At 55.4% G+C, this 230,686-nt stretch carries 204 protein-coding genes, 2 tRNA genes, 3 pseudogenes, 3 riboswitches and 1 other annotated feature (2 of these 213 cut by a window edge); of the genes and pseudogenes, 93 read left to right on the top strand and 116 right to left on the bottom strand.

Features of this window, described 5'->3' with window-relative positions; all coding sequences use genetic code 11:
* The 3 genes in view from gatC to gatB are tightly spaced (at most 3 nt apart) and all read left to right on the top strand, a layout consistent with a single transcriptional unit that may run on beyond the window.
* Window positions 1-131, top strand: the 3' end of a protein-coding gene (gatC, locus tag ERD84_RS01090) for an Asp-tRNA(Asn)/Glu-tRNA(Gln) amidotransferase subunit GatC (RefSeq protein WP_130037431.1). 178 nt of this gene lie to the left of the window's left edge; the window shows 131 of its 309 coding nt (coding positions 179-309); its start codon lies beyond the left edge, outside the window; it ends in the stop codon at window positions 129-131.
* A gap of 3 nt (window positions 132-134) precedes the next feature.
* Window positions 135-1,664, top strand: coding sequence for an Asp-tRNA(Asn)/Glu-tRNA(Gln) amidotransferase subunit GatA (gene gatA, locus ERD84_RS01095; RefSeq protein WP_130037433.1), 1,530 nt, complete (start codon window positions 135-137; stop codon window positions 1,662-1,664).
* Window positions 1,664-3,118 carry an Asp-tRNA(Asn)/Glu-tRNA(Gln) amidotransferase subunit GatB gene (gene gatB / locus ERD84_RS01100; protein WP_130037435.1) on the top strand — a complete coding sequence of 485 codons (1,455 nt, stop codon included), beginning with the start codon at window positions 1,664-1,666 and terminating at the stop codon, window positions 3,116-3,118. The genes gatA and gatB overlap by 1 nt, the downstream gene beginning before the upstream one ends.
* Here the strand turns inward: gatB and pyrE are convergent.
* The gene (pyrE, locus tag ERD84_RS01105; RefSeq protein ID WP_130037437.1) at window positions 3,115-3,786 is read right to left on the bottom strand and encodes an orotate phosphoribosyltransferase; all 672 of its coding nucleotides are present in this window, start codon (window positions 3,784-3,786) and stop codon (window positions 3,115-3,117) included. The genes gatB and pyrE overlap by 4 nt on opposite strands.
* A 229-nt stretch (window positions 3,787-4,015) precedes the next feature.
* Between pyrE and ERD84_RS01110 the strand changes: the two genes are divergently transcribed.
* Window positions 4,016-4,417 carry a DoxX family protein gene (locus tag ERD84_RS01110; RefSeq protein WP_130037439.1) on the top strand — a complete coding sequence of 134 codons (402 nt, stop codon included), beginning with the start codon at window positions 4,016-4,018 and terminating at the stop codon, window positions 4,415-4,417.
* A gap of 112 nt (window positions 4,418-4,529) precedes the next feature.
* Window positions 4,530-5,312, top strand: coding sequence for an exodeoxyribonuclease III (locus ERD84_RS01115; protein WP_130037441.1), 783 nt, complete (start codon window positions 4,530-4,532; stop codon window positions 5,310-5,312).
* Here ERD84_RS01115 and ERD84_RS01120 read toward each other — a convergent pair.
* From ERD84_RS01120 to metX, 4 genes are all read right to left on the bottom strand, one after another.
* The gene (locus tag ERD84_RS01120) at window positions 5,309-5,923 is read right to left on the bottom strand and encodes a trimeric intracellular cation channel family protein (protein WP_130037443.1); all 615 of its coding nucleotides are present in this window, start codon (window positions 5,921-5,923) and stop codon (window positions 5,309-5,311) included. The genes ERD84_RS01115 and ERD84_RS01120 overlap by 4 nt on opposite strands.
* A 1-nt stretch (window position 5,924) precedes the next feature.
* On the bottom strand, window positions 5,925-7,157 hold the full coding sequence (locus tag ERD84_RS01125; protein WP_130037445.1) for a muropeptide transporter: 1,233 nt from the start codon (window positions 7,155-7,157) through the stop codon (window positions 5,925-5,927).
* A 12-nt stretch (window positions 7,158-7,169) separates the two neighbouring features.
* Window positions 7,170-7,793: a methionine biosynthesis protein MetW gene (gene metW / locus ERD84_RS01130; RefSeq protein ID WP_130037447.1), complete on the bottom strand. Its 624-nt coding sequence runs from the start codon at window positions 7,791-7,793 to the stop codon at window positions 7,170-7,172.
* Window positions 7,790-9,046 (bottom strand): homoserine O-succinyltransferase MetX, encoded by a 1,257-nt coding sequence (gene metX / locus ERD84_RS01135; protein WP_130037449.1) that lies wholly within the window; start codon window positions 9,044-9,046, stop codon window positions 7,790-7,792. Before metX ends, metW begins: the two co-directional genes overlap by 4 nt.
* Window positions 9,036-9,114: riboswitch (SAM riboswitch) on the bottom strand. Its footprint overlaps the gene before it by 11 nt.
* A gap of 179 nt (window positions 9,115-9,293) precedes the next feature.
* On the opposite strand from metX, the gene ERD84_RS01140 reads away from it, so the two are divergent.
* On the top strand, window positions 9,294-9,608 hold the full coding sequence (locus tag ERD84_RS01140) for a helix-turn-helix domain-containing protein (protein ID WP_130037451.1): 315 nt from the start codon (window positions 9,294-9,296) through the stop codon (window positions 9,606-9,608).
* Here the strand turns inward: ERD84_RS01140 and ERD84_RS01145 are convergent.
* A complete protein-coding gene (locus ERD84_RS01145; protein ID WP_130037453.1) occupies window positions 9,493-10,002 on the bottom strand; it encodes a hypothetical protein in 510 nt (169 codons plus the stop codon). The two genes, ERD84_RS01140 and ERD84_RS01145, sit on opposite strands and share 116 nt — an antisense overlap.
* A gap of 55 nt (window positions 10,003-10,057) precedes the next feature.
* Between ERD84_RS01145 and gshA the strand changes: the two genes are divergently transcribed.
* The 5 genes from gshA to ERD84_RS01170 all read left to right on the top strand — a co-directional run bounded on the left by gshA (window position 10,058) and on the right by ERD84_RS01170 (window position 14,421).
* A complete protein-coding gene (gshA, locus tag ERD84_RS01150; RefSeq protein WP_130037455.1) occupies window positions 10,058-11,626 on the top strand; it encodes a glutamate--cysteine ligase in 1,569 nt (522 codons plus the stop codon).
* Window positions 11,627-11,655: 29 nt separating this feature from the next.
* A riboswitch (yybP-ykoY riboswitch) is annotated at window positions 11,656-11,823 on the top strand.
* Window positions 11,824-11,830: 7 nt separating this feature from the next.
* A complete protein-coding gene (gene mntP, locus ERD84_RS01155; RefSeq protein ID WP_130037457.1) occupies window positions 11,831-12,400 on the top strand; it encodes a manganese efflux pump MntP in 570 nt (189 codons plus the stop codon).
* A gap of 66 nt (window positions 12,401-12,466) precedes the next feature.
* The gene (locus ERD84_RS01160; protein ID WP_245150588.1) at window positions 12,467-12,787 is read left to right on the top strand and encodes an enoyl-CoA hydratase/isomerase family protein; all 321 of its coding nucleotides are present in this window, start codon (window positions 12,467-12,469) and stop codon (window positions 12,785-12,787) included.
* Between the two features lie 18 nt (window positions 12,788-12,805).
* Window positions 12,806-13,789 carry an acrylyl-CoA reductase (NADPH) gene (acuI, locus tag ERD84_RS01165; RefSeq protein WP_130037459.1) on the top strand — a complete coding sequence of 328 codons (984 nt, stop codon included), beginning with the start codon at window positions 12,806-12,808 and terminating at the stop codon, window positions 13,787-13,789.
* Window positions 13,790-14,028: 239 nt separating this feature from the next.
* Entirely contained in the window at window positions 14,029-14,421 is a 393-nt protein-coding gene (locus ERD84_RS01170; protein ID WP_130037461.1) for a hypothetical protein, read from the top strand.
* A gap of 54 nt (window positions 14,422-14,475) precedes the next feature.
* Here the strand turns inward: ERD84_RS01170 and ERD84_RS01175 are convergent, their stop codons facing one another.
* Window positions 14,476-15,861, bottom strand: a complete 1,386-nt coding sequence (locus ERD84_RS01175; protein ID WP_180001917.1) for a chloride channel protein — start codon at window positions 15,859-15,861, stop codon at window positions 14,476-14,478.
* Window positions 15,862-15,915: 54 nt separating this feature from the next.
* A tRNA-Arg gene (locus ERD84_RS01180) sits at window positions 15,916-15,990 on the bottom strand.
* 242 nt (window positions 15,991-16,232) lie between these two features.
* Between ERD84_RS01180 and ERD84_RS01185 the strand changes: the two genes are divergently transcribed.
* A complete protein-coding gene (locus ERD84_RS01185; protein WP_130037463.1) occupies window positions 16,233-17,159 on the top strand; it encodes a c-type cytochrome in 927 nt (308 codons plus the stop codon).
* A gap of 121 nt (window positions 17,160-17,280) precedes the next feature.
* Here ERD84_RS01185 and ERD84_RS01190 read toward each other — a convergent pair whose 3' ends face one another.
* Together ERD84_RS01190 and ERD84_RS01195 are read right to left on the bottom strand one after the other, a co-directional pair.
* Complete coding sequence (locus ERD84_RS01190; protein ID WP_130037465.1) at window positions 17,281-18,816, bottom strand: 3-hydroxyacyl-CoA dehydrogenase; 1,536 nt, start codon at window positions 18,814-18,816, stop codon at window positions 17,281-17,283.
* A 25-nt stretch (window positions 18,817-18,841) separates the two neighbouring features.
* Window positions 18,842-20,062, bottom strand: coding sequence for a CaiB/BaiF CoA transferase family protein (locus tag ERD84_RS01195; protein WP_130037468.1), 1,221 nt, complete (start codon window positions 20,060-20,062; stop codon window positions 18,842-18,844).
* Window positions 20,063-20,214: 152 nt separating this feature from the next.
* Here ERD84_RS01195 and ERD84_RS01200 point away from each other — a divergent pair, with 152 nt between their 5' ends.
* Together ERD84_RS01200 and ERD84_RS01205 are read left to right on the top strand one after the other, a co-directional pair.
* Window positions 20,215-21,183, top strand: a complete 969-nt coding sequence (locus ERD84_RS01200) for an NAD(P)H-dependent flavin oxidoreductase (RefSeq protein WP_130037470.1) — start codon at window positions 20,215-20,217, stop codon at window positions 21,181-21,183.
* 199 nt (window positions 21,184-21,382) lie between these two features.
* On the top strand, window positions 21,383-21,616 hold the full coding sequence (locus ERD84_RS01205) for a hypothetical protein (protein WP_130037472.1): 234 nt from the start codon (window positions 21,383-21,385) through the stop codon (window positions 21,614-21,616).
* A 125-nt stretch (window positions 21,617-21,741) separates the two neighbouring features.
* Here the strand turns inward: ERD84_RS01205 and ERD84_RS01210 are convergent, their stop codons facing one another.
* The 14 genes from ERD84_RS01210 to ERD84_RS01275 all read right to left on the bottom strand — a co-directional run bounded on the left by ERD84_RS01210 (window position 21,742) and on the right by ERD84_RS01275 (window position 36,825).
* The gene (locus ERD84_RS01210) at window positions 21,742-23,859 is read right to left on the bottom strand and encodes a UvrD-helicase domain-containing protein (RefSeq protein ID WP_130038849.1); all 2,118 of its coding nucleotides are present in this window, start codon (window positions 23,857-23,859) and stop codon (window positions 21,742-21,744) included.
* A 49-nt stretch (window positions 23,860-23,908) separates the two neighbouring features.
* Window positions 23,909-26,020 carry a primosomal protein N' gene (locus ERD84_RS01215; protein WP_130037474.1) on the bottom strand — a complete coding sequence of 704 codons (2,112 nt, stop codon included), beginning with the start codon at window positions 26,018-26,020 and terminating at the stop codon, window positions 23,909-23,911.
* A 315-nt stretch (window positions 26,021-26,335) separates the two neighbouring features.
* On the bottom strand, window positions 26,336-27,412 hold the full coding sequence (gene hemE, locus ERD84_RS01220; RefSeq protein WP_218947885.1) for a uroporphyrinogen decarboxylase: 1,077 nt from the start codon (window positions 27,410-27,412) through the stop codon (window positions 26,336-26,338).
* A gap of 22 nt (window positions 27,413-27,434) precedes the next feature.
* Window positions 27,435-28,238 carry a hypothetical protein gene (locus ERD84_RS01225; RefSeq protein ID WP_130037478.1) on the bottom strand — a complete coding sequence of 268 codons (804 nt, stop codon included), beginning with the start codon at window positions 28,236-28,238 and terminating at the stop codon, window positions 27,435-27,437.
* Window positions 28,239-28,432: 194 nt separating this feature from the next.
* Window positions 28,433-28,858 (bottom strand): F0F1 ATP synthase subunit epsilon, encoded by a 426-nt coding sequence (locus tag ERD84_RS01230; RefSeq protein ID WP_130037479.1) that lies wholly within the window; start codon window positions 28,856-28,858, stop codon window positions 28,433-28,435.
* 12 nt (window positions 28,859-28,870) lie between these two features.
* Window positions 28,871-30,289 (bottom strand): F0F1 ATP synthase subunit beta, encoded by a 1,419-nt coding sequence (gene atpD, locus ERD84_RS01235; RefSeq protein ID WP_130037481.1) that lies wholly within the window; start codon window positions 30,287-30,289, stop codon window positions 28,871-28,873.
* Window positions 30,290-30,337: 48 nt separating this feature from the next.
* A complete protein-coding gene (gene atpG, locus ERD84_RS01240) occupies window positions 30,338-31,249 on the bottom strand; it encodes a F0F1 ATP synthase subunit gamma (protein ID WP_130037483.1) in 912 nt (303 codons plus the stop codon).
* A 99-nt stretch (window positions 31,250-31,348) separates the two neighbouring features.
* The gene (gene atpA / locus ERD84_RS01245) at window positions 31,349-32,890 is read right to left on the bottom strand and encodes a F0F1 ATP synthase subunit alpha (RefSeq protein ID WP_130037485.1); all 1,542 of its coding nucleotides are present in this window, start codon (window positions 32,888-32,890) and stop codon (window positions 31,349-31,351) included.
* A 35-nt stretch (window positions 32,891-32,925) separates the two neighbouring features.
* Window positions 32,926-33,468, bottom strand: a complete 543-nt coding sequence (locus ERD84_RS01250; protein WP_130037487.1) for a F0F1 ATP synthase subunit delta — start codon at window positions 33,466-33,468, stop codon at window positions 32,926-32,928.
* Between the two features lie 14 nt (window positions 33,469-33,482).
* A complete protein-coding gene (locus ERD84_RS01255; RefSeq protein ID WP_130037489.1) occupies window positions 33,483-33,953 on the bottom strand; it encodes a F0F1 ATP synthase subunit B in 471 nt (156 codons plus the stop codon).
* A gap of 130 nt (window positions 33,954-34,083) precedes the next feature.
* The gene (gene atpE / locus ERD84_RS01260; RefSeq protein WP_013743507.1) at window positions 34,084-34,326 is read right to left on the bottom strand and encodes a F0F1 ATP synthase subunit C; all 243 of its coding nucleotides are present in this window, start codon (window positions 34,324-34,326) and stop codon (window positions 34,084-34,086) included.
* 102 nt (window positions 34,327-34,428) lie between these two features.
* Window positions 34,429-35,310: a F0F1 ATP synthase subunit A gene (gene atpB, locus ERD84_RS01265; RefSeq protein ID WP_130037491.1), complete on the bottom strand. Its 882-nt coding sequence runs from the start codon at window positions 35,308-35,310 to the stop codon at window positions 34,429-34,431.
* Window positions 35,311-35,369: 59 nt separating this feature from the next.
* On the bottom strand, window positions 35,370-35,810 hold the full coding sequence (locus tag ERD84_RS01270) for an ATP synthase subunit I (RefSeq protein ID WP_130037493.1): 441 nt from the start codon (window positions 35,808-35,810) through the stop codon (window positions 35,370-35,372).
* Between the two features lie 238 nt (window positions 35,811-36,048).
* Window positions 36,049-36,825: an enoyl-CoA hydratase gene (locus tag ERD84_RS01275; protein ID WP_130037495.1), complete on the bottom strand. Its 777-nt coding sequence runs from the start codon at window positions 36,823-36,825 to the stop codon at window positions 36,049-36,051.
* Window positions 36,826-36,857: 32 nt separating this feature from the next.
* Here ERD84_RS01275 and ERD84_RS01280 point away from each other — a divergent pair, with 32 nt between their 5' ends.
* Window positions 36,858-38,651 (top strand): M61 family metallopeptidase, encoded by a 1,794-nt coding sequence (locus ERD84_RS01280; protein ID WP_130037497.1) that lies wholly within the window; start codon window positions 36,858-36,860, stop codon window positions 38,649-38,651.
* Between the two features lie 33 nt (window positions 38,652-38,684).
* Here the strand turns inward: ERD84_RS01280 and ERD84_RS01285 are convergent, their stop codons facing one another.
* Window positions 38,685-39,587 (bottom strand): NAD(P)/FAD-dependent oxidoreductase, encoded by a 903-nt coding sequence (locus ERD84_RS01285; RefSeq protein ID WP_130037499.1) that lies wholly within the window; start codon window positions 39,585-39,587, stop codon window positions 38,685-38,687.
* Window positions 39,588-39,704: 117 nt separating this feature from the next.
* Between ERD84_RS01285 and folB the strand changes: the two genes are divergently transcribed.
* The 3 genes from folB (at window position 39,705) to ERD84_RS01300 (ending at window position 43,465) form a co-directional block, all read left to right on the top strand.
* Window positions 39,705-40,064: a dihydroneopterin aldolase gene (gene folB, locus ERD84_RS01290; RefSeq protein WP_013743513.1), complete on the top strand. Its 360-nt coding sequence runs from the start codon at window positions 39,705-39,707 to the stop codon at window positions 40,062-40,064.
* A 20-nt stretch (window positions 40,065-40,084) separates the two neighbouring features.
* Window positions 40,085-41,059, top strand: coding sequence for a tRNA 2-thiocytidine(32) synthetase TtcA (gene ttcA / locus ERD84_RS01295; protein ID WP_130037501.1), 975 nt, complete (start codon window positions 40,085-40,087; stop codon window positions 41,057-41,059).
* Window positions 41,060-41,152: 93 nt separating this feature from the next.
* A complete protein-coding gene (locus tag ERD84_RS01300) occupies window positions 41,153-43,465 on the top strand; it encodes a mechanosensitive ion channel domain-containing protein (RefSeq protein ID WP_245150589.1) in 2,313 nt (770 codons plus the stop codon).
* Between the two features lie 101 nt (window positions 43,466-43,566).
* Here the strand turns inward: ERD84_RS01300 and ERD84_RS01305 are convergent, their stop codons facing one another.
* The 5 genes from ERD84_RS01305 to hemA form a co-directional block, all read right to left on the bottom strand.
* Window positions 43,567-44,139 carry a UbiX family flavin prenyltransferase gene (locus tag ERD84_RS01305; protein WP_130037505.1) on the bottom strand — a complete coding sequence of 191 codons (573 nt, stop codon included), beginning with the start codon at window positions 44,137-44,139 and terminating at the stop codon, window positions 43,567-43,569.
* The gene (gene grxD / locus ERD84_RS01310) at window positions 44,136-44,462 is read right to left on the bottom strand and encodes a Grx4 family monothiol glutaredoxin (RefSeq protein ID WP_130037507.1); all 327 of its coding nucleotides are present in this window, start codon (window positions 44,460-44,462) and stop codon (window positions 44,136-44,138) included. Before grxD ends, ERD84_RS01305 begins: the two co-directional genes overlap by 4 nt.
* A gap of 41 nt (window positions 44,463-44,503) precedes the next feature.
* Window positions 44,504-45,361, bottom strand: coding sequence for a peptide chain release factor N(5)-glutamine methyltransferase (prmC, locus tag ERD84_RS01315; RefSeq protein WP_130037509.1), 858 nt, complete (start codon window positions 45,359-45,361; stop codon window positions 44,504-44,506).
* Window positions 45,354-46,433 (bottom strand): peptide chain release factor 1, encoded by a 1,080-nt coding sequence (prfA, locus tag ERD84_RS01320; RefSeq protein ID WP_130037511.1) that lies wholly within the window; start codon window positions 46,431-46,433, stop codon window positions 45,354-45,356. Before prfA ends, prmC begins: the two co-directional genes overlap by 8 nt.
* A 69-nt stretch (window positions 46,434-46,502) precedes the next feature.
* The gene (gene hemA / locus ERD84_RS01325) at window positions 46,503-47,777 is read right to left on the bottom strand and encodes a glutamyl-tRNA reductase (RefSeq protein WP_130037513.1); all 1,275 of its coding nucleotides are present in this window, start codon (window positions 47,775-47,777) and stop codon (window positions 46,503-46,505) included.
* 168 nt (window positions 47,778-47,945) lie between these two features.
* Between hemA and ERD84_RS01330 the strand changes: the two genes are divergently transcribed.
* The 4 genes from ERD84_RS01330 to ERD84_RS01345 all read left to right on the top strand — a co-directional run bounded on the left by ERD84_RS01330 (window position 47,946) and on the right by ERD84_RS01345 (window position 54,433).
* A tRNA-Phe gene (locus tag ERD84_RS01330) sits at window positions 47,946-48,021 on the top strand.
* A 418-nt stretch (window positions 48,022-48,439) separates the two neighbouring features.
* Complete coding sequence (locus tag ERD84_RS01335) at window positions 48,440-51,538, top strand: type I restriction endonuclease subunit R (RefSeq protein WP_130037515.1); 3,099 nt, start codon at window positions 48,440-48,442, stop codon at window positions 51,536-51,538.
* Window positions 51,532-53,169, top strand: a complete 1,638-nt coding sequence (locus tag ERD84_RS01340) for an HsdM family class I SAM-dependent methyltransferase (protein ID WP_130037517.1) — start codon at window positions 51,532-51,534, stop codon at window positions 53,167-53,169. The genes ERD84_RS01335 and ERD84_RS01340 overlap by 7 nt, the downstream gene beginning before the upstream one ends.
* Window positions 53,162-54,433, top strand: a complete 1,272-nt coding sequence (locus ERD84_RS01345) for a restriction endonuclease subunit S (protein ID WP_130037519.1) — start codon at window positions 53,162-53,164, stop codon at window positions 54,431-54,433. The genes ERD84_RS01340 and ERD84_RS01345 overlap by 8 nt, the downstream gene beginning before the upstream one ends.
* A 159-nt stretch (window positions 54,434-54,592) precedes the next feature.
* Here ERD84_RS01345 and ERD84_RS01350 read toward each other — a convergent pair whose 3' ends face one another.
* Window positions 54,593-55,678: a hypothetical protein gene (locus ERD84_RS01350; protein WP_130037521.1), complete on the bottom strand. Its 1,086-nt coding sequence runs from the start codon at window positions 55,676-55,678 to the stop codon at window positions 54,593-54,595.
* Window positions 55,679-56,737: 1,059 nt separating this feature from the next.
* On the opposite strand from ERD84_RS01350, the gene ERD84_RS15910 reads away from it, so the two are divergent.
* Both ERD84_RS15910 and ERD84_RS01355 read left to right on the top strand, forming a co-directional pair.
* The gene (locus tag ERD84_RS15910) at window positions 56,738-56,881 is read left to right on the top strand and encodes a hypothetical protein (protein WP_167667210.1); all 144 of its coding nucleotides are present in this window, start codon (window positions 56,738-56,740) and stop codon (window positions 56,879-56,881) included.
* A gap of 176 nt (window positions 56,882-57,057) precedes the next feature.
* Window positions 57,058-57,357, top strand: coding sequence for a hypothetical protein (locus ERD84_RS01355; RefSeq protein WP_130037523.1), 300 nt, complete (start codon window positions 57,058-57,060; stop codon window positions 57,355-57,357).
* Between the two features lie 379 nt (window positions 57,358-57,736).
* On the opposite strand, the gene ERD84_RS01360 is transcribed toward ERD84_RS01355, so the two are convergent.
* Window positions 57,737-58,042: a DUF6471 domain-containing protein gene (locus tag ERD84_RS01360; protein WP_130037525.1), complete on the bottom strand. Its 306-nt coding sequence runs from the start codon at window positions 58,040-58,042 to the stop codon at window positions 57,737-57,739.
* A gap of 263 nt (window positions 58,043-58,305) precedes the next feature.
* Here ERD84_RS01360 and ERD84_RS01365 point away from each other — a divergent pair, with 263 nt between their 5' ends.
* The 5 genes from ERD84_RS01365 to ERD84_RS01385 all read left to right on the top strand — a co-directional run bounded on the left by ERD84_RS01365 (window position 58,306) and on the right by ERD84_RS01385 (window position 65,668).
* The gene (locus ERD84_RS01365; protein ID WP_130037527.1) at window positions 58,306-61,029 is read left to right on the top strand and encodes a DDE-type integrase/transposase/recombinase; all 2,724 of its coding nucleotides are present in this window, start codon (window positions 58,306-58,308) and stop codon (window positions 61,027-61,029) included.
* A gap of 15 nt (window positions 61,030-61,044) precedes the next feature.
* Window positions 61,045-62,100, top strand: a complete 1,056-nt coding sequence (locus tag ERD84_RS01370) for an AAA family ATPase (protein WP_130037529.1) — start codon at window positions 61,045-61,047, stop codon at window positions 62,098-62,100.
* Window positions 62,097-63,401: a helix-turn-helix domain-containing protein gene (locus ERD84_RS01375; RefSeq protein WP_130037531.1), complete on the top strand. Its 1,305-nt coding sequence runs from the start codon at window positions 62,097-62,099 to the stop codon at window positions 63,399-63,401. The genes ERD84_RS01370 and ERD84_RS01375 overlap by 4 nt, the downstream gene beginning before the upstream one ends.
* A gap of 156 nt (window positions 63,402-63,557) precedes the next feature.
* Window positions 63,558-63,761, top strand: a complete 204-nt coding sequence (locus ERD84_RS01380) for an MbcA/ParS/Xre antitoxin family protein (protein ID WP_130037533.1) — start codon at window positions 63,558-63,560, stop codon at window positions 63,759-63,761.
* Window positions 63,762-64,063: 302 nt separating this feature from the next.
* Entirely contained in the window at window positions 64,064-65,668 is a 1,605-nt protein-coding gene (locus ERD84_RS01385) for an AAA family ATPase (RefSeq protein ID WP_130037535.1), read from the top strand.
* 279 nt (window positions 65,669-65,947) lie between these two features.
* On the opposite strand, the gene ERD84_RS01390 is transcribed toward ERD84_RS01385, so the two are convergent.
* The 4 genes from ERD84_RS01390 to ERD84_RS01405 all read right to left on the bottom strand — a co-directional run bounded on the left by ERD84_RS01390 (window position 65,948) and on the right by ERD84_RS01405 (window position 71,949).
* The gene (locus tag ERD84_RS01390; protein WP_130037537.1) at window positions 65,948-68,242 is read right to left on the bottom strand and encodes an AAA family ATPase; all 2,295 of its coding nucleotides are present in this window, start codon (window positions 68,240-68,242) and stop codon (window positions 65,948-65,950) included.
* Window positions 68,243-68,588: 346 nt separating this feature from the next.
* Complete coding sequence (locus ERD84_RS01395; RefSeq protein WP_130037539.1) at window positions 68,589-69,491, bottom strand: plasmid partitioning protein RepB C-terminal domain-containing protein; 903 nt, start codon at window positions 69,489-69,491, stop codon at window positions 68,589-68,591.
* A complete protein-coding gene (locus ERD84_RS01400) occupies window positions 69,488-70,387 on the bottom strand; it encodes a plasmid partitioning protein RepB C-terminal domain-containing protein (RefSeq protein ID WP_130037541.1) in 900 nt (299 codons plus the stop codon). The genes ERD84_RS01395 and ERD84_RS01400 overlap by 4 nt, the downstream gene beginning before the upstream one ends.
* Entirely contained in the window at window positions 70,384-71,949 is a 1,566-nt protein-coding gene (locus tag ERD84_RS01405) for a recombinase family protein (RefSeq protein WP_257215210.1), read from the bottom strand. The genes ERD84_RS01400 and ERD84_RS01405 overlap by 4 nt, the downstream gene beginning before the upstream one ends.
* A gap of 616 nt (window positions 71,950-72,565) precedes the next feature.
* Here ERD84_RS01405 and ERD84_RS01410 point away from each other — a divergent pair.
* Both ERD84_RS01410 and ERD84_RS01415 read left to right on the top strand, forming a co-directional pair.
* Window positions 72,566-74,653, top strand: a complete 2,088-nt coding sequence (locus ERD84_RS01410) for a DUF4357 domain-containing protein (protein WP_130037545.1) — start codon at window positions 72,566-72,568, stop codon at window positions 74,651-74,653.
* Between the two features lie 55 nt (window positions 74,654-74,708).
* Window positions 74,709-75,953, top strand: coding sequence for a hypothetical protein (locus tag ERD84_RS01415; protein ID WP_130037547.1), 1,245 nt, complete (start codon window positions 74,709-74,711; stop codon window positions 75,951-75,953).
* Window positions 75,954-76,353: 400 nt separating this feature from the next.
* On the opposite strand, the gene ERD84_RS01420 is transcribed toward ERD84_RS01415, so the two are convergent.
* From ERD84_RS01420 to ERD84_RS01440, 5 genes are all read right to left on the bottom strand, one after another.
* The gene (locus ERD84_RS01420) at window positions 76,354-77,988 is read right to left on the bottom strand and encodes a YecA family protein (RefSeq protein ID WP_130037548.1); all 1,635 of its coding nucleotides are present in this window, start codon (window positions 77,986-77,988) and stop codon (window positions 76,354-76,356) included.
* Between the two features lie 467 nt (window positions 77,989-78,455).
* A complete protein-coding gene (locus ERD84_RS01425) occupies window positions 78,456-80,267 on the bottom strand; it encodes an ATP-binding protein (RefSeq protein WP_130037550.1) in 1,812 nt (603 codons plus the stop codon).
* On the bottom strand, window positions 80,264-80,743 hold the full coding sequence (locus tag ERD84_RS01430) for a hypothetical protein (RefSeq protein ID WP_130037552.1): 480 nt from the start codon (window positions 80,741-80,743) through the stop codon (window positions 80,264-80,266). The genes ERD84_RS01425 and ERD84_RS01430 overlap by 4 nt, the downstream gene beginning before the upstream one ends.
* A complete protein-coding gene (locus tag ERD84_RS01435) occupies window positions 80,740-81,906 on the bottom strand; it encodes a dsDNA nuclease domain-containing protein (RefSeq protein WP_130037554.1) in 1,167 nt (388 codons plus the stop codon). Before ERD84_RS01435 ends, ERD84_RS01430 begins: the two co-directional genes overlap by 4 nt.
* 201 nt (window positions 81,907-82,107) lie before the next feature.
* On the bottom strand, window positions 82,108-82,314 hold the full coding sequence (locus tag ERD84_RS01440; protein ID WP_130037556.1) for a type II toxin-antitoxin system VapB family antitoxin: 207 nt from the start codon (window positions 82,312-82,314) through the stop codon (window positions 82,108-82,110).
* A 470-nt stretch (window positions 82,315-82,784) separates the two neighbouring features.
* On the opposite strand from ERD84_RS01440, the gene ERD84_RS01445 reads away from it, so the two are divergent.
* The 3 genes and pseudogenes from ERD84_RS01445 to ERD84_RS16070 all read left to right on the top strand — a co-directional run.
* Window positions 82,785-83,051, top strand: coding sequence for an antitoxin (locus ERD84_RS01445; RefSeq protein WP_130037558.1), 267 nt, complete (start codon window positions 82,785-82,787; stop codon window positions 83,049-83,051).
* A gap of 448 nt (window positions 83,052-83,499) precedes the next feature.
* Window positions 83,500-83,637, top strand: a pseudogene (locus ERD84_RS16160) (Arm DNA-binding domain-containing protein); the annotation flags it as partial.
* A 71-nt stretch (window positions 83,638-83,708) separates the two neighbouring features.
* Window positions 83,709-83,840: pseudogene (locus ERD84_RS16070) on the top strand (integrase); the annotation flags it as partial.
* A 26-nt stretch (window positions 83,841-83,866) separates the two neighbouring features.
* On the opposite strand, the gene moaA reads toward ERD84_RS16070, so the two are convergent.
* From moaA to ERD84_RS01465, 3 genes are all read right to left on the bottom strand, one after another.
* On the bottom strand, window positions 83,867-84,934 hold the full coding sequence (gene moaA / locus ERD84_RS01455) for a GTP 3',8-cyclase MoaA (protein ID WP_245150623.1): 1,068 nt from the start codon (window positions 84,932-84,934) through the stop codon (window positions 83,867-83,869).
* A gap of 118 nt (window positions 84,935-85,052) precedes the next feature.
* Window positions 85,053-87,548, bottom strand: coding sequence for an arsenate reductase (azurin) large subunit (locus tag ERD84_RS01460; RefSeq protein ID WP_130037564.1), 2,496 nt, complete (start codon window positions 87,546-87,548; stop codon window positions 85,053-85,055).
* Window positions 87,549-87,561: 13 nt separating this feature from the next.
* The gene (locus ERD84_RS01465) at window positions 87,562-88,092 is read right to left on the bottom strand and encodes an arsenate reductase (azurin) small subunit (RefSeq protein WP_130037566.1); all 531 of its coding nucleotides are present in this window, start codon (window positions 88,090-88,092) and stop codon (window positions 87,562-87,564) included.
* 113 nt (window positions 88,093-88,205) lie between these two features.
* On the opposite strand from ERD84_RS01465, the gene ERD84_RS01470 reads away from it, so the two are divergent.
* From ERD84_RS01470 to ERD84_RS01480, 3 genes are read left to right on the top strand one after another with little or no spacing between them, the layout of a single operon-like run.
* Window positions 88,206-89,168 (top strand): substrate-binding domain-containing protein, encoded by a 963-nt coding sequence (locus ERD84_RS01470; protein ID WP_245150590.1) that lies wholly within the window; start codon window positions 88,206-88,208, stop codon window positions 89,166-89,168.
* A complete protein-coding gene (locus ERD84_RS01475; protein WP_130037568.1) occupies window positions 89,165-90,661 on the top strand; it encodes a sensor histidine kinase in 1,497 nt (498 codons plus the stop codon). The genes ERD84_RS01470 and ERD84_RS01475 overlap by 4 nt, the downstream gene beginning before the upstream one ends.
* Window positions 90,658-92,037, top strand: a complete 1,380-nt coding sequence (locus ERD84_RS01480) for a sigma-54-dependent transcriptional regulator (RefSeq protein ID WP_130037570.1) — start codon at window positions 90,658-90,660, stop codon at window positions 92,035-92,037. The genes ERD84_RS01475 and ERD84_RS01480 overlap by 4 nt, the downstream gene beginning before the upstream one ends.
* Here the strand turns inward: ERD84_RS01480 and arsH (ERD84_RS01485) are convergent.
* Window positions 92,034-92,792: an arsenical resistance protein ArsH gene (arsH, locus tag ERD84_RS01485; RefSeq protein WP_130037572.1), complete on the bottom strand. Its 759-nt coding sequence runs from the start codon at window positions 92,790-92,792 to the stop codon at window positions 92,034-92,036. The two genes, ERD84_RS01480 and arsH (ERD84_RS01485), sit on opposite strands and share 4 nt — an antisense overlap.
* 60 nt (window positions 92,793-92,852) lie before the next feature.
* Complete coding sequence (gene arsC, locus ERD84_RS01490; RefSeq protein WP_130037574.1) at window positions 92,853-93,278, bottom strand: arsenate reductase (glutaredoxin); 426 nt, start codon at window positions 93,276-93,278, stop codon at window positions 92,853-92,855.
* A 363-nt stretch (window positions 93,279-93,641) separates the two neighbouring features.
* On the opposite strand from arsC, the pseudogene ERD84_RS01500 reads away from it, so the two are divergent.
* Window positions 93,642-93,875, top strand: a pseudogene (locus ERD84_RS01500) (IS3 family transposase); the annotation flags it as partial.
* Window positions 93,876-94,005: 130 nt separating this feature from the next.
* Window positions 94,006-94,551 carry a Spy/CpxP family protein refolding chaperone gene (locus ERD84_RS01505; protein WP_130037576.1) on the top strand — a complete coding sequence of 182 codons (546 nt, stop codon included), beginning with the start codon at window positions 94,006-94,008 and terminating at the stop codon, window positions 94,549-94,551.
* Between the two features lie 443 nt (window positions 94,552-94,994).
* Here ERD84_RS01505 and ERD84_RS01510 read toward each other — a convergent pair whose 3' ends face one another.
* From ERD84_RS01510 to ERD84_RS01555, 10 genes are all read right to left on the bottom strand, one after another.
* Window positions 94,995-96,497 (bottom strand): phospholipase D-like domain-containing protein, encoded by a 1,503-nt coding sequence (locus ERD84_RS01510; RefSeq protein WP_245150591.1) that lies wholly within the window; start codon window positions 96,495-96,497, stop codon window positions 94,995-94,997.
* Window positions 96,498-96,627: 130 nt separating this feature from the next.
* Window positions 96,628-97,092, bottom strand: a complete 465-nt coding sequence (locus ERD84_RS01515; protein ID WP_209019803.1) for a hemerythrin domain-containing protein — start codon at window positions 97,090-97,092, stop codon at window positions 96,628-96,630.
* A 131-nt stretch (window positions 97,093-97,223) separates the two neighbouring features.
* Window positions 97,224-97,355 carry an entericidin A/B family lipoprotein gene (locus ERD84_RS01520; RefSeq protein ID WP_130037577.1) on the bottom strand — a complete coding sequence of 44 codons (132 nt, stop codon included), beginning with the start codon at window positions 97,353-97,355 and terminating at the stop codon, window positions 97,224-97,226.
* Window positions 97,356-97,379: 24 nt separating this feature from the next.
* Complete coding sequence (locus ERD84_RS01525) at window positions 97,380-97,751, bottom strand: hypothetical protein (protein ID WP_130037579.1); 372 nt, start codon at window positions 97,749-97,751, stop codon at window positions 97,380-97,382.
* Between the two features lie 77 nt (window positions 97,752-97,828).
* Complete coding sequence (locus tag ERD84_RS01530; protein WP_130037581.1) at window positions 97,829-98,017, bottom strand: CsbD family protein; 189 nt, start codon at window positions 98,015-98,017, stop codon at window positions 97,829-97,831.
* 142 nt (window positions 98,018-98,159) lie between these two features.
* Entirely contained in the window at window positions 98,160-99,662 is a 1,503-nt protein-coding gene (locus ERD84_RS01535) for a helix-turn-helix transcriptional regulator (RefSeq protein WP_130037583.1), read from the bottom strand.
* A 705-nt stretch (window positions 99,663-100,367) separates the two neighbouring features.
* A complete protein-coding gene (locus ERD84_RS01540; protein WP_130037585.1) occupies window positions 100,368-101,030 on the bottom strand; it encodes a response regulator in 663 nt (220 codons plus the stop codon).
* On the bottom strand, window positions 101,027-102,850 hold the full coding sequence (locus ERD84_RS01545) for a sensor histidine kinase (RefSeq protein ID WP_130037587.1): 1,824 nt from the start codon (window positions 102,848-102,850) through the stop codon (window positions 101,027-101,029). The genes ERD84_RS01540 and ERD84_RS01545 overlap by 4 nt, the downstream gene beginning before the upstream one ends.
* Window positions 102,847-103,389, bottom strand: coding sequence for a putative pterin-binding protein (locus ERD84_RS01550; protein WP_245150592.1), 543 nt, complete (start codon window positions 103,387-103,389; stop codon window positions 102,847-102,849). Before ERD84_RS01550 ends, ERD84_RS01545 begins: the two co-directional genes overlap by 4 nt.
* Before the next feature lie 116 nt (window positions 103,390-103,505).
* Window positions 103,506-108,164: an autotransporter domain-containing protein gene (locus tag ERD84_RS01555; RefSeq protein WP_130037589.1), complete on the bottom strand. Its 4,659-nt coding sequence runs from the start codon at window positions 108,162-108,164 to the stop codon at window positions 103,506-103,508.
* Window positions 108,165-108,447: 283 nt separating this feature from the next.
* Here ERD84_RS01555 and ERD84_RS01560 point away from each other — a divergent pair, with 283 nt between their 5' ends.
* The 6 genes from ERD84_RS01560 (at window position 108,448) to ERD84_RS01590 (ending at window position 113,642) form a co-directional block, all read left to right on the top strand.
* Window positions 108,448-109,410: a hypothetical protein gene (locus ERD84_RS01560; protein ID WP_245150593.1), complete on the top strand. Its 963-nt coding sequence runs from the start codon at window positions 108,448-108,450 to the stop codon at window positions 109,408-109,410.
* Window positions 109,407-110,381, top strand: coding sequence for a hypothetical protein (locus tag ERD84_RS01565; protein ID WP_130037593.1), 975 nt, complete (start codon window positions 109,407-109,409; stop codon window positions 110,379-110,381). Before ERD84_RS01560 ends, ERD84_RS01565 begins: the two co-directional genes overlap by 4 nt.
* Window positions 110,382-110,614: 233 nt before the next feature.
* The gene (locus ERD84_RS01570; protein WP_130037595.1) at window positions 110,615-111,268 is read left to right on the top strand and encodes a hypothetical protein; all 654 of its coding nucleotides are present in this window, start codon (window positions 110,615-110,617) and stop codon (window positions 111,266-111,268) included.
* Between the two features lie 44 nt (window positions 111,269-111,312).
* On the top strand, window positions 111,313-112,005 hold the full coding sequence (locus tag ERD84_RS01575; RefSeq protein WP_130037597.1) for a hypothetical protein: 693 nt from the start codon (window positions 111,313-111,315) through the stop codon (window positions 112,003-112,005).
* A 28-nt stretch (window positions 112,006-112,033) separates the two neighbouring features.
* Window positions 112,034-112,465 (top strand): vWA domain-containing protein, encoded by a 432-nt coding sequence (locus ERD84_RS01580; RefSeq protein ID WP_130037599.1) that lies wholly within the window; start codon window positions 112,034-112,036, stop codon window positions 112,463-112,465.
* Between the two features lie 319 nt (window positions 112,466-112,784).
* A complete protein-coding gene (locus ERD84_RS01590; protein WP_130037603.1) occupies window positions 112,785-113,642 on the top strand; it encodes an NAD-dependent epimerase/dehydratase family protein in 858 nt (285 codons plus the stop codon).
* 101 nt (window positions 113,643-113,743) lie between these two features.
* On the opposite strand, the gene ERD84_RS01595 is transcribed toward ERD84_RS01590, so the two are convergent.
* Window positions 113,744-114,628 carry a LysR family transcriptional regulator gene (locus ERD84_RS01595; protein ID WP_130037605.1) on the bottom strand — a complete coding sequence of 295 codons (885 nt, stop codon included), beginning with the start codon at window positions 114,626-114,628 and terminating at the stop codon, window positions 113,744-113,746.
* A 105-nt stretch (window positions 114,629-114,733) separates the two neighbouring features.
* Between ERD84_RS01595 and ERD84_RS01600 the strand changes: the two genes are divergently transcribed.
* The 4 genes from ERD84_RS01600 to chrA all read left to right on the top strand — a co-directional run bounded on the left by ERD84_RS01600 (window position 114,734) and on the right by chrA (window position 118,321).
* Entirely contained in the window at window positions 114,734-115,327 is a 594-nt protein-coding gene (locus tag ERD84_RS01600; protein ID WP_130037607.1) for a malonic semialdehyde reductase, read from the top strand.
* Window positions 115,328-115,415: 88 nt separating this feature from the next.
* On the top strand, window positions 115,416-116,150 hold the full coding sequence (locus ERD84_RS01605) for an SDR family NAD(P)-dependent oxidoreductase (RefSeq protein WP_130037609.1): 735 nt from the start codon (window positions 115,416-115,418) through the stop codon (window positions 116,148-116,150).
* A gap of 68 nt (window positions 116,151-116,218) precedes the next feature.
* Entirely contained in the window at window positions 116,219-116,818 is a 600-nt protein-coding gene (locus ERD84_RS01610) for an NADPH-dependent F420 reductase (protein WP_130037611.1), read from the top strand.
* A 279-nt stretch (window positions 116,819-117,097) separates the two neighbouring features.
* On the top strand, window positions 117,098-118,321 hold the full coding sequence (chrA, locus tag ERD84_RS01615) for a chromate efflux transporter (RefSeq protein ID WP_130037613.1): 1,224 nt from the start codon (window positions 117,098-117,100) through the stop codon (window positions 118,319-118,321).
* Between the two features lie 23 nt (window positions 118,322-118,344).
* Here chrA and arsH (ERD84_RS01620) read toward each other — a convergent pair whose 3' ends face one another.
* Window positions 118,345-119,103: an arsenical resistance protein ArsH gene (arsH, locus tag ERD84_RS01620; RefSeq protein WP_130037615.1), complete on the bottom strand. Its 759-nt coding sequence runs from the start codon at window positions 119,101-119,103 to the stop codon at window positions 118,345-118,347.
* A gap of 145 nt (window positions 119,104-119,248) precedes the next feature.
* Here arsH (ERD84_RS01620) and ERD84_RS01625 point away from each other — a divergent pair, with 145 nt between their 5' ends.
* The 7 genes from ERD84_RS01625 to ERD84_RS01655 all read left to right on the top strand — a co-directional run bounded on the left by ERD84_RS01625 (window position 119,249) and on the right by ERD84_RS01655 (window position 125,063).
* Window positions 119,249-119,590: an ArsR/SmtB family transcription factor gene (locus tag ERD84_RS01625; protein WP_130037617.1), complete on the top strand. Its 342-nt coding sequence runs from the start codon at window positions 119,249-119,251 to the stop codon at window positions 119,588-119,590.
* Window positions 119,591-119,653: 63 nt separating this feature from the next.
* On the top strand, window positions 119,654-120,169 hold the full coding sequence (locus ERD84_RS01630; protein WP_130037619.1) for an arsenate reductase ArsC: 516 nt from the start codon (window positions 119,654-119,656) through the stop codon (window positions 120,167-120,169).
* Window positions 120,170-120,246: 77 nt separating this feature from the next.
* The gene (locus ERD84_RS01635; protein WP_130037621.1) at window positions 120,247-120,726 is read left to right on the top strand and encodes an arsenate reductase ArsC; all 480 of its coding nucleotides are present in this window, start codon (window positions 120,247-120,249) and stop codon (window positions 120,724-120,726) included.
* Window positions 120,727-120,819: 93 nt separating this feature from the next.
* Window positions 120,820-122,103, top strand: coding sequence for an arsenic transporter (locus ERD84_RS01640; RefSeq protein WP_130037622.1), 1,284 nt, complete (start codon window positions 120,820-120,822; stop codon window positions 122,101-122,103).
* Between the two features lie 70 nt (window positions 122,104-122,173).
* Window positions 122,174-122,227, top strand: a sequence feature (sul1 is cis-regulatory element that is thought to sense ions involved in sulfur or methionine metabolism; They are found in Alphaproteobacteria).
* A gap of 84 nt (window positions 122,228-122,311) precedes the next feature.
* Entirely contained in the window at window positions 122,312-123,790 is a 1,479-nt protein-coding gene (locus ERD84_RS01645; protein ID WP_130037624.1) for a SulP family inorganic anion transporter, read from the top strand.
* A 115-nt stretch (window positions 123,791-123,905) separates the two neighbouring features.
* Entirely contained in the window at window positions 123,906-124,658 is a 753-nt protein-coding gene (locus ERD84_RS01650; RefSeq protein WP_130037626.1) for a class I SAM-dependent methyltransferase, read from the top strand.
* 63 nt (window positions 124,659-124,721) lie between these two features.
* A complete protein-coding gene (locus ERD84_RS01655; RefSeq protein WP_130037628.1) occupies window positions 124,722-125,063 on the top strand; it encodes a zinc ribbon domain-containing protein YjdM in 342 nt (113 codons plus the stop codon).
* A gap of 106 nt (window positions 125,064-125,169) precedes the next feature.
* Here ERD84_RS01655 and ERD84_RS01660 read toward each other — a convergent pair whose 3' ends face one another.
* On the bottom strand, window positions 125,170-125,817 hold the full coding sequence (locus ERD84_RS01660; protein ID WP_130037630.1) for an anti-virulence regulator CigR family protein: 648 nt from the start codon (window positions 125,815-125,817) through the stop codon (window positions 125,170-125,172).
* A 308-nt stretch (window positions 125,818-126,125) separates the two neighbouring features.
* Window positions 126,126-126,551, bottom strand: coding sequence for a Cd(II)/Pb(II)-responsive transcriptional regulator (gene cadR, locus ERD84_RS01665; RefSeq protein ID WP_130037632.1), 426 nt, complete (start codon window positions 126,549-126,551; stop codon window positions 126,126-126,128).
* Window positions 126,552-126,689: 138 nt separating this feature from the next.
* Between cadR and ERD84_RS01670 the strand changes: the two genes are divergently transcribed.
* Window positions 126,690-128,909, top strand: coding sequence for a heavy metal translocating P-type ATPase (locus tag ERD84_RS01670; protein ID WP_209019804.1), 2,220 nt, complete (start codon window positions 126,690-126,692; stop codon window positions 128,907-128,909).
* On the opposite strand, the gene ERD84_RS01675 is transcribed toward ERD84_RS01670, so the two are convergent.
* The 3 genes from ERD84_RS01675 to ERD84_RS01685 all read right to left on the bottom strand — a co-directional run bounded on the left by ERD84_RS01675 (window position 128,812) and on the right by ERD84_RS01685 (window position 132,718).
* Entirely contained in the window at window positions 128,812-130,032 is a 1,221-nt protein-coding gene (locus ERD84_RS01675) for a M20 aminoacylase family protein (RefSeq protein ID WP_130037634.1), read from the bottom strand. The genes ERD84_RS01670 and ERD84_RS01675 overlap by 98 nt on opposite strands.
* Window positions 130,033-130,123: 91 nt before the next feature.
* Window positions 130,124-130,528, bottom strand: coding sequence for a PAS domain-containing protein (locus ERD84_RS01680; protein WP_130037636.1), 405 nt, complete (start codon window positions 130,526-130,528; stop codon window positions 130,124-130,126).
* Between the two features lie 96 nt (window positions 130,529-130,624).
* Window positions 130,625-132,718, bottom strand: coding sequence for a TonB-dependent receptor family protein (locus ERD84_RS01685; RefSeq protein WP_130037638.1), 2,094 nt, complete (start codon window positions 132,716-132,718; stop codon window positions 130,625-130,627).
* Window positions 132,719-132,968: 250 nt separating this feature from the next.
* Here ERD84_RS01685 and ERD84_RS01690 point away from each other — a divergent pair, with 250 nt between their 5' ends.
* Both ERD84_RS01690 and ERD84_RS01695 read left to right on the top strand, forming a co-directional pair.
* Window positions 132,969-135,293: a sensor histidine kinase gene (locus ERD84_RS01690; protein ID WP_167667211.1), complete on the top strand. Its 2,325-nt coding sequence runs from the start codon at window positions 132,969-132,971 to the stop codon at window positions 135,291-135,293.
* Window positions 135,290-136,108 (top strand): response regulator transcription factor, encoded by an 819-nt coding sequence (locus tag ERD84_RS01695; protein ID WP_130037642.1) that lies wholly within the window; start codon window positions 135,290-135,292, stop codon window positions 136,106-136,108. Before ERD84_RS01690 ends, ERD84_RS01695 begins: the two co-directional genes overlap by 4 nt.
* Here the strand turns inward: ERD84_RS01695 and ERD84_RS01700 are convergent.
* The 4 genes from ERD84_RS01700 to ERD84_RS01715 form a co-directional block, all read right to left on the bottom strand.
* Window positions 136,083-136,628, bottom strand: a complete 546-nt coding sequence (locus ERD84_RS01700) for a hypothetical protein (protein ID WP_245150594.1) — start codon at window positions 136,626-136,628, stop codon at window positions 136,083-136,085. The genes ERD84_RS01695 and ERD84_RS01700 overlap by 26 nt on opposite strands.
* An 8-nt stretch (window positions 136,629-136,636) precedes the next feature.
* Window positions 136,637-137,023 carry an outer membrane protein assembly factor BamE gene (locus ERD84_RS01705; protein ID WP_209019805.1) on the bottom strand — a complete coding sequence of 129 codons (387 nt, stop codon included), beginning with the start codon at window positions 137,021-137,023 and terminating at the stop codon, window positions 136,637-136,639.
* Window positions 137,024-137,098: 75 nt separating this feature from the next.
* A complete protein-coding gene (locus tag ERD84_RS01710; protein ID WP_130037644.1) occupies window positions 137,099-142,783 on the bottom strand; it encodes a YadA-like family protein in 5,685 nt (1,894 codons plus the stop codon).
* Window positions 142,784-143,062: 279 nt separating this feature from the next.
* Window positions 143,063-143,863, bottom strand: coding sequence for a helix-turn-helix domain-containing protein (locus ERD84_RS01715; RefSeq protein ID WP_167667214.1), 801 nt, complete (start codon window positions 143,861-143,863; stop codon window positions 143,063-143,065).
* A gap of 380 nt (window positions 143,864-144,243) precedes the next feature.
* On the opposite strand from ERD84_RS01715, the gene ERD84_RS15915 reads away from it, so the two are divergent.
* Both ERD84_RS15915 and ERD84_RS01720 read left to right on the top strand, forming a co-directional pair.
* Complete coding sequence (locus ERD84_RS15915; protein ID WP_167667187.1) at window positions 144,244-144,408, top strand: hypothetical protein; 165 nt, start codon at window positions 144,244-144,246, stop codon at window positions 144,406-144,408.
* A gap of 123 nt (window positions 144,409-144,531) precedes the next feature.
* Window positions 144,532-145,704, top strand: coding sequence for an FUSC family protein (locus ERD84_RS01720; RefSeq protein WP_130037648.1), 1,173 nt, complete (start codon window positions 144,532-144,534; stop codon window positions 145,702-145,704).
* A gap of 28 nt (window positions 145,705-145,732) precedes the next feature.
* On the opposite strand, the gene ERD84_RS01725 is transcribed toward ERD84_RS01720, so the two are convergent.
* A complete protein-coding gene (locus ERD84_RS01725; RefSeq protein WP_130037650.1) occupies window positions 145,733-146,974 on the bottom strand; it encodes a TIGR03862 family flavoprotein in 1,242 nt (413 codons plus the stop codon).
* Between the two features lie 149 nt (window positions 146,975-147,123).
* On the opposite strand from ERD84_RS01725, the gene ERD84_RS01730 reads away from it, so the two are divergent.
* Complete coding sequence (locus ERD84_RS01730; RefSeq protein WP_130037652.1) at window positions 147,124-147,486, top strand: hypothetical protein; 363 nt, start codon at window positions 147,124-147,126, stop codon at window positions 147,484-147,486.
* Between the two features lie 57 nt (window positions 147,487-147,543).
* Here ERD84_RS01730 and ERD84_RS01735 read toward each other — a convergent pair whose 3' ends face one another.
* From ERD84_RS01735 to apaG, 5 genes are all read right to left on the bottom strand, one after another.
* Entirely contained in the window at window positions 147,544-148,698 is a 1,155-nt protein-coding gene (locus ERD84_RS01735) for an acyl-CoA dehydrogenase family protein (RefSeq protein ID WP_130037654.1), read from the bottom strand.
* Between the two features lie 45 nt (window positions 148,699-148,743).
* Window positions 148,744-149,451, bottom strand: a complete 708-nt coding sequence (locus tag ERD84_RS01740) for a DsbC family protein (protein WP_371743154.1) — start codon at window positions 149,449-149,451, stop codon at window positions 148,744-148,746.
* Between the two features lie 123 nt (window positions 149,452-149,574).
* Window positions 149,575-150,744, bottom strand: coding sequence for an FAD-dependent monooxygenase (locus ERD84_RS01745; RefSeq protein ID WP_130037658.1), 1,170 nt, complete (start codon window positions 150,742-150,744; stop codon window positions 149,575-149,577).
* Entirely contained in the window at window positions 150,741-152,021 is a 1,281-nt protein-coding gene (gene mltA / locus ERD84_RS01750) for a murein transglycosylase A (RefSeq protein ID WP_130037660.1), read from the bottom strand. The genes ERD84_RS01745 and mltA overlap by 4 nt, the downstream gene beginning before the upstream one ends.
* Window positions 152,022-152,040: 19 nt before the next feature.
* The gene (gene apaG, locus ERD84_RS01755) at window positions 152,041-152,415 is read right to left on the bottom strand and encodes a Co2+/Mg2+ efflux protein ApaG (RefSeq protein WP_130037662.1); all 375 of its coding nucleotides are present in this window, start codon (window positions 152,413-152,415) and stop codon (window positions 152,041-152,043) included.
* Between the two features lie 99 nt (window positions 152,416-152,514).
* On the opposite strand from apaG, the gene rpe reads away from it, so the two are divergent.
* From rpe to ERD84_RS01800, 9 genes are all read left to right on the top strand, one after another.
* Window positions 152,515-153,216: a ribulose-phosphate 3-epimerase gene (gene rpe / locus ERD84_RS01760; protein WP_130037664.1), complete on the top strand. Its 702-nt coding sequence runs from the start codon at window positions 152,515-152,517 to the stop codon at window positions 153,214-153,216.
* A gap of 52 nt (window positions 153,217-153,268) precedes the next feature.
* Entirely contained in the window at window positions 153,269-153,961 is a 693-nt protein-coding gene (locus tag ERD84_RS01765) for a phosphoglycolate phosphatase (protein ID WP_130037666.1), read from the top strand.
* A 207-nt stretch (window positions 153,962-154,168) separates the two neighbouring features.
* A complete protein-coding gene (trpE, locus tag ERD84_RS01770; RefSeq protein ID WP_130037668.1) occupies window positions 154,169-155,689 on the top strand; it encodes an anthranilate synthase component I in 1,521 nt (506 codons plus the stop codon).
* A 27-nt stretch (window positions 155,690-155,716) separates the two neighbouring features.
* Window positions 155,717-156,280 carry an aminodeoxychorismate/anthranilate synthase component II gene (locus ERD84_RS01775; RefSeq protein WP_130037670.1) on the top strand — a complete coding sequence of 188 codons (564 nt, stop codon included), beginning with the start codon at window positions 155,717-155,719 and terminating at the stop codon, window positions 156,278-156,280.
* Window positions 156,281-156,306: 26 nt separating this feature from the next.
* Window positions 156,307-157,338, top strand: a complete 1,032-nt coding sequence (gene trpD, locus ERD84_RS01780) for an anthranilate phosphoribosyltransferase (RefSeq protein ID WP_130037672.1) — start codon at window positions 156,307-156,309, stop codon at window positions 157,336-157,338.
* Entirely contained in the window at window positions 157,335-158,129 is a 795-nt protein-coding gene (gene trpC, locus ERD84_RS01785; protein WP_130037674.1) for an indole-3-glycerol phosphate synthase TrpC, read from the top strand. The genes trpD and trpC overlap by 4 nt, the downstream gene beginning before the upstream one ends.
* 9 nt (window positions 158,130-158,138) lie before the next feature.
* Window positions 158,139-159,617, top strand: a complete 1,479-nt coding sequence (gene pap, locus ERD84_RS01790; RefSeq protein WP_130037676.1) for a polyphosphate:AMP phosphotransferase — start codon at window positions 158,139-158,141, stop codon at window positions 159,615-159,617.
* Between the two features lie 21 nt (window positions 159,618-159,638).
* On the top strand, window positions 159,639-160,118 hold the full coding sequence (locus tag ERD84_RS01795; RefSeq protein WP_130037678.1) for an HIT family protein: 480 nt from the start codon (window positions 159,639-159,641) through the stop codon (window positions 160,116-160,118).
* A gap of 258 nt (window positions 160,119-160,376) precedes the next feature.
* Complete coding sequence (locus tag ERD84_RS01800; protein WP_130037680.1) at window positions 160,377-162,080, top strand: DEAD/DEAH box helicase; 1,704 nt, start codon at window positions 160,377-160,379, stop codon at window positions 162,078-162,080.
* 128 nt (window positions 162,081-162,208) lie between these two features.
* Here the strand turns inward: ERD84_RS01800 and ERD84_RS01805 are convergent, their stop codons facing one another.
* Entirely contained in the window at window positions 162,209-163,114 is a 906-nt protein-coding gene (locus ERD84_RS01805) for a LysR substrate-binding domain-containing protein (protein WP_130037682.1), read from the bottom strand.
* Between the two features lie 105 nt (window positions 163,115-163,219).
* On the opposite strand from ERD84_RS01805, the gene ERD84_RS01810 reads away from it, so the two are divergent.
* Complete coding sequence (locus ERD84_RS01810; RefSeq protein WP_130037684.1) at window positions 163,220-164,107, top strand: alpha/beta fold hydrolase; 888 nt, start codon at window positions 163,220-163,222, stop codon at window positions 164,105-164,107.
* Here ERD84_RS01810 and ERD84_RS01815 read toward each other — a convergent pair.
* Window positions 164,001-164,474 (bottom strand): hypothetical protein, encoded by a 474-nt coding sequence (locus ERD84_RS01815; RefSeq protein WP_257215208.1) that lies wholly within the window; start codon window positions 164,472-164,474, stop codon window positions 164,001-164,003. The two genes, ERD84_RS01810 and ERD84_RS01815, sit on opposite strands and share 107 nt — an antisense overlap.
* Before the next feature lie 115 nt (window positions 164,475-164,589).
* Between ERD84_RS01815 and ERD84_RS15920 the strand changes: the two genes are divergently transcribed.
* The 3 genes from ERD84_RS15920 to ERD84_RS01825 are packed head-to-tail and all read left to right on the top strand — an operon-like array spanning window position 164,590 to window position 167,177.
* Entirely contained in the window at window positions 164,590-164,757 is a 168-nt protein-coding gene (locus ERD84_RS15920) for a hypothetical protein (RefSeq protein WP_167667216.1), read from the top strand.
* On the top strand, window positions 164,754-165,959 hold the full coding sequence (locus ERD84_RS01820) for a class I SAM-dependent methyltransferase (protein ID WP_130037686.1): 1,206 nt from the start codon (window positions 164,754-164,756) through the stop codon (window positions 165,957-165,959). Before ERD84_RS15920 ends, ERD84_RS01820 begins: the two co-directional genes overlap by 4 nt.
* Window positions 165,960-166,007: 48 nt before the next feature.
* Window positions 166,008-167,177, top strand: coding sequence for a CaiB/BaiF CoA transferase family protein (locus ERD84_RS01825; RefSeq protein ID WP_130037688.1), 1,170 nt, complete (start codon window positions 166,008-166,010; stop codon window positions 167,175-167,177).
* 20 nt (window positions 167,178-167,197) lie between these two features.
* On the opposite strand, the gene ERD84_RS01830 is transcribed toward ERD84_RS01825, so the two are convergent.
* Together ERD84_RS01830 and ERD84_RS01835 are read right to left on the bottom strand one after the other, a co-directional pair.
* Window positions 167,198-168,355, bottom strand: a complete 1,158-nt coding sequence (locus tag ERD84_RS01830; protein WP_130038856.1) for a tRNA nucleotidyltransferase/poly(A) polymerase-related protein — start codon at window positions 168,353-168,355, stop codon at window positions 167,198-167,200.
* Window positions 168,356-168,369: 14 nt separating this feature from the next.
* Window positions 168,370-170,541, bottom strand: a complete 2,172-nt coding sequence (locus ERD84_RS01835) for a lytic transglycosylase domain-containing protein (RefSeq protein WP_130037690.1) — start codon at window positions 170,539-170,541, stop codon at window positions 168,370-168,372.
* 26 nt (window positions 170,542-170,567) lie between these two features.
* Between ERD84_RS01835 and ERD84_RS01840 the strand changes: the two genes are divergently transcribed.
* Window positions 170,568-171,206 (top strand): 5-formyltetrahydrofolate cyclo-ligase, encoded by a 639-nt coding sequence (locus tag ERD84_RS01840; protein WP_130037692.1) that lies wholly within the window; start codon window positions 170,568-170,570, stop codon window positions 171,204-171,206.
* 300 nt (window positions 171,207-171,506) lie between these two features.
* On the opposite strand, the gene metF is transcribed toward ERD84_RS01840, so the two are convergent.
* The 5 genes from metF to metK all read right to left on the bottom strand — a co-directional run bounded on the left by metF (window position 171,507) and on the right by metK (window position 175,800).
* Window positions 171,507-172,349 carry a methylenetetrahydrofolate reductase [NAD(P)H] gene (gene metF / locus ERD84_RS01845; RefSeq protein ID WP_130037694.1) on the bottom strand — a complete coding sequence of 281 codons (843 nt, stop codon included), beginning with the start codon at window positions 172,347-172,349 and terminating at the stop codon, window positions 171,507-171,509.
* Entirely contained in the window at window positions 172,346-172,684 is a 339-nt protein-coding gene (locus ERD84_RS01850; RefSeq protein ID WP_130037696.1) for a phage holin family protein, read from the bottom strand. The genes metF and ERD84_RS01850 overlap by 4 nt, the downstream gene beginning before the upstream one ends.
* An 81-nt stretch (window positions 172,685-172,765) precedes the next feature.
* Complete coding sequence (gene ahcY, locus ERD84_RS01855) at window positions 172,766-174,184, bottom strand: adenosylhomocysteinase (RefSeq protein WP_130037698.1); 1,419 nt, start codon at window positions 174,182-174,184, stop codon at window positions 172,766-172,768.
* Between the two features lie 73 nt (window positions 174,185-174,257).
* A riboswitch (S-adenosyl-L-homocysteine riboswitch) is annotated at window positions 174,258-174,357 on the bottom strand.
* A gap of 49 nt (window positions 174,358-174,406) precedes the next feature.
* On the bottom strand, window positions 174,407-174,622 hold the full coding sequence (locus tag ERD84_RS01860; RefSeq protein ID WP_130037700.1) for a DUF1289 domain-containing protein: 216 nt from the start codon (window positions 174,620-174,622) through the stop codon (window positions 174,407-174,409).
* Window positions 174,623-174,636: 14 nt separating this feature from the next.
* On the bottom strand, window positions 174,637-175,800 hold the full coding sequence (gene metK, locus ERD84_RS01865) for a methionine adenosyltransferase (RefSeq protein WP_130037702.1): 1,164 nt from the start codon (window positions 175,798-175,800) through the stop codon (window positions 174,637-174,639).
* 243 nt (window positions 175,801-176,043) lie between these two features.
* Here metK and ERD84_RS01870 point away from each other — a divergent pair, with 243 nt between their 5' ends.
* Complete coding sequence (locus tag ERD84_RS01870) at window positions 176,044-176,898, top strand: lysophospholipid acyltransferase family protein (RefSeq protein WP_130037704.1); 855 nt, start codon at window positions 176,044-176,046, stop codon at window positions 176,896-176,898.
* On the top strand, window positions 176,895-177,785 hold the full coding sequence (locus ERD84_RS01875; protein WP_130037706.1) for a lysophospholipid acyltransferase family protein: 891 nt from the start codon (window positions 176,895-176,897) through the stop codon (window positions 177,783-177,785). The genes ERD84_RS01870 and ERD84_RS01875 overlap by 4 nt, the downstream gene beginning before the upstream one ends.
* Window positions 177,786-177,847: 62 nt before the next feature.
* Here the strand turns inward: ERD84_RS01875 and ERD84_RS01880 are convergent, their stop codons facing one another.
* Complete coding sequence (locus ERD84_RS01880) at window positions 177,848-178,318, bottom strand: tRNA (cytidine(34)-2'-O)-methyltransferase (protein WP_130037708.1); 471 nt, start codon at window positions 178,316-178,318, stop codon at window positions 177,848-177,850.
* 97 nt (window positions 178,319-178,415) lie between these two features.
* Window positions 178,416-179,156: a ComF family protein gene (locus tag ERD84_RS01885; protein ID WP_245150595.1), complete on the bottom strand. Its 741-nt coding sequence runs from the start codon at window positions 179,154-179,156 to the stop codon at window positions 178,416-178,418.
* Between the two features lie 79 nt (window positions 179,157-179,235).
* Between ERD84_RS01885 and ERD84_RS01890 the strand changes: the two genes are divergently transcribed.
* Window positions 179,236-180,189: a methyltransferase domain-containing protein gene (locus ERD84_RS01890; RefSeq protein ID WP_130037710.1), complete on the top strand. Its 954-nt coding sequence runs from the start codon at window positions 179,236-179,238 to the stop codon at window positions 180,187-180,189.
* Between the two features lie 193 nt (window positions 180,190-180,382).
* Here ERD84_RS01890 and ERD84_RS01895 read toward each other — a convergent pair whose 3' ends face one another.
* The 4 genes from ERD84_RS01895 to rsmB are packed head-to-tail and all read right to left on the bottom strand — an operon-like array spanning window position 180,383 to window position 185,405.
* Entirely contained in the window at window positions 180,383-181,072 is a 690-nt protein-coding gene (locus ERD84_RS01895; RefSeq protein ID WP_130037712.1) for a response regulator, read from the bottom strand.
* A gap of 10 nt (window positions 181,073-181,082) precedes the next feature.
* Window positions 181,083-183,467, bottom strand: a complete 2,385-nt coding sequence (locus ERD84_RS01900; RefSeq protein ID WP_130037714.1) for a sensor histidine kinase — start codon at window positions 183,465-183,467, stop codon at window positions 181,083-181,085.
* A complete protein-coding gene (locus ERD84_RS01905) occupies window positions 183,419-183,994 on the bottom strand; it encodes a DUF4390 domain-containing protein (protein ID WP_130037716.1) in 576 nt (191 codons plus the stop codon). Before ERD84_RS01905 ends, ERD84_RS01900 begins: the two co-directional genes overlap by 49 nt.
* 55 nt (window positions 183,995-184,049) lie before the next feature.
* The gene (gene rsmB, locus ERD84_RS01910) at window positions 184,050-185,405 is read right to left on the bottom strand and encodes a 16S rRNA (cytosine(967)-C(5))-methyltransferase RsmB (protein ID WP_130037718.1); all 1,356 of its coding nucleotides are present in this window, start codon (window positions 185,403-185,405) and stop codon (window positions 184,050-184,052) included.
* Between the two features lie 149 nt (window positions 185,406-185,554).
* On the opposite strand from rsmB, the gene rimO reads away from it, so the two are divergent.
* Complete coding sequence (gene rimO, locus ERD84_RS01915; protein ID WP_130037720.1) at window positions 185,555-186,871, top strand: 30S ribosomal protein S12 methylthiotransferase RimO; 1,317 nt, start codon at window positions 185,555-185,557, stop codon at window positions 186,869-186,871.
* A 20-nt stretch (window positions 186,872-186,891) separates the two neighbouring features.
* Here rimO and ERD84_RS01920 read toward each other — a convergent pair whose 3' ends face one another.
* From ERD84_RS01920 to def, 3 genes are all read right to left on the bottom strand, one after another.
* Window positions 186,892-187,524 (bottom strand): class I SAM-dependent methyltransferase, encoded by a 633-nt coding sequence (locus tag ERD84_RS01920; RefSeq protein ID WP_130037722.1) that lies wholly within the window; start codon window positions 187,522-187,524, stop codon window positions 186,892-186,894.
* Window positions 187,525-187,559: 35 nt separating this feature from the next.
* Window positions 187,560-188,504: a methionyl-tRNA formyltransferase gene (gene fmt / locus ERD84_RS01925; RefSeq protein ID WP_130037724.1), complete on the bottom strand. Its 945-nt coding sequence runs from the start codon at window positions 188,502-188,504 to the stop codon at window positions 187,560-187,562.
* Between the two features lie 81 nt (window positions 188,505-188,585).
* Complete coding sequence (gene def / locus ERD84_RS01930) at window positions 188,586-189,098, bottom strand: peptide deformylase (protein ID WP_130037726.1); 513 nt, start codon at window positions 189,096-189,098, stop codon at window positions 188,586-188,588.
* A gap of 142 nt (window positions 189,099-189,240) precedes the next feature.
* Between def and dprA the strand changes: the two genes are divergently transcribed.
* From dprA to ERD84_RS01945, 3 genes are read left to right on the top strand one after another with little or no spacing between them, the layout of a single operon-like run.
* Window positions 189,241-190,410, top strand: a complete 1,170-nt coding sequence (dprA, locus tag ERD84_RS01935; protein WP_130037728.1) for a DNA-processing protein DprA — start codon at window positions 189,241-189,243, stop codon at window positions 190,408-190,410.
* Between the two features lie 58 nt (window positions 190,411-190,468).
* The gene (locus ERD84_RS01940) at window positions 190,469-191,377 is read left to right on the top strand and encodes a hydroxymethylglutaryl-CoA lyase (RefSeq protein ID WP_130037730.1); all 909 of its coding nucleotides are present in this window, start codon (window positions 190,469-190,471) and stop codon (window positions 191,375-191,377) included.
* 2 nt (window positions 191,378-191,379) lie between these two features.
* Complete coding sequence (locus ERD84_RS01945) at window positions 191,380-191,853, top strand: hypothetical protein (protein WP_130038858.1); 474 nt, start codon at window positions 191,380-191,382, stop codon at window positions 191,851-191,853.
* Between the two features lie 122 nt (window positions 191,854-191,975).
* Here the strand turns inward: ERD84_RS01945 and ERD84_RS01950 are convergent, their stop codons facing one another.
* The 13 genes from ERD84_RS01950 to ERD84_RS02010 all read right to left on the bottom strand — a co-directional run bounded on the left by ERD84_RS01950 (window position 191,976) and on the right by ERD84_RS02010 (window position 207,099).
* Window positions 191,976-193,265 carry a hypothetical protein gene (locus ERD84_RS01950; protein WP_130037732.1) on the bottom strand — a complete coding sequence of 430 codons (1,290 nt, stop codon included), beginning with the start codon at window positions 193,263-193,265 and terminating at the stop codon, window positions 191,976-191,978.
* Window positions 193,266-193,302: 37 nt separating this feature from the next.
* On the bottom strand, window positions 193,303-194,793 hold the full coding sequence (locus ERD84_RS01955) for a tripartite tricarboxylate transporter permease (protein ID WP_130037734.1): 1,491 nt from the start codon (window positions 194,791-194,793) through the stop codon (window positions 193,303-193,305).
* A gap of 9 nt (window positions 194,794-194,802) precedes the next feature.
* Entirely contained in the window at window positions 194,803-195,279 is a 477-nt protein-coding gene (locus tag ERD84_RS01960) for a tripartite tricarboxylate transporter TctB family protein (RefSeq protein ID WP_130037736.1), read from the bottom strand.
* 51 nt (window positions 195,280-195,330) lie between these two features.
* Complete coding sequence (locus tag ERD84_RS01965; protein WP_209019806.1) at window positions 195,331-196,197, bottom strand: tripartite tricarboxylate transporter substrate binding protein; 867 nt, start codon at window positions 196,195-196,197, stop codon at window positions 195,331-195,333.
* 115 nt (window positions 196,198-196,312) lie between these two features.
* A complete protein-coding gene (locus ERD84_RS01970; RefSeq protein ID WP_130037740.1) occupies window positions 196,313-197,062 on the bottom strand; it encodes a GntR family transcriptional regulator in 750 nt (249 codons plus the stop codon).
* A gap of 428 nt (window positions 197,063-197,490) precedes the next feature.
* Window positions 197,491-198,507, bottom strand: coding sequence for an amino acid ABC transporter substrate-binding protein (locus ERD84_RS01975; RefSeq protein ID WP_130037742.1), 1,017 nt, complete (start codon window positions 198,505-198,507; stop codon window positions 197,491-197,493).
* Between the two features lie 76 nt (window positions 198,508-198,583).
* Window positions 198,584-199,858: a phenylacetate--CoA ligase family protein gene (locus ERD84_RS01980; RefSeq protein ID WP_167667217.1), complete on the bottom strand. Its 1,275-nt coding sequence runs from the start codon at window positions 199,856-199,858 to the stop codon at window positions 198,584-198,586.
* A gap of 67 nt (window positions 199,859-199,925) precedes the next feature.
* A complete protein-coding gene (locus ERD84_RS01985; RefSeq protein ID WP_130037744.1) occupies window positions 199,926-200,756 on the bottom strand; it encodes an ABC transporter ATP-binding protein in 831 nt (276 codons plus the stop codon).
* Between the two features lie 69 nt (window positions 200,757-200,825).
* Window positions 200,826-202,151, bottom strand: a complete 1,326-nt coding sequence (locus tag ERD84_RS01990) for an ABC transporter substrate-binding protein (RefSeq protein WP_167667219.1) — start codon at window positions 202,149-202,151, stop codon at window positions 200,826-200,828.
* A 108-nt stretch (window positions 202,152-202,259) separates the two neighbouring features.
* Window positions 202,260-203,324, bottom strand: coding sequence for a branched-chain amino acid ABC transporter permease (locus ERD84_RS01995; RefSeq protein ID WP_130037748.1), 1,065 nt, complete (start codon window positions 203,322-203,324; stop codon window positions 202,260-202,262).
* Between the two features lie 21 nt (window positions 203,325-203,345).
* A complete protein-coding gene (locus ERD84_RS02000) occupies window positions 203,346-204,275 on the bottom strand; it encodes a branched-chain amino acid ABC transporter permease (RefSeq protein WP_130037750.1) in 930 nt (309 codons plus the stop codon).
* A 17-nt stretch (window positions 204,276-204,292) separates the two neighbouring features.
* Complete coding sequence (locus tag ERD84_RS02005) at window positions 204,293-205,090, bottom strand: ABC transporter ATP-binding protein (RefSeq protein ID WP_130037752.1); 798 nt, start codon at window positions 205,088-205,090, stop codon at window positions 204,293-204,295.
* 32 nt (window positions 205,091-205,122) lie between these two features.
* Window positions 205,123-207,099: an AMP-dependent synthetase/ligase gene (locus ERD84_RS02010; protein WP_130037754.1), complete on the bottom strand. Its 1,977-nt coding sequence runs from the start codon at window positions 207,097-207,099 to the stop codon at window positions 205,123-205,125.
* A 169-nt stretch (window positions 207,100-207,268) separates the two neighbouring features.
* Here ERD84_RS02010 and ERD84_RS02015 point away from each other — a divergent pair, with 169 nt between their 5' ends.
* Window positions 207,269-207,943 carry a Crp/Fnr family transcriptional regulator gene (locus ERD84_RS02015; RefSeq protein ID WP_130037756.1) on the top strand — a complete coding sequence of 225 codons (675 nt, stop codon included), beginning with the start codon at window positions 207,269-207,271 and terminating at the stop codon, window positions 207,941-207,943.
* Between the two features lie 10 nt (window positions 207,944-207,953).
* On the opposite strand, the gene ERD84_RS02020 is transcribed toward ERD84_RS02015, so the two are convergent.
* From ERD84_RS02020 to ERD84_RS02030, 3 genes are read right to left on the bottom strand one after another with little or no spacing between them, the layout of a single operon-like run.
* On the bottom strand, window positions 207,954-209,252 hold the full coding sequence (locus ERD84_RS02020) for a sulfate adenylyltransferase subunit 1 (protein ID WP_130037758.1): 1,299 nt from the start codon (window positions 209,250-209,252) through the stop codon (window positions 207,954-207,956).
* On the bottom strand, window positions 209,252-210,160 hold the full coding sequence (gene cysD / locus ERD84_RS02025; protein WP_130037760.1) for a sulfate adenylyltransferase subunit CysD: 909 nt from the start codon (window positions 210,158-210,160) through the stop codon (window positions 209,252-209,254). The genes ERD84_RS02020 and cysD overlap by 1 nt, the downstream gene beginning before the upstream one ends.
* Window positions 210,161-210,173: 13 nt before the next feature.
* Complete coding sequence (locus tag ERD84_RS02030) at window positions 210,174-210,872, bottom strand: phosphoadenylyl-sulfate reductase (RefSeq protein ID WP_130038860.1); 699 nt, start codon at window positions 210,870-210,872, stop codon at window positions 210,174-210,176.
* Window positions 210,873-211,139: 267 nt separating this feature from the next.
* Between ERD84_RS02030 and ERD84_RS02035 the strand changes: the two genes are divergently transcribed.
* From ERD84_RS02035 to ERD84_RS02060, 6 genes are all read left to right on the top strand, one after another.
* Entirely contained in the window at window positions 211,140-212,429 is a 1,290-nt protein-coding gene (locus ERD84_RS02035) for a Glu/Leu/Phe/Val family dehydrogenase (protein ID WP_130037762.1), read from the top strand.
* Window positions 212,430-212,597: 168 nt separating this feature from the next.
* A complete protein-coding gene (locus ERD84_RS02040; RefSeq protein ID WP_130037763.1) occupies window positions 212,598-213,371 on the top strand; it encodes an ABC transporter ATP-binding protein in 774 nt (257 codons plus the stop codon).
* 128 nt (window positions 213,372-213,499) lie between these two features.
* Window positions 213,500-214,312 (top strand): transporter substrate-binding domain-containing protein, encoded by an 813-nt coding sequence (locus tag ERD84_RS02045; RefSeq protein WP_130037765.1) that lies wholly within the window; start codon window positions 213,500-213,502, stop codon window positions 214,310-214,312.
* Between the two features lie 6 nt (window positions 214,313-214,318).
* Window positions 214,319-215,032: an ABC transporter permease gene (locus ERD84_RS02050; RefSeq protein ID WP_130037767.1), complete on the top strand. Its 714-nt coding sequence runs from the start codon at window positions 214,319-214,321 to the stop codon at window positions 215,030-215,032.
* Window positions 215,032-215,706, top strand: coding sequence for an ABC transporter permease (locus tag ERD84_RS02055; RefSeq protein ID WP_167667221.1), 675 nt, complete (start codon window positions 215,032-215,034; stop codon window positions 215,704-215,706). The genes ERD84_RS02050 and ERD84_RS02055 overlap by 1 nt, the downstream gene beginning before the upstream one ends.
* A 42-nt stretch (window positions 215,707-215,748) precedes the next feature.
* Entirely contained in the window at window positions 215,749-216,744 is a 996-nt protein-coding gene (locus tag ERD84_RS02060; protein ID WP_130037771.1) for an asparaginase, read from the top strand.
* Window positions 216,745-216,750: 6 nt separating this feature from the next.
* Here ERD84_RS02060 and ERD84_RS02065 read toward each other — a convergent pair whose 3' ends face one another.
* The 7 genes from ERD84_RS02065 to ERD84_RS02095 all read right to left on the bottom strand — a co-directional run bounded on the left by ERD84_RS02065 (window position 216,751) and on the right by ERD84_RS02095 (window position 225,838).
* Entirely contained in the window at window positions 216,751-217,680 is a 930-nt protein-coding gene (locus ERD84_RS02065) for a pseudouridine synthase (RefSeq protein ID WP_130037773.1), read from the bottom strand.
* A gap of 90 nt (window positions 217,681-217,770) precedes the next feature.
* The gene (gene tdh, locus ERD84_RS02070) at window positions 217,771-218,799 is read right to left on the bottom strand and encodes an L-threonine 3-dehydrogenase (RefSeq protein WP_130037775.1); all 1,029 of its coding nucleotides are present in this window, start codon (window positions 218,797-218,799) and stop codon (window positions 217,771-217,773) included.
* A 61-nt stretch (window positions 218,800-218,860) separates the two neighbouring features.
* Window positions 218,861-220,063, bottom strand: a complete 1,203-nt coding sequence (locus tag ERD84_RS02075) for a glycine C-acetyltransferase (RefSeq protein ID WP_130037777.1) — start codon at window positions 220,061-220,063, stop codon at window positions 218,861-218,863.
* 109 nt (window positions 220,064-220,172) lie between these two features.
* Window positions 220,173-222,806, bottom strand: coding sequence for a TRAP transporter permease (locus ERD84_RS02080; protein WP_130037779.1), 2,634 nt, complete (start codon window positions 222,804-222,806; stop codon window positions 220,173-220,175).
* A gap of 162 nt (window positions 222,807-222,968) precedes the next feature.
* Window positions 222,969-223,967, bottom strand: a complete 999-nt coding sequence (locus ERD84_RS02085) for a TAXI family TRAP transporter solute-binding subunit (protein ID WP_130037781.1) — start codon at window positions 223,965-223,967, stop codon at window positions 222,969-222,971.
* Window positions 223,968-224,145: 178 nt separating this feature from the next.
* Complete coding sequence (locus ERD84_RS02090; protein ID WP_130037783.1) at window positions 224,146-224,556, bottom strand: PaaI family thioesterase; 411 nt, start codon at window positions 224,554-224,556, stop codon at window positions 224,146-224,148.
* 37 nt (window positions 224,557-224,593) lie between these two features.
* A complete protein-coding gene (locus tag ERD84_RS02095; RefSeq protein ID WP_130037785.1) occupies window positions 224,594-225,838 on the bottom strand; it encodes a DNA recombination protein RmuC in 1,245 nt (414 codons plus the stop codon).
* Window positions 225,839-226,059: 221 nt separating this feature from the next.
* On the opposite strand from ERD84_RS02095, the gene ERD84_RS02100 reads away from it, so the two are divergent.
* A complete protein-coding gene (locus tag ERD84_RS02100) occupies window positions 226,060-226,896 on the top strand; it encodes an aldo/keto reductase (protein ID WP_130037787.1) in 837 nt (278 codons plus the stop codon).
* On the opposite strand, the gene ERD84_RS02105 is transcribed toward ERD84_RS02100, so the two are convergent.
* Both ERD84_RS02105 and ERD84_RS02110 read right to left on the bottom strand, forming a co-directional pair.
* Entirely contained in the window at window positions 226,893-227,105 is a 213-nt protein-coding gene (locus ERD84_RS02105) for a SlyX family protein (protein WP_130037789.1), read from the bottom strand. The two genes, ERD84_RS02100 and ERD84_RS02105, sit on opposite strands and share 4 nt — an antisense overlap.
* A gap of 9 nt (window positions 227,106-227,114) precedes the next feature.
* Window positions 227,115-229,925, bottom strand: coding sequence for an aconitate hydratase (locus ERD84_RS02110; RefSeq protein WP_130037791.1), 2,811 nt, complete (start codon window positions 229,923-229,925; stop codon window positions 227,115-227,117).
* A gap of 211 nt (window positions 229,926-230,136) precedes the next feature.
* On the opposite strand from ERD84_RS02110, the gene fdxA reads away from it, so the two are divergent.
* Window positions 230,137-230,475, top strand: coding sequence for a ferredoxin FdxA (gene fdxA / locus ERD84_RS02115; protein ID WP_130037793.1), 339 nt, complete (start codon window positions 230,137-230,139; stop codon window positions 230,473-230,475).
* Window positions 230,476-230,603: 128 nt separating this feature from the next.
* Window positions 230,604-230,686 carry the 5' end (the start) of a DUF2061 domain-containing protein gene (locus tag ERD84_RS02120; RefSeq protein WP_130037795.1) on the top strand. It continues 130 nt past the right edge of the window, so the window shows 83 of its 213 coding nt (coding positions 1-83); the start codon lies at window positions 230,604-230,606; its stop codon lies beyond the right edge, outside the window.

Below are 230,686 nucleotides of genomic sequence, written 5' to 3' on the forward strand. Positions count from 1 at the left end.
AGGACATCCAGCTGCGATTACGCGACGACAAGCCCGCTGCCACCCACACACTTGAGCAGCGCCAGGCCCTGATGTCCAATGCCCCGGCAAACGATAACGGTCTGTTCCTGGTCCCCACGGTAATCGAGTAAACGATGTCAAGCACGCCTCTACATACAGAATTCGATGGTATCGCCCAACTACGCGATGCTTTGCAAAACCGCCAGATCAGCGCCCGCGAACTAGCAGCCAGCGCCCTGGCCGCCGCCGAAAGCCGGGCCGATTTGAATGCTTTCCTGCACATAGACCACGACCTGACACTGGCACAGGCCGATGAGGCCGACCGCCAGCTCGCCAGTGGCCACGCACCTGCCCTGGCAGGCATTCCCATTGCCCACAAAGACGTCTTCGTCACACGGGGGTGGCGTACCACGGCTGCCAGCAAAATGCTGGCGCAATATGTCAGCCCCTTCGACGCCACAGTGGTCAGCCGCCTGCAACAGGCCGGCGCCATATCGTTGGGCAAACTCAATTGCGACGAGTTCGCCATGGGCTCGGGCAACGAAAACTCGGCCTTTGGCCCGGTCCGCAATCCTTGGGACGCTTCCGCAGTACCTGGCGGCTCATCGGGCGGATCCGCCGCGGCCGTTGCCGCCGGTTTGGTCATCGGGGCTACCGGTACCGATACCGGCGGGTCGGTGCGCCAGCCTGCCGCTCTCTGTGGCGTCAGTGGAATCAAGCCCACTTATGGCACCGTTTCTCGTTTTGGCATGGTGGCCTATGGTTCCAGCCTCGATCAGGCGGGCCCCATCGCACGTCATGCGCGCGACCTGCTCGAGCTGCTGGATCCTATGTCCGGCTTCGATCCGCGCGATGCCACCAGTCTCGAATATTGCGATGGCATACAGAATCAGCCTGGTCGCATCCGGGCCGACTTCGACGCCAGTACCGCCCAATTCGACGCCGCCGGCAGCCAACCCTTGAAAGGCCTGCGCATAGGCGTACCTAAGGAATTCGTCGATGAGGCTCTGGCTCCAGATGTAGCCGATGCCGTACGAGTCGCACTCCAGACCCTGGAATCACTCGGTGCAGAACGTGTCGACATTTCATTGCCCCGCACGGCCCTGTCCATTCCTGCCTACTATGTCATCGCACCCGCCGAAGCGTCCAGCAACCTGTCACGCTACGACGGCGTACGCTACGGACACCGGGCCGAACAATACAAAGACCTGGCTGAAATGACCAGCCGTTCTCGCACCGAAGGTTTTGGCGACGAGGTCCTGCGCCGCATCATGGTCGGCACCTACGTGCTGTCTCATGGGTATTACGACGCTTATTACCTGCAAGCCCAGCGAGTGCGGCGCATGATTGTCAATGACTTCCAGCGGGCCTTTGCCGAGCAATGCGACGTCATCGTCGGACCTGTCACGCCCAGCGTCGCCAAGTCCATAGGCGACAATCGCGATGACCCCACCGCCGACTGGCTGGCCGACATCTATACACTGAGTATCAGCCTGGCAGGTCTGCCTGCCATGTCGATCCCTTGCGGTTTTGGCTCACAACGGCCTCTGCCCATCGGGCTTCAACTCATAGGCAACTACTTCACAGAAGGCAGGCTACTTGCCCTGGCTGACCGCTACCAGCAGGCAAGCGACTGGCATCAACGCAAACCGGAACAAAAATAATGGAATGGGAAATCGTCATCGGTCTGGAAACCCACGCACAGCTTTCCACCGCATCCAAGATTTTTTCTGACAGCAGCACGCGCTATGGCGCCCAGGCCAACACCCAGGCCAACGAAGTCGATATGGCGCTGCCCGGCAGCCTGCCTGTCATGAACAAAGGTGCTGTCGAGCGCGCGATTCGTCTGGGCCTGGCCTTGGGCTCGCATATTGCACCCCGCTCCATCTTCGCCCGCAAGAATTACTTCTATCCTGATCTGCCCAAAAACTACCAGATCAGCCAGTTCGAAATTCCTGTCGTCCAGGGTGGTTCAATCACGTTTTTTGTCGATGGCGAAGAAAAAACCGTCAATCTGACCCGTGCTCACCTGGAAGAAGACGCAGGCAAATCCCTGCACGAAAATTTCAAAGGACCACACGGCGAGTCGTCCACCGGCATTGATCTGAACCGCGCCGGCACGCCTTTGCTCGAAATCGTGTCCGAGCCTGAAATGCGCTCGGCTGCCGAAGCGGTAGCCTATGCGCGTGCCCTGCACAGCCTGGTCGTGTGGCTGGGTATCTGCGATGGCAATATGCAGGAAGGCTCATTTCGCTGCGACGCCAACGTATCAGTGCGCCGCAAGGGCGACCCTGTGCTGGGCACCCGCAGCGAAATCAAGAACGTCAACTCGTTCCGCTTTCTTGAACGCGCCATTTTGTTCGAGGCACGGCGCCAGATAGAGTTGATTGAAGACGGCGGCAAAGTTGTGCAAGAAACCCGTCTTTACGATTCAGACCTGGACGAAACCCGCAGTATGCGCAGCAAAGAAGACGCGCACGATTACCGGTATTTCCCCGACCCCGACCTGCCTCCGCTAGTCATCGCCCCCGAGTGGGTAGAACAAGTCAAGGCCCAGATGCCCGAGCTGCCCGCCCAGAAACGTGCCCGCTTCGAGCAGGAGCTGGGCCTGAGCGCCTACGACGCAGCACAGCTCACCATGTCGCGCGCCAGCGCTGATTACTTTGAGGCTGTGGCAGAGCAACTACCCCAGGGCCAGGCCAAGCTGGCTGCCAACTGGGTACTGGGCGAACTGTCAGCCGCGCTTAACCGCGAAGAGCTAGACACCGACCAAAGCCCTGTCAGCCCTGCGCAACTGGCTGCACTGATCGCGCGCATCATAGACGGAACCATTTCCAACAAAATGGCCCGTGATGTATTTAGCGCCATGTGGGCCGGCGAACACGATGGCAAGCCCGACGCTATCATTGAAGCGCGAGGCCTGAAGCAAATCAGCGACAGCGGCGCCATCAGTGCGATGATCGATGAAGTCCTGGCGGCTCACCCGGCCATCGTGGAAGAATACCGGGCCGGCAAGCAAAAGGCCTTTAACTCGCTGGTTGGGCAGGTCATGAAAGCGGCCAAGGGCAAGGCCAACCCACAGCAGGTCAATGACCTGCTGAAGGAAAAGCTGGCTTAAACGCCGTAGCAGCTTCGATATTGCGCCACCGCATCGCGATACTCTGCCAATGCAGCATCGCCATCGAGCATGGCCATGATGTCGGTTAGCGACGCAATACTGACCACCGGAATGCCGTAGGTTTTGGCGACGTCTTGTACCGCCGAATGCGCCGACAAGGCGTCGTCGGCGCCTGCGCGCTCCATGCGGTCGAGTGCAATCAGCACTGCAGCGGGTTCGGCGCCTGCCTGACGAATAATGTCGACCGACTCTCGCACCGAGGTCCCGGCCGTGATGACATCATCGATGATGACGACCTTGCCCTGCAGAGGCGCACCTACCAGCACACCACCTTCGCCATGGTCCTTGGCTTCTTTTCGGTTGAACGCAAAAGGCACATCACTATCGGCAAGTGACGGATGCTGCGCCAGCGCCGCCGCAGTGGTGGCCGCCAAAGGGATTCCTTTATAGGCGGGGCCGAACAGCATATTGAACTCGACACCTGAATCGACCAGCGCTTGCGCATAGAATTGCGCCAGACGCCCCACCGAGCGGCCCGTATTGAACAAGCCCGCATTAAAGAAGTACGGACTCATACGGCCCGATTTGACCTTGAAACTACCAAAGCGCAAAACGCCCTGGTCCAGGGAAAAACGCACAAATTCCGCGCGATTGGAAGTGTCAGCCATAATTCAAACAAATGAGGAAAAGCAATATTATCGATCAGAAACGCTGAAACAAGAGCAGAAGCGTGAGCACAACGCCACACTTGCTTCTTATTTCGATACTTATTGCACGTATTACATTAAACTTTGCGGCGAGACCCAAATACTTTCCTCCAGAGCTTCCTGGCGCCAAGGTATAGGCTCGCAGCATTTTGCCATTTCGTTTTTTACCCTACTTTTTTTGGGGAATACCATGAATGACTCTTGCACTACCTGGGCTCCACGAATACTCAGTATTTTGCGTATTGTGGCGGGCTACTGCCTGCTATGGCACGGAACCAGCAAGTATTTTGGCTTTCCTGGCAATGCCATAGACGGATTGCAAATATTCTCAATGATGGGCATAGCAGGGCTCATTGAGCTTATCGCCGGCGTACTGCTCATCATAGGTTTGTTCACCCGTGGTGCTGCTTTCATCGCTTCTGGCTTTACCGCTGCCGCATACTTCATTGGCCATGTGGCCACCAACGGCATGCTATTGTTTCCTCCCATGAACGGCGGTGAAGCCGCCGTGCTGTTCTGCTTCGTATTCCTGTATATTTTTGCGGCCGGCCCCGGCCCCTGGAGCATCGACGCAGCCCGTAGCAAGTCCTAGCCTGACCTTGAGCGGCAAGCAGCCTCCAGCCAAGGCTGTTTGCACGCTCGCATGGTGACCACAATTCAGGTTACAGTCGTGGCTTCTATAGCCATTCCGGATATGCCGCGCCATGCTTCGTGTTATTTCAGCAAATCTGAACGGTATCCGCTCAGCCGTTCGTAAAGGATTCCTCGACTGGGTTCCCCAGCAGAATGCCGACTTTATCTGCATGCAGGAATTGAAAGCGCAAGCCGACAACATGAGCGCAGACATGCTGAATCCAGAAGGTTATTACGGCTATTTCCACTACGCCGAGAAAAAGGGCTATAGCGGTGTGGGACTCTATGCACGCCAACAGCCGCTGCAGGTCATCCAGGGACTGGGCGTACCCGAGATCGATGCCGAGGGTCGCTATCTGGAGCTCGTCTACGACAAGCTATCCGTCATTTCGGTTTATCTACCCTCAGGTTCCAGTGGAGATCACCGGCAGACCGCCAAATTTATGTTCATGGAACATTTTTTCAAGCATCTGAGCGAACTGGCGTTATGCGGCAGGCAGGTCATACTATGCGGCGACTGGAACATCGCACACAAAGAAATCGACCTGAAGAACTGGAAGGGTAACCTTAAAAACAGCGGCTTCCTGCCCGAAGAGCGCGCCTGGCTAACCCGTGTGTTTGATGAAATAGGCTGGGTCGACGTCTATCGCAGCCTATACCCCGATGCCACCGGTGATGCCTACACCTGGTGGAGCAATCGCGGACAAGCCTGGGCCAAGAACGTGGGATGGCGTATTGACTACCAAATCGCTACCCCACAATTGGCGGCCACCGCAAAAACGGCTTCCATTTACAAGGAAGAGCGCTTCAGCGATCACGCGCCGCTGACCATCGACTACGACTGGACAGCCTAGCGCCATTCGTCACGGTAAACGAATTTAGGCATCTGCCAGTTGTAATGCAAGGCCAACATCCGGAAGGCCAGCCCCACAGCCATCGAACCGATCATGGACAGGTTCAGGTTCAGCCCCAGGTGCTGCGCCCCCAGAAACAGGGCGCCGGTTACCACCGACACACTGGCGTATAGTTCTTTGCGCAGCAAAAGCGGGATATCGTTGCACAAAATATCGCGTAGCATGCCGCCAGCACATCCGGTGACCATGCCACTGATCAGCACTACGGTAATGGGCAGTTGCATGCCCGACGCAATCTGGCAGCCGATCACGGTAAACACGACCAGACCCAAGGCGTCGAGCCACAGGAAAATACTGCGCAAACGCCGCATGATGGGCGCCACCAGTGCTGTCAGCAGTGCCGCACCCGCGGTAATCCACAGATACTCCGGATGACGTACCCAGGTAACGGGATAGTGCCCCAACACCACATCACGCAAAGTTCCACCACCCAGTGCCGTCACGCAGGCAATGATGGAGACTCCCACCCAATCCATATCCCGCCGGCCAGCAGCCAGCGCCGCCGTCATGGCCTCTGCAGTAATCGCGATCACATAAAGCACCAGCAACATGTCAGGGTTTCCCATCCAGGCCGTCGATTTCGGATTTGCGCAAGTACAACAGGATCAGACCGGGCAAGGCAATAAGCACCGTAACGACAAAAAAACCGGACCAACCCATGGACTCTACCAAAGGAGGTGTCAGCGGCCCGGCAAGATAAGTACGCCCCACTGCCGATAATGCTGACAATAAGGCAAACTGCGTGGCCGAGAACTCCTGTTTGCACAATGCCATCAGCAAGGCCACGAAGGCCGCCGTGCCCAGACCTCCGCAGAGGTTTTCAACGGCAACCACCAGCGCCATTGAATACAGATGCGGCGGTGTAACGGCCAGCACCCAGTAGCCGAAATTGGAGGTGGCCTGCAGCAAGCCAAACAGCATCAGTGAACGGTACAGCCCCAGGCGCGCCATAATGGAGCCGCCCGCCAGCGCCCCGACTATGGTGGCCGCCAGTCCAAACACCTTGTTGATGGTGCCCACCTCCGACACACTGAAGCCAGCACCACGCAACAGGAAAGTCGTTGACAAGGCGCCGGCAAAGGCATCGCCCAGTTTGTACAAAATAATGAGTAGCAGAATCGTCAGGGCACCACGCCGCTTGAAGAATTCAAGCAGAGGTTCGACCACGGCCAAAGCCAAGGTACGGGGCGGCCGTGTCACCACTTCGGGTTCGGGCGCCAGGGTTGTGGCAACCGCGCATATCGCCATGAAGCCCCCCATGAGGAAATACATATTCCCCCAGCCTAACCACTGGTCTGCCAGAATCAACGCCAACCCACCCGACACAATCATGGCCAGGCGATAGCCCAGCACCTTGATCGCCGCACCGGCGGCACGTTCTTCTTTACGCAGGACATCGGTGCTGTAGGCATCAAAGGCGATATCTTGCGTGGCTGACAAAAAAGCCACCAGGACAGCCAGTGCAGCCATCAGGCCCAGGTTGTTTCCCGGAGAAAACAAACCCATGCTGGCAATCGATGCAGCCAGCAGCAGCTGGGTAAGAAAAATCCAGCCCCGGCGACGCCCCAGCAATGGTGGCGCATAACGATCTACCAAGGGCGCCCAAAAAAACTTGAGTGTATAAGCCGTACCGATCAGCGTCAGGAAACCAATATTCTGCAGCGATACATTATCGACTGTGGCCCACGCCTGCAACGTTCCGCTGGTCAGGGCGAGCGGCAGACCGCTTGCAAAACCCAGCACCAGCAGGGGCAATACACGCGGGCTGGCATAAACATGGGCCATGGAGCTGATTATTTAACCTTTGTACGATTGGGGGGATTCGAAGCGATACACCGCCAGAGTGCTGCGCCAACTGGGCAAAAGTTTAACTTCTTTATTGCCGTTGAAGGTAGCCAGATGGGTAATGCGCAGTTTGTGGGCTTGAGCCAGGCCCTCAAAGTCTTTCAGTGTGCACAAATGAATATTGGGCGTATTGAACCACTGATAAGGCATTTCACCTGTAACCGGCATGCGCCCCCGCAAAATGGACCAGCCATGAGGCCAATATCCGAAATTGGGAAAAGACACGATCCCGTAGCGCGCCACACGTGCCATTTCGCGCAGGATGTGCTCGGTATGATGCATGGACTGCAATGTGCGCGACAGCACTACCGTATCGAATTGCTGATCGTCGAACAAGGCCAGGCCCTGCTCCAGATTTTGCTGAATCACCCTGACTCCACGGCGCACTGCGGCGATCATCTGCTGGTCATCCAGCTCGACGCCTGCGCCCACCACATTCTTGTTGTTTTGCAAGTACGCCAGCAAAGTGCCATCAGCACACCCGAGGTCGAGGACTCTGCTGCCTGGCTCTATCCAGCTGGCGATACGCTTCAGGTCGGCCCGCACATGGCGGGGTGCTACAGCGGCCTGACTCATGCCAGCACCCCCGTAGTTTTTGTACGCTCACCCAGACCCAGCTGTGCGGCAATCCGATCATAGTAGCCCTGAACCACCGAATGGTAACGGGCGTCATCCAGCAAGAAAGCGTCGTGTCCGTGTGGTGCATTGATTTCTGCATAAGTGACGGGTACCCGATTCTTGAGTAACGCGCGCACTATTTCATGCGAGCGCTCCGGTGGAAAGCGCCAGTCGGTGCTAAACGACACCAGCAGGAAACCCGCCTTGACCGCTTCCAGGGCACGAGCCAGGTCCCCCCCAAAATTGCGTGAAGGGTCGAAATAGTCCAGCGCACGCGTAATCAGCAAATAAGTATTGGCATCAAAGTAAGTCGAGAACTTTTCGCCCTGATAACGTAAGTAGGACTCGACCTCGAACTCTACGTCGTAGCCGTAATGAAACTCGCCATTGTCGGCAGGCGCACGCTGGGTCCGTCCAAACTTGACCGCCATGTCGTCATCCGACAAATAAGTAATGTGACCCACCATACGCGCCACCGACAGCCCTTGCCGGGGTACCGTATTGTGGGCGTAATAATCACCACCGTTGAAATCAGGATCACTGATGATGGATCGTCGCGCCACCTCGTTGAAGCCGATATTCTGGGCGGACAACCTTGGTGTGCTGGCAATCACAATACAGTGCTCCACACGCTCCGGGCAGGTGATGGCCCAGCTAAGGGCCTGCATGCCGCCCAATGAGCCGCCCATGACCGCCGCAAATTTATCTATATTGAAATAATCGGCCAGGCGTGCCTGAGCGCGTACCCAATCTTCGACGGTGAGCATGGGAAACGCGGCTCCCCACGGCTTGCCTGTATCCGGATTGATGCTGGCTGGCCCTGTGGACCCAAAACATGAACCGATATTGTTCACGCCAATCACAAAGAAACGCTCGGTATCCACTGCCTTGCCGGGCCCAACCATGTTGTCCCACCAACCTACGTCTTTAGGGTTTTCGGCTGCTACACCCGCCACATGATGCGAAGCGTTGAGTGCATGGCAAACCAGAACGGCATTGTTGCGCTGCTCGTTAAGCGTGCCATAGGTTTCCACCGCCAGTTCATAACTGGGCAACACCTGTCCGCTGGTGAGGGCAAGCGGCTCGTCGAATGAGATAAAGCGGGGGGCAACAACACCTACCGAGCCAGCAGGAATGGCGACAGGCGCCGTGACGGATGCTGTGGAATCAGGGAGGGTTGAAGAAGAATCGGGTACGGTAAGTTCGGCCATATGGACCTCTTTAGCTGGATTTATGAGGCGCCCGCAAGCAGATCAAGCAAATCGGCGCGTGTTAAGCCTGGATTTTAACACCCCCGACCTACCGGGTGTTCGGGACACCTGCAACTGGCAAAAAAGGGCAGTCAATTTATCCAGTCTGGTTTTACGATAATGATAATATTAGATACGTTTATTACATAATAAATACATTAGTAACGTTATATATTAAATTCAATTTGCACGGAATCCGAAAATCAACATGAAACCGCTAACCGAAAGGGAGCTCACCTGCTTGCGCTGGGCCGCCGTTGGCAAGACCAGCTGGGAAATGGGCGCCATCCTGGGCCTTACCGAAAGAACAGTCAATTTCCATGTGCACAACGCTTGTCGCAAGTTAGGCGTACATGGCCGGCAAGCCGCCATTACCACAGCCCTAAGGTCAGGCTTGCTGCCTCTGCTCAGCGAGCCGTCTCCAGCCCCTGCAAAAACTGATCTGCCTGATGCCCTGGAAATGCTTCCGGCGCAGCCATCACCAGTCCCTCGACCAGCGCCTCGCCCGTCAACCAAACCCTAGCCTGCAAGCGTATATTGCCCTGCGGCCCTTGGCCGTCAATGAAAAACACTTCACCCAGTGCGGGTAACACGTCAGGCTCGGCAAGCCCCATATTACGGTAGAGCGAGCGCATGACTGCCGTCGCAAACTCATGACGCAAGGCTTCGTCCTGACGGACATCAGGCGGCAAGGCAGCATAAGCGACGGTAAACAGCGTGTCGTCAACCGTGGCACTGGTCAGCCCAAACTCAATCTCGTGTCCCGAAAACTGCAGTTCCCGGGATTGACTGATGGGCTTATCGGGGAAAAACGCCATCACGGCACCATCGGCCACTGACACTTGGCGCCAGTTATAGTCGGGGGAACAGGCCGCCAAAAGCAGCAACACCAGGAAGATCGAAGCAACACGTCTCAAGGCCATACCTCAGGTAAAATCGCCAGCTATAAAACCACTTTAAAGATTTTCTGCAATGACTTCCAGCCACCCACGCCTCGCCCTGCTCGGTCAACACTCATCTGTGCTGCAGGGCGTGTTGCGCGGTATCGAAAAAGAAGGCCTGCGAGTCGACGAGCACGGCAAGCTGGCGCAAACACCTCATCCGAAGACCCTGGGCTCGGCACTGACGAATCCACGTATTACCACCGATTATTCGGAAGCATTGCTGGAACTCATTACAGGCACCCACAATTCTACCGAAAGCCTGATGGCTGAGCTCGAGCAAACGCACCGCTTCGTGGCACAGAGCCTTGAAGGCGAGCTAATCTGGAATCAATCCATCCCGGCCACACTGCCACCTGAGGCCGATATCCCCATCGCCTGGTACGGCACTTCGAACAGCGGCTTGCTGAAGCATGTTTATCGCCGCGGCCTGGCCGAACGATACGGCAAGGCCATGCAATGCATTGCAGGCGTACATTACAACTTCTCGGTACCGGAACAATTATGGGAATTGCTGGAAATCGAGGGCGCATCAGCCAAACAACGACGTTCTAAAGGCTATCTGGCCCAGATACGCAACTTCACGCGCTACTCGTGGCTGCTGATGTATCTGTTTGGCGCCTCGCCCGCCATGGCTAAAGACTTTATTCCAGACGCCGACCAGTACCTGCAAGCGTTCGACGCTACTACCCTGTATCTACCTTACGCTACCAGTCTGCGCATGAGCGATCTAGGCTACCAGAGCAACAAGGCGCAGTCAGAGCTGCAGCTTTGCTATAACGATCTGGAAACCTTTCTGACCCGTATGCACGCAGCCGTGACCACGCCATGGCCTGAATATGAAGCCATAGGCACACACCGCAACGGCGAGTGGATACAACTCAACACCAACATCATTCAAATCGAAAACGAGTACTACTCCAATATTCGGCCCAAACGTACTACTGGCCGCGGCGAGCGGCCCGCTACCGCCTTGGCTGAGCGCGGAGTTCAATACATCGAAGTGCGCTGCCTCGATATCGACCCGGTATCGCCGGTAGGTATTTTGCCCGAAACAAGTCGATTCATGGATGCCTTCCTGCTGTTCTGTGCCATTGAGCCCAGCCCCTCTTTTGCCAACAATGGCTACTGCACCGACAGCCACGACAACTTTGGCTCTGTGGTCAAAGAAGGCCGCAAACCCGGCCTGACCCTGGTACAAGAAGGTCGGCCCATATCGTTGGCAGACTGGGGGGTTGAACTCATCGAGCGCATCACGCCCTATGCCAGGCTACTGGATCAAGCCCTTGATAGCGGCGAGCGCCACACACAGGCGGTGCTGGCACAACAAGCCAAGCTGACCGACAGCGCCCTGACGCCATCAGCGCTCCTGCTCGCCAACATGCGCGACCAAGGCCTAAGCCTGCACGAATACACGTTGCAGCAAAGCCTGCAACACCGCGAGACGCTACGCGCTCAACCACTAAGCAACGACGAACAGCATGCATACGAGCAAATGGCTCAAGCATCGTTTGCCGAACAAAAGCATCTTGAAGAAGCCGATACCGAAGACTTTGACAGCTATGTTGCACGCTTTCATGCCGCGCTAAAAGACAATTAAGGCCTCCTGCACGGCCTAAGGTACAATTGCGCCTTCTCTTTGGGGAGTAGCCTGCTTCCGCCTCACGCGAAAGGGTTGCGTCAACATACTTGGCCACTGGCCATGGCGTAACCGGCCGCAAGGCATGGCGAGACCATAGATACTTGCATGCGTCACCGGGCCGCGTGCGGGTGTCCATGCGTCGCCCGGTCGGAATTTCCACACATGACTTTTTTGTCCACGCTGATTCTTGCGCTGGCAATGTCCACTGATGCATTTGCTGCCGCGGTAAGCAAGGGCGTTGCACTGCGCAAGCCCCGTTTTTCAGAAGCTGTTCGCACAGGCCTGATATTTGGTGTTATCGAAGCCCTCACCCCTCTGATTGGCTGGGCCCTGGGTTCTATCGCGGCCGAGTTTGTTTCTGAATGGGATCACTGGATAGCGTTCTGTATGCTGCTCGTTCTGGGCTGCATGATGATACGCAATGGCCTGAACAACGAGTCAGAAGAGGCTCCTCCGGTCACCCGCCACTCGTTCTGGTTGCTCGCCGCCACCGGCTTTGCCACCAGCATCGACGCCATGGCAGTGGGCGTCAGCCTGGCTTTCATCGACAACAACATATTGATCACGGCAGCCGCCATAGGCCTGGCTACGCTGGTAATGGTGACGCTGGGCGTGATGGTCGGCAGGATCGTTGGCATCATCGCGGGGAAATGGGCCGAGGTACTGGGCGGCCTGGCACTTATAGGCATAGGCTCAGCCATTTTGTACGAGCATCTATCTGCTGTACCGTAATCTTTGTTGGCCGAACCTTTGCCCTTTTCGCGTTACCGCTGAATCAGGAAGCCGCAGCCCATACCCGTGAAAGTAGCGATGGAACTCATGCTGCTCGGCGAAGTCATCGACGCCCAACGAGCCTATGACGTAGGCATGGTAAACCGCGTGGTGCCCAAAGGTCAGCATATCGAGGAGGCCATGAAGATGGCGCGCCGGCTGGCGGCCAACGCGCCCGTCGTTTTATCCATGCTTAAGCGCTTTGCTGCGGCGACCGTGCCGCAAAGCCCAGTAGAAATTGCAGGCCATGCCTGGCGGGAAACCGAGCGCGTCTTTAGCAGCGAAGACTTCCAGGAAGGCCTGAATAGTTTCGCCGAAAAACGTTCCCCAATATTTTCAGGCCGATAAACAGTACACGGAGGAAAAATGTTCAAAGCAATCCTGATCGACAAAAAAGACGACAAGCAACACACCCAACTCACCGAAGTTAATGAATCGGCCCTACCCAAGGGCGACGTTACCGTCCGTGTGGCGTATTCCACACTCAACTATAAAGATGCGCTGGCCATTACCGGAAAGTCGCCCGTTGTCCGCAGCTTTCCCATGGTGCCGGGCATCGATTTCGCCGGCACGGTAACCGAATCCAGCCACCCTTCATACAAAGAAGGCGATCAAGTCGTGCTAAATGGCTGGGGAGTCGGCGAGAAGCACTGGGGCGGTCTGGCCGAATATGCAAGGGTAAGCGGTGACTGGCTGGTACCACTGCAACAACCGTTCACCCCCAGGCAAGCCATGGGTATCGGCACAGCCGGCTACACTGCCATGCTGTGCGTGATGGCACTCGAGCGCAACGGCGTCACGCCGGACAAAGGGCCGGTTCTGGTCACCGGTGCGGCGGGCGGCGTAGGCAGCGTCGCCGTCGCCATATTATCGAAGTTGGGCTACACCGTTACTGCGGTAACAGGACGCCAACAAGAAGCTGACTATCTGCGAAGTTTGGGAGCATCTGACATCCTGGATCGCGCCGAACTCTCGGAACCAGGCAAGCCCTTACAAAAAGAACGCTGGGCCGGTGCCGTTGACGTAGCCGGCGGACAAATGCTGGCCAACGTGTGCGCATCGATTCAATACGGTGGTGCCATTGCTGCTTGCGGACTAGCTGCAGGCATGAGCTTACCGGCTAGCGTCGCACCCTTCATATTGCGCGGCATTACCCTGGCTGGCGTCGATAGCGTGATGCGTCCGCTCGCCGATCGCCTGCAAGCCTGGCAGCGTCTGGGCACAGATCTGGATATCGCCAAGCTCGACCATGTCACGCACGAGCTTGCGCTGCACGATGTGATCCGGACTGCGCCAAGTTTTCTTGAAGGCCAGGTTCGCGGCCGCATCATCGTGCCGGTGGCGTCATAGGCGGCAAGGCTAGGGGAAATCCATACTAGGGGAATCCATAGCGGTTAAATTGTAAGAAAGCCTTTTCAATGATGACTGACTCTGTACAATAAATTAACCCTTTTTAAATGGAAGTTGAAATACGGCGCAGTCTGAATTCTATGGTCAACGGTTTTTCGCTCGGTGAATAGCTCGATCGTTTTTAGTTCACCGTCATCAACTCCATCAAGGGGTGCTTTATCACCAAACGGAGGAAAAACATGTCCACTGAAAAGATGAACAACCTGGCGCAATACCGGCCAACCAAAGCGGTCTGGTTCTGGTCCTGCGTCGGCGCTTCCGCCCTGACCATGATTGTTGGCTTTACCGCCGGAGGCTGGGTAACCGGCGGCACCGCAACTGAGCAGGCCCAAGCCTCTACCGAACAAGCAGTCGCCTCACTGGCAGCCAACATCTGCGCCAATCGCTTTCTTGCCGCCCCCGACGCCACACACCAAGTCACCTTACTCAAAGAGGTCGACTCCTGGAAGCAAGACAGCTTTATTGAAGAAGGCGGCTGGGTCACATTCGCCAACATGAAAGAACCTGTCGATGGTGCTGCCGACCTGTGCGCAGAAAAAGTCCTGGCCAGCAACCCGCAAACTACAGGCTAAACCGTAAAACAAGCCCCGGTCGGACTAACACCGGCCCGGCGCCTGTTACATGAGTCAGCGACGTGGTTTGCGCCGCCAAAGCTTTTCCAGCCCACGCCCCAGCTGATACTTACTGAGCCACTTCAGCAATCCGTACGACAGCCTTACCTTTTCTTGGCCCAGAGGAAGATCGGGCTGCACCTGCATCCAGGAAGATTTCGGATACGCCAGGACCTGATCCGGATAAACGCTGCGATGCCCAATGACAAGATAGGCGGCTATGCTCGCACCGGCGACATAAACCGTACCGGCTACGCCACCAAACAACTCCACCCCCATCAATATGGCTGCCACGGGTGTATTGGATGCTGCGGCAACAACCGATACCAGGCCTACCGCCGCCCCTAGCGTTGGATGGATTCCGAGTAGTGGAGCGACAGAACTGCCAACCAGCGCACCAATCACGAATTGCGGTGTAACAATACCGCCATAGAAGCCCGAGCCCAGCGTAATGGCCACCAGCAGCGCCTTCCAGAAAAAACCCAGATAGGGCATGGCCTGCCCTTCAAGCGCATCGTCCATAAGATGCGTGCTCAGGCCCAGGTAATCAGTCGGTATGAAAATGATCAGGACGGACAGTAAGATGCCACCCAGCAAAGGCATGAATGGCGGCCATATATTGAAGCGCTCACGCAAGCTATTGAAGGCGCCTTTGAACCAGCCGACCAGGTCAACAAAAATCCAGGCAGCAACCCCACACACGCAGCCGATAATGACCGTTTTCAGGAAAATAATTTCAGAAAATTCCGGTAAGGCCTGGATGGCGTAATAGTGATAGGGTATCCCCCAAAACTTGCTGATCTCAAACGACGCGACGCCAGCAATAATGGCTGGGAAAAGAAAGTCATGACGAATGCGGCCGATAGCCAGCACTTCAACGCCGTAGATCGCGCCAGCAATAGGAGTGCCAAAAACACTGGCAAACCCTGCGCTCACGCCACAAGCAACAAGACGTTTTTGCAGCTCAACATTCAATCCGAAGACGCGCCCCAGGCCGGAAGCAAGCGTACCGCCAATATGCGAGCAAGGGCCCTCCTTGCCAGCTGACCCGCCAGAGGCCAAGGTAATGAGCGCCGCAACCGGCTTGACCAGGACAGTCTTGAAGGGCATGCGGCCATTCTGATGATGCACGGCGGCTATAGCCGAATCTTTCAAGCCTGTGGTGTTTGCACGCCGGCCATAATACAGCAGCAGGCCGTTCAGCAAGCCGCCGATTGGAAGCAGCAGCATCTGCACCCATAATGGAATGAAGACAGCAGGATGATCGGTCAGGAAGTGCAGGGCATGCAGGAACAGGCTGGTTCCAGTGCCAACAATGGTGCCTGTAATCGTTGCGAGAACCAGCCACTGAAGGACTGTCGCAAGCATGACGGCAGTTTCTATGTAATTGAAGCGGCGCATGCAGTTAGCTCAAACTGCCCGGGCAGCGGCCTAAAAGGCTGCTTTTGAAGAAGATGGCGCGCCCGACAGGAATCGAACCTGTATCAAGAGCTTCGGAAACTCTCATTCTATCCATTGAACTACGGGCGCAGGGCCGTCATTGTAGCGTGTTTATGGAGAATTTTTTATGCACCGATGAACAAGAGGTCAACCAAGGCGTTATGAGCCAGGACGGCGGCACTTTATGCATTCAAGCATGACTCTAGTTATAATCGCAGATTCAAGAGCGTCCGCTATTGATACTTATCAAGCAAACGGGCCTCCTGCAAACAGTACAAATCACAGAATTCAGGCCTTGGCGCCCTCAGACTAGGAACACGCAGGATTCGATTATGAACAATACGGAAGAACACGTCGAAGAGACCATCGAGGAGCACGAAGGCCTCATCAAAACGCCCAAGCAGTTGATCGTAACCGTCATTCTGGCGTTCATCGTGCCGATTGTCTTGATCATCTTGCTGGTCAATCTGGTCGAAGCCAGCGCCCAGATGGGCTCCGGTTCCGATGCTCAAACCGAAGAATCCATCGCCAACCGCATCAAGCCGGTTGCCAGTTTTCATTTGGTCGATGCCAATGCGCCCAAGGTGTTCAAAACGGGCCAGCAAGTCTTTGAATCCACCTGTACTGCCTGCCATACCGCAGGCGTAGCCGGCGCCCCCAAGCTGGGCGACAAGGCAGCCTGGGCGCCCTTCATCAAGGCCGGCTACGAAGAAATGGTCAAGGTCGCCATCCATGGCAAGGGTGCCATGCCACCTAAAGGCGGCAACCCATCTCTGGACGATTTCGAAGTAGAACGTGCTGTCGTCTATATCGCAAACCAGTCCGGCGCCTCGTTCGAAGAGCCTAAAGAACCTGCCGGCGATGCTCCCGCTGCCGACGCCAAGCCTGCCGAAGCGGCTGCAGCGGCGGCCGCACAGGCTGCGCCTACAGAAGCTCCTGCCGCAGCCGCTCCTGCAGCGGAAGCGCCAGCCGCTCCTGCAGCTAAAGCTGAAGCTCCGGCCGAGCAAGCAGCCGCCATCGATCCTGCTGGCGAAAAGCTTTATAAATCGGTCTGCTTTGCCTGCCACGCTGCCGGCGTAGCCAATGCACCCAAGTTCGGCGACAAAGCCGCCTGGGCCCCACTCATTGAATCCGGCATGGACACCATGGTTTCCATCGCCATCAACGGCAAGGGCGCCATGCCACCGCGTGGCGGCTCTCAGGCCAGCGACGCAGAAATCAAGGCAGCCGTTCAGTATATGGTGGAAGCCGCTAAATAAGCGGAGCCATCAACGCTCCCCCAAGGGCACAAAAAAAGCCGCTGCAACTCATGGTTGCAGCGGCTTTTTCCATGGCCGATCCCTCTCTATGCAGGGATTACGGCCAAGCGATCAAACCAAATTAGCGGGCTACACAAGCGGCTTCGGCACGCAGGGACAATCCCAGTTGAACCCTGCGCTGCAGCCAGGGGCTGGGCCGGTAGCGCATATCACCAGTCGTGTGTTGCATGGCACGCAGAATCTCGAGAATATGTGCGGCGCCCAGACTATCACCCATGCTCAGCGGGCCACCTTTTGGATAACCCAGCCCCAGCGTAACGGCCTGGTCAATATCAGCAGGTGTGGCAATAACCTGCTGTGCAATATCAGAGGCTACATTGACGATAGCGGCCACAATGCGTTGGCCGACAAAGCCCGCTGAATCGTCTATGACCGACACAGATGTGCCATCCGAGGCAAACAGAGCGTGAGCCGCATCGCGCCACTTGGGCAGTGTTGCCACCGAGCACATCAGTACACGCCGCCTGCCCTGCTCCAGCCCAAAAAACGTATCGAGCGCCACCGTGCGCTCACCATCTAGCTGATGCGATCCGGCCACGCTTGCCGTATCTTCACCATAGGGCGTCACGACAATCAGAACGTCTTCAGGCGGGGTTTCGGTCGCAACCACCGTTGCGCCAAGATTTTTCAGCAAAGCCGCAGCACGCCTGTGCCCAACCGAATGGAAAGGCGCCAACCATACTTTCAGGCCATCGGGCAACGACGGCACGGCGGGCTCGACCGGGCTTTGTTTCTGCCCATCCGGATAAGGGTAAAAGCCTTCAGAAGTTTTACGGCCCAGCAATTTTCCGGCGGAACGCACGGCGGTGATGGGTGATGGGCGAAACCGCGGCTCATCGTAAAACTGCTGATAAATAGACTCCATGACGGGATGTGAGACATCAAGACCCGTCAGATCCAGCAGTTCGAATGGCCCCATACGAAAACCGGCCTGTTCGCGCATGATGGCGTCAATTTGGTAATACGGAGCCACAGACTCCTGGGCTGTTTTCAAGCCCTCTACATTCATGCCACGGCCAGCGTGATTCACAATGAACCCCGGCATGTCCCTGGCCCGCACGGGGGTATGCCCCATAGTGCGCGCCAATGCCATCAGCGCGTCGCCCGTCTGCGAGTCGCTGCGCAGCCCGTCAATGATTTCGACCACCTTCATGAGCGGCACGGGATTGAAGAAGTGGAAACCCGCCACGCGCCCAGGATGTTGACAGGCCTGAGCGATGGCTGTGATCGACAGAGATGAGGTATTCGAAGCAAGTATGCAATCAGCCTCGACAATGCCTTCAAGCTGCTTGAAGAGCTCAGATTTGACGTCCAGGCGTTCGACAATGGCCTCGATGACCAGGTCAACACGGCTCATCTCTTGCAGATCGGCGCAGGCCCTTACGCGTTCCAGGGACTCATTGGCAAGTTCCGCGGTAATTTTGCCTTTGCCGGCCAGCTTGCCCCATATTTGCTGCAGGCTCTCGCGAGCAGCTTCCACAGCCTTGGGATTCACATCGAACAGCAGTACATCCAGGCCTGCCTGCGCCGCAATTTGCGCAATGCCGCGCCCCATGGCACCCGCACCGATTACACCTATGGTTTTGATACTTTTCATCTTACCTATCCTTGCGATAACTAGTTTATTGGGTCAGTTGTCTGATTTCTTCGTCAGACAAGCCCAACTGCTCTCGTAAAACTTGCTCGGTATGCTCGCCCAGCAGAGGCGCCGCGTGGCGATAGCTGACCGGGCTTCCGGAAAATCGCAAAGGGCTGGCGCCCACCGGCGCCGTACCTGCAATGCTATGAGGCAAATCCTGCCGCATACCACGCGCCTGGACCTGAGGGTCGCTGTAAACCTGATCGATAGTGTTGATGGGGCCTGCCGGAACCCCGGCACGCTCGAGCGCTTCCAGCCAATAGTCACGTGATTGGCTCTTCATGGCATCGGCCAGCATGGGCACCAGAACATCACGGTTGATCACACGATTAGGGTTGGTACTGAAGCGTATGTCGTCGGGCAAACCCGGGCGCTCTATGACCTGGCAGTAGGCCCTGAATTGCGAGTCGTTGCCCACCGCAACAATCAGGTGGCCGTCCGCCACGGCGAATACCTGGTAAGGAACCAGGTTCTGGTGTGCGTTGCCGGCCCGCTTGGGCGCAACGCCTGTCGTCAGGTAGTTCAGGTTCTGATTGGCCAGCATGGCCACTTGGCAGTCGAGCAAAGCCATATCGATATGCTGGCCCAGACCACTGCGGTCACGCTCGTGCAGCGCAGCCAGGATACCCACCACCGAGTACATGCCCGTCATAAGGTCGGCTACGGCCACGCCGGCTTTTTGTGGTCCACCGCCAGGCAGGCCATCGTGCTCGCCGGTAATGCTCATGAGGCCGCCCATGCCCTGGATCATGAAGTCATAGCCCGGACGGCTGGCATAAGGGCCGGTTTGCCCAAACCCTGTAATGGAGCAGTAGATCAGTGCTGGATTGATGGCCTGCATACTTTCGTAATCCAGACCGTACTTGCGCAAGCCGCCGACCTTGAAGTTCTCGACCAGTATGTCGCATTTTGCAGCCAGCTTGCGTACCAGCTCGGCACCGCGCTCGCTGGCGATATCGATGGCAACCGATTTTTTGTTGCGGTTAGCTGACGCGTAGTAGGCCGCTTCAGTGGTGTCTTGGCCACTTGCATCCTTGATATAAGGAGGCCCCCAGCTTCTGGTGTCGTCACCGGTGCCGGGACGCTCTATTTTGATGACTTCAGCGCCCAGATCGGCCAGATTCTGAGTGCACCAGGGACCGGCCAGAACACGAGTCAAATCTAGAACACGAATCCCGGTAAGCGGTGCTGGACGTAAAGACATGATTGCTGCTCAGTAAGACAAATCCGTATTTTGCCTGATATAGGCATAGTCCGTCTGCGATACAACAGTTGCGTCTCATTCTGCGGTCAGTTTAGCCCTAGAATAGGGGCCGGCCCCTATCGTCCAACGCATCAAGAAAACAGGAAAACCCTATGCCACGCACCCTGGTCAACGAGCTGTATCAGCAACTCTCCTTGCCTGTGATATCGGCACCCATGTTCATTGTTTCGGGTCCTGAGCTGGTTATTGCCCAGTGCGCCAACGGCATTATCGGATCGATGCCAGCCCTCAATGCACGCCCTCAAAGTCAGTTGGCAAAATGGTTGGCCCAGATCAATAACGGCCTTTCCGAGCTCAAGCGGCTGGAACCTGATCGCACTATTGCCCCCTACGCCATCAATCACATCATTCATAAGTCCAACGACAGGCTGCAGGAAGATCTGGCTGTATGCGCCGAGTACAAGGTTCCCCTGATCATCACCAGCCTGCGCGCACCCAATGACGTTGTTGATACGGTGCACGGATGGGGCGGCAAAGTATTTCACGATGTGACCACATTGCGTCATGCCCAGAAAGCACTTGAAGCTGGCGTGGACGGTCTGATACTGGTGTGCTCGGGCGCCGGTGGTCACGCTGGCATGCTCAGCCCCTTTGCCCTGCTGGCCGAAGTACGCAAGATTTTCAAAGGCCCGATTGCCCTATCAGGTGCGATTTCCCGTGGCCAGGATGTATTGGCGGCCCGCGCCATGGGGGCGGACTTTGCCTATATTGGTACCCGCTTCATAGCCAGCGACGAAGCCAATGCCCAGGAAGACTACAAACAAATGCTGGTTGGCGCCCAAGCCAGCGATATTGTTTACACCCCGTATTTCTCAGGCATTCCTGGCAATTATCTGAAACCCAGCATCACGGCCGCAGGATTCGATCCCGAGCACTTGCCTGACCAGGAACCGAACGTAACGAATTTTGGGAATACGCGCAGCAAAGTCTGGCGTGATATATGGAGTGCTGGCCAAGGAGTAGGCAGCATTGAGCAAGTACTGCCTGTCACGCAGATTGTGGACCGGCTCAAACAGGAATACCAACAGGCGCACCAGGCCCTAGATGATAATTTCAAGTAAATTGCAAGCAGCTAAGCGCGCAAAGCAGGTAAAAAGAGAGTTTTAACCAACAAACGAGGCAAATAAACGACAAATTTCGCCCTGCCCTAATAAATTAGGGTTTACCCCTATCTTTAATTTAGGGTTAACCCTATAATTACTTATGTCAGCACAAAACATTCTGTTCTGTCAGCACATAACCTGAATAGGTGAGGTAATTATGTCGGATCTTTCTTACAACCAATATGGCCGTTTGAGTGACTCTCTTGAGCGCGACCTGATGCGCAAAGCATTGAGCAATGGTGAGTCAGTTTCGATAATTGCCCTGGCCCAGAAAGCACTGGCGTCCATCAAGCAAGGTATCGTGTCCACGTACGAATACATTATCGATGTGACCGAAGCCCTGAACGAAGCACGCGCCAAAGATGCACGTTTTTCCGGTTCGCAGTGGTAATTAACAAGCAGCAAGCTTGAATCGAAAGCGCTGATTCAGCGCAAAAGGCTAAAGGCCTGCCGTTGGGCAGGCTTTTGTTTTTTCACCTAGCCGGACGAAGCAAAAATACCCGCCTAAGCATTGCATCAATTGTCTTTGTTCAGCATAGCCTTGAGCATACCCAACCGCTCTTTAGGACTCAGTGCCTTGGTGGCGGCGTCTTCAGTCAGATCGGGCTGGCCTATCCCCATTTCATCGATAAAGCGTGATTTTTCACGCACCACATCTTCACGCGCACGCCTACGCTTTTTGCACCAGCTCAGGTGCAAGCTACGCCTAGCACGTGTAATACCCACATACATCAGCCGCCGCTCTTCCTGAATGCGCTGCGCCAACGCTTCGGCAGCAGAGGCTGGATCGACGTCATCCTCGTCTCGCCCCATATGAGGCAACAGACCTTCTTCGACTCCCGCCAGAAAGACATGAGGGTATTCGAGCCCCTTGGAGGCATGCAAGGTGGAAAGCTTAACCGCATCTGGCTCTTCGTCGTCACTGCGCTCCAGCATGGTAACCAGGGCGACATGCTGCACCAACTCCAACAGCGTCAGGTCGTCTTCTTCCGACTTGCGCTTGAGCCAGCCTATCAGCTCCATCACATTCTGCCAACGGTTCTGAGCCGGACGTTCCTCGAGGGTGTCGTATAGAAACCTTTCGTACTGGATGATGCCTAACAGATCATCCAGGATGATGCTTGCCGAATCAGCGACAGCGCCATCGACGCCTGAGGCCCTGCCCATGGATGCGGCGGCATGATCAGACGGGCCCAGCTGCAAACTGGACTGAGCGGGTTGCCAGACAGCCCCTTCCCGCTTGCGCCCGGCCCGATTCTGAATGCCCTGGATGAATGTACCAAAGACCTGCAGGGGCTCCAGCTGCTTGGCGGCCAGCTTGTCGGTTTCACCTATTTCGAAAATTGCTTCGAACAGGGATAGCTGCCGTTCAGCCGCAAACTGCCCGAGGGTCTGCAAGGTGGCCTGTCCGATGCCTCGCCGAGGCGTCGTAACCGCACGGATAAAAGCCGGATCATCGTTATCGTTGGCGATCAGGCGCAGATAGGCAAGAATATCGCGGATCTCGGGCTTATCGAAAAAGCTCTGTCCGCCGGAAATTGTGTAGGGTATGCGCAAATTACGCAGAGCCTGCTCGATAATACGAGCCTGCTGATTGCTGCGATACAGAACCGCGAAATCGCGCCACTCGGCGCGGCGCTCAAAACGTGCGGCCGACAGCCGAATGGCAATAGACTCAGCCTCGGCTTCGTCATTATCCATGGGCGTAACCTGTATGGGCTCGCCCATCCCAAGCTCGGACCAGAGCTTTTTACCGAACAGATTGGGATTATTGCTGATTACCTGGTTGGCAGCCGACAAAATAGTTTGCACTGAGCGGTAGTTCTGCTCGAGTTTGATGATTTTTAGCGTGGGGTAGTCTGTAGTCAGATTGGCCAGGTTCTCGACCGTGGCCCCACGCCATGCATAAATAGCCTGATCGTCATCACCCACGGCAGTAAACATGGCGCGTTGTCCGGTCAGCCATTGAACCAATCGATACTGGCATACATTGGTATCCTGATACTCATCTACCAGCAAGTAATGCACCCTGGCCTGCCAGCGCTGCCTGACCTCGGCGTTGTGCTCCAGCAGCATGGCGGGCAAGCGTATCAGGTCATCAAAATCTACCGACTGGTAAGCCGCCAGCGTCGCGCTGTAGCTACGGTATATTTTTGCCGCCTCGGCCTCGCTGGCCGACGAGGCGCTGCGGTCGGCAGCATCAGGCTCCATCAACGCGTTTTTCCAAAGCGAGATATTTTGCTGAACAGCCCGCAGGCGCGCCTTGTCGGTTGTTGCCAGCAACTCCTGGATGATTGCCAGCGCATCGTTCGAATCGAGTATGGAAAACTGGGGCTTCAGGCCCGCATGCACGGCCTCTTCGCGCAGGAACCGCAACCCCAGCGAATGGAAGGTACTGACTGTCAACCCTTTGGCCAGCTTACCGTCGACCAGATGCTTGACCCGCTCGCTCATTTCGCGCGCGGCCTTATTGGTAAACGTCAGGGCCACTACCTGTCTGGCCTGATAGCCGCACTCACGCAACAAGTAGGCAATTTTTTGTGTAATGACCCGGGTCTTGCCACTCCCTGCCCCCGCCAGCACCAGACAAGGGCCATCCAGATACAACACCGCCTGGCGCTGCATGGCGTTCATGTCGGAAGCGACGGTATGACCTGGCAATGATTTCAATGCGCTTGCGTCCTTATATTTCGAGAGGATCCACTTCGAGATTCCAGCGCACACGAAAGGCCTTGGCCACTCCGGACAAGGCATGGGACCACGTTGTGAGGAAGGCCTGCAGCGCGGGGCGGCTGGTGCTTTCCACCAGCAGTTGCGCGCGCTCGATGTTGGCGACGCGAACGACACGCAAAGGTACCGGATCGTATAGTGTCAGCGCAGCGACCGTGGGGTAATCGAGCGGATGCTGTTCCGGTAACAAACGGGCATCGGCAAGAAAGCCCAGCGCACTTGAAAGCTCTCGTGCCTCGGCCGTCAACAAGGCCTGATAAGCATAAGGAGGCAAGCCTACAGCCTTCCGCTCTGCCAGGCCATATTGAGCAAAACCGGGATAGTCATGCCGTAGCAGCGCCTGATAAACCGCCTGCTCGGGATAGTCTGTTTGAATAATGACTTCACCACCCTTGACGTGTCGGCCAGCGCGCCCCGCCACCTGCATCAACTGGGCAAACAAGCGCTCAGGCGCACGGAAATCCTGGGCAAACAACATGGCATCGGCGTTCAGGACACCAACCAGCCCCAGATTGGCAAAATCGTGGCCCTTGGCCACCATTTGCGTACCCACCAGCAAATCGACTTCGCCGGCATGAACTTTGGCAAATAGGGCGGCCGCACTGCCCTTCAGCCGGGTGCTGTCGGCATCGATGCGTGCTATGCGTGCCGAGGGGAACAGTTCGGCAAGGTATTCTTCTACGCGCTGCGTACCGCGCCCCATCGGCTTCAGATCCTGGTCGCCGCAATCGGGGCAGGCGTGGGGCACTCGAGCCTGAAAACCGCAATGATGGCATTGCAGGTAATTGCGCCGGGCACCGGCCCGATGCAACACGGTATAGGCTGTGCAGCGCGGACATTGACTGACCCAACCGCAAGAAGCGCAATTGAGCACCGGAGCATAGCCACGCCGGTTCAGGAAGATCAGCGACTGCTGTCCTGCCTCCAGCCGCTCTTCCAACGCCTTGACGAGCTGCGGCGAAAAACCCTGCTGCATGGCAAGCCTGCGCGTATCGACCAGCTTGACGCTGGGCAGTTCTACCGCTTTGGCCCGCTGGGCCAGCGTAAAGCGTTGGTAATGGCCGGTTTCGGCGTGGTTCCAGCTTTCGAGCGATGGCGTCGCGGAGCCGAGCACCACAGGTATGTTTCGGTCGCGGGCGCGCCAAACTGCCAGGTCTCGAGCCGAATAGCGCAAACCGTCTTGCTGCTTGTATGACGCATCGTGCTCCTCATCGACAATAATCAAACCCAGATCAGGCAGCGGTGCAAAAATGGATAGCCGCGTACCCAGAAGCACCCTGGCCTCGCCACGCTGGGCCCGCATCCAAGCCCGAAGGCGCTCGCCGTCGGACAGGCCGCTATGCAATACCGCCAGCATCTCGCCGCCCTCTATGCCCGCCAGACGGCTACGCAAGGATTGCTCGAGCTGAGGAGTAAGATTGATTTCAGGCACCATGAACAGCACCTGGCCGCCACGTGCCAGGACCGCCTGGGCCGCATGCAGATAGACCTCTGTTTTACCACTGCCGGTTACGCCGTGCAGCATGATCGTCTTATGTCCTTGCTGCCCGGCAATGGCCTGGGCTGCTGCGGCTTGCTCTGCATTCAATGAGGGTGGGGTATCGGCGCCAACGCTTCCGGCCAGTGGCCTGGCACGTTTATCCATGCGCTTGACCGGCCCACCCGCCGAACGCTTGCCTTGATAGGCCGATACTTTACGCAGAGCAGTTGGCAGGGCGGGCAATATGACCTCGCCCAGCGGACGCTGATAATACTGCGCAGCAAACGAGGCCAGACGTAGCCAATCGGCCGGCAATGGTGGGGTATCGTCCAGAACTTCTTCCACCGCCTTGGCCAAACGAGGCTCAATGGCGGGCTGGGCAGGTGTAGCCACCACGACCCCCACCAGCTTACGTCGCCCAAAAGGAACAATGACCCGGGTACCTACTGGAATTATCGTTGCACTGCAGTAATCAAACAAGCCTTGTACGGGCACATCGAGCGCCACACGCACCCAGAGCGTCAGGTCGGCAGCTTGGCCTGCCTCGTCTGCTTTGAGGGCTGAGGGAGTGATGTGTGAAGGCATGAATACTTCAAGTAAATTCTTGCTTAGCGTCTTAAATGCCCGCCATTACGGGCTTTAGGGTTTTATTAAACCAGCCTGTGGATAACTTTGGGGAAAATTTGACGAACAACTTGAAAAAAGTCAACGAGGCAAGCTGCATTATTCGCCAAGAAGACCGTGTAAAAATCATTTAATTATTTAAAAACAACAACTTATTTGAACAATCAAGATTGCAACCTAACGGTAATTTAAAATGCTGCATAGCATCGAAAACTGTGCACAACCCTGTTGAACCAGAGGTAAAACAGGGCTTGCACCCATTGATTATTAATGCATTTAGTGCTTGGAGCGGCTGTAGGTATGCACCTCGTCAACCAATGTTGCGACAGCCGCCGGCGGCGTGAAACGCGATATGCCATGGCCAAGGTTGAATACATGGCCGCCCTGCCCAACGGGCCCAAAATCATCAATGACCTTGCGTGCTTGCGCACGGATTGCAGCATCGCCGCCAAACAACACCATGGGATCGATATTGCCCTGCAAGGCGACCGAATCACCAACCCGCTGCCGCACCTGGCCCAGGCTGGCCGTCCAGTCGAGGCCGACCGCATCGCACCCGGAAGCTGCGATAGACTCTATCCATTGCGCCCCACCCTTGGTAAAGACAATGACAGGTATGGTACGGCCTTCGTGCTCACGCACCAGGCCTTGGACAACCTTGCGCGTGTAGGCCAGGGAAAACTCCTGGAACATGCCGTCGGCTAGTACCCCGCCCCAGCTGTCGAAAATCATCACGGCCTGCGCGCCTGCCTGAATTTGCGCATTCAGGTACTGCTGGGTGGCTTGCGCATTGACTTCAAGAATACGGTGCAGCAAGTCGGGCCGGCTATACAGCATGGTTTTGATCAAGCGGTAATCACTGGACCCTTGTCCTTCTACCATATAGCACCCGACTGTCCAGGGACTGCCGGCAAAGCCAATGAGAGGGACTTTTCCGTCGAGCTCTTTGCGGATAAGGGCAACGGCGTCGAACACATACTGCAGCCTGGACATATCGGGCACAGTGAGTTTTTTGACATCGTCTTCGTGGCGTAGCGGGTGGGCAAACTTGGGGCCCTCGCCTGCCTGGAAGTCGAGCCCTAACCCCATGGCGTGAGGTATGGTCAGGATATCGGAGAACAGAATGGCAGCATCGAGATCAAAGCGCTGAAGCGGCTGCAGCGTAACTTCGCAGGCGTACTCGCGGTTCTGGGCCAAAGCCAGGAACGAACCGGCCTTTGCACGGGTTTCGTTGTACTCGGGCAGATAGCGCCCTGCCTGGCGCATGAGCCAAATGGGAGTATAAGGAACCGGCTCGCGCATGAGGGCACGAAGGAAGATATCGTTTTTCAGGGTGGGAGCAGTCACGTTCATCCTTATTTCAAGACCATTGATTTTACCCGTCTCTGGGGAGGTTAGGGCCGGGATCGACACGAAACGGCGCTGCGTCGATATCGTGCTTGCGCATGAGCGCCCAGAATGCACGCCGGTGTTTTTGGGCCGCGCGGGCGGCCATGGCAATATTGCCGGAGTGGCGTCCAAGCGCCGCCTTGATATAAGCCCGTTCGAATCTTTCTATGACCTGGCTTTTGGCCACGCGAAAGGATTCTTTGGTAGTGGCACAACGAGATGCCGACGCTATAGCAAAGGCTTCAAGCTCGAGGCCGCTACGCTCGAGTATGGTCTGGTGCATGGCGCTTTCGTCGAGCATAGCCGCTACAGAAGGCTGGCTATAAGTGCCAGATACCTCGGACAATGCCTTGCTGGTGCTCGAAGGCCTGCCAGCATTATACCGGCGTGCGTCGAGCAGTCGATCGATGCGTACACGTAGCTCTTCAGTGCAGAGCGGGTCGCGAACAAAGTCGGCCAGACCCAGGGTGTAAAGATCGTTAAGCGCTCCTGCCTTAAGGTCGCGTACCAGAGCCAGAACGGGCGTGTGCAGCACACCATTAGCCGCCGACAACGCCATACGCGCCCAGCCAAGATTTTGAGGCGATACCGGTATGAGGCAGGCATCAAAACGCTGCAGCCGTATGGCTGCCTCTAGCAGGACACGCGCAGCGCCTGCACCAAGTGCATCGACCGGATCATTGAGTGCTTGCACGTGCAGCCGCCCGCCGGCGTGTACACCAAGGCATGGTTGGGCCTGCTGGATAGTGCAAGATGTGCTGAGCAATGCGCAGTCGAGTCGTTCCCTCATGTCTTCCCCGTATATGTTGTTGATAGGACCGGCCAAGCATAGTCAGCGCCCAACAAAGCAACAATTCGGAAAACTCTTAACTCGGGAATTACGTAGGACAAACTGAAAGCTGGCTTGCCCTATAAAAACAAACCTCGCTGCATATAACAGCGAGGTTTGTTTGATGGTGCGGAACGCCTGGTGGCGTATGAGGCTTAGTGCTTGCGACGCAACTGGCTGAGCTTGCGAGCCGCCGCAGCCTGAGCTGCCAGCATGGCAAGTTCGGCTTCGACCACAGCGATGTCGGCCTTGTCTTTCGTGTTGCGCAGTGCTTCTTCTGCACGCTTGCGTGCTTCGATAGCTTTGGCTTCGTCGAGATCTTCGGCACGAATAGCGGTGTCGGACAGCACGGTGACCGCACCCGGTTGAATCTCCAGGATGCCGCCAGCCACAAAGATGGTGACTTCGGCACCGTCTTCCTGGACGACTTTCACGGTTCCCGGACGGATGCGCGAGATAAGCGGCGTATGGCCGGGCAATATGCCCAGCTCGCCGGACTCGCCAGGCAAGGTCACGAATTTCGCCTCACCGGCAAAAATCGATTCTTCTGCACTGACAATGTCAACTTGCAAGTTGGCCATGTGTGATCCTTATTAGAGTTTCTTGGCTTTTTCGAAGGCTTCGTCGATAGAGCCAACCATGTAGAAAGCCTGCTCGGGCAAGGCATCGCATTCGCCGTCTACAATCATCTTGAAACCACGCAGAGTTTCAGTCAGGGGTACGTACTTGCCGGGGGAACCGGTAAACACTTCTGCCACGTGGAAAGGCTGCGACAGGAAGCGCTGGATCTTACGGGCACGTGCAACAGCCTGCTTGTCTTCCGGCGAAAGTTCGTCCATACCCAGAATGGCGATAATGTCGCGCAATTCTTTATAGCGCTGCAGCGTTTGCTGAACGCCACGGGCAATCGCGTAGTGCTCTTCACCAACAACCTGGGGATCGAGCTGACGGCTGGTGGAATCGAGTGGATCGACGGCGGGGTAGATACCCAGCGCAGCGATGTCGCGTGAAAGCACAACCGTGGAGTCCAAGTGCTGGAACGTCGTGGCTGGCGAAGGGTCGGTCAAGTCATCGGCAGGAACGTAAACGGCCTGAATGGATGTAATCGAACCGGTCTTGGTTGAAGTAATGCGCTCTTGCAGCTTACCCATTTCTTCGGCCAGTGTAGGCTGGTAACCCACAGCAGACGGCATACGACCCAGCAGAGCGGACACTTCGGTTCCGGCCAGCGTGTAGCGGTAAATGTTGTCAACGAAGAAGAGAATGTCGCGGCCTTCGTCGCGGAATTTCTCGGCCATGGTCAAACCAGACAACGCAACGCGCAGACGGTTACCGGGTGGCTCGTTCATCTGACCGAACACCATCGCCACTTTGGACTCTTTGAGGTTGTCCATTTTGATGACGCCGGCTTCAGCCATTTCGTGGTAGAAGTCGTTACCTTCGCGAGTACGCTCACCCACACCAGCAAACACCGACAGACCGCTGTGTGCCTTGGCAATGTTGTTGATCAGCTCGAGCATGTTCACGGTTTTGCCCACACCGGCACCACCGAACAGACCCACTTTACCGCCCTTGGCGAACGGGCAGACCAGGTCGATAACCTTGATGCCTGTTTCCAGCAGTTCGACCGAAGGCGAAAGTTCGTCGAACTTGGGAGCGTCTTGGTGGATGGCGCGGACTTCGTCGCTTTCGATAGCGCCACGCTCGTCGATAGGACGACCGAGAACGTCCATGATGCGGCCCAGAGTGCCTTCACCGACGGGCACCGAGATGGGTGCGCCGGAGTTGGCAACTTCCATGCCACGACGCAAACCGTCGGACGAACCCATGGCAATGGTACGAACGATGCCGTCGCCCAGCTGCTGCTGGACTTCGAACGTAAGACCGGCTTCGGCAAAGGCCGAGCTGGTATCGACGAGTTTGAGCGCGTCGTAAATTTTGGGGATGGTGTCGCGGGGGAACTGAATATCCACCACGGCGCCGATGCACTGAACGATGGTACCGTTGCTCATGTTTAGTCCTTGCTAAATATCTTTGACGGGATGCCTTTCTGTTAAACCTTAAACAGCGGCAGCTCCCCCCACGATTTCTGAAATTTCTTTGGTAATGGCGGCTTGACGGGTTTTGTTGTAAACCAGTTCAAGATCGCCGATGACTTTCTTGGCGTTGTCGGATGCGGCCTTCATGGCCACCATGCGCGCCGATTGTTCGGAGGCCATGTTTTCAGCCACCGCCTGATACACCAAGCCTTCTACATAGCGCATCAACAAATCGTCGATAACGGTTTTGGAGTCGGGCTCGTAGATGTAGTCCCAGCCGTAATTGGACTTGACCAGATCCTGCGCGTCTTCGGCCGTATCACCTTGCGATTGAAAAGGATCAGCCAGACCGCTGGGCAAAGGCAACAGGCGGATGAAACTGGGATCCTGCTTCATGGTGTTCACAAAGCGGTTCGTTGCCAGATAGATGGCATCGACCTTGCCGTCGACGAAGTCGTCGATCTGCACCTTGATGGCGCCGATAAGACGCTCAAGATTGGGCTTGTCGCCAAGCTGGACTTCCTGGGACACCAGGTCTGCACCTATACGCGACAACGTGCCGGCAGCCTTGCTACCCAGCGCAGTCGCCTGTACCTTGATGCCTTTTTGATCGAACTCTTTAAGACGACCCAGCACCAGACGCATGATATTGGTGTTCAGACCGCCGCACAGACCTTTGTCGGTACTAACGACAACAACGCCTACTGCCTTGATGTCGCTGCGTTCGATCATGTAAGGGTGCGTGTAATCGGGATGCGCCTGCATCAAATGAGCGGCGATCTCGCGCACCTTGGTTGCATAGGGACGGCCTGCACGCATCCGCTCTTGCGCCTTGCGCATTTTGGATGCCGCCACCATCTCCATGGCTTTGGTGATCTTGCGCGTGTTTTGCACGCTCTTGATCTTGGTTCGAATTTCCTTGATTCCGGCCATCGCTCTTTCCTGAAAGGGCGTTATGACAGGGCCCGGCTGGGCCCTGCATTACGTATGGATACTGAAGCAGCCATGCTTCATCACCCTAAACAGTCAAACTTAAAAAGCACCGTGCTTTTTGAACTCTTGTATGGCTGCGGCCAACTCGGCGTCGTCGTCCTTGGACAATTCCTTGGTGTCTTCGATGCGCTGGATCAAACTTTCGTTCTTCGATTTCAGGTGCTCTTTGAGCGCCTTCTCGAAGCCCAGGATCTGTTCAACGTCCAGATCGTCGAGGTAGCCATTGTTGACCGAGTAGAGCGTGACAGCCAGCTCCCAAACCTGCAAAGGCTGATACTGAGGCTGCTTGAGCAGTTCGACGACTCGCTTGCCGCGCTCGAGCTGACGACGGGTTGCGTCGTCGAGGTCGGAGGCAAACTGTGCAAATGCAGCCAGCTCGCGGTACTGAGCCAAGTCGGTACGAATACCGCCCGACAGCTTCTTGACAACTTTGGTCTGTGCCGAACCACCCACACGTGACACCGAAATACCCGCGTTGATGGCAGGACGCACACCAGCGTTGAACAAGTCGGTTTCCAGGAAGATCTGGCCGTCGGTAATGGAAATAACGTTGGTCGGAACGAACGCCGAGACGTCACCAGCCTGAGTTTCAATGATGGGCAATGCCGTCAGTGAACCAGTCTTGCCCTTGACTTCGCCATTGGTGAACTTCTCGACGTAGTCGGGATTCACGCGGGCGGCACGCTCGAGCAAGCGGGAGTGCAGATAGAACACGTCACCAGGATAGGCTTCGCGGCCTGGAGGGCGGCGCAGCAACAGGGAAACCTGGCGATAGGCCCAAGCCTGCTTGGTCAGATCGTCGTAAATGATCAGGGCATCTTCACCGCGATCGCGGAAGTATTCACCCATGGTGCAGCCCGAGTAGGCCGACAGATACTGCATGGCAGCCGAGTCGGAGGCGGCAGCGGCCACGATAATGGTGTATTCCAGCGCGCCGTGCTCTTCGAGCTTGCGAACTACGTTGCTGATGGTGGATGCTTTCTGGCCAATAGCGACGTATACACAAGTAACGCCTTTGCCTTTCTGGCTGATGATGGTGTCAACTGCCACAGCCGTCTTGCCGGTCTGGCGGTCACCAATGATCAGTTCGCGCTGACCGCGACCGATAGGCACCATGGAGTCAATGGCCTTGATACCGGTTTGCAGTGGCTGCGTAACCGACTGACGGGCAATCACGCCAGGAGCGACTTTTTCGATGATGTCGGTAATTTTGGCGTTGATGGGACCTTTGCCGTCGATGGGCACACCCAGTGCATCGACAACACGGCCACGCAGCTCGGGACCAACCGGAACTTCGAGAATACGGCCGGTAGTCTTGACCGAGTCGCCTTCCGACACACCGGTATAGTCGCCCAGAATAACCGCGCCAACGGAATCGCGCTCAAGGTTGAGCGCCAGTCCGAACACGTTATTCGGGAATTCAAGCATTTCGCCTTGCATCACGTCGGACAAACCGTGGATGCGGGTAATACCGTCGGTCACGGAAACAACCGTGCCTTGCGTACGCACGTCGGTCGACGCGCCCAAGCCTTCGATGCGGCTTTTGAGCAGTTCGCTGATCTCTGACGGGTTAAGTTGCATGTTCAGACTCCTGGAATCCTGTTATCCGGCACGCGTCAGGCGGCCAGAGTATCGCGCATGCGGGCCAATTGGGCCTGCACAGACGTATCAAGTACTTGATCGCCAACCGTTACACGCACGCCGCCAATAAGGTCGGCATCCACCGTAACAGCCGGTTTGAGCTTGAGGCCGAATTTCTTTTCGAGCCCCGACACAAGCTGCTGCACCTGATCGTCGCTGAGCGCAAAAGCGCTGCGAATATCAGCCAGCGCGGTGCCTTCGTGCTGGTTTTTCAGTTGTTCAAATTGCTGAGCGATCTCGGGCAACAACAGAATACGATTGTTGCCGACCAGCAATTCGATGAAATTGCGCGCTTGCGCCGACAACGGCGATTTGACCAGGCCCGAAAACAGCTCGATGCGCTGAGCCGCGTTCAGACGTGGATCGGTCAGCGCTTCGCGCACGTCGTCCTGGCTTGCCACGTGTGCAAGCTCGGACACCAGACCGGACCACGACTCCAGGCTGGACGCCTGGTCGTTTCTGGCCGAGGCGAACAACGCTTCGGCGTACGGTCTGGCAATAGTCGATAGTTCAGCCATGGCCTGCCCTGAGTTTAGAGTTGCGCCTTGAGCTGTTCCAACAGCCCGGCGTGTGCCTGTGCGTCGACTTCTCGTTTGAGAATCTGCTCGGCACCTTTAACCGCTAGGACGGCGACATCGCTGCGCAGGCTTTCACGTATACGCTGGGCCTCTTGGGCTGCGTCTTGCTGAGCCTGGGCAATAATGCGCGCTTTCTCGGCCTCTGCCTCGCGGCGAGCCTGATCGAGAAGAGCGGTAGCCTGTTTCTCGGCTTCGACCATGCGAGCATGGTTTTCTGTTTTTGCAGATGCCTCGATCAGGCTGATACGTGCCTGGGCCTGGGCCAAATCGGCCTTGCCCTTATCGGCGGCGGCGAGGCCGTCGGCGATTTTCTGGCGACGATCATCCATTGCCTTCGTGAGGGGCGGCCATACGAATTTCATCGTAAACCAGCCCAACACGAAAAACACGATCATCTGAAAAAAGAGAGTCGCGTTTAAATTCACGGTCGTTTCCCTTTAATACCACGGGTGCCAGGCAGCCCTGCTGCATGACACTGGATGTCCAAGCCGCGGGCCAGCGACAATGAGGGGCCGACCCGTAGCTGCTTAACCCGCCGGCGGCGGGCTGCAATGCTTATCCGACGAACGGATTAGCGAATGCAAACAACATGGCAATACCAACACCGATCAGGAATGCAGCGTCGATAAGACCGGCCAACAGAAACATTTTGGTTTGCAAAGCGTTCATCAGCTCGGGCTGACGCGCGGAGGCTTCAAGATATTTGCCACCCATGATGGCAATACCAATGCAAGCACCGATGGCGCCCAGACCAATAATAATACCGCAAGCTAGAGCAACGAAAGCAACGTTGGTCATAACAACTCCTTGGTTAAAAACCGTGTAATCAAAAAGTCAAAAAACTGCATCGCAAGAGGATCTTGCACCCCGGCCGGACGACACTGCCCAGACCGAAAATTATTAATGGCCTTCGTGAGCCTGACCCACATACACGAGCGTCAGCATCATGAAGATAAAGGCCTGCAACAACACGATCAGAATGTGGAAGACGGCCCACAAGGATCCTGCCAGAACATGCCCAATACCCAAGCCTAAGCTTGCACCATTAAATCCGGTCCATGCACCACCCAGCAGGGCAATCAGCATGAAGATGAGTTCACCGGCAAACATGTTGCCGAACAACCGCATGCCCAGCGACACCGATTTGGCGGCGTATTCGATGCAGTTAAGAAGAAAGTTAAATGGGGCCAGGAACAGGCCGGCGATACCAGGCGCGTGGAAAGGCGCGGTGAACAATTCTTTTACGAAACCACCGGGATGCTTGATTTTGATGCCGTAGTAGAACATCAGAAGCAATACGCCCAGCGACATGCCCATGGGGACGTTCAGGTCGGCCGTAGGCAAAATACGATGATAGTAGAGGACGTCGCCATGTTCGGCACCCAGGCCGGTCATTTTGAATACCCAGGCCAGGAAATCGACCGGCACCAGGTCAAGCACGTTCATGAGGATGATCCACAAGAAAACCGTTAGCGCCAGCGGCGAAACAAAACGGCGGGAAACCTCGTTGGGAACAATGCTTTTGGCTTGTTCTTCGACCATATCGACTAACATTTCGATAGAGGTCTGAAAGCGACCGGGGACCCCGGCTGTAACAGATTTGGCGGCACGCCAAAGCACATAAACAACAATCAAGCCCATAAGAATGGACCAGAACAAGGAGTCGAAATTGACAACTTCGAAATTGGCAATCGCAGACTGCTTTTCACCAATGCTGTTCATATGAACCAAATGGTGTTGTATGTACTCAGACTGGGGCGAAATATTGCTAGCAGCAGCCATCTGTAACCTTATCCTGTATGCTTGAGTCAGGGCCGGACGCCCTGCAAATTAACTTGCAGCTATGGCAGCTTGCGAAACAACAGCAGCAGCACATAACCTTTTAAAACACATAACAGCCCGAATAACACCGCGGGCCACACCAGCCAACCATTTGCCAACCATGCCGCCAGACCCAATACCAGTACGGCGGAACCCAGCTTAAAAGCCTCGCCCACAAAAAAAGTGAACGGACTGGCCTTCAAAGGCCCAAATAAACCCAGCAACAAACGCAAGGCGAACAAGGCATTAGGCACAAAATATGCAGCGGCGCCAATAAAGGCCGAAACCGCTGCAGCACTACCCGCCACCAACCACGAGATCAGCACAGCCAAACCCAGCATCACAGCCTGGGCGGCAAGCGTGCGCATGATGCCGCTGCTTGCCCGTCGGGTTATGGCCGCGCGATCCTGATCCGTCAGCACGAGCCGGGGGACATCACTGTCTCCGTAGTCTTGATTCATGGCTGGCGACCGCCGCGTTGTGGTCAAACAAAATCTGGATCAACCCTGCGATAAACCCCGTTTAAAGAAGTTTCGCGTGGCGTCAAACTCATAGAGTATAGCTTTATTTTTAGCGTGTAAGCAACTTGTCAGCTCATTTTTTGTTGTGAGGACCCATAAATTTGTGCACTTGCAACAAAGCCTGTCCCAACCACCAGTTGGCTGGGACAGGCTTTGTTGCTGCAGGACACGAATATATTTATTGGTGCTTGAACTCGGGCTTGCGCTTCTCGACGAAGGCCTTCATGCCCTCTTTCTGGTCTTCTGTAGCAAACAGTGCGTGGAAGTTGCGGCGCTCGAACATCAGCGTGTCGTTCAAAGAGCCTTCGTAGGCCATGTTGACGCACTCCTTGGCCATAATGACTGAAGGCAAGGACATCGAGGCAATGATGGTAGCCGCCTCAATCACCTCATCCATCAGACGCTCCAGCGGTACCACGCGGGACACCAACCCGGCACGCTCAGCCTCTTCAGCGTCCATCATGCGGGCGGTCAGTATGAGATCCATGGCCTTGGCCTTGCTGATGGCGCGCGGCAAACGCTGCGTACCACCGTAGCCCGGGATGACACCTAACTTGATTTCCGGTTGCCCGAACTTAGCGTTGTCTGCCGCAATAATAAAGTCGCACTGCATGGCCAATTCGCAGCCGCCGCCCAGCGCATAGCCAGCTACCGCGGCAATCACGGGCTTGCGTATGCGCTTCAGGGACTCCCAATTGCCGCCCAGATAATCTTGTTTATACACGTCCATATAGGACCAGCCCTGCATGGCGCTGATGTCGGCGCCTGCGGCAAACGCTTTTTCACTACCCGTCAGCACGATGGCGCCTATGTTTTCGTCGGCGTCGAATGCCCGCATCGCTTCAGCCAATTCATTGATGACTTCGTTGCTTAATGCATTCAATGTCTTGGGTCGGTCTAGCGTAAGCAAGCCTACGCGGCCACGAACTTCTACTTTTACCAATGGCGCATTCATGCCGTCTCCTTGTTGCAAAGTAATATAGTGGTATGAAAAATGAAACTTTACTTTATAGCGTAACGCCTTTTGATCCATCAGGTCATCGCCTGAAAGTGCAGCTGACCATTGCCAACCCCGACCCAGACGGGCAAGAGCTGACCATGCCGGCCTGGATACCCGGCAGCTATCTTATTCGAGATTTCTCGCGTCAGATAGAAACCCTGCAAGCATCCAGCCGCCGCAAGCCCATTGCCATCACCAAAACAGGCAGCCATAGCTGGCGCTGCGCACCCTGTTCCGCCCCACTGATACTTGAATATACCGTGTATGCCTGGGATCTTTCCGTGCGCGGCGCACACGTCGACGAGTCACATGCTTTCTTCAACGGAAGCTGTGTCTTCCTGAGCGTGACCGGACAGACCCAAGCGCACTGCAATGTAGAAATCTGCCCACCACCACACACGAAAAACTGGAAGGTCTATACCAGCCTGCCCGTGGCGACCGGACACCCGCGCAAGGCACGGCACCATGGCTATGGCATGTACAGGGCACCCAACTACGATGCGCTCATCGATCACCCGGTCGAGATGGGCCAACCCCAAGTGGTGCAGTTCACTGCGCATGGTGCCGTACACGAAATGGTGTTCACGGGCGTCGTGCCCAAACTCGACCTCGAGCGCATTGCCGCCGACACCCAGAAAATCTGCGCTGCCCAAATCGAGTTGTTCGAACCCCAGAGCCGCCACGCCCCCTTTCTTGACAGCGCCGACCGCTATGTATTCATGACCATGGTGACCGGCGATGGCTATGGCGGACTGGAGCACCGTGCCTCAACCGCCTTGATGACCTCGCGCGGCGACCTACCCACCCTCGGCCGCGCACAAACCCCCGAGGGCTATCAGAACTTTCTGGGACTGGCCAGCCATGAATACTTCCACACCTGGAACGTCAAGCGCATCAAACCGGCCGTTTTTGCACCCTACGACCTGAGCCGGGAAACACATACCGGTTTGCTGTGGGTATTTGAAGGTTTCACGTCTTACTACGACGATCTGATGCTTTTGCGTTCAGGCGTGATCAGTGAAAGCGATTATTTACGTACACTGGGCAAGGTCATCGGCAATGTGCGGCGCGGCAGCGGCCGGCTCAAGCAAAGCGTGGCCGAAAGCTCCTTCGATGCCTGGACGCGTTACTACAAGCAAGACGAGAATTCACCCAATGCCTTGGTCAGCTACTACACCAAAGGCTCCCTGATTGCCTTGGGTCTGGATATCACACTGCGCCAAGCCACCGATGGACAGCGCTCGCTGGATGATGTCATGCGTTTGCTGTGGCAGCGCCATGGACGGGATTTCTATCAGGACGGAGCCTGCGGCGTTGCCGAAGATGCAATGCCAGGGCTAATACTGGAGGCGACCGGCGTCGATACTACGGATTTCATCCAGCGCCATGCCTACGGCCGCGAAGATGTACCACTGGAGCAACTCTTGCCCCGGCAGGGTATTGCGATGTCCTGGAAACCGGCGTCGACGACCCCCTCTCTGGATGCCCGACTCCGGTCCAGCCACCGCGAAACCCAGATCGCAACCGTATATGAAGGAGGCAGCGCACACAGAGCGGGCCTGTCGGCTGGCGATACGCTGCTTGCGATCAATGGCCTGCGAGTCACCGATACCATATCGGCAGAACGCCTGCTGGGCGCTTATGAACCGGAGGATGTGATCGACGTACATGTGTTCCGACGTGATGAGCTCAGGGCCTTTCAGGTGGAGCTGGCTACGCCGGCTGCCACAGAATGCGTACTCGAACGCCTGACGTCACAGGCAGGTAACCCGCCAGCCTGACCGCGCTTTACCCCGCCTCCAGGTGCGCTAGCGCTAAGCTGGCGTCTCGAGGCGGGCCTGTATGGCCTTGGCGGCAGTAACACCATCAGCCAGCGCCGTTACCACGCAAGGATGCTGGCGCTGCGCTACTTCACCTATGGCATAGACACCGGCACAACTGGTTTGCGCCGTTTGCATATCCGTGGCAATGAATCCTTGTTTGCTGCGCCGCAAGCCCAATGCCTCGGCGAATTCCACACAAGGCTCCCAGCCGTAGAACACCATAATCACGTCATAAGGGTCGCCGTTGACAGTATGAGCACCGACATCGACCGCATACTTCCCTTGCACGATGCATTCCGGTGTCAAGCGGCGTATGAATTGCTTCTGGGCCCTCAAACTGCGCGCATGAACTCGCACATGGGCAGCCCCTTTGTCCAACGCATACAGCGCATTTTCGAGGGCATTATCCCCTCCACCCAGCACGGCAACCCGCTTGCCACGGAAGTCTTGCGCCACTACATGAGCGCCAGGACCAATCAGCAGCCCGCCAAATTTTGGGCTACCCGCACCAGGAACCCCCAGGCCGCGCGAACGCACACCGGTTGCCAGCACCACATGCCGCGTATACAAGCTGTGGGCAAAGGCCGGACTGGACACTGCAAAACCTTCAGGCAGCGGCTGTATGCCTGTAACCGCGCTCGATAACAGTGTGGACACGGCCGCCTGCTCAAGACTAAGCGCCAGATTATCGGCGACCTGCGGGCCAGTCATGCCCGGCAGCGAAGCATTCCACTCATCCTTGAAAGGATTGCGTCGGCATAAGCCCCCGACAGCCCCACTGGCCTCGATCAGCAACGGCTTCAGACCGAGCCGCGCAAGCCAGACCGCGCACGAAACACCCGCAGCACCGGCGCCGACGATGATCGCATCATGATTGTTATTGTCTGCACTCATTGGTTTCAACCATCCTTAACCACTTTCAGAAGCGCGCTGTTGTCCGCACACGGACTCAGGCGGAGACGCTCACCGCACTAAAGCACTACAATTCCCACAATTCTACAAGGCCCTCTTATGCCCACCCGACGTATCTTCTTTAACCAGCTCGCGCTGGATGCACGCATAGGTATTCTGGAACACGAGCTGCGTGCAACGCAGCCACTGCACATCGATGCCGAGTTCGACGTTGATATTACCCAGGAAGTCAATGACCAGAACATTCAGTCAGTGCTCGACTATCGTCTATTGCGCAACGCCATTGTCGACGAATGCACACACGCACATGTCAATCTGCTGGAAACGCTCAGCGAGCGCGTAGTGCAGCGCATACTCAATGAATTTCCCCTGGTGCAGTTTGTCAAGATACGCATCAGCAAGCCGCTGGCATTTTCCGACTGCTCCGCAGTAGGCATAGAGCTGCAGCGCAGCCGCTGAACCTTTTTATTTTCACCACCATGCAAGCCGACACCCTACAACACCCCGAGGCATCCGGACAAGATCAGTCCGAAGCCAGCCGCCGCGCGCAGAAGCAGCGCATTAACGAAAACAAGCTGAGCAAGCGCCTGATACGCGAAACCGGGCGAGCCATCAGCGACTTCAACATGATAGAAGACGGCGACAAGGTCATGGTGTGCCTGTCGGGCGGCAAAGACTCGTACAGCATGCTGGACATCTTGCTGACACTCAAAGCGCGCGCGCCCATTAACTTCGACATCATTGCCGTCAACCTGGACCAGAAACAGCCGGGCTTCCCCGAACACGTCTTGCCAGACTATCTGCGTTCAATCAATGTGCCGTTCCACATCGAAAACCAGGACACCTACTCCATCGTCACGCGCGTTATTCCTGAGGGCAAGACCACTTGCTCGCTGTGTTCACGCTTGCGGCGCGGCATTCTGTACCGGGTTGCGTCAGAACTGGGTGCCACCAAAATCGCCCTGGGCCATCATCGCGACGACATTCTGGGCACCTTCTTCCTGAACCTGTTCTACGGCGGCCGCATGAAAGCCATGCCGCCCAAGCTGATGTCCGATAACGGCGAGCACATCGTGATTCGTCCGCTGGCCTACATTCCCGAAAAAGACCTCATCGCCTACGCGCAGATGAAGCAGTTTCCCATCATTCCCTGCAATCTGTGCGGTTCGCAGGAAAACCTGAAACGCAAGGAAGTCACCCGCATGATCGCTGAGTGGGACCGGCATTTCCCCGGACGCTCATGGAATGTATTCGGCGCACTGTCGCGCGTGGTGCCGACTCACCTCATGGACAAAGAGCTCTTTGATTTCGCAGGTCTTGTACCCACTGGTCAGAGAGACGACAATGGTGACAAGGCCTTCGACGACGAACCCATCGAGTCACCATTCGGTCTGCACGCCCAGTCCGACGACATTCCCACTATAAGACGCAATACTGCTTCACCTCATACCTAAGGAGGCCGCCTAGTGGCATCACGAACCAGACTCTCAAGCATTCCATCCTCTCTCCTCACCCAGCTTTTTGCAGTACTCCTTTTGCTGTCCGGCATGGCGTTTGCTCCAGGCGCTGCCGCTCAAGCACCTGCCGACGCTCCACCATCCAGCACCCCCTCGTACAGTGCGCTTGCCGATCTACTGGAAAACGAGCAGGCGCGCGACAAGCTGATTGAACAGCTGCGCAATCTGGCGCCACCAGACGGACTAGAGTCCACACCTGACGCCGCCGCAGCCACCTCTACCGATCCCGACAAGCAAAGGCTCTCACAGCGCCTGGCCACAGGCTTGCACAACTTCACCGCCAGCGTGCTGCACGACACCTCTGCAACCATGATGGCCGTTCGTGCAGCCCTCAGTGGCCAGCCCGTCCCCGGCAATCACTTGCAGACCTCTTTGCCCGCCCTGGAGCTGCTGCTCTTCACCATACTGGGCACACTACTGGCCTATTTTATTTTCCGCACACTGGCCAAACCTGGCTTTGCTCGTTTGAACGTGTGGATACTGCAAGACGCCAAGCGTGCGGACGCGCCTGCTGCCGAGCCATCTTCGCCGCTGGTCACGGCCGTCAGGCGCCATCGCTTTGCCTCTTTGGCCATGGGACGCAAGCTGCTGGGCGTGACTGCCGCTTTACTGATCGACGTGGCTGCCACGCTGCTGGCTGCGTTGGCGGGCTACATACTGGTCACCACACTGGCAAGCTCCAGTGGAGACAGCACCATAGTCCTATTGTCGCTGCAATTCCTGACGGCCTTTGTCATGATAGAAATTGCCAAGGCGATTTCGCGCGGTATATTCGCCACCCGCTACGATCAGTTGCGCCTGCTGCCGCTTGCTCCTGAAACGGCAGACTACTGGAATCACTGGCTGACTCTGCTCATAGGCCTCACCGGCTATGGCCTGCTGGTCGCCGTACCGGTAACCGAAATGGTGTTCCTGCCTGCCGCAGGCAAGATTCTTGGGCTCATCATCATGCTGTGCGTCTATATCTATGGTGTAGGGGTTGTGTGGAAGAACCGCAAAGCGGTACAGGCAGGTCTTATTCATCGCGCAGAGCAATCTACTACCGCCATATTCGGTACCCTGCTGCGCGTACTCGGACGAGTATGGCACTTGCTTGCGCTGGCTTACTTCACTGTCTTGCTGGTTGTGACTCAGGCCGAACAAGACCAGGCTCTGGCATTCATGGTCCGTGCCACAACACAAACCCTTATAGCCATCGCAATAGGGTTGATTCTGGCTGCGATATTGTCTTCGCTGATGTCACGCCGCATTCAGTTGCCCGAGCATTGGCGCGGCATGCTGCCCATGCTGGAAGGCCGAATCAACGCCTACGTACCTGTCACTTTGAAAACACTGCGTCTGTTGATCCTCATTACTGTGGCACTGATCGTGCTGGATGCATGGCGGGCTTTCGACTTGATTGCCTGGTTGCAATCGTCCAGCGGACGCGCCATTGTGGCAGTGATTTTCCGGGTAGGCGTCATCCTGGTGCTGGCCGCAGCAACCTGGACCGTACTGGCCAGCGTGATAGAACATAGGCTGGGCGTTTCCGGCGGCCACCATCGACCCAGCGAACGCGAAAAAACCCTGCTGATGCTATTCCGCAATGCCGCAGCGGTCGTGATTGCCACCATGACCGCATTAATTGTGCTGTCACAAATCGGCATCAATATTGGGCCGCTTATTGCCGGTGCCGGGGTTGCCGGGCTGGCCATAGGCTTTGGTGCTCAAAAGCTGGTTCAGGATGTGATTACCGGCGTATTCATACAGCTGGAAAACGGCATGAACCAGAACGATGTAGTCGAGCTGGCTGGCATCTTCGGTACAGTCGAGAAAATCACCATACGCTCGGTCGTTATACGCACGCTCGATGGCGGCTATCACCTGATCCCGTTCTCAACCATAGACAAGCTCACCAACCACACGCGCGACTATGGCTACCACTATGGTGAGTACAACGTCGCACACCGCGAGAACGTTGACGAAGCCATCGCGCAGCTGGAGCTGGCATTCAAGGATCTCATGCAAGACCCCGAGCTGGCACGAGAGGTACTGGAAGAAATCTCCATACCCGGCGTCACCGGACTGACCGAGCGCGGCTTCACCATCCGCGTCCTCATCAAGACCACACCGGGCAACCAATGGGCCATACAGCGTGGATTCAATCGTTTGGTCAAGCTGCGCTTCGATGCAGCCGGAATCGAGCTGCCTTACCCACAGACCGTGCTGCATTTTGGGCGCGATAAGCTGGGCTATGCCGCCCCGGTCGACGTGCGTGGGGTCGATGCCCTGAAGCATACCGCCTCCGGCGCGACACCTGCCCCTGGCCAAACCATGCGACCAGTATTGGACCAAGGAAGCTGAAAATGACCAGGCCCTGCTCCCGTTCAGGAGCAGGGCCTAGCCTAGCCTGGTCTGGCCTGGTCTAGTCTGGCCTGGTCTAGTCTGGTCTGGCGACAATGAATTCAGGCAATCCCTTCCCAGTGCGGGCCCGGTACATCAATGCCAAATAGCTCCAGCACACGAGCGACGGTGTGATTCACCATGTCGTCCAGGGTTTTAGGATGATGATAAAAAGCTGGCAGGGGCGGGAAAATAATGCCGCCCATTTCGGTGACCGCCGTCATATTGCGCAGGTGCGCAAGATTCAGCGGTGTTTCGCGCACCATCATGACCAGGCGCCGACGTTCTTTTAACGTCACATCGGCCGCCCGCGTGATGAGGTTGTCGGATAGGCCATGCGCCACCGCAGCCAGGGTACGCATGGAACATGGCACAACCACCATACCAGCCGTGGCAAAACCGCCACTGGACAGCGTCGCGCCTACATCGCGGAAACTGTAAACACGATCAGCCAGCGCATGAACGTCTTGGCGGGTTTGGTTCAGTTCGTATTTGATATTGAGCACACCTGGTGGTGAAACCACCAGATGCGTTTCAACATCGGGCACATCGCGCAAAACCTGCAGCAGGCGTACGGCATAAATGGCACCTGTGGCGCCAGTTACCCCGACGACAAGCCGACGCTTGCTGGTCACGCAAGCGCCCCTGCCTCTTTCAATACAGTGCCAAGCTCGCCGTTTTCGTACATTTCGGCAATGATGTCAGAGCCCCCAACAAATTCACCAGCCACGTATAGCTGAGGAATGGTAGGCCAGTTGGAATATTCTTTAATGCCCTGACGTACTTCTTCGTCGTCCAGCACGTTAACGGTTACCAGCTTGGTCACACCCGAGGACTGCAACACTTGTATGGCGCGGCCCGAGAAACCACATTGAGGAAATTGGGCTGTGCCTTTCATAAACAACACAACCGGGTTTTCCGTAACGGTTTCACGAATAAAATCTTGTACTTCGCTCATTGCTTTCGATTCCAGGAAAAAAGTAATGGATGGCCTGTTGACTATCCTTGATTATAAATGCCACCGGTCACCCGTTCGATACCGGCCAGATCTTGCAAACTGGCAACCTGGGTGAAGCCAGCCTGTTGCAACAACTGCCGCACAGCCAAGGCCTGATCCCAGCCGTGCTCCAGATACAGCGCAGCGCCGGGTTTCAGCCTGGCCCCAGCCCCTTGCACAATGGTGCGCAGGGCGGAAAGCCCGTCGCTTCCGTCAGTCAGGGCCAGCGCCGGTTCGAATCGCAGGTCGCCTTGCCCAAGGTGCGGATCGCAGGCCGCAATATACGGCGGATTCGACACGATCAGATCAAAACCACTATGACCAACCAGGGCATCGTACCAACTACCCTGGAAAAACTCGACTTCGGCCCCCAACTCTTGCGCATTGCGCCGGGCAATTACCAGGGCGTCGGCACTTAAATCAGTGGCAGCAACCCTGGCGCCAGATACATTGAGCGCGATGGAAACGGCGATGGCCCCAGTACCGGTGCCCAGATCAAGAACACGAGGTGCCGGAAGCCCTTGTAGATAGTCTAACGCAGTCTCGACCAAAAGTTCGGTTTCAGGACGCGGAATCAGTACGCCTGGCCCAACCAGGAAGTCGCGCCCCATAAATTCCCTATGCCCCAGAATGTAAGCCATGGGCTCGCCGGCCAGCCGGCGCGACTGCAATTCCAGAAAACGGGCTACCGTGTCGGGGGCTAGCGGATCCCTGTCGTGAGCAATCAACCAGGCACGCGATACCTGCAAGATGTGCTGCCACAGCATATGCACTTCCAGCCTGGGCAGGCTGCTCTCTTGCGATACGCTATACACGCTGTCGAAATCAGCCTGGGCACCAGGCGTAGCACCGTCAGTCATGCCCCAAAGCAGCCAACTGCTCGGCCTGGTGCTCTGCCAGCAAGGCATTCGTCAATTCGTCCAGATCACCATCCATGATATGCCCCAGCTTGTACAGCGTAAGGTTGATGCGATGATCGGTGACCCGACCCTGTGGGTAATTGTAAGTACGTATGCGCTCAGAGCGGTCACCCGTTCCCACCAGGCTCTTGCGTTGGGCCGCCTCTTTATCGTGCTGCTCTTGCTGCTGCTTGTCTTTCAAACGCGCAGCCAATACCTGCAAGGCCTTGTCCTTATTGCGGTGCTGAGACCGGTCGTCCTGGCACTCCACTACCAGTCCGGTAGGCAAGTGGGTCACTCGCACGGCCGAGTCAGTCTTGTTGATATGCTGCCCGCCCGCTCCGCTTGCGCGGAAGGTATCAATACGCAAATCAGCCGGACTGATCACAATATCGCTTTGCTCATCAGCCTCGGGCAGCACCGCCACGGTGCAAGCCGAGGTATGAATACGGCCTTGAGTTTCTGTGGCAGGCACCCGCTGCACGCGATGCGCCCCCGATTCAAACTTGAGCCGGCCATACACGCCATCGCCGTCCACGCGCGCGATCACTTCCTTATAACCACCGACCTCAGACTCACTGGCAGACATAAGTTCAACACGCCAATTATTGTTTTCCGCATAACGGGTATACATGCGCAATAAATCGCCAGCGAACAAGGCGCTTTCATCGCCGCCCGTGCCTGCACGTATTTCCAGGAAAACACTACGGCCGTCATCGGGATCGCGCGGCAACAACAGGACCTGCAGATCAGCCTCCAGCTGCTCGAGCTTTTCCTTGCCCAGCATCAGCTCTTCTTCGGCCATGGCCCGCATATCCGGATCGGCCATCATCTCCTGGGCGGCCTCGATATCGCCCTCGGTAGACAAAAAATCATTGAATACCGCTACTACCGGATCCAGTTCCGCACGCTCACGAGATATCTTGCGGTAACGATCCATATCGCTGGCAATCTCGGGCTCAGCCAACAAGGCATCAACTTCAACCAATCGGTGAGCCAATTGCTCCAACCGATCACGCATGGAAGATTTCATAAATAAATGGGGAAAAACAGACGATTGAAAGAACGCGCACGCGGCCTGGCAGATACAGCCACAGCTTCGCTAACGACGGCGTTCAGTCGTAGGCAACAGGCGCGGCAACAGCGTCAGCAATTGCTGACGCTCGTCGTTGGCGCTGCGGTTCAGGGCAGCCAACGGTCCGTGCATATATTTTTGCGTGAGGCCGTGGGCCAGTTGTTCGAGCACAAGCTCGGGAGATTCGCCGCGCGCCAACAAGCGACGAGCTCGATCGAGCTCGCTTTGGCGTACCTGGTCGGCTGCCTGCTGAAAGTCGATAATGGCGGGAACAATTTCGCGCGACTGCAGCCAGTGCATGAAATGTTGTACCCGTGTTTCGATAATGGCTTCAGCCTGTACCACCGCCGCACGACGGGCATCGGTACCGCTTTGAACCATGCGGCCCAGATCATCGACCGTATACAGATAGACGTCGGCCAGCCGGCCGACCTCGGTTTCGATGTCGCGCGGCACGGCCAGATCGACCATGACCATAGGGCGATGACGCCGCGAACGCGTAGCCCTTTCGACCATCCCTAATCCAAGGATGGGCAAGGAGCTTGCCGTACAGGACACAATGACATCGAAATCGGACAGCCTTTCAGGAATGTCTGATAGCTTCATGGTCTTGGCCACAAAGCGCGATGCCAATAAATCGGCACGTTCGAGCGTACGGTTGGCCACCACCATGTTTTGCGGCTTTAGGGCCGCAAAGTGCGTGGCACAGAGCTCTATCATTTCGCCAGCGCCTATGAACAGGACGTTGGACTGCGACAAATCGCCAAACACCCGTTCGGCCAGACGCACAGCAGCTGCCGCCATCGATACCGAATGGGCGCCAATGGCGGTTTGCGAACGGACCTCTTTGGCCACCGAAAATGTGCGCTGAAACAATTGGTGCAGCAAGGTACCTAAAGAACCAGCCTGTTCGGCTGCCCGTACCGCGTCCTTCATTTGACCCAGGATTTGCGGCTCGCCCAAAACCATGGAATCAAGCCCGCTGGCTACCCGGAACGCATGGCGTACCGCTTCGTTTTGCTGATACTGATACAAATGCGGCTGTAAGCTGCCCGTTTCCAGGCGATTGAAATCGGCCAGCCAGGTTGGAATGTGCTCTTGCACCTGCGGTTCGGCCGCACAGTAGATTTCAGTGCGATTACAGGTAGAAAGAATGGCAGCCTCTTTGACCGACGAACCAAAGGTGGAACGCAGGCCATCGAGAGCCGGTTTGAGGACGTCGAGTGGAAACGACACGCGCTCGCGCACCGAAACCGGAGCTGAGACGTGGTTGAGACCGAAAGTTAAAACGTCGACAGACATATTCTTTTATATAGGGACGCAAGTGCTTGAATCGAACACGATTATAGTCGTCTTACGGGTTTTTACTGAAATTGGCGTTTGCGCTGGCGCAAGTTGCTGCGGAATAGCGTCCGACTACGTGGCGTAAAGCAGACATTTTCATTTTCGTGTATTATTTCGCCTTTCGATGGCCTGGTAGCTCAGTCGGTAGAGCAGAGGATTGAAAATCCTTGTGTCGGTGGTTCGATTCCGCCCCAGGCCACCATTCTGCTGTTCCAGCACGCTTCAAAACATCTGTGCCGTTAAGCATAAAACTGCCATTCGGAAGACTTATGCTTTAAATCCCGATTGGCGACATTATGCTTTATCGGGATCGAAGGTTAGACTCAAGGGTTTTGCCCTCAAATGCTTAAAAGCCAGTCAAATGACTGGCTTTTTTTGTTTGCGCCCGCCGCAGCCGCACAAGCCTCCAGCGCTCTTGACTTCCTTCTCCGATCGTTCTCGCCGTAACCTGCCACAACTGGCCTAATCGCGAACAGACAATCAACACATCGGTACAATAGTTCCGCAGGAAGGACCGCGACCTTTTCCCACTCTGGATCAGTAAGGGCTTCACCACGCCCAAGGGGCATGGTGCGAAGTCGCGTCGCACCATGTAAAAACACCAAGGGATTTGACTTAGCATGGAATTTAACGAAGACACTCGAGTAAAAATCCCGACCATCCTGCACCTGATGAGGCTAAGTTATCAGTATCTGTCGCTCAAAGGGCAACACTGGGATCTTGACACCAACATTTTCCCTGAACTTTTCTCGTCAGCGATAACCCGGATCAACCCCGGCATTGATGCGGTCGAGGTTTCCCGGCTACTGGAAGACATCAAACTACTGCTGGATAACGAAGACCTCGGTCGTGCTTTCTTTGAGCGCCTGAGCGACCGCTCCAACACCCGGCTGATTGATTTCAAGAACTTCAACAACAACAGTTTTCACGTCGTCACGGAACTGACCTGCCAGAATGGTGATGAAGAATTCCGGCCAGACATCACCCTGTTGATCAACGGTATGCCGCTGGTCTTTATTGAAGTGAAAAAGCCCAACAATCGGGAAGGGATACTGGCCGAGCGCGACCGCATCAGTAAGCGCTTTCAAAACCCAAAATTCAAGCGCTTTGCCAACATCACCCAGTTCATGATCTTCTCCAACAATATGGAGTACGACGACGGTGACCCCGAGCCTGTTCAAGGTGCTTTCTATGCCAGCAGCTCCTACCATGAACCAGCCTTCAATTACTTCCGCGAAGAAGAGGTACTGAACCTGACAGCCCTGCTAAAGCCGTTGCCGGAAGCAGATGAACTCAGGGTATTAAAAGACAACAACCTGGAAGTGATACGTAACAACCCTGAATTCCAGACCAACAAAGAACCAAACCGGCCAACCAACCGCATCTGCACCTCTCTACTTAACAGAGAGCGTCTGGCATTTATTTTGCGCTACGCACTCACCTACGTGTCGGAGATTGAGGGGCCACACAAGCACGTTATGCGCTACCCGCAGCTATTCGCCACCAAAGCCATTGAAAGAAAGCTCAATGAAGGCGTAAAAAAAGGGATCATTTGGCATACCCAAGGCAGCGGCAAAACCGCACTGGCCTTCTATAACGTTAGGTTCCTGACTGACTATTTCCAGAAGCAGCAGATCATTCCCAAGTTCTACTTCATTGTTGATCGGATTGACCTGCTGCAACAGGCGCAGTGGGAGTTCACCGCGCGCGGCCTGACCGTCCACACCGTCGACTCCCGCGAAGCCTTTACCCGCGACATCAAAGCAACCCAGGTGATCCACAACCATTCAGGTAGGCCGGAAATCACCGTGGTGAACATTCAGAAATTCAAGGACGACCCGGATGTCGTTTCGATCAAGGACTACGACATCGCCATCCAGCGCGTGTACTTTCTGGATGAAGTGCACCGCAGCTATAACCCCAAGGGCAGCTTCCTCGCCAATCTGAGCCAGTCCGATACCAACGCCATAAAAATTGGCCTCACTGGCACCCCACTGCTAGGCGACGACTACAACTCGCGGGCGTTGTTTGGCGACTATATCCACAAATACTATTACAACGCCTCCATTGCTGATGGCTATACCCTGCGCCTGATCCGTGAAGAAATTGCCACTAACTACAAAATGGCACTGCAACAGGCGCTGGAAGACGTGGAGGTGAAAATGGGCGACGTAGACCGAAAGCTAATCTACGCCCACGAAAGCTTTGTCGAACCGATGCTTGATTACATCATCAACGACTTTGAAAAAAGCCGGGGTGCACTTAACGATAGCAGCATCGGCGGCATGGTGATTTGCGACAGCTCGGAACAAGCCAAGCAGATGTTCGACATCTTCAACGCAGTCTATGCGCAACCTTCCAGCACACCTTATGACCTCAAGGATTCCGCACACGCCCTGATCGCCGCCGCTAAACCAGAGAGCTATGCCGCCAGAGCCAGGTTGAACCACAGGGTCAAAAACGCAGCGCTGATCCTGCACGATATAGGCACCAAGGAAGCACGCAAAAACTGGGTAGAAGAATTTAAGGCAGGGAAAATAGATTTCCTTTTCGTCTATAACATGCTTCTCACCGGCTTCGACGCCAAGCGCCTGAAAAAGCTGTATCTGGGCCGGGTGATTCGCAAACACAACCTGCTTCAAGCCTTAACCCGAGTCAACCGCACCTACAAAGGTTTCCGCTACGGCTACGTGGTGGACTTTGCCGATATCCGCAAGGAGTTTGACGCCACCAACAAAGCCTATTTTGATGAGTTGCAATCGGAACTCGGCGATGAAATGGAGCATTACTCCAACCTGTTCAAATCACAGGCTGAAATTCAACAAGAAATTGAACATATCAAGGACGTGCTTTTCCGCTTCGATATTGACAACGCCGAAATCTTTGCCAATCAAATCAGCCAGATACAAGACAGGCAAACAGTCCTGGCGCTGAAGAAGGCGCTGGAAAATGCCAAAAGCCTCTACAACCTTATTCGCTTGCAAGGCGAGTACGGCATTCTCAATGAGCTAGATTTCGCCAAGCTGAACATCCTCTATCGGGAAACCAGCAACCACCTAGATATGCTCAACCTTAAGGAACGCATCGAGCAAGGTACGGACACCACCAACCTGCTGAATGTCGCCCTTGAGGATGTCATCTTCAAATTCATCAAGATCGGCGAAGAAGAGCTGGTGCTGGCCGACCAGTTAAAAAACACTTTGCGCCAAACCCGTGAAGCGCTGACCAGCAACTTTGATCAGCAAGATCCACAGTTCATCAACCTCAAGGAAGAGCTGGAGCGATTATTCAAGAAAAAGAACCTCAGCGAAGTCACCCAAGATGACATGGTTGCCAATATTGGCGCGCTAGAAAAGATACTTGAGCGCGTCAAGGAGCTAAACCGCCAGAACAACCAGCTGCGGCAGAAGTATCTGGGCGACGCCAAATACACCCGCATCCATAAACGCTTGCAAGAGCACGGAGGAGTCAGTGATTCAGAGCGCAAGATATTTGAAGCGCTTACGGGTGTAAAACAAGATGCCGATGAGCAGATAGTCAATAACAGCCAGATACTGGACAACGAAGGTTACTTTGAGCGTCAGATGATGCCGCTGGTTATTGGCCGTTTTATGAGAGAACAAAAAATACAACTGAATGCAGATGCCTCACGCTATATCAATCACCTGGTGGTTGCCGAATACCTGAAAGAATTTAATACCGGAGCACGTTCGTGGTAGTAGAACTTGAGTTTCAACAAAAAACCAAAGCACTAATCGACAGTCTAAAAAGCATTTGTGCCAACTATGGCCTGGGTAACGATGGCAACGAATTCAAAATCATCACCCAGACTTTTCTGTACAAGTTCCTGAACGATAAATTTGCCTATGAAGCGAAGAAAATCAACCCAACCCTTGCCAGCGCAGAAAGTTGGGAAGCCGTACTGGCCGCCATGAGCGAAAATGACCTGGAGATGATGCAACTGCAAATGGGCGGCGACACCGCTCGCCTGAAACCGCAGCACTTTATCAGCCACCTGTTCAGCCAGCAGAACACCGCAGATTTCGCCAAACTGTTTGACGATACCTTGCTGGATATCGCCATCAGTAACAATGACGTATTCGCGGTAAAAACCGATGGCGGCGCAAAAGTGGTGCTGTTTGAGCGCCTCAGCCAATACATCGCCGATGATTCCAAGCGCGATGCTTTTTGCCGCGCCATTATCAACAAGCTAGTGGATTTCAGCTTTGAGCGCATCTTTACCCAAAAGTTCGACTTTTACGCCACCATCTTTGAATACCTGATCAAGGATTACAACAGTAATTCAGGTGGCAAATACGCCGAATACTTCACCCCCCATGCGGTGGCGCGCATCATGGCAGAAATCCTGGTACCCCGAACCACCCGCAGCAATGTGCGCAACGTCAGCGTATACGACCCGTCCGCGGGCTCCGGCACCCTGCTAATGAACGTAGCCCATGCCATTGGTGAAAACCGTTGCAGCATTTACACCCAGGATATTTCACAAAAATCCTCCAGTCTGCTACGCCTGAATTTGATTCTGAACAACCTGGTGCACTCCATCCCCAATGTGGTCCAAGGCAATACCATTTCACACCCCTACCACAAGGATGGCTCTGCCCTAAAACGCTTCGATTACATCGTCTCCAATCCACCCTTCAAACTGGACTTCAGCGATTTCCGCGATGAACTGGACAGCAAGGAAAACAAGCAGCGCTTCTTTGCCGGTATTCCCAAGGTCAAGCCAAAAGCAACAGATAAGATGGAAATCTATCAGTTGTTTCTGCAACACATCATTCACTCGCTAAAACCCGGTGGCAAAGCAGCCGTGGTCGTTCCCACCGGGTTTATCACGGCACAATCAGGTATCGACAAAGGTATCCGCCAATATCTGGTGGAACACAAGATGCTAGCCGGTGTGGTATCCATGCCTTCCAACATCTTCGCCACCACAGGCACCAACGTTTCCATCCTGTTTATGGACGCCGGGAACAAAGACAAGGTGGTGTTGATTGATGCATCTAGCCTGGGTGAAAAAATTAAGGACGGTAAAAATCAGCGCACCGTACTCACGCCAGCAGAAGAACAGCGGATTGTTGATACCTTTAATACCAAAGAAGATGTAGAGGACTTTTCCGTAGCGGTCAGTTATGAAGAGATTGAAGCAAAGAACTACAGCCTGAGCGCTGGCCAATATTTCGATGTGAAAATCGAGTACGTGGATATTACTCAAGCGGAGTTTACTGAAAAGATGCAGGGATTTACTTCAAACTTGGAAAGCCTTTTTGGCCAGTCTCGAAAACTAGAAGTTGAGATTAAAAAGCAGTTTGCCGGGCTGAAGTATGAATAATCTACTTAATGAAAAGCTCGGCAGTCTAGTAGGTGCCGGCGGGGGCAAAATTCATACAGGGCCATTCGGTAGCCAGCTTCATGCGTCCGATTATGTGCCAGAGGGAATTCCGTGCATTATGCCCGCGAACATGAGGAACAATAGAGTTGATCTTTCAAGTATCGCTTTTATAACTGAAGAGGACGCAAAGCGCCTTTCTAAATATATTGTCAAAAAAAATGACATCGTATATAGCCGTAGGGGTGATGTTACACAAAAGGCATTAATTCGAGAAAAAGAAGCCGGATACTTCTGCGGCACTGGCTGTTTATTGCTTCGACCAGGAAAGAATTTCGACGCTAGATTTTTGACCTATTACCTCAGCACCCCGAAAATTCAAAATTGGCTTATCAGCCAGGCTGTAGGCGCAACAATGCCAAACCTGAATACGGGAATCCTATCTAGCATACCTTTTCATGGCCCCAAAAAAGCGGAGCAAGAAAAGATAGCGGACGTGCTTTCTGCCGTTGACGAGAAAATCGAACTCAACGACCGCATCAACGGCGAGCTGGAAGCAATGGCCAAAACCCTGTACGACTACTGGTTTGTTCAGTTCGACTTTCCCGATGCCAAAGGCAAACCCTACAAAACCTCCGGCGGAAAAATGGTCTACAACCCGACCCTCAAACGGAGCATCCCGACGGGGTGGGAAGATGGAAAGGTGCTTACAGTCGCAGACTTACTTGGCGGGGGCACGCCAACAAAAGCAAAGCCAGAATATTGGGGCGGAGCAATCCCATTCTTTACGCCAAGCGATTCCAACAGAAATATCTTTTCACTGGAGACGGAGGACTACATAACTGAAGAAGGATTAAAAAACAGTAGCACTAGATTATTTGCGAAAAATACCGTATTCCTCACCGCTAGAGGCTCTGTGGGGCGGCTGGCACTCAATGCTGTACCAATGGCGATGAACCAATCCTGCTATGCCCTGAGCGCAAAAGACGGAATTAGCCATGTATTTTTGTTTTTCTTGACCAAAGAACTTATTCACCATCTTGAAGTAAAAGCAAGTGGCTCTGTGTTTAACTCGATCGTGTCTAATGACATAGAGCTCACCAGCCTTGCACTTCCAAAGGATAGAAAAGTTATCGCAAGTTTCGCAGCCATTGCAGAACCCATTTTTTCAAAAATTGAAACGCTAACCAACGAAAATAGGCAGCTTTCCTCCTTGCGTGATTGGCTCCTCCCTATGCTAATGAACGGACAGGTCACCGTCACATGATCAATATCCTGTTCCGGCTATTGCTGACATTTAATGCGAGCTAGCGCTCAGCATCTATGGCGGCGGCTTCGCCGCCATGGCGCGTGCCCAACTGAAATACAGCAGCGATGCGCAGCTGCGCTAATTGCCCAGGCGCGCCTCAATAGCTCAGGCAAACTCTCAATGTGAGTAACGGCGCTGCATTTCGAGCGCTTTTTTCAGCTGCGGTACTGCTGCCTTTCCAGGCCAGCGTGCCAGCATAAACACGACTGAATTAGGCTCCCAGTAAAACTGACTTATACGCAAGTAGGGATCAACATTGGGTCCCGAGAGCGTCGTGACCGCCATTTTTAGTCGACGCCGGAACTCCGCCAGGCTACATGTCGACCCCGAATGGCGAAGCAAATAGTCATGCGTCAGGGGGTACGGTCCAGACTGCGTGCGCAAGTAGCACACCAGCCAGCCGGCTAAGCCAGTGAACTCAGCAAGTGCGGTCGTTGGCATGCTAACCCACATACCACGGCGTAGTAGGACCGCGAAGGCTTCATCCACGCGCACCGTGACCGTCGTTTTACCTAACTCCCCGACCTTAACGTCGCTTACTATCAGGCGGCACAGGGGCTGCTGGACATCACCCAATGACAGCTCACAGCGAACCGCGCCTAAACGATCGAAGCTGCTCAATAGGGAATCATAGACATGCCGACCAGGCTTAAGCCCCATGGCAAACGCAAACCGGTAAAGTGATAACTCTACCTCTTGGCCTAACGGGATCGCAGTCGGACCATTGCCACGGTAGAGATTTAAGCACGCCCCCAGAACCCGGCGATCCTGGCCGTTAAGGCGCGGACCTGAGACTGTCAAGGAAACATCCCCGTCTTTTGTTTTCACGATGGGCACGTCCGCAGCGCTCAATTCAGACTCACCGCTGGCGGCCGAAAACAGTGCGGAACGCAACAACGTGCTGGGCAGCACAAGGTGGCGCTCGAGCGCAATGGGAGCGTAAATACGCCCGCAGTATCGCACCGCTCCGCGCTTACGGGCATTGAGCAAATCCTCGGAGCTTGCTTTTGAGGGCAGTTCGAAAACCGCTAGACTTTTAGTCGCACGCTCGATGCCGCGCGCCCTTTTTTCATAATCTTCAGCAGCATGCTGCATGACACGTTTGGTCAACGGGTCATCGCAATCGAAAGATTCCCGCAATAATATTCCTGCCATGCATCGAGGGTCGGGCTTCCGATTTCCCACAGGATCGGGTTGGAACATACTCAAATTTAGTCTCCTGTATAGGACAAAGGGCCACGGCGGCTCACAAAGTTGTCTTATGTATAGAAGAAAACCTGAATATTTATACAGCAAAATTTGTTACGACGCCGGGCTCGATGGAGAGAACGCTTGCCACTGGCACATACCCAGCTTGCCGCCGACCCATACGGGAAGGTTGCCGTCAACCCATACTCTCGGACACCGGACCAACGAAATTAGCTGCAATTAGAAGGCCGATTCAGCACCGCCAAGCACCATATAGAAATATTATTATTTACAGTATCTTATATAGGACAGCATAGGCTGATACCGCCGCACTCGCATAGAGGCATGCAACGCGCATCATTCGCCTACCAGCCATGGGATCGACTTCCTGGAATATTGCTCGATTCTTGATTGCGCGCCACCGTTTCTACCGAATATCGGGTAGCTGTATGGCGAAGCATCTGCGCAAGACTTAACACTATTGATCCTGGTTGAGGCTGCGGAATGCTTTGCATACGGCTAGGTCGACCATCACGCCATGCGGGTCGACTCTCCACTACGGGCGAAGATCACCCCACCTCAACCAAGATGAATAAGTGGGCGCAGTGACCACTCCTTTTGCCCCCTCAAATTACATGGCGCCGTACGCCCTAAGCAGGCAAAGTGCTATTCGCGATTGATATCCCGGGATGACCTCTTATCCTGGCACATACGATACATGCGGATAACCTTGGCCATCCCAATAGGGACGAGCAGGTTTTTTGCTCTGCTTGCGCAGCATGACCGTGCCGTTTCCCATTAGCTTCACGGCAAAGTCAAAACTGCTGCCAGTTTTGACTGTCGCAGACTCGACTAAGCCCAAATTTCGCTCCTACGCGCGCTGCCATAGGAGAACGTTGGCGATGTTCGCAAAAGAGCTCGGGCTTATCTTCCCCGTCTTCCAAAAATAGGTGGGGCGTGACAAGCCTCGGATTCTACGTATTGAGGCTTAAGGCCGAACTGGTAAGAATAGGGATTTTCATGCTCCATGAGGATCACATGCCCCTACTAGCCGCATTAGACGAGTGTGTTTCTATGCTTACCAAGATTTCGATCTATGCCGAGCTAGGCCTAGAAGAGCCCCATTTGCACCCTTACGCGCTCCTGTCCATTCGGCAGTGTTGCGTGCAGGTCGACGAAACACTTTGCGGCATCTTTGGTATGGTCGAGCAAGACTAGCTACTTCAATGGCCAGCCTACAGCCCCAGTTTTTGGGCCATCGCCACATACCGCCGCACGGTTGACTTAATTATTGATCGTCGTGGGTTTACCTTGTCCTCTAGGACAACTCTGGAGAATGTGAGCACTACAGAGTAAGATAGACTGATGCCGTAGACTTTCCTAGAGGTAACCGTATGCCTGCCGACGCCTCCTTTACCTCACAACTACCTGCCATTACGCTTGCCGCAGTAGAAGAACAGGGGTGGGACTATATTGAAAAGCATCTTGCCCAGGCAAATAGGCTGGTAGTCATGTCTGGTGGCAACGCTGAAGCTGTAGTCGTGAGCGTGCCAGAATATTTAAAGCTAGTCCGAAATATTCAAGGCATTGCAGCAGCCCCTTTACCCGACAGCAGCAAAACCGTGTCTTTGCAAACTCTACGGGAGCGCTTTGACAAGCGATTGGCGTCGTTACATAAGCCAGACGCTACTTAGCACCCAAGCCCCCATAAATGGATCCTACCGGTTGAACGGAATGCCACATCCCAACCGTGGGTTCAACACACGCAAAGACCCCCGTCTACTCAACCAGAAAAAGAGAATGCAAGCGCGAGGAGCACTTGCACGCTTGATTTCCGGATGACCTCTGACGCCCCTGGTTCGCGCAAACCCTGATTACATTTCTTTTTGAACAGTGCTAGGCTAAGAATAGCTGCACGCAATGTGTAGCTATTGTTGTATTCATAACGTCACGATCTGTGCTTCTCGGCCCCCCTGTTTGGCCGCAGGCCCCTTTTTATGAGAGGGTACGCTGAAGGGCATTCAGATGGTGCAGCCATACGCAATAGCGACAAATCGGATCAGGAACCGTTTCTTATTTGGTTCGCGCATACTGATCCATTATCTGCTGATTGGTCGGTACCGTCAGTTCAGATACACCAAGCGCACTCATACACATCAAAAAGAATGCCGCGCTAAACGTCTTACGGTTCACCTTCCGGTTCAACCGGTCGGCGCTTTCATATACGCCCATTACCTGCAATCGCTCAGCAAGGTCTCTGTACGTACAATTTCTGTCCTTCATCTCTTTGATAAGCAGCCTGGGAGCTTCTTGTTCCCAGGCTTTCAGAACCTGAGACTGACTAAGCACTCCCTGGGGCTTTACGCTGCGTTCTTGCATGTTTCTGTCCTTGGCCAATACAAAACTTCACTCCGCCGCCTTAAAACCAGTCAAATTCGACCGATTTTAGCGGGTTTCTGGGCCTCTGAACCTTTACGACTCCAGAACATTCTTCGGAATGGGGTGCCCAGTGCCAGCTTGTACATGCCGCGTCGCCGAGCAAAACTCAGCACGGAAAATTTAAAACCGGTCATTTTCGACTGGTTGCTTAGATTTTGGCGGGGCAATTCCTATACCTATCCATCTGAACTTGGAATGAGGACATGTTAGGTAAGGAGCAACTCTCTTCGCTATTTGACCAGCTGGGTACCCCCAGCAAAGGTCAGGCGTTGGTACGCGAAGCCCGGATCAAAGCCCCGGTGCGTGACGTGCAGTCGCGGGGTAGTAACGTCATAACGATCTTTGCCAGCCGCAAAATGGGCTGCGAAATTCGTACAGAAAGCCGGCACATTGAATTTCCAGCTGCGATCGACCACGAATTCGATCCTACCGTCCTGGAGTTTTATCCGCAACCATGCAAACTGCACTTGGAGCTGGTTGAGGACGCGACAGGTGAAATCCATCGCATCCACCACACACCAGATTTTCTCGTCATCCGCCGGAGCGGCATCACGCTGGAGGAGTGGAAATCAGACGAGAAGCTCACAAAGCTAGCACAGCGCTACCCGTATCGTTACCAACGCGACTCCGATGGTAACTGGTTCTCACCACAGATCGAGCAGCAATTAGCCGATCTCGGTATCGCGTACCGCATCTGTACTGACCGGTCGATCCCACGCATACGTGTCGAGAATCTGCTGCACCTGGCCGACTATTACCATCCGGCTGCCCAGCCTTGCGCGCCTGAAGAACTTGATCGCCTGCATTCAGCGCTCAAAAGCGAGGGCATGCTGTTCTTGGCTGACTTGACGAACCCTCCGCATAGCTTCGATGCGGATTTTCTGTTTAAAGCCATTGCTGATGGTCTGGTCGCTACAGACTTGGACAATGAACCGTTGGGCGATCAGCGTCGCTGCCGACTTTACAGAGATCACACATTCAAGGAATTTGCCCGCTCACTGATAGAGCAAGAAGACGTCTTAAGCGTAGGCAACTTCATGCTTACACTCGAACATGGTACCCAAATTCAGTATCAAGACCGCTTGCTGGAAGTCGTACTCGCCGACGACAAAAATGTGGTGTTTCGAGACCAGCACGGTGAAAACATACAACTATCGCGTAAATGGCTCCTTACCGCGCACGAAGACAAGCAAATTACCGTCGTCCAAAGCGCTGGTGGCGCGGCAAACCTGGATCTGGCGCGCTATAGCGACGAAGACCTGGCAATGGCGCTTAAGCGTCAGGCAATTCTTCTAGCCGATGACAGCCCCGTTTCCGCACGTACGCTGCGTGACTGGCGCGCCCGCGTAAATGCTGCCGCAGCCAACGGTGCACCACAAGTAATGGCTTTGGTTCCGCACACCGCCGCGCGAGGCAATCGCAGCGCCCGGCTATCGAATGAACAAGAGTCACTGCTTGCCCAACTCATCACACAGCACTGGAAAACAACGACTGCTATCAACTTTCGCACACTGTACAAGCAGATCTGCGTCGCCTTTGATGAGGCGGACCTTAAAGCACCGTCGTATCCGACCGTGATCAACCGTGTCAAAGCGCAGCAGACCACCGGTGACGTACGCATTCGACACGGTAAGCGCATGGCATATCAGCAGGATGAGTTCATCAACGTGCTCTATGCCGATACGCCAACCCACGGCTCGCGTGCTTTTCAGTACGTCCACATTGACCATACGCAGCTCGATATCGAACTCGTTTCACATAGGACTGGGAAACCGCTCGGTCGTCCCTGGCTGAGCCTGGCCATTGACGCATTTAGCAGGCGAGTGGTCGGCTTTTACCTGACCTTCGACAAACCGGCGTACCACAGCGTACTCATGCTCATGCGCGACATTGTCCGACGTTTTCAACGACTGCCCGAAATGATTGTGGTTGATAACGGCCGCGATCTGATTTCGGAGGCATTTCAATCCTTTCTTCGCGTCATGGGAGTGCACCTGCGGATGCGGCCTGCTGGCCAACCTCGAGCCGGGGCAATCATGGAGCGCTTGTTTGGGACGGTACACAGTCAATACATTCACAACCTGGCCGGCAACACAAAAGCGACCAAGAATGTACGCATGACAACGGGCAAGCACCTGCCGGTCAACTTTGCGCAGTGGACGCTTGAAGCCATGTATCACGGATTGAACTACTGGGCGACAGAACACTACGACACAGAGCAGCACAAAACTCTCGGATGCAGCCCCCGCGAGATGTTTGAACGCAGCCTCGTGCAGAGCGGTCTTCGTGCACATCGACAAGTTATCTGGAATGAGGACTTCCTGATTGCCACTTGCCCTCCAGTCGATCGTGGCGCCACCCGCAAGGTGAACGACCAGCGCGGCGTGAAAGTGCATGACTTTTATTACTGGCACCCTGTTTTCAGGGACTCAAAGGTGGCAAACAAAAACCTACAGGTTAGATATGACCCGTGGGACGCATCCACCGCATATGTACGCGTGAAGGCCGAGTGGGTTGCCGCTAAATGCAGGAGCCTGGTCGGATTGGGACAACTTACGACTTACGAGCGCCAAGCGCTGGCAGAAGAGTACATACACAGCGGCGGAAAACCATTAAACGCCTCAGATACCCCGCAGCGTATGCGCGAATTCTTGCAAACGCATACGCCCACAGGCGCACTCGCTATTGCGCTGGATCGCCAGCAAGAAAGCAAAAGCTTATACATGACGCTAAAGATGGGCGCAATCACCTCAGCCACATCAACAACGGGACAATTGCATTCGGCCCACCCGCTCTCAGAAGATGCCAATGACAGTGGTGCCGAAGGCATCCTCACCGATATGCCCTATCCCGAGCCGCAGCCATCCTGCGAAAAACATGCAAAACCAGTTGCGACGCAAGATCTCCCCAACTTCGATACTTTCTAAACGAATTACCCAACCATGACCACACCTGATACATCACAAACCCATGACGACCTCATTTGCGTGCCACCCACAGCTGAATCATTACTGAGTCTTCGCATCAAACACACGCGCATTGCAGAGCTCATGACCGAACTCGAAACACTGATCTATCCAGGCAGCCAAGACAGTTTGCTGCTTGTCTGCGGCCCGACCGGGGTGGGTAAGAGCACTCTGGCACACCACGCCGTTCAAAAGGCTTTACAGACATCAGCACAAGCCATGGCGGACGATGCGGGGCTGATTCCTGCGGTATACGTTGAAGCCCCCTCCTCGGGCGAAAACGAATTCTCCTGGCGTCTCTTTTACAGCCGGATTCTTGCTCAGCTAGACCAAGGACCAGTGGAAAATCTGCCACGAGCTAACTTTGGCATAGATGCTCAAAGTGGGCGCATGATCCGTCCTCGCTCCTCATCGGGCACGAGCTTGGCTTCATTGCGCACGGCAGTTGAACGAGGGTTGGCAGCGCGCGGGACACAGTTCCTTGTGATTGACGAGGCCGCGCACATTATTCGCCAGACCAGCGCCCGGCGCCTGGAAATACAGCTTGACACACTGAAATCTCTTGCCAACGCGTGCGGCGCGCAGATGCTGCTGATCGGCTCGTATGACTTATACCAGCTGATGTCGCTCTCGGGCCAGCTTTCACGCCGTACCAACGTGCTGCAATTTGAACGCTATCGGCAAGATCGGCCGGAGGACGAGCGCGACTTCAACGCCTGTGTATTGCAATTTGAAAAGCGCCTACAACATCTTTGGGGCGGGAAGCTGGTTGCACATTCCGCTGCATTACACGAGAACACCCTTGGCTGTATTGGCACTCTCTCAGCCGTACTCACTCGTACGGCCAAGCGGCTGGAGCGGGCTCAAGGCTGGTCCTTGGACGCGCTTCGCCGCTCACTCCTAACCGAGGGACAACGTTTACGGATACTTGAAGAAATCCTGGATGGCGAAAGTGCCATCAATCCAGGGCTCACCCGCAAGCTGCCCAAAGCCTCTAGCGTCTCCACTAATGCAGGACGGCGCGTCGCATGAAAGCCATCCTCACAACAAATCCGCGATCAGTCCTTCACGCTTTGGAACCACAGGGACTAGGCACATCCGCCGTGGAAAGCCTTATCAGCTACTTTTGCAGGCTCGCCGTCTCGCACAGCACTTCTGTCACCGCACTTTCAAAAGTCGTTACCCAGACAATGGAGCGCGAATTTAACACTGACTTCGACTGGCGCGATCGCAACCTGAGCGGTATTGGTGAATCAGCCATTAAGTGGTCAAGTGCGTTATCTGCCATGACAAGCGTCGGCCGCCTTGATCAACTTACAGTCTCTTCCTGGAAACAGGTATTGGCACCTAGAAGTTTGATGGCCCCTTCGACTGGGAAATGGTGTCCCCACTGCTTGGACGACGACCGTCAGAACGGAACAACACCGTACTTTCGGCTCGCTTGGGACATAAAAGCGGTGACAGCCTGTGAGCGCCATGCCACCCAGCTCGTATGTACATGTCCAGATTGCGGTCAAACGGGCATTCGCCACAAAGCAGCGTATGTAGTTCCGGGCTGGTGCACGCAATGCGGCGCCTTCTTTGGCAGTACTCAGCCTGCCCTTGCCGCAAGTCCCGAAGCTGTCTGGATTGCCACACAAGTCGGAAAGCTATTAGCCGTCCAGGCCTCGATCGGGATGCCAGGGCTCACCGCTGTCCAACAAGCTCTGACCACACTCGTAATTCGCATGAACCAAGGTAACAGCGCGGCATTCGGCAGTCGCGTCGGGGTCGCAAAATCGACTGTGCACTGTTGGACTCGGGGCAAAACCGCGCTGACATTAGAGACTGCCTTGCGAATCGCCGACGCAACCGGCCTGTCGGTGGATAAACTCCTGTCCGCGGACCTCAAAGGGTGGGCTCCGCCAATCAACACCAGTCAGCTTGATCTTGACTTGGAACTTGGATCACGTCAGCGCACCGCACCAGATCGCAATATTAATTGGGATGAACTACGCGCCCGACTAATGCGCTTTGCCGCGGAACCCGCTCCCATCAGCCTCGCTGAGGCCGCCCGCCGCCTGGAGATTGAAGCGAGCTATCTATATTTACACGCAAACAACGAGGCTCGTCTGCTTAGTGCCCGCTGGCAAGCCCATGCCAAGCGTCGTGCGGAGCTAAAACGCCAACAGGCTCGCGAAAGCGTTTTGCGAGCCTGCCGAAAACTCACGAACGAAGGAAAAACTGTCAACATGAGAGAAGTCAGACAACTTTTAACTGTAGAAGAACTAGGTGCGGCAAAACATTTAATTGACATGCTCACGGAAATAAAGCAAGAACTAGGCATCGCATAGGTTTAACCTGTCGATTGAATTTTGAACTGGAGTTGGATCGCGCCAGCGCAAGCGTTTCCACGAAAAAGAGGTGGCTCGCGTAGCATCTAATGGCCATATCATCCAACTTTTGAGGCTCCCAAAAAACGCACCGAGGTTCACATTTAGAGGAAAAAAATGAATAAGAAAGATACTTATATACAGTCAGCACAACAAATGGCTGAACGTGTTTTCGAAAATAAAAACGATGCACAAACGTGGCTGTCGACACCAAATTTCGCGCTGGGTGGAAATACGCCACTCGAACATTGCCAAACAGAATTGGGCCTTCGGCAAGTGCGCCGAATTCTTGCTTCGATCGAATTTGGCGGCGTCGTTTGAGGTGTTTGGAACGACCAGCCACGCTCATTTCACAGAAAAGAACCAGATACGGCGTGAGCACTTTGGGAACAAGTAAAGAAGCGTCGTTGGGTCATTGACTTGACCGGTTGTTGGCATAAGCCAGGCAGACGCCTGATCTGTACTAACTCAGACTTGAGCTGACATGCTCCGCCCGATTAGTCTGGCAGAGAACGACCCGAAGCGGACAGTCATGGCTTCGTAGACGTCACGTTGCCAATGGCAACGATTGCCGTCTCGGCTTAACATCGGTTTTCTCGCAAATTGATTCCGAAGGTACCGCAATGCGTCTGCGCAATATTCGTATCACACGATTTCGCCGATTTTCCGATTTAACCGTCCAAGATATTCCGTCGAGCGCCAAATTGGTCGTTCTGGCTGGGCCCAACGGGTCAGGCAAGTCGTCGTTCTTTGACGCTCTCTTGCTCAAATACCGCATGGACACTGGATACGGCTGGAACAATGATGCCAAGTACTACGATCGGCCGCAGGAACAGGCGCCCGATCTTGGTGTCAGGATTTCCCTCACCACCGACGCTGGCAATAACTTCTCCCGAGGAAATCTTTATATCCGCAGCGCATATAGGGGTGACCATGAATTCGCTACCCAATCCCTATCTCGGCAGGGAGACATCCTCGACAACGTCACATTGAGTCGTCTGATTGAGCCTGACGCTACGGTCAGTGCCAACTACCAGCGCCTTGCCTCCCAAGCGATGGAAGACGTATTCGTCAACGAAGCGTCAGGGACGACTATGGGTGATTATCGCGAGAAGCTAATCGGTGAGATCCAGCTCCCGCTTAAGCGCCTGTTCCCTGATCTCACCTTTGTCGGTATTGGTAATCCTTTGTCCGATGGCACCTTCCAGTTCGATAAGGGTACTTCGAAGGGCTTTGACTATAAAAACCTCTCCGGTGGCGAGAAGGCCGCCTTTGACCTGATCCTCGATTTCGTGGTCAAGCGACGCAGTTATGCGGATGCAATATATTGCATTGACGAGCCCGAGACTCATATGAACACGAGGCTGCAAGGAGCTCTTCTCGCTGAACTCGTTGATTTACTTCCCGGAAACTCCCAACTCTGGATCGCATCGCACTCGGTTGGCATGATGCGCAAGGCCCGAGAGATGTACGATGCCGACCCGACGTCGGTAGCTTTCATAGATTTTAGCGATCACGACTTTGACCAAGTGCTTACAATCTCTCCGAGCAAGCCCACCCGAGCCTTCTGGGCAGGTGTCATGCACGTCGCCCTCGACGACCTCACCGCGCTTGTTGCACCCAAGCAAGTGATCGTCTGTGAAGGCAACCCGATGGGTGCGGTGCCAGGCAAGAACACAGAGCATGACGCTCGGATTTATGAAATGATCTTCGGCGACGAGATGCCCGACACAACCTTCATATCCGCCGGTAACTCGAAGGAAGTGCAGAATGATTTTATAGGATTGGCTACTGTGCTTCCTAAGCTCGCTTCCGGGATGAAAGTAATCCGCCTGATAGACTTGGACGACCATTCCCCAACCGATGTCATCACCTTTAAAAGTAAGGGCATACAGGTGCTCAGCCTACGGCATCTCGAAGCCTACCTCTACGACGACGAGGTGTTGAGTTCTCTTTGTCACTCGATGGGACAACCCGAAAAGGCAGCGGATTTGATTGCCGCCAAGGCTGATGCGATGGCGAACGTTGTGAGCCAGGGGCATCCCTCGGACGATATTAAGAAGGCGGCGGGCGTCATTTATGTCGAAGCCAAGAGAATACTGTCGCTCACGCAAGTGGGCAACGATGCCCAGGCGTTCGCACGGAACATCCTGTCCAAGTTGATCAAGCCTGGCATGGCTATTTATGACCAGCTGCGCCTAGACGTGTTTGAGTCTGACCAGCCCTGACTCCTTTTTCTGCCGTCCCGTACATTCAGACTGTACTGCACCCAAACTATCAAAGAAAGTATGGAGGCCGCTGGGCGATATGAGGTTTAGCATGTGTGTCTGGTGGAGTCACGCCCAGCGTTACTTATATGCTTTAGTGGCAAGTAATCGAATGGCAACTGTTGGCCGGAAAACCGACGTGGCCCAATGTCGCAGTTCGACCCAATGCCGACATTCAAGAGGTCGAGAGCAGCGAATGGGGACAAACACTGCCACTCTCGAGCAGACGTTGTTCCGAGCCTACCGCCTGGTAAAAGCCAAGGTGCGCTGCGCGAAGTTGACGAGCGCCTGGTCATTGATGACCTGCATTGCCCACGCGGGGTTGCTGTCGTGGTGGAACAGGTTGGAGTAGTCCAGCAGCGCCCGAAGCTCCACGATGTCGGCCTGACTTAGGATCTGCCCCGGGGTGTTCACCCGTTGCTCGCAGATGCCGATGAACGGTCCGAGAAGTCCACCTGGCTGAAAGGTATTGGGGTAGGCAACGCGTGCGAACGCCTCAAGAATGGGGCGCAAGGCTGCGGCGACCTGTCGTTCGACTGCCGGATTGGCGGCTTGCAGATATCCGGTCACGAGCTCGTGACGCCGATCATGCTCCGTGATGCAGTCCTGACGGACATCCCAGGCGGCGAATGTCGAGCCCGCTGCTGCGCGAATCAGCCTGATGGCGGAGCGGTCCGCTGTGTTCGCGCCCTCCCACAGGTTACATAAAAATGGCTTTGAGTGCGAAAGCACAATCACCTGGGCAACGCGAGGAAGCAGGCGGCGAATCTCCTGCACGGTAGTCAACGAACGGTGCTCGTCGAGGCTTGTCATGGGGTCGTCGATGACCACTATCTTCTGCGCGAGCTGCTGGTCCTGCTCCAATGATGCGAAGAAGAACGCCAACGCAAGCGCATTGCGATCCCCAGCGCTGAGTGTGTTGCGGAAGGAAGGACCCGCATCGGCCGTATGGGGCACCACTGCATTATTGATCAATACGCTATACGAGCAGGCCGATCCCCCTCGCGTATTGACTGAATCGACTTGGTCAAGGCGAAACCCGGCGTTAAAGCGTCCGAGGTAGTCGTTGAGCACTCTTTGATAAGCCGGAAAGATATTCTGCCGGTAGTTGTCCAAGGCGATGCGCGCTTGATCTCTCAAACCTTCTGTTCTGGTCTTCGCTGCCTTTTCTTCTTCGTACGCCGCGCATTGCGGAGCGACGTTTGCGGAGTAGCGCGCACGTGTGATTTTCAGCCGCGTTAGATCGGCTGTCAGATCGGCGACGTTGGCCTCGGCTGCGCGCTCCTTGACGAGTGCGATCTGGTCATTGCAGGCCGTCAAGGACTCGGAACAGGCAGTGACGGCCACCTTGGCCGCCTCGTAGTTCGCGATAGCGGCCATTGCAGCCTCGGGCAGGATGCTGCCTTCCAATGGGGCGGCCTGCTTTGCGGTGAGCACTTCTGCTATTGCTTCGCGCGCTTCTCCCCATGCGCGCGTAAGCACCGCGGTGTCGACAGTGATCTCGGGCACCTGCACGAAGGCGCCCCAAAAGTTGCGACGCTGTTCCGCTTCTCGTAGCGATCTTTCAAAGGTGAGCGCAGCAGGCGCGCCGTGAGTGTTGTTCAGCTCCCGGACCTGCTGCTCCACGTCGCGCTTCAATTGATCGTAGGCCTCGCTGAAGTAAGCACGGTAGTGGCGCAATAGAGGCGAGTTAGCTAGATCCTGAGCACAGAAGGGGCAGATTTCGTGATCCACGTCAGTGGAAGCGGCGGCGATACTCTGCATGCCATCACTGACCCACGTGGCGCCTGCTCCACCGAGCTTGACTAGATGGGCCTGGACTCTATGGGCAGCTTCCGCCTCAAGATCAGGCAGCGTCCGGGCGAGAAGCGCGTTGATGGCCGGGATGTCGAAGCTGGGCAGGCTGAGTGCGATAAACGTCGCAGCCTGCCGCACCGCATCGGCCGACCTTGCCGCGGCCAAGTCTCGCTCACCATCCTGGATAGTGACGTCGATGTCGGCTCGCGCAGGCAAAGCGCAAAACGCATCGACCGCCATATTGCCGCGCGCCTCCACCGGTATCGCGTCGCCGAGCGCTCGTAAAGTCCGGTTGTGATCCTCGATACTAGCCACATGGCCTTGTAGAGCGGCGTTCAGCGCAACACCCTGCGCGCCGAGGATCAGTTCGTGCAGGTTCTGCCGGTGTGACGCGCCGATCTCAATGCCTGCGCAGACGTTCTGAGCGACAAAGTGATCATCGAAGACGGCGACGCCGGGCAGCGTGCTTGACCAGACGGCATTCTGGAAGACCAGTGGCGGACCCGCCCTCAGGGTCAAGACCAAGTGCGGAGGATGCTGCGCCCCGAGGCGATGGCGTTCGGTGACGAGATGAGCGTTACCAGTGCCCGCTGATCTCAGAATGGAGGAGAGCGTCGTCTTGCCGCGGCCGTTCTCGGCATAGATCAATACCAAGCGAGTCAGCGGGAATTGAGCCCCTTCACTTACGGAATCGAATTGCCCCACGTTTCGAAGCAGCTGGATGCGATCAAGGCTCATGCTTGGCCCTCCGATCGCCCGATTGCGACTATCATGCCCATCTCCCTCGCTTTGTCGAGCGGGCTGCCATTGGCCCGCGTTCTGGCTTATTCTAGACTGATGCTCAGAGCCGAGCTATCGCTTATGGCATCTGTGCCCACTGACCGCTCTTGGCCGAAAGCGGAAGTTGCAAGCTAAACTCTAACGCATCTAACAGTACATGGAAGATTACGTCTGAGTTAATACATCTGATCAAAGGCCATGCAACTTCAGCCAGCAATCTCAAGTCTCGTCCGAAAACCGTATGATTCCCCAAAACCGGTCCATTTTCTGACTTTCTACCAAACCGGTTTTAAAATCTCGCATCTCACGCTGGGACTTCATTGCTGGTTAGATCCATCACCTCAATACGCACAACTCCCTCTAACTCTTGCAGCATGTCTGGCTGACTTGTGCGTAGGTAATCGACTACGGCCGTATTCTTGAGTAGCTTTGCCAGATAGGCCTGCGTCAGCGTCAAGTGCAACATGTCATCGCCATAAGAACTCTCCGCGAGTTTGTATTGTGCTTGGATGTTTTGCATTTCCACTTCCATTTTTGCCAGTTGCTCCGGCGTCACCCCCGATACCTTGGGCTTGGACTTGCCTTCCACAAGCTGAGATGCGGGTGTGGCCATTAGCAAAGCTTCGACATATGAGCCAGTCAAATTGTTAGCCGACAACATAAGCTCGACGCACTCAATCTGTCGAGTTGGTTTCATTTTGCGTAGCAAGGTGGCAAGCTTTGGGGAGAACTGTCGGTCTTGCAACAGGTGCACAACCTCTTCACACAAGCCGTCGAGCAAACTTCTCTTGATTTTTAATGTGCTCACATTCACATTGAGTGCCGTGGCTAATCGCTGCGGCGACACACCTCGATCAATTGCCCTACAGATCATGATGTGCTCTTGGATCGACGACAGCCGATTCAATCTGCCGTTATACGTGTATCCTTCGTCGTCTTTCGCAACCAGGCAAGGCACCTCCACCTCTCCCATTTCACGCAAAATGCTTAGCCGTATGTGTCCATCTAATAAAAAGTAATGGTCGGAACCCTTCAGCTTTGGAGCAATCGACAGCGGCTCTATCAACCCAATATCGTTAATCGAGGCCCGTATCTGCGCATATTTCTTGCTAAGCGAAAACGGTCCAGATACCTGCCGCGACGGCAAAATCTGCGTCACAGGCACCGTCATTGGCTGTAAGCCGAAACCAAAATCGATCGTACTCATAGTGGCTCCATCCGTTGTACTCGCTCAGATAAATATTTGGGCAACGTATTAAGCCCTTCAGCCCGAAGCAAAGTTGCAAAATGATCATCCGCCAGAAGCTGGCGAAAGGCGCTCGCGACAAACAACAGCTTGTCATGGGCAAATGCCGCTTTTTTGACGATCAGCTTTTGCCGCTCGACCTCTTTCTGGTACGACTTGACCAGACTGTGGCTAGATACAGGCACATTCTTTCTGGCAATAGCTTTGTTAAAGGTCTTTCCCAAGCTTTGGCGTCGCTCAATAATCCTGCGCGCGTCAAGCAGTGCTTTTCCGCGTAAAGCACCTGATTCATAGGCATCTTGAAGCGCATCCTGCACCGCAGCAGAGCTTTTACCTGCATTGACAATAGCCAAAGCCGAATTGAGCGGAATCTTTCCGCGCTCGACGGCATCCAGAAGACGCAGCTCGCCCTTCTCTAACAACCCCATGATTCCGTGTACATACGCGGACGAGAGGCCCGTTTTGTTCGCAATAGTGAAGTGGTCGTAACCCTTCTTCTGCATCTGCTCAATGGCCACCATCAACTCGACGGGCCGGTAGTGCCGCCGAGCGATGTTCTCTGCCAAGCTCATGATGAATGCGTCTTCGTCTGTGACATCCACCACCATGGCCGGAATCTCCGGCTCTCCTAGCTCTCGAAATGCCTTCAATCGTCCTTCACCGCACACTAGGAGGTAACGTGGAGTGCCGTCACTGCGTGGCCTGGGTGTAACGGTGATGGGCTTCTTGAGCCCGATTTCCTTAATATTACGGACGATCTCCTCAAAAATCTTGCTATCGCGCTCACGCGGATTGAGTACCTCGATCGCATCAACCGGTATGAGTTGCAGCTCAGTCGGCCCCCTCTCCATTGTCATGCCGCTCTCCTAAAAGGAACCCGCTCAGTCAGGCTGTACAGATACTCCAAAGAATCGAAGCGATAACTGTCAAGCTCAATGGCGTTTTTATCCGTCAGACTCAGCTTGCTTGCGTAAAAGTCCAGGCGTGGCAGCACGTAATAGTCTAACGCCGCTCGGTTTTCGTAATCCAACCGCACTAACACGGTGATATCCGGGAACAGACTCGTATCGAATCGGACTTTCCAGCGGTATTGGCCTGCAACGGGCACATGACAGCGTGCCAGAACGATGGAGAGCGTGAACTCGCCATCGATGGTCAACAAATCCGTCGCTTTATGGCGCACAACTTCAGCACCTAACTGAATAATACGTTCTTGAGTTTCTGCCACCACCTGCGGATGCATACGACGCAAATAACGATTGATTTCAATGTAACGATAGTCACGATCTGGCATGAAGCCCACCGCCTGATAGGCTCTTACCAGGCTGCCAAATCGTTGTGCATAGACCGAGGAAGAAGGCATTCCGTCGGTTTCATTAATAATGAGACCTGATAGAAACCCTCGGCGCATATACAGCGTACGTAGCTGCTCTAAAAGCTCATCATTGCTATAGCGACGCGCCCGAGCGAGAATGATTTCCTGCGCAGCAGCAAACACCTCGTGCGGCACAATGCTCTCAAACGCAGCCTCTTTCCTGATCCACATCTCCGGGGCATTCGATACATGAATCCGCTTTAGCTTAAAAGAGCGTCGGTTATATACATTGTTGCCAATGTATTTCTCGTTAGTCAGTACTTCGTGGACAGTTCCCCGGGTCCAGGCTCTACCAAAATCCGTGCGTATGTCCAACGCGTTCAACTTCGTCGCAATGTCTGATTCAGCTAGGCCAGCTTCGATAAGCCAGCGAAACATCTGATTCACGACGCGGATCTCGCGAGGTGGCCCCGGCACGAGAATGACACGGTCTGTCTGATGACTTTTATGCTCTCCTCGTGCAAGCTCCCCTTTTGACTCCCCCACCTGATTCACCAACATACGACGCAAACCATAGCCGGCGGGTCCACCCTGACGAAATCCCAGCTCAATCAACCTGCACTGCCCTGCAAACACTTTCGTCGACAGTTCCCGACTATATTCCCCGGCCATAGCGCGCTTGACATTCTTAATAATTGTTGCGCTCACAGACCCATCATTTTCAAACTGCTCGGCGCAGTACACCACGTTAATTCCTGCACGTCGGCATACGTATTCGTAGTAAGCGCTTTCATCCGCGTCTTGAAAACGCCCCCAACGGCTGATGTCGTAGACTAGAACCAGCTTGAAGTCAGCACTGCCTGACTGCACATCCTGAATCAACTGCTGCAAGGCCTCACGGCCGTCAATGCGTAGACCACTTTTTCCATCGTCTGCATAAGAGCGGACTATCTCGATATGGCGCCGCTTTGCGTAGTCACGAATTGCATCACGCTGATTTTCGGTTGAATACTGTTGGTGGTCAGTGGACATCCGGACATACTGGGCCGCCCGTACTGTGACAGGACCCTCGCCATCTGGAGTTGTACTTGTGCTTATTGACATGGAAGCCACTCACTTGCGACCGACATACAGGTATAAACAATAGAACTTTCAACAGGAATTGGCGATCAAGTCCTCTCTTTGCAATCAAGGTTTTTTGTGCCGTTTGGCATTTCGAGAGGCCTGTAGTTCACGGTTCTTCTGGGTATATTCGGCGTGCTCAGCTCGATACGTGCGCCAATAATCGGGGTGACTAGCGCGCCACCTCTGCTGAGCACGAACCTGGTTCTCTTGATAGTCGGGATCTTTGCGCGCTTCCCGCTGCCATCTGTTCTTACGCACCTGCTGGCATTGACGCGCGGAGCAATATATCTGATTCGGGCATTGCGGCAAGACATAGAAAGTGGCAGCGCAGACGACGCAGGACCTTTTTTCCATAAAGGCACCTGGAGCAGATGAAGCGTGATTCCGTAGTGTGACAACTCGTTAGTTCGACCAGTTACGCTCTTGGCACGCCAGCTACGGAGTACTTTGTGGATGAAACCTACAACATAATGCAATGGCCGAGCCGCCACCATCTGCTCTCGTTGCCGTGAAGTTTAAAGCTCGACTAGAATGTGTAACTGAAATTATCCGGCAACGCCGGCCGAAATAACACTCCATATCGCCGGAGGCCAAGTTGGCTCATACCCTCACCGCCAAAGAACAAGCGCTCGCCAAAATATTCAGTGATGACTATGTCTTTACTATCCCTGGATACCAACGGCCGTATTCGTGGGGAAAAGACCAGGCAGAAGAACTTTTGGATGACCTGCTAAGCGCGTTGTCTGCCGCTCCAGAGCATCTCAGCGATGCGGCACCATACTTCCTGGGCAGTATCGTACTAATCAAAACAGAATCGAAATCGGATGCGATTGTCGTGGATGGCCAGCAACGATTAACGACTCTAACCCTGCTGTTATCTGCAATTCGAGCTGCGATCAGCGATGCCTCAATACAGGCAGATATCACCAGCTGTATCTATGAGCGAGGAAGTCTCGTCAAAGGCACGCAAGCACGCTATCGCCTAGTCTTACGAGATCGTGATCGCGATTTTTTCCGTCAATATGTTCAGCACGAAGACGGTCTTTCTACACTAATCAAGCTCAATACTCCGCTACCCGATGCTCAAGCGCGTTTACGGACAAATGCTCAAATTTTCTTGGATAGTTTAGCCAAGCTAACAGAGCTCGAGCTGGGTCGCCTAGTACAGTTCATCATCACACGCTGCTATCTTGTCACAGTAGCAACGCCGGATCTAGATTCGGCGTATCGTATTTTCGGCGTGCTAAACAGTCGTGGCCTGGATTTGAACGCGACTGATATTCTAAAAGCAGAAATAATTGGCGGTATAGCAGCTAAACAGCGTGATGCCTATACGAAGAAATGGGAAGATGCTGAAGATGATTTAGGTCGGGAGGACTTCGGCGACCTCTTTAGCCATATTCGTATGGTTTACCGCAAGGCAAAACCCCAAGGAACCTTGCTCAAGGAGTTCAAGGCTCACGTAAACCCTGTCAGTCAGCCGGCTGACTTTATCGATAACATTCTTATCCCGATGGCGAAGGCTTTTGGCGAACTACAGGCCGGGGCATACGCCAGTCAAAAATATGCAGAACAAGTGAATGAGCACCTTCACTGGCTTAACCGACTAGAGTTCAAAGACTGGGTGCCCCCAGCTCTAGCATTTTTTGTCCAATATCGAGACCAACCGGAATTGGTATTGAGTTTCTTCCGTGACCTAGAACGCCTCGGATATTCAATGCTGATACGAAAAATCGGTGTGAACGGTCGTATTGAGCGGTTCTCATCTCTAACCGGGATTATTGAGGCAGGCAAGGATTTGTGGGGAGAAACATCCTTACTTCAGCTTTCGCCCGTTGAGCAGCACGAGACTTTCAAGGCGCTGAACGGCCCCTTATACGATACTCATTCGTCGCGAGCACTGGCGATTTTGCTTTTAAGACTGGACCGGCTTATGTCTGATGCAAGTGCCATCTACCAACATGACGTAGTCTCCGTAGAGCACGTTATGCCGCAGCAACCAGCATCCGATAGTGAATGGCAGACCTGGATCTCCGAACCAACGACGCGTCAACAGTGGCTACATCGGCTCGGCAACCTGGCATTATTAAGTCGTAAGAAAAATAGTGCCGCGAGCAATCGCGATTTTTGCTGGAAGAAAACGGCTTATTTCACAAAAGGGGGAGTGAGCAGCTTCGCACTGACAACGCAGGTGTTACAGCATCAAAAGTGGACCTCCGAGGTCATGGAAAAAAGACAGTTTGACATGCTTCAAACTCTCGAGTCTCACTGGCGCTTACATGATCGCAAGAGTAAGGAAGACTCAGCAGACGAAGGGGCACTCTTCGAGCTAGAAAGCGCAAAGCATGGGCTGTCCGCTAGAGCTCAACAATGTGGTCAGACGTTTGTGGTTCAGGCCGATTCACTGGCTAAACTGGATTGGCGAGGTGAACCACATTCCTATCAGCAATTACGTGAGAATTTGTGCAGCAGGGGGATGCTGGTACCGTCGGATGGCGGTATGCATCTGTTGTTTACTTGTGATGTTGCTTTTACCAGTCCCAGTGCGGCTTCAGCAACAGTGCTTGGACGCACAGACAATGGCCGCAATACCTGGCGCCTCAAAGGGACGTCGATTACGTACGCTGAATGGCAAGATAATTTGACGACGGGGGCTGCCGCCGTCACCGACGACATTGACTAAAGTCACGGCTAGCGGTGCGGCATATCTGAGGCCATTTTATATTGAGGACGCAAGGATGTTTGGGAGTATCGATAAAAGCAAAGGAATGCTGTTCGTTACGTACGACCTCAGCCAATCCCTTCAAAATACAATGCAAAGCTTAAGAACTGAGGTCGAGTCACTAGAAGCAAATCGACTTCTGAACACAGCACCTGAAGACCTAAAAAACTATTTGGTGGAGAAATACAGAGTTACGCCCGCTACTCTTCTGCACGATCAGTGGTACGCCGATTCCCAGGAGGTACAGGTCGATGTCCGCTATGATCAGCGGCGATGGATTCCGGACACCAGTAGACCAGTCATGATCCCCGGAGAACGGATCAAGGTGCATGTTCCGTTCGATGGTGAAGCCGATTTATTCTATTCGCGAGCAAATCAGTTCACGCTTACCCCTCCTCGCGCTATCATCAAAGGGAGTGAACTTGTATTACAGTATGACTCTCCCGCTGACAGCCCAAGTGAAGTACGACCTCTTATAGATAGATCGATAGCCGATATAGAGCAACACCTAGCCTGGCAGCGTCCTATGATCGAGGCTCACAATAGCGCACTGCCCACGGTAGCAGAACAAGCAATTCAAGACAGACGTAATCGGCTTCTGGCCCAATCGCAGCGAGTAGAGGCGCTTGGCATTCCCATTAAGCGTCGCTCCGATTCTCCAACCACATATGCGGTTCCTACGACGCGGCGCAAAGCTGCCCCGACTCTACCGCCTGCCACGACGTCACAGTTCAAGCCAGAGCCTATATGGGCTATGGAGCAGTATGAGCAGGCGCTCAAGATCATGCAGGATATGGCGTTGGTGATGGAACGCAGCCCCGAAGCATTCAAGTCGATGGATGAGGAGGCACTTCGCCAACATTTTCTCGTTCAGCTCAACGGTCAATTTGAAGGCAAGGCCACCGGAGAGACCTTCAATATGGAGGGCAAGACCGATATTTTGCTGCGTGAGGGCGACCGTAACGTATTTATCGCTGAATGCAAGTTTTGGAAGGGGCCCAAAGCCTTTGCTCAGGCAATCGACCAGCTGATGGGCTACGCAACGTGGCGCGATAGCAAGACAGTGATCTTGGTCTTCAACCGGGGCACCGATACTTCAACCGTACTTTCAGGCATCGCCTCGACAGTAAAGTCGCACGACAACTTCAAACGCCTTGTGAGCTGGCCACATGAAAGCGGTTTCCGCTATATTCTCCACTCCAACGGGGATATCAATCGCGAGATGACACTTACTGTACTGGTTTTCCACGTGCCAAAGTAAATGGCATAGGGTTTCGAAGGTTGCCGGGCGCCTACCTTCTCTTTTTTTGGGAGTAGTGCTCACCCCTGTCGGCGCTATACTCATTCATCTTTTCAAGGACTGTGTAGCGGGCGAAATAGCCGTGGCTCGAGGTATAAGTTGACTTACTATTAGTCGGAAGCTCCGACAGCTTATTTGGACGTGCCTTGAGATCCCTGCCATCAGTCACCTGATACTTACTGCTGACCATATTGCGCGTCACCTGCCACCATTGCGGCTGCCGCGTGGCCCGCAACTCAAACTCAATTTTGATTGCTAGTTCTAGAGCAAAGCCATGCCCGTGCATTCCAGACGCCAGACCGATAAGCCTATGATCGTGGATGTAGATCGTTCCACGCGACGCGTCGGAAGTACATAGAACTCAAGCTTTGTGGTTCAAATCTCGTTGGAATCGTTGAGCGATGGAGAGAAACTGAGATTTTTGAGGCGCTGCAACCCTTGGCATGGCGTTCATGGTAGTTCTCTCACAGTAAACTCTCGCAAGCTCTGGTTGCTCCAGCCGTGCAAGCCTCTCAAAATCCGAAGCTCCTGCCATGAACTCCAAGAGTTTCTCCTTCGGAGTCCTCCCATAAGCCCCCATCATGGCGTCGTAAAATTCCAGCGGGGACTCTACCTTTGTATGTCCTGAAAGCTCACCAAAGAAGGTTTCAGGATGCCTTTTCCATGCTGCCATCTCCGCATCAGAAAGCGGCATCTTAACTATGAAGTTCTGACCGTCGCCAGAGCTCATAGCGCAAGCGGCCACACCCTCATTCTCCAAGACGATTGCCGATGTGAGTAGCGCATTGACCTCTACACCGTCTATGTTGGGCACAAGGTATCGCTCGCCAATGCTCAATCGCGGCACCGTACCAGTGAAAGCTAAATCAGGATTATCTCCGTCGAATGTTGATGGGATATGGGAGTGCTTCTCAATAGACTTGAGAAGCCCATGTATCTCGAAGTGCGCCTGGCGCGCATCAATTGCCTGGCGTATGGACGGGAAAACGTATCCCATCCTAAACTCGGGAATCTTAAATCCATGCCCCAACGCTAGGTATTTCCACGAAGTACGATCTAAATCGTGCTCCCACGGAATATTGGTTAAGACCACGTACGCTGAAGGAAGCCGGCTGACCTGTGGATCGTAGGCCTCGTATCGTAGCAAACGATTGAATGCGTGCTGCATCTGCGACGACTCCTCACCCTCCTGATATACCTCGAGCACGTTCAAGTCAACAAAGACGATTCGTGGATGATTCGCTGCTTTTTTTAGCGCTCTCCAGAGCTGTCGGATAATACCTCCACCACCTGACCGTTTTACTTCGACGGAGAACTTCCTTCGAGTTCCAGTATGCGTTGCCGTAAATTCGCAGTGAGTGGTGTTTCGATCGTCTTCGTTCTCAAACTCGATAGAAAAACCTGCCCTGACAAGTATGGCTGCTACGTGAACTTCATACCGAGCCCCCGAGAACTGGCCACGGTCGTGAAGGCGTTTAACAAGTTTCGCTTGCAACTCGGCGTTGTGATCGAGAGCGTAGAGGTCGTAGGCCAAATACATAAATGCAGCGACACCCCCCGTCATCTCTGCGCTTGAGATAGTTCCTGGAGTAACGAAGCGTTGTTGCTGCTCGCACACATGGTGATACCAGACCAGAATCGGATGCCGTTTACTTAAGGGCTTCTGCAACTCCGCATTACCCCACTCTGGCCCGAGCGCCGCTATAAGGTATGCCCCCAAGAAATCATGAAAGGTTTTCCAACTCTTGGAATAGTAGAGACGATTTTGAACAGCGACAAACTGGTAGCCGTTCTCCGTCTTTGCCGCGATGACGGGCTTTCCCAGTCCCTGCTGCTCGACACGTTGATACTCTCTCGCCTCGCTACGAGCACGTAATATAGGCGCAATGGCCATGGCCTTGGCCACGCGCTCCTGGAGCTGGATACTGCCATGACACTTCTTATACTTTTTGCCACTGGCGCATGGACAAGGCTCATTGCGACCAATCTTTGCCATGACACGCTCCTAGGCAGGACTGCCTGAAATAGCTGACGGGCCCTCAATCATCGGCACCCCAAAATGACGATGCTAAGAGGTCAACTCTGTTGTCACTACACCTTGGCGAATTTCAATCGCATCAACCCCAATCCCCACCTGACGTAGGGAGTCCTTTATGAAATCAAGCACAACGGCAAAAGGTGGAAGCTAAGCCTCAGGATGCCACCCACTACTCTTCATCCATATCTCTTAATGCCTGAGCTAATGTCGCAGCGCTAGACACGTTTCCCTATATTTCATTTACCGTCTCGGCGTTCGAGCTGAAAGCTATCGAATCAGTAACACGTATTTTGAGATTATCCAAATCCCCGTCAACCGAACCCAACAGTCCAACTCTGCGGCTCAACGTCCTAAAGCCAAGTGCAGTCATCGAGCCGTGTGATCTCATTTTTTTCAGCTTGTTTTGAAGAGAGCCTATGGATTTTTCATGTTCGGCCGTGCTCCTGAGCTCCCCCGTCTTCGCCACGATAATCAGCGCGCCTACCAAGGTACATGGGTTTTTCTGGACCTGCATACATCGGTAACCAGCGTTTGTCTTGGGAAGTGGTTGGGTGATCATATTCCGTGGAGGATAGAAGGAGCTGTGCATTGTGTGCCGCGCACATTTTTTCCAATTCAGTAAGATACTTGGCCAAGTCAGCTGTATGAAGCTCTTGCTGCTTCGGAGTGTCTAGTATTAAGAACCGAAATGGGCGTGACGGCTCTGATATATATGCCTCGAAAAGCGCCGCATGAATGGCGAGCACTAAGCGGATCTTTGTGCTACTACCCCCAAATACATCAAGCCCTTCGCCATTGAATCTGAAACGAAGATCGACGTCGATATCAACATTGCGCGACACGTTCTGCGTGACAAGGGTGTCCATCCATTTGACAGTGAGCTCCCTCAACTTAAGCCGAAGCTTGTTGAAATCATTGTCTGCCCTGCCAGTGTTGGTCAACCCGTCAATACGATCTTGTATCCGGTCGCGCTCCCGCTCTAACATAAACAGCTTCGAACGCTCCTCCTTCAATGCGTTAATTCGGCTGAGCTCAGCTTCCGCATCTATGAGTTGTTTCGTGAGCGATTGCACAGCGGTCACCAACTGGTCTACACCCGAAGTAGAGGGTGAGTCCAACTTATCTCTCAGCGCCTGCCGTTCTTCACGCAGTGTCACAAGAATCTCTTGCAGCTGTTCAATCCGAATCTCAGCCCGCAGGCTATTTCGCTCCAGGTCCTTAATTTGATCCCTAAGATACAGAAGGTTCTTGCCATAAGATTCTGTACTGCCAAGAAACAAACCGCAATTGGGTGCACGACAGACTTCTTGAAACGAGGTGAATACACGCCTAGCCTCTTCATTCAACCCAAGAGTTTTCACTTCGCCATCAATTTCGGCACGAATTGCATCAATGCCTGAAACGCGGTTTTGTAACTCTGAAAGCTCCGTCGACTTAGAGCGTATTTGAATCTCCTTCTGGCGAAGAAGGTCGGTAAGCGTAGAACTAGCGGCCCCATTTGCATCAACCGTGGCTCGCAATGCCTCCATCTTCCTAGCAAAATCTTCCGTGCGACGGCGAAGCATATCTTGGTTGGCATCCGTGTCATTCACTCCTCGGCTCTGCAACTCAAGCACCCTCTGGGCAGCAACTATTCGCCTAGTTTGAGCTTCCATCGAGTTCTTTTCATCGATAATGGACTTCTTGACCGCATATGAGTGCTTAGGATTAAGCCCAAACACAAACCGCACCATCTCGACAAACTGATCTTCTATGAATGAATTAGGGGATCTGTAAGCCGCCGTATAGCCATCACCTTGATTCAAATAGAAAACCGGAAGCAACGTAGAGATATATGGTTGTGCCTCTTCGCCCCTTGTCGAAACAAGACGTGGTGGTTCTAACCCTAACACCTTAAAAAGGGCTATTGAAAATGAACCCTCAGAGTAATATTCGCTCTCGTCACCATCGAGGTTTATAGAAGCACGGAATTCATTATTCTTCGCTCCAAAGGTGCGCTTAATGATTAGCGGGCGCCCATTGGTTTCAGCATTCAAGAAGACGGCAGCGCATTTTTCTAAAATTTCATTTCGAAATTTACTTGGAAATCCAAGGGTAGCAGCGAGTGCCTGAATAACAGGCGTCTTACCGCTACCATTCGGAGCAAAGAGCAAAGTAGTCCTATGACCGAATTCCAGTAAAGGACTTTCCCATCCAGTTTCGCCCAATGGCTCGATTTTGAGCGAGTGAAGTCTCAATTTACCTCTCCTCTGGCTCGAGCCTCATCCCTAATATATTGATAGCTTAGCTCGATTGTTTTCATGGAAACGGCCAATGGGCTATCCCCACACACCGCCTCTTCGTATATTTTCTTACCCAAGTCTGTAGCAGATATCCTGCGGGTATGCTCCTCAATAACAACCTGCCCGGTCAGTTCCAAGAACGTCAAGGCTTTAATCGTTCTAATGCGAAGATTGGCTGACCAGCCTATATCCTGAGATGACCCTTTGAATCCTGCGACTGTCCGTTCAAGACATTCACCAACTAGTTGGCCGATTTTTGGCAGTTGTGGCTTTGAGCTACCTTTGGTAATTGCCAGAATGGCCATAGCCAATAAAGGCAACTGAAATAGTGCCTCATTATCCAGCGAGCGAGTAGATAACGGCGTGTCAGCAGCCAGTTTGAGCTGGACATTGAGTCTTCTTGCCTCTGAGAAAAAGTCAGCCGAGCTCATCGCGCTGCCCTCCGAACGATAGAGGCGCAAAACGCTCCGAAAACCAGTTCCGTATTGAGAGTGGAAAATTTTGCTCCGATGGGAGAGTTAATGACATCTTGCACGAACCGCTCGAGATCAGCCAAGACGCCACCACCCAACAACCATGCCCTACATTTATTATCGATCTGGTCAAGAAGAATATTGAACGTGAAATCGGGAAAAGTATGGCGAGCAGTCCTCACCCAAACATCCCAACTGACTTTCATTTGAGATGCATATTCAATCATTGAGTCGCTAGCGCCTGCGGTTTTTAACTGCCTTTGCAGAATCGATGCCGCCTTGATCGCTGACGGGTCACCGCCCGTGAGAAGGTTTTGATAGACCTGGGTTGAGATACTAAGGACCTTCAGCAAATCGTCTAAGCCAACGCTCGTAACCGTGTCCATTTCAGTTTTCGATAGATTGCTGATCGGCGCACACGATTTGTTTGTTACGAGAGTAACAAGGCTGTTAGCAATCTCATCCACCTCATGTTTATGAAGATCGATTTCGCTATGCTTCCAAATTGCATTATGTGCAGCTATAGAAAACGACTCAAGCGTATCGCCTACGTATTGCACATTAGGGAGGAGAGAAAGTTTCTTGCGCGCCAGCTCAACTTCCTCGGCTGATATCGGAGCATCAGGCGAGATGATTTCAGCAAATTTCTCGATAAGCTGGCTGATATATTTCTTGCTCGAGGCTCCCGAAGTCAGACCGTCAATTACCTCGTAAACGTCTTCACCGAAGTGCACATTGCTGAGAACTGTAACCTCACGACATTGTTCCCCAAACTCTATTGTATGTACGAACAGCTTGCCCGCTATGCTTTGTCGAATCGCATCAAGCCTGTCATCGGTATCAAGCTTGCCCTTCTTTTTAAGAGAAAAAATCTCGTCAACGTTCCACTGCTGGTTTGCTCGGCCTTTGGTTTTGACTTGGAAAAAGTGATAGTCGACCGCACCGCTTACGTTGCGGCGCACAACAAAGTCGTCATGATAATCGCAGTAGACCCGATCGACTCCCTTGCCGCTAAGGATCTCAAGCGCCGCATACGCAGCAGCTTGAAACTGCATCCGAAATCGCGCCACTGTGCTGCGTCCAACGGTTTCCCTCGGCGAATTGTCATGAATAGTGTTCATCAGTAAATGACGTTCCTTAGCTCCCATTCGTGACAGTTGTAACAGATTTAGACACAAGAAGGCATATCCCGTTCGTTTTTGAAGGGAAGTTCTTACGTTTCGATCTGTAAACAGGCGAAATTCGGGGGAAGAAGCGCCGCATCCAGGCGACTGTCAACACAAGCGATCGACCCATACCGAAGGTGTCAACTCATACACCATTCATGCTTTGGAGGGTTCCTGTCGGCGGCGTGATATGTCAGGCATTTGAGGCTCTGCCCCCCCTAGAGCCGCAAGCCGTTTCGCGGACTGTACACGCACGTACGTTTTGACTGCTTCACGAATAAGATCGGCTTTTTCAACACCTGGGTCGGCTACTTGCAGCGCTCTCTCAAACAACGCATCGTCAATCGTTACTGTAGTTCGCATTTGTGCCTCCATTAAGCCTGCATCAATATATTCATGACATTACATCAAAGCTCTGTTTGCGCCTGTGTTTCCTTGTGTACGAGTACTTTGGCTAATGATAGGTACCTGCTAAGTTAAGTACTTAGCCGAAACGAACAGTGGTAGCCTATATTTTTGCGAGGTCTGCATGCAAAATGCTTAAGTACGTACGCAATTACCAATGCTTGCTCCATACAAAGGCCGATGCAACCTCGCCGATGCGATGCTCCGTCGACTATCGGGATCTGCACTTTCCGGGAATCGCCGCTAAGCCTCTACTGATCGTTAATTAGGTGCAATAATTTCACTACCTTGGCGTATTGCAATTGCATAGAATCCTGGTCGTTGTTTAATCGCTTTTTCTTACTCAGCGAGCCACAATATGCCCGCGCTGGAAGCCTTCGTTCAATAGTTTGACATATACAATGTCGCATATACATGGAGACTGAGCAATGACCATTCCAGCACCCTCGTCGAAACCTCATGTGGCCAAGCTTTTTCGTAACAACGGCAGGCGGGCAGTGCATATTCCAGCCGAATTTGAATTGCCTAGTGTGCGTGTGTTGATCCGCAGAGAAGGCGCGCGATTAATTATTGAGGCTATGACTGGGCGCCGCAACATCGTCGAGCTGCTAGACCTGTGGAAAAAAGCGGAGCCTCTTGGTCCGGAAGACCAGTTTCCTGACATTGCCGACACGCCTGTCAGTGGCGCATCGTAACGCACAAATGGCAATGCGCAGTAAAGGACGCGAAAGAATAACGCATGCTTTGATGCCAAAAATCGCCTGTAAATAGGGGCAGTTTTTATCACTGAACGATTGGCAGGCTTTTCGTTTAATAAAAGACGATCGGCAAAGATATGCTTTTTCATAAAGGGTACAGAGTTTGCGGTCCCCAGGGAACAGAAGATCTAGCGGCAGCCTTATGCTTTAATTTCCGGCGGGGTTATGCTTAACGACACAACATCCCAAAACTCTGAAAAATCAATATCTTAGGCATAAGCTACTGCCCAAGACGTCTCACTGCGTTCAGCTATATCCCGCATTTGGTTGTACCCCGGTTTGTACCCCACAATAGTTTTATGACAATCGACTGCTGGGGGTACAAGTCATGAGTTTGCTGAGCGAAACTCAGATCAGAGCGGCCAAGCCTGACCCAAAAGAATATATGTTGAACGACGGGGACAAGCTGTATCTGCGTGTGCGGGCCACAGGCCAAGCCTGGATTTACCCTTGTATGTGGAATGGCAAATCCATAAAGCTTGGAATGGGACCGTACCCATCCGTCACGCTCGTACAAGCCCGAGCAAAAGCATATGAAGCCAATAGCCAGCGAGCAAATGGCTTAGATCCGAAGGAAGTTCAAGACCAACTGTGGCGCTGCGCACCATGGGCTATGACACGCAGGAAGAAATCACAGGCCACGGCTTCCGTGCGACCGCTCGCACCATGATCCGGGAACATCTGGGTTGGGATCCAGATGTCATTGAACGTCATTTGGTGCACACCTAAGACGAAGAGCTTGGCAGTAGCTCCTACCCCCCAATGTGACTCATTTCAACGCGACGCATATACGTAACAGAAACATGACCTCGCACTTCCGAATACCTGTCTGCCCGTCGAGCCCATGTAGATGTGATCGTTTTACGTAGAAGCTCATCATCGTCTGACTCGCGCAACAAGGTACGCAAGTCAATACTCTGCTGACCAAATAGACAGAGGTAAAACCCACCGTCTGACGCTAACCTTGCTCGTGAACAATCACCACAAAATGGCTGAGTCACACTGGAAATCACGCCGATTTCTCCCTGCCCATCTACATATCGCCAGCGTTTGGCAACCTCACCTTTAGCCGAGGGCGAAACGGGTTCCAAAGGAAAGTGCTGATTCAACAGGGCAATAATCTCTGATGAAGGATATACGACACTCTTGGTCCATTGGTTGGTATTGCCTACATCCATAAATTCTATAAAGCGCAGAATGTGGCCGGTACCACGAAAGTACCTGGCCATAGGCAGAATCTGCTCGTCGTTGACGCCGCGCTTAACCACCATGTTTATTTTGATGGGGGCAATACCCGCACGCTTTGCCGCGTCAATGCCCTGCAGCACGTCATCGACGGTCCAGTCAGAGTCTGTCATGCTTTGGAATACCGCGTTATCGATAGCATCCAGGCTAACATTCAAGCGCTTTACACCCGCCTGCGCAAGACTTTGCGCTTTACGCGCTAGCAGGGCCCCATTTGTAGTCAATGAAACATCAACCGGGCGCCCGTCGGGTGTGTTGAGCGCCACGAGTTTAGCCGCCAACGCGTCCATGCCTTTGCGTAGTAGTGGCTCGCCTCCGGTGATGCGGATTTTGCTTACGCCTAAGCTCACGAATATCCTTGCAGCCCGCTCTATCTCTTCGTGGGTCAATAGTTCACTGCGAGGAAGAAATTGAAAATCAGCCCCGAACACAGTTCTAGGCATGCAATAGGTACACCGAAAATTACATCGATCCGTAACTGATATACGCAGATCCCGCAATGGCCTCGCATGCCGGTCCAGCAAAATAGCTTCCTCTTCGGCCGTGTCGTCACGGATTGCTGCCGACCTAGGCATCAAGCGATGTTCATGCAATAAGTATTCGTTCATGCTTAGCTTTATCATTTTTTGGAAAACCCGCTTTAGACAGTCCTAAAGCGGGATTAACATATGGCCGACTGAAGTTACCCCTCCTTTACGCGGGCGTAGTAGGCATCGCAAATCGACGGTTTTTAAAACTGACCGTTCTTTTGAATTCGTCCATGGTGCCGGCCTTGCGGATATTCCCCCATGTCCCCTTGTAATAGGGAATGATGTTCCGATCGGTCCAATCCGTTGTCACATCGCCTTGAATGCCATTTACGTAGCCGAACAGCATAAAGGTCTGACCACGCTTGATTTCCGCAACCGGATAGACCATCGCATACGTAGAGCCAAAGTCGTTATAGACTTCTACGATATCGCTAGCCTCCACGCCAAGCTCTTGGCAATCATCGGGATGAATCTCAATGTAGGCCATGGGATAACGCTCTTGTGCGAAGCTATTGTATTGATCGTGATACGCGGTTTGCCATATCTCGTTGTTTCGCCCATTGTTAAGCCAGAACTTATATTTTTTCTTTTGAGCGGCAACGGTTTCAGGCAAACCATTCCATGGTGCGGGCAGAAAGTGCGCTTTGCCATCCTCTGTGTCGAATTTAGAGTCGGTATAAAGCATTTCTGTACCCGTGAACTTGCCATCGGCGTAAGACTTGACGGGAAGTTGTACACCATTATTACCCGTGGCCCGCAAACGCTCATAAGTAACCAGATGGCCTGAGTCGCCTCCTTGGCTGTCGATCTTTGGCGCTCCGGGTTGACCCGCTTGGCGGAAGCCATCATTAAAGGCGTCTTCTTCCGTTTTCCAGTCGAAGCCATTAAAACGTTCGGCCATCGCCGTATTGCCCTCTTTCTGGTAAAGCGCGCCCACCGCATTAGCGATCTTGGCCGCAATGAGGCAATCTGCCATCGCGGAGCCTGGGGGATCCATGAATTTCTCGGACAAACGGATTCGACGCTCGCCGTTCATCGACGTCAGGTTGATCTCACCAGGGTGTGCTGCGGGCAACAATAAATGGGCGGCTTCGGCAAGCTTGGTTGGGTAAAGATTGATGCTCGCGACAAACAGCCCGCCCTTCTCGGTTGCCTGATAAATGATGTCGACCATCTCTTCGGTGCTCGCCCCTCGCGCCTTTTGCATCGCCTCTTTGACGATGGCCGATCGCTTTAGTACGGCTTCTCGCAATGCCTGGGCGTTATTGCTGGTCTGAAAGTTATTGCATCCCCACCAGGTCATCATGCGACCCTTTCCCTGGATCAGCTCTTGATCGATATAAATTTTTGTATCGCCTGGATAGGGCGGCCGAGTGTAGCCTTCTTGGTGCCCACCCATACGCACACAGCCTGTACCTCGGCGGCCAACGTTATGGGTCGCAATAACCAGACTGAGCAAGGACGACTGAATGACGTAATTGTCATTGCCCCAAATAATGCCTTTTTCATACGCATGCATACTGCGTGGTAATTGGCCTGTCTTCTTAGGTTTGTACGACCATTCTGCTGCTTTTTTGATATCCTCGACAGACACGCCGGTAACCTTGCTGCATTCCTCCAGCGACATGCGATTGGTCTGCACGGCCTCATCAAACCCCGATGTATGCTGCTCTATGAACGGTTTGTCTATCCACTCTTGTTCGACCACATAAGTAAATAGGCCGTTAAACAGCGCAGTGTCCGTACCCGGCTCAATCGCCAAATGTAGTACACGTTCCTTGCCAGCAACTTGGCGCGCAATGGAGATGGATGGAGTTTCGCGAGGGTCTACGAATATGATGCGCGTTGGCGGCAGCTCCTCATCGGCAAACCGCTCTTTCTTCTTGCCGCTGGTTTGGCCATATAAGTTCGGCACCCAATGCTGAAGGAAGTAATTAGTTTGCGACTCATAAGGATTGTTGCCGATGGACCAAAGAACGTCGGCGAGTTCTGCGTCCTCGTAGGCATTATTAAGCTCGCCAATGCCCATGTCACGGGTGGCGTGGCACTCAGAGTTATACGCTGGACGATTGTGAATGCGAACCATGGGAGTCTGCAGCGCAGAGAACATCAGCTTGCCGGTACCCCAGGTATTTTCAAACCCTCCGCCGGCGCCACCATGGTCAAAACACGAAAATACGATACCTTCGGGCCCATCTGTATCCAGCGTTTTCTTAAGCAAGCCCGCGTAGAGCGCCATCGCTTGTTCCCACGACGCATCCACCCACTGATCTGCCGCGTATAAGCGCGGTTGCTTGAGCCGAGCTTTTCCATCGCCCTCGGGGGTGTACATATACGTTGCCATCCGGCCGCCACGGGTTGAACTTAACCCGCCATTAACGACGCACTCTTTATCCGGCACAATCATGATGTTGTGACGACTACCATCGTTCTCAGTAATCACGTTGGTCATGGCCGGTGTCAAGGTGGTAGCGTACGGAGGCAGTTGTTGACGAAAGTCCAGACCCAAGGCGTTGTCCTGGGGAGCTCGACCGCCCTCCTTCTGCTCGGGCCACTTATATACATGATAGCCACAGCCGACAATACAGAAATGACAGGTCATATTGGTACGTTCGGCGTTCTTTGGCGGTAACGTGATGCGATCTTTTTTGGCTGGCATAGCGAATACCCTATTAAATAATGTTTGCTTGGCGTCCGTAGATCAGCCCGTCGATACCAACGGCTGATACGGTGTCGGATGCTTCGTCATACCGCAATAGAACGCGCGGGAGATTCTCTGTAGCCTGTCCGCAAATCATCTGACCTGCCTTCTCTGCATCGAACTCACTGAAATGACATGGACACTTGAATGTTTTAGTGCTGTTGTCATAGATGGTCGGACACCCCATGTGCGTGCATAGCGTGCTATACGCGACAATATCGCGATCAGGTCCGACCCCACCCGGAACAGGGGAACCCAGCTTGATCGCAGTGCAAGGCGACCGCTCGTCGGGATAACTAAACGGCAGCGCCGCATCAACCGTGAGCTTTTGGGCGGCTGTGACCGCTTTGTTCGGATAGTTCAACGTGGTTTTTGATGGGTCTGCGGGTGCAGCCTGAGCATTGGCACTCGTAAACGGCACCAAAGTAGCAGCCGCTGCGACCCCGCCGCCTCCACTGAGCTTAAGAAAACCGCGTCGGTTGAGTTTCGTCGTATCGGGCATGAGGGGCAACTCCTATTGAAACAATGAGCGTAGGTCAGTAACCTGTACTTATCGCTTACGCAATATGCATGCCAAGTATTAACTGACGCTGGATACGCTGGGAGAACACCGAAATGACGGTATCGATGAGAGCAAACGGTAACGCGCCCAGCTGTGATTTAACCCCGTCGTTACCGAACGGTAACGTTCGTCGCCGCCTGTTGACTGCGGGTATTGCGGCCATTGGTGTGGGCACGACACCCGCATGGGGCCAATCAGTTAACCACCCCCCTTTACGAATTGGCACCACGGCTGTCTTTCTCGATGATCAACTGCAGCTATTGGATATTTGGCGCGCTGACCTGCAAGCCACGTTGCGCCAGGCCGTTCAATTCGTCCAGCGACGGAGCTATCGCGAAATCGTTGACCTGTTGTTGCGTGGTCAAATTGATGCTGCCTGGATTTGCGGCTACCCCTACGTGCTTAATTCAAAACAGTTGCGCTTAGTGGCTGTGCCGCAGTATCGGGGAACCCCTCTATATCGCTCGTACTTAATCGTTGGAAATAGCGATAAGAAAACGGAAGCCATTACGCAGTTAGAGGGTAAAGTCTTCGCCTACAGCGATCCGTTATCCAACTCGGGGTTCCTCATCCCCAGCACGGAGCTGTTAGCCCACCATCACGATCCGTCAACCTTCTTCCGGCGATCATTTTTTACTTTTGCTCATCGCAACGTGGTTCAAGCTGTCGCCGCCGGGCTGGCAGATGGCGGTGCCGTAGACGGTTATGTGTGGGATACGATTATTGCCCAGTTTCCAGCGTGGGCGTCTGGCGCACACAAAGTGTGGCAATCTCCGGAATACGGCTTTCCGCCCCTGGTAGTACGCAAAGATATGGCTACACCCACCTTCGAGGCGTTGAATGCGGCACTTTTGCAAATGCACGAGCGCCATGATGGGCAACTGATACTTGACCGGCTAGCACTTGATCGATTCGTCAACGGCTCTGATGCTTTATACGATGGCATCCGGAGCCTTACCCAAGCCGCTGGAGCCGTCACACTGGAATCGGAGGCTCGTTCGACGAGTGCAACATGAAGTCGTTTAACTGGCGGCGCCCATTTCAGCACATGAGCTACCGGTACAAGGTTCCATTAGCACTGACCGCGGCCATTCTGGCCACTGAACTTGTCGTTACAGCAACATTCGTGCAACTGTCATATTTGGCGATGCGCCAAGATATGCGGCAAGGGGCGCAAGCCCTCACCCGCATGCTGGCCTTATCGGTGCGCGAACCGCTCAGGCGCGATGATCTTTGGCGTGTCTATGAAATCATCCATGTTCCGGTAGATGCCACCGGCCCCATCTCGGGCCTGCAGGCGATCATCATGCTAGACCAGGATTTCAAGGTCTATGCAGCGTCTAATCCAAAACACTATCCAATCTCGACATCGCTCGCTGCCCTGCCCGATGAGCTGAAGCTGGCGGTGGCAGCACTTCGCGAGCCCGCACAGTCCTTCTACTTCCGGTATTCAGGGTATTTTTCTCAGGTGCCAGGGGTCGCCGGAACGGTCGTTCGCTCTAACGACGCAGGGATTGCGGGATACGTGTTGGCCTCATACGATGTCAGCGCTTGGCGACAGCGTGTTACCGGTTTGCTCACCCGTGTATTTTGGATCAGTATTCCTGGAATTCTTCTGCTGTTACTAGCGGGCTGGGCTTGGGGCAACCAAGTCGCCCGACCGCTACTTTCACTGGCAACAGCAATGAAACGCGTGGGCCGCGAGCCGTTGAGTGGCATTCGGCGTTCTTTGGATACTACAGGCACCGATGAGATGGGCGTGCTGAATCAGCAGTTTTCAGGCATGTTGAACGAGCTTGAAGCCAAAGAAGCGCTCGAGCGCGAGATGGTGGCCGCTGAACGGCTCGCTGCAGTAGGGCGGGTCGCCGCCGGCGTTGCTCACGAAATCAATAATCCACTTGGCGGAATGATCAATGCACTTGATACGCTCCAAACACACGGAACGCCCGACAAGCTGACCATTAAGACCGTGGATCTGGTACGCCGTGGCTTAAATCAGATCCGCCATACGGTGGGGGCTTTACTCGTGGAAGCGCGCCTCGATGCCTCGCAGATGTCACCGGCTGATTGGGAAGATCTACGTACGCTCATTGAACCAGAGCTCAAGGCACGACATGCCAGATTGTTATGGGATGTTCAGCCCGACCTTGCCATTGATCTACCCGCCCACTTAATACGGCAACTGACACTTAATCTGCTTCTTAACGCCAAGAATGCCGTTGAGACTGAAGGTTGCGTCAGTTGCTTGGCTCAACGAACTCCTGACTCGCTCACCATCGAGATATCCAATTCAGGGCGGCATATTCCTGAAGCCGCACTACCCCATCTGTTCGAGCCATATCCGGCCGATTCACCACAGGACCGCAACTCACATGGATTGGGCTTATGGGTAACCTACCAGATCATTACGCAGTTACGCGGTACGATCGAAGTGAGTAGTGAGCCCGGGTTCACCCGCTTTACAGTCACCCTTCCTATTAATCCGCTGGCTTTGGGAGAGCAAGCATGACCGAACCTCATATTTGCCTGATTGAAGATGACCCGATCATGGGCGAGTCCTTGGTTGAACGTTTTCAATTAGAAGGCTTCAAGGTGGATTGGTATCTTCGCGCCCAGGAGGCACGATCCGCCATCCTTGCAAATGACTACGCAGTAATACTCAGCGATGTGAGACTGGCCGATTTGGACGGTGATACGCTGTATTTGCAAATGCTTCAGGACGGCTATAGCCTGCCGCCCTTCATTCTTATGACGGCATACGCCACTGTGGAACGCGCCGTAAGCATGCTCAAGCAGGGTGTACGAGATTATGTCACTAAGCCCTTCGACCTTTCACGCTTAGTGGAATCTGTTCGAGAGCTAACCGCCAATCATGACGCGAATACGCACGTATCGGACGAAAACATTCTGGGCGTTTCCACTGCGGCCCAGAAGCTGGCTCAACTTGTGCCTCGAATTGCCGGGCGAGCGACATCGGTGCTCATTACCGGAGAGTCAGGAGTCGGCAAGGAAGTTCTAGCGCGGCTGATTCATCACCGAGCCGATCCTGCCAACACCGAACGTCCGTTTGTAGCGGTCAACTGTGGGGCGGTGACCCCCACGCTCGCTGAAGCCGAGTTTTTTGGCTTTGAACGCGGCGCTTTCACCGGGGCAGACAAGCAAAAGCGAGGTTACCTGGAGCAGGCCAATAAGGGAACGCTATTCTTGGATGAAGTGGGGGAGCTCTCCCTTCCTTTACAAGCAACGTTGCTCAGATCAATACAAGAAAAACACATCCGCCGTATTGGCGCCGAGCGCGATATCGCCACACAATTCGATCTGGTGTGTGCCACAAACCGTGACCTGGGAAGTATGGTTAAGGAACGCCTGTTCCGGGAAGACTTGTACTACCGAATCAACGCAGTCACTTTGCATGTCAAACCCCTTAGGGACCGGCCTGAGGACGTATATTGGCTGGCACAGCGTTTTATCAGTGCCATGGCACAGCGCCTGAACGAGCCACCCAAATCCTTGCATCCACTAACGCAATTGCGACTGCAGGAATATTCGTGGCCGGGCAATATCCGCGAATTGCACAACAGAATCGAGCATGCCTGTCTGATAAGCCCGAACCCGATTTTAGTTCCTAGTGATATCTTTTCTTCCGACTGGCAGCGCACAGCGTCGCAACTGGCATCCTTCCCCGGTGAAGATGCGGCCCTCAATACCTACCAAGATGCTTGCGAAAGGCTTTATATTGAAGAAATGTTGATACGTAATGAAGGGCGTATTACTGAAACGGCCAAGGCGCTCAAGATTTCACGTAAGAATTTATGGGAGAAAATGAAGCGCCATAACATCGAGGCCGGACGCCTGACGACGGTGACATCGACTCCACTGCCTTAGTCTCCCGACGTTTCAGTCTCTTGCTCCATGGCGCGCTCCGCTAAGCGGGCGACCTCGGCAGCCACCCCTTTGCGCTCGCTATACCGGTCCGTCAAGTAATCACTGCGATCCCGAACCAGCAAAGTGAATTTCATCAGCTCTTCCATCACATCCACGACACGGTCGTAGTATGGCGAAGGCTTCATGCGCCCGTCCTCATTGAACTCCTGATAGGCTTTGGCAACCGATGACTGGTTAGGGATGGTCACCATTCGCATCCAGCGCCCCAGCACGCGCAGCGCGTTGACCGCGTTGAAAGACTGGGATCCGCCACTGACCTGCATGACAGCCAGCGTACGGCCTTGTGTCGGGCGAACACTACCCACTTCCAGAGGAAGCCAGTCAATTTGACTCTTGAACACACCCGTTAAGTTGCCGTGGCGCTCAGGACTACACCACACCTGCCCTTCCGACCAGTTTGATAGCGCCCTGAGTTCCGCAACCTTGGGGTGATCTGACGGCACGCTGTCAGGCAGTGGTAGATCATGCGGGTCAAAAATTCGTGTTTCCGCACCCAGGCGGGTCAGAATGCGCGCTGCTTCTTCTGTGAGTAGCCGACTGTACGAGCGTTCGCGCAGCGAGCCGTAGAGCAAAAGAATGCGAGGCGGGTGCGTTGCCCCATCGAGCAGGGAAAGCTTGTCATGGCTGGGGGCATCCAATACGGTCTCGTCAATTATTGGCAAGGTCAAATCGTGGGGTAAAGAATAGGAGGTCATCAATATACTCAAACTGGTAAAAAAAGAACGTGCTCAACCTGTTAGGCATATCAACTAGGGCTAGCGCACGCGTTGGCCAAGCTCGTCGATAACTACCTCACCGTCCTCTTTAGTAAAGGATCCCTGTTGTGCCTGCGGAAGAATATCCAAAACTAGCTCCGAGGGCCGGCATAACCGCACCCCCAATGGCGTAACAACAAAGGGTCGATTCAGCAAGATTGGATGCGCTTGCATCGCGTCGAGCAATTGAGCATCCGTGAGCGCCGGTTCATTCAAACCCAGCTCTAGAAATCGAGTGCCTTTTTCACGCAATGCCTGGTGCACTGTTAGCCCGGCACTTTGGATCAAACCGGCCATCGTTTCACGTGATGGCGGCGTTTTCAGGTACTCAATGACGGTGGGCTCTATGCCAGTATTGCGGATCAAGCCTAGCGTATTGCGTGAGGTCCCACAGTCGGGATTATGGTAAATCGTGATGGTGCTCATACGGCTCCTTTCAAAGCTACATCTTTACGGTAGTCAGTCATTCCTCACCGAACGGGCGACTTACTGCACGTCCCGATTTTCATAAAAGGCTTGGGAACACTCAACTAGCATTAGTTTAACATTTCAACTATTCTAGTTATATGGAAATGAAACTTGCCGTTAAAGCGCTTGCTGCCATCGCTCACGAATCCCGCCTGACCGCCTACCGCACGCTTATGCAGGCCGGACCGGCGGGGTTACCTGAATCGGCCAGGGTTTGCTAGACACTTTTTATCCTCATAATACTCACTAGGAGATGATTATGAGCACGGTCCGATTTACGGAAGAATTCAAACTCGAAGCGGTCAAGCAAATCACCGAGGCATGAGCCGACGAGGGAATTGCCACGACAACGCAGTAGCCGAAAGCTTCTTTCAATTGCTTAAACGCGAGCGCATCAAACGCAAAATCTATAGCACCAGGGACCCGGCTCGCCAAGACATCTTTGACTACATCGAAATGTTCTACAACCCGATTCGTCGACATAGTTACGCCGCAAACCTTTCGCCGGTAAACTACGAACGGCAATATTTTTCTGAGGCAACGAACTGTCTATAAAAGCCTGGCCGATTCAGTCAGCCCTGTAGGGTAGAAAGCGACTCATTGCAGTCATTCAGCCGCCATAGCTCCGAAACTTTAATATGACTGTTACTCTCTCACAGGTAACATCCTTGATCAAGTGAATCACGTGAAAACTTTCCTCATCCATCCAGCTTTACTGATCGCTTCTGTCTCTATGCCTGCGGTTGCACAACACCATGTGCACTCTGATGGTCACCATGCAGCGAGTGCTGAGCACAGCCCTTATGCTGGAATGCAAAGCCGCCCAATCAAAGCATTGTCAGAACAGCAAATAAATGGGCTCCGAAGCGGCAAAGGGATGGCTATGGCGATGCCCGCAGAGCTGAATGGCTATCCTGGACCCTTGCATGTTTTGGAACTTGCACCGAAGATCAAACTTTCTGATGATCAGGTAGCGCTCACCAAGAAGCTCTACTCAGAAATGCAAGCAGAGGCTAAGGCTGCCGGTGAGAAAGTGATAGAGGCAGAGCGTGAGCTGGATTCGTTATTCGCTCATAAGAAGGCCAGTGCGGAAACCGTTGCTGTGGCAGTGTCCAGGGCTGCCAATGAACAAGGAAAACTGCGTGAGATACATCTTCGTTATCACTTAAGAATGATAGATGCTTTGACTCCTGAGCAAATCGCTTCATACAACAAGCTTCGTGGGTACTAAAGCCGTCATCTATCGTTGTTGGATTGCGTTTGCGAAGCGTCTTCTTGAGCTGAGCGTCGGCTCAGAACCCTGTCAACCACGCAGAGCCAATACTGCTTACTCATGTCCACTGTTCTATTTGAAAGGCTCCTCAGCAACAAGACAATGATAGATGCTGAGAGGGAGTTACTTGCAGAGGGCGCCTGACTGCTGATCGCACCGCTCGAATCCGCATAGAGATCGAGCCACAGGCTTGTTTTGTTGTTTTTGCACCTGTACCCCAGCGTGTATCCCGCGGTTCTCATAAGCCGGGGAAGGCCACATGGGGCGAGGCTCGATACACTGCACGACAGCACGACGGCTAAAAGCCGGAACGCACTAACACAGTCCACAAACTATTAGTTTTTATAAACCTGCTACGGCTTCTACGTATGGTTTTGTTTTTGTAGAGCGCGAATAATCAGTTAGCGATCCGTTGACGATGGTTGACGCCCGAAAGTCCGACGCCACTTTCGGAACAAACCGCGACGGCTGAGCGGTTCGAATATCTGGTCGGGCCCTTCCGGATCGAGTATCTCATTATCGGCCAGCCATGCCTCGGTATCGCCAAGCTCAGGAATGGTATAAGGCACGAGAGTACGCCCCGATTTACGTAGCGTGTCGATCGTGTCGATAAGGGATCGGGTCTGCTGCAATGTGGCGGCTACTGTTTTTGCATCGGCATCAAGATGTTCAGCAAGCAAGTCGTTGCGTAGGCCGCCTATCGTGGTGTGGATAGAATCGGCGCCTGGCTGGCCAGCCGCTACGACAACGTCGCACTCTGTATCCAATCGCATAGATCGATTATTGAAATTCGAAGAGCCGACTCGCAACCATTGATCGTCCACGATCAGCACCTTGGCATGGACATAAATTGGCGTACCGCCGGCGGTTTGCGGATAGTAGAGACGGAACCGCCGGTGCTTGCCGATGCGCTCAAGGGCTTCGACCAAACGCGCACGGGCGCTGTCCATGGCAATCGGCTCCAGCCAACCTTCAGCCGTCTTGGGATTAATGACAACAATCTCCGGCCCGTCGGGTTCGCTCAGTCGCTGAGCAATCGCACGAGCGATTTTGCGCGAAGCAAAATATTGGCTTTCCGCGTAGATGTACCGTTTCGCCGAAGCGATCAAGTCCAGGTACATTTGTTCGATTTCATGAATTCCCGCTTGGTCTTCCATTTTTGGAATAGTCCGAGCGATGCCAAGTTCAACACGCTGAAACGTCGGCTCGAGGTCGGCAGGCCAAGGGTCGGTTCCGCAGGCTATGGGCTTGAGATCTTCGCCTGTCGCCAAATGCCATCGTTCACGTGCAAGATCGCCCATCGCCTTTGCGGCCGGACCATCGAGCGCACTGGTGGCATCATGCCAGGGAGAGTATGGGGCTCCGTCGGGCCGACGGCGGCCAGGATCGGCATCGGCGTGATCGCGGCGATCCCATCGTTCACTGGTGAGGTCAATGCCACCACAAAATGCCAATGTGTCGTCAATGACAACGATCTTCTGGTGATGAGATGCCGCCACAGGATGAGCACCGTCCAACTTCAGCGTGATACGCGGATGCGCTTTCCAGCGCAGAACTGTCGCGAATGTATTACCGCGGAATATTGCTTTGAAAGCGCCCGTATCCCAGCGTAACAGCCGGATGTTCAAATCGGGAGTGCGCTTTACCAGCCAGAGGAAAAAATCGCCCAGGTTCTGCGGCCCTTCGTCGCTCTGGCCGGATTGAAGCTGGATACGCGTATCGAAATCCCAGCCGATCAAAAAAATACTCTGGCGTGCATTGAGCATCGCTGCGCGCACTACCTTGAAGTAATCTTCCGCATCGACAATGAATGCGAACCGATTTGCTGTCTCGATGCGCCAACAATTGCGGTCTGGCTGAAACAGGGGAGAATGTCGATCAACGGGTGTCAGTGATGGGTCCACGATTTCACTCCTTTGCTCGCGTCAGATCATCAGCTGACTTCATGATACCCATAAAGAGCTCATTGCCAATAGCAAGAGCCTTTTTCACGGCCTCGGACAGGCTGCCTGCGGCATCCTCCGACACATTGGTTTAATGTTGTGCCAATTTTTTTTTCATGCGCTGATAGTCCTTCAGATACTTCCGAGCGAGTTGCTCCTTCTGCGCTTCAGATAGTATTTTTCCCGACACTTGGAAGAATTTTTTTTCTTCTTCGCGTAAATGATGCCGTACCTCGCCGGAGAGCTTCTTGGCCTTTGCCAACCAGCTTCCTCCTTGAGTTTCGGCCTTGCCTAGCCCTTCTACCAATTCGTCGATCTCGTGATGTTCGGACAAAGCGTGACGCGAGGGGTCAAGTCCCCTATCATCCATCAGGATTGGAGCATATAAAAACCGTTCTTCTGCCGCGGCATGCGCGGCAAGTTCAATCTTGAGTTCTTGGTAGATTTCCTGTCGGCGTTCGCTGTGTGGCGCTGCTCTCAGTAGTTTTCTACACAATGAGCGCTGGAGTTCATGGCTTTCCCGCAAGGCTTCGTAGATATTATTGCTTGGCATCATTGAATTCCTCTAGTTGTCAGAAAATGGCAGCATGATGGAGTGCGCCGAAGCAACCGACGCACTCCCCAGTTATACAGCCTGCGGGAACGACCCGCTCATGGCGGGTCGTATACCTCGATTTTCTGCAGCCGTTATCGAGCTTGCTCTTGGATCTTTTCACCGCCGCGCTCGATGTCCTTACCGGCACCATGCATGGTATTGCAACCCGCCAGTAAGCTGGAAACCAGCAATACTACGGTCAAGGCCCATGGTTTTTTTCTCATGATTTTCCTTTGTACGATAAGCGCTTATTTGCCAAAGTGTGTCTTGGCTTCCGCTTCACATTTGTCCTGAGCATCGCCCGACAAAGCGTCGCACTTCTTCATTGCTACGTCATAATCGGCGTCGCGGCGGGCTTGGGCAGCATCGTGATCGGCCTCGGCTTTTTCCTTACCCGCCTCGGCCTGGGCTTGAGCAGTGTCATTGTCTGCCTCGGCTTGCTTGAGGCAGACGTCCTTCTGATCACCACTCAAGGCGTCGCATTGCTTCTTAGCAGCATCGTAGCGGGCGTCGATTTGGTCGGGCGTCATGACCGAGCTAGATTGCGCATGTGCGGGCAGCGCTCCTATACTCAAACACAGCATAATGGCGGCCAACAGGGTCGAGTTTCGATTCGTCATGGTTTTTCTCCCATAAGCATGACACAGATGCGTGGCAGGGCATCTGCCCCACCACGGTGTGACGATGAACTGAGGAACTACTTCTTGCCATCCAGCGCATCACGGGCCTGATCCTTGGCCTCACCAACGTTGCGCTGCACTTTGCCGACAGTCTTTTCGATCTTGCCCTCGGCTTCGGTCTGGCGGTTGCCGGTGGCTTTTCCGGCGGCTTCCTTGATGGTGCCCTTGACTTCCTTCGCAGCACCTTTAATACGATCATTATCCATAATGCTCTCCTTGTTCGTGCATTCAAGAAACATCCAGAAAACCGCTTCCAGCACAACTGTGCAGCAGCTCCAGATGTCTGCACTATAGGAGTCGTTATCGATTGCCAAAAGAGAAGGAAATACTATTTTTTCTAGTATTTAATTACCGGCTGCCCGAGCGCTTGGCGCGCGGAGATTTTTCGTGCCCCACGACACCGCGCTCCCTCGCCCAGACAATGGCGGCACTGCGTCGATGTACCTGGAGCTTGCTGTACAGCGAGGCGACGTGGTTGCGCACCGTATGGTGGGACACGCTAAGGGTCCGAGCAATATCCAGATCGCTCAGGCCCTGGCAAATCAAGCCCAGGATTTCGCGTTCGCGGGGCGTCAGGTCGGCAAGCAGGGAATTCGAGCTGGGTGCGTCATGCGGCTGACGGATCTGCGCTAGCTTTTCGATGACGGTCTGGCTGAACCAGGAAGTGTCCTGCATGACGGCTTCGATGGCGGCCATCAGCTCAGTTTCGCTACGTTTGCGTTCGGTGATGTCCTGGATGACGCCCAGGATGCAGGGCCGATCCTCGATGACGACGGGTTCCGCCGACACCAGGCAGTCCAACAGCTGGCCGCCGTGCGTACGCAATCTGAAATCCCGGTTGCGTACTCCCGTGCCCTCCTTCAGCGTGGCCAACGTCGCCTCATACAAGCCGGATTCAGTGCTCAGACCTGCCAGTGCATTTTCCTCACCCAGCGCATCCAGCGTATAACCTGTCGTGTCAACGAAAGCATCATTAACCTCTAGTACACTGCCTTGCAGCGTGCTCAGCACCATAGGCACGGGTGCCAAACGGAAGGCTTTTGAAAAGCGTTCTTCGCTGTAGCGCAGCGCGCTCTCCGCTTTGCGCCGGGGCTCCAGGTCGTTGAAGGTAAAAAGCATGCACTCAGCCTCACCAACCTCTATCGGCTGGCCCGCCACGACGACCAGTTTATCCGTGCCGTCCGGCAACGGTATGCAGGTTTCCATCTGGGAAATAGTGCGCCCTTCCGCCAGACGTTCTTCGGCACTTTGTCGCTCAGACGCATCGCCAAGGATGTCGATTTCATCGAAGCAGTGATCGAGGATATCTTGACGTTCGTAGCCCGTCATCTGCAGAAATCCCTGGTTGACCTTGACGTAGCGCCTGTCTTCCAACGAACAGATGACGGCCGGCGCCGGATTGGTGCTGAAGGTTTTTTCGAAGCGCTCCTCGGCACTGTAGCGCTCGGTAACGTCCAGAAGCACCAGCACGACACCTACGGGTTTGCCCTGCGCCTGGTTCAGAACCAGGCCCCTGGCTTGATGCACTCGATAGAAATCCGGATCGTGCGAGCAGGTGACCTCGACCACCATGTCCTTGAAAGCGTCTCCGGCCAGCGCCCGGTACATGGGATACTGACCGGCCAAGAGTTTACGCTGGTTGCGGTATCGAAGCGTATAGCGTTTGCGGTATCCCGACGCAGTACCGCCCAGTTCGGAAAGCTCGGCGGCACCATGCATGGACAGGGCCGTGTCATTGGCCCAGGCAATATGCCTGTTCATATCGAGCAGGATAATACCTTCGATCAATCCGTCGATAATCTCCAGAAGATGCCCGTGTTCTGTGGTGAAGACACTAGATATCTGTTTCATTACTCCCCCCTGTTTGGCCGGCGGTTGCGAACATACTTGCAGGATAAGCCGAAATTACTAGATAGATCAGTACAACGCCATCTATCTGAGTTCTTGGTGAAGACTTAGGATGATGGGGCAGCTCGATGCTGCATCCTACAAACAGAAGGAGAAATTTATGGAAACGAATCAGCACGGCAGTGATCAAAATAGCATGCCTGACCATGTGGAACCAAGCCGCCCGAACCAAACTCCCGACGGCACTCCTGGAAAGGATGCACCAGGACATCAATCGCCTGTTCCGGGCCAACCTTTCCCACCCGGACAAGACGAGCCTGGCCGTTCCTCCCCCCCAAACGAGCCCGACAACATACCTACACCGCAGGCTTAATCAGTCCAACCGCTAATTCTGTCGCTATTGCATCGGCATAGAAATAGCATGTGCTTCTTATCTGCAGCAATTTAATCGAGTTGGGATATCGTCAAGAATGATAAAACTCCGTATTAACTGCTGCAGATTGAGGGCTTACTGCTGTCGGGGGATAGCGTAAAGATATACTCTAGCCACGATGTTAGCGTAGCGACCAAGGCCTTGGCCGGACTTTGTGCAAACTGGCGTATCAGCGCCAGGAACTTGGGCAGCACCGACGAGAGCTTCCAGTGATGGCGCCGCAACGACGCTATCCTTTACCTATGCGGGCAATGCGGTTTATGGTGGAGCGCGCTTTACGGCGCGTCAGCCACCGCTGATCTGAGCAGAAGCGCCACCAGTTCAGCCTGGCGGGTAGTGCTCGTCTTGCCGAAGATATTCTTCAGATGGAAAGTGACTGTTGTGCGCGAGACGCTAAAGTCAGCGGCGATCTGAGCCGGTTGTTTATTTTCGGTCAAAGCGACGGCAACACGTGCTTCAGTCTGGGTCAGGCCAAAACGCGCGACAAGCATGTTGGGGTCGATGTGCATCATGCTCGCTCGCTGCGCGGTGTGGATCCGCGTGACTTGCCGCAGACGAGCCTGTATCGTTGCCAGAAGTAGGTCGTAGTCGATGGGCTTGACCAGATAATCGTCAGCCCCTAGGCGCTTGCCTTCGACGACTTCGCGCGGGTCGGACAGCGCAGTCAAAAACACGAAAGGAATACCCGCGTAATCCGGCATCATCTCTTGCACCGCACGCAGCAAGCCGAAACCATCCATGCCCGGCATGGATATATCGCACAGGATCAGATCGGGGCGAATCGTGCGCAGCTGATCCAGGGCTTCGTCGCCATTGCCGGCCAGAAGCGGCGTAAAGCCCGCCTCACTAAGCTCCTCGGCGGTGTCACACAAAAGATCCGGCTCATCCTCCACGCACAGGATAATAGGCTTGCGTTTGCCGGAACACACGAGTTTCATGCCGATTTCTCCGCCCTATCATTCAGTGCCACGTACGGTACAACCGCACGCGGCAAACATAAAATAAAGGTAATGACTCCTTCCCTGTCTTGCACCAACCGTACATCGCCGTCTTGCAAGCGCGCCAGCGCCCTAGCCATATATAAACCAATTCCAATACCGGTGTGGCCCTTGGCGTTGTCGCCCCGAAAGTATCGGGTAAATAGCACGTCTGGCTCGCTATCTTCAATGCACGCAAGCGTCCCTTGATTGGTCACCGCACATTCGACTTTATCGTCAGTGCAGCGGACATCCATATGCACAGGACTTTTCGCATCCGAATACTTGATGGCGTTGGCCAGCAGGTTATTAAGAATATGCTCCACATGTGTCGGATCGCAATTGACAAATGGTGAGCCCTCTTCAGGCAGCGTAATTTCAATGAGCCGGTCCGGCGTGGCGATGCGCTGCTGGCCACAGATGCCTGTGGCCAGCAAAGCCAAATCGCAAAGCTGATTATGGACCTCAACCTGCCCGGCATCGAGCCGGCCCGCATCCAGCGTACATTCAATCAGCTTGGCCATGCGTTTGATGGCCTCACGCGCCCTGCCACTGCGCTCGCGCACCTCGGCCAATGACAATTTCTCGCCACGCCGTACCAATCGCTGTAAAGAGGAGTCCACAATCGCCAAAGGGGTACGGAACTGATGCGATACCATGGTGCCGAAGTTGCGATAGAGTTCAGCCGTGGCGCGCTCGCGTTCAAGGGCGGCGTCGAGCTCTTGTGTTCGGGCGTGAACCAGCTCTTCCAGGTGATCACGGTGCATAGCGATTTCTCGTTGCGCGGCGTGCCGTTCAGTTACGTCGAAGATCAGCAGGATCGCGCCGATAATGCGCTCTCTTTCATACAAAGCAAAGCAGCGCAGGTCCACATAATGGGCTTCGCTCTGCGAGTCACAAAAAAAGGGTTGATCGAGCAGCTCTGCCGTATGGCCGGCCAGGGCCTTATCAACGGTACGTCGAACACGTTCCACCTCAAAGAAGCTGGACACATCGCCCAACAACCTACCCTGAGCCGTATCGGCCGAACAGGCAAACAGATGCTCCGCCGCTGCGTTCCATACCGTGCATCGGCGCTCCATATCCACCGCGATAATGTTTTCCCCACTCGAACCAATCAGCAATTGGGAAAATGCTTTCTCCTGATTCAGCAAGCGCGTGCGTTCGTGGGCGTAGCGTATCGTCAGCAAGGCATGGATGATGAGCGCAATGCCCGCCAATAAAATACCGGCGAGTGAGCCAATGACCCACCATAGGCCGTTGCGGGCGTCATCCAACCGGCCGCCTAAATCATCCCACCCTGCGACCATGGCCTTGGTCGCCGCCTGACCCAGCGTGACAACATAAGGCGCCAATAGCTGCTCGATTTCCTGCACATTAGCGCTATCACTTTGCGCTTGTAACCCACTAATACGAGCTTTCAGTTCCGGCAGCCTTTGGGCCAATCTGTCCAGGCTATCGACGAAACCATACGCTTCCATCTGGCGTCGCTGCGGGCCTTGTCCGAGCAAATGCAGGCGGCTCAGGAAGATTTGGTAATGGCGTTGCAATGCATCAGCGCCGGCGTGCCCTGTCGCACGCTCGCCTACGGCATTCACCAGGCGGAGGCTGGCGACCTGCGCTCGCGATATGACCCACAACATATTGTGAGGTGCTTCCAGGCGCATACGCGCCTGGATAGCAAACAGATGCGACAAGGAATAAGTCAGCAACACAAAGAATGCGACAATCGCAAGCAGCGGCAACCCGACGCCAAGCATCGGTTGCAGCGGCCGCTTCATAGAATCTCAAGGCTGACTACTTGCCAGACCCAACGGTAATCGTAACGGATGTCCTGCAACTCGGGATGATCATCGCGTGGATACACAACCCACAACGGCCCCTTGTTCCTGGCACGCAGACGTTCACCGTCCATGGCATAAGCCAGAATGATGTCATACTCATCGAACTCTTCGATGGGGTAGTCGATCGTGTAGTAGTTCAAGGCTGTGACCACGACGACGGAGCCAGAGGCTCCGACCTGTTTGAGAAGATCGCGCACCAGAAACCCCTCGAAAACATGCGCACCGTCGGTGACGGATGTATGAGTTTCTATGCGTGTACGCGGCAGCGCCTCTAGCATTACCCTATCAAACTGAGCCACATCATTGGCATTGGTGTTGTTGATGGCGCCATAGACCTCAAGAATGACCTTGCCTTCGGCGGCGGGCAGCGCGTCGACACTTTCCGCGAAAGCAGGGGCGAACATGCCCAGCCAAAAAATGGCCGCCCCTGCCCTGCTGGCCCGCAGGGCTATTTTCCCAATCATCCCTAAAAACATGATTGCCTCCCATTATTTATTATTCGCGTACCAGCCCGGAGGCTGGGCGCCTTATGGGACACCATACCGCATGCAAGCACTATTACGCCACCCAAGGATGCTTGCAGGGCCTCAAGTTAGAACTTCATGCGCAGGTATAAAGATGCTGTGTTGTCGTTGCCGCGACTGCTGAACTGGCCAGAGTACGACAGCCCAAGCGCGGTGTTTTCTCCCAGCCTGGCCTCTGCGCCCAAATCCAGCACGGCCGCGTTCTTCGCGATCGGAGCACCCTTGATTTCAAAGCGTTCACCCCCTCCTTGGCTGAACGCCATAGTGCGCGTCGCATCCAGATCGCCGCTCGCGTGACGCCACCCCAATCCCGCCAACAAGCTGATATCCGTCTTGCCAGCTGTAATGGCGGTCCCGCCACGCAGCCCCAGAGTTTGGGTGAATATCTGGTTGTGATCGCTATCGGCCTGCAGCGCGGTCGAGCCGCCCGACTCCGAGAAACCCTCGGTACGCAGATCCGTCCAGCCCAGATTCAAATAAGGCTCCACGTAAGCGGCATCGGATACCGGCAAGGCATAGCCCAATTCGGCAAAGAGCTGGGTGCTATTGGCGTGATAGCCCGCGCTCAGGCTCTGGCTGCCCAGCACATCAGTGTGGCGGTCCGTATCAATGTCGTGGTAGGTGTAGCCCGCGCCCACCAACATATTGAGCTGCCCTTTGGACAGCGTCCAGCCTTTGCCCCCATACAGCGCAGCGGTGTAGCTCTTTACATCGGCCTTGGAGTCGCGGTCGTCAGCGTCGATCTTGCCATCGGTAAAGCCCACAGCTCCACCAATGCGCCAGCCGTTGTCAAAGGTCTTGTCGCCACCCAGGTACAGGCCGCCCAGCCGGTAGCGGGTGGACGCCGTGTTGTCGTCGCCATCATGATGGTTCCAGCTACCCACGACCTGAGCCCAGAGCGGATAATCCAGCCCGCAAGCTGCGGCGTTGTCCACCCTGTCCTGATCCAATCCCGCTGCATTCGCGCAAGACGGTGAGCCGCTATTGCCGCGCATGCGGTTAACCAGCGTGCGCTGCATCAGATTGCCGGTGTCCAGCAAGGCAGTCTGCGTACTGGCGTGAATTTCTCCCGATAGATGATCCAAGGCATCGGCGTAGTTGGCCATTTGAACTGCCTTTTGGACCGCCGGGTTAGCTTGCGCCGCCTCCACGACCGCATTCTGGTTGTGCGTCAGGGTCAACTGCTTGGCCTCGTCCACCGACAGACGGATTTTAACGACATCATCACCGTAGATGACGGGGTCAAGCTTCACCAGGGATGCGGCCAGATTGCCCTCCAGCTCGCCGCCATTGGCGAATTCATTGTTGGCCACGCCGGAAATTCCGCTGGCATCGCCCGTGGCGACAATGGTGTAGTCGTGATCCAGTTTGTAGCCGCCATTACCGTCGGCTTCGTCCACATATAGATTAATGCCAGTCAAATCAAAATTGCCGCTAGTGACGGTGATCAGGTCGGACTGGCCGGCGGCGTTGACCTCGGCGTGGTAGTCGCCGGTAAAGCTGCCGGCGCTGGCAAAGGTCTGCGTGCCGATGGAGTTGCCCGGGCGCAACGCGCCACTGCTGCCGCTGAGCATGCCGCCCACATTCAGGTTGCCGCCCAGGGCCGCGCCATTGTTGACCGTCACGTCCCCTGAAACCTGAATCGGCGCCGCCGCAGTACCGCCGTGGGTGGCCGTGCCGGTATCGGTGAGCGTCAGATTGCCGTCCACACGCGCGACACCCGTCCATTGCGCGCCGCTGGCCAGCGCCAAGGTGTTACGGTTCGTGGTCGACACATCGGTAATGTCGCCCATGGCCACGGTGCCGTCAGTCAGTTGCAAAATGGTGGGATCGGTCAAATTGCTGCCAGTCACTTCCAGGAGCACACCATTGTTTTGCGTCAGAGTAGAGTTGGCGATGATGATGCGTTGCGGAGTTAGGCCGCTGGAATACAGATTACGGCCAATGGATGCACCGACGGTATCCATTGTGACTTGATTCAGATGAGCACTTGCGTCGTTCTCTACCGACAGACCCATAGCGTTCGCGCCAGTGGTCGTGATAGAGACGTTGTTCAATGCCAACTGCGCGAGCTGTACCGCGATGACACCTGTTGCGTCGGCGCCACTGGTCGTGACGGAGGTATCGTTCAACGTCAACTGTGCAGAGTCATTGACCAATGCACCATACGCGCTGTCGCCTACCGTCGTGATAGCAACGCCGTTCAGGGTCACCGTACTGTTGCTGTCAGACATGGTACCGGCGGCCAGAATACCGGCGGTAGAGATGCTGCCGCCCGTCATGGTCACGGTACTGTCGTTCATAGACGAAATACCCACAGCAAAGTCGTTCGCCGTAGAGATAGTCACGCCGTCGCTCAATACCACGCTGGCGGCATCAACAGCGTTGACACCGTCGTAGCCGAATGCACCCTGGATGGCCACGCTGCCGCCGGACATAGTCACGCTGGCATTGCCCATTGCGTGAACACCTGCAGCGCCGTCACCCGTGGTGGACAAAGAGACACCCGTCATCGTGACACGGCCATCCTCAGACGCGCGAACACCTGTAGCATCATCGCCAGTGGTGAGCAAAGAGACGTCACTTACCACTAGAGTACTTTGGCCTTCCGCCCAAATGCCGAAAGCACCGCCGCCAGCCGTGGATACAGTGCCGCCGGCCATTGTTACACTCGCATTATCTAACGCACCAATGCCATTGCCATACTGGCCTGACGTCATGATCGCCACAGCATCGGTCAATTTCACGTTGGCGTCGGATTGGGCATCTACCCCGTAGCTAGACATGCCCTGCACATTGATCTGACCGCCCACCATATCCACTTTGGCTTCGCTCAATACTCTGACACCGGAAGCTCTAGTGTTACTGGCAGTAATTGTCACGTCCTTCAATACCGCCGTAGCTCTGCCTGTTGCTTGGACACCATGAGCCTCAGTTCCAGCAACAATCACGCTGCCACCGGTCATGTCCAGTTGTGAGTCGCCGACTAGGCTGACGCCGTAGGATGATTTACCTGACGTGGTAATGGCCACATCATCCAGTGTGACGTTCGGGCTGATGCCACCCCCAAGACCAGGGCCCGTTGTGCTGATGCCAACGGCAGTGTCTCCGGTGGTGGCAATCGATCCGCCGATCATGCTGAACTGCGTATCAGGGCGCGCATCAATGCCGTGCGCGCTTTCACCATCGGTCTTGATCACTACGCCGTCGATCAAGGCAATCTGAGACCGCATGGCCAAAATGCCAACGGCAGCTCCGCCGCTGGTGGTAATGCTGCCTCCGCTCATACTAGAGCGTGATCCGGACGCGGAATATAGGCCGCTAGAGTTCTCTCCCATAGTGGTAATCGCCACATTGTTGGTCAACATGATCTTTCCTGCGTTGCCAACGGCAGAAATACCGTGGGCATCTTTGCCTCCAGTCGTAATGGAGCCGCCCGCCATGCTGACATCCTTCGACCCGTTGGTAAAAAAGATGCCACTCGCGCTATCACCGACGGTATGAATCGCAACACCGTCAGTCAGGGCGACATCGGCATCGTCTATTGCATGCACACCATGGGCCTGCCCCCCCGCTGTCGTAATGCTGCCGCCGGACATGGATACAGTGGCATCATCGGCTGTGGTAATACCGTGCGCCATCTCACCCATGGTTGAGATGGCCACGTTACTGCTCAGTTGCACTTGGGCAATACCCTGGGCTTTAACTCCGCCAGACGCCCGCTCTTGCGTGGTAATGCTCCCACCAGACATAGTCAGTGCAGCGGCATCGTAGGCGAAGAGTCCAGATGCAAAAGTACCTGCAGACGATATGACTGCATCGTTTAACGTAACGTGGGAGTTGTTATGAGCATGGATGCCATTGGCTTGGTCGCCATCAGTTGTTACCTTGACACCATCAGTCAGCTTGATCGTAGCATTCTGATCGGCCTCCACACCCATGCCCGCCCTTTCAAACGTAGTGATGCTGCCGCCTGACATATCGATGGCGCTCTGCCCTGAGGCGAAGAGTCCGGTGCTGCTCTCGCCCTGAATCTCAATAACCACGCCATCCTCTAGCGTCACGGTGCTATCCTCATTAGCCAGAACACCGCGAGCTGACTTACCCTGGGTGGTAATCGTGCCGCGGGTTATTTCCACTGTGCCGCCGCCAAATACTACATAACCCTCCCCGCCGTCGCCCTCGGTCAAGACAGTGCCGTCCGTTACACTCATTTCCGCACCCTGCCATACTCTCAGCGCCACGCTGCTCTCGCCCTTCGTCGAAATGGCCACACCGTTTAGCGTGGCACGGGTATCGGTCCCTCGTGCGTCAATACCTGAAGAGTCGGCGAGCATATTAGTATTGTCTAGCGTCCCACCGCCGTCCAGCACAAATTGCGCGCCGCTTTTCAGAACTACCACCGCACTGCCTTCGCTGTCTACATCATTACCCGAAATCGTCACGGCATTGCCGTCGGCGTCTACTGTGCCGCCATTGATCGCCGTGATCTTGGTATAAGTGTCTGTGGCATTCAATGTTGCAGCAGTGCCATCGACATCCACGGTTGCACCTTGCGCCACGCCAATGCCCAGCATCACAACCAGCATTGCGGCGCTCAAGAGTACAGGCCGCAGCAATATCTGGGCGCGGGCATTTTTTCCCTTGCCCGCACCACGGGCCAGTTCTGAAGCAACCACCATGGCGTTGCGGACCTTGCTCCACACGTTGCAGTAGATTTTGTTCATTCAACATTTCCCCAGAGAATAATTTTCACATTGCAGACAGGCGTGCGTGGTCACACATGGTTTCTTATTTAAGCTACCGCAAACAAACTCACACGGCCCCATCCATTTGGAGGGGAAAGGACAATTATTCAGGCAGGCCATGTTCTTACTCGCGTTTCTGATGATTGGCCCCATTCAAACGAAGGGTGTGTTGAGCACTAAAACTCAATAGACTGGCTTGAATTTGCGCAGTCAGGGGGAAAGCGACATGTGGGATTTCAGTATCGGGAAAACGTTAAGACTCATGATGCAGACTTTGCCGTTTCTAGGCTTGCGCCTGCTGGTTTATGTCGGTGTGGCGGTAGGCTATATGCTGGTGACTGGCATGGGTGCGGGCATGGGTTACGGCCTGGCTGCATTAAGCGGGCCAGGCACGCAATCAAGCGCCGCCGTATGGGGTGGAATTATCGGCTTTGGCGTTTTTGGTGTTTTCATGTATTGGGCGCGCGAGTACCTGCTGTATCTTGTCAAAGCGGGCCATATCGCCATTCTGGTGACTCTGCTGGACGGCAAAACACTACCGCAAGGCACATCGCAAATACGCTACGGATCCGATATGGTCAAGGCCCGGTTTGCCCAAACCAGCATCCTGTTTGCCATGGACCAACTCATCAAAGGCGCAATCAAAGCACTTACCAGCCTGGTGCGCGGCGCTTTGTCCATTGTGTCGCTGCCCGGCGCGCAACAGCTATCCAGCATCCTGCATGCCTTTTTGCGGGTGGCCGTGGGCTTCGTCGATGAAGTCATCCTGGCCCGCACGATACACACAGAGTCGACCAACCCGTGGGGCACAGCCACGGACTCCCTGATCCTCTACGGTCAAAACTACAAGGTCATGCTGAAAAACGCGGCATGGCTGGCCGTGTTGGTCTACCTGTTCAGCTTTCTGGTGTTTCTGATCATGCTGGCGCCAGCCACCTTGGTGGTGTATTGGATGCCGGGTGCCTGGTCTGCCGGCGCTTTTGTCTTTGCGCTGCTATTTGCCTGGAGCATCAAGGCCGCGCTGTTGGAACCCTTTGCCGTTACCTGCCTGATGGATGTCTATTTCAAGACGATCGAAGGCCAGCAACCCGATCAGGAATGGGAAGCCAGGCTGGAGCAAATGTCCGGCAAGTTCCGCAAGCTTAAAGAGCGGGCCCGCGATGCGATGCGTGATACCGACAAGACTCCCGACATGGGCGCACAAACGGTTCGATCGCAAACATGATGAACCTGATTGCAACTCTGCTGCTCACGTCAGCGGCACTGGCCGGAGTTCCAGGCCAAGGACTCGCCACCGTCCTGCCACCCGAGGCCCAGCAGGCCCTCGAACAGCAGTCGGCTGCCTTCATCGGAGCCCCCGGTTTTACCGAAGTGGACATTACCCAGTCCTGCGGCGATGACGCGTTCTACACCCCGCAACGCTTTCCGCAATCAAACCAAACAGCCTTCAGACCAGACGCAGATCTGGATGCACTGGCCAAGGCGGTCTTGCTGATCGATTGCGCCGAAGGCCCCTTGCCGCATGCACGCTATCTGATCCGCTACCATCTGGCCCCTGTGTCGCAAGCGGGCGTTGCACCGCGCGAGTATATCGAGGTGCTGCGCTTCAATCTCGGCCCCCAGCGCTATCAGGATGTCATCCGGCATGTGGAGCGGGAATTCTGGCCGCCGGAAAGCATTTTTGGTATGGGGCCAAACCTGGCCTGGCGTTTTGTGTTCGGCCCCGTCCAAGGCAATCGGGCCCATGTCGAGCGGGCCAGCCGTGCTGGACTCAATCAAACCGATGCAGCAAAGCAGGATTGCCTGGGAGAACCCTGCCTGTCCGCCTCCAGCCCCACTGACCCAGCAGATGCCTGGCGCGCTTTCACGCCACCGACGCTGAGTGCTGCGATGTTCCGCGAGCACAATGATGCAGACCTGCCGGGCCCGGCCCGCGTGGCACAAATGCTGTTCCTGAACGCCACGGGCGGCAGCGGACAGGCCGAGCCCAGCGAGAGCGCCTCAATCGGACAACCCGAGATGGTTTTCCGGATCTCGAAGAATGTCTCGGGCCAGGACAGCGGCATCACAGGCCTGCTGCACCAGCAAGGGCTGATGGATGATGCCGTGTCGGAGCTTTGGACGTCGCTGCGCCTATCATCCGGATCCGAACCTGAATGGCGCCGGAAAGTGGTGCATCGCGCCGGGCGGCAATAAAGAGTGAAGTGATGCTGACATAAGCCAATAATGGGGCGCTAAGTCTGATCTCAGAACGGTCCGCTTTGGCGAATTCTTTCACCAAACCTATTCATTTGAAGGGGGACAAGGCGCACGCTTTGGCTCATGCTTGCGAGAACCGCAAAAACGTCTTGCTCAGAACGCGGCAAAAAGGGAAATCGACCATGCAAACAACCACAATCCGCACTACATTGGCCGGATATGTACTGGCCATGCTGGCACTGCCCGCGGCGGCCGTCGATCTGGAAACCCTGGCTGACGACCCTTGCCTAGCGGTGCCCGGCGCCACCGTGGCTGAACTGTTCGGTGTGCCCGAGGCCGAGATCAAGCAACGCGAATTGAAGATGAAACGGCGGCTAGTCTGTACGACCAAATGGTCTGGTGCCGACAACAGCCTTTTCACGGAGGTTCAGATAGAGATTATGGACAGTCAAGAAAAGGCGGCCAAACGATTCAAATCTCGGACGCGGTCTGTGAGCCGTGAAGAAATGGCCAAGGCCGCGCAAATACTGCGCGACAAATTGGATGCCGCCGACAAGACCAATAAATCACAAAAATCCGACAGCGCCAAACGCGCTGAAAACTCTATCATTGGCGCCGCCAGTCAAACGCCTATCGAATATGAAGACGTCGACGCTATGGGCGATGAGGCGCGATTTGATCTGAGTGAAGGCAAGTTGGTCGCACGCCAGGGGGCCGCGATCATTACGATCGAGGCTTATTCCGGCCCTGACATGCCAATGCCCGGCAATTATGATGTGAAGAGCATACTTAAAGCCGACAGAACATGGAGAAAAGACACCATGCCTGCTCGCAAACAGCAAACGCTGCAGTTGGCCGAGACTCTCTTCAAACGCCTGAAGTAAACGGAAACTGCCGTTTTATATTCAATTGCCCCACGGAGCCACTTATGAACCATCTATCCCTGGCCATGCGCGCCGTACTGCTGACGGTCACGCTCAGTCCGCTTTACGCTTGGGCCGCCGGCACGGCGACGATCACGATCGGCGGCGACAGCAACACCATGTCCTGGCTGAATAGCAACACCATCCGCTTTGACATGCCCTCGACCGACGGCAGTTACATGATCTCGCGTGATGGCAAAGCGTATATGGTGAGCACCGAAGCGGCAGGGGGCATGCCTCCTGTGATGGAAATCGGCGGCATGATGCAGGGCTTTTCCGAAGCGGTCAACAGCGACGAAGGCGGCAAGACCTCGCCGCTGGCGATGCGCATCACAGCCATCAATGCGATCGGCAAAAAAGAAACTGTGGCGGGCATAGACGGCGAAGTGTATGAGCTAACAACTACCGACCAGCAAGGCAAGAGCCAAACGATGCAAGCAGTGCTCACCGATGACCCTCTGGCCATTGAAATGACCGACGCGTATCTTGCCTTGTCGGAAACCATGGTGGGCGCTGAGAGGGTGGCCGAATTCAAAAATGCCTTGTCCGAAGGCAAGCGCGGCCTGCTGCGTATGGGCGACGACATGGTGGTGCAATCCATTGCTGCGAACCCGCCCACCGCCGATTCGTTTGAGTTGCCATCCAAACCCGTGAACATGGGCGACATGATGCGGAAAATGATGAAGCAATCACAATAGCCCCAAGGCCACTGCCCGGAGACACTCCATGAATCGACTGCCTGCCCTGCTCCTCGCCGTTGCCGCCAACGCATTGCCGCTATCGTCCGCACAGGCCAACGACGACGTACTGATCGTCTACGACGCCTCGGGTTCCATGTGGGGCCAGGTCGATGGCGTCAACAAGATCGTCACGGCGCGCAAGGTCATGAGCGAACTGGTCAAGAGCTGGCCAGAAAACACCAATCTGGGCTTGATCGCCTACGGCCACCGCAGCGCGGGCAGCTGCAGCGACATTGAAACCATGATTGAGCCGCAGCGGGTTGATCGCGATGCTTTCATCAACACCGTCAACACCATCACACCCAAGGGGAAGACGCTAGAATTCAGCATGCCGGAAGACGCTGGCGACTACGAGGTACGCTACCTGGACGTAAGCCAGCGCACCGTGTTGGGTCGGTCCATCATCAAGGTGCAATAGCCAGGCCAGTATTCAGCGATAAGGCAGGCGTCGGTCGAATTCAGCCAGTTCATCGCGCGCCCGGCTTGGGCACCGCTAGGTGCAGTACCATCAGTTGGCTACCCTGGCGGGTGTGCTTGAGCGTACGCTGGTGTGTGGCTTTAATCCGCGCTGAACCACTAAATCTTTTAACCCTAAGATAAAATCGACAGGGGACATCGGCATTCGCTCCATTAGACGTGTTTCTTCGCAAAAACAAGTTTAATGGATGTCGCTGTCCCTCTTTAATGAGGAAGAGTCGTTGCAAGTTGTGCAACACATTCGACAAAGAAAGTTTGAGATGAATACCCTTTTACTCGTCGGCGGCAATCTGTGTCTGCGTACTGCAAAGGCTCTGGCGCCAACTCACTGGAAGTGCATCGGGCTGCGCCGCAATCCTGTACATTCTGAAGACGACGACTCAATTACCTGGTACCGAGCAGATCTGCAGGATCCAGCTAGTCTTTCTTTTCTGAGTGATGCCACCTTTTCTGAAGTCAGTCACATTCTCTACGCACCATCGCCCGATGGCAGGACAGCCACGCATTACGAAAGCATCTATTCGCATGGGCTTACAACGCTTCTCAGCAGTCTGCCTCCCCATTGTGTCAATCGACTGAAACGCTGCATTTTGGTGGGCTCATCGGCCGTCTGGGCGCCTTCCGAAGACTGGATAAACGAGGACTCACCCGTTCAAGCTACGGATTTCCGGGCGCGAGCGTTGCTGGAGGCCGAGGCGGCTTTGCAGGCGACGGTACGGCAAGGCGCCGGAGTCACGCTGCGACTGTCAGGCTTGTATGGCCCGGGACGAATGCGGTTGCTAGAGGGCCTGCGGGCAGGAACCATCACAGTGCCTGACGGCCCAGGGCATTGGGCCAATCGTATTCACATCGATGATGCCGCTCGCGCCTGTGCCCACCTGCTGGCCTTGTGTGATCCCCAACCACTTTACATAGGAACCGATAACTGCCCCTTGCCAACATCAACACTGTACGATGCCGTGGCAAAGCATATAGGCGTCCCCGCAGCGGCAAGGAAATCTCAGGCGCCTAGCGGCAAGCGGCTATCCAACACGCGGCTTCGCACATCCGGCTGGGAACCTGTTTGGCCCAACGCTTTGGATTGGTATGAGAGGGCTTGGTCCGAGTCCAAACGCTGAATGGCTTATATGCGTAGACTTAAGCTGTAACAGACGACTGGACAGCCCAAGAGTTAGCGGCCCATATGCAAAAGCAAAAACTCTCGGTACATGGGTGCAAATCAGTCGCACAAGCCTTTCAAGTAGTCGACGAACCATCTCCCCGCAGGCCCGGGGGGCGCCGACGCCCGATAAAAGGCGCTCATGGTCAACACCATGTCGGTTCGTGCGTCAAGACACACCAGCTCCCCTTTGGCAATGTCCGACTCAACCATGTGACGAGGCATGCTACCCCACCCTACGCCATCCTTGAGCAGCGCGTGCTTGGTCGAGAGATCCGCCAGTCGCCAAGTCGAAGAAGAGAAGACGCCATAATCTCTGTTCGCCAACAGGTTTGAACGATCTGTAAGAACAAGCTGCACATGTTTCGCCATATCGCGTGTCGAAACTTGATCATCAAGCCTGGCAAGCGGATGGCTCGGTGCTGCCACGACAACCAAAGGAACGTCACCCAAGGGTTCGCTGACCAGCGATGGAAATTCGAGAGGCAGTGACGCGAGAATGCCCAGGTTACAGCGTTCATCCAAAACGGGCTGGTACGCCGCCCCTAATCCCTCTACGAACAGTCGCAATGGGGTCAGTGGAAACTGTTTTGCAAACGCCTTCGCCGTTGCAGCGACTTTTCTTGTTGGAAAGAACACATCGACGACTACCGATAGTTCGGCTTCGAGTCCGCCAGCCATGAGCTTGGCGCGCGCTTTCATCGCATCAACACCAGAAACAACATTGCGGGCGTCGGCAAGTAGCAACGCACCCGCCGGGGTAAGTTTCGGGAATCGGGTCGTGCGATCGAAAAGCACGACACCAAGTTGATTCTCCAGGCCGCCGACCCAGCCACTTACTGCCGACTGCACACGGTAGAGTTTGCGCGCAGCAGCCGAGAAACTGCCTTCATCGACTGCGGCGATGAAGGCCCTGAGCTGATCCAGTGAGACGCCATCAAGCATTGCGATCTATCTCATATATAGATGGTTTAGATCATATTTTATCGTCTTTTCAGATTCAATGAAGAGCCTCATCATTGATGTCATCGTAATCACATGGACACCGACATGACCCGCGCACTACCTGCCGCAACCCTTGATCAACTGTTTCGACAAGCGAGAACTTATAACGAGTGGGATTCCAGAGAGGTTGATGATCAGATAATCCACAAGCTTTACGAACTGCTCAAGTGGGGGCCCACTGCCGCCAACAGCAGCCCCGCGCGGTTCGTGTGGGTAAAAAGCACCGAGGGCAAGGCCAAGCTGTCGGCACTCGCCATGGACGTCAATCAGTCAAAAATCCTGGCGGCACCTATCACGGTAATCGTTGGATACGACCTGGCGTTCTCAGAGACGATGCCGACACTGTTTCCCGCACGTGGAGAGGCGATGCGCCAGATGTTTCAGGAGCCCGGACTTGCCGATATAACGGCAAGACGCAACAGCAGCCTGCAAGGCGCTTACCTTCTTATCGCTGCACGCGCCCTGGGGCTCGACTGCGGGCCCATGTCCGGGTTCGACAACGCGGGGGTCGATCGTGAGTTCTTTGCTGGCACGCGTATCCAATCGAACTTCATCTGCACTCTTGGATACGGCAAACCCGATACACCGTTTCCGCGCAACCCGCGGCTGTCTTTCGAAGAGGCCGGCCGCTGGGCTTGATTCAACACCATTTGATACCTGGCAAAAACATGCAGGCAGGTAATCAAGACCACAAATTTTGCACCTTGACCAATAAAGGATACATGACATGAACAGACTTAATGGAAAGACCGCAGTGATCACCGGCGGCGCTACCGGCATCGGCCACGCTGCAGCAAAGCGCTTCATCGAGGAAGGCGCCTTCGTCTTCATCTTCGGCCGCCGACAGGAAGCACTCGATGCGGCTGTGGCTGACCTCGGACCCAATGCACGCGCCGTAAAAGGCTCGGTCTCCAATCAAGCCGACCTCGACCAACTCTACGCGGCGGTTAAAGCCGAGCGCGGGACGCTCGATATCGTCTTCGCCAATGCCGGGGCGGGAAGCCAGCTCCCCCTCGGTCAGATCACCGCCGAACACATTGACGAGACCTTCGACACCAATGTGAAAGGCACGATCTTCACGGTCCAAAAGGCACTGCCGCTGATGGGACACGGCGGTTCGATCATCCTGACCGGTTCAAGTGCCGGCACCACGGGCGCACCAGCGTTCAGCGCCTACGGCGCGAGCAAGGCAGCAGTGCGCAACCTCGCCAAGACCTGGGCCGAAGACCTGAAGGGCACTGGCATACGCGTAAACGTGTTATCGCCGGGCCCAACTGCTACCGACCTCGCGAAAGCGGCACTAGGCGAAGAAGGCGTGAAGGCCTTCGCCTCGATGAATCCGCTACAACGTATGGCCGAACCGTCCGAGCTCGGGGCGGCCGCCGCCTTTCTCGCATCGCAGGACAGCAGCTTCATGACCGCCAGCGAGCTCGCTGTTGATGGCGGCCTGGCACAAATCTGACGCACTGTGCCCTACGGACTCCATTCGATACCTGGAACCCGCAGGGCATCTAAATCAAAGGAAAACATATGAACTACGCAATTATCGGCTTTGGCGCGATTGGCCAGGCTCTTGCCAAGGCATTTGCCCGAAGCGACATCGAAGTATCCGTTGCAACAACTCGTGACCCGGAAAGCTTTGCATCCGATGCTGCCGCAATCGGACCCAAGGTCACCCCCAAAACGCTGGCGGAGGCTGTCAAGGCGGATATTATCTTTTTGGCCGTCCGGTTTGAGTCGCACCGGGATGTCGCCAAGGCATTGCAGGCCTGGACGGGAAAGACCATTGTTGACGTGACCAATGCTTATGGCGTGCCACCTGAGGAGCTGGGAGGGCAGCCCTCTTCCAAGGCCGTCGCGCAAGCCTTCACTGGTGCGCAACTGGTGAAAGGCTTCAACCATCTGGGTGCAGCCGCCCTTGGCCAGGATCCCGCCGTACAGGGTGGCCGTAGAGTCGTGTTCCTGACGAGCGACGATGACGATGCAGCAACGGAGATTGGCGCGCTTGCGGAAAGCCTGGGTTTCGCACCCATCAAGCTTGGTGGACTTTCAGAAGGTGGGCTGCTTGTGCAAGCACGTGGAAACAGTTGGGGCAAACTGATCTTTAAGGATCTGGTCAAGTTCGATTGATGCACTACAACGGCGTTGACACCTGCCGGACGAATCGCAACTCCGGCTTGCCAAAATATGTTGCCCAATCTGACCTGATCGGTGTTCGTGGTGGCCTATTATTCGGCGGTTAAGTCGTCATTTATGCATTTCTATCTCAACAACACGATTGAGGAGATTTTTTAAAAACGAGTGCCGCCGGTCGAGTTACAGGCCATACAAGCAAACAAGGTTCGCTGCATAGAATGTTGAGTATGATGCGGTAACTATTTTTTGTATCGAACGTAAAGGCAAGTAGATATGAGCTCATTCGGCTCCCCAAATCAGTCTGCAGAAGCGGCTAGCGCCGGGCAGGTGTTTCTCATTTTTCTTCGGCTTGGGCTTACATCATTTGGCGGGCCTGTTGCACATCTGGGCTACTTTCGAGAAGAATTTGTCAGCCGACGCCGCTGGCTCAGTGACCACAGCTATACAGATCTGGTCGCACTTTGCCAATTTTTACCCGGCCCGGCCAGTAGCCAGGTCGGTTTGGCGTTGGGATTATCGCGCGCGGGATATACCGGCGCACTCGCGGCCTGGCTAGGCTTCACACTTCCTTCGGCGATCGTACTCATTCTTTTCGCACTCGGTATTTCAGCTTGGGGCGAAGCCGTTCCTAACGGAATACTGCAGGGTTTAAAGATTGCAGCCGTGGCCGTCGTGGCGCAAGCGGTATGGGGAATGGCGCGCAGCCTGTGCATTGGGATCCCGCGAGTCACCATAATGGCTATCGTGTCTTGCATTGTCTTGGCATGGCCTGGTGTATCAAGCCAAGTGGGCGTGATTATTGCAGCAGGCTTTATCGGCTTATTTCTATTCAAACCGAATGAAGATCTTGTGCATGAGTCGCTGGATATTTCGGTAAACCGACGAACCGGCGCTCTGTTTCTAGCGAGTTGCGTAGTGTTGTTGCTCGTGCTGCCTTTACTTGTTCATATCTGGCCAAGCCAGGCTTTGTCTATGTTTGACGTGTTTTATCGGGCGGGATCCCTGGTTTTTGGTGGCGGGCATGTCATCTTGCCATTATTGCAAACCGAGGTCGTACCCAACGGCTGGGTCGCGAATGAAACCTTTCTGGCAGGCTATGGCGCCGCTCAGGCCGTGCCGGGTCCGCTGTTCACGTTTGCAGCCTTTTTGGGTGCTTCAATGACGCTGCCACCGAATGGGTGGCTGGGCGGCCTGCTTTGCCTGGCTGCCATCTTTGTACCTTCTTTTCTGATCGTGGCAGGCGCCTTGCCGTTTTGGGAACAATTGCGCAGCAATCGACGTATGCGTGCCGCGCTAAGCGGCATCAACGCGGCCGTCGTGGGCCTGTTGCTGGCTGCGCTTTATGATCCGGTCTGGACTAGCGCGATCCATCGTCCCACTGACTTTGGGCTGGCGCTGATGGCTTTCGTTGCCTTGATGTTCTGGCGTCTTCCGCCCTGGTTGGTCGTGCTGGCATGCGGTCTGGGTGGATGGTTGCTCAGCGTAAGTTGGGTGTAGATAAAAACGTTCATCTTCTCCAGTTAGCTTTCCGTCGTGTCAGCCTCTTGTTCCATGGCACGTTCTGCCAGGCGGGCGACCTCGGCAGCCACCCCCTTGCGTTCGCTATACCGGTCCGTTAAGTAGTCGCTGCGATCCCGAACCAACAAGGTGAACTTCATAAGCTCTTCCATCACGTCCACGACACGGTCGTAATACGACGAGGGCTTCATACGCCCACTCTCGTCGAATTCCTGATAGGCCTTGGCAACCGATGACTGGTTAGGGATGGTCACCATCCGCATCCAGCGTCCCAATACTCGCAGCGCATTGACAGCGTTGAAAGACTGGGATCCACCACTGACTTGCATGACAGCCAGCGTGCGGCCTTGCGTAGGGCGCACGCTACCCACCTCCAGGGGAAGCCAGTCAATTTGGCTCTTGAACACACCCGTTAAGGTGCCGTGGCGTTCAGGGCTGCACCACACCTGTCCTTCCGACCAATTTGATAGCGCCCTGAGTTCCACAACCTTAGGATGATCTGCCGGTACGCTATCGGGCAGCGGTAGGCCATGCGGATCAAAAATTCGTGTTTCCGCACCCAGGCGGTTCAAGATACGTGCCGCTTCTTCCGTGAGCAGTCGACTGTACGAACGTTCGCGCAGCGAGCCATAGAGCAAAAGAATGCGGGGCGGGTGCATTGTCCCATTCTGCAAGGAAAGCTTGTGATGATTGGGGGTGTCCAATACGGACTCGTCAACTATCGGCAAGCTCAAGTCGGTGGGTGCAAAGTAGGTAGTCATCAGCATTTCCAAATGAGCAGAAATAAAGTTCAGCAAGTCACGTGAACGTACCGGCTTAGGCTAGCGCATCGAGCCGTCGCGCTTATTTATGACACGTCACATCGTTGAAGTAGCATTAGTTTAACATTTCAATTATTATAGTTATATGGAAATGAAACTTGCCGTTAAAGCGCTTGCTGCCATCGCTCACGAATCCCGCCTGACTGCCTATCGCACGCTTATGCAGGCCGGACCGGCGGGGCTACCGGCTGGTCAACTGGCTGAAATGATAGGCCTCGCACCATCATCGCTGTCCTTTCACCTGAAAGAACTCGTGAATGCCAATCTGTTAAGCGCTCGCCAAGATGGGCGATTTGTTTTTTATTCAGTCAAATACGACTCGATGAACAGTCTGTTGGCGTACTTGACCGAAAACTGCTGTGGTGGGAATCCATGCCTTCCCGTTCGTAACGATGTATGCGCCGATGCCCAGGACGCAACCCAATGAATATCGCCGCCGGCTCCTTGAAGCCAGCGGATTACTTAATCCAATCGTGGAAGCCCTACTATCATGTCCGATAAAGTCTATAACACTCTATTTCTGTGTACGGGCAATTCCGCGCGCAGCATCATGGCCGAAGCGTTACTCAATTCTTTCAGCCAGGATCGTTTTAAGGCGTACAGCGCGGGCAGTCATCCCGGGGCCCACGTCAATCCCCTTACGATTGAAATCCTTCAGGCGGCTCGTTTACCGATTGATGAGTTACGCAGCAAAAGCTGGGATGAGTTCGCTCGTCCAGGTGCCCCACAGCTGGATTTTGTGATTACGCTCTGTGATAGTGCAGCTGGCGAGCAATGTCCCTTATGGCCCGGTCAACCTATTACCGCGCATTGGGGTTTTGAGGATCCATCGGCTTTTGAAGGCACCGATCAAGAAAAGCGTGCGCACTTCGACAAGATTTTTCGTCAGATCGCCAATCGCATCAGAATCTTCAATAGCCTGCCATTGACCACGCTGGACCGTGTGGCCATCAAGCGAGAACTCGATGCGCTGGGCAATCCGGCGACGCAAACGGTCGCCTCTTAACGCCTTAAGTACCGAAGGGCTGTCAGCGCTAGCACCTTTCGTCAGCCCACCACCCCAATCTCTTTTGCACCGCATATATGAACGTCCTTTTTCTGTGCACGGGTAACTCGTGTCGCTCTATCCTGGCTGAAGCCACATTCAACCACCTCGCCCCTACTGGCTGGAGCGCCATGAGCGCTGGCAGTCATCCTACAGGTCAGGTGCATCCCCGATCACTGGCACTGCTCGTACGCGAAGGCATTTCAGCAGAGGGCTACTCCAGCAAATCGTGGGATAACTTACCGCGCACGCCGGATGTCGTCGTGACCGTTTGCGCCAGTGCTGCAGGCGAAACCTGCCCTGCATACCTGGGGCAAGTTATTCGCACTCATTGGGGTGTTGACGATCCTGCCCACGCAACGGGCACCGACGAAGAAATCGATGCCGCATTCGAGCATGCATATCGCATTTTGCGCACCCGTATTGAAGCCTTCCTGGCGTTGCCGCTTGCTGAGCTGAAAAATGATCCGGCATGCTTAAAGACGGAACTGGATCACATTGGCGACCTATTACCCTAATGTGCATCGCCCACAAGCGTTGGTGAGTTGATTTTGTTATCTTCGGCGCCCTTCACAGGGGTGTCTTCCCGTTTGCCGTAAAGAGAGATCCACGTGCTTGCTGCACTATTAATTTTTATTGTCACCATCGTCCTGGTTATTTGGCAACCACGTGGTTTGAACATTGGCTGGAGCGCATCAATCGGCGCAGCACTTGCGCTGGCTTTCGGCGTAGTCAGCTTAAACGACATACCTGTAGTCTGGCAGATCGTCTGGAACGCCACGGCAACCTTCGTAGCCATCATCATAATCAGCCTGCTTCTGGACGAGGCCGGTTTCTTCGAGTGGACAGCACTGCATGTTGCCAGATGGGGCGGCGGGAGCGGCCGCCGTTTATTCGCCTTGATCGTCTTGCTTGGGGCTGTGGTCTCTGCATTCTTTGCCAATGACGGCGCCGCCTTGATTCTGACGCCTATCGTGATGGCCATGCTTCTGGCATTGGGGTTCAGCCCCGCAGCCACGCTGGCTTTTGTGATGGCGGCAGGCTTTATTGCCGACACAGCCAGTCTGCCGCTCGTTGTATCCAACCTGGTCAACATCGTTTCCGCGGATTTTTTCGATATCAGTTTTGCACGCTATGCTGCGGTCATGGTTCCGGTCAACGTTGTATCCGTCGCAGCCACTTTGCTGGTTTTGTTGCTGTATTTTCGTCGCAGCATTCCTAATCACTACGATGACAGTCAGCTCAAGCAGCCCAAAGCAGCCATCCGCGACCTGGCCACTTTCCGTGCTGGATGGGTCGTACTGATACTGCTGCTGATCAGCTTTTTTACTTTGGAGGGCTTTGGTATTCCCGTGAGTGCCATCGCTGCCCTGGGGGCAATAGCCTTGCTTATTGTGGCCGGACGCGGGCATAAAATCAGCACCCGAAAAGTTGTACGGGAAGCACCCTGGCCCATCGTAGTTTTCTCGCTAGGCATGTATCTGGTGGTTTATGGCCTGCGCAATGCCGGACTAACTGAAATGATTGCTGGTCTGCTCGACTATTTGGCGAACCACGGTCTGTGGGCGGCCACCTTGGGCACTGGTGTATTGACTGCCCTGCTCTCGTCCATCATGAACAATATGCCTACCGTTCTGGTGGGTGCGCTGTCCATCGATGCCAGCCAGGCAACAGGCGTGGTCAAAGAAGCCATGATTTATGCCAACGTCATCGGTAGCGACCTGGGGCCCAAGATCACCCCTATCGGCAGTTTGGCAACCCTGCTGTGGCTGCACGTTTTGGCACGCAAGGGCATGACCATTACGTGGGGCTATTACTTCAAGGTCGGTATCGTGCTGACCTTACCCGTATTGCTTGCCACCCTGGCGGCACTTGCCGTGCGCCTGGGCGGCTAATATCAATCCAGGTACGTCTGCTAAAATTTCGGGTCGCTGCATCCGCAATGGGTTTTGCGACGGCGATTTAACTGGACCCGGCCTTGCCGGGTGGCTCGGCCGGGCGCCTATCCCCCGGACAACTCAAAGCGCATCACGGCACACGCCAAGGCCAATCACACCACCATTGGTGCGAAGCCTCGCTTGCTGACTTCAGGTTAGCCACACAATGTCTTTTTTTTCCACGTTTCACCGCGAATGGATGGCCAGTCCTCGTGCCGACATTCTGGCGGGTATTGTTGTTGCCCTCGCCCTCATTCCCGAAGCCATAGGCTTTTCCATCATCGCTGGGGTCGACCCCAGAGTGGGGCTTTATGCGTCATTCTCCATTGCTGTGGTCATTTCTTTAGTCGGCGGCAGACCAGGGATGATTTCGGCAGCGACGGCAGCCGTCGCCGTGCTGGTAGGGCCCTTAGTTAAAGAGCATGGCGTTGACTACCTTTTCGCAGCCACCATTCTGATGGGTGTATTCCAAGTCATTGCAGGGTTTCTTCGCCTCGATCTGCTGATGCAATACGTGTCCCGATCCGTCGTGACAGGATTCGTCAATGCGCTGGCGATTTTGATCTTCATCGCCCAACTGCCCCAACTGACTAATGTGACGTGGGTAACCTACGCCATGGTCGCGGGTGGCCTGGCCATCATTTATTTGTTTCCCCGCTTGACCAGAGCCGTGCCTTCACCGCTCATCACCATTATCGTACTCACGGTTATCTCTATCTTTGGCGGTCTGAATGTCAACACCGTCGGCGACATGGGCAGACTTCCTTCGTCCTTGCCAGCATTTCTGATTCCGGACGTTCCATTAAACCTTGAAACCTTGCAGATTATTCTGCCATATTCTCTGGCCATGGCGGCCGTCGGCTTACTTGAATCGATGATGACCGCGCAAATTGTGGACGACTTGACGGACACACCCAGCGACAAACGGCGTGAATGCAAAGGCCAGGGCATTGCTAACTTCGTCACCGGATTTCTGGGTGGGATGGGTGGCTGCGCCATGATTGGCCAGTCCGTCATCAACGTGAAGTCAGGTGGCTCAACGCGGCTTTCCACGTTTGTCGCTGGGGCATTCCTGCTTTTCCTGATCGTCGTTCTGGGGCCGCTGGTGGCAAGAATCCCAATGCCCGCACTGGTGGCTGTCATGATCATGGTTTCCATCGGTACCTTTAGCTGGGGATCCATCCGTGACCTGCGTTCACACCCATGGCAATCATCGGTGGTCATGGTGACAACAGTCGTGGTTGTAGTGTGGACGCATGACCTTGCCCAGGGTGTGATGGCAGGCGTCCTGCTGAGTGGCGTATTCTTTGCCGGTAAAGTGAAGCGGCTGTTTGCGGTGACTTCACGGCTGTCACAGGATGGCCTGACCCGCACTTATTATTATGCAGGGCAAGTATTTTTTGCCTCCACAGAACGGTTTGCCGAAGCGATTGATTTCAAAGAGACTCTTGACCACGTTGTGCTGGACGTCTCGGCCGCGCACTTCTGGGATATTTCTGCCGTCGGCGCGCTCGACAAGGTGGTCATCAAGTTGCGACGCGAAGGCACGTCCGTAGAGGTGGCTGGGCTCAACGAGGCCAGTGCCACCATGATTGGACGATTTGCCGTCCATGACAAAACAGGCGCTGATTCAGCCGGCTGCTAAGGGGGAATATTACGGCTGCCATGATACGGACCGTTGGCAATGCTATATTGGGCAATCCATCAGCAGATCGCCTCGCGTTACCCACATATAGAACGTAAATTCATGGAAATTGCCATTGTTTAGCGACTTGATCGACGATTTTGATAATTATTCACCTGGGCCAGATAAGTTTCTGGATGTACCTTTCGTGCCTACTGATGACCCAGTGATTGAGGCTATGCTGAACCTGGCCGAGCTAAGAGCGGACGACGTTCTTTATGACCTGGGCTCGGGCGATGGCCGCATTGTCGTGGCCGCCGCCAGAGACTACAACGCCAGCAGCGTTGGCATAGAAATAGATACGGTACGTATTGCCGACGCCATGGAGTACGCCGGAAACTCCCGTGTCGAATTCATGGTCGATTTCATTGAAGAAGATATCTTCACCGCCGACATCAGCGCAGCAACTGTTGTTACGCTCTACCTGCTGGATACTGTAAATGTCAGGTTGCGGCCACGACTGCTCAGTGAGCTTCGTCCGGGTACGCGCATCATTTCACAGCTTTTCGACATGGGTGACTGGATAGCCGATGAGCAGCTTCAGTTAAACGGCATCAATATTTACAAATGGATTGTGCCGGCTCAGGTCGAAGGCGCTTGGGAGTGGAAGGGCCTCGACGGCACCTTGTATCAGGTTGAGCTACAACAGAAATACCAGGCAGTTACCGGAAGCGCCTGGATGGCGGACGATGCAGTGCGTCTCGAAAGTGCATCGCTGTGCGGGTGCACCGTAGAGCTCAATATTCAGGAAAACGACGCTGCTCCGCTACGGAATTTCACACTGGAATTTGCAGACGGCGAATTGCAGTCCATTCTTGAAGAGGTTTAACCATGCCAATAGGTCGCTTTACGACCTCAGCGCAGGGTAAGTTATATAAACATAGGATTCATGATGAGTAATTTACCAGCTTGTCCGTCGTGCCAATCGGAATACACCTACAACGATGGGGATCTTCTGATCTGCCCCGAATGTGCCCATGAATGGCTGGAGCAAGACAACGCATCTGCTGAAAATGAAGAGAAAATCTACCGCGATGCCTTTGGGAATGTCCTGCAGGACGGCGACACCGTCACCGTGATCAAGGATCTGAAGCTCAAGGGCTCAGGGGGAACCGTCAAGATGGGTACTCGGGTCAAGAACATCCGTCTTGTCGACAGCGACCACGATATAGACTGCAAGATCGAGGGATTCGGCTCCATGAGCCTTAAAACAGAATTCGTCAAAAAGGTTTAGATGCGGGTTCGGCGGTGGCTCTAACGGGTTTAACTACGCCGTTACATAAACCGCCGGAACCCGCGGCTCATCCTGGTCTGCTTTCAAGCAAACTTGCCTTCGTCAGTCAAAAGACGTCGTAAAGAATATCAGCGATAACGGCCGAGGCTACAGAGATCAGAATCAAGTCCGTGCCGGCAACGCGCCATTCATAACCAGGGTATCGCGGCAGGCGACCCAACAACGAACCAGGCACCATTTGCTTGGCAATTCCGGGAGGCAGAGGCTTGCCCCGAGCCAGGTTCTTTCTTATGCCGGGCGGCAACGAGGAGTAGCCTCCGAGGCCGAAATCCAGCGCATACTCGCGCGCCAAAGCGGCAGTAATACCGGCATAAACGAGATCACCGAACAAATCGTCACCGCGCAAATGGCCGTCACGATCCCTGTGGTCATCGAAATAGTCGTAATAGCGGCCTTGATCATCGTAGCGACGACCAGAATCGTAACTGCGGGACCCCTTGCCTTGGCTGGCGTAAGACTCTTGATTGCGATTACCATGCATATCCGACCCGCCTTTACCTGCATTGCCAGAGCCCGAATTCCCCTGGCCTGAATTGCCGGACGCATGCGGATTGCCCTTGCCGCCATTGCCACCCTTGCCAGAATGACTTGCGCTATTGCCCTGGCCCTTGCCTTCAGGCGGGGCCGCATGAGCAGTTAAAGCCAATGAGCTTGCCGCAATAAGAGAGGTAGCTAATGCTATGGCTAGTTTCATTTTTATTCCTTTCATCAACAGGATGAGGGCAAGCATACTGCCAATCCTATTTCAAAAATAATCCATGCTGTATCAGTTTGTATAGCATGCAAATGACCCAGCTTCTGATCAGCGTTTCATACGCGCTTCGCGCCGTTTTTTGCTTTTATTCTTAGCAGGCGCTGAAGGCGGTGCATTACGCAAAAGCTGCTCTGTACGCAGCTGCTCCTGTGCAGCGGCCTTGGCCGCACGACTCTTTATGATCAATCTGGACAAGGCAAAGGCGATCGCAAACGCGGCAATCAGTATGATTCCGCCGGACAAACTTATCACTTATATGGCTCCGCAAGGTGGCACGACTGGTCGGCAAGAGCGCCAAGAATGCCACACGATTCAGTCGATGCGGTATTCACGCACTTGTGGCGCAAGGTTACCAGATGTTTTTTCAGCTGCAACAACGCCTCGATACGCGCCTCGACCGCATCGATATGTTCATCCAATAATTCATTGACATCTCCGCAATCCTCGGCAGGTGTATCCCGGTAACTGAGCAGAGTACGCACCTCGTCAAGTGCCATGTCCAGCGTACGGCAGTGCCTGATGAATCGAAGTCGTTCAATGTGCTCCTCGTTGTACAGGCGATAGTTGCCCCCGCTACGCGAAGGCTCCGGCAACAGTCCTTCTTTTTCGTAGAAGCGAATGGTTTCTACTGTCGTTTCGGTACATTTGGCAAGCTCGCCGATCTTGATTGGCATGATGATCTCTCTGGCTAAAACCCTAAAGTAACTATAGACTAATTTCCCCTGAAAATCAAAATTTCCAGGCAATACGGAAGCACTTGACCTTGAAGTTGCTATAGGGTTTCTAATGAGCTTATCCAAGGAGTATTTCTTATGCAATTTCGCCCCCAAGACACGAACGTCTCATCTATTTCCCTGCATATCGAAGGTATGGATTGCGCAAGTTGTGTCGGCAAGATTGAAACGGCGCTGGGGCGCCTGCCCGGGGTTTCCGATATTCACCTGAACTTCGCCGCCGAGAAGCTGAACCTTAGACTCGCATCCGATTCAGCAGTCCAGGCAACTGATATTGCAAGAACCATCGAGAGTCTTGGGTTTGGTGTGTCCATCGATACAAGTTCAAAGACAAGGCCCAACGCTGACATCGAAAAACTCACCCATGCAGCACCTCGCTGGTGGCAAACGCGGAAAGGCAGGCATGTCATCGGTCTGGGGGCCTTGATGGGCGTCGCTTACGCGATTTCACTATTTTTCCCCGCTTATGAGCTATGGGTATTTGCCGTTGCCGTCATCATTGGTATCTTGCCTTTTACCCGTAAAGCCTGGGCCCTGGCCAGATCCGGATCGCCCTTCTCGATCGAGGCGCTGATGTCCGTAGCCGCACTGGGCGCACTCATTATTGGCGAGGCTGAAGAAGCGGCAGCAGTCGTCTTCCTGTTTTCAGTCGGCGAGCTATTGGAAAGCGTGGCAGCTGGCCGAGCCCGCGCGGGCATCAAGGCTTTGGCATCACTGGTCCCCAAGACGGCGCGACTGCTTGATGCACAGGGCACACAGCGCGAAGTCTCGGCCGCCACCCTACGCGTGGACGATCTCGTGCTGGTAAGACCTGGCGATCATGTGCCTGCTGACGGCCTGATCATCCACGGCACGTCCAGCCTCGATGAGTCTCCCCTCACCGGCGAGTCCATACCTCGCACCAAGGTCAGCGGCGACAACGTATTTGCAGGCTCCATCAACATCGACGGGGTGCTCAGGATTCGTGTTGAAAAGACCATTGCTGACAATACGATTTCCCGCATCATCCATCTAGTCGAAGAGGCGCAGGCGGCTAAAGCGCCCACCGCCCGCTTCATTGAGCAATTCAGTCGCTATTACACACCCGCAGTCATGGCCATCGCCGCGCTGATCATGATCGTGCCGCCACTGGCCATAGGAGGCGACTGGCAAACCTGGCTCTATCGCGGCCTTGCATTACTACTGATCGCCTGCCCGTGCGCGCTTGTCCTGTCGACACCGGCAGCCATCGCTTCAGGCCTGGCGGCCGGTACACGCCGCGGAATACTGGTGAAAGGCGGCAACGCACTGGAACTCATAGGTCAGATCGGAGCGGTCGCATTTGACAAGACAGGCACGCTGACCGAAGGCAAACCACGTGTTACCAACGTCATTGCCTTGGGGCAAAAGCGGGAGGAAGAAGTACTGGCTCTTTGCGCCAGTGTAGAGTCTGGTTCCAGCCACCCGCTCGCCAAGGCCATCGTGAGCCACGCAGAAGCAGCCCAAGTGCTCATTCCTATCGCATCAAACGCTTCGGCTACCGCCGGCAAAGCCGTGCATGCGCAAGTAGAAGGACACCGACTGACCGTCGGATCGCCAATATACGCCGTCCAGGCTGCTACGCTGTCGCCCGAACAACTTGCGCATATCGAAGCGTTGCAGCTCGAGGGAAAGACGGTTTCCGTTCTGCTGGATGAGCAACGTCGGGTAGCGCTTGGACTGGTCGCATTGCGTGACGAACCCAGGCCTGACGCGCACGAGGCGGTGGCCACACTCAAGGCAATGGGGGTACGCCCCATCATGCTGACCGGAGACAACCGTCGCAGCGCCCAAGTCATTGCCGATAAGCTAGGGATGGAGTGTGTAGCGGAGCTACTACCTCAGGACAAGCTTCGACTTATCAACAAGATCAAGGACGATACCAAGGTTGCCATGGTGGGCGATGGCATCAATGATGCGCCGGCCCTGGCCACAGCCGACATTGGCATCGCAATGGGCGGCGGCACCGATGTAGCTATTGAAACCGCCGATGCCGCACTACTGAAAAATCGTGTCATGGACGTGGTTCATCTAGTGGCGCTTTCTCGAGCGACGATGGCAAACATTCACCAGAACGTGGTGTTTTCACTTGGCTTGAAAGGCCTGTTTCTGATCACCACGATACTGGGCTTTACCGGCCTGTGGGTTGCCGTGCTGGCCGACACCGGCGCCACAGCACTGGTCACGCTGAATGCCCTGCGCCTCCATGCTTACGCTCGAGCCACGCCAGCGCCAACTTGGACAAATAGGTCGCGCCTAGCGGCAACACCTCATCATTGAAGTCATAACTGGTGTTATGCACCAGGCACGGACCTTGTCCATGCCCTAATTCGCGATGTTCGCCATCGCCATTGCCGATGAATGCGTAGCATCCAGGCTTTGCCTCAAGCATGAAGGCAAAATCTTCAGCGGCCATGATGGGCGCCTGTGCAATCAAACAATCCTCATCCACGATTTCGGCAATCACGCCACGGGCGAAGCAGGTTTCAGCCTCGTGGTTGAACGTGGCCGGATATTTGCGCTGGAAGTCGAAGTCGCACTCCGCCTCGTTGGCGCGACAAGTCAGTTCGGCAATATCCCGCATGCGGCGCTCGATCAAGTCCAGCGTTTCCGTGGTGTAGGCCCGCACCGTGCCACGCATTTCACAGGTATCGGGAATGACGTTGACGGCATCTCCACCATGAATCATGGTCACCGATATCACCGCGACCTCCAGCGGTTTCTTGTTGCGACTGAGAATGTTCTGGAAGGCCCCCAGGATCTGCCCTGCGATAGGCAAAGGGTCGACACCTAAATGAGGCATGGCCGCATGTCCGCCTTTGCCGCGCACCGTGACGGTGAACTCACTGTTCGAAGCCAGCACCGGACCCGAGGAAAGGGCAAAAGTGCCAGTAGGGATGCCCGGCATATTGTGCATGCCAAACACAGCTTCTATGGGAAACTGTTCGAACAGGCCTTCCTTGATCATTTCCCGTGCACCACCCGCCTGCTCTTCGGCTGGCTGGAAAATAAGGTAAACGGTTCCGGCAAAATCACGATGGGTGGCAAGATACTGGGCAGCACCCAGCAGCATCGTTGTATGACCGTCGTGGCCGCAAGCATGCATCTTGCCCGGATGCCGGCTCGCATGCTCGAAGGTGTTGGCTTCCTGCATGGGCAAGGCATCCATATCGGCGCGAAGCCCCACGGTACGGCCGTTATCGGGGCGCTCACCTCGAATGATGCCCACGACGCCCGTTTTGCCCAAGCCACGGTGTATAGGTATACCCCAGGCCTGAAGCCGCTCGGCAACGAGATCGGCGGTGCGGGTTTCTTCGAACGCCAACTCGGGATGTGCATGAATATCACGGCGAATCGCGCGCAAGGTATCGGCCTGTGCAACGATGGCGTCAAGTAATGGCATAACAGTCTTGCCTTGAAAAATACTTAGAAGACTTGAAGTGTACCGAATTGGCCCCGCACCCGGCACGGCTGCCAGGCTACTGGCAATGATTTCAAGCCGCCCTGGCGGCGCGCTCTTTTTCGACTCTCTCAGTGACATCTCGTGCCATGGCGACCGAGCCTACTGTTGCTCCAGCGGCATCCGCGACCAAGGCAAAAGTCATTTCCACATAAAGCTTCTGACCGTTTTTATGTACCGCGCGAGTCAGGGTTGGGCGCCCCTGCAGCCTGGTCTTGCCACTGTCTACCGCCGCGCTGAAGCCCTTCCAGTGAGCCGCCCGCAGATGCTCGGGAATGATCGGATCCAGACTATTGCCCAGCATTTCAGCTGCGCTGTATCCAAACAGCGTGCAGGCAGCCTGATTCCACCGCTCAATCTTGCCAACCCGGTCGACGTAGATCAAGGCATCGGACACCTGCTCGATAATCCAGTCTGACAGTGATGACGCGTCGTTCATGGTGATTCTCCGCAAAAATGTAGTGACAAGGCTTGGATTACCATCTGCCAAGCATGCTCTTTTGCTTTGATATTACTGCTTGCACCCACGCCCACATCAATACGTGAGTTCAACCCCCATGAATACGCTGCGCCCCAGCCCCGGCGTATAAAGGGCCTTGCTGGCCAACTTGCGGGCATCCACAACATAGTCCGTCGAAGCGACATATGTTTTATCCAGCAGGTTTCTCATATCAATATATAAACGGAACCGCTCATCAGGACTATCGTACCCGGCACGAAAATGCAGCAGGCCATAGCCTGGAGCCTGCTCGGTATTAGCTTGGTCCACATCCCACCCCGATCCGAGTTCCAGTCCGGGGCCAGCATAATAGCCTTGCGGGTGCCGGTAGATCAGATCAAGCCGGCCTACATGACGCGGAATACCTGGCAGTGCATTATTGCCATATACCGAATCGTCTGAAAACCGGAAGTCATTGAATGTATAGGCCAAGGCCCACTCCAACCGGCCAGGAACCGTACCCAGATTTACCTCTCCTTTCAGCCCGGCTTCAAGGCCCTGATGAATGGTTCGGGGTGCATTGTGCGCAACGGTTATCCCCACGTTGCCCGGCAAATAGGTTTCTATCAGCTCATCGCGCACTTTTGCATGATATAGCGCGACATCCCAGCGCAAGGCATCGGTACCACCTCGAGTACCGATCTCAAAGGTAGTGGCCCGCTGGGCATCAAGAATGCCATCGGGTGAAAAAAAGGCGACTGCGCTGGGCGGTTCGAAGCTGCGGCTCAGGTTGGCATACCATTGCGTAGTAGGCGTACTGTTCCAAACCAGGCCCAGCTTTGGGCTAAAGCCTTTGTACCGCGCCGTTGCCTGGCCATTGGCAAAAAAGCTGCGGGCCAAGGGCGAGACCTCATTGTCGGTGCTGCGCTGCGCCCACACCATCTGTGCTCCTGCCACCCAAGTAAGTGCCGGAGTCAACGCGTAGTGGTTTTCGAAGAACAGCTCGGCCTGAGACCGGCTGGTATCCAGATCCGCCTGCGGGCTGCCCTCAGGCGGCGCAAAAGGCGACACACTGGACATATCCGGCCAATAGGAGCGATTATGATCGTCGCCCCGCGAGTAAGACCCACCCCAGACTATTCGATTGTCATGTCCGGCCCAATGGCTCTTTATTTCTTGGCGCAACGACATCCCGTAATCGATGGCATCGTAATTAATTTGCGAGGCCGTTCCCCATGAACTGAACTTCGTCCCCGTATGAAACAGACCTACCGCCAGGGTGTTGTCTGGCGAAAGTGCTATATCGTGCACATAGGCAAGATGCCAGCGCGGCGTCGTTCTGATATGAGCATCGACCATTTCAGACGCAGCATTGGCCTGCTGGGGATCATCTTGCAGCTGATCATAGGTCAAGGCACCGGGCATAGTTACCCGATAGTATTCTTGCGTTACATGCAGCCGTCCCTTCGATACATCGCTGAACTGATAACCGACATTGCCATAAAATCGCGACAGTTTGTAGTCGGAATGAGCACGATACCCATCTGATCGTGTGCTGCTCACTGACGCATAAGCATCCCAGCCATCTGTGCCGGTCCATCCCCCCTCCAGCCGGCCTGACTTATAGCCATATGCCCCGCCTTCCAGGCGAGCCCTGAAACCCGAGCGCGTATAGCCTGTAGGCGAGACAAGATTCACTGCGCCCCCCAACGTAGCCACTCCGTATTGCATGGCATTGGCTCCGCGCAGTACCTCTATAAAGTCAGCAGCCAACGGGTCGGTATAAATGCTATCTCCGACATCATCGGTACGCCCCAGTGGCAGGCCGTCGCGCAATAGGCGCACGCCTCGTGTACCAGAGGGTGAAGTGATACCCGAGCCTCTGATGGATATACGGGCACTGATCTGGCCCGACGGATTCTGTGTATACACTCCTGGCGTTCTGGACAATGCGTCACTCATGCCCAGGACGGTGCCGTCACTATATGACTCGATGGGAATCACTGATATATGGCCCGGCGCCGCACTGCGTTTGGCGTAAGCCTCTGACAAGGCTTGAACTTCAGCGCTGGGGGTAACGAGTACTGCCGGCAACTCAGCAGCCGACCCAGCTTGGGCCCACGCCGTTTTCTGAACCGGAGTTATCGCAGCAAGCAATACAGAATATACAAGCGAAGCACGGAGTGTCATGAGCCCAGGAACGTTATCGGCATACAAATTGCCGCCAGCAAGAATGCAAAGCAATGTATTGTATAAAGTTGATCATTGTATTCATTTTGAATTAAGCTCGACTTTATTTGACAATTCGGCGCTCTTCGCACGATTTTGCATCAATGCAGTAAGATATATAGAAAAATTTAGAAAAACCACAGACAAGGCTCGCTGCAGCCCCTATGTCTTGCATACCTTACATGCTGGCATCGGAATCACAAAACTGGCCATGAATCATTTCATTGATCGTTTCAACGACAATCGCTGGGGAGTGCTGTTTCAAATCACCATCGCCTTTATCCTGGGCGTAACAGCCTTAAGCAGTCAGGCTGCCACTGTTTTCGCGTCCTCGGCACAAGACTGGCCCATGGCCTTGCCTCAACAAGACATACTCGTCCATGAAGACCGCGATGCCCGAATGACACTGGCAGACGTCGTCACACTTGAGCGGGAGCATCCCGATCAATTCCAGCCGTTGGCCGCCACGGAATTGCCGGCATCCTCACGATCGGCATGGTGGTTCAAGCTCGACGTTGAAAATGAAAGCCTGAAAACGCTGGACCTGCGCCTGATATTGAATGCTTCCATACGGGGCAGGGTTGACTACTACGTGCGCCAAGATGGCCAATGGCATCACACAGCCATGGGCGCCGGGATTCCTGTGGATGCTCGTACGGCCCACACAGCCCGCAGACAGGCCTTGCCTTTCGTCATCGAGCCAAAGCAACGCACAAGCATTATTGCCCGGGTCAGCAGCGCAAGCCTGCTGGCCATCGAACCCCAACTGTATGACCGCCCTACTTACGAAGCTGGAGAGCAGAAATCCGCAATGTGGGCCGGGATCCTATTCGGAGGCATACTGGTACTGGCATGGGGCGCGCTACTGATCGCCGTGCTAAGCCGCAGCGTGAGTTTCGGCCTACTGGCCGTGTTGTGCATGACCACTGCAGTTTACGAGGCCTCGCGCAGAGGCTACACCAAAATCTATCTCTGGCCTGAGGCCAGCGACTGGGCACTACGCAGTTCACCATTTCTCGGGTTTACCGCAGCAACCCTGGTACTGACTTTCATACTGGCTATTGCACGTCTGGAAGCTGTACACATACCTGGCCGAAAACTGATCGTGGCAATCATTTGCTTTCAGGCATTTACCGGATTGACCGGGCTGTTTGGAGATGTCTACTGGGCGACGCAGCTCACGCCGTTTGCCATGGCCCTGTACGCCATCGGCGCCGTCAGTTGTGCGGTGCTGCTGCTCAGGGCGTCTGTACCCGGCAGCCGCTTCTTGATCATAGCCGGGCTATTCATTGCTTCCCATACTTTGCTGCGACTGCTGGAGCAAATAGGGTGGTTGCCACAAGTCGCTTCCGACCTTGGGTTTCATTCCCCGGGCGACAACACCATCTTGGCTCTGGCACGGCTGGGCATCAACATCAGCGTACTGACCGCCTGGATCATGATCATCGCCAGACAGCGCAGGGACGCCAATAATGAATTGATACGCATGCGTGAAAGCGAACGGGACAGACTCAAAGAACAAGTGGCTATCCAGACCGAAGCCCTGAACCGCTCTCTGCAATACGCGAACGAGGAAAATCGCAGAAAAACAGAAACGCTAAGCTACGTAGGGCACGATTTACGCGCGCCGTTAGCCACTATCGTGGGGTACACCCGCTTGCTTTCAGCTAACGCCACACCTACCCAGGAAGCACATATCAATGCCATTGAACGCAGCGCAAACTACCAGATGTCATTAATCGACGAAATCGTTGACTATGCGCGGCACGAACAGCCCACCCCACTCGATATAACAATGGAATCCACCTCGCTGCGCGAATTGCTGAACAACATTATGCAGCATGCGGAGGCTTTGGCCCGGCACCAGAACAACCGCCTGGCATTGCACGCGCAAACGCCCCTACCCACCATGATCAAGACCGATCACAAGCGCTTGCAGCAAGTATTGCTGAACTTGATTTCAAATGCTGCCAAATTCACACGAAATGGATATATACACCTTGCCATTGGCTTACAGCGCTCACAGGAAGAAACAGAGCTGGTGTTTCATGTCGAGGACTCGGGGGCAGGCATAGCGCCAGCACATCAACATTCGATTTTTGACGCCTACACACAGCTTGATGCGCGTCCGGGCAGCGCGGGGCTGGGTCTTCATATTGCCCAACGTATCATCAAGAATATGAACGGCAGGATTAGCCTGGACAGCCGCCCTGGCGAAGGCAGCCGTTTCAGTCTTCATATACCCGTTGAACTGCTAACTGAAGACACCATGCAAATTGACGATATCGTTGCTGCGACTCGCCCTGAAGACGAGCAGTACCACTTGCTCAGCACACAGCAAATACCGCCGGTGGAACTTCGTGTGGACCTTGCCAAGTTTGCGCGAGAAGGAGAGCTGAGCAGCATAGAGCACTGGCTCAGTCAGCAAACAACAGCCCATCCCAGCTGTGCGCCCTTCTTCAGCCTTGTACAACAGGCGCTGAAAGCCCTGGATTTTGACCGTATCGAAACATTGGCACTGGCAAACACCAAATGAACAACACGCTTGCTCAACCCGCAGAAGCCACCCCACATCTGCTGATTATCGATGACCGTCTGGATGAGCTGCGCCTATTGATAGACGTTGTTCGAGGACAGGGGTACAGACTCAGTATCGCGTTCGATGGCGCACAAGGATACCAGCGCGCCCAAGCCTTACAGCCAGATCTGATCCTGCTTGACGTGCATATGCCGGTTATGAATGGATTCGATGCGAGCCGCCTGCTTCAAAGCGACCCTGCGACCTCACACATCCCGATTATTTTCCTGACATCGGCCAGTGATCTGGACTCCCGACTAGAGGGTTTGACCAGCGGTGGCGTAGATTATGTCATCAAGCCATTCGAGCAGGAAGAAGTGCTGGCACGCATACGGATTCACCTGAAAAGCAAGAACTCACAAGAACCTCAGGAGGCCGTCAAGCCCGGGGGACGGAGTCAAAAAGACATGACCTTGGTCAAGGCGGCCTGCAGCTACCTGAGCACCCGTCTGTCTAAACCACCCACCCAGGAAAAACTGGCCCAAGCCCTGAACACTAATGAAAAAAGACTAATACGCGCATTTCGGAAAGAGCTCAACCTGACCGTGTTTGAATACATTCGTGAGCAACGCATCAAACAGGCATCCCAAATGCTGCTGGAGACCTCTTTGTTAATCATCGAGATCGCGGAAGAGCTGGGTTTTTCCAGCCCTGCCAATTTTGCGACGGCGTTCAGGGCTCAAGTGGGCATCACACCTTCAGAATTTCGCGAGCACGGTGGCGGGCCACCCGCCACCTTAACGGATATCAACGATTCTGCATCAATCGAATGATGGCCTGTGTATGGGCAGGCCCTTGCGTGCTGACCAACAAACGGCCATCGGAAATGACCTCGCCGATTTTCGCCACACTTACCAGTTGCCCCTGCACGCTCAACAGCAGGAAATTTCCTCTGGCTTGCTCGGTGACATTACGCAGCTTTGCAATGCCGTACTGATTCATTTCCAGCAACAGGAAAGTCTTCCGATCTTGGGCTGTAACGGGCGACACACGTGCAATATCGCCTTGCGTCAGCACAGGTTGCGGCAAGGCATACAGCGGCGCATCTCCACCCGCATCGACCGGTATCAACGAGGGTTCCTGGCGTTGCTGCGCCAGATGCACAGTAATCACCGCGCTGGATTGCGGCCGCGATGCCGCTGCAGGAGGAGCAACCGGCATCTGGGCGTTCTCGCCCCTGACCACAGGTGGTATCGGATCAACAGGAGCCGGATAATGGCCAGGCGCAGTGGTCTGACAGGCAGCAAGCGTGGCCGTCAACATCAAGCCTATCAGTTTGAACATGAGCTTCATATCGGTACCTATCTACTCACCACGTTGGCACACTCTGCGGGAGCCCAGTAGAAGCTGCGTCCAATCTTGTCATTATCGAAAAGCACTTTGAATTGACAAGTCTTGCGACCCTCAGGCGTATTGAAATGGAACAAGTAGTCCCATTCGCGTACCTGGAAGCCTTCCGCAAAATGCGGACGACCCAGCAGGTCGTAGAGCTGGTCTCGTGTGACACCATCGCCAACCTGACGCAGATTGCTGATATTTGGGTATGAACCCGTGTGAAACGAAGTATCTTCGGCATCCGGAAATACCGGATTATCTGTCTTGCCCTCGGCGTCCACTTTACTCAAGGTGCCGCAGCCTGCCAGTGCAACACTGGCCAGCAGCACGGTTCCAATCAATATCTTGTTCATAAACTTAAAATCCTTTAAATATAGGCGTGATGTGTCGGCCGGCCTTCCGGCCGACACATTCTTGACTTGGGGTTATTACCACTGATAGCCGACGCCTACGGCACCGCCGTAGTCACCGCGGGACGTTGCGTTACCCGACAGCTTGTAGACCCAATGACCGTTGTCTGAGATACCCGAGAAGCCAATCGCCATACCCGATTCACTGTTCCAGGTGCCGCCGGCCATGGACATCATGGTCTTGCCTGGCAGATAAGCTTGGGGCAACGCAGCCGTTGCCATGGCCGCCGCTACACCGCCGCTCAGCCTCTTGTCCTGACGGCGCAGGTCGCCGCGCAGATCATTCACCTGATTCTGCAGGTTGCCTGCAGTCTGTTGCAGTTGGCCAACGTTGACGGCATCCTTTTCATCTACACCCGGCGCAACATTGGTAATGCGGTTGTCCGCCATATTGATGCCCTTCTCATCAATGATCGGGCCGCCGTTGTTGATCTCAATCCGGTCCGCCTTGACCTGACCCGCATTGATATTCACCGCCGTGATGGAATTGACGGAGATATCCTGAGCCATGGCAACCTTGATATCCGCACCAGTGCCACTGGGCCGGTCGGCCTTGGAGATGACAATGTTGTTGCCTGCCACAAAGCCCACGGTGTTGCCATTGCTGATAGGTGTGGGGCTGTCACTCCCGACACCACCCACGTCGCCATGAGACTTGCCAGGGCCATCTGAACCGCTCGTCCCGTCTGGACCACCAGTATCTCCCGAACCACCACCAGAATTTTCGGGCGCAGGAACTTCGATGTTCCATTGCATGCTGTCAAGCGCCGCCTGCAGTGTTGGGTGATTTTGGCCGTTGTAGCTGAAAGTGCCGTCATTATTGAGCGCAACAAAGTCGGTGACCGGTTTGAGCTGCTCTTCTGTTGCTGCGCGGCCAGACCCATCGCCAAAGCCTGGGTAGTTGATGGTCTGGTTTTGCAAACCGCTGATGACGCCAGTTTTACCTCCAATCACGATAGGAAAGGAACCACCCACTACGACCTGAGTTGGCTCAATAGTGGTGATATTTCCGCTGTTATCAGCAAGCGCAATCGCTCCCGAGCCTATGCTGGTCAAGGTACCTGCTGCCGTGTCATTGACCGTCAACCCGGTGCTATTCATCACTGTATTGCCCGTCGCAACACTGTCAAACACCACATCTTTGGCCAATTCGATCTCAATGCCATCAGCGGTTGTGCGTGTAATGACATTCTCGCCACTGGTATCTGCTGCCGGAGTTGTGTCAGCCATACCACCACGGATTGCCAAGGTCTGACCCAAGTCGCGATGCACATCTGCCCCATCGTTAGCCGAAAAATTCAGGCCAGTGCTGGTTACGTCCTGCACAGCATTATTGAGATCGCCCGCATTGACCGCATTGAATGCGTTGTTTACATCCTTGTAGTCGCCTGCACTCGCCACGTTCTTGATCTGAGTGCCGCCCGTCATGGTGGTCAACCCAGTGCTCGAATCCTGCGTAGCGTTGCCAGTATCGCCTGCCATCGTCACCACGTTGTAGTTGACGGTGGTGCCGTCCGGATTCAAGTCATACTTGACTGCCCGGTCATCCAGTGTCTTCGTTTCATCGCGCGCCAGTTGAAGCTGCTCTTCCGTAGCCGCCCGACCCGCTTTGCCGAAGTCTGCGGCATCCAGATCCCTGTTAGCCAGGCCCGTGATATCACCGCTAGTACCGTTGATAGTGATGGTGTTCGAACCACCAGCCACCGTCACCACGCCAGCACCCACTGTCGTGGTCCCGGTGCTGCCGCTCACCGTGGTTCCCAATGCTGTCGTCGTGGTCGTATTGGCACCGTCGCTCACCGTCAAGCCACGGGTGTTCATCACACTATTACCCGTCTTTACACTGCCGTCGACACCCAGGTCGATGTCCTTGCTCAGCTTAATCGCAAGTGTATCGGTGCCGTTGGCCACCACACCGATGTTACCGTCGGTCAACGTAGCCGCGTCAGTTGCTCCACCAGTCAAGTTCACTGTCTGGCCCAATTGACGTGCAACATCGCTACCGCTGTCCCCTGCAAAAGTCAGGGGGGTATCGGCCAGATCATCCACCGCACCATCCACATACGTCTTGTTCGTGATGTGGTTACCCTCGGTGATTGGTCCAGTGTAATAGGCTCCGCCACTGTTGATCTCAAAGTTGGGACCCAGCTGGGTATTACCTTCGACCGTCAAATTGTTGGTGGTGACGCTATCTCCGTTGATCACGGTATCGCCAACAGTAATGCTGTTACCTATATCGAGATCGTCAGCCAGATTGAACGCCAGGTCAGTGCCTGTACGGCTGATCACGACGTTGCTATCGGTATTGCTGAAGTCAACCGAGCCGCCCGGCGCTACGTTCGCACTGGCACCACCCTGAGTGCTGACATCCCAGCCCTGCCCCACATAGGTCAGCGCATCCTGAACGTTGGTATAAGTGTTGCCCTGAACAGACAAGCCGGCAATCACGGTATGCAGGGCGGGGTCGTATACGGATGTACCGCCCAATGCAGCAGCAACACTCTGTCCTGCGGTGTCCAGATTATTGCCCAGAGCGGTCACTGCCGTATTGGTCTGGAACAACTGACTGCCGTTGATGGCATCGGTGCTGGTTGAGCTAACACGACCTGCTGCCACATTGGTGATAGTGCGCTCTGCCCCCACATCACCCACACTCACGGTAGCTAGCGGCGCAGTACCGGCGTAGTTATAAGTGATCTTGTCAATCGTGGTGCTGGAAGTTCCTATTGGCGCTGTCGTGATTGCGCCACTGCCCAAGGCTACTGAATTTTGATGCATGGCTTGAGCGCCTTGGCCAAATGCAGATGCATTCAATGCAGTAGCACGAGCGGCCGATCCGACTGCTAATGCATCGTCGGCCGTAGCTGCCGCGGCATCGCCCACTGCAGTAGCGGACTCGGCTCGCGCATTAGCCGATACACCTAACGCCAGCGCGTTTTCGTAATCAGCCAATGCATGATCACCAATCGCTATACTCCTGCGATTACGCGCCGCTTCTTCGGCCAAAGGGCTGGCGAGTCCGGACACTGCTCCAGTTCCTAATGCGATACCGTCGGCAGCGTAGCCGCGCGCACCGGTTCCGCTGGCGATCGCGTTATAGCCGCTAGCCTGGGCACCCGTACCGCTGGCCTGTGCGTTCTCACCGCTGGCGCTAGCATCCGTCCCGCTGGCCTGTGAGCTGACGCCACTGGCGCGTGAACGTGTGCCAATGGCTACGGCATCATCCGCCATGGCATGAGCATCGTAGCCTTGGGCCACTGCACGCTCCGCAGAAGCCAGCGCACTCTGACCAATAGCGATGCCGTCGTCAGCGGTAGCTTCTGCACTAGTACCAATCACAATAGCGTTATCAACCGTACCACTGGACTTGGGATCAGATTCTGCGCCGGTTCCCATAACAATAGAGTTCTGGCCGCGGCTAACAGCCAATTGGCCAATGGCCACACCACCCTGATCATAGGCATGACTGGAATTGCCCAGCACTGTCGAGTACTTCGCCCGGGCACTTACGTCATAACCAATGGCAACGGCCTCGTTCGCTCCATCAGTTGTCCTGGCTGCATTGCCAATAGCTAGTGAGGAGTCGCCATCCGCAACTGCTGCCGGACCAACGGCCATAGCATTTGCACCCGTGGCGCCGTCATTGATGCGGTTGGCAGCAATGTTGGTATTGGCGCTGAAGTATTTGACGCCATTCTCGGCGACTGCTTCATTCAACTGCTCGACATTGACGGCATCGGTGGCGTTAATGCCTGCCGCCACGTTGCTGATTCCACCTGCTGTGTTATAGCGTACGGCATCGACTGGCAGAATATCCACAGTGCCGCTAGTCACAGCGCCAATGGCGTCAACTACAGTATTGAACTGCACATCGTTGCCACCCGCATCCTTCACAGTAATAGGACTGAAGGTTCCATCTGCATTGACTGCAACGCTGCCACCAATCAAGGTCGCGACCGATTGCTGGGCACCTCGCAATTGGCGAACGTTAACGGCGTCATATCCCTGTGCACCGTCGGCCACGTTGACGATACGGCGCTGCAGGCCACTATTTGTATTGCCTACCGACACGGCGGAGCCTGGAGCTGCCTCGCCTGTCAGGTATCCACTGCCATTGAGGTCAGAAGTTCGAGCAGCAGAGTTACGTCCCAGCGCAATACTGTTGCCATCGGCCCAGGCGTGAGCACCCATGGCAACACCGTTACCCTCGGCACCAGCATCCTTGCCCAGTGCCAGCGTCTCGCTGCCTATTGCCCGGGCTCCATCGCCCACGGCTACCGAGTCGGATCCGGCGCGCGTATTTGCACCAATCGCAATGGATTGTGCCCTGCTTCCGGCGCCATTGTTGGCGCCAACGCCGATGGCGATGTTGTTATTGCCGCTAATCCCCCCGCCAGCGTTGGTTCCCAGCGCAATATTGTCATCGCCCGTTACGCTAGAGCCGGCTTTATAGCCGATTGCAATGCTTTGATTACCAACCACTGTTTGACCTGCGCTGGTACCAATAGCAATATGGTCTGTGCGGTCTCCTGCCGCATTGCCTTCTGTGCCGACACCAGCGTTAACCCCCAGCGCAATACTGTTGGCTGTACCGGCATAGGCGCCTGTGCCTGCGGCGAGGGCGCTACCAGCCGTCGCAATAGACTGTCCTATCGCGATGCTGCCCGCCCCCGACGCGGATGCGCCGGCGCCGAGTGCAGTTGCATCCGTAGCGCCAGCCTTCGCAGCGGCACCAACGGCTGTAGCACGAGCCGCACTCGCATGGGCCTCGTGGCCCAGTGCCATCGCTTGATCGCTTGCTGCGCCACTGACCCTTGCTCCAGTGCCTATCGCTGCCGCATTACTGATGCGCATATCTTCTACCTTAGCGCCATCACCCAATGCCAGGGTGCTATTGCCGCTGGCTTGGCTATCGCGACCGATAGCGATAGAACCTGCACCATCAGCCATCGTTGCACCCACGGTACCTGCCGTTGCGCCATGTCCCAAAGCAATGGCATCTTCAGCGGTTTCGGTAGTGGACGCGCCTAAACCAGCAGCAACACTGGCTTGACCTGCCGAGACGGCTTCGGCCCCAATGGCTATGGAGTCGACGCCAGCGGCATCGGAGTCTGTCAGCGTGGAGTTAGTGTGGAAATATTTGACGCCATCTCCCTGGGTATAAAGCCTCTGTTCCAGGGTGGTGATATCGCTCTTGTTGGCACTGATCCGCGCATTATGATCCGCAATGTCAGTGGTGTGCCCACTCACCGTCGAATTTAAGGCGGTGATGGCTCCTTCATTGATGGCGACTCTAGCAGTGACATCCGTCAGTTCTTGCGTAGTGGTATACAGCTGTCCGGTCGTAGCGGCACTAGTGCCATCGGCTGTTAGCGCCACGACCGACAGGCCGCTGATTGTTCCGCCATCTGCAAAATTTATATTACCAGCGCCAATGCTGAATTCAATACTGTTTCCGCTCACGGCCTGCTCGTTGCCTACGGTCACATCAGCCAGCGCAGGAATACTTGCGCCCACCAACCCCGCCCCTGACAACACAATAGCACCCCATGCCAGCACACCGCGAAACTTGGCGCTTGACGATGTTGCGCCACCCACTACAGAAGAACTTCCCGAACGCTTGCCGCGTGTATTTGTCAGCTCGGAAACAGCGACAAACGTGCGTGTTTGCTCATTCCAAACCGTTTTGTAAATTCGATTCACTTTCTTTCCCTAGTATTCAAAGTCAACACCTCTCCCTCGCAAAAAAAATGCGATTTTTTTCATTAATGAGAGGGCCGCGACACGCTTAAAAAATTCGGGCGTGTCAAAGTGGTGACACTATGAGATAAATGGGCAAGGGCAACTTTTCCGTTTTCACCAAAAAGCTTTGAAAACCGGACAACCACTACAAAACAATTGTTAATTTTTCTAAATATTAAAATTTTGAAGTGCGTCTAAAACCCTGCGGACATATGCAGACATGTGAATTTATTTTGCCAATTAGCGAGAACACATATCGTCGTAGGTCTGGGTTTCGCGAAAGGCGGAAGGCGTCTTTCCCCAGAATTGCCGGAACGCGGTCGAAAAATTTGCCGCACTCGAATAGCCAACCTCCGCCACAATATCCAGCATGCTCAAGTCTGTCTGGATAAGCAGGCGAGCCGCCTTGCGCATCCGCTCACGACGGATGTACTCGAACACAGACATTCCCACGCTCGATTTGAAGGCTGCCATGATTCGACGCTCGGACACCGCCAACTGGGCGGCCAGCTCGCTTATCCGAGGAGGTTCGGTCAATCGCTCTTGAATAATGCTCGCTGCGGCCCGCTGCAATACTTGCGCCGAATCCATTCTCTGCCCAGCTTTGCTGAAGTTTTGGGCTTCGGCAACAATCGTTGCGAGGGCTGGACTAGGCAGGCTTTTTCTTAATGCAAGATGAATACGTAACTTCTCTATTACCTCTTCAACCTGGACGGGCTTAAGTAGATAATCGACCGCACCCGCTCGCAATCCATTCAGGCGTTCTTCCAGGGATGCGGCAGCAGTGAGAAAAATTACTGGTATATGCGCAGTGTCAGGATTGGCCTTGAGTAAGCGGGTCGTTGTGACTCCATCACGCCGGGGTATGCTGGCCTCCATCAAGATGATATCGGGCACCATTGAAACGGCTTGTGCATATCCCTGAACGCCATCACCGGCGACCGTTACACGACAAGGATATCTTCGCAGAGCATCTATTAATGAATGAAGTTTTGCAGCATTGTCGTCCACTACCAGCACGTGTGAGGATTGCTTGAACATTTTTTTCTTATGACGTGTGCACTCTCCTGAACGCATCGTTTCAGATAGCATCAGCTGCCTGGAGTGCAAAGTTTAGGGGCCCGCTTACTGATGCAAGCGCGCTATGGCGGTAACTATGCAATAAATTGCAAGCTCCAGCTTTTTAGTTTTTGCCAATAGCTTTTGATATTCGGACAGTTGTCAGACCAAGCCATATACTTTTAATTATTTGACAATTAAATCAACGCAGTGATCCCGCTGCAGACGGGCAGCCGAAACAGTGTCGCAATAATGAAACTTGCATATGCGAGCATTAAGCCTCATCCTGTATAAGGATGGAAAAAGCGCAGCACTGGATACAGTAATGAACACTCACTTACTCGGAGTCTGATATGCCCGCAATGAATCAAGTCTCTTCCCCGTACCGCAACTGGAAGGTCAAGCAGTACACACCCCCGCTCGCAACACGCCTGTTGCAAGAGCGTGCGCATCAGGCTCAGCCCCCGCTTATATCGTTGCACGCAAAAGGCGAAGCGGCCACAGAAAGCGCAGCCATCATCGAATAAGCTGCACGGCCAGAAATCCACATAGCATGCCGGTGGCGGCAACACCGACCGCAGGAACATGCTCGAGAGAAAACTCGCCGCTCCGCGATGTATCATATATAGACAGCATCCTGTCTACCTCCCATGTCATCCCGGAAACAAAAACAAGCGCTCCAAGCGGCGGCACATCTTGCCCGCCGAAAACAGGGCAGCCTGAAAGCTTCGCGCAGACACTCAGCCGGCCACCTGCTCAGTGGTCAACAACTTCGGCAAAGCCTGCTTGTAGCGGCTCCCCCATCTATAAAAATTGCCAGCATTGCCGGGTTCCAGGCTGCATTGGCGCTGCTGGTCGCGCTGGCAACCGCCCACCTGTCGCCCTGGCCACACCTGGTCGGTTTTCCCGCCTTGGGTGCGCTAGCGGCACTGTTCGGGCGCTATGATTCCTTGCAACACCGCCGCCGCATCGTCATGATATGCGGCATATTGCTGGTGGCCGGTGTTTTCATTCCCTCTCTTGCCAGCTACCTGGGTGCTACGCAAGCCTTTATGGTGCTGTTGCTGGCACTGTCCGCCGGACTATATACACTTTCCGTATCGAGCTGGGGGCTGGGCGGCGGACCGGGAGCCGTCATTTTTGTATTTGCCGTGGGTGCAGTGTTAAGCCCGGTCGATACCCTGGCGACAGTGGGGGAACGCACACTGGCGACGGCATGGGGTGCCGTGCTGGCCTGGCTGATCTGTGCGCTTACCGATCGCCTGCGCCCACAAGACTCACGTGCTTCGAGCAAGCCCGCCGCCGCCCTGCCGCCCATGTCGCAACGGCTGTTCGTGGCGGCACGCATTACCATAGGCGCCGGCATGGCAGCCCTGATCACGTATTGGTCGGGTTGGCATTACCCGGCCTGGGCAGCCATAGGCGCTACCGCCGTGATGCAGGGCGGGCATTTGCACCTGACCATGAATCGATCACTGCAACGTATGGCGGGAACGGTGGTCGGCGCTTGTATAGTGTGGGCCATCCTGGTGCAGGACCCCTCATTCTGGGCGGTGGCCATAGCCGTTGTGTTTTTCCAATACATCACCGAAGTTGTGATTGGCTACAACTATGCCTTCGGGCAGATTGCCATCACCCCCATGGCGCTGCTGATGACCCATTTGGCCGCACCTGTCGCAAACAGCAATATGCCGGTAGAGCGCGTTATCGACACGATAGTCGGTGCAGCCATAGGCATCGTGTTTGCCGTCATTTTCTCCAGTATGGACGATCGTGCGTATCTGGCACGACGACACAAAAAGCTCAAGCTCTGGTGGCACTAAAAACAGACGCTCGGACCTATTATGAGCATCACCCGGCCAAACCGAGATAGCGCAAGACACCTAACCCAGCCGCGTGGCCGCTGGCAAAGCAGGCTGTCAACAAATAGCCTCCTGTGGGCGCTTCCCAATCGATCATTTCACCGGCACAAAACACACCTGCAGCGGTACGCAGCATCAGATTTCCGTCCAGGCTGTCGAAGCTGACACCGCCGGCTGTGCTGATAGCCTCATCCAGCGGACGCATGCCATGCAGGCGTACAGGAAGCTGTTTAATGGCCGCAGCCAGTATACCGGGCTGCTCGAACGCGCTCTTGGGCAAACATTCTCGCAGCAAGCCCAGCTTGGCACCCTTCAAGCCCAGACGGCTGCCCAAATGGCTGGACCAGGATCGTGAACCGCGCGGATGCACCACTTCGCGCTGCACGTAAGACAGGTCGCGCGTGGGCAGCAGATCAATCTGCACTATTGCCTCACCCTTGCCCAGCAAGGCTTCACGCAGCAACGAAGACCAGGCATAAACCAGTCCGCCTTCCAGACCGTGGGATGTAATCATGCACTCCCCACGCCGCATCGGCTGGCCTGGCGGTGCCATGGCAACGGACTTCAATGGTTGACCTGCATGGCGTTCCGAGAAATGGGCACTCCAATCCGCCAGAAAGCCACAGTTCGCCGGCTGCAAAGGCGCGATCACGGCCTCTTTGCCCGCCAGTATCGACTGCCAGGCCCCGTCTGAACCCAGGCGTGCCCAGCTTGCTCCACCTAGTGCCAGGACCACGACATCGGGGCGGATGGCCACCTGATTCTCCGGCGTATCCAGAAGCAAAGCGCCATCAGCAGACCAACCCTGCCACCTATGCCTGGCGTGCAGTGTCACACCACTGGCACGCAAACGCTGAAGCCAGGTACGCAATAAGGGAGCTGCTTTCATTTCCTTGGGGAAGACACGGCCGGATGAGCCCACAAAAGTTTCGATGCCCAGATCGTGGGCCCAGTCACGCAACGCCTGAGCATCGAAGTCGTCCAGCCAGGATGAAACCTGTGCCGCACGCGTGCCGAATCGCGTCCGAAATGCAGCAGAGTCCTCACTATGTGTCAGGTTCAGTCCTCCACGCCCCGCCAGTAGAAACTTTCGGCCTACGGAGGGCATGGCATCGTAAACATCAACACGCATGCCAGCCTTTGCGAGGGTCTCGGCAGCCATCAGCCCAGCAGGCCCGCCACCGATGACCACAACCTCTAGAACAGAGGAATGCTTGCGTATTTTTGGCATCAAGGTTCCAGTCAGATACAAGGACGTAACAAGAAACTGCAGTCAGCCCTTAAATTATTTCAATGCAATGCAAACCCGATATAAATGCTTGCTGGAGGTGGATTTGGTCGATTACGCTTGGCTTCATGTACAACATCAGGAGCAGTTCCATGAAATTAAGCCGCCACATCGCTCAAGTTGCGTTGGCCGGGTTAATGGCTCTGGCCGTAATCGGCAATGCCTCGGCCGCCGACCGAAGAACCACCAATACCATACTGGGTGCTGGTCTGGGTGCTGCCACGGGTGCCGTGCTGTCAGAAGGCGACGTACTCATGACACTGGGCGGTGCCGCTGCAGGTGGCCTGCTGGGCAATATCCTGACAGACGACCACAGACATCGCCACTGGAGGGGTTATGATCGTTCTTATCGATCTGACCGACGCTATGTAGACAACCGCTATTACCGTGGCAAACATCACTACAAAAAACACCACCACAAAAGGCATCATAGACACCACAGGCATCACCGCTAAGATCAATCAGCAAACACTGGCCCGGGCTGCATAGAAGCTGCTGCCCGGGCTGTTTTTTTACCCTTTTGCTGCGCGGATCATGTTGCGTGCAATCACCAACTGCTGAATCTGCGTTGTACCCTCGTAGATACGGAACAAGCGCACATCACGATAAAAGCGCTCTATGCCGTAGTCGGACACATAACCCGCACCACCATAAATCTGCACAGCACGGTCAGCCACCCGGCCACACATTTCAGTAGCAAACAACTTGCTGCATGATGCCTCGGTCGAGACATCCTGGCCTTCGTCGCGGCGGCGTGCTGCATCGATAACCATGGACCGGGCCGCGTAGATCTCGGCCTTGCTGTCGGCCAGCATAGCCTGAATAAGCTGGAATTCGGCAATAGGCTGGCCGAACTGCTGGCGCTCGATGGCGTAGTGCAAGGCGTCGTTGAGCATGCGCTCCGCCACGCCCACGCTAATGGCGGCTATATGCAGACGGCCTTTGTCCAATACCTTCATGGCCGTCTTGAAACCCACACCTTCGCGCCCTCCGATGAGGTTGGCAGCCGGTACCCGGCAGTCCTCGAGCACAACGTCGCACGTGTGGGCGCCCCGTTGCCCCATTTTCTTGTCGATCTTGCCCAGCGACAGGCCGGGGGTATTTTTTTCGACCACAAAAGCTGAAATAGCGCTACCGCCTCGGGCTTTGGGGTCGGTGCGCGCCATAACGGTAAAAATGTCGGCCTCGGGGGCATTGGTGATGAACCGTTTGGTGCCGTTCAGCACGTAATAATCGCCATCGCGCACGGCGGTGGTGCGCAGCGAGGCCGCATCCGAACCCGAGCCTGGCTCGGTCAGTGCAAACGAGCCGATGATTTCACCCGAAGCCAGGCGCGGCAAATACTTTTGCTTTTGCTCTTCGGTGCCATCGATGACAATCCCTTGCGAGCCTATGCCATTGTTGGTGCCGATCAGTGAGCGGAACGCGGGAGAAGTCTTGGCAATTTCGAATGCAAACAACACCTCTTCTTCCATCGTTAGACTCAAGCCGCCGTATTGTTCGGGGATGGTCATGCCGAACAAGCCCAGCTCACGCATCTGACTTACGACATGCTCGGGAATGCGGTCGGTTTCGGCAACTTCTTCTTCAATGGGCACGAGCTGTTCGCGCACAAAGCGAGACACACTGTCCAGCAGCATGTTCAGCGTTTCCTGATCTTTTATCATGATTTTTCCTGACTTTATCTGTATCGGCTTACCTAAACGTAGCGTTTATTTTACGGTCTCCAGCTTCTGGTTCAGAGCGTCGAGCGGCAAGGCGCCATTTACACGACTGCCGTCAGCAAAAATAATGGCCGGTGTGCCCTGCACCATAAGCTGACGGCCCAAGGCCAACACGGTATCGACAGGCGTGTCGCAGACCGCCTCGGGCGGTACTTGGCCATCCAGCATCCAGGCGCGCCAGGTTGCTGCCTGGTCTTTGGCGCACCAGATATTGCGTGCCTTTACAGTAGAGTCCGGCGACAGAATCGGGAAAAGGAAGGTATACACCGTGATGTTGTCCACCTCTTTCAACGCCTGGTGCAGACGCTTGCAATAACCACAGTTGGGGTCTTCAAAAACCGCTATCTTGCGTGAGCCATCGCCGGTGACCTGCTTGACGGCCAATTCGAGCGGCAGTGAAGAAAACGATACCCTGGACAACTCTTCCAGCCTTTCAGCTGTCAGGTCGCGGCGGTTTTGTGCATCAATGAGCGCACCCTGCATTACATAATCAGCCGTCGCATTCGTGTACAGCAAGTCCATGCCGACTTGCACTTCAAACAGGCCAGCGAAAGGGGTACGCCGCACTTCTTTGGCCTGAATTCCCGGAAACCGGTCCTCGAATGATTTCTTCACTGAGTCGGGCGTGGCCTCGACGGCACCCGCCTCGGTAGTGGCGGATACAACACCACCGTCGTTCGTCTGCGCCTGTACCATGACAGGCGATACCGCCAGGGCCAGTGCCAGCAGCAAGCCCTTTAATCGTGTACGCATAAAATCCCCGCTTATATACCAGCCATAATGGGCCGGATCATACAAATACTATAAATGAACGCGACGTTACCGTCCGGCCCCGCCTATGAGCATACGCTTCAGGAGCGGAATATTGTCCACCACCCGCATGCCCACATTTCGTCCCCAGGCCACTGGCGCCGTTGAGTTTGCAAATATTTTATGCAAGCCATCAGTGGCCAGGCTCATGGCCAGAATTGGCTCCGCCCGGGCACGCCGGTAGCGGTGCAGCACCCGGGTATCACCAACCGCACGATACGCCTCTTTGGCCATCAGGACATTGAGCAAGCCCTGCACATCTCCGAGGCCCAGGTTCAGGCCCTGACCAGCCAGTGGATGCACTCGGTGGGCTGCGTCGCTGACTAGGGCTACACCTGGTGCCACCATGGCGCTGCTTTCCAGGAAGAGAGGGAAACCAAACAAGGGGCTGCGCACTGTCAAACGACCCAGTCTGCCGCCGCTGACCGCCAGTAGACGACGCTCCAGCTGGTGATTGCGCTCGGTTTCGGGCAAGGCCATCAAGGTCTTCGCCATATCGTCGGGCATGGACCATACCATGGATACCTGGTGCCCCTCGGTGGTGTCAGGCATGGGTAGCAAGGCGAGTACGGTATCGCCCGTGAACCACTGCAGTGCCACGTTCTGGTGCGGGAGTTCGCTGTTCAAGTGCACCACCAGGCCCTGATCGCCGTATGCGCGCGATTGATGACTGATACCCGCCGCGCTACGAACCGCCGACTTGGCACCATCGGCACCCACCAACAGGTCGGGTGTCAGGACTCGTCCGCTCTCGGTGTGTACCTTGCGTGATTCCAGTTTCTGGAATTTTTCGACATGCCAGGCTATGCCGAACACCTGCACCGCCTGCTGCAACGCACGCTCGAGCTCGCTGGATTCGACGATCCAGGCCAGCGCCGTCTGGGCAGCTTGCCAGGCGTGCAAATGAACCACACCACTGGCGTCGCCATAAACCTCCATGGTTTCAACAGGCGTCACGCGCGACGCATCCATCATGCTCCATATGCCCAGACCATCAAGAAAGGCCTGGCTGCTACTTGAAATGGCGTAGACACGTGGGTGATAGACATCATTGGCTGGCACCCTGTGTGTGCTGCGAGGACCAAGCAGCTCGGCATGAAAGCCTGCCTTGGCCAGGCCCAACGCCATGGCCAGACCGGCAATACCGCTGCCGCACACCAATACGGATTCTTTGCTCATCGTGCTGAAGGGGCTCCTGCCTGTTTGGGCCACAATACCCACACCTCGCCAGGCTGCTTCATGCGGCCCGCCTTGGCGCCGGCTTTGTCGCCAAATCCCCAGTAATAATCAATGCGTGCTGCCCCCTTGATGGCTGCACCCGTATCCTGAGCAAACACCAGTCGACGCAGCGGCGTACTGGAAGCGGGCTGCTGAGTCGATAGATAAAGCGGAGCGCCCAAAGGCACAAACTTGGTGTCGACCGCTACGGCACGCTGTCCAATCAATGGAATGCCATACGCCCCCTTGGGACCCAGCTCAGGATCGGTCACCGCCTCTTCACGGAAAAACACCGTAGCCGGATTGGCATTGAGCATTTCCTGGACTCTGGAGGGGTTATTTTTGGCCCATGCCTTGATGTTTTGCATGGAGGCCTGTGCCAATGGAAGCTCGCCTTTCTTGGCCAGCCATTGGCCTATGGACACATAGGGACGGCCATTGTGGTCGGCATAGGCCAGGCGTATTGTCTGGCCGTTGTCCAGTAACGCCCGGCCCGACCCTTGAATTTGCAGGAAGAAAGCTTCGACAGGGTCATTGACCCAGACAATGGCACGCGGCTGCCGCTCGGGCGACGCTGCGATTTCAGCACGGGTGTCGTAGGGAACGACGCGCTTGCCCACGACCTTGCCTCGTACCCGCTTACCAGCCAGCTCTGGGTACACCGCACCCAGATCTATGGTCAGCAAGTCGTCGGGCGCCTCATACAAAGGCCATTGATACTCGCCCTGGCGACTGCGTGATGCATGCACCAGAGGCTCGTAATAGCTGGTGACGGTATTGCGGGCCGGCTTACCTGCGGCATCGAGCAACTGCCAGGGCTGCAGGTTGGCTTGCAAAAACTGACGCACACTGTCCGTTGACGCAGTGCTGGCAGTCAGGCCTGACTGCACCGCAGCGGCACATACTGGCTGCCAGGCACGCGGCGTGGCACGCGCTTGTTGGGCCAGCGAGCCCGATATGGGTCGCATCAGGCCCTTGCAGTTATTGATGAAACCTTTCCATACCTGGTCCAGGCTGTCGCTTTCCCAGCCTGGCAGCGAAGACCAGGACACCTGCTTAAACTTGCCCGACAAGGCCCGTGCCGGGGTGTCGCGCATGGTGCTCAGGTCAGGCACCCGCAGGGCTTGCTCGGCAATGTTGTCTGTTGTACCCGACGCGGCATCGTCGGATTCGATGGGTACGCTGCTGCAAGCAGCCAGCAGCGTCAACAAAAGAGAGGAAAGCAGGATTCTATTCATAGGCTCGCAAGGTCGGAGGTTAATGCAGGGTGCGTGGCATGGCCAGAACGAATTCCTGGATGGGCACATCGAACGGAATGCCATTTTCGCCTACGCACAAATAGCTGCCTCGCATGGAACCCACCGGTGTGGGCAGCGGACAGCCGCTGGTATATTCAAAGGTCTCGCCTGGTTTCAGCAAGGGCTGCTGGCCCACCACACCCAGCCCGCGCACTTCCTGGACATGCTGATTGCCGTCAGAGATGATCCAGTGCCGGCTGATGACCTGAGCGGCGTGCTGACCCTTGTTGGTAATGCGCACCGTATAGGCAAACACGAACTGCTGCTCCTGGGGCTCGGATTGATCGGCCAGATACTGCGGCGTCACGATAACCGCGATGTCGTATGGTTTCATGTTGTGGCCCTACAGCACAATATATAAATTTAAAGTAGTCATTCACTTACAATAATGACACATAGCACTTTGCTATGGCACCTTAACCGATTTACGCACATGCCTTTTTCCCAACCCACCCGAATTGCTCCCAGCCTGCTGGCCGCCGACTTTGCCAAGTTGGGCGAAGAAGTCAAAAACGTCGTAGCCGCTGGCGCAGACTGGATTCACTTTGACGTAATGGACAACCACTACGTCCCCAACCTGACCATAGGCCCCATGGTATGCGAGGCCTTGCGCCCCCACACAGATGCACCTATAGACGTGCACCTGATGGTTGAACCAGTCGACGCCATTATCCCGCAATTTGCCAAGGCTGGCGCCAATATCATTACCTTTCATCCCGAAGCATCCAAGCATGTGGACCGCAGCCTGGGACTGATCAAGGAACATGGCTGCAAGGCTGGCCTGGTCTTCAATCCAGCCACGCCACTCAGCTGGATGGACTATGTCATGGACAAGCTCGATGTCGTCTTGCTGATGTCGGTCAATCCGGGTTTTGGCGGTCAGGGCTTTATTCCCGGAACACTGGCAAAGCTTATGCAGGCTCGCCAAAAAATAGACCGCTGGCAAAACGAAGGCGGGCAGCGCATCGCACTGGAAGTCGACGGCGGGGTCAAGGTCGATAATATTGCAGCCATACGCGCCGCAGGCGCCGATACCTTTGTGGCCGGCTCAGCCATTTTCAGCCAGCCTGACTACAAAACCGTAATTGACGCCCTGCGTGCCGAAATCATCAAGGGCGAGTCACTTTCGACTTAAAAACGCCCACCTACCCTCACCGCCCACAATTAACCCAACTCACAGAGCACCGATGACACTGACCGCTGCACTTTTTGACCTGGATGGCACCCTGCTGGACACCATTCCCGATTTATCCCAAGCGGCCAACGCCATGCGGCAAGACCTGGGCCTGGCCACAGTGCCCCAAGCGACCATCGCGAGCTACGTAGGCAAAGGTACCGAAAACCTGGTCATGCGTACCCTGGCAAACAACCCCACTGGCACGATACCCAGCCAGGATGACATCCGCCAAGGTCTGACGCTGTTCAATCGCCATTACCATGCATGCAATGGCGACAGCGCCGTGCTGTATCCGGGCGCCCTGGAAGGGCTGCAGGCCTTCAAGGACGCGGGCTACAAGCTGGCCATTGTCACCAACAAGCCCACCGAGTTCACGCTCCCTCTGCTTGAGCGCAGCGGCATCGCGGCATTTTTCGACTGCGTCGTATGCGGCGATACCTGCGAACAAAAAAAACCACAGCCCATGCCCTTTTTGCACGCCTGCTCTTTGCTGGGCGTACAACCCGGCCAGGCCCTGGCCATAGGTGATTCGATCAATGACGCCCTGGCAGCCCGCGCCGCTGGTATACCGGTGCTGGCCGTTCCTTATGGTTACAACGAAGGTATGGACGTGCGCGATCTTCCTGTCGATGATATAGTTACGTCGATTGCTGAAGCCGCCCACTGGGCCGCCAACCGTAAAACCGAATACCAAGAACCATGATCGCTACCTCTTATTACACCGCTGCTCCCCGCGCCTACTGGCGCTGGTGGCGTTTGTGTTCTGGGTAGCGGTAATCCTCTCCCGGCATTTAAAACCCTGTCGTTTTAGTGCCGTCAGCATTACCAGAAAAGCAGCCCGGAACCCATAAATTGGCCGGGCTTTTTTGATTCCTGTCCCGGTCTGTATGCAAACCACACTGAGACCTTTATGACAGAAATTGAATTCAACGCACTGGCAGCACAAGGCTACAACCGCATACCACTTATTGCGGAAACCTATGCCGACCTGGACACCCCCCTGGCTATCTATCTGAAACTGGCTCATAGCGGCCCCGAGGGTGGCCGCAACAGTTGCCTGCTGGAGTCCGTTGTGGGCGGCGAGCGCTTCGGCCGCTACTCTTTCATCGGCCTGCCCGCCAAGACCGTCATTCGCGCCAGCGGCACAAGCACCGAAGTCGTACACCAGGGGCAAGTTGTGGAAAGCCATGAGGGCGACCCCTTGAACTTCATTGAGGCCTATCAGGCTCGCTTCAAGGTCGCCATCAGGCCCGGTATGCCGCGCTTTGCCGGCGGCCTGGCAGGCTACTTCGGCTATGACACGGTGCGACATATCGAACCTCGCCTGGGGCCTGCCGTCAAGCCGTTTCCGGCAGGACAAGACGAAGGTACACCCGACATCATGCTGCTGCAAGTCGATGAACTCGTCATTGTGGACAACCTGGCAGGACGCACCTATTTGGTGGTATATGCCGACCCCACCAAGCCGGAAGCCTACGTTTTGGCCAAGCGCCGGCTGAAAGAGCTGCGCGAAAAGCTGCGTACCCCTGTGGTCATTCCCTATGCCTATGCCAGCATGCAAACCACCGCCAGGCGGGATTTCGATAAAAAAGACTATATCGACGCCGTACTCAAGGCCAAGGAATACATCGCTGCAGGCGACTTGATGCAGGTACAGGTCGGGCAGGTTATTGCCAAGCCTTTCCGCGACTCTCCTCTTTCACTCTACCGTTCGCTACGCTCGCTCAATCCTTCGCCCTATATGTACTACTGGAACTTCGACAATTTCCAGGTCGTAGGCTCATCACCCGAAATCCTGGTCCGTCAGGAAATTGTCACCGAGGAACAGCGCCAGAAGAACATCATCACCATTCGCCCGCTCGCGGGCACCCGCAAACGCGGCGCGACACCCGAAGAAGACCTGCAACTGGCCGAAGAACTGACAGCCGACCCTAAAGAAAGGGCCGAGCACGTCATGCTGATCGACCTGGCACGCAATGACGTTGGCCGCGTCGCCAAGACCGGCACCGTAAAGGTCACCGACACCATGACCATAGAGCGTTATTCACACGTCATGCATCTGGTCTCCAATGTTGCTGGCGAACTGAACGACGGCATGAGCAATATGGATGTCCTGCGCGCGTCTTTCCCGGCCGGCACCCTGACGGGAGCCCCCAAAGTGCGCGCCATGGAAATCATCGATGAACTGGAGCCCGTACGGCGCGGCATCTACGGCGGAGCGGCCGGCTACCTGAGCTATGGCGGCGAAATGGACGTTGCCATCGCCATACGCACCGGCATCATCAAGGACGGCATGCTGTATGTGCAGGCGGCAGCCGGCATTGTGGCCGACTCAGATCCCGAGAAAGAATGGCAAGAAACCGAAGCCAAGGCACGCGCCGTCTTGCGTGCAGCCGAACAAGTGCAGTTTGGCCTCGATGAACCCATTTAATACACCACGCATAGTCCGGAGAAGCACATGTTATTGATGCTTGATAATTACGATTCGTTCACCTACAACCTGGTGCAGTATTTTGGCGAGCTAGGCGAAGAAGTGCGCGTACTGCGCAACGATCAAACCACAGTGGCCGACATTGCCGCCATGAATCCTGCACGCATCTGCGTATCACCCGGCCCTTGCTCACCTGCCGAGGCCGGCATATCCATAGAGCTGATCCAACACTTTGCCGGCAAGCTGCCTATTCTGGGCGTGTGCCTGGGACACCAGGCCATAGGCGCAGCCTTTGGTGGCGACATTGTGCGAGCCAAGCAAATCATGCATGGCAAGGTATCCAGCATTACCCATACCGGCACCGACGTCTTTGCGGGCCTGCCCTCGCCCTACGATGTCACCCGCTACCATTCATTGGCGGTCAAGCGCGAAAGCCTGCCCGACTGCCTGGACATTACCGCCCAGACCGAAGACGGAGAAATCATGGGTGTGCGTCATAAGACCATGCCCATTTATGGCGTCCAGTTCCATCCCGAGTCGGTACTCAGTGAACACGGCCATGCTTTACTGAAAAACTTTCTGGCGATCTAATGCATATAAAGAACAAGGAAACCCCCATGACCATCACTCCTACTGAAGCGCTTTCACGCTGTATCGAGCATCGCGAAATTTTCCATAATGAAATGCTGCACCTGATGCGCATGCTGATGCGCGGTGAGATGTCGCCGACCATTGCCAGCGCGTTGCTTATGGGCCTGCGGGTCAAAAAAGAAACGGTGGGCGAGATTACCGCCGCCGCACAGGTCATGCGTGAATTCGCCCTGCCGGTCCATATACCCAACACCCAGGATTTGCTCGATATGTGCGGCACGGGCGGCGATGGCTCCAATACCTTCAATATTTCCACGGCAGCCATGTTCGTGGCAGCCTCACAAGGCGTGAAAATTGCCAAGCATGGTGGCCGCAGCGCGTCATCCTCATCCGGCAGCGCCGATGTACTCGAAGAACTGGGCGTCAACGTCATGCTCAGTCCCGAGCAAGTCGCCGAATGCCTTGAACGCACCGGCGTCGGCTTTATGTTCGCCCCTGCCCACCATAGTGCCATGAAGAACGTGGGCGCCTTGCGCAAAGAGCTGGCCGTACGCACCATTTTCAATATTCTGGGCCCGCTCACCAACCCGGCCAATGCCGCCAATCAGCTCATGGGTGTGTTTCATCCCGACCTGGTCGGTATACAAGTACGGGTGCTGGAGCGTCTGGGCTCCAAACACGTGCTCATCGTGCATGGTAAAGACGGCATGGACGAAGCCTCGCTGGGCGCGGCAACGCTGGTCGGCGAGCTGAAAGACGGCGAAGTGCGCGAATACGAAATTCACCCCGAAGACTTTGGCATGACCATGGTGTCAAACCGCTCCATCAAAGTGAATAACCGTAGCGAATCAGCGGCCATGCTGCTTGGTGCCCTAGATAACGTCGAGGGTCCGGCTCGTGATATCGTTGGCTTTAACGCAGGCTTGGCCATCTATGCCGGAAATAAGGCCGACTCCATCGAGCAAGGCCTGAAAATGGCATTCGAAGCGCTGGCCAGCGGTGCTGCCCGCGCCAAGCTGGACGAATTCTGCACGTACACACGGACGCTGACGAAATGAACGATATTCTTGCCAAGATTCTTGAAACGAAAAAAAACGAAGTTGCTACCGCCCGCCAGATGCGCAGTGAGTCCGATGTCCTGCGCGAAGCCAAAAGCCGTAAGGATTTGCGCGGCTTCGCCCGTGCAATCGAAGAAAAGATCGCACAGGGCAAACCTGGCGTGATTGCCGAAATCAAAAAGGCATCACCATCAAAAGGCGTCATTCGCGAAAACTTCAACGTGGTGGATATTGCCACATCTTATGCCGCGCATGGTGCCGCCTGCCTGTCGGTACTGACCGATGTAACGTTCTTCCAGGGTTCCTACGATTATCTGCGCCAGGCCCGTGCCGCCTGCACACTGCCGGTGCTGCGCAAAGACTTCATCATCGACCCCTACCAGATCGTGCATGCCCGCGCACTCGGCGCTGACTGCATCCTGCTGATTGTGGCGGCGCTCAGTCCGCAGCAACTGCGCGAATTCGAAAGCCTCGCCAAAGAGCTTGGCATGGACGTTCTGGTCGAAGTCCATGATCGCCACGAACTCGATATTGCCCTGGAACTGGATACGACCCTGCTTGGCATCAACAACCGCAATCTGCGTACATTTGAAACCTCACTGCAAAACACCCTCGATCTTCTGCCAGCCGTCCCCGAGAGCAAGCGCGTCGTCACTGAAAGCGGCATCCTGACACCCGACGACGTTGCCCTCATGCGTGAGCACCAGGTTCATGCCTTTCTGGTTGGTGAAGCCTTCATGAAGGCCCCGGAACCTGGCACTGCATTGCAAGAACTGTTCTTCAGCCACTAAGACAGCAATATGTTCGCCCTCGCAGAATCCGATCCGGAACTCTCCAAGGATGACGCCAGTCTGATCGAGGACAGACTGCGTACGGCCTTACTTAAGGCCCAGTATGCACGGCTCAAGCAACAGAATTGCGCCCTCCTGATCGTGATCGCCGGCATCGATGGCGCAGGCAAAGGCGCCACGGTGGCCATGCTCAACGAATGGATGGACGCCCGCCATATACGCACCCTGGCCTTCGGCCCACCAGCCCCCGACGAACACGGCCGCCCCTGGCTATGGCGTTACTGGCAGCAACTGCCCGCCAAGGGCAAGACCGGCATCGTATTCGGTTCATGGTATCGACCCCTGCTAAAAGAGGCGGCGCGCAAGAAGCCCCGTCAAAAACGTATATTGGCCTTATCGCGCGTCATACGCGACTTCGAAAATACGCTGGCGCAAAATGGCGTGCAGGTCGTCAAACTGTGGTATCACCTGTCGCAGCGAGCTCAAGTACAGCGTACTGAAAAGCTGTTATCCGACCCCGATACTGCCTGGCGGGTGAAACCCGAAGATCTGAAAGTAAAGAAAAAGTTTCCTCGCTTGCGTGATGCGGGTGCATTGGCCATCACGCTCACGCACGAAACCCACGCACCCTGGGTTGTCATTCCGGCCGCCGATACGCAAATGCGCGAAATCAGTACTGGCCAGGTGGTATTGGCTGCCTTGCGCAAGCGACGTATTGCACCGGCGCAGCCTTTGGTACAAGCCAGCGAAGCCATTATGGCCCCGCCCGCCCCATCACTGGCTGATCTGGACTACGATGCCAAGCTGGAGGACGACGAATACGACACTCTGCTACCCGACTGGCAAGGCCGCCTCGCCCGTCTGGTACGGCACGAAAAATTTGCCCAGACCCCGGTCGTGCTGGTATTCGAAGGCCAGGATGCGGCAGGCAAAGGCGGAACCATACGGCGCATTACGCATGCGCTGGATCCCCGCCAGTTCCGCGCCATTCCCATTTCAGCGCCGACCAAGGACGAACTTGCCCACCCTTATCTGTGGCGTTTCTGGCGCGACTTGCCCATTCCTGGCCACATTTCGATTTTTGACCGCTCCTGGTACGGTCGCGTGCTGGTCGAGCGGGTAGAAAAATACGCAAGCGAAACCGAATGGCAGCGGGCTTACGACGAAATCAATCAGTTTGAGTCTCAGTTGCTTGATAGCGGCACTGTAGTGCTGAAATTTTGGCTGGCTGTCAGCAAAGAGGAACAACTCAAGCGCTTTCATGAGCGCGAGGCCTCGCCCTTCAAATCATTCAAGATCACACCGGAAGACTGGCGCAATCGCAAGCAATGGGATGCCTATATAAAGGCGACCAACGATATGTTTCAGCACACCAGCACTCAGGCCTGCCCCTGGCATATGGTGTCTGCCAACGACAAGCGTCATGCCCGCGTGGCCGTGCTCCGACACGTGGTCAGGGCACTCGAAGATGCTCTAGGCCTGGACTGACGCCCATTAACAAGACTGACCATGACACAGCTTCCCCGCCCCTGCCCCTTATGCCACGAAGCCGGCGGCACCCTCGTATGGCAAAACCCGCAACTGCGAGTCATTGCTGTCGACGAGCCCTCACACCCTGGTTTCACCCGCGTCATCTGGCAAGACCACATTACCGAAATGACACAACTGCCGTCACAGGCGCGCAATCATTTCATGGAAGCGGTCTGGCTGGTAGAACAAGTTCAGCGCCAGATGCTGCAACCCGACAAGATCAATCTGGCCCAATTCGGCAATATGGTGCCCCATCTGCACTGGCATATTATTCCCCGCTGGGCAGACGACAGCCACTTTCCTGAAGCCATTTGGGCGGCTGCCCCCTTGCGTACACCTGAACAGAAGACTGCCTGGGTGCAACACAAAGCCAATGTAAATAAGCTGCTGCCCCAATACTGGGCAGCGCTACAAGCAACGTTGCAGCGCAACAACATAGGGATTACCCCAAAGTCATAATGCAGTTATAATCTGCCCACTGCATTTTTCACGCGTCGACATTTTCATACAGCACATGCTGTCGCTAGCAGTTGACTGATTCGTCAGCACCCATGTCGTACGCCATCGCTCCCTGACCTCCGAGCCTTTCGCCGCGTATTCACAAACGCTGCACTTTGGGTTGATTCGGTCGGCACGATGCTCCAATCAACCAGCGCTCCGGGCTCACTTCCATTGCCCCTCGCTATGTGCATGCCGTTCGTTCGGCAAAGGATACACATGTCTTTCGATACTTTAGGTCTCGCGCCTTCCCTATTGTCTGCCGTTCTGAAAGCCGGCTTTACCGAGCCCACTTCAGTCCAGGCTGCGGCCATTCCTAAGGCCCTGGCAGGCCATGACCTGATGGTTTCATCACAAACTGGCAGCGGTAAAACCGCCGCCTTCATGCTGCCCGCCCTGAACCGTATTTCACACATGCCACCCAACAAGGGATCAGGCGTGCAAGTACTGGTGCTGACTCCCACCCGCGAATTGGCCATGCAGGTTGCCGACGCCACCAAGCAATATGGTGCACACCTTAAAGACTTGCGCACCGCCGTGGTGGTTGGCGGCATGCCTTATGGCGCGCAACTCAAGGCCTTGTCACGTCGCGTAGACGTGCTGGTCGCCACTCCTGGCCGTCTGATCGATCATCTGCAGGCCAAGCGTGTCAACCTGTCGACCGTCCATACCCTGGTACTGGACGAAGCCGACCGCATGCTGGACATGGGTTTCATTGAAGATATCGAAACCATTGTTGGCCGTACGCCGGCCGACCGCCAGACTCTGTTGTTCTCGGCAACGCTGGATGGCACCATTGCCCGCCTGGCCGCCAAGATGATGCGCGATCCGCTGCAAATCGAGATCTCGGGTCAGAAGCAGAAACACACCAATATCACCCAAAGCCTGCTGTACGCAGACGACAACGGGCACAAAATGCGCCTGCTGGACCATCTGCTGCGCGATAGCAATCTGGATCAAGCCATAGTCTTTACCGCGACCAAGCGCGGCGCCGATGACTTGGCCGACCGCCTGGCTGATCAAGGCTTTGCCGCTGCAGCGCTGCATGGTGACATGAACCAGCGCCAGCGCACCCGTACCCTGGGCCTGCTGCAAAAAGGCAAGTTGCGCATTCTGGTTGCCACTGACGTGGCGGCCCGTGGCATTGACGTGCAGGGCATCAGCCACGCCGTCAACTATGACTTGCCCATGCAGGCTGAGGACTATGTTCACCGTATCGGCCGCACCGGCCGCGCCGGACGCAGCGGTCTGGCCTACACCCTGGCCACGCATTCCGAGCGCCACAAAGTACGCCGCATCGAACACTTTATTGGCCAGCCAATTCCCGCCGAAGTCATCGAAGGACTGGAGCCCAAGAAAACGGCACGCCCCACCTACACTGACCGGAAAGGCAGCGGCGACAAGAAATTCGGATCGCGTGGCGGCTTTGGCGGTGGCAAGTCTGGCTACGGTGGTGGAAAACCCGGCTACGGTCGCAAGCCCGGTGGCGATCGCGCTCCTTACGGCGACAAGCCTGCTTTTGAAGGCAAGCCCCGCTTTGGCGACAAGCCTGCTTACGAAAGCCGCCCGGCACGCAGCGACCGTCCGGCCTACGAAGGCCGTCCCGCCTCTGATCGCGCTGGCGACAGCCGTAGAAGCTTCGACGGTGAAGAGCGCGGCGGCTACAAAGGCCGTAGCACCGAAGCACGCCCCCCGCGCAGCGACCGCCCAGGCTTTGGCGATCGCCCTGCATACGCTGGCCGCGCCTCGCGTGAAGACCGCCCTGCATTTGGCGACCGTCCCGCACGTCCGTCACGCCCCGAGTTTTCGCACAAAGGCCCAGGCAAGCCTGCCGGACGTCCTGCGGCTCGCCCCGGCTTTTCCAGCGGCAAACCCACTTCGACACGCGGTAAAAGCGCAGCTCGTCGCGGCGACTTTGCCTGATAACCAGAAAGAAAGCAGATTAGTCCACCAGGGCTGATTTGCCCGCATACCCATCAAAAAGGGCTTGGCGATGATTCGCCAAGCCCTTTTTGTTTCACGATGACGCCACTTGTGAGGGAGGGCGCTAATCAATTCCGAAGCCCGCGCAAGCCGAAACGGCCTTGCTGGCCTGCGCGGCGGGCCGCCTCGACCAGCGCTGCACTGGCGGCGCTGTCCTCTCGGGCGAAAGCATAGAAACGCGCCATCGGCAGTTCGGGCAGACCGTCATCGCTGCCCAGCACGCGCAAAGCGTCGCTGCGCTGGCTGTCGGCGATGACGGTGACGGCAAAGCCGGAACGTGCTGCCGACAGGCAGCCGGCCATACTGCTGCTCTCGAAGACGATGCGCCACGCCTGATCCGTTTTGCCCAGCGCCGTTACAGCGGATTCACGATAGACGCACGGCTCGGGAAAGACCGCCAGCGGCAGCGGCTGGCCCGCCGGCAGGGACTGATCCGCGGCATAGGCCCAGACCAGCGGTTCTTCCCACAATAACGTGCCGCTACCCTCGACCCGGCTGCATTGCTTGCCGAACACGAGATCCAGACGGCCGCGCTCCTGCTGGCGCAGCAGATCGGCGGTGATGCCGACCTTCAGTTCGATCGTTGCGTCGGGGAGCCACTGGCGAAAGCGTTGCAGAACCTGGGGCAACCAGGCGCCGGCAAAGTCTTCTGATGCGCCGATGCGCAGCTTTCCGCGTAGCGGTGTGCCTCGCAGCTTGGCGCGGGCCTCGCGCTCCAGATCGAGGATGTTGCGGCCGTAGGCGTATAGGGTGTCGCCTGCCTGCGTCAGCTCCAGGCGGCGCGTGGTGCGCGCCAACAGGCTGGCGCCGGCGATCTGTTCCAGCCGCCGCATGTGCCCGCTGACGGCCGAAGGCGTCAGCGCCAGGCGCTCGGCGGCTGCGGCAAAGCTGCCGCTGTCCACGATTTCAAGGAAGGTGCGCAGCAGCACGGTATCCAGCGGCGGGCCGTCGGTGGCAGGCGAAGCAGTGTCCATTCGATCATTCAAAATAAAAAATCATCAATACACAATGATTATTCACCAATTGAGCGGTGTCGTCCAGCTACGCTGGGGTTATCTTTCATGACACAGGACAACACTATGAGTGCCTACCAGCACGCCTTGACCGACCGACTGGACATTGCCTATCTCGAATGGAACTCGCAGGGCGAGCGAACGGCCATCCTGCTGCACGGCTGGCCGGATAGCCCCGAGTGCTGGAAGGCCGTAGCGCCCATCCTTGCCGATGCCGGCTACCGGATATTGGCACCGGCGCTGCGCGGTTTCACGCCGACCCGGTTCCGCGATGCCGCCACGCCGCGCAGCGGCCAGTTGTCCGCGCTGGGGCGCGATCTGCTGGACTTCATCGACGTGCTGGAGCTGCAACAGCCGGCCCTGGTCGGCCACGACTGGGGCGCCCGCGCGGCCGCCAATGCCTGCGGTCTGCGCGATGGCGTGGCCTCGCATTTGGTGATGCTGTCGGTCGGCTACGGCACCAACGACCCGAACCAGCCATTGTCCTTGGCGCAGGCGCGCAACTACTGGTATCACTGGTACATGGCCACGCCGCGCGGCGAGCGCGTGGTGCGAGAAGAGCGCGAGGCGTTCGCTCGGCAGATGTGGGACACCTGGGCGCCTACCGGCTGGTATGAGCCGGTCGATTTCGACGAGGCAGCGCGGGCGTTCCAGGGCGAGGACTGGGCGGACATCGTGCTGCACTCCTACCGCCACCGCTGGGGCTTCGCCGAGGGCGACTCCACCTACGCGGAAGACGAGGCACGCCTGAATCCCGCGCCCGTCCTGTCGGTGCCGGCCCTGGTACTGCACGGTGGGGCCGATACCTGCAACCACCCCCGCAGTTCCATGGGACGGGAAGCGTTCTTCACGGGCCGCTACGAGCGGCAGGTGCTCGACGAGATTGGGCACTTCCCGCAGCGGGAGGCTCCGCAGGCGGTTGCCGATGCCATCCTGCGGTTCTGCCTGAAGTAAGTGGCAAGGGTTTCGTAGCCCATGGCACCAGCCTGTCGGACCACTCCTGGCGAGCTTGGGGATGCACCAGCATTGCTGACGATGACAGCACCTTGACTAGTTCCACGGGATCGCATGCCACGCCATGGTCCGCCTCATAATGCAGCCCCATAATGTGGTCATCGGGATAGCAACGAATCAAAGTCTGTTCCGGACGGGGCAGGGTTGGAAATGTATATTCCTGGGTAGGAATGTCGCCCAAGCGAGTGCCCAAAGCGAGAATCAGATCGCTGTCCCGAAACGCGTCCATTTGCGCAGCCGAAGGTGCCAAGCCTAGCTCGCCTGCGTAAAGCGATACGGCGATCTGAATGTCATCGCCACGCCTCATATTGGTTTCGTAGAGAAAAACAGCTACGAGATTCTATTCAACGCCGTTTTCGAACGCTTTCTTGCCTTCCTCGAGCAAGCCGAAAGTTCAAGATAACACTCGCTACAATAGCGGCATGAAACAGCTATTGGGCAAGCCGCTACTTTTCGCTTTCCTGTTGTCGATTCCTTTGTGGATTGTCTTCAGCAACTATATCGTCGCCATCACCGTAGGGCTGTTGGTGGCTTTCCTTGCATCCATGTGCTACAGCCTGTACCTGATGAACAGGAAGAAGAAGCCATGAAGTCCAACAGCACACAGTCCCCGAGCTTGCCCGTGCCAGATGCCGAAGCCTACGCACATCAGCAAGCTGTCGAACGGCACCTGGGCCAGCAGATTCAGGCCAGCGAGTCGGGTTTTCTGCCATTTGAACAGTGGATGGATGCAGCTCTCTATGCCCCGGGACTGGGTTATTACGCCGCCGGGAATACCAAGTTCGGCAGCACATTACCTACAGGCGACTTCACCACCGCACCCGAACTCACGCCTTTGTTTGCCCAGACCCTGGCCCGGCAAGTAGCACAGGTGCTGCAGGCCAGTGACTCACACACTGTCCTGGAGTTCGGCGCCGGTTCAGGCTCCATGGCTGCTGCCATGATTCCCGCCCTGCGCGAGCTGGGCCTGCAGCCCGTCTATCAAATCCTCGAGGTCTCGGGTGACCTGCAGCAGCGCCAGAAGCAACGGCTTGAACCATTAGGCGATGCGGTGCAATGGCTGACGGCACTGCCCCAGGAGTTTTCCGGCTGCATATTGGCCAACGAAGTGCTGGACGCCATGCCGGTAACGCTGTTCAGCTGGGACCAACGCGGCGATCTGCAGGAGCTGGGCGTGCGTACGGCGCCTCCCAACGCTACCGGCGATGGCGACGACCCCTTCGAGCTTGCACAGCGTGCTGCCTCGAGCCAGCTGCACAATATTCTGGCTCAGCGCATGCCGCCTCTGCCCGGCTATCAATCCGAAATCAATCTGCGGGCCGAAGCCTGGATCAGAGAAATGGGCACATGGCTCAAGCGTGGTGCTGCCTTGCTGATCGATTACGGGTTTCCGCAGCGCGAGTATTACCATCCACAAAGAGCTGAAGGCACTCTGATGTGTCACTACCGCCACCACGCACACGCCCAGCCTTTGCTCTACACCGGACTACAAGACATCACTGCCCACGTTGACTTCACCGCCATGGCAGATGCGGCCCTCGAAGGCGGACTGAACGTTCTGGGCTACACCTCGCAAGCACGTTTTCTGATGAATGCGGGGCTGCCCGAATTATTGGCTCAGGCCTCCCGGATCGACTCAGCCACAGCCGCTCACGGTCATACCCTGTCGGCGGTACAAAAACTGCTGTCAGAAGCCGAGATGGGAGAGCTTTTCAAGGTATTGGCCATAGGCCGCGACATCGATCAGCCACTTATAGGCTTCATCCGGGGCGATCGCCTCAACCGGCTATAGGGCCGGGACTTCGTTTACTATTTCGTCAACAACCTTGGCGGAGTATTTATGAAAGCATGCAGTCCTGAACTTGAAGGGCCTCTACAAGGGGTTAGAGTCATCGATATGTCACGCCTGGTAGCCGGAAACATGCTCTCGCTGTTTCTGGCTGATTTCGGCGCCGACGTCATTAAAGTGGAACGCCCGGAAAAGGGCGACGACCTTCGGAACTGGCGTGAAGCAGGTCAGGCGGTCTACTGGAAAGTCTACGGCCGGAACAAGCGCTCGGCCGTCATTGACTTGAAAACAAACGAAGGCATGACGCAGCTGAAAAAGCTGATCAAAAGCGCTCAAATTCTGGTCGAGAACTTTGTCCCTGGCGGGCTGGAAAAAATGGGTTTGTCACCCGATGTGCTGCACGAGCTGAATCCCGGCCTGGTCATTGCACGCGTTTCCGGCTGGGGCCAAACCGGCCCCTACAAATCCAAGCCAGGCTTTGGCACGCTGGTTGAAGCCATGTCGGGCTTTGCCTACCTGAATGGCTACCCCGACAAACCTCCTGCACTGCCACCATTGGCCATGGCCGATATGATTGCGGGCATCTACGGGGCCGCAGGCGTGTTGACAGCACTACGAACTTCTGAAAAAAGCGGTGTAGGCCAAGTTGTAGATCTCTCTCTGTTTGAGCCGATTTTCTCGTTCATTTCATCTGAGGCTGCCAAGTTCATGCTTACTGGCGAGCCCACCCTACGCTCGGGTAATCAATCCAGCCATACCGCGCCACGAAACGTGTATGCCTGCCAGGGCAATCAGCATATCGCCTTGTCCGGCTCCATGCAGTCCATGGCCATGAAGATCTTCGATACGATAGGGCGGCCAGAGCTCAAAACCGATCCGCGCTTTCTTGATAATGATGCACGCGTTCAGCATAAGGACGAGCTCGACAGCATTCTGCAAGCATTTATCGGTGCACGAACTCAAGCAGAAAACCTGGCTTTGTTCGAACAGGCGGGTGTCACAGCGGGCCCGGTTTGCTCCGTAGCCGACTTGATCGACCATCCTTTTGTAGTAGGTCGTGAAGCCATCGTAAATCTTGAAGACGCTGAATTAGGCAGCGTGGCCATGCATAATATTATTCCCCGCCTATCGAAAAGCCCTGGCGGATTCAGACGGCCTGCTCCCAGGCTTGGCGAACACACGGCTGAAATCCTGTCCGAAATCGAGCATATCAACCTATGACTCGTTAGAACTGAAGTACCTCAGAGATGGCCATCTTCGGCGGACGCGGTGCGTAGCGCGGTCAGGCGAGCCTCATATAGCGCCGCCTTGATGCGTCCGGGCCGCCCCTGCTCGGCCTTGGCTATAGCGCCAGCATCAATAGAATGTATCGCATCGACACGAGCTTGCCACGCTCGCAAGTCGACCTCTTTCACACACTGCGCTGCCCTGACCAGCGTCAGAAATCGGTCCGGTTTGCGTAAGGCATCACAACGCTCCATGAGTGCCAGCCATGCGGGCGCTTCGCTGGCATCAACTTGATCCAATACGCCAGGCAGCAGCCGCGCATAATCCTGGCACTCAGTGGGCGCCTTGACATGGCGAGCCACACTTTGCGGGTCGTCTGAGAAGCGACACACCAAAGCAAAACGCACAGCCAGACTCTGGCCGGTGTGCGCTGCACACACCAGCTCGGTCGATGATGGTTCTTCATGCCAGCGCAAGCCCGGAAGCACTCTGGCCAGTGCGCCCGTATCAGCCAGCACCTGGAACATGCGTCCTGCCCTTGGCACCATCAGGCCCTTGGCCACCTCACGCCAGACGCGCTCGGGTACAAGAGCGTCGACCTCACCCTCCTGCACCAGTTTCCTGGCCAGCTCCAAGGTTTCAGAAGCGATTGAAAATTCGTCGAAGCGGGCAGCAAAACGCGCCAACCGCAACAGTCTGACTGGATCCTCGACAAAAGCCTGCCCCACATGCCGCAAGACCCGCTGCTGCAGGTCTTTCTGACCGCCCAGCGGGTCGACCAGGCGGCCATTGGGGGCCTGAGCAATGGCATTGACGGTCAGGTCGCGCCGTTGCAGATCGTCTTCGAGTGAGACATCGGTGCCAGTATAAAAAGTAAAACCTTTATAGCCCCGCCCCGACTTGCGTTCGGTACGAGCCAGTGCATACTCTTCCTTGGTCTGAGGATGCAAAAAGACCGGGAAGTCGCCCCCCACGGGAATAAACCCTCGGGAAGACATCTGCTCAGGCGTGGCGCCCACCACCACCCAGTCCCTGTCGCCGGCAGGCAGCCCCAGCATGGCATCGCGCACTGCACCGCCCACAATATAGACATCCAGGCCTGCTGTTGCCGGGTCGTTGTCCTGCCCGCCATGTACCGACCCGGCGGACGTGTCATCTGGCCTGGCGCCCATATCCGCATTTACGCTCAAGGCAAATCGACCCGTTTGTTAGGTGACGGCGAAACGGTGCCCAGACGCTGCTTGAGCGACTGTGGCTTGCCCGTGAATATCATGGCGTAATACGTTGCATTGGACATGACATTCTTTACGTACAGACGTGTTTCCGTAAACGGAATGGTTTCGGCAAAAATCGCACCTTCAACCGGCGCCTGGAACTTGGAGCGCCACTGCACTGGCCGACGCGGACCGGCGTTGTACCCGGCCGTCGCCAAGACTTCGGAACCGTCGAGGTCGTTCAACACCATATTTAGATAATTGGTACCCAAAATTGTATTGGTGTCGAAATCATTGACCGACGACGGCGTAAAGTCTGTCATGCCTATTTTCTTGGCCACCCAGCGCGCTGTTGCCGGCATCAGCTGCATGAGGCCCGAAGCACCCACATGCGAGCGCGCATTGGTAATAAAGCGCGACTCCTGCCGTATCAGCCCGTATACCCAGGCTGGATCCAGATTGATCTGGCGGGCTTTTTCAGTAACACGGCCTTCGAAGGGCGCGACAAAACGCTGCGAAAAATCGATTTCGTCTTCTGTTTTGAGCGATGTATTCACCACGCGATCATAAATATGCTCGTAGCGCGCCAACTCGGCCGCCGCTAATAACTGGCGATCGTTCATGCCTCGCAGGGTGTAATTCCATTCAGGTACGGCTTCGGGGCGCCAGCCCAGGTCAAACAACGCAATGGCGCGCTGCAAGCCAGGATTTTCGAGCGCCTGTCTGAGTTCATTTATTGTAAGGGGCGCCGGTGCTGGTGGTATCGATGGCGTCAGCCCCAGCTCTTCGACGGCCAGCTGACCGTAAAAATCAAGTTCGCCGGCAATGGACTGATAGAGCTTGGTTGCCGCCTGCTGATTACCCTGAGCCGCTAGCGCACGCCCCTGCCAATAAACCCATACCGGCTCGGATGCCTGACGCTTGCTCATGCGCTGTATGGATTTGCTGACCCAGCTCCAATCGATGCGTGGCTGTCGCAGCTCGGACCTCACCTGCCAGGCATGGTTATAGTCAGTCAGGGGTGCGTTACCCGATTTTCGGTACCAATCGATGGCATTCAGTTCGACATTGAGTGCAGCAATCAGGCCGAACTGGCTCCAGACCCATTCAATATCTTTTTTGGGTATGGCCTTGGCCCATTGGCTTTCAACATAGGCCGCATTGGCTTCACGCTGATCACCATAAGCCAGGCGTGACAACGCAATGGCGACCAGTTCGGTGTCGGCGCGCGTACGCGGCGGCTTGCGTCCCGCCAACCATTTTTTGGGATTTTTCATGAGGGCCGCATACTGCACCATCTGGGCCGGCTCGAACATAATCGCAGCCATCCGCTGCGCATTACCCTTTTTATTGGTTTCGATTATGGCCCGTAATTCGGCCTGTAAGTCGGCCCAACCCACCACCTTGCTGCTTGCAAGCTGATCGAGCATGCCCCAACAGACTGAATTAGGCTGGAAAGTATCGATAACCTGCTTGGCCTTGACCTTCTCGCCTATCAGATGTTGCGACAACAGGCGCGAGCATCGCTCTCGGGAATTACTATTGACGACGGGTCCCAGTTTGACAGCCAGAGGGTAATTGCCCGCACGTGCCGCAGCAATGATCCAGTCACCCCGCAGGCGGTCGCTTAAATAGCCATCGGGATGCTCCTGCATGAAGCGCATCATTTCAGCATCAGGCACGGGCTGGGTTGGATCCTGCAACTTTCGGCGTAAAGACCAGTATTCGGCATAAGTGCCCAGAACCGGATCCGCTTTGGCTAGCGGAACCAACGCCTCCAACTGATCCCATTGCTTTTTTTGCATGGCCTCGCGCGCATTGATCACGGCTTCACGCGCCTGCGGTGGTGTAACAGTCTTGGGAGTGCCTGGCTTACCCATGGAAGGCACGGTGCCCAGCGAAGCAAACAGCGTGGCACTGCTGACGTCGGGGCCAACGGCAGCGACTGCCGGCGCCTCTTGTGCACTGGCGGCGCCACCACCCGCTTGGCCGACCTCCTCGGCGGAAGCCGAGGTACGCTCGGCACCTGCACAGCCGGCCAACCCCAGGGCCAGCACCAGGGCCAGGCTCAGTTGAGTGCTCGCGATTGGTCGGGAGCCAGACAGCTGCGGGGTTTTCTGATACCGTTGTCGCTTAACTAACATCTTGACTGATCCCATATAACGTCGCAATGAATAACAGCACACAGAATAACGCAGCATCGCTACGCGCACAGTTGAAGGCTTTAAGGGCTGCTCAGAACCCTGTCGACTGCAACCGCGGCGCGTTGCTCATTCGAGGCCGCTTGTTTACATGGTTGGCCACCACGCGTACTGCTTTGCGCGATGCCGGCAAACCGGTGCCGCAAAATATTGCAGCATTCTGGTCTATTGATGGTGAACCTCTCTTGCAGCCTTTGCTGGAGCAATGGGCCGAAGAAGAAGGATACCAAGTATCCCTGCCGGTCGTCACTACTCCAAACGCTCCGTTGCAATTCAGGTTGTGGACGCCCGGCACAGAGATGCAAGAAGGTCGCTATGGCATACAAGAGCCTGTAGGCCCGCTTGCCCCGCCACCCGATATCATTCTGGTTCCAACCTTGGGGTATACGCGCCAGGGTGACCGCGTGGGTTATGGTCAGGGTTACTATGACCGCACCTTGGCCGAATTAAGGCAGCAAGGTCATCGTTTTACGACTATCGGTATTGCGTGGGCTACCGGTGATCTGGCGGCAGCAGGTATTACGCATGCGCCAGCTGAGCACGATTTCCGCTTGGATTCGATCCTGACTGACAAGGGTTGGGCGGTGCCGGCGCCTGTGCTGGCTTGAATCGGGATTCCTAATAGCCAGGTATAGGCTTAGGTATCTGTTCCATATGGCGGCGCCGATTTAGCTAGCTGTGAATGCGTCACTGCATAGGTTTATCTATCTATTTGATATGGCTGTCCTGGCGTGGAGAGGGGGTATGCCGGGACAGCTCAGGTACAGAAGACTATATGGACGAAATTGCAGGTTCGAGGTCGTAGGTATCCGTGCCAGAAATCAGGATAACTGACGCCACTACCACCCAAGCCGACATAAGTAAATTTTGCGCCCATCAAGACACCGACACAACAGTCTCGGAGCAGATTAGCCGTCCAGACTAAGCCGCTTCCACACCGCCATCGTCACCTCGGCATTGTTCAGCGTATAAAAATGCAGGCCCGGCGCGCCGTTGTCGAGTAAATCTTGCGACAAACGCGAAATCACCTCAACACCGAAATCCTTGATCGATGCCTTGTCATCGCCAAAATCAGCCAGACGCAACCTGATCCAACGAGGAATCTCGGCACCGCACATATTCGAAAATCGCGACAACTGCGTATAGTTCGTGATCGGCATGATGCCCGGCACAATAGGCACACTTACGCCTCTGGCCTCGACACGATCCACAAAATCATAATAGGCATCGGCATTGAAAAAATACTGCGTAATCGCACTATTTGCCCCAGCCTGCACCTTGTTGACGAAATAATCCAGATCAGCCTGCGCACTGCTGGCTTGCGGATGCATCTCGGGATAAGCAGCCACCTCGATATGAAACCAGTCGCTGCTGTGCTCGCGAATAAACGCCACCAGCTCGCTGGCATAATGCAGATCACCACCATCGCCCCCCATACCCGAGGGCAAATCACCCCGCAAAGCCACAATCCGCCTGATGCCCTGCTCGCGGTACATATCGAGAATCTCTGCCAGCTCGGCACGGCTGGCACCTATGCACGACAAATGCGGTGCCGCATTGCAGCCCAGATTTTGCATCAGGCGCACCGTATCGACCGTACCTGTACGGGTGGAACCACCGGCACCAAACGTAACGCTGACATACGTCGGATGCAAGGCCAGCAATTGCTTGGCCGAGCGCACCAGCTTTTCTTGTGCAGCAATATCGCGAGGTGGGAAAAACTCCAGACTGACTGCTTGTTTACTGCTCATGAACCCAACAACCTCGACAAAAGACCGGACACGATGCTGTACACAAAAGCGCCCAACAAGGCCCACCAGAAGCCATTGACCTGGAAGCCTTTGAGCACCGAACCAGCAAACCAGAACACCAGTGCATTAAGCACCAGCAGAAATAAGCCCAGCGTGACAATGGTGATGGGCAAGGTCAATAGAATCAATACTGGCTTGACCAGCGTGTTCAATAGCCCCAGCACCAGCGCGGCCACCAGCGCCGAGCCGAAAGATGCCACCGTGATACCCGGCAAAATATACGCCACGATCAGCAAGGCAACGGCGTTCAGAATCCAGACAAGAATGAGTTCCATGGTTGACGCTCCTGTGATTAGCACTGCTCTGTATTGCCGTGGCCTGCTCAGGCCACGACGGACTAAGGGAAACGCTTGGACTTAGTAGCGATAGTGCTCGGGCTTGTATGGCCCGGCTACCGGCACGTTGATATAGTCGGCCTGATCCTGACGCAATTCAGTCAGTTGCACGCCCAGCTTCTTCAAGTGCAGACGGGCGACTTTCTCGTCCAGGTGCTTGGGCAGTACATAGACTTGCCCTTTTTCGTAGGCTTCACCACGCGTATACAGTTCGATCTGGGCAATAGTCTGGTTGGTGAAGGAAGCCGACATCACAAATGATGGATGACCCGTTGCACAGCCCAGATTGACCAGGCGGCCTTTGGCCAGCAAGATAATACGCTTGCCGTCGGGGAAAATAATGTGATCGACTTGGGGCTTGACCTCTTCCCACTGCAGATCCTCAACCGCGGCCACATCGATCTCGTTGTCGAAGTGCCCGATATTGCAAACAATGGCCTGATCTTTCATGCGCTCCATGTGATCACGCGTGATCACATGGTAGTTGCCGGTAGCCGTCACGAAAATATCGGCCTTGTCGGCAGCTTCGTCCAGGGTCACAACCTTATAACCTTCCATGGATGCCTGCAGGGCGCAGATAGGATCGACCTCGGTCACCCAGACTTGAGCACGCAGCGCGGCCAAGGCCTGCGCACAGCCCTTGCCGACATCACCAAAGCCGCACACAACGGCGATTTTGCCGGCCACCATGACGTCGGTCGCACGTTTGATGCCGTCTACCAGCGATTCGCGGCAGCCGTACAGGTTATCGAACTTGGACTTGGTGACCGAGTCATTGACGTTAATGGCGGGAAAGGCCAGTTCGCCCTTCTTGGACATTTGATACAGACGGTGCACACCCGTCGTGGTTTCCTCGGTGACACCGCGCACCTGCGCCAGGCGGGTGGAATACCACTTGGCATCGCGTGCCAGCTGAGCCTTGATCGAAGCAAACAGTACGCGTTCTTCTTCGCTGCCGGGCTTGTCCAGTACGGAAATATCGTTCTCGGCCTTGGCACCCAAATGCAGCAAAGTGGTGGCATCGCCGCCATCATCCAGAATCATGTTGGCGTGCTGACCATTGGGCCACTCAAAAATCTGGTGAGTGTAGTTCCAGTAGTCTTCCAGTGTTTCGCCCTTGATGGCAAACACTGGCGTGCCGCCGGCTGCAATAGCTGCAGCAGCGTGATCCTGGGTAGAGAAAATATTGCAGGAGGCCCAGCGCACTTCAGCGCCCAGTGCCTTCAGGGTTTCGATCAGCACCGCCGTTTGTATGGTCATGTGCAAGCTGCCGGCAATGCGTGCGCCCTTGAGCGGTTGTGCAGCGGCATATTCTTCGCGGGTGGCCATCAGGCCAGGCATTTCTGTTTCGGCGATCGCGAGCTCGCGGCGACCCCAGCCTGCCAAAGCGATATCGGCGATTTTATAGTCGGAAAAAGTAGTGTCTGCGACAGTATTCATGGGTTAGTCATCCAATAAACCTGTACCAGACTAAAGGCCGTATACAACATAAGCTCATCTTCGCCTGGTAAGGGAACGATGAGCGCAGTTGAAACAAAGAAGGCCACCTGAGCCTAGCGGGTAGAGGCGACGATGATGCCGGCCCCGACGCCGTTGCAGCGCTCCTCAGGTAGTCGTGATTGTAGCGTAATTACTATGACGCTGATGCTGCTGATGCATGCATCAGCCCTTGCGCTTGGGGTAGCCTTGCTCGGTGATGCGCTCCCACACGCCGCGTTTTTCGTCGTCGTCCAGAAAAACCCAATTGGCCACCTCCATGGCGGTGCGCCCGCAACCACGGCAGATATCGTCATACAGCGTCGAGCACACCGCAACACATGGGGAGTCGGTGGGGTTCAGGCTGTTAGCGTTATCACGCCGGGTTTCGGACGTTTCCATATTGGCTTCCTGGCTTAAGCGGCCTGCTTCAAGGCCTGCACCTTATCGGTGGCTTCCCAACTGAACTCGGGTTCGGCGCGGCCGAAATGCCCATAGGCTGCAGACTTGGCGTAGATGGGACGCAACAGATCGAGCATATTGACAATACCCTTGGGACGGAGGTCGAAGTTTTCGCGCACCAGGCGGGCAATTTGCTCGTCGGGAATCACACCGGTACCTTCGGTATAGACCGTGATATTGATGGGCTCGGCGACGCCAATAGCGTAGCTGACCTGTACCTGGCACTGGCGCGCAAGACCGGCCGCGACGATATTTTTTGCCACGTAGCGTGCCGCATAGGCTGCTGAGCGGTCAACCTTGGATGGGTCTTTGCCCGAGAACGCCCCGCCACCGTGCGGACATGCGCCACCGTAAGTATCGACGATGATCTTGCGCCCTGTCAGGCCGCAGTCGCCCTGCGGGCCGCCAATCACGAAAATACCCGTGGGATTGATCATGAACTTGGTTTGGGGCGTCAGCAAGCCCTCGGCGAAGCTGGGCTTGATGATTTCTTCGATGACGGCTTCTTTGATGTCGCTTTGCGAAATCTCGGGTGCGTGCTGAGTGGACAACACGACCGTATCAACCTCGGCCGGCTTGCCATTGATGTAGCGGAAGGTAACCTGCGACTTGGCATCGGGACGCAACCAGGGCAGGCGGCCGTCTTTGCGCAACTCGCTTTGGCGTTGCACCAGACGGTGGGCATACCAGATGGGTGCGGGCATGAGATCGGGGGTTTCGTCGCAAGCGTAGCCGAACATCAGACCCTGGTCGCCGGCGCCCTGATTCAGGGCTTCTTCGCTACTGCGATCGACGCCCTGGGCGATGTCGGGGGACTGCTTGTCGTAGGCCACCAGCACGGCGCAACCTTTGTAATCAATACCGTAATCGGTATTGTCGTAGCCGATGCGCTTGATGGTATCGCGCGCTACCTGAATGTAATCAACATTGGCGGTGGTGGTGATTTCACCTGCCAGCACGACCAAGCCGGTGTTGCACAAGGTCTCAGCCGCAACACGTGCATTCGGATCCTGCGCGAGGATAGCGTCGAGAATGGAGTCGGAAATTTGGTCGGCGACCTTGTCGGGATGACCTTCGGAAACGGATTCGGATGTAAACAGGAAATCGTTATTTGCCACAGCGATACGTCCTTTAAAACGCTGGTTGCCCAGCCGGAGGTTGAACGAAACGCGTTGCACCTCGGACGTCTGCTAGGCAGTGTGTATCAGGGCGCGACGCTTTAGCGGATTTTTTATGCACTGCCAGAGCACTGCACTATCGCCCCGCAAGTTGTCGGTTAACTCAGCGATAAACCTCATTTTAAGCGAAAATAGATCTAAATTCACTTTCTCACTTCCGACACAAGGGTTATTGCTCCAGCTATGCTTCTGGCTTTGTTTCGTTTTCTGGCCTGGCTGCCCCTGCCTGTATTGCACGGCGTCGGCCGCTTGTCAGGAGTCATTATCTACCTGTGCCCAGGCAGTTACCGCCGCCGGCTACAAAACAACGCACGCCAGGCAGGCTACCCAGACGCCGGTTTTGCACGCAGGGCTGCCGCTGAAACGGGTGCGATGATCATGGAAACACCCAAGGTCTGGTTGCACACCCGGCAATGCCTGGAAAAAACCCATAGCGATGACGACGGAGTGGTGCGCGCAGCACTGACAGAGGGTCGAGGTATTCTGTATTTGACGCCGCATCTGGGCTGCTTCGAGATCACTGCCCGTTATCTTTTGCAGCACGGTCCCATCACGGTCATGTACCGGCCACCGCGTCAGGCCTTTCTCGAACCAGTCATGGAACAGGCACGCAATATGTCTGGCCTGAAAGCGGTGCCGGCTACGCTGCAGGGGGTGCGTGAATTCGTACGCGCCCTCAAGCGCGGCGAGGCCGTCGGCATGTTGCCCGACCAAGTTCCTGGTAGCGGCGATGGAGTATGGGCGCCTTTTTTTGGCAAGCAAGCCCTGACCATGACGCTGGCAGGCCGACTGGCACGTCAAACAGGCGTAGCGGTCATTCTTACCGCCGGCGAACGCCTTTCCTCAGGCAAAGGCTGGCGCATCCACTACGTACGCCTGCCTGAACCTTTGCCGGCCGACCCACAAGCTCTGGCTACAGCCATCAATAGCGCCATGGAACAGCTGATACGACGTTTTCCGCAGCAATACCTATGGAGCTATAACCGCTACAAGATTCCTAAGGACGCACCACCACGCCCTGCCGACACATTGTCATGACGTTCAGCAAGCTACCTCTCCTTCGTTCTGTTTTTGCCTATTTCGGCCGTAGCTCTCTGGCTACGCGCAAGCGCTGGGCGCGCGCGCTGGCCTGGCCGGCACCCCGGCTGCTGCGCTCGCGTGCACATATTGTCCGCAGCAACCTGGCCCTGTGCTTTCCCGAACATTCGGCACAAGAGCGCGAAGCCTGGCTGCATGAGCATTTTTATTTGCTGGCGCTATCTGTCGTCGACCGAGGCCTCTGCTGGTTTGGCCCGAAAGACGCCATTATGGCGACCACACCGATCACCGGGCTGGAACAGCTGGACGCGTTGCTGAAAGCGGGTCGCCGAATTATTTTGCTGGCTCCGCACTTTATCGGGCTGGACGCAGCGGCAACGCGTTTGACTTTATTCCTGAAAGAGTCGGCCACCATGTATACACCGCAAAGCGACGACGACGTAGACACGCTGGTACGCGAAGGTCGGGGCCGATTCAACACCGTACACCTGGTGAGCCGCAACGCAGGGGTGCGAGGCCTGATACGGCACTTACGCAATGGCGTGCCCGTGTATTATCTGCCTGATATGGACTTCCGGGAAACGGGCTCGATATTTGTTCCGTTCTTTGGGGTGCCCGCAGCGACGCTTTTGGCCACCGCACAGATTGCCAAGACCTGGGACGCCGCCGTGGTGCCCATTGTAAGCCGGCTGGATGCGACAACGGGGCAATACAACATACAAGTGCTGCCACCGCTTGCCGATTTTCCTGGCGATCAGTCCGCCGAAGAGGCTACCGCCCGTCTGAACAAGCTGATAGAAGAATGGATAAGAGTGGATCCGCCCCAGTATTACTGGGTGCACCGGCGTTTTAAGACGCGGCCAGAAGGCGAGCCATCAGTTTATTGATCAGCACAGGACTCTTGCCAGGCAATTTGCACTGTGGTGTCCCTCGTGGCCACGGCATGGCGCTACACACCGCCGTCATACCCCGCCTGACGCCAGGCTTCAAACACAGTCACTGCCACGGCATTGGATAGATTCAAGCTGCGCTGCTGCGGCATCATGGGCAGCCGAAGGCGCTGTGCCTCGGGGAAAAAAGCCAGCTGACTGGGCGACAAGCCTGCCGTTTCACGGCCAAACACAAAGACATCGCCAGGCTTGAATGAAAACTCCGCCATCAAGCGACTGCCTTTGGTTGTCAGGGCATAGCGTCGACTCGGCTCTCCGCCTATGGCATCCAGCGCGGTTTCAAGATCGTCATGCACTTGCATGGCCGCCCACTCATGATAATCGAGTCCCGCGCGCTTGAGTTTTTTATCGTCAAGCTCGAAGCCCAAAGGCCGCACAAGATGCAGGCTTGCTCCTGTGTTGGCAGCCAGACGAATGATATTGCCTGTATTGGGTGGAATTTCAGGTGAAACCAGAACAATGTGAAACATAGGGACGAGAACAATGAGCGTACCGGCGACATACCGGATCGTTCATGATTCTACAGGCAATGCCGCGTCAGCCACAGCAAGTACAGCCCTGTGCAACTCAGTGCTCGCCAGAATGATATGGTGTACGCGCCAGAACCAGGCCCCATACGGACGCTGCACCTGCGGCCTTGAGCGCCTGCGCGATACTGTGCAGCGTGCTTCCGGTTGTGAGCACGTCATCCACCACGGCAATATGCGCGCCCTGCAGGTGTTGGGCACAGGCATATAGGGATTGCGTGCTACGCATGCGGGCCAAGCGACCTAACTGGCTTTGTTTCGCACCTTCACGCGCTCTAAGCACCAAGCCGGGCCGGCAAGGTCGATTCAACCGCCTTGCCAAGCCGTAGGCGATCTCGGCGGCCGGGTTGAAACCTCGTCGCAGCAAGGCTGCCCGGCTGGCGGGCACAGGAACCAGCACCAACGACTCGGGCAGTGTCAGCGACGATGCCTGCACGGCATCGGCCAGCAGGCCAGCCAACATACTGGCACTGGTAAACTGCCGCTCCACTTTCAGGCGATAAATCAGTAGATCTCCTGGCGCCGCATAGTCGAATGCGGCAATCACACGATCAAAGGCCGGCGCGTGTTGGTCACAATCGGGGCAGCCTCCCCGGCTGTCCAGGGCCAGTTGGCATACCTGGCAACGCGGGACACCTGTAGTCATCGACTGCGTGACCGCCTGGTAGCAATAACTGCACAGTTGCCCGCCACGAGCGCTGTCGTGACATAGACCACACACCGCAGGCACCCGTGCAAGCAAGCCGGCAGTGAATTCGCGCAAGGCATGCAGATAAGCCATAATAGGACTCCTCGAAAGCATTTATGCACTGATATCTAAGCATCATTTTTTCCAAGAAACCAGACGTACCTGCACCTTAATGTCACAGCCTCCATCCTTGCGCATCAATCCAGACCACGTAACCCGGCAGTTTGCCCGTCGCAGCCCCCTGGATGCCGCCCAGTTCCTATACGGAGAAGTCGCGCAGCGCATGCTGCAACGACTGAGCTACATCCGGATTGCCCCAGTGGCGGTGCTTGATGCCGGCTGTGGTGCAGCGCACGCACTTGAGCCTTTGCGGGCACGCTATCCCTCTCTCGATTACACCGGACTGGACAGCTGTGTGCAGCTGCTGAATGTTGCACGTGAGCGTTATGCAGCCAAACCGGGTTTTTGGCAGAAACTACGCAACAAGCCTACGCCCCCCCTGCAGTTCGTACAGGCTGATCTGGCCAGCTCCGGGCTTGCACCCGAATCACAAGACCTGGTCTGGTCCAATATGGCGCTGCACTGGCATGCCGAACCCCACGAGGTTCTGAGCGAATGGCGGCGTATTCTCAAGCCGGGCGCCCTGGTCATGTTTTCCTGCCTGGGTCCCGGATCCATGGCCGAACTGCGCGAGGCCGTAGCAAGTGCCGGGCTAAAAACGGCCACACCCGAGTTTGTCGACATGCACGACTTCGGTGACCTCTTGATAGAGCGCGGTTTTGCCGACCCCGTGATGGACCAGGAAATTCTCACGCTTACTTACCGCAGCCCTCAGAAACTGCTGGACGATATGCGGATATTGGGCGGTAATCCCAGCCTGGATCGCAAACGCGGATTAAGTGGCCGGGCATGGCGTCAAAAACTGATGGATGCCCTGGAGGCTCAGCGCAATGACGACGGCACCATACATTTAAGCCTGGAACTGGCCTATGGGCATGCGTGGCGCTCGGCCGCTCATAAGACCCTGAGTGGCGAGACCCGTATTTCGATAGGTGCCATCGGAAGGTCCAAAGATCCCAACAACACTCGCCCGACAGTCAAGCCTCGCAAACCCGACGAGTCTTGAAGTAAAAGATAGATGCCCCCACGCTGCGCCTGCGGCTTGCTGCCCCCCAAGGGGGCGCTTTTTGCCTTGGGGCGGCCCGGCGGCAAAAAATGCCCCCACGCTGCGCCTGCGGCTTGCTGCCCCCCAAGGGGGTGCTTTTTGCCTTGGGGCGGCCCGGCGGCAAAAAATGCCCCCACGCTGCGCCTGCGACTTGCTAGGTGCTGGTGTTTTTTTTGCGCGAAGAGTCAATGCCCAGTTGCTTGAGCTTGCGGTAGAGGTGGGTGCGCTCAAGGCCGGTTTTTTCAGACACACGCGTCATGCTGTGACTCTCGCGTCCCAGATGATATTCAAAATAAATACGCTCGAACTCGTCGCGCGCATCGCGCAGCGGCTGATCGAGCGAAATACTGCCCAGTAAGGAGTTATTGGTTTCAGCGACAGGCTCTGGCGCACCCGGCATCGGTGTGGTCGTGAGCGGTTGCGTCAACTCGGTTCGTTGATCGGGTTGACGCGCAGCGGCCACCAGGGACGAAGTGACCACAGGCCGGGCCAGCCCCGCAGCAATGGTTTTAAGCAATTTTTGCAGGGTAATGGGCTTTTCAAGGAAATCGACGGCGCCAATGCGGGTCGCCTCGACGGCAGTGTCGACCGTGGCATGCCCGCTCATCATGATGACAGGCATATCAAGCAAGCCTTGAGAGCCCCATTCTTTCAACAGGCTGACACCGTCAGTGTCGGGCATCCAGATATCGAGCAGCACCAGATCGGGTCGCGAACGCAATCGCGCCGCCCTTGCTTGAGCTGCATTTTCTGCAAGCTCTACCGTATGCCCTTCGTCGTAAAGTATTTCGGACAAAAGCTCGCGAATACCAATTTCATCATCAACAACCAGAATTCTGGCCATAAAGCGTCACCTACCTTTTTTCCGCATTATCGTTCCCTGGCGCAGCTTCGTCTAGCGCGGGCTGTACATCAGCAAGGCGCATCAAGAGGATGGAAATACGCGCCCCCCCTTCACGACGGTTGGAGATATCGATTCGACCGCCGTGTTCCTCGATAATTTTGTTAACTATAGCAAGACCAAGCCCTGTTCCGCTTGCCTTGGTTGTGACATACGGCTCAAACACCCTGCTTAATACCTGTGGTGCAAAGCCTGGGCCGTTGTCGGACACCGTCAGCCTGACCGCAATATGTTCGGCACCATCTTCGGCGCGTGAGGTCGTGCATTTAGTTTGCACATAAATTCGGGCATCTTCAAGGGGCTGCTCCTGGCATGCAGCATCCCGCGCGTTGGCCAGCAGATTATGAATGACTTGTCGCAACTGTGTGACGTCACCTTCGATATGCGGCAAGTTCGGGTCAAACTCGACTTCCAGCCCCACGCTGCGTCCGTCCTCGCGTACGGTGCCTTCGACGGGATCCCAGCCATATAAAGTCAGGACATCACCTATCAGCCCATTGATATCAATGGGCTGCATCTGCGCGGGCGGCGTACGCGCATACTCGCGAAAGTCGTCTACCATTTTTTTGAGCGATGCCACCTGACTGACGATGGTATTGGTGGACCGCGTCAACATGGCAGCGTCATCTGCGTTAAGCCGGCCACCCAGTTTCATGGCCAAGCGTTCGGCAGACAGCTGTATGGGCGTAAGTGGGTTCTTGATTTCGTGGGCCAGCCGCCGGGCGACTTCACCCCAGGCCACCGTACGATTGGCCGAGATCACCTCACTGATGTCATCGAACACCACCAGATAGCCATTGCCGCGTCCATCCACATGCAAATGAGTGCCCCGCGCCAGCAAGGTGACAACATGTTTTTTCTTTTCGTTATCGCTTGCAGCTTCGAGCTCGAGCTCGAACTGCTGCTGCCAGTACAAGCGTTCCGAACCAACGGCGGCATGCGCGGCAAATGCTTGCCGTATCAGCTGCGACAAGGCAAAAGCACCATCCGCCGTTTCCAGGGGACGCCCTTTGACCGAACGCAGGTCAACACGCAAAATACTTTGTGCGCCCTGGTTGAACATAGTGACCCTGAACATTTCGTCAAACACCAGCACACCCGAAGACAGATTGCTGAGCACCGACTCCAGGTATACATTGGAACGTTCCAGCTGCTGCCGATTCTTTTCAACCATATGACGGGCCTCATCCAGTTGCCGCGTCATGGCGTTGAATGAACGGGTCAGCTGCCCCACTTCATCACGCTCAGGCGGCTCAGGCAGAGGGCGGTAATCGCCCACACCCACCGCCTGGGTCCCGGCCGCCAGCGTCAGCAAAGGCCGCACGAGGCGCCGCGATACCGCCAGCGCCACCACCACTGCGGCAAACACCGCCAGAATCAAGGCTAGCGTCAGGGTAATGCCATATAGCTTGCGCAGACCCAAACGAGACAGGGCCAGCTCCTGGTAATCACGAAACCCTTGCTGCACCTGGTTGGCGTTGCGGGCTATTTGCTCGGGTACCGGCTCGATCACCTGCAACCAGCGCATCTCGTGTGAAACACCCAGCGACGAAGAGTATCTATCTGGCGTATTGACCGGCACCACAACGCGCAAATGTAAGTGGGCGCTGGATGGAGCAACGGCATCCTGCCCATCAGCCTCATCGATTTCTGCAGCGGAGTAACCACCAGAAATTCTTAACTGATTGACCACACTGCTGGGTGGCACATCGGGGAACAACTGGCCATAGGCAGACGAAGAAAACGCAACCAAGCGTCCGTTGCCGGTAAACACCAAAGCTTCGGACACACCGCTGGTCTCACGCAAGCGCGTGATGATAAGTGCCATTTCGGCATCGTTGGTGTCGCCCAAACGAGTGGCCATTTCTTTGGCCCGGATGTTCAAGTCGCCCAGCTGTGCATCGAGTGCCGCCCGGCCCAGATTCAGGCCCGCCTCGAGCGCACTGTCGACCCGGACGTTGAACCACGACTCGATTGATCGCGACATGAACTGCACTGACAGAACGTAAATCAACACTCCAGGCAGCACGCCTATCAAGGCAAAGTACAAGGCAAAACGAGCAGTCAGGCGGGCACCGAATTGCCGGCGGCGAACCTGGCGCATCAACCTCGCTGCCAGTACCACCACCCATGAAATCAAGGCGACGGCAAAGATCAGGTTAAGTATCAGCAGCAAGTCGTACTGCTGGGCGTAACGCGATGCGTTTCCGGTGGACCACACCAGCAATGCCAACAACGACAGCGCGCTGATCGCCGCGACGACCAGCGCTATGCGCAAAGACCACCGGACTATGGCCGGGGTGCGTCTAGTGAGATTGAAAAATTGAAATTTTTCCATGGAGTAGCCAAGGACCAGGCACTGCTGTTGTAAGCGTCGACTTGAAAAGGCCGGGCCAGCAGCGACGTATTCAGACGCACCCGCAGCCGTCCTTCGTATGCTTCATCGTGATCGAGATCTTCTAGTGGGGCCACGGACCACCCACGTATATTGCGCACCAAAGACAAGGCATCGTCGAGCGAGGACTCAGGCAAAGATAGCTCGCCGGTGCCAACGCGCCACTGCCTTGTGAGCGCGTTGTACACAATACGCCATGTCTGTTGCTCGTCGACGACCTTTTTATCAAACCACCACCAGCGTGGGGACTCGATGACAAGATCGGCGGTGAAGTAGATGGGCACGCCTTTCTGGGCAGCATTACGTAACTCGCCGGACACGGTGAAATCAACGTCTGCATCGATATACAGCTTGCCGTCCCGCACGATGGGCTCTACGCGAACCACGCGATCGCCCTGCCCGGACAAGCTGACATCAGCTTGCGCGGGCAGAAACAGGCACAGGACTAAAGCCAGCAGGAGACGCAACATTGACGCATACCCGTACACATATAGAACACCAGAGTCATCCCTTATTTTTGACGACTCACGCCGTCTTGGCAAACAGAGCGTAAAAGAAACCATCATTCGATATTGCCGAATCGCGCGCCAGGGGCAACAGCTGTCCCGGGGCCGCGAGACGGCTGGCATCAGAATGACGTTTTGCGAATTTTTCAGCCTGTTGCTCGCCTTCTTGGGGAAAGATGGAACACGTAGCATAAAGCATATGCCCCCCCGGTTTGACTGTCGTCCATAGCGCATCGACGATGCTGCGCTGCAAGGCCGCTGTTTTGGCGATATCTCCCGGGCGCCTCAACCACCTGATGTCGGGATGGCGACGTACGACACCTGATGCCGTACACGGCACATCGGCCAATACCGCATCAAAAGGCCGGCCATCCCACCACGACGGCACATCTGCCGCATCTGCGCACTGCAAAACCACTGATTTGCGGTTTAGCTTCAGGCGATCAAGATTTTGCGAAACCCGCTCCAGTCGGTCCTGATCAGCATCAAGCGCCAGCAACTCGACATCCGCCCGCTCCAGCAAGTGGGCTGTTTTTCCGCCAGGCGCGGCGCAGGCATCAAGCACACGCATGCCCGAGCGGACGGGAAGTAGCAGCCCTGCCTGCTGTGCGGCCAGATCCTGTACCGACCACCACCCCTGTGCAAAGCCAGGCACCTCGTGCACAGGCCGCGGCGTCAGCAGCGTGATGGCCTCGTCCCGGACATGCACGGCAGGAATACCGGCCTCTTCCAGTCTTGCCAGCATGTGCTGTACCGAGGAATGGCGTATATTGACACGCAGGGTCATGGGCCCCGGAACATTGGCGCTGTACAGCAGTTCCTGCCATTGGTCGGGATAGCTGCGGCGCAGTTGCTCTACCCACCATTCAGGGTGATTGAATACCGCTACTGAATTTTTCCTGGCCTGCGCTAAAATAGCGCTTCTTTCTCGTGTAAAACCCCGCAAGCTGCCATTCAGCAATGCTTTATAGCTGCGCATCCGGTGCTGACTGCCTGCTGCCTTGACAGCCTGATCAACCACGGTATGTACGGCATATACCGGCACATGCCGCCATTTGACCTGATCAGGCGCAGGATCGTCGGCGTATTCCAGTGCCGCGTCAAGCAGTGCCAGCGACACCAGCAGCAGCGCGTCAAACCCGGGATTGGGCGGCGTACGCCGCACCAGAATTTGTTTTATCGCACGTGCCGTTCCCAGATGCCGCATTGCATGAAATGCGACTGACTGGGCCGATGCACGCACTGCCGATGGCGTGGCAGCCAGGCTGTCCGATAACGATCGGCCAGCCAGCACCGCCTGCACATTTTGTGCGCTGGCCAAAATGGTGTCAGACAGTGTAGGGGTACGTGTTGGCTTTGAAGGGGTATCGGGCACGAATGCAACAACCTGCGTAAGTTCGCTTTTACCCGGACTTTATCATCAATTCGCGAGTAAGACCTGTTTGCAGCCAGAAGGCCAGTCCAATGCCCCGAGCTGTTTTTATCCAGATTTTTTATCGAGCCACAGGCTCAACGAGGTAAACCATGAGTTCCCCTAAAGTCGGTTTTGTCAGCCTGGGCTGTCCCAAGGCGCTGGTTGATTCCGAGCGCATCCTGACGCAATTGCGTACCGAGGGCTACGCCATCACGCCTGACTACGACAATGCCGATGTCGTCGTCGTCAACACCTGTGGCTTTATCGACAGCGCCAAGGCCGAGTCACTGGACGCCATAGGCGAAGCCATTGCCGAGAACGGCAAGGTGATTGTCACCGGCTGCATGGGAGTCGAAGAATCGCTGATACGCGACGTACACCCTGCAGTACTGGCTGTCACCGGTCCGCAGCAATACGAACAAGTCGTACGCGCCGTGCACGAAGCGGCCCCTCCCGACTTGAATCACGATCCTTATATAGACTTGGTTCCCCCACAGGGCATCAAGCTGACCCCGCGCCATTATGCCTACCTGAAGATTTCCGAAGGCTGCAATCATCGATGCAGTTTCTGTATTATTCCTTCGATGCGTGGCAACCTGGTCAGCCGCCCCATAGGCGACGTCATGGGAGAAGCCGAACGCCTGGTCAAGGCCGGCGTCAAGGAACTGCTGGTCATTTCGCAAGACACCAGCGCTTACGGTGTCGACGTCAAGTTCCGCAGCGGTTTCTGGAACGGACGCCCGATCAAGACACACATGACGCAGCTGAGCGAGGCCTTGGCCGGGTTTGGTGTGTGGACCCGCCTGCACTATGTCTACCCCTACCCTCATGTCGACGAAGTCATCCCGCTGATGGCCGATGGCAAGATCTTGCCCTATCTGGACATTCCCTTCCAGCACGCCAGCCCCAAGATACTGAAAGCCATGAAGCGTCCGGCTTTCGAAGACCGCACGCTGGCCCGCATCAAAAACTGGCGCGAGGCCTGCCCCGACCTGACCTTACGCTCAACCTTTATCGTTGGATTCCCGGGCGAAACCGAAGAAGACTTCCAGTATCTGCTCGACTGGATGACCGAAGCTCAACTGGATCGTGTAGGTTGTTTCCAGTATTCGCCCGTCGAAGGCGCCCGCGCCAACGAATTGGCCGACCAGGTACCCGACGAGGTCAAGCAAGAGCGCTGGGATCGCTTCATGGCACACCAGCAAGCCATCTCAACAGCGCGCCTGGCCAACAAAATCGGGCGAGAAATCGACGTTCTGATTGACGAAATCGATGACGAGGGTGCAATAGGCCGGTCCAGCGCCGACGCCCCGGAAATCGATGGCAATGTATTTGTGAGCAGCGACAAGGTGCTGAAGCCGGGCGATATGGTGCGCGTACGCGTTACCGACTCCGACGAGTACGATCTGTACGGAGACGCTATTTAAAAGTGGGCGCTATACGCGGGTCAATCCGACTTGCGCCATACACTTGCCAGCCAGGTTTGCTGCGCGCGCGGTAAACCTGGTGGCCGATAGTAGTGATCGAGCTCGCTGAAACCCGCGGCAGTCACCACCGCGCGCCATGCATCGATATCATGGTAAACACCGTAGCGGCCGGCGTTCCAGCCTTCCTGATTTTGCCCACGCGGATTAGAGCTGAATAGAACGCCTCCGGGCTTCAGCGTGGCATGCAATTGCTGCAAAACCTTTGGCAGAATCAGGCTGGGTACATGGAACAGCGAGGCATTGGCAAAAACGCCATCAAAAGAGGCATCGGGCAAATTCAGCTCGAAGAAATCCTGCAACCACACCTCGCAGCCTGAATGCGCCCGGGCCATCGTGACAAAAGCATCAGTCCCATCCAGGCCCACGGCAATATGGCCCAGATTCGTAAAAGTCAAAAGATCGCGTCCCGGACCACAGCCAAAGTCCAGCACACGATAAGGCGCATTGCCCTGTATGGTGCCCAAAAACGCGTCAATGTTCTGACTGACGTCGTGATCCATCGTCCCCATGCGGAAACTTTCCGCGCTCTGCCGATAATGTTCGAGCGTCGTTGCCGAAACGGCTTTCAAGTCTTCAGCTTGCGGTGTTGTCATTGTCTACCCCTATAGGCCTCTGGCCAGCCTGCCGGCTAACGGTCCTGCCAGCCTTGCACAAAGACTGAGACCGGCTGGCGCTTACCACCAGCCTTTTGCAGCTCCAACAGGTGCAAAATACCGTCTGTCGTCACAATATCGATACCCTGGGCATTAGCCTGCAGCACTTGCCCCGGCTGCAAGCCGGTTGCGGTCGGCGGCAATGCCGTGGCATTCCAGACCTTGACGGGGTCTTTCAGACCCGGCAAGACCATGGTCGAACCCGGCACCGGGTTGAATGCGCGTATACGCCGCGCCAGCACAACGGCCGGCTGGCTGAAATCCAGTGGCGACTCTGATTTATCAAGCTTGGCAGCATATGTTACGCCTTCTTCTGGCTGTGGCTGTGCCCTCAATGTCCCCTGCTGCAAGGCATCGATGGCTTCCAGTATGGCCTGAGCGCCTATCACGGCCAATACATCGTGCAACGCAGATGCGTTCTGTTCATCGGTAATAGGGGTGACATGCATGAGCAGCATATCGCCCGTATCCAGACCCTGGTCCATCTGCATGATGGTCACACCGGTTTGTGCGTCGCCCGCCTCGATAGCCCGCTGTATAGGCGCAGCACCGCGCCAGCGCGGCAACAGGCTGGCATGAATATTGAAGCAGCCATGCGTGGGAAGCGTCAGCACCCACTCAGGCAGGATCAAGCCATAGGCGGCCACTACCATCAAGTCGGGTGCGGCGGCCTGCAAGGCCTGCTGCGCCGCACGAGCCTCATCCGGATACTTGCCGTCAAGACGCAAGCTGCGCGGCTGACAGACCGGAATGCCCGCAGTCAAAGCCGTCTGTTTGACCGCGCTGGGCGTAAGCTTCAGCCCTCGGCCCGAGGGTCGGTCGGGTTGAGTCAAAACCAGCGGCACCTCGTGCCCTGCCGCCAGAATCGCGGCCAACGCCTGGCTGGCGAACTCTGGTGTCCCTGCAAAAACTATACGCATAAATGAAAAAACCGATTCACATCAATGAATCGGCCATGATACCAAGCAGATTGAAAAACAGCGCGCTGAGCCTTGCCCGAATCAAGCCTTGAGGGCTTCGCGTTCTTGTTTGCGCAAACGCGTTTTAATGCGATTTTGTTTCAGTACAGACAGGTACTCGACAAAGACCTTGCCCAGCAAATGATCGAGCTCGTGCTGCACGCAGACAGCCAACAGGCCTTCGGCGTCGAATTCGTAGGTTTCACCCTGTTCGTTCAGTGCGCGTACCCGTATGCGCGCTGAACGCTCGACCTCGTCGTACACACCGGGGACCGACAAACACCCTTCTTCGTAGACCTGCACTTCATCGCTTTTCCAGATGATTTCGGGATTGATGAGTACGATAAGGTCATTGCCGTCTTCAGATACGTCTATGACGACCACACGCTCGTGTACATCGACCTGGGTTGCGGCCAAGCCCACACCCGGCGCATCGTACATGGTTTCTGCCATGTCGCGCACCAGCTGGCGTATGCGGTCATCGACCTCGGCTACGGGCTCGGCAACCTTGTGCAAGCGCGCATCGGGGTATCGAAGAATAGGAAGTAAGGCCATAAGAACAAATAATCCGGTAAAGCATGTGTAAGCCTCTATGATAAAACAAACTTTGTACGCGCGCGCCGAATTGAAGGCAAACCATACGTCAACTTCGTCCTACTCCAGCCAAAACCGCCGCAGCTTATGTCAAACTAGCGTAATGCCCATCATTTTCCCCAAAGAAGAGCTCAGCTCATGGATACGCCTGTCGCTCGAACCCGGTCTGGGCCCGGCGCAAGCCCGCCATCTGCTGGCCACGCTCGGCCTGCCGCAAGACATCTACGCCGCTGCGTCCGGTCATCTGGCCAAGCTGCTTCCCAGCAAGCTGGTGCAGCAACTCAAGCAGGAGCCCAGCAATGATATCCAGACCGCCATCGCCAATACTCTGGCATGGCTCGAGCACCCGCAGCACCATCTTCTGACGCTCGCCGATCCCGCTTATCCCTGCAGCCTGCTCGATATCCACGATCCACCGCTGCTGCTGTACGCCAATGGCAATCCCGACTACCTGAACCGCCAGGCAATCTCTATCGTGGGGGCCCGCAGTGCCAGCGACGCCGGGACAGACAATGCACGTGCTTTTGCCCAGCATCTGGCCGAGCAAGGCTGGTGCATTGTCAGCGGCCTTGCCATGGGTATCGATGCCGCCGCACACGAAGGCGCCCTGCGCGCCGGCCCCAACGGGGGCGGTACAGTAGCCATCATGGGCACGGGCATTGATATCGTCTACCCCGCCCGCAACCGCGAGCTTGCCCACCGCATCGCACAAGACGGGCTGTTGATCTCGGAATTTCCGTTGGGCACACGCGCCATCCATTATCAATTCCCCAAGCGCAACCGCCTGGTAGCCGGCATGGCACGCGGCGTACTGGTGGTTGAAGCCGCCAAGCAAAGCGGCTCACTGATCACTGCTCGCCTGGCATCAGAAATGGGCCGCGAAGTCTTTGCCATACCCGGTTCCATCCATTCTCCGCTATCACGAGGCTGTCATGCCCTGATCCGACAAGGCGCCAAGCTGGTGGAATCCGCCGAAGACATCCACGAGGAATTGGGGCATCCAAACCTCATGCCTGATCGGCTCACTGCCAACCCAAATCCAGCCACTGCGGCGACGGCTTCCAAACAACCTGAAGCACCAGCAGCGCCAGCCATACGGCTCATTCTCGAAGCAATGGGATACGACCCTGTCGATCTGGACACGCTGCAAAAGCGCACTCAACTGAGCTTGTCTGTCTTGAACAGCAGCCTATTGACACTGGAGCTGTCAGACACCATCGGGCGACAGGCAGACGGCCGTTTCTTACGCCGCTCCACACTGCATTCACGGTAATATACTGGCTTGCCATTTGTAAGCTCCGTTGCCGCCCCCCTGAATCAGGAACGCCTTTATGTCTTTACCCAGCAAAGTCAAAATCGTCGAGGTCTCGCCACGCGACGGGCTGCAAAACGAAAAAGAATTCGTCGATACCGCCCTGAAAATAGAACTGGTCAACCGGCTGTCAGCCGCTGGCTTCGTCAATATCGAGTCCGCCTCATTCGTTTCGCCCAAATGGGTGCCACAAATGGCCGATGGCGGCGACGTCATGGCGGGCATCATCCGCCGGCCCGACACCCTCTACTCGGTACTTACCCCCAACCTGCGGGGTTTTGAGGCGGCCCTGGCAGCCCATGCCGACGAAGTCGTGATCTTCGGCGCCGCCAGCGAAGCGTTCTCGCAAAAAAACATCAATTGCTCCATCGCCGAATCCATCGCCCGCTTTGAACCCGTCGCCCAAGCGGCCAAAGAAGCCGGCGTTCGACTGCGCGGCAGCATCAGCTGCGCGCTGGGCTGCCCCTATCAGGGCGAAACTCCCATCGAGTCCGTCGTTGATGTGGCCCAGCGCATGCTGGCCCTGGGCTGCGATGAAATCGATGTGGCCGACACCATAGGCACAGGCACCGCCAAACGCGTCGGCCAAGTCATGCGTGCCGTCACCGAGGTGGTCGACCCGGCCCGTGTCTCCGGCCATTTCCACGACACTTATGGCCAATCGCTGGCTAATATTCTTGCAGCCATGGAAGCCGGCATCAGCATTTTCCACAGCTCTGTGGCGGGCCTGGGCGGCTGTCCCTACGCCAAAGGCGCCACCGGCAACGTCGCAACCGAAGATGTTTTATACATGATGCAAGGCCTGGGCATCGAAACCGGCATTGACCTGGAAGCCGTGGCCGATACCGGGCTATGGATATCGCAGCACCTGAACCGCAAATCATCCAGTCGCGCCGGCACCGCGCTGGCCGCACGCAAGGCGGTGTAGTTTTGCTGTCGCACTTAAGGCCCAGCACCGAAGAGCATACCCAACTGCTGCACGAACTCGGCCCCCTACCCATCAGGGGTACGGCCTGGCCCGGATGGATCAAGATACTGGCCTGGGTAGTACTCGCTTTCATAGGCGGTCAGATCGTACGCATCGCGGCGGGTCCGCTGGGGCAAAACATCAGCTCGATGGTCACGGGCAGCATTATTGTCTGCTTTATTGGTTTGCTGGTGCTGGCGCGCTATATGCATGTTTCACAAACCAGCATCACCGAGACAGGCATACAGCAGTCATGGCTGAGTCGGCGCGAAGTTGCCTGGGAAGACATTCAGTTCGTGAAATTCATCCCGCTGTTTGCATCAAAAAAACTCATTTGTTTTCTGGGACGTGGCCGGCCAGTGGTATTTCAGGCGGGTACCAAAGAATTGCAAATTGCATTTGCGCGGATTTCGCTGGTGTACCGAAGGCGCAAATAAGCCCAGGTGTTGCGGCGCTATTGCTTGCTCTTGAGCCTTCCCGCTCTAAAGTGAGGAGGTTTTTAAATTACGGTCCTATGCAGATGTGGCGCAGACACGACAAGAGCCTGCACCACGACTCCTTACTCTCCAACAATAGCCGAAACATCGACCACATACATCTGACGCTGGCCCTCATGCACGGAATCAATGCAGACCTGTGAGCCAGTACGGTTCCAACGTGGATGCAGGTCACAGCGGCTAACCTTCTTGAGATCCGACGTATAGAAATCGCCAATATCGTAGGCGACATCCTTTTCAGTGTCATAGATCAGCAGTTTGCGAATACTCGTTTGCGAGTCAGGATAGGTATCGGTCAACAGCCAGCGCTGGTTGGTGGGGCTGTAGCTCATATGACCATTTTCTGTCAACAAGCCCTGCCCAACAATATCAACTGAGCCGCCATCCTTGTCCTGATACAAGTGATAGTGGATGGCGTCCGCATGCGGGCCCCAGACAATGATATGGTCATCGTCCTTCCAGAATGGATGGGAAATCTGATACTCGGATTTTTCGTAATCGTACGTGCCAACCGCATTGGGATCGAAGTTTTCTTGCAGCTGTGGCAAAGGGTGATCTGAACATTCAAGCAGACGCATGCCGGACCCATCCGCATTAACCGTAATCAGGCGATGCAAGAAGCAGGTTTCATCTTCTACACGCTCTGTCCAACGGTGCAAAAATAAAATGCGCGATGAAGACGGATTGATTTCGGCATGGCTAATCCAGTGGATGGCCTTGTCCATTGATGCTCGATGATGGAATGACTTAAGCTGATCGTAGCTGACCAGAAGCCGCGTTTCACCGGTTGGCAAATCAATACGGCGCAGGCCGTCATCTGCCGGACACAAAGGCAAATCGGTTGCCCTGCCCCGGTCCTCACTATAGCCAATGGTTTCATGCGTCACATAAAGACGGCGATAGTCCACGGTAATGGCGTAACTGCTATCAGGCGCGACGGAATAGACCGGGTGCGCAAGCGATGTTGTCTCGTTAGTATCGATATCGTGAATCAGTGCACCAAACGATGGGTAGTGCCCGTCGGATGAAGCCGCGCGGACGTTGAAAATTACCTTGTTTCCCGTGGCGCCATCGAGCCACTGCAGTTGGCAACCCATCTGCCAATTCCAGGTGCTTGTTTCACCAATCTTGTGGAAGCTGTCGTTATCGCTGACGTCGAAATAGCCCACAGCCGCGACCTGGTCGGGCGTGAGGTCTGCATCCATACTGCCATACTGATTAGCCAGGACGTAGGGCTGTGTCTGGTGCCATGGCGTTTTATTGTAGTAGCCAAAAAAATGGTGGGCCGCCCCCGTGCCCAATTGGCGAATAGGGCACGTCTTCTTGATAATCTTAGTACTTGAGAAATCCATTTCAAACCTTAAAAACTGACCGCCCTCAGGGCGTCATTTATTTTGATGCCGATTTTGCAGGTCGTGCACCGAAATAGACGGAGGCGACGCAAAGCAGCAGCAACACAATAGAAAAGGGCCTCGTCACAAATTGGAGCAGCAAAGCGCCAACATCCCCCTGCACCAGCATCATGGAGCGTGACAGGTTGGACTCGGCCATAGCACCGAGCACCAACCCCAGCACCATGGGCGCACGCGAGACCGAGAACACTGAGAATAAATAACCAATGAGGCCAATAAACAGCATCAGGCCAATGTCCGCTACCTGGGCGCGTATGGCGTACGAACCGATAATGGCAAGCGCCAAAATGGACGCGGCCAAGACCTCACGCGGCAACAAGATGACCTTCACACAATATTTGGCAACAAAAATGCCCACGGGAACAAAGATGATGTTGCTCAGGAACAGACTAAAGATAAAGCCATAGGCGATATTGGGTGTGTTTTCGAATAATGCCGGTCCTGGCGCCAAACCATGAATAATCAATCCACCCATAAGTACTGCAGTAACGGCATTTCCCGGAACGCCCAGCGTCAACAGCGGAACCAACGAACCACCTGTCACCGCGTTGTTGGCTGTCTCAGAGGCTACCAACCCTTCTTCGGAGCCTTTACCGAACATCTCGGGTGTGCGCGAGCCGCGCTTGGCCAAATCATAAGCAATAAAGCTGGCAATGCTGGAGCCCGCCCCGGGGACAATGCCAATGATCGTACCGATAATGCTCGAGCGTATCAGATTCAGCCCTTGTGCCAACGTGTCCCGTAATGTAGTCCATACTCCAGCGAAGCTGGATGTGGTTTCTTTCTTCTCTTTTTCTTCTCCCGTGATCAGGCTGATCACCTCGGGAACGGAGTACAGGCCAATCAGCGATATGACCAATGGCAGGCCATCGTACAAGACCGGCATATCAAAGGTCAGTCGCATTTCACCAGTCATGGGGTGCATACCAATCACGCTGATGATCAGACCTAAGACACCGCCGATCATGCTCTTGAGCATGTCACCTTCCGAGAGCGACGCGATAATGGTCACACCGAACAAGGCCAGCAGGAAATACTCGGGGGCCCCGAGCATCAGGGAAAATTCCGACAGTGCAGGCGCCATGAACAAGAGCACGATGGTGCTGAAAAGACCGCCCAGGCATGAGGCATACACCGACAAGCCTATCGCCCGCCCGGCCTTACCTTGCTGAGACATGGGGTAGCCATCTTGACACGTAGCAACAGCCGACGGCGTTCCTGGGATATTCAGCAAAATGGCACTAATTGACCCACTGAATGTCGAGGCCAGATAAATCCCACCCAATAGCGCCAGACCGATCTCTGGCGGGAATGAAAAGGTGACAGGGATCAGCAGGGCGACACCCATCGTGCTGGTCAGGCCGGGCAACATGCCGATGAACACACCAACCGTGACACCAATGAACACGGCGAGCAGCATCGAGGGCGCCATAGCCGTAGCTAAGCCAACATAAAGATTCTCAAGCATCCTGCATCCTTAAAAAAACTTGAAGAACTGATCTATGGGGATGCGGCTGTCAGGCAGCGACACATTAAGAAATCCGAAGAACACGATATATATGAACAATGACAGCCCTATCGCATACAACAGATGCAAAAGCCGGTGATGTCCGGCAATCAGCACTTGTCCCGCATAGATCAACAGGAAAAATGAGACCAGGAAGCCAATCATCGGAATCAGTAGGGCACAAGCCCCTACTAAAACGAAAATTAGCAGCGCTTTGCCGTGCGCGCTTACGGCACTGGATGTCGACGCTACCTGGTCTGGATGCTGGTACGAACGCGTTAGCACGACAACCAGATAGGCAATGCTCATCAAAGTCATAGCCAGGGCAAGCCCTCGCAGCAGGACTGATGAGTCGTAGGAATAACTGAATGCTTCCCAAGTTAAGAACACACTAAGAAGGGATGCAGAAATAGCAAAGACAATATCTTTTTGCTTACTGTGAGACATGAGGGTGCCTTTGTGCGTGCCAGAGCAGCCAGTGCCCTGGCACACGCCAATTTATTTCATTAAATCAATATATTGTTTGGCTTCAGTACGGGATGCCTGCAGTTCCTTTTCAAACTCTTCGGCGCCCATATAGGTCAGTACAACACCCATCTTTTCCGAAGCAGCCTGAAACTCAGGATCGGCCAGGAGCTGCTGGAAGGCATCCTGCAGCTTTGCGATACGTTCAGGTGCTAAACCTTTAGGTGCAGCGACGCCACGGATGGCGGTGCCAACGCCTGGTACCGTTTTACCAGCAGCTTCGGTGGCTGTTGGCGTATTCGGATACGAGGGATGAGATGCCTTGCTGAAAATGGCGAGCGGACGGATACGACCAGATTCCACAAGCTGCAAAGCAGAACTGGCCGTGAGTAGCGCAGCCTGTACCTCGTTACCCAATAACCCGGTGGATGCTGGCCCCGAGCCGCTATAACTAATGAAATTCACGTCAACACCAAGCGCGTCTTCAAGTGCAGCCGCTTGCAGGTGAACATTCGATTGCGGCCCATCTCCACCCACGTTGAGCTTACCAGGCTGTTCTTTCACCTTGTTGATGAACGAAGCAAAATCAGTAATATCGCTTTTTTCGTTAACGGCCAGAATAATGGGGTCGGACTGAATATTGGCGATAGGCTGGAAATCATCCAGCGTGTATTCCACACCCTTACGCATCAGCTCGATCATGAAAACGGAAGGAGAGCTGAGCAGGCCAATGGTGTAGCCATCAGGTTTGGACTTGGCAAGGCGTGTGAAGCCAATTTGACCGCCTGCACCCGGTGTGTTTTCCACAACCATCCGGACACCAAGATAAGGTTCGATATGCTTGGCCATCAGGCGAGCAACGGTATCGTTACCACCGCCGGGCGAATACGCCACGGTCATGGTGATTGGCTTTTCCGGGAAGCTGTCGGCATGAGCTGCGCTGACGACAACAGACGCCGACAGGGCGACGAGGCTGGATAGGATGAGTCTTTTCATAACTGTGTTCTCCGAATGATTATTTAGCTTTTATCTTCAATAAATGTCGACAACGATGGCGGCTGAAAAGCCACTGACTGAAAACGACGGGATGACCTTCCTGATCAAATGAGGTGCGCTCATTGAGCAGGCCTGCAGCGGGCAGCTCCGACACATGCAGTGCCTGGGCATCCTGTTCTGCTAATAAAACCGGATCCAGAACTAGCGTTACTTCACCTATCTGAACACCATAATCGTCACGAATTTTCTGCGAAAACAATTTGGTGGTCAGAAAATCGTCTGATGACAAATTCGAGAATCGTGACAGTGAAAGGTAGATGGTCTCGATAAACAGAGGGGTTTCATCAGCTTTGCGAACCCGTACAACCTTGATGAGGTTTGAGTTGGTTGGCACAGCCAGGATGGTGGCAATATCCGCTGAACGAAAGTCTGTTTGAAAGGTGAGCAGCTCGATCTGGTTGGAATGTCCGCTGGCTTCTATCTGGAGGTCGAAATCATGTACGCCCAACAAATCGCGGCTGACCACATCTGGATGCGCGACGAAATTACCCGCGCCGCGACGTGTTTCGACCAGTTCTTTGCGCTTCAAGACGCCAATGGCTTCGCGTACGGTAATACGGCTGACACCATAGGCCTCGCCGAGCTGACGCTCGGTAGGTAGTGGCGCGCCGACAGGCAATCGCCCGCTGGCAATTTCATGTTCAACCACATTCGCAATCTGTATATAGAGCGGAAGATGATCGGTTTTGGAAACGGTTTTACTTAGCATATAGCACCTTATCAAGACGACAGGATGTCATGACGTCTTATCACGATATTAACGTATGACAGCAAAATCGTCATTCTGGAAAACCCTTGGCTCATAAGGGGAAGAAGTCAGCCCGTCAATATTTCCTACGTTCCGGAGGAACGTAACAAAGAGGTTCGCCAGCGCCAATTTTTAATTTATATTTTTATTTCAATGGGTTAGGTTTTTAGAGCCGGCTGTTTTGGGCACCTGCTTCGTATTGACCACAGCCGTTTTGCGCCAGGCGCAGCAGCTGCCTTGGGTGGAGCCAGAGAAAAAAATGGCTGAATAACAGGCTCAAGTGACATCGAACCCCAGAGCATCAGGCCGCAGATTCTGCCAACCTGATCTATCTCCGGTCTGGTGCTGGCTGCCCTCAGTGCTGCCAGCACTCCAAGTTTCGCGGCCGCCTACCGAACCGGCAGCCCATACATCAGCCCGCCATCCGTCCATTGGGCATTCAAGCCACGCTCTATCTGCAAGGCACTGCCCTTGCCTACATTACGCTCGAAACTCTCGCCGTAATTGCCAACTTGCTTGATGATGTTATAGGCCCATTTTTCATCTACGCCCAGATTTTTGCCTGCGCCTTCCGTCACCCCTAACAAGCGCTTCACGTTCGGGTTTTCGCTTTTCAGCTTCTCATCCACATTGGCCGATGTGATGCCCAGCTCTTCAGCGCCTATCATCGCCTGCAAGGACCACTTCACCACATTCAGCCAGCGATCATCACCCTGGCGAACGAACGGCCCCAGCGGCTCTTTGGAAATGATCTCGGGCAGTACCTGATAATCGTCGGGATTCGAGAGCTTCGATATACGGATGGAAGCCAGGCCTGAAGCGTCGGTCGTGAATACATCGCAGCGGCCGGCTGCAAACGCATTGACTACTTCGTTGAATTGCTCGATCACTACAGGCTTGTATGTAATGTTGTTGGCTCGCGCCCAGTCAGCCATGGTGTTCTCGTTGGATGTACCCGTCTGCATGCACACTGAGGCACCGTCCAGCTCTTTGGCGCTGTTAACACCCAAAGACTTGGGCACCAGAAAGCCCTGGCCATCGTAAAAATTGACGCCTGCCGAAATTGCCCCCAAGGCGGTGTCGCGCTGTTGCGTAACCGTGGTGTTACGTGCCAGCAGATCGATCTCGCCAGACTGCAAGGCTGTAAAGCGTTGTTGTGAACTCAGCGGCACGGCCTTGAATTTTTCTGCATCACCCAGCGCTGCGGCGGCAACAGCCCGGCACAGGTCTACATCAAGCCCTTGCCACACACCCTTGGCATCGGGTGCTGAAAAACCGGCAAAGCCGGTGGTTACACCACAATGGACCACGCCACGCTCTTTGACCACATCGAGCGTATCGGCGTGAGCGGTTGAAAAGCCAGCGGCCAGGACAGCCAATCCGGCGACATACTTGAATTTGCGCATGAACATCCCCTATTTAGAAACAACAAGCGTTTGAGCGCATGTTACTGCAATCAGCCAGGGGATAAGGCACATAAACTTATTCGTAATTGCGTATATCGTCGATGACCTTGCCATCATTGGGCAAACTGCCTGGTGCCACCGGCTCGATATCAGCCCTCAACTTGGTCAGCTCGCGCACCGAGCCCGCAATGCGAGCAAGAGCCTCCTGGTCATGCTGCACCACCTCAACCTGAAGCGCCATAACGTCGCTGCCGACCTTGCCACTGATTACCAGCCTGGCCTTCTGGATGTCCGGGTGCCGCTTCAGCACACTGGCCACTTGCGCGGGATGCACGAACATGCCTCGTACCTTGGTGGTTTGATCGGCCCGACCCATCCAGCCCTTGATGCGCATGTTGCTGCGGCCGCAAGGCGAGCGACCAGGCATCAGTACCGACAAGTCACCTGTGCCGAAACGAACCAATGGGTAATCGGGGTTCAGGGTGGTGACAACGACTTCGCCTACTTCACCATCCTGGACGGGCTCGTTGCTTCCTGGACGTACGATTTCAAGAATGATGTCTTCATTCACTACCAGGCCATCACGGGCACTGGTCTCGTAAGCCATCATGCCCAGGTCAGCGCTGCCATAGGCCTGGTAGCCGTTGATGCCGCGCTCGGCAAACCACTTGCACAAGGACGGAGGAAACGCTTCGCCCGAAAACAGAGCCCGTTTGAGCGAGGGCAAAGCCACGCCCAGTTCATCGGCCTTTTCAAGAATAATTTTCAAAAAGCTGGGTGTGCCGGTGTACCCGGCAGGTGCCAGATCGGCAATGGCTTGTACCTGTTGTTCCGTTTGCCCCACCCCACCCGGAAACACCGTACAACCCAACGCATGGGCCGCGGTCTCCATCATGGAGCCAGCTGGCGTGAAATGGTAAGAAAAGCAGTTATAAACCAGCTCGCCCGAACGAAAACCAGCCGCATACAGTGAGCGGGCGAAGCCCCAATAGTCTTTGCGTTGGCTTTCGGGTTCGTAGATGGGGCCTGGCGAAGCGAACACACGAGCGGCTTCACCCCAGCCTATCGCCGAAAATCCGCCAAACAGTCGGCTGACCTGCGGTAGACCCTGTCCCGCCTGACCTTGCCGCATGGCCAGTTGCGCCTCCAGCAACTCGCTTTTGCGTATGACAGGAATTTGTGCAAGATCGGCCCGGCTACGAACCGCATTGACATCAAGCCCCTGCAGTTGCTGTGCAATAGCCGGCGCGCGCTCGCAAGCGCGCCTCAGTGCATCCGGCAGGCGCGCCAGCAAATGTTGCTCGCGTTCGGTGGCATTTGCCGCCTCACGATCTTCGTAGTACTTGCTCATGATTTACCCCACCAGGCCGTATGACCCGGTCGCAAAAGTTTGCTCCCACGCTATTACTGGCCAGCCCCTAAGCCAGCCAGCGCTTGCGTCGTCGATAGAATTTGGTATCGCGAAAGTTCTTGCGTTCACCGCTGGACACGCCCAGATAGAACTCCTTGACGTCCTCGTTCTCGGCCAGTTCGCGCGCCTCGCCATCCATCATGACGCGGCCATTTTCCAAAATGTAGCCATAGTCGGCATAACGCAAAGCGATATTCGTGTTTTGCTCGGCCAACAGGAAACTGACTTGCTCGCGCTGGTTCAGATCCTGGACGATCTCAAAGATTTCTTCCACAATCTGCGGCGCCAGACCCATGGAGGGTTCGTCGAGCAAAATCATGGTTGGACTGGCCATCAGGGCGCGCCCTATCGCCGTCATTTGCTGCTCGCCACCCGAGGTATACCCGGACTGAGTACCGCGACGCTGCTTGAGCCGTGGAAAATACTGATAAACCTTATCGAGCGAAGCAGTGAGCTCACCTCGACTGATCTGGCGCGTGTAGGCACCCGTCAGCAGATTTTCCTCGATGGTCAGGTGCGCAAAGCAATGGCGCCCCTCCATGACCTGCACCACGCCGCGCTTGACGAGATCGGCCGGCGTCAGTTTTTCGATACGCTCTCCGCGATAATCGATACTGCCTTTGGTGACATCACCCCGCTCTGCCTTAAGCAGATTGGACACCGCACGCAAGGTGGTGGTTTTTCCCGCGCCATTGGCACCCAGCAAAGCCACGATCTTTCCTTCCGGCACGCACAAGGAAACCCCCTTGAGCACCAGAATTACGTGGTTGTAGATGACCTCAATGCCGTTGACATTAAGGAGAATGTTTGGGGTCTCGGCCTGAACAGTCGCATTCATACTTGTGTTTCCAGTAATGGCCAGATCCGGCGGCCGCTTACGACGGCCGCCGGCAGCCTGGCACTACACTTAGCCCTCGCAGTTACGAACTTCGAGTTTCTTTTCTTTGGCGTACTTGGCGGCAAGTTCCTTGACCAGCGGCCCCACATACTTCTTGTCGGACTGATACCAGTCGGACGCGATTTCAAACTTGGAGCCATTCCATTGAATGATTCGCGCCCAGTCATCACCCATGTGATTGCTGCACGAAGTTTTGACCGGCTTCATCAACTTAGCGAAACCGAGTTCTTCGAGGCGCTCCTGTGTGATGTTCAGGTTTTCGAATCCCCAGCGGACTTGCTCAGGCGTCATGTGCTTGCCTTTGCCATATTTCTCTTGGGCGGTACGTATGGCTTCGACCTGCAGCATGGAAATCATCATGCCGCGCGTGTGGGCGATGGTGCCTACATATTTTCCATCGGTATCAGTGCCCTGGCCCTTGTCGTAGACGTATTTCTTCAGGTCTTGGTGAACCTTGCCGTGGTCTGCACTGTTATGAATGGTGATACCGTTGTAACCCTTGGCCACCGCGCCCAGATCCTGAACGTCGTTCTCGGAGCTGGCCCACCAAATGCCATACATCTTGTCACGGGGATAGCCCACAGCCTGAGCTTCGCGTATGGCCGTCGGCGTCATGATGCCCGCACTCCAGAGCAACAGGAAGTCGGGGCGACTTTGGCGTACCTGCAACCAGGTTGATTTTTGCTGCACGCCAGGGGCTGTTACCGGATAGAGCAGGAGCTCGAAACCATTGGCTTCAGCACGTTTCTTCAAGAGTGCGATAGGTTCCTTGCCATAAGGCGAATCATGGTAGACCAGCGCAATCTTCTTACCCTTGAGCTTGTCTTCGCCGCCCAGCTTTTTCGCAATGTCCTGAATCATGACATCGGCAGCAGTCCAGTACGTACCCAACAGCGGGAAGTTCCACTTGAATACAGAGCCATCAGCTGACTGAGACAGGCCGTAGCCCACTGTTTCGATGGAGAAGCCATCGACAATAGCTTTGTCGGTGAGTGCAAACGTAATACCGGTGGACTGCGTATCGAAGCCCGATGCACCGCCATGACTGTTCTTGAGGCGCTCATAGCACTCAACGCCGCGGTCGGTCGCGTAGGCGGTCTCGCACTCTTCGTAGACAATCTTTACGCCGTTGATACCACCATCGCGCTCATTGACCAATTTAAGATAATCCATCTTGCCGTCAGCCCATGGAATACCCAATGGCGCGAACGAGCCAGTGCGATAGGCCAGCAGCGGTATGAACTGCTCGTCGGCGGCCGCCGCCGGCAAAGATGCCGTAGCCAGGGTACCTGCCACAGCAATCATGGCTGCAGCCAATTTAAATGAACGTTTCATCTCCAAGTCCTCCTGATGGTGTCTATATGCACCGTTTGCGTTTCGACATGGCCTGAACCGACCAGCCGGGTTACTGATGTGTTGCCAAAAACAGAGGCCTTCCCTTGGTCAATGCGGAAAGGGCCAGATACGTAGTTTCTCTTTGCCTATGCTCCATAGTCGTGCCAATCCGTGAGGCTCGACAATCAGGAAGAAGACAATAAGCGCGCCAAAAACCATGTGCTCGATATGCGATGCCACATCGACTGATATGGACAGGCCGAACAGATGTGGAACATTGGTCAGTAGTACCGGCAACAGCACCATGAATGCTGCGCCAAAGAAACTGCCAACAATCGAACCCAGGCCGCCAATGATTACGATGAACAGCAGCTGCAAGGAACGGGTCAGATCAAAAGCCAGGGGTTCCCAGGAACCCAGATGTATATAGGCCCAGAGGGCGCCCGCCACACCGATGATGAAGGAGCTGACGGCAAAGGCAGTGAGCTTGGCATATACAGGACGAATACCAATCACCGAGGCCGCCACGTCCATGTCGCGAATGGCCATCCATTGCCGGCCGATAGCCCCACGCACCAGGTTCTTGGCCAGCACGGCAAACACCACTACAAAAATCAGCACGAACACGTAGCGCTGCACAGGCGTTTGTATGGGTAGCCCGAAAGCAGACAGCGCAGGCACAGATACGTTGCCCGATGACGAGTAATTGGTAAAGAAAGGAATGCGCAAGAAAGCCCAATCGACAAAGAACTGCGCCGCCAGCGTAGTGACGGCCAGGTATAGCCCCCGTATGCGCAGGCTGGGTATACCAAACACCACTCCTACCAATGTGGCAAACACCCCACCCAGCAGTATCTGGACCACCAGCGGCGTAGCCGGTATGCGTACGCCGAAGTTCCAGGCGGCATACGCCCCAACTGCCATGAAAGCGCCCGAGCCAATGGAAATCTGGCCGCAATATCCCACCAGAATATTCAGGCCTATCGCTGCCAGAGAAAGAATCAGGAAGGGTATGAATATGGCCTGCAGGAAGTAGTTGGAGGCCAGCAGGGGAACCAGCACAAAGGCCACAAGCAACAGCCCCAGCATGAAGGTTCGGTCTTGCCGTATGGGGAAGATCTGCTGATCTGCCCGGTAGGTGCTTTTGAACTGGCCGTTTTCACGATAAAACATAGTCGTCTATACCTAATTCGCTTAAACGCGGTCAATAATTTTTTCGCCAAACAAACCTTGCGGGCGGAAGAGCAAAAACACCAGGGCAAGCATGTAAGCAAACCAGATTTCAATACCGCCGCCCACAAAAGGCCCCAGATAAATCTCGGAGAGCTTTTCACCAACACCGATGATCAGTCCTCCGATAATGGCTCCGGGAACCGAAGTGAGCCCGCCCAGAATGACCACGGGCAGTGCGCGCAAGGCGGCTGTGGACAAGGTGAACTGAACCCCGAACTTGGACCCCCAGATAATCCCCGCAACCAGGGCCACCAGCCCGGCAACCGTCCAGACCACGACCCATATGCGATTGAGCGGGATACCTATGGATTGCGCAGCCTGGTGGTCGTCAGCCACCGCGCGCAATGCACGCCCGACCGATGTGTACTGAAAGAAGAAAGCCAGTGCGGCCACCAGCAGCGCCGAAATGCCCGCCGCAGTCAGGTCTTCAAGGCTGATGAGCAAGCCGCCTTCGAACACGCTATCAAGGATGAACACGGGATCTTTGGGCATGCCAACATCGATGGTATAGACGCTGCTGCCAAAAATGATCTGGCCCATACCGTCAAGAAAGTAACTGATGCCTATGGTCGCCATCAGCAAGGTCGTACCTTCCTGATTGACCAGGTAGCGCAAGACCCAGCGCTCGATGGCTATGGCAATCAGCCACATGAACACCGCAGCAAAAATGAAAGCAAGGACATTGGCCAGGAACAAGCTTTCTATGCCCAGCCACTGCGGTATCCATTCCGACAGGCGTGCCATGGCCAGCGCAGCGATAAGCACCATGGCGCCTTGTGCAAAGTTAAAGACCCCCGACGCCTTGAAAATCAATACAAAACCCAGTGCCACCAGGGAATAAAGCATGCCTGTCATCAGGCCGCCAAACAAGGTTTCCAGAAAAAATGCCATGTCTGATATCCCCTGGATTAATGGCTTGCGCCAAGATAAGCCTGGATCACGTCAGGATTCTGACGCACGTCATCAGGTAAGCCATCGCCAATTTTCTTGCCGTAATCGAGTACCACCACCCGGTCGGAGATATCCATGACGACGCCCATATCGTGTTCGATCAGCACAATAGTGGTGCCGTACTCATCGTTTACATCAAGGATGAAACGACTCATGTCTTGTTTTTCTTCGATGTTCATGCCTGCCATGGGCTCATCAAGCAAAAGCATGCGTGGCTCCATGGCGAGCGCGCGGCCCAAATCGACCCGTTTCTGCAGACCATAAGGAAGGCGCCCCACCGGGGTCTTTCTATAGGCCTGGATTTCGAGGAAATCGATGATGTTCTCGACGAACTCCCTGTGAGCGATTTCTTCACGTTCGGCCGAACCCAGCCGGAACGCCTGGGCCAGCACGCCACTTTTCATGCGCAGATTGCGGCCTGTCATGATGTTGTCCAGCACGCTCATGCCTTTGAACAAGGCCAGGTTCTGGAAGGTGCGCGCAATGCCCATCTCGGCCGCACGCCGGGAGTTCATTTTTGAAAACTTCACACCAGCCAGCGTGATCTCGCCTTGCTGGGGGGTGTATACACCATTGATCACATTTAGCATGGAGCTCTTGCCGGCACCGTTGGGACCGATGATGGATCGGATCTCGTGCTCTTTTACGTCGAAGGAGATATCAGTTAAGGCTTTCACCCCGCCAAAGGCGAGTGAAATACTTTTCATGTCGAGGATGACTTCCCCGATGCGCTGGTTGCGAGCGGCTTGACTCATGGCGGACTCTTTTTAGGGTCTGTTAGCTTGCCTCAGGCAGCCTTTTTAATGTTGTCGGGATGAACGGTTGCGGTGGCGATCTTCAGATCGGCTGAAATCTTGCCACTGCGTCCGTCCTCGAACTTGACCTCGGTTTCTATGAACTGGCTTGACTTACCCTCGAACAAGGCATCGACCAGGACACCATACTTTTGTGCAATAAAAGTGCGTCGTACTTTGCGAGTGCGGGTCAACTCGTCGTCGTCGGGATCCAGCTCTTTGTGCAGGATCAGAAAGCGCGATACTTGCGACTGTGCAAGCTTGGGATCGGTGGCCAATTCGACGTTGACCTGGTTGACGCACTCACGTATCAGTTCGTAGACCTCGGGCTTGCCCGCCAGGTCGGTATAACCGGCATAAGGCAGACCACGTCTTTCTGCCCAGTTACCCACCGCTTCGAGATCGATATTGATGAACGCGCATACTTCGGACTTGTTGGCACCAAAGGCCACGGCTTCTTTGATGTGCTGGAAGAATTTGAGTTTGTTTTCTATGTATTTGGGTGCAAACAGGCTACCGTCGGCCAGCTTGCCCACATCTTTGGCACGGTCAATGATCTTGAGCTGGCCGTCTTCGTCGAGGTAGCCGGCATCGCCTGTGTGATACCAGCCGTCTTCGGTATAAGACTCGGAGGTGGCCTGGGGATTGCGATAATAGCCTTTGAACATGCCAGGGCTTTTGATCTGGATTTCGCCGTCTTTGGCCACACGGATATCGACACCCTTGACCGGCGGCCCGACCGTATCGGCGCGAACCTGGCCGTCGGATTGAACACAAACGAACACCGAAGTTTCGGTTGAGCCATACAACTGCTTCAGGTTGATGCCTATGGACCGATAGAACACGAACAGATCAGGCCCGATGGCTTCACCGGCCGTATAAGCGACACGTACCCTGCTCATGCCCAAGGCATTGCGCAAGGGACCATACACCAGCATGTTTCCGATGGCGTACTTGAACTTGTCGAGAGCGCTGACGTGGGGGTCTTTATCGAGAATACGCACCCCTACCCTGCGTGCCAGCCGCATGAATGCGTGGAACATTTTTCGCTTGAAAGCGCTGGCGTCCTCCATGCGGATCATGACGTGCGTCAGCAGACCTTCGAGCACCCTGGGTGGCGCAAAATAATAGGTTGGACCTATGTCGTGCATGTCGATCGATACGGTATCGGGCGACTCCGGATGATTGACCGTAAAACCGGTAACCAGGAACTGCGTATACGAAAACATATTCTGTCCGATCCAGGCGGGCGGCAAATAGGCCAGCACATCTTCGTGATCGGTCAGATTTTCGAGCTCCTGGATGGCCAGTGCGCGATCGATGAGGGCATGATGCGACAGCATCACCCCCTTGGGCTTGCCAGTGGTACCCGAGGTATAAAACATGGCGGCCGCGTCGTCGGGCTTGATGGCGGCCATGGCGTCGTCTATATACGCGGGATGCGCAGCGGCATGGCCATTACCCATTTCAAGTAGTTGCTCATAGCTCAGCAGGCGGTCTTCCTGATAGTTACGCAGGCCGCGCGGGTCATCGTAGACCACATAGGCCAGCGCGGGACACTGCTCGCTGGCCTCCAGCATTTTGTCGACCTGCTCCTGGTCTTCGACCACAGCCACCCGGATTTCCGCATCTTGCAGAACATAAAGCATTTCTTGTGCGACCGCATCCTGGTATAGCGGTACAGGTATGGCACCTATGGTCTGTGCAGCCATCATGGACAGGTACAAGCGGGGGCGGTTCTCGCCTACAATGGCCACGTGCTGGCCCGGCTTGACGCCCAGCGCAGCCAGGCCATTGGCCAACGCACGTACTTGCAGCGCAAGCTCTGCCCAGGTCATGGTTTGCCATATACCCAGGTCTTTCTCGCGCATTGCGGGGCGCGAGCCACGCACCTTGGCATGATGCTCTACCAAGGCCGGAAAGGTTGCCGGCACGGCAGATGTGCTTTGCACAGGCGGTTTTTGCGCCACGGTTGTCTCCTTCAGCCAAAAAACCAACCCCTTTGCATAGGGATTTTGTAATCTATAGAGCCAGCTGTTTTATGATCTGGCCTGTTTCCAACTGTGCCTAAGTTATAAGTTTGCCGATGCACCGACTGTCACTGATATGACATTCGGGCCATTTCTAGGGTTAATCCTCATGCTATTGAAAGACTCACTGCAAGACACTGCTGCGTGGTTTGGCCTACTCGAAGCCGAGCAGCAGATGCGCGTGCAGCGTGACATATCAGTTACGCAGTACGCCGCAGGAGCCATCATAGAACGCAAAGGTGAAAAAGCCTACGCCTGGATGGGCGTCCTGGCCGGCCTGATCAAAGTGTCGGTGGGTAACCAGGACGGAAAAATGGCCTCACTGACCGGTGTCCCCCCAGGCGGATGGATAGGCGAGGGCTCGCTACTCAAACGCGAATCGCGTAAATACGATGTGGTCGCCTTGCGCGACTCAAGCATTGCCCGCCTGCCCGAACATACGTTTAACTGGCTGCTCGACAACAGCATCCCCTTCAACCGCTACCTGCTGCATCAACTGAATGAACGCGTCGGCCAGTTCATAGGCAAGGCCGAATACGACCGCCTGCTGGCAGCCGATGCCCGAGTGGCCCGCTGCCTGGCCGAACTATTCAACCCCCTGCTGTATCCCGCCAAAAGCATGCGGCTGGATATCACCCAGGAAGAAATCGGCTATTTGGCGCGTACCTCACGGCAACGCACCAATCAGGCGCTACGCACGCTGGAGGCTGCTCACCTGCTGAAAGTTGAATACGGCGCTGTACAAGTGCTGGATCTGGCCGGGCTTCGTCAATACGGCTTATAGCCGGATACGGCTAGCGCACCATACCCGCCGCAACCGTTTGGTGCGTAGCAGCATCTATCAAGATGAAGGCACCCGTCGCGGGCTGATCGGTGTATGTGTCCAATGCCAGCACATCTCGCGTCAGGAGTGTGACGCGCCCAATATCATTCATATCGAGCGAGCCGGCCGCCACCACATCCTGTAACTCATGGATATCGCGTCGGGTATGCACCGTCTTGAAGCGAGCCTGGGTCAGGCGCGTACCTTGCTTCAACCAATACTGGCGGGCGGGATTCAATACTTGCTGGTCCAGCCAGCACACCTCTGCTTCGAATTCGCGCGCCAGCTTGACATGTGCATCGGCCGGAACAATCAGGTCTCCGCGTGACACGTCAATATCTTTATCCAGTACGATAGTGATGCTTTCTCCGCCCTCGGCCCTTTCGATATCGAGTTCGCCCCGCAGCAGCCGGGCCACACGGGCTTGCTGGCCATGAGGCAAGACCTTAACGCCATCCCCCACACGCAAACTGGCACCGGCAAGTTGCCCGGCATAGCCCCGGAAATGAGCGCTGCTGTGCCCACCGTGACGGATGACCCATTGCACAAAAAAGCGAGCCTCAGGCTGATCGTCCAGCACACGGCTGCCAGGCAGGGTTTCCAGCAGCGACAAGAGTGTAGGACCTTCGTACCAAGGTGTATTGGCGGATGGCGCGACGACATTGTCGCCCTTCAGGGCAGACAAGGGAACAGTATGAAAATGGGCGATACCCAGCTTACCTGCCAGCTCGGCATAAGACTGTCGGATGCGGTCAAACACATCGGCATCCCAACCAACCAAGTCCATCTTGTTGACCGCCACCACAATATGGCTCAGGCCCAGCAGCCGAGCCAGCGCACTGTGGCGCTTGGTTTGGGGCAATAGCGTGCCATCAACCGCCCGGCTGGCATCAACCAGCACGATGGCGGCTTGGGCCGTTGAAGCGCCTGTCACCATATTGCGCGTGTACTGCTCGTGGCCCGGGGCATCGGCAATAATGAATTTACGCAAAGGCGTAGCAAAGTAGCGATAAGCCACATCGATGGTAATGCCCTGCTCCCGCTCGGCCTCCAGCCCATCTGTCAGCAGGGACAAGTCAATTTCATCGACCGCCACCCTTTTGTACTTGGAGCGTGCAATAGAGGCCATCTGGTCGGCAAAGACCCCCTTGCTGTCATACAGCAACCGGCCTATCAGGGTTGATTTTCCATCGTCCACCGAGCCAGCAGTAATCAGGCGTAGTACGCCAGCATCCTGGGCAGACACCCATGCATCATTGATTGCGTTCATTAAAAATACCCCTGTTTCTTGCGACGCTCCATCGAAGCTTCAGACGTTTGGTCATCCATCCGGGTAGCGCCCCGCTCGGTAATTGTGGTGATGGCCGTCTCGGCAATGATGGCCTGCGGATCAGCGGCCGTCGACGCAACCGGGCAAGTGCATGAAATATCACCTACCGTGCGAAAGCGCACAGTCATTCGTTCCGGGATTTCGGTGGGGCGCGGCGGCGTGATGGGTGTAACCGGCACCAGCAAGCCATTACGCTGCACCACCAGACGCTCATGCGCATAATAGATGGAAGGCAGGCTGAGCTGCTCGCGTGCAATGTATTGCCATACGTCCAGCTCAGTCCAGTTGGAAATCGGAAACACACGCATGTTCTCGCCAGGATGCACCTTGGTATTGAACAGATTCCACAGCTCTGGCCGCTGAGCTTTGGGATCCCATTGGCCAAATTCGTTCCTGAAGGAAAAAACCCGCTCTTTGGCCCGCGCCTTTTCTTCATCACGTCGAGCGCCGCCTATACAAGCATCAAAACCGAACTCTTCGATAGCTTCCAGCAAGGTGGTGGCCTGGGCGGCATTACGCGAATCGGTCTCGCGCCGCAGTACGACGGTGCCGCGGGCGATAGAGTCTTCGACATGACGCACAATCAGAGTCTCGCCCAGCTCTCCGACCCGCTTGTCGCGAAAGGCAATGACCTCATCAAAGTTGTGGCCTGTGTCAATATGCATCAGGGGAAAGGGAAAGCCCGCCGGCCGAAAAGCCTTCTCGGCCAGGCGCAGCAACACGACGGAATCCTTGCCTCCCGAAAACAATAGCACCGGCCGTTCGCACTCTGCCGCTACCTCGCGCAAAATATAAATGGCCTCAGATTCCAGCCAATCCAGATGTGTACGTGAAGAAATATCACCCATATTCGTATCCTGTTCAGTTCTTGGCATGCAGGCCGCATTCTCTTGATAGTTTTTGTTCCCACCACCAGCGCCCGGCCCTGACGTCCTCATCAGGACGAATGGCCCGTGTACAGGGCTCGCAACCTATCGATGGGTAACCCTGATCGTGCAAAGGGTTATAGGGAATATCCCTGGCACGCACGCTCTCCCATACCTGCTCCAGGCTCCAGCCGGCCAAGGGGTTGTATTTCTGCAGGCCAAAAACCTCATCAAACTCCGCCTCGGCCAACTCGGTCCGGGTCAGGGATTGTTCGCGCCGCTGCCCGGTAATCCAGGCTGGACGCCCCCGCAAAATACGCCGCAAAGGTTCCACCTTGCGCAAGCCGCAACAGGCCTTGCGCAACTCGATGCTTTCATAAAAGGCAAAGGCGCCATGCTCGTCGACATGCCTCTTGACTACGACGGGATCCGGCCGCACCATATTGACCGTGACACCGTAACGCTCGTGAATGCGCTCCACCAATGCCAGGGTTTCGGCATGCAGGCGCCCCGTATCAAGCGTAAACACCTCTATCGGCAGGCCCGCATCAAAAATCGCATGTGCCAGCAGCATGTCTTCCACTCCCAGCGATGAAGCAAAGACCACGCCGGGGTGCCTGCCGGCAATGTCCGCCAGGTTGTTCTGCAGCACTGCCCATTGGTCAGGCGTCGAGGTGGTCACAGATGTCAGCATTGTCATTACTTGCCTTGGGTCCTGGCTTCCAGACGCCCGATATAAAAGATTCATTCTGACGGTGCTGCGGCACCAAGGGAACGACTTAATAGTTAAGTGTTTATCACCGTTCGCCATTAACAGAAAAAAACATAAGCTCATGCCTGCGTCACGTCCCTTTTTTATTTCCATGAATTTTTATTGGGGACGTAATATCATCTCGGCACTAAAATAGGCATATCCGGGCATACCGTAGCCCCTGTCACTCACCACACATAAGGCTCAGCCATGTCAGAACACCCGACACACGCACTTCCTTCTTATCTCAACGCGCACGAACTCGGGCCTTGGGGTATTTATCTTGAGCAGGTCGAACGTGTAACGCCTTATCTGGGCAAGCTGGCCAGGTGGGTCGAAACCCTTAAAAGACCCAAGCGTTCACTCATTGTCGATATCCCCATCGAACTCGACAACGGCACGATTGCCCACTTCGAAGGCTATCGGGTCCAGCACAATACCTCGCGCGGCCCTGGCAAGGGTGGTGTGCGCTTTCATCAAGACGTCACGCTGTCCGAAGTCATGGCGCTGTCTGCCTGGATGTCCGTCAAGTCCGCCGCCGTCAACCTGCCCTTTGGCGGTGCCAAGGGCGGCGTGCGCATCGATCCTCGCCATTACACGCGCGGCGAACTCGAGCGCGTCACGCGTCGCTACACCAGCGAAATTGGCGCCATCATCGGGCCCAACAAAGATATTCCCGCCCCCGACGTCAATACAAACGCGCAAACCATGGCCTGGATGATGGACACCTATTCCATGAACGAAGGTGCCACCACAACCGGGGTTGTCACGGGTAAGCCGGTATCACTGGGCGGCAGCCTGGGCCGGGTCGAAGCCACTGGCCGCGGTGTTTTCGTGGTGGGTCGCGAAGCCGCCCACGATGCCGGCATACCGCTGGAAGGGGCACGCATTGTCATCCAGGGCTTCGGGAATGTGGGCGGCACCGCCGCCCGCCTGTTCTACGAAGCTGGCGCTAAAGTCATCGCCATACAAGACCATACTGGCTGCGTGCACAACGGCGCCGGGCTCGACGTCCTGGCGCTGCTCAAGCATGCAGAAGAGCATGGTGGCATAGCCGGCGCCCCTAATACCGAAAACCTGTCGGCAGCCGAGTTCTGGTCGCTCGAGACCGAGCTGCTTATTCCAGCCGCACTTGAAGGCCAGTTGAACAAAGACAATGCCAATTCCGTACGCGCAAAAATCGTCATAGAAGGTGCAAACGGCCCCACCACACCCGAAGCCGACGATATCCTTACATCCAACGGCACCCTGATCGTTCCCGATGTACTGGCCAACGCCGGCGGCGTCACCGTCAGTTATTTCGAATGGGTGCAGGACTTCTCCAGCTTCTACTGGTCCGAGCAGGAAATCAATCACCGGCTTGAAACCATGATGATCGCCGCCTACGCCTCGGTCTCGGCCGTAGCCAAAGAGCATCAGGTCAGTCAGCGTACTGCCGCGTTCATCACCGCCTGCACCCGCATACTGGAAGCACGCGAAGTACGCGGCCTTTACCCTTGATCTGCGCTTTTGCGACTTAGCATCATTGGTGCCGGTCCGGCCTGCGCGTGGGCAACCCAAAGTGCAAGGCCGGGCCAAGACCAGTAAAATGGCCTATTTGCCGCTATCTGGCCCCCTTGCCATGCCCGTTTCAACCCACTCAATCGCTCTTGCCACGCACACTGCCCAATGACCGCGACCCACTACGCCGTCAAGGCTGAAAACATCCATAAATCGTTTGGCTCCAACGAAGTGCTGCGCGGTATTTCCTTTACGGCTGAGCAAGGCAAAGTGCTGTCCATTATTGGCGCATCAGGCTCGGGGAAAAGCACCTTGCTGCGCTGCATTAACCACTTGGTAGTCCCTGACGATGGCGTTGTGCACATAGGCACGGAAACCTTGCGTAGTCATAAGCGACGCGACGGCACTGCTGTCAGTAGCGACATCCGGCAACTGGAACGCATACGAGCCCGATTGGGCATGGTCTTTCAGAACTTCAATTTATGGTCACATCGCAATGTGCTCCAGAACCTGCTTGAAGGCCCTTTGCATGTTCAGCAAGTTCCCAAGGCGCGAGCCACTGAACATGCACTGGGCCTGCTGGCCAAAGTGGGCCTGTCCGACAAAAAGGACGCCTACCCCAACGAGCTATCCGGCGGCCAGCAACAACGGGTTGCGATTGCCCGCGCGCTGGCCATGAATCCCGACGTCCTGCTGTTCGACGAGCCCACCTCGGCGCTCGACCCCGAAATGGTTGGCGAAGTATTGCGTGTCATACGCCAGCTTGCCGATGAAGGTCGCAGCATGATTCTGGTAACCCACGAAATGAAGTTCGCCCAGGAAGTCTCGGACCACACCATCTTCATGCACAATGGCCGCATCGAAGAGGAAGGTCCTCCCGGCAAGCTGTTCAATCAGCCCGAATCCGAGCGGCTACGGCAATTCCTGCTTCCCGCATACTAGGGGTTTGAACAGCCCCCTTTTGGTAATATCCTGAACTCAGCGGCGTCAACCCGCAAGGCATGGCAGCCGTACCAGCCATAAGCCACTAGAAAAACCCCGGCTGCACCCAGCCACTCAGAGGAACTAACGTGATCACAACTTTTCTACAGAAAGCCGTGCTTGGCGCAGGTTTGGCGCTTGTTGGGCTATCCGCCACCGCCGATACCCTGAAAATCGGTACCGAAGGGGGCTATCCTCCCTGGAGCATGGTCGATGCCAGCGGTAAAGTCAGCGGCTTCGATGCCGACGTCGGCAACGCATTGTGCAAAGAGCTGAACGCCGACTGCCGCTTTGTCGTCCAGGCTTTCGACAGCCTGATTCCCTCACTCGACGCCAACCGCTTCGATCTGATTATTTCGGGCATGTCGGTAACTCCCGAGCGTGCCAAGCGCATCTCCTTCAGCATCCCCTACGCCGTGGAAGACGCCATTTTCGTGCTGCCCAAAGACAGCGCGCTCGTCAATGCCGACAGCCCTGAAGCAATTTTCAAGGGCCTGGCGGGCAAGACCGTAGGCGTACAAGGCGGAACCACCCACGGCGACTATCTGCGAGCCAAGGCCGGCGACCTGAACATCAAGAATTACGACACGCTGGACCAAATGCAGATCGATCTGGATGCGGGCCGACTGGACGCCACGTTTGCCGACCTGACATCCCAATCCAAATTCCTGCATAAAGTGGGCGATGAGCATTTCGCCTTGTCCAAGCTGATCATCAAGGGTTCCTCTGCTCCCGAGACACTGGGCTATGGCATAGGCGTCGGCATCAACAAGAACAATGCCGAGCTGAAAGAAAAAGTAGACGCCGCGCTGTGCAAGCTTATCAACGACGGCACCATCAAGACTTCCAGTGAAAAATGGTTCGATATCGATATTTCGAACTACGAGGTCTGCAAGAAGTAAGCACTCATGCTAGAGACGATACTTTCGGTGCTGCGCGAAGGATGGGGCTGGACGCTCCTGCGCGGTGCCGTCATGACCCTGCTGATTTCCATAGTGGGCATGGCACTGGGTATCGTCATCGGCATACTGGGCGCCAGCATCAAGACTTCAGGCCCAAAACTCCTGGGCCTGCTGGTCAGCGTCTACACCACTGTCGTGCGCAGTATTCCAGAGTTGCTCATCATCTACCTGCTGTTCTTCGGCTCGGTGCAGGCCGTGTCCGACCTCGCTGATGCCTTGAGCTGGACAGATGCCATGACTAGCTGGTTTCCTGCCCTGGTCGGCATCTTGGCCATCGGGCTGATTGCCGGCTCCTATGCCGTGGAGGTGTTTCGCGGTGCGCTCAAGGCGATTCCCCCGGGCCAGATCGAAGCTGCCCGCGCCATTGGCATGTCCTCCCGCCAGCGCCTGTTCCGCATCGTCATGCCGCAAATGTTCTGGTATGCCTTGCCCGGCACCAACAATGTGTGGCAGACAGCGCTGAAAGACACAGCCCTGATTTCGCTCGTGGGCCTGGTAGAGATCATGCGTGCCGCCGTACTGGGTGCGGCGGCGACGCGTGAACCGCTGGCCTTATACCTGATGGCTGGTGCACTGTATTTTGCGATTGGCGCGGCCAGCCAAGGGGTATTCGTGCTCGCAGAACGCCGTTACGGTCACGGCATGAGAGGGCACGCATAATGGACACCGACCTCTTCCAGCACACCATCGTCAACCTCTTTCAAGGTTTCGGCTTAAGCGTTTATATTGGGCTGACGTCCATCTTCCTGGCGTCCTGGATCGGCCTTGCCCTGGCCCTGATGCGCGGCACACCCAATACACTGGCTGCACGGTTTTCCTTTGCGTACAGTACCTGTTTTCGTGGCACGCCTTTGTTGGTTCAGTTATTCATTCTGTATTACGGAATCGGCACCCTGAGCTTTGTACGCGAAAATCCCGTGCTGTGGTGGCTATTCAGCGACGGCGGACGCTGCGCCATTCTGGCCATAGGCCTGAACAGCGGTGCATATATCAGCGAAGTGCTGCGCGGCGGATTTCAATCGGTACCCAAAGGCCAGATCGAAGCTGCCCAAGCCTGCGGCATGCCCGCCCTGATGCGTTTCCGGCGCATCGTGTTTCCGCTGGCGATCCGCCAGGCCTTGCCCGCCTATAGCAATGAGATCGTGCTGGCCATCAAGGGCACCAGCCTGGCATCCACTATTGCTGTCATGGAACTTACAGGCCACGCCAAACGCTTGATGAACCAGAATTACGCAATCATCGAGACCTTTGTGCTCGCGGGCGTCCTGTATTTGATGATTAACTTCTTCTTATTGGCCTGTCTTCATATGGTGGAGCGCCGGCTCAAGCACTAAACGGCACCAGGCGCGCAACGCCACAAAAAGGAGTATTGCTCAATGACGTTCCAGCCCTTGCCGACCATTGCCCTGTTGGGTACGGGCGGCACCATTGCATCTACCGCGTCCAGCAGCACGGCCCTGACCAACTATACAGTGACCGAAGGCGTAGACGCGCTATTGATGGCGGTTCCGGCCCTGTCGTCTCTTGCCAATATACAGTGTCAGCAAGTCTTCAATGTCGACAGCCGCAATATCACCAATGCCATGCTGCTCAAGTTGGCCAATAAGGTCAACCGCCTGCTGACCGACCCGGACATCGACGGTATTGTCATCACCCACGGCACCGACACGCTGGAAGAAACCGCCTACTTCCTCAACCTGGTCATCAAGAGCGCAAAGCCTGTTGTGCTGGTTGGAGCCATGCGGCCCGCCTCAGCCCTGAGCGCCGACGGACCATTGAACCTATACAACGCCGTGCTGCTGGCCGCCTCGCCGCAGGTGCATGGCCTGGGCGTATTGCTGACGCTGAACGGCAGCGTTCATGCTGCAAGCCTGGTCAGCAAAGTCCATACGTCTCATGTTCAGGCCTTCAGTTCTCACGAGCAAGGCAGTCTGGGGCAAATCACCGATGGGAAGCTACAGCTATTCCAAAGACCATACCGGGCCCACACCACTGAAACCGTATTCCAGCTGAAAGGTATTAAAAAACTGCCCCTCGTCGACATTTTGTATGACCACCAGAGCGCCGGCCTGCACCTGTACGAAGCCGCCATCAACGCGGGGGTTCAAGGCATCGTCATCGCTGGCAGCGGCAATGGCAGCTTATCGCCCAAAGCCGAAAAAGGCGCTCGCCTGGCCAAGCAATATGGGGTCGCCTGTGTCCGCAGCAGTCGCACGGGCTCTGGCATCGTCACGTCCAGTCAAAACGACGCAAGACGCGGACTGATCGCGGCTCATGCGCTCAATCCGCAAAAAGCGCGCATCCTGCTGATGCTGTCTCTTGCACACACCAGCGAACGCAGCACGATTCAGTCGTATTTCGAACACTATTAAGCACCCTCAAACGACTCGATCGAGTGAGCGCTGGCTTTCGAAACGCCGCTGCTGCCCGCTGACGGGATCCACAAACTCAATGCTGCGAGCCAGCAGCTGCAACGGCCTGCTGAAATCGTGAGCCTGCGCATAAGGCTGCAGTTCAGGGTAAAAATCATCGTGGCGTATGGGTATACCCAGGGCACTCATATGCACGCGCAACTGATGTTTGCGTCCCGTATGCGGACACAAGCGGTACCGCCCCCACTCACCCAGGCGCTCAAGTAGTTCGATCTCTGTCTCGCTATTGGGTTCGCCCGGCACTTCGCGCATGGTGAAGTGCCCCGCCCGTGCCGCCAAGCAGCTGCGATGCACGCGAGGCAACCGCAGGTCGGCGTACAAAGGGGCGATTGCCTCATACTCCTTGCGTACATCCCGGCTCTGAAACAGTGCTTGATAGGCGCCACGGCTTTCCGGTTTGGCACAAAATAACAGAATACCTGCCGTATCCCTGTCCAGCCTATGAATGGGACTGAGTTCGGGTAAATTCAGCGCATCACGCAAACGCACCAGTGCCGTCTCTCGGAGATAGCGGCCCCCAGGAATGCTCGCCAGAAAATGAGGCTTGTCCGCTACCACCAGATAGTCGTCACGAAACAGCACTGGCACATCGAAAGGCACATGGACTTCATCAGGCACCTCGCGGTAATACCACAGCCAGCCCAGCGCCTGATACGGGCTATCCAGTGTTTGTGCGTCCCCGGATTCATTAACAATATCGCCACGCGCCAGCCGCTCAAGCAAGGCTTCACGCGGCACATGCGGAAAACGATCAAGTAGAAAATCACGCAGCAAAGACCAGGGTCCGTCGGGCAAATAGACCCGACTGGGCGCCACACCATCGCGCGCAGGCAAGGGCGCATTACGTACGAACGCTATACGCCGTGCCTGCTTCAATTGCCTGGCGCCTTAATAAACTGGCAATCAAACTTGATCCCTGATCTGTTCCTGACTTTATTGCTCATTGGTATCGATCAACCCTGCGCCTCAGACCGTCCAGTCAAGTACAACCTTACCGCTTTGGCCCGACAACATCGCATCGAAGCCTTCTTGATACTGGTCAACAGAATACCGATGGGTAATGATGGGTGACAGGTCAAGCCCGCTTTGCAGCATGGCCACCATTTTGTACCAGGTTTCGAACATCTCACGGCCATAAATGCCCTTGATCTCCAGGCCCTTGAAAATCACCTGATTCCAATCTATGCCCACGCCAGAAGGCAGCAAACCCAGCATGGCCACTTTTCCACCATGATTCATCTGCTCGAGCATGCTGGTAAAGGCGCTCGAGACACCTGACATTTCCAGCCCCACGTCAAAACCCTCGGCCATGCCAAGCTCGTCCATCACATCGCGCAAAGACTCGCGCGACACATTGACAGTACGGCTGGCACCCATATTGGAGGCCAGGCCAAGGCGATAATCATTGACATCAGTGATGACCACATTCCGCGCGCCAACATGTCTGGCAATTGCTGCCGCCATCGCGCCGATCGGTCCAGCACCGGTGATCAGCACGTCTTCACCCACCAAATTGAATGCGAGCGCCGTATGCGTTGCATTGCCATACGGATCGAAAATGGCGGCCAGCTCATCTGGCACATCATCTGGAATCTTGAAGGCATTGAAAGCTGGAAGGGACAGATATTCGGCAAATGCGCCCGGCCGATTCACCCCCACCCCCAGGGTATTGCGGCACAAATGGCGACGCCCTGCCCGACAGTTGCGGCAATAACCACAAGTAATATGCCCCTCACCAGACACCCGATCACCGATCTTGAAGCCGCTGACCTCCTGACCAATTTCAACAATTTCGCCAACGTATTCGTGCCCCACATGCATGGGTACCGGTATGGTCTTGCTGGCCCAATCATCCCACTTCCAGATATGGATATCGGTCCCGCAAATAGCGGTCTTGCGGATTTTGATCAGGACGTCGTTATGACCGACGGCAGGACGCTCAACTTCGGTAAGGGTAAGGCCTTGAGCAGGCTCAAGTTTGACAAGGGCACGCATGGCGGGCTCCGGAAGGATAAGGTCACTATTATAAATCTGCGACCAGGGAGATCTCTTTTGATCAGGCAATCACGCCCAGCTTGCGCCCCGCCTGTTCAAAAGCGGCCACAGCCTGGTCGATCTGCGCCGATGTATGTACCGCACTCATTTGCGTACGAATCCGCGCACGCCCCTTGGGTACCACCGGGTATGAAAAACCGATGACATACACCCCCTCGGCGAGCAAAGCCTCTGCCATACTGGCCGCCAACTTCGCATCGCCAAACATTACCGGAATAATTGGGTGCTCACCGGGCACCAGCTCGAATCCGAGTGAGGCCATCGCGGCCCGGAACCGCTGCCCATTGGCGTGCACCTGACGTCGGAGATTACGGCCCTCTTCGCTGGCCAGCAGCTCAAGTACCCGCAGTGAGGCTGACACAATTGCCGGTGCCAGCGTATTCGAAAACAAATATGGCCGGGAGCGCTGACGCAACAGCTCGACTACCGGGGCGCTGGCGGCCACATAGCCGCCAGAAGCCCCACCCAGCGCTTTGCCCAAAGTGCCGGTCAGCACATCGATACGGCCCTCTACACCACAATATTCCGGCGTCCCGCGACCGTGCTCACCCATAAATCCCACAGCATGAGAATCATCCACCATTACCAGGGCATGAAACTCATCAGCCAGATCGCAAATGGATTTCAAGTCCGCAATAATGCCATCCATGGAAAACACACCATCGGTGGCGATCAGCTTATAACGCGCCCCCGCCGCATCGGCGGCTTGCAGCTGCGCACGCAAATCGGCCATATTATTGTTCTTGTAGCGATATCGCTTAGCCTTGCACAAGCGCACGCCATCAATAATACTGGCGTGGTTCAGCTCATCGCTGATGACTGCGTCCTGCTCATCCAGCAAGACCTCGAACAGCCCCCCATTGGCATCAAAGCAACTGGAATACAGAATGGCGTCATCCATCTTCAGAAAGCTTGCCAGGCTTTGCTCCAGCGCCTTGTGTCCGGTTTGTGTGCCACAAATGAAACGCACCGACGCCAGGCCAAAACCCGCAGCATCCAGGCCTTGTTTTGCAGCCTCAATCAGGCGCGCGTCGTTGGCCAAACCCAGGTAGTTATTTGCGCAGAAGTTCAGCACCTGACTGCCGTCCGCCAATTCAACCCGAGCCGACTGCTGCCCAGTCATGACTCGCTCGGCCTTGTAAAACCCATCGTTACGCAGCTGCTCGATTTGCGCGCTCACATTCTGAAGAAAAGTATTCTGCATTGCTGATCCATCGGTAAAGAAAGCCTGAACTGACAATATACTGCAGGCAGCCTGGCAACAAAAAAGGCCAGCTCCATAATGAGGCTGGCCTTCACCTGCTTGATGAACCTCAGGCTGACACAGGCTGCGGCATACCTTCACGACGCATGCGTACGCCCTGCTTGAACCAGATGAGGGCAAGGATCAACAAGGCAGGCACATAGAACCAGAACTCGGACGGGCGGTTCGGATTCGGCACCTTTACCTCTGCAATATCCCAACCCTGCTCCCAACCGGCACGCCTGGCCTGGCTACCAAAACGCACGGCAGCGATCTGGGCCTGATCGCCCAGCGCCATGACGGTCAAGCCTGCCGCCGACAAACGCGCCAGGCCAGCCGCATCACCCGTGGCTTCATTACCTTCAGGCAGAGCAGCCAATGGCACTGCTACTGTTTTCTGCTTGTCTTCACCTTCCAGGCTCATGCCCTTGATTTGCACTACCAAACGCCCTTTGGGAGGCATCTCGGCGGCAACCTTCAACAGCTCGGTAGTGGGTCGCACTTCGTACTTGGGCGCCACATAGTTCATGAAGAAGTCCGGACGGAACAGCATGAAAGTGACCAACAATAATAAAGCGACTTCCAGCCAGGTCGCTTTAGCGCGCATCCACCTCATGGAGGCTGCGGCAAAGGTCAATGAAGCCAGTACGGCCCCGCCCACCACCAGGAACAACTCCCATGCTCCTTCGACATCAATCAACAGTAGCAAGGGGTTGAAGATGAACATGAAAGGCAATACGGCGGTACGCATGGCGTACGTAACACCCTGGACACCCGTTTTGATGGGGTCCTCGCCCGAAATAGCCGCCGCAGCAAACGTAGCCAGCCCCACGGGCGGCGTAATGTCGGCCATGATGCCGTAATAGAATACAAACATGTGTACGGCAATCAGCGGAATAACCAGGCCGCTTTGCGCACCCAGCTCGACCACCACCGGGGCCATCAGCGTTGCCATCAGGATATAGTTGGCCGTGGTCGGCATGCCCAGGCCCAACACCAGGCACACTGCAGCGGTAAACAACAGCATCAGCAGCACATTGCCCATAGAGACCAGCTCGACAAAGGCCGTCATGCGCAAGCCCAGGCCGGTGAGGGTAATGGCACCCACAATGAGGCCCGCTGTGCCGCAAGCGATGGCAATGCCTATCATATTGCGTGCGCCTTCCTGCAAGCCTGTGATGGTTTCAGAAACACCCACCTTGGCTGCCGGCGCCACCGATTGCTTGCGGAACCAGGCAATGAGGGGACGCTGGGTGAGCATCTGCAGCACCATGGCCACCACTGCCCAGAAAGCCGAGAGGCCAGCCGAGAACCGTTCGACCGTCAGGCACCAGACCAGAACTCCGATGGGGATCAGGAAATACAGGCCCGAGCGCACCGTAGGCCATGACTCAGGCTTTACAGGATTGGTAATACTGATTTCAGTAGGCAAGTCGGGATGGCTGGCGCTGACACGCAATAGCCATAAGTACAGGGCAATCAATATGACAACCAGTATGGGCGTTGCCGCATCACCCGCCACGGCCTGCACCCCGATTCCAATCCAATACACCAGGGCCATGACAATCAGACTGCCAGCTATACCCATGCCCCAGCCTGCCAGTTTCTGCAGGAAGGTGCGCGGCTGCCCTGCTGACATCATGGGCTGTATACCCAGCTTCAGGGCTTCCAGATGAACGATATAAAACAGCGCAATATACGAAATGCTGGCTGGCAGCAAGGCATGACGCAAAATGTCGGTATAGGGTATGCCCACATACTCGATCATCAAAAAGGCTGCCGCCCCCATAACGGGCGGCATGATTTGTCCGTTTACGGATGATGCGGTTTCGATGGCACCCGCACGTATGCCGCCATAGCCTGCTTTTTTCATGAGCGGAATGGTAAAGATACCACCCGTGACTACGTTGGCCACAGACGATGCCGACACAATACCATTGACGGCAGACGACACCACTGCAACCTTGGCGGGGCCGCCACGCAAGTGTCCAAGCAAAGCAAAGGAAACCTGCATCATGTAGTTGCCGGCGCCACAGCGATCAAGCAACGAACCCAACAAAACAAAAATGAAGATATAGGACACTGACACACCAAGCGCCACGCCGTAGACGCCTTCTGTGGTCAGCCACATATGCGAGACCAGGCGCTCGATTGATGCGCCACGATGCGCCAGCGCATCAGGCAGCCACGGCCCCAGAAAAACATAAGCCACAAACACAGTGCCCAATATCGCCATGGGTGCACCTAATGCTCGCCGTGTCACCTCGAGCAACAGCAGCAGACCAACTGCCGCCACGATGATGTCTGTGTTCGTGGGGATACCTGGGCGTGTGGCGAGTTCTTTGTAGAACAGGAAAAGATAGGCGCCGCAGAAGCCAGCAATAATGGCCAACACCCAGTCAATCAACGGCATCTTGTCGCGCGGCGAGCTTTTACGCGCAGGGTAGGCCAAATAACCCAGGAACATGGCGATGCCCAGGTGCAAGGCTCGTGCCTCAGTGTCGTTGAAAATGCCCAGATTCAGGGCAAAGGGCAAAGGCGAGGCGTACCAAAGCTGGAACAGCGACCAGGCAATGGCACCACAAAATAGAACAGCACCGGTTATTCCGCCGACATCACGTCCACCGCGGTCGACGTCGGCGACCAGTTGTTCAAGCTGGGCATTCTGCTGATCGATGGTACTTGGCGATGACGTGGTGCTCATATTGATTTTCCCATGGTGTTTCTATCGGGTTAGTCTGGCCAGTAATGAGCGCTGGCCGGATCGTACTACCAGGCTGGCGGCCGCCGGCCGCCAGAGGTTGAAGCAAAAAACAAGGCGTGCTGACATGCACGCTCTTTTTATAGGTAGAGGCTGGCGCTTAGCTTACAGCAGGCCTTTTTCTTTGAAGTATTTCTCGGCACCGGGATGCAACGGTGCGGACAGGCCATTCTTGACCATATCTTTGGCTTCCAGGTGACCAAATGCCGGATGCAGCTTCTTGAAGTCGTCGAAGTTCTCGAATACGGCTTTTACGATCAAATAGACGGTTTCCTCAGGTACATCAATTGAGGATACAAAAGTAGCCAGCACGCCATAGGTGTTGGTCTCCTGGGGGTTGTTGGGGTACAGGCCAGCAGGAATCGTTGCCTTGGCGTAATACGGGTAATCGGCAACCAGCTTGTCAACCACCGGCCCGGTAAGCGACATCAGCTGCGCACCGCAGGTAGTGGTGGGGTCCTGGATATTCGCCGAAGGGTGGCCCACGCCGTACATAAAGCCGTCGATCTTGCCATCGCACAGCGCAGGGCCGTGTTCGTCGGGGCGCAATTCAGACGCCAGCGAGAAGTAGCTCAAGTCCAGGCCTTTGGCCTTCAGAAATTGCTCCATGGAAGCGCGTGTACCCGAACCCGGATTGCCCACATTGAAACGTTTGCCCTTCAGATCGTCAAACGACTTGATGTTGGCATCTTTGCGGACGACGTATGTAAAGGGCTCGGGATGCAGTGAAAACACCGAACGCAGTTTCTTGAACGCGCCTGCATCTTTGAATTGGCCTTCGCCGTTATAAGCATTAAAACCCACGTCGGACTGTACGACGCCCAGATCGAGTTCGCCAGCCTTGATGGTGTTGATGTTGAACACCGACCCACCCGTGGATTCCACAGAACAACGCACGCCATGCTCGGCACGATCTTTGTTGACCAGACGGCAGATTGCTCCACCCGCTGCATAGTACACGCCGGTCACACCACCGGTGCCGATGCTGACGAACTTCTGTTGGGCCACGGCGGGTAGTGGTGATGCCAGTGCGGCAAACATGGCCGCGGTGCCGGCAGTCAGGGCCAGACGTTTGCCCGCCGCTGAATTGAATAATTTTCGCATAATGCTCTCCTTGGGTTGCCCCTCTTGACATATTGCCGGATGCTGTCCGGCATGATCCACAAGCACTCGCAAGCTTGCCTGTGTATATAGGCGACCGGCCATTGTATAAAAACCGTTATGCTTAAAACAAATAATTACATAAGGGTTTTTACTTACATCACGCTGATACGGTTGAATTTTATCGATGCCGTATATATTTGAATGTACCTACCGCCGTCGCCACCAGAAATGAGTCGTCTACCCAAACTTCGGCACGCGTAAAGAACACGCTGCGCCCTCTGCGCTCTACATAGCCTTTACCGATCAGGCACTTGCCGTCGTGGCTATCCAGGAAGTTGGTCGTCAGTGACAATGTCAGGCTGCGCAACTCGGGTTCGCCCGGCGGCGTATACAAACCACTGTAGCCGGACACCGAGTCGAGCAAAGTACATATCACCCCGCCATGGACGCGACCGGTTCGATTTCCAAGCCTTTCTGAAATGGGCAAATGCATTTCAGCATATCCCGGAGACCATTTCGTTAACGTCATGCCCATCCACTCAAGAAACGGATTTTTGATGGGTAAGGGCTCGTTGTGCTCCAAAGTCATGCTACGCAACATCCAAAATAGTTCAAAACACTCGAGATTATTCCATTTCCCGAGCGGCTACATCATCGTCGACAATCAGTGTCAGTTTTTCATTCTCAAAATCGGCATGCAAGGGTTCGAGCTGTGGCATGGTCTTGTTGGCCTTGGCCGACAACTCATTGAAGCGGGACGCCTTGCCATACAGACCCTGTTGGCCCGCCACCGCCGTAACCGTGTCGTTGTAGTGCCGGCTTACCGTATCCAGCGTAGCACCCAGTTTTTTCAAGCGCTCGGCCACCACTACGACCTGGTTATACAGCTCGCCTGCCCGCGCACTCAGTTCGTGAGCCTGCTCAGTACCCCGAGCAACCATCCATAAGTTGGCCACCGTTTTCAGTATGGGCATCAGGGTGGTGTGCGAAACCATGATCACATTACGCTGATAACCATAGTTGAAAAGCTCTTTATTATGCTTCAACGCCTCGATGAAGGCCGGCTCTATGGGCATGAACATCAATACAAAACTTGGACTGCGCATACCAATCAGGTTGCTGTAGTCTTTTTTGGCCAGATCATCGATATGATTGCGCACGGCCTTCACGTGCGCGTCCAGCGCGGCCTGACCGCTGGCTTCGGTATCGGCAGCAACAAAACGTTCGTAGTCGACCAACGATACTTTGCTGTCTATCACTACATGCTTCTGATCTGGCAGCTTGATCACGAAATCAGGCTGACGGTCATTACCCTGTGCGTCCTTGAAACGCGGCTGTGTCTGGTAGTGATCCCCCTTGAAAAGACCTGCCAGCTCGAGCGTACGCTCGAGCTGCATTTCGCCCCAGTTACCGGTGGTCTTCTTGTCACCCTTCAGAGCGCTCGCCAATGTATTGGCTTCTGTGCTGATCTTCATACCCACGTCAAGGACCCGCTTGATTTCAAGCCCTAGCGACACATTGCCTCGCAAAGCTTCGTCGTGCACCTGATTAACCCGGCTCTGAAATTGCTCGATCTGTTCCCGAAAAGGCTTCAGCAAGGCATCCAGCGAAGTCTGGCTGTTTTGGGCAAAGGTTTTGCCTTTTTCTTCCAGGATCTGATTGGCCAGATTCTGGAACTCATGCCTGAGCTGCATATTGGACTGCTCCCGCCCCTCTTTCAAACGCTCTTGCAAGCCTTGCACAGTAGCCTGCCGCTCGGCACGCACCGCTGCCAGTCGACTGCGAAAAATCAGGCTACTTATGCCCGCTCCCACCAGCACGCCTGCCAGGCCCAGCAAAATATCCATCACGTCTATGGAATATGCGTACATACCACCCTTTCTTTACTTTTATATAGCTCGATTTTGTACGGTGAAGCCGCGCGCCAATCCGTAACAATCACCCATACTGTGCGACGCTTTCGCAGAAGCGGAAGCTAACAAATTAAACAATTTCCGCGCCGCAACAACCGTATAATGGGTCAGAACATTCAAAAGAACAAATCCTCGGCCGCCTCGTCGGTTCTCAGTGCTTCGCAACACGGAGGGCATGCATGTCCAGCAATCAAAACACGGTCACATTTCACGACGGCAACACTGCACCCCAGCTAGGCCTGGGTGTCTGGCAAGTAGAAGATGACATTGCCGCCTCTGTCTTGATCAATGCTCTGAAAATTGGTTATCGCTCCATTGACACCGCCGCCGCCTACGGAAACGAAACAGGCGTCGGCAAGGGCATTGCCCAGTCTGGCGTCAAGCGGGAAGAACTATTCATCGCCACCAAGCTCTGGAATGACCGCCATGGTCACGACATATCTAAAGTTGCCTTCAACGAAAGTCTCGAAAAACTCGGCCTCGATTACGTCGATCTGTATTTGATTCACTGGCCCGTGCCCCAACAAGGGCTATTTGTAGAGGCCTGGGAAAGCATGATCCAGTTACACGACGAAGGTCTGACCAAGTCAATAGGGGTCTGCAATTTCAATATCAGCCACCTTCAGCAACTGCTGGATGAAACCGGCGTGCTGCCCGTCGTCAACCAGATCGAACTGCACCCCTATTTTCAGCAAGAAGCTTTGCGCGATTTCCATGCCGAACATAGCATCATCACCGAGGCATGGAGTCCTCTCGGACGAGGACGGCTGCTCGAAGATCCCGTGCTGGCAGGCATTGCCCATAAGCATAGCTGCAGCGTGGCCCAAGTCATACTGCGCTGGCATACGCAATTAGGCAATATGGTCATACCGAAATCGGTTCATACCGGCCGGCTGACCGAGAACCTCCATGTCTTCGACTTGCAACTCGACAACGAAGACATGGCGGCCATAGCTCAATTAGAGCAGCCAGATGGCCGTAACGGCCCCGATCCAGAAACCTTCTATCTGCCCTAATAATGCGGCGGTTTCTCGTGCGCATATGAATCAGCGGAGTCGCTATCGCTAGTGGCTGCTTCGAGGCGCTTGATCAGTGCCGTGCATAGGGCACGCAACTCATCTATTTGCTTTTGCTGCTGGTAGACCTGGTCATTCAGACTTTGAACCAGGTCTTCCAGGGCGGTCAGCTTGATTTCAATATCGATCAATCGATGTTCCGCAGACACGTTCTACACCTAATCCAACAAGCTTCGCAACACGTATTGCATGATACCGCCATGCCGGTAATAAGCGGCCTCGCTGGGGGTATCGATACGCACCTGCGCCTCGAACTGAACGTCACCCGCCTTGACCTTGACCGTCTTGGGGATGTCTCCGCTATTCAAATCGGTAACACCAATGATGTCGAATGCTTCTTCACCCGTCAAACCCAGAGATTCGGTGGTCTGCCCTTCGGGATACTGCAAAGGCAAGACACCCATGCCCAGCAGGTTGGACCGGTGTATGCGCTCGTAGGACTCGGCGATGACTGCCCTTACTCCCAGCAACACTGTGCCCTTGGCTGCCCAGTCGCGCGAGGAACCTGATCCGTATTCTTTGCCAGCGAGAATGACGAGCGGGATGCCAGCCTTGATATAGGCAGTGGACGCATCGAAAATGGTTGAGACGGGCGCATCGGCCTGGGTAAAATCACGTGTGTATCCGCCTTCGGTGCCGGGCGCCAATTGGTTGCGCAAGCGCACATTGGCGAATGTGCCACGAATCATGACTTCGTGATTACCTCGGCGCGAGCCGTAGGAGTTGAAGTCAGCGGGCGCCACACCATGTGATGTCAGGTAGGTGGCTGCCGGGGAATCCTTGGCAATTGAGCCCGCAGGGCTGATGTGATCAGTCGTGACCGAATCACCCAGCTTGGCCAGCACTCTGGCACCAGTGATATCCGACACGGGCTCTGGGTTGCGGGGCATGCCTTGAAAATAGGGAGGCTGGCGCACATAGGTAGACTCAGCATCCCAATCGAAAATGGCGCCCTCGGGAGTGGGCAAGCCACGCCAGCGCTCGTCTCCGGCGAACACATCAGCATACCCGCTGCGATACATCCCGGACTCTATCGACGACTCGACAACTGCCGCTACCTCGCTGGCCGATGGCCAGACGTCTTTCAGATAGACACTCTTGCCGTCTTTGCCAGTGCCCAGCGGGGAGTTGAACAAGTCGATATCCATGGTACCGGCCAGTGCATAGGCCACCACCAGCGGGGGCGACATCAGGTAGTTCATCTTGACTTCGGCATGGATGCGGCCTTCGAAGTTGCGATTACCAGACAGGACCGACACGACCGCCAGGTCGTGGCCTGTAACAGCCTGACTGACCTCGGGAATAAGCGGACCCGAGTTGCCTATACAGGTGGTACAGCCGTAGCCCACCAGGTTGAAACCCAGAGCCTCAAGATAAGGCGTCAACCCTGCACGTTCGTAGTAATCGGTGACTACGCGCGACCCGGGAGCAAGACTGGTCTTGACCCAGGGTTTGCGAGTCAGGCCCAGCTCGACCGCCTTCTTGGCGAGCAGCGCCGCAGCAATCATCACTGTTGGGTTGGACGTATTGGTGCAGGATGTGATGGCGGCAATCACCACAGCCCCATGATCAATCTGGTATTGCGTGCCATTCAGGGTGATGGACACCGGATCACGTTGATCACGCCCAGCTGCGGGCGCTTGCTGGACATGATCGTTAGGCTCTTTCGAGGATGGCCCTGATTCTGCATGGGACGGTGGATCGGACGCCGGGAAAGTTTGCTCGACGTCATTATCGTAGCCTTGCGGTTTGGCCTCGGTGTGGCCGATCAGCTCGGACAAAGCCCCCCGGAATGACTGCTGCGCATCGGTGAGTTCGATGCGGTCTTGCGGACGCTTGGGGCCCGCAATGGAAGGCACGACTGTAGACAGGTCGAGCTCTAGTCGCTCTGAATAACGAGGTTCGGCGTGCTCATCGTGCCACAGGCCCTGAGCCTTGGCATAAGCCTCGACCAATGCAATCTGCTCGGATGAGCGGCCCGTAAGCGTCATGTAATCGAGCGTGACCTGGTCAATAGGAAAAATGGAAATGGTTGAGCCGTATTCGGGGCTCATATTGCCTATGGTGGCGCGATTGGCGAGCGGCACGGCCGCCACGCCTGGTCCGTAGAACTCAACAAACTTGCCCACCACGCGATGTTTGCGCAGCATTTCGGTAATGGTCAGCACCAGATCGGTAGCCGTAGAGCCTTCGGGCAACGCCCCGGTCAGCTTGAAGCCGACCACGCGCGGAATCAGCATGGAAATTGGCTGACCAAGCATCGCAGCCTCGGCCTCGATGCCGCCCACACCCCATGCCACAACACCCAGGCCATTGACCATGGGGGTATGCGAATCAGTCCCGACACAGGTATCGGGATAGGCGGTTGCCACGCCGTCTTTTTCGTTGACGAATACTACGCGCGACAAGTGCTCCAGATTGACCTGGTGCACGATACCGGTTCCCGGTGGCACGACCTTGAAATCGTCGAAGGCATTCTGGCCCCAGCGCAAAAACTGATAACGCTCGAGGTTGCGTCCGTATTCGATTTCCACATTGCGCTGGAAGGCGTCGTTCGTGCCGAAGGCATCCACAATGACCGAGTGGTCGATCACCAGCTCAACCGGCGCCAGCGGATTGATGCGGTTGGCACTGCCGCCCAAAGCCTGCATGGCTTCGCGCATGGCGGCCAAATCAACCACGGCAGGCACTCCAGTGAAGTCCTGCAGGACGACCCTCGCAGGCGTAAAGGCGATTTCACGGCTGGGCTGAGCGTTAGCATCCCAGTTGGCCAGGGCATGGATATCGTCAGCGGTAATATCTGTGCCGTTTTCGGTGCGCAACAGGTTTTCGAGCAAAATCTTCAGGCTATAAGGCAGGCTGGCCACATCGAGCCCCGCTTGCGTCAGTGCATCGAGCCGGTATATTTCGTAGGACTTCCCCCCCACCTGCAGCGGGCTTTTGGCATTAAAGGAATCGATACTGGCCATGATGCAAACCTCCGTATAGCTGTCGACGAATCCCGGACCGGGATGAACCGAATCACGATATCATGTTCCTGCGGGTATATAAAGAATGGCCCGGCTGATTCTGCTGGTTTTAAGCCAGCCCCGCCCACGCCCCTCGAAGACGTCACGTATTCTTCATGGAAGCCATCCATCACATCGGTTAAAATAAGGGATTACCCTTATCGGATATCGAATGACCTATGTCGTCACCGAGGCCTGCATACGGTGCAAATACACTGACTGCGTCACGGTCTGCCCCATGGACTGCTTTATGGAAGGTCCTAATTTTCTGGTTATCAATCCGGATGAATGCATAGACTGTTCAATCTGCGTCGCCGAATGTCCAGTCGGCGCCATCGTCAGCGACCATGAAATTGCCGAGGACCAGCACCATTTCCTGGATATCAACCGCCGGCTTTCGCAGCATCCGGCCTGGAAACGAATCAGTCGGGCCAAACCACCATTGCCTGATCATGAACATTGGGCAACCGTCACGGATAAATTGTCCTTGCTCGAGACAGAACCGATCTGAGGCTATGTCAGGTAATCTGCGGCCACCTTTTAATAGCTATAAACTATCAGAACGATCACAACAAACAACTTCCTCCTGTTAACGATATTGATTATCATTTAATAAAACACATCCGATAGGAGAAGTTCATGTTGTTGCTAGCCCAGAAAACCAGCCAGGTTACCCTGCATATGTCGGTGGCCTTTGGCGTGACTTACGCTTTTACGGGCTC

Source organism: Pollutimonas harenae (assembly GCF_004153685.1).
Classification (GTDB): Bacteria; Pseudomonadota; Gammaproteobacteria; order Burkholderiales; family Burkholderiaceae_B; genus Pusillimonas_C; species Pusillimonas_C harenae.

Bases quoted from the DNA above. Each gene is read 5' to 3' on its own strand.
- gatA (WP_130037433.1), top strand. From the start codon at position 135: ATGTCAAGCACGCCTCTACATACAGAATTCGATGGTATCGCCCAACTA.
- gatB (WP_130037435.1), top strand. From the start codon at position 1,664: ATGGAATGGGAAATCGTCATCGGTCTGGAAACCCACGCACAGCTTTCC.
- pyrE (WP_130037437.1), bottom strand. From the start codon at position 3,786: ATGGCTGACACTTCCAATCGCGCGGAATTTGTGCGTTTTTCCCTGGAC.
- ERD84_RS01110 (WP_130037439.1), top strand. From the start codon at position 4,016: ATGAATGACTCTTGCACTACCTGGGCTCCACGAATACTCAGTATTTTG.
- ERD84_RS01115 (WP_130037441.1), top strand. From the start codon at position 4,530: ATGCTTCGTGTTATTTCAGCAAATCTGAACGGTATCCGCTCAGCCGTT.
- ERD84_RS01120 (WP_130037443.1), bottom strand. From the start codon at position 5,923: ATGTTGCTGGTGCTTTATGTGATCGCGATTACTGCAGAGGCCATGACG.
- ERD84_RS01125 (WP_130037445.1), bottom strand. From the start codon at position 7,157: ATGGCCCATGTTTATGCCAGCCCGCGTGTATTGCCCCTGCTGGTGCTG.
- metW (WP_130037447.1), bottom strand. From the start codon at position 7,793: ATGAGTCAGGCCGCTGTAGCACCCCGCCATGTGCGGGCCGACCTGAAG.
- metX (WP_130037449.1), bottom strand. From the start codon at position 9,046: ATGGCCGAACTTACCGTACCCGATTCTTCTTCAACCCTCCCTGATTCC.
- ERD84_RS01140 (WP_130037451.1), top strand. From the start codon at position 9,294: ATGAAACCGCTAACCGAAAGGGAGCTCACCTGCTTGCGCTGGGCCGCC.
- gshA (WP_130037455.1), top strand. From the start codon at position 10,058: ATGACTTCCAGCCACCCACGCCTCGCCCTGCTCGGTCAACACTCATCT.
- mntP (WP_130037457.1), top strand. From the start codon at position 11,831: ATGACTTTTTTGTCCACGCTGATTCTTGCGCTGGCAATGTCCACTGAT.
- acuI (WP_130037459.1), top strand. From the start codon at position 12,806: ATGTTCAAAGCAATCCTGATCGACAAAAAAGACGACAAGCAACACACC.
- ERD84_RS01170 (WP_130037461.1), top strand. From the start codon at position 14,029: ATGTCCACTGAAAAGATGAACAACCTGGCGCAATACCGGCCAACCAAA.
- ERD84_RS01175 (WP_180001917.1), bottom strand. From the start codon at position 15,861: ATGCGCCGCTTCAATTACATAGAAACTGCCGTCATGCTTGCGACAGTC.
- ERD84_RS01185 (WP_130037463.1), top strand. From the start codon at position 16,233: ATGAACAATACGGAAGAACACGTCGAAGAGACCATCGAGGAGCACGAA.
- ERD84_RS01190 (WP_130037465.1), bottom strand. From the start codon at position 18,816: ATGAAAAGTATCAAAACCATAGGTGTAATCGGTGCGGGTGCCATGGGG.
- ERD84_RS01195 (WP_130037468.1), bottom strand. From the start codon at position 20,062: ATGTCTTTACGTCCAGCACCGCTTACCGGGATTCGTGTTCTAGATTTG.
- ERD84_RS01200 (WP_130037470.1), top strand. From the start codon at position 20,215: ATGCCACGCACCCTGGTCAACGAGCTGTATCAGCAACTCTCCTTGCCT.
- ERD84_RS01205 (WP_130037472.1), top strand. From the start codon at position 21,383: ATGTCGGATCTTTCTTACAACCAATATGGCCGTTTGAGTGACTCTCTT.
- ERD84_RS01210 (WP_130038849.1), bottom strand. From the start codon at position 23,859: ATGAACGCCATGCAGCGCCAGGCGGTGTTGTATCTGGATGGCCCTTGT.
- ERD84_RS01215 (WP_130037474.1), bottom strand. From the start codon at position 26,020: ATGCCTTCACACATCACTCCCTCAGCCCTCAAAGCAGACGAGGCAGGC.
- hemE (WP_218947885.1), bottom strand. From the start codon at position 27,412: ATGAACGTGACTGCTCCCACCCTGAAAAACGATATCTTCCTTCGTGCC.
- ERD84_RS01225 (WP_130037478.1), bottom strand. From the start codon at position 28,238: ATGAGGGAACGACTCGACTGCGCATTGCTCAGCACATCTTGCACTATC.
- ERD84_RS01230 (WP_130037479.1), bottom strand. From the start codon at position 28,858: ATGGCCAACTTGCAAGTTGACATTGTCAGTGCAGAAGAATCGATTTTT.
- atpD (WP_130037481.1), bottom strand. From the start codon at position 30,289: ATGAGCAACGGTACCATCGTTCAGTGCATCGGCGCCGTGGTGGATATT.
- atpG (WP_130037483.1), bottom strand. From the start codon at position 31,249: ATGGCCGGAATCAAGGAAATTCGAACCAAGATCAAGAGCGTGCAAAAC.
- atpA (WP_130037485.1), bottom strand. From the start codon at position 32,890: ATGCAACTTAACCCGTCAGAGATCAGCGAACTGCTCAAAAGCCGCATC.
- ERD84_RS01250 (WP_130037487.1), bottom strand. From the start codon at position 33,468: ATGGCTGAACTATCGACTATTGCCAGACCGTACGCCGAAGCGTTGTTC.
- atpE (WP_013743507.1), bottom strand. From the start codon at position 34,326: ATGACCAACGTTGCTTTCGTTGCTCTAGCTTGCGGTATTATTATTGGT.
- atpB (WP_130037491.1), bottom strand. From the start codon at position 35,310: ATGGCTGCTGCTAGCAATATTTCGCCCCAGTCTGAGTACATACAACAC.
- ERD84_RS01270 (WP_130037493.1), bottom strand. From the start codon at position 35,810: ATGAATCAAGACTACGGAGACAGTGATGTCCCCCGGCTCGTGCTGACG.
- ERD84_RS01275 (WP_130037495.1), bottom strand. From the start codon at position 36,825: ATGAATGCGCCATTGGTAAAAGTAGAAGTTCGTGGCCGCGTAGGCTTG.
- ERD84_RS01280 (WP_130037497.1), top strand. From the start codon at position 36,858: ATGAAAAATGAAACTTTACTTTATAGCGTAACGCCTTTTGATCCATCA.
- ERD84_RS01285 (WP_130037499.1), bottom strand. From the start codon at position 39,587: ATGAGTGCAGACAATAACAATCATGATGCGATCATCGTCGGCGCCGGT.
- folB (WP_013743513.1), top strand. From the start codon at position 39,705: ATGCCCACCCGACGTATCTTCTTTAACCAGCTCGCGCTGGATGCACGC.
- ttcA (WP_130037501.1), top strand. From the start codon at position 40,085: ATGCAAGCCGACACCCTACAACACCCCGAGGCATCCGGACAAGATCAG.
- ERD84_RS01300 (WP_245150589.1), top strand. From the start codon at position 41,153: ATGGCGTTTGCTCCAGGCGCTGCCGCTCAAGCACCTGCCGACGCTCCA.
- grxD (WP_130037507.1), bottom strand. From the start codon at position 44,462: ATGAGCGAAGTACAAGATTTTATTCGTGAAACCGTTACGGAAAACCCG.
- prmC (WP_130037509.1), bottom strand. From the start codon at position 45,361: ATGACTGACGGTGCTACGCCTGGTGCCCAGGCTGATTTCGACAGCGTG.
- prfA (WP_130037511.1), bottom strand. From the start codon at position 46,433: ATGAAATCTTCCATGCGTGATCGGTTGGAGCAATTGGCTCACCGATTG.
- hemA (WP_130037513.1), bottom strand. From the start codon at position 47,777: ATGTCTGTCGACGTTTTAACTTTCGGTCTCAACCACGTCTCAGCTCCG.
- ERD84_RS01335 (WP_130037515.1), top strand. From the start codon at position 48,440: ATGGAATTTAACGAAGACACTCGAGTAAAAATCCCGACCATCCTGCAC.
- ERD84_RS01345 (WP_130037519.1), top strand. From the start codon at position 53,162: ATGAATAATCTACTTAATGAAAAGCTCGGCAGTCTAGTAGGTGCCGGC.
- ERD84_RS01350 (WP_130037521.1), bottom strand. From the start codon at position 55,678: ATGTTCCAACCCGATCCTGTGGGAAATCGGAAGCCCGACCCTCGATGC.
- ERD84_RS15910 (WP_167667210.1), top strand. From the start codon at position 56,738: ATGCTTACCAAGATTTCGATCTATGCCGAGCTAGGCCTAGAAGAGCCC.
- ERD84_RS01355 (WP_130037523.1), top strand. From the start codon at position 57,058: ATGCCTGCCGACGCCTCCTTTACCTCACAACTACCTGCCATTACGCTT.
- ERD84_RS01360 (WP_130037525.1), bottom strand. From the start codon at position 58,042: ATGCAAGAACGCAGCGTAAAGCCCCAGGGAGTGCTTAGTCAGTCTCAG.
- ERD84_RS01365 (WP_130037527.1), top strand. From the start codon at position 58,306: ATGTTAGGTAAGGAGCAACTCTCTTCGCTATTTGACCAGCTGGGTACC.
- ERD84_RS01370 (WP_130037529.1), top strand. From the start codon at position 61,045: ATGACCACACCTGATACATCACAAACCCATGACGACCTCATTTGCGTG.
- ERD84_RS01375 (WP_130037531.1), top strand. From the start codon at position 62,097: ATGAAAGCCATCCTCACAACAAATCCGCGATCAGTCCTTCACGCTTTG.
- ERD84_RS01380 (WP_130037533.1), top strand. From the start codon at position 63,558: ATGAATAAGAAAGATACTTATATACAGTCAGCACAACAAATGGCTGAA.
- ERD84_RS01385 (WP_130037535.1), top strand. From the start codon at position 64,064: ATGCGTCTGCGCAATATTCGTATCACACGATTTCGCCGATTTTCCGAT.
- ERD84_RS01390 (WP_130037537.1), bottom strand. From the start codon at position 68,242: ATGAGCCTTGATCGCATCCAGCTGCTTCGAAACGTGGGGCAATTCGAT.
- ERD84_RS01395 (WP_130037539.1), bottom strand. From the start codon at position 69,491: ATGAGTACGATCGATTTTGGTTTCGGCTTACAGCCAATGACGGTGCCT.
- ERD84_RS01400 (WP_130037541.1), bottom strand. From the start codon at position 70,387: ATGACAATGGAGAGGGGGCCGACTGAGCTGCAACTCATACCGGTTGAT.
- ERD84_RS01405 (WP_257215210.1), bottom strand. From the start codon at position 71,949: ATGTCAATAAGCACAAGTACAACTCCAGATGGCGAGGGTCCTGTCACA.
- ERD84_RS01415 (WP_130037547.1), top strand. From the start codon at position 74,709: ATGTTTGGGAGTATCGATAAAAGCAAAGGAATGCTGTTCGTTACGTAC.
- ERD84_RS01420 (WP_130037548.1), bottom strand. From the start codon at position 77,988: ATGGCAAAGATTGGTCGCAATGAGCCTTGTCCATGCGCCAGTGGCAAA.
- ERD84_RS01430 (WP_130037552.1), bottom strand. From the start codon at position 80,743: ATGAGCTCGGCTGACTTTTTCTCAGAGGCAAGAAGACTCAATGTCCAG.
- ERD84_RS01435 (WP_130037554.1), bottom strand. From the start codon at position 81,906: ATGAACACTATTCATGACAATTCGCCGAGGGAAACCGTTGGACGCAGC.
- ERD84_RS01440 (WP_130037556.1), bottom strand. From the start codon at position 82,314: ATGCGAACTACAGTAACGATTGACGATGCGTTGTTTGAGAGAGCGCTG.
- ERD84_RS01445 (WP_130037558.1), top strand. From the start codon at position 82,785: ATGACCATTCCAGCACCCTCGTCGAAACCTCATGTGGCCAAGCTTTTT.
- moaA (WP_245150623.1), bottom strand. From the start codon at position 84,934: ATGCCTAGGTCGGCAGCAATCCGTGACGACACGGCCGAAGAGGAAGCT.
- ERD84_RS01460 (WP_130037564.1), bottom strand. From the start codon at position 87,548: ATGCCAGCCAAAAAAGATCGCATCACGTTACCGCCAAAGAACGCCGAA.
- ERD84_RS01465 (WP_130037566.1), bottom strand. From the start codon at position 88,092: ATGCCCGATACGACGAAACTCAACCGACGCGGTTTTCTTAAGCTCAGT.
- ERD84_RS01470 (WP_245150590.1), top strand. From the start codon at position 88,206: ATGACGGTATCGATGAGAGCAAACGGTAACGCGCCCAGCTGTGATTTA.
- ERD84_RS01475 (WP_130037568.1), top strand. From the start codon at position 89,165: ATGAAGTCGTTTAACTGGCGGCGCCCATTTCAGCACATGAGCTACCGG.
- ERD84_RS01480 (WP_130037570.1), top strand. From the start codon at position 90,658: ATGACCGAACCTCATATTTGCCTGATTGAAGATGACCCGATCATGGGC.
- arsH (WP_130037572.1), bottom strand. From the start codon at position 92,792: ATGACCTCCTATTCTTTACCCCACGATTTGACCTTGCCAATAATTGAC.
- arsC (WP_130037574.1), bottom strand. From the start codon at position 93,278: ATGAGCACCATCACGATTTACCATAATCCCGACTGTGGGACCTCACGC.
- ERD84_RS01515 (WP_209019803.1), bottom strand. From the start codon at position 97,092: ATGATGCCAAGCAATAATATCTACGAAGCCTTGCGGGAAAGCCATGAA.
- ERD84_RS01520 (WP_130037577.1), bottom strand. From the start codon at position 97,355: ATGAGAAAAAAACCATGGGCCTTGACCGTAGTATTGCTGGTTTCCAGC.
- ERD84_RS01525 (WP_130037579.1), bottom strand. From the start codon at position 97,751: ATGACGAATCGAAACTCGACCCTGTTGGCCGCCATTATGCTGTGTTTG.
- ERD84_RS01530 (WP_130037581.1), bottom strand. From the start codon at position 98,017: ATGGATAATGATCGTATTAAAGGTGCTGCGAAGGAAGTCAAGGGCACC.
- ERD84_RS01535 (WP_130037583.1), bottom strand. From the start codon at position 99,662: ATGAAACAGATATCTAGTGTCTTCACCACAGAACACGGGCATCTTCTG.
- ERD84_RS01540 (WP_130037585.1), bottom strand. From the start codon at position 101,030: ATGAAACTCGTGTGTTCCGGCAAACGCAAGCCTATTATCCTGTGCGTG.
- ERD84_RS01545 (WP_130037587.1), bottom strand. From the start codon at position 102,850: ATGAAGCGGCCGCTGCAACCGATGCTTGGCGTCGGGTTGCCGCTGCTT.
- ERD84_RS01550 (WP_245150592.1), bottom strand. From the start codon at position 103,389: ATGTTTTTAGGGATGATTGGGAAAATAGCCCTGCGGGCCAGCAGGGCA.
- ERD84_RS01555 (WP_130037589.1), bottom strand. From the start codon at position 108,164: ATGAACAAAATCTACTGCAACGTGTGGAGCAAGGTCCGCAACGCCATG.
- ERD84_RS01560 (WP_245150593.1), top strand. From the start codon at position 108,448: ATGATGCAGACTTTGCCGTTTCTAGGCTTGCGCCTGCTGGTTTATGTC.
- ERD84_RS01565 (WP_130037593.1), top strand. From the start codon at position 109,407: ATGATGAACCTGATTGCAACTCTGCTGCTCACGTCAGCGGCACTGGCC.
- ERD84_RS01570 (WP_130037595.1), top strand. From the start codon at position 110,615: ATGCTGGCACTGCCCGCGGCGGCCGTCGATCTGGAAACCCTGGCTGAC.
- ERD84_RS01575 (WP_130037597.1), top strand. From the start codon at position 111,313: ATGAACCATCTATCCCTGGCCATGCGCGCCGTACTGCTGACGGTCACG.
- ERD84_RS01580 (WP_130037599.1), top strand. From the start codon at position 112,034: ATGAATCGACTGCCTGCCCTGCTCCTCGCCGTTGCCGCCAACGCATTG.
- ERD84_RS01590 (WP_130037603.1), top strand. From the start codon at position 112,785: ATGAATACCCTTTTACTCGTCGGCGGCAATCTGTGTCTGCGTACTGCA.
- ERD84_RS01595 (WP_130037605.1), bottom strand. From the start codon at position 114,628: ATGCTTGATGGCGTCTCACTGGATCAGCTCAGGGCCTTCATCGCCGCA.
- ERD84_RS01600 (WP_130037607.1), top strand. From the start codon at position 114,734: ATGACCCGCGCACTACCTGCCGCAACCCTTGATCAACTGTTTCGACAA.
- ERD84_RS01605 (WP_130037609.1), top strand. From the start codon at position 115,416: ATGAACAGACTTAATGGAAAGACCGCAGTGATCACCGGCGGCGCTACC.
- ERD84_RS01610 (WP_130037611.1), top strand. From the start codon at position 116,219: ATGAACTACGCAATTATCGGCTTTGGCGCGATTGGCCAGGCTCTTGCC.
- chrA (WP_130037613.1), top strand. From the start codon at position 117,098: ATGAGCTCATTCGGCTCCCCAAATCAGTCTGCAGAAGCGGCTAGCGCC.
- arsH (WP_130037615.1), bottom strand. From the start codon at position 119,103: ATGACTACCTACTTTGCACCCACCGACTTGAGCTTGCCGATAGTTGAC.
- ERD84_RS01625 (WP_130037617.1), top strand. From the start codon at position 119,249: ATGGAAATGAAACTTGCCGTTAAAGCGCTTGCTGCCATCGCTCACGAA.
- ERD84_RS01630 (WP_130037619.1), top strand. From the start codon at position 119,654: ATGTCCGATAAAGTCTATAACACTCTATTTCTGTGTACGGGCAATTCC.
- ERD84_RS01635 (WP_130037621.1), top strand. From the start codon at position 120,247: ATGAACGTCCTTTTTCTGTGCACGGGTAACTCGTGTCGCTCTATCCTG.
- ERD84_RS01645 (WP_130037624.1), top strand. From the start codon at position 122,312: ATGTCTTTTTTTTCCACGTTTCACCGCGAATGGATGGCCAGTCCTCGT.
- ERD84_RS01655 (WP_130037628.1), top strand. From the start codon at position 124,722: ATGAGTAATTTACCAGCTTGTCCGTCGTGCCAATCGGAATACACCTAC.
- ERD84_RS01660 (WP_130037630.1), bottom strand. From the start codon at position 125,817: ATGAAACTAGCCATAGCATTAGCTACCTCTCTTATTGCGGCAAGCTCA.
- cadR (WP_130037632.1), bottom strand. From the start codon at position 126,551: ATGCCAATCAAGATCGGCGAGCTTGCCAAATGTACCGAAACGACAGTA.
- ERD84_RS01670 (WP_209019804.1), top strand. From the start codon at position 126,690: ATGCAATTTCGCCCCCAAGACACGAACGTCTCATCTATTTCCCTGCAT.
- ERD84_RS01675 (WP_130037634.1), bottom strand. From the start codon at position 130,032: ATGCCATTACTTGACGCCATCGTTGCACAGGCCGATACCTTGCGCGCG.
- ERD84_RS01680 (WP_130037636.1), bottom strand. From the start codon at position 130,528: ATGAACGACGCGTCATCACTGTCAGACTGGATTATCGAGCAGGTGTCC.
- ERD84_RS01685 (WP_130037638.1), bottom strand. From the start codon at position 132,718: ATGACACTCCGTGCTTCGCTTGTATATTCTGTATTGCTTGCTGCGATA.
- ERD84_RS01690 (WP_167667211.1), top strand. From the start codon at position 132,969: ATGAATCATTTCATTGATCGTTTCAACGACAATCGCTGGGGAGTGCTG.
- ERD84_RS01695 (WP_130037642.1), top strand. From the start codon at position 135,290: ATGAACAACACGCTTGCTCAACCCGCAGAAGCCACCCCACATCTGCTG.
- ERD84_RS01700 (WP_245150594.1), bottom strand. From the start codon at position 136,628: ATGAAGCTCATGTTCAAACTGATAGGCTTGATGTTGACGGCCACGCTT.
- ERD84_RS01705 (WP_209019805.1), bottom strand. From the start codon at position 137,023: ATGAACAAGATATTGATTGGAACCGTGCTGCTGGCCAGTGTTGCACTG.
- ERD84_RS01715 (WP_167667214.1), bottom strand. From the start codon at position 143,863: ATGTTCAAGCAATCCTCACACGTGCTGGTAGTGGACGACAATGCTGCA.
- ERD84_RS15915 (WP_167667187.1), top strand. From the start codon at position 144,244: ATGAATCAAGTCTCTTCCCCGTACCGCAACTGGAAGGTCAAGCAGTAC.
- ERD84_RS01720 (WP_130037648.1), top strand. From the start codon at position 144,532: ATGTCATCCCGGAAACAAAAACAAGCGCTCCAAGCGGCGGCACATCTT.
- ERD84_RS01725 (WP_130037650.1), bottom strand. From the start codon at position 146,974: ATGCCAAAAATACGCAAGCATTCCTCTGTTCTAGAGGTTGTGGTCATC.
- ERD84_RS01730 (WP_130037652.1), top strand. From the start codon at position 147,124: ATGAAATTAAGCCGCCACATCGCTCAAGTTGCGTTGGCCGGGTTAATG.
- ERD84_RS01735 (WP_130037654.1), bottom strand. From the start codon at position 148,698: ATGATAAAAGATCAGGAAACGCTGAACATGCTGCTGGACAGTGTGTCT.
- ERD84_RS01740 (WP_371743154.1), bottom strand. From the start codon at position 149,451: ATGGTACAGGCGCAGACGAACGACGGTGGTGTTGTATCCGCCACTACC.
- ERD84_RS01745 (WP_130037658.1), bottom strand. From the start codon at position 150,744: ATGAGCAAAGAATCCGTATTGGTGTGCGGCAGCGGTATTGCCGGTCTG.
- mltA (WP_130037660.1), bottom strand. From the start codon at position 152,021: ATGAATAGAATCCTGCTTTCCTCTCTTTTGTTGACGCTGCTGGCTGCT.
- apaG (WP_130037662.1), bottom strand. From the start codon at position 152,415: ATGAAACCATACGACATCGCGGTTATCGTGACGCCGCAGTATCTGGCC.
- rpe (WP_130037664.1), top strand. From the start codon at position 152,515: ATGCCTTTTTCCCAACCCACCCGAATTGCTCCCAGCCTGCTGGCCGCC.
- ERD84_RS01765 (WP_130037666.1), top strand. From the start codon at position 153,269: ATGACACTGACCGCTGCACTTTTTGACCTGGATGGCACCCTGCTGGAC.
- trpE (WP_130037668.1), top strand. From the start codon at position 154,169: ATGACAGAAATTGAATTCAACGCACTGGCAGCACAAGGCTACAACCGC.
- ERD84_RS01775 (WP_130037670.1), top strand. From the start codon at position 155,717: ATGTTATTGATGCTTGATAATTACGATTCGTTCACCTACAACCTGGTG.
- trpD (WP_130037672.1), top strand. From the start codon at position 156,307: ATGACCATCACTCCTACTGAAGCGCTTTCACGCTGTATCGAGCATCGC.
- trpC (WP_130037674.1), top strand. From the start codon at position 157,335: ATGAACGATATTCTTGCCAAGATTCTTGAAACGAAAAAAAACGAAGTT.
- pap (WP_130037676.1), top strand. From the start codon at position 158,139: ATGTTCGCCCTCGCAGAATCCGATCCGGAACTCTCCAAGGATGACGCC.
- ERD84_RS01795 (WP_130037678.1), top strand. From the start codon at position 159,639: ATGACACAGCTTCCCCGCCCCTGCCCCTTATGCCACGAAGCCGGCGGC.
- ERD84_RS01800 (WP_130037680.1), top strand. From the start codon at position 160,377: ATGTCTTTCGATACTTTAGGTCTCGCGCCTTCCCTATTGTCTGCCGTT.
- ERD84_RS01805 (WP_130037682.1), bottom strand. From the start codon at position 163,114: ATGGACACTGCTTCGCCTGCCACCGACGGCCCGCCGCTGGATACCGTG.
- ERD84_RS01810 (WP_130037684.1), top strand. From the start codon at position 163,220: ATGAGTGCCTACCAGCACGCCTTGACCGACCGACTGGACATTGCCTAT.
- ERD84_RS01815 (WP_257215208.1), bottom strand. From the start codon at position 164,474: ATGAGGCGTGGCGATGACATTCAGATCGCCGTATCGCTTTACGCAGGC.
- ERD84_RS15920 (WP_167667216.1), top strand. From the start codon at position 164,590: ATGAAACAGCTATTGGGCAAGCCGCTACTTTTCGCTTTCCTGTTGTCG.
- ERD84_RS01820 (WP_130037686.1), top strand. From the start codon at position 164,754: ATGAAGTCCAACAGCACACAGTCCCCGAGCTTGCCCGTGCCAGATGCC.
- ERD84_RS01825 (WP_130037688.1), top strand. From the start codon at position 166,008: ATGAAAGCATGCAGTCCTGAACTTGAAGGGCCTCTACAAGGGGTTAGA.
- ERD84_RS01830 (WP_130038856.1), bottom strand. From the start codon at position 168,355: ATGGGCGCCAGGCCAGATGACACGTCCGCCGGGTCGGTACATGGCGGG.
- ERD84_RS01835 (WP_130037690.1), bottom strand. From the start codon at position 170,541: ATGTTAGTTAAGCGACAACGGTATCAGAAAACCCCGCAGCTGTCTGGC.
- ERD84_RS01840 (WP_130037692.1), top strand. From the start codon at position 170,568: ATGAATAACAGCACACAGAATAACGCAGCATCGCTACGCGCACAGTTG.
- metF (WP_130037694.1), bottom strand. From the start codon at position 172,349: ATGAGCAGTAAACAAGCAGTCAGTCTGGAGTTTTTCCCACCTCGCGAT.
- ERD84_RS01850 (WP_130037696.1), bottom strand. From the start codon at position 172,684: ATGGAACTCATTCTTGTCTGGATTCTGAACGCCGTTGCCTTGCTGATC.
- ahcY (WP_130037698.1), bottom strand. From the start codon at position 174,184: ATGAATACTGTCGCAGACACTACTTTTTCCGACTATAAAATCGCCGAT.
- ERD84_RS01860 (WP_130037700.1), bottom strand. From the start codon at position 174,622: ATGGAAACGTCCGAAACCCGGCGTGATAACGCTAACAGCCTGAACCCC.
- ERD84_RS01870 (WP_130037704.1), top strand. From the start codon at position 176,044: ATGCTTCTGGCTTTGTTTCGTTTTCTGGCCTGGCTGCCCCTGCCTGTA.
- ERD84_RS01875 (WP_130037706.1), top strand. From the start codon at position 176,895: ATGACGTTCAGCAAGCTACCTCTCCTTCGTTCTGTTTTTGCCTATTTC.
- ERD84_RS01880 (WP_130037708.1), bottom strand. From the start codon at position 178,318: ATGTTTCACATTGTTCTGGTTTCACCTGAAATTCCACCCAATACAGGC.
- ERD84_RS01885 (WP_245150595.1), bottom strand. From the start codon at position 179,156: ATGGCTTATCTGCATGCCTTGCGCGAATTCACTGCCGGCTTGCTTGCA.
- ERD84_RS01890 (WP_130037710.1), top strand. From the start codon at position 179,236: ATGTCACAGCCTCCATCCTTGCGCATCAATCCAGACCACGTAACCCGG.
- ERD84_RS01895 (WP_130037712.1), bottom strand. From the start codon at position 181,072: ATGGCCAGAATTCTGGTTGTTGATGATGAAATTGGTATTCGCGAGCTT.
- ERD84_RS01900 (WP_130037714.1), bottom strand. From the start codon at position 183,467: ATGGAAAAATTTCAATTTTTCAATCTCACTAGACGCACCCCGGCCATA.
- ERD84_RS01905 (WP_130037716.1), bottom strand. From the start codon at position 183,994: ATGTTGCGTCTCCTGCTGGCTTTAGTCCTGTGCCTGTTTCTGCCCGCG.
- rimO (WP_130037720.1), top strand. From the start codon at position 185,555: ATGAGTTCCCCTAAAGTCGGTTTTGTCAGCCTGGGCTGTCCCAAGGCG.
- ERD84_RS01920 (WP_130037722.1), bottom strand. From the start codon at position 187,524: ATGACAACACCGCAAGCTGAAGACTTGAAAGCCGTTTCGGCAACGACG.
- fmt (WP_130037724.1), bottom strand. From the start codon at position 188,504: ATGCGTATAGTTTTTGCAGGGACACCAGAGTTCGCCAGCCAGGCGTTG.
- def (WP_130037726.1), bottom strand. From the start codon at position 189,098: ATGGCCTTACTTCCTATTCTTCGATACCCCGATGCGCGCTTGCACAAG.
- dprA (WP_130037728.1), top strand. From the start codon at position 189,241: ATGCCCATCATTTTCCCCAAAGAAGAGCTCAGCTCATGGATACGCCTG.
- ERD84_RS01940 (WP_130037730.1), top strand. From the start codon at position 190,469: ATGTCTTTACCCAGCAAAGTCAAAATCGTCGAGGTCTCGCCACGCGAC.
- ERD84_RS01950 (WP_130037732.1), bottom strand. From the start codon at position 193,265: ATGGATTTCTCAAGTACTAAGATTATCAAGAAGACGTGCCCTATTCGC.
- ERD84_RS01955 (WP_130037734.1), bottom strand. From the start codon at position 194,793: ATGCTTGAGAATCTTTATGTTGGCTTAGCTACGGCTATGGCGCCCTCG.
- ERD84_RS01960 (WP_130037736.1), bottom strand. From the start codon at position 195,279: ATGTCTCACAGTAAGCAAAAAGATATTGTCTTTGCTATTTCTGCATCC.
- ERD84_RS01965 (WP_209019806.1), bottom strand. From the start codon at position 196,197: ATGACCGTGGCGTATTCGCCCGGCGGTGGTAACGATACCGTTGCTCGC.
- ERD84_RS01970 (WP_130037740.1), bottom strand. From the start codon at position 197,062: ATGCTAAGTAAAACCGTTTCCAAAACCGATCATCTTCCGCTCTATATA.
- ERD84_RS01975 (WP_130037742.1), bottom strand. From the start codon at position 198,507: ATGCGCAAATTCAAGTATGTCGCCGGATTGGCTGTCCTGGCCGCTGGC.
- ERD84_RS01980 (WP_167667217.1), bottom strand. From the start codon at position 199,858: ATGAGCAAGTACTACGAAGATCGTGAGGCGGCAAATGCCACCGAACGC.
- ERD84_RS01985 (WP_130037744.1), bottom strand. From the start codon at position 200,756: ATGAATGCGACTGTTCAGGCCGAGACCCCAAACATTCTCCTTAATGTC.
- ERD84_RS01990 (WP_167667219.1), bottom strand. From the start codon at position 202,151: ATGAAACGTTCATTTAAATTGGCTGCAGCCATGATTGCTGTGGCAGGT.
- ERD84_RS01995 (WP_130037748.1), bottom strand. From the start codon at position 203,324: ATGTTTTATCGTGAAAACGGCCAGTTCAAAAGCACCTACCGGGCAGAT.
- ERD84_RS02000 (WP_130037750.1), bottom strand. From the start codon at position 204,275: ATGGCATTTTTTCTGGAAACCTTGTTTGGCGGCCTGATGACAGGCATG.
- ERD84_RS02005 (WP_130037752.1), bottom strand. From the start codon at position 205,090: ATGAGTCAAGCCGCTCGCAACCAGCGCATCGGGGAAGTCATCCTCGAC.
- ERD84_RS02015 (WP_130037756.1), top strand. From the start codon at position 207,269: ATGCTATTGAAAGACTCACTGCAAGACACTGCTGCGTGGTTTGGCCTA.
- ERD84_RS02020 (WP_130037758.1), bottom strand. From the start codon at position 209,252: ATGAACGCAATCAATGATGCATGGGTGTCTGCCCAGGATGCTGGCGTA.
- cysD (WP_130037760.1), bottom strand. From the start codon at position 210,160: ATGGGTGATATTTCTTCACGTACACATCTGGATTGGCTGGAATCTGAG.
- ERD84_RS02030 (WP_130038860.1), bottom strand. From the start codon at position 210,872: ATGCTGACATCTGTGACCACCTCGACGCCTGACCAATGGGCAGTGCTG.
- ERD84_RS02035 (WP_130037762.1), top strand. From the start codon at position 211,140: ATGTCAGAACACCCGACACACGCACTTCCTTCTTATCTCAACGCGCAC.
- ERD84_RS02040 (WP_130037763.1), top strand. From the start codon at position 212,598: ATGACCGCGACCCACTACGCCGTCAAGGCTGAAAACATCCATAAATCG.
- ERD84_RS02050 (WP_130037767.1), top strand. From the start codon at position 214,319: ATGCTAGAGACGATACTTTCGGTGCTGCGCGAAGGATGGGGCTGGACG.
- ERD84_RS02055 (WP_167667221.1), top strand. From the start codon at position 215,032: ATGGACACCGACCTCTTCCAGCACACCATCGTCAACCTCTTTCAAGGT.
- ERD84_RS02060 (WP_130037771.1), top strand. From the start codon at position 215,749: ATGACGTTCCAGCCCTTGCCGACCATTGCCCTGTTGGGTACGGGCGGC.
- tdh (WP_130037775.1), bottom strand. From the start codon at position 218,799: ATGCGTGCCCTTGTCAAACTTGAGCCTGCTCAAGGCCTTACCCTTACC.
- ERD84_RS02075 (WP_130037777.1), bottom strand. From the start codon at position 220,063: ATGCAGAATACTTTTCTTCAGAATGTGAGCGCGCAAATCGAGCAGCTG.
- ERD84_RS02080 (WP_130037779.1), bottom strand. From the start codon at position 222,806: ATGAGCACCACGTCATCGCCAAGTACCATCGATCAGCAGAATGCCCAG.
- ERD84_RS02085 (WP_130037781.1), bottom strand. From the start codon at position 223,967: ATGCGAAAATTATTCAATTCAGCGGCGGGCAAACGTCTGGCCCTGACT.
- ERD84_RS02090 (WP_130037783.1), bottom strand. From the start codon at position 224,556: ATGACTTTGGAGCACAACGAGCCCTTACCCATCAAAAATCCGTTTCTT.
- ERD84_RS02095 (WP_130037785.1), bottom strand. From the start codon at position 225,838: ATGTACGCATATTCCATAGACGTGATGGATATTTTGCTGGGCCTGGCA.
- ERD84_RS02100 (WP_130037787.1), top strand. From the start codon at position 226,060: ATGTCCAGCAATCAAAACACGGTCACATTTCACGACGGCAACACTGCA.
- ERD84_RS02110 (WP_130037791.1), bottom strand. From the start codon at position 229,925: ATGGCCAGTATCGATTCCTTTAATGCCAAAAGCCCGCTGCAGGTGGGG.
- fdxA (WP_130037793.1), top strand. From the start codon at position 230,137: ATGACCTATGTCGTCACCGAGGCCTGCATACGGTGCAAATACACTGAC.